Origin of the sequence: Rhodanobacter sp. ANJX3 (genome assembly GCF_014200755.1) — a bacterium.
Classification (GTDB): domain Bacteria; phylum Pseudomonadota; class Gammaproteobacteria; order Xanthomonadales; family Rhodanobacteraceae; genus Rhodanobacter.
This window is the reverse complement of the sequence record NZ_JACHCM010000001.1, coordinates 871,238-1,058,883: the sequence shown is the minus strand read 5'-3', so window position 1 is coordinate 1,058,883 and position 187,646 is coordinate 871,238. Positions and strand designations below refer to the sequence as shown.

Genomic DNA, 187,646 nt, shown 5'->3' with positions numbered 1-187,646 from the left:
TCGGCTCGTTACGAAACAGTGCCATACCCAGCACCAGCCACAGCACTTGATCCGACGGCAAACGCCGGCGGCGAATCGTGGCCGAGGAGGAAAGATCCAGCGCCGAGGCTACCCACTCGACAGGAATGTGCTGCGCGAAGGTACTCAGATCAGAGAACGAGTGCAGCTCATGGATATCAAACAGAACACTTTGCAGGGACACAAAAAAATCCGGCCTTCAACAGGTGAAGGCCGGATTCTTGGGACGCCTTGGCTACGATGCAATGCTTAAGTGAACAGCATTACCGGCATGCCGGGGCTTTTTTGTGGTTTCTACTCGGCGATGTTAGCCGCCGCGATACGGATCGGGATCCGGCGGCGGCAGTTTCTTCATGTCTTCGCCGTCGTTCGGACCGCTCTTGCCGGACTCGTGCTTGCCGTCCTTGCCGTCGCCATCGAGCTTTTCGCCCAGCAGACGACGCACGCTGACGTAGAACACCGGAATCAGCAGCAGGCCGAGGATGGTGGCGAACAGCATGCCGCCGATCACGCCGGTACCGATGGCGTGACGCGAATTGGCGCCCGCACCGGTGGAGATGAACAGCGGGAACACGCCCAGGATGAAGGCCAGCGAGGTCATCAGGATGGGGCGCAGACGCAGCTGGGCCGCTTCGATGACGCCCTCGCGCAGTGTCTTGCCTTCGGCCTGCTTCTCCACCGCGAACTCGATGATCAGAATGGCGTTCTTGGCTGCCAGACCCATCACCGTGATCAGACCGATCTTGAAGTAGATGTCGTTGGGCAGGCCGCGCAGCATTTCGAACACCACCACGCCGAGCATGCCCAGCGGCACCACCAGCAACACGGCCACCGGAATCGACCAGCTTTCATACAGCGCCGAAAGGCAGAGGAACACGATCACAACCGACAGCACCATCAGCAAGGTGGCGGAGTTGCCCGAGAGCAGCTCCTGATACGACTGACCTGTCCAGTCGTAGCCGTAATCCTTCGACAAGTGCTGGTCGACGATCTGCTCCATCGTGGTGATGGCCTGGCCGGTCGAATAGCCCGGCGCGGCGTCGCCCACGATTTCCACCGCGGAGTAGCCGTTGTAGCGGGTCAGTGCGGGCGATGCCATGCCCCACGTCGCCTTCACCACGCTGGCCAGCGGAATCATGTTGTACGGATTCGTGCTGCTGGTCGATGTGCTGCCGGAGCTGGTCGAACTCGAACTGGTCGAGCTCGACGTCGCCGACGTGCTGCTGGTGCTGCTCAGCGTGCTCGGGGTGAAAATGTGCTGAAACGCGTTCGGGTCCATGCGGTACTGCTGATCCGCTTCGACGTAGACGCGCTTGACGCGGCCGCCATAGGCAAAGTCGTTGATGTACACCGGCGCCAGAGTGAGCTGGATGGCGGTGTAGATATCGCTGACCGACAGACCCATCGACTGCGCCTGCACACGATCCACGGTGAGGTTCAGCTGCGGCGCATCCTCCAGCGTGTTGGGACGGATCCTGGTCAGCGTCTTGTCTTTGGAGGCCATGCCAAGCACGGTGTTGCGTGCCTTGGTCAGCTCGTCGCGCGACTGCCCTGCACGCGCCTGCAGGTACATGTCGATACCGCCGAACTGGCTCAGGCCTCGTATCGTCGGCAGGTTGACCACGAAGACCTGCGCATCGCGAATGCCGTGCAGCTTGCCGTTGGCCTGCTGGATGAATTCATCGGCGGTAGTACTTCGATCGGCCCAGTCGGTGAGCTTGATGAAGGCCATGCCGGTGTTTTCGCCGGAGCCCACGAAGCTGAAGCCGGAGATCTGGAACACGCCGGCCACGTTGGTCTTGTCCTTCAGCAGGGTGTCGCGAATCTGCTTCATCACACCCTCGGTGCGCTGCAGCGAGGCATTCGGCGGCAGCGATACGATCGCCAGTGCGAAGCCCTGGTCCTCGCTGGGTACGAAGCTGGTAGGCAGGCGTGAAAACAGCACGCCGGCCAGCACGCAGATGACCACGAACACGATCATCCAGCGCGGCGCATGTTTCACCGCGCTGCCGATGTGGCCGGTATAGGTCTTGTTGACGCGATCGAAACCCTTGTTGAATCCGCGGTAGATGAAGTTCTTCTTTTCCTCGTGCGTGGGCTTGAGGAAGCTCGCGCACAGCGCTGGCGTAAACGACAGCGCCAGGAAGGCCGAGAAGCCCATCGACACGGCGATGGTCAGCGCGAACTGCTTGTAGATCACGCCCGAGGCGCCGGGCTGGAACGCCGACGGCACGAACACCGCCGCCAGCACCACGGTGATGGCCACGATAGCGCCGGTGATCTGGCCCATCGCCTTGCGCGTCGCGTCCTTCGGCGAAAGGCCTTCCTCGGTCATGATGCGTTCGACGTTCTCGATCACCACGATCGCGTCATCCACCACGATACCGATCGCGAGCACCATGCCGAACAAGGTCAATTGGTTGATCGTGAAGCCCAGCGGCAGCAGGCCGATGAAGGTGCCCAGCAGGGCGACCGGAATGACCAGGGTGGGGATGATCGTCGCGCGAAAATTCTGCAGGAAGATCAGCATCACCAGGAAGACCAGGATGATGGCCTCGACCAGCGTCTCGACCACTTCCTTGATCGAGATCTTGACGAACGGCGTGCTGTCGTACGGGATGATGTAGTGCACGCCCGGCGGGAACGACTTGGCCAGTTCGTCCATCTTCGAGCGCACGGCCGTCGCCACGTCCAGCGCGTTGCCGCCCGGCAGCAGCTGCACGCCGAAGGCGCCCGAGGGCTTGCCGTTATAGGTGGCGGCCAGACCGTAAGTCTGCGGGCCAAAGGTGATGCGCGCTACGTCGCTGAGCTTCACCACGGTGCCGTTGTTGTTGGCGCGCAAGATGATGTTGCCGAATTCCTCCGGCGAGGAGAAACGACCCTCGGCCGACACGGTGGCGCTGAAGCCCTGGCCGTTGGCGGCCGGATCGGAACCAAGCGAGCCGGCGGCGAACTGCACGTTCTGCGCGGAGATGGCACTCTGCACCGCCGATGCCGACAGGCCGTAACCCTGCAGCTTGTCCGGGTTCAGCCAGATGCGCATGGCGTACTCGGAACCGATCTGGCGGGTGTTGCCCACGCCGGAAATACGGCCGATCTGGTCGAGCACCTGCGACGACACGATATCGTTGAGGCGATCGCCGTCGATCGACGGGTTGTCCGAGATCAGCGCCAGGAACATCAGGAAGTCGGGATTGCTCTTCGCGACGATGACGCCCTGCTGGGTGACTTCCGTCGGCAGTCGCGGCGTGGCCAGCGAGACCTTGTTCTGGGCCTGCACCTGGGCGATGTCGGGATCGGTGCCGGTCTCGAACGTCAGCGTCACCGTGGCGGAGCCGTTGGAGCTGGAGGACGAGCTGAAGTACAGCAGGTGATCGATACCGGTCAGCTGCTGTTCGATCACTTGGGTCACGGTCTTCTCGACCGTGTCCGCGCTGGCGCCGGGGTAGGTGGCGGTGACAGTGACCTGAGGCGGCGCGATATTCGGGTACGACTCCACACCCATGTTCAGCACCGAGAGGGTGCCGACGAGGGTGATGAGGATCGCTACCACCCACGCAAAAATCGGGCGGTCAATGAAAAAACTCGGCATGATCGGGCTCCGTTACTGCTTGCTGGACGGGGCTTTGCCGCCCTGTGCTGCGGCTGGCTGGTTGCCGGGCTGACCCGGCGGATTTGCACCAGCATCCTGGCCCGGCTGCCACGGCTGCGCCTTGGCCGGTGCGCCTTCCTTCACGGTCTGCAGGCCGGAAACAATGACCTGATCGCCGGTCTTCAGGCCGCTGGTCACCACCCAGTTGCTGCCGGCGGCCTGGTCGGCCGAAACGTTCTTGCGAACGACCTTGCCGTCGTCGCCCACCACCATCACGTAAGCGCCGGTGGTGTCGCGCTGCAGTGCGGGCTGCGGCACCAGGAAAATATTGTGCTGCTCGCCGAGATCGGCCTTGATCGTCACGTACAGACCCGGCAGCAGGCTGTGCTGCGGATTGGGCACCTTCGCACGCAGGTTGATCGAGCCGGTGGTCGGATCGACCGTGGCCGAGGAGAAGTCCAGCGTACCCTGTTGCGCGTAGCGGCTGCCATCGGGCATCACGATCTGGACCGCGGCAGTGTTCGGATCGGCCAGAGTCACGCCGCCGCTGGTTTGGGCGGCGCGCATCTTCTCCAGTTCGCTAGCACTGAGGGTGAAGTTGACGTACAGCGGGTCGATCTGGTCGACCGTGGTCAGCAGCGTGGCGTCGCTCTGACCGACCAGCGCGCCCTCGGTGACCTGCTGCTGCTCGGCGCGACCGTCGATCGGCGAACGCACGCTGGCGTAGCCCAGGTTGATCCGTGCGGTCTGCACGTTGGCGCGTGCCTGCTGCACGGCAGCGGCAGCCGTACGCTCGTTCGCATCGGCGGTGTCCAGGTCCGATTTCGAGATGTAACCGCTGGGCGCCAGCGAATGAGCGCGCTCGGCGGCGACTTTGTTGTTGGTGTAGGTAGCCTGGGCCTGCGCCAGCGCGGCGAGGCTGGAATCGAGCGCGGCCTTCAGCGGTGCCGGATCGATCAGAAACAGTACCTGGCCTTGCTTGACGTCGGTGCCCTCATCGTAAACCCGGCGTAGCAGCACGCCGGCCACGCGAGCGCGCACGTCGGCCGAACGGTACGGCGACAGGCGACCTACGAGGTCGCGCGTCAGCGGCGAATTGGTGGGCTCTGCCTTCACGACACCCACTTCCGGCGGTGGCTGCTGTTGTTGCTGTTGCTGCTGCTGATCATTGCCTTTGCCGCAGGCGGCGATCGCCAGCAGGGCCAGGCACAACGCCGGTGTGCGCAGTAACGAGGACTTCATGTGAGCTCCAGAACTTGCTTGATCGAAATGGGAGGTTTAGGGAGATTTATTGCGGCGCAGCAGAGGAGGCGAAGGGTCGATTCATTGCGATTCTGCTGATTCAAATGTCGTGAAAGGCAAGGTCTGACGCCGTTGGAGACTCATCGCTCGCGGCAGCCTCACCGGCAACTACCCCGGCTCACTGAAGCGAATCCGAGGTACCCGAAACACTACTATACCGAACAGTTTACTTTTAACTGCCGTTCAACACCAGTCATTGAAAGAGATGGCCGGGAACTGAGCAATCTTGCGCACAGCCGCATGATCTGCGGCGTCGAGGCGACCCTGCTGAAGCTTCCGGCTTGGGATGGCCGGATCCATGGCGATTCCACCAACGTCGCATGGCGATTTCGCTTTCCTCGGCATGCGCGAGCTAACGTGCATGTGCTCGGCAAGCTCGGCCAACCGCGGCGTGCCGGTGTTGCACGGGCCAAGGCAACAGCCTGCATGCCTGCACGATCGGGTATGAATCCATGCGCAATCGCATGGTGCAAACGCTGCAGTGCAGATGGATTCGGTCACATGCGGGGCGTATCCTTCCGAGGCTTTTTACCCCCTTTTCCTGTTTCCACTCATTAGTAGATGCCATGAATGCGATTCACGCGGTTAACGATCACTCCCTGTCGTCCGTGGTTTTTGAGGAACTGAGAAACGCCGGTCTGCCGCCGGAGCGTCTCGCGGAGGCGAAGGTGTTCTGTCAGGCCTTTTTTGCCCGCCTTGCCGGCAGCGACGCCGACATGCATACACAAGCCCAGTGGGCCGAGCTGGTTGCCAGCTTGCTGGTGTTCGCGCAGCAGCGGCCGCCCGGGCATGCCATCGTGCGCGTCGTGAACCCGGAGCAAGGTTCGGCGGGTCGCAGCCTGCTGCAGGTCGTCACCGACGACATGCCTTTTTTGATCGACACCACCAGCATGGTGCTTTCCGAGACGGTGCAGATCCACGCGGTCATCCATCCGGTGATGACGGTGGAGCGCGACGCATCGGGCAAGTTGTTGCAGCTTTGCGACGAATCGGACACCGCGCCGACGCGCCGGCCCGAGTCTGTGATGCATTTCGAGATCGACCGCGTGGCCGACGAGGCTGCCCAGGCGCAGCTGAAGGCTGCCGTCGAAGCGGCGCTGGACGACGTGCGTTCGGTCGTGGCCGACTGGGCCGCCATGCGCGATATGGCGCTGGCCATTGCCCACGACCTGCCGCAGCGCAACCTGCCGCTGGATGCGGCGTCGGTGCACGAGGCCAGCGAGTTTCTGCGCTGGATTGCCGATGACAACTTCACCTTTTTCGGCTATCGCGAATACGAGGTGGCCGAGGCCGACGGCGAGCAGGAGCTGCGCGCCATCAATGCCTCGGGCCTGGGCCTGCTGCACAAGCAGGAGCGCTCGATCGCGCCGCGCTCGCTGCGTTCGCTGACCGGCAGCGAGCTGCCGCAGTCCGGTGCCACCGACGCGATCATTCTGACCAAGACCAACGCACGTTCGCCGGTGCATCGCGCCGGCCACATGGATTACATCGGCGTGCTGAAGTTCGATGCCGACGGTCGCCCGGTCGCCGAGCAGCGCTTCCTGGGCTTGTTTTCAACCAACGCTTATATGGCGCGACCGCAGGACGTGCCGCTGGTGCGCCAGAACGTCGAAGCGGTGCTGGTGCGTTCGGGGCTGAAGCGCGATTCGTATTCGGGCAAGTCGCTGCGGCATGTGCTCGAGGCGCTGCCGCGCGAGGAGCTGTTCCAGAGCACCGAAGACGAGCTGTTCGAAACCGCCATGGGCATTCTCGAACTGCGCCAGCGCGCGCGTACGCGGTTGTTTGTCCGTCGCGATCGTTACGGCCGTTTCTTTACCTGCCTGGTGTTCGTGCCGCGCGACCGTTTCAACACCACGGTGCGCGAGCGCATCGCGGCGCTGCTGGGTGCGGCCCTGCACGGCGAGCAGAGCGAGTCGGCCGTGCTGCTCGGTGAAGCGGCGCTGGCGCAGCTCACCATCGTGGTGCGGCCGAAGATCGGCGACGAGTTTTCCTACGACCTGGTCGAGCTGGAACAAAAGGTCGCTGCCATCGTGCGCAACTGGCATGACGAGGTGCGCGATGCGCTGGTGCGCGAGCGCGGCGATCATCAGGGCGTGGTGCTGGCCAACCGCTACGCGCGGCTGCTGCCGGCCGGCTATGTCGAGGACGTGGCGCCCAAGGTCGCCGCGGAAGACATTCATCAGCTCTCGCTGCTGCAGGGCGACAACGTACTGCGCATGTCGTTCTATCACCCGCCGCAGGCGCCGGAAACGCTGCGTTTCAAGGTCTATCGCAGCGGTGGCGACATCGCGTTGTCCGAAGTGCTGCCGCAGCTGGAGAACCTCGGCCTGCGCGTGCTGACCGAGCATGTCTATGAAATTCCCAGCGATCCGACGCCGCTGTCGATCCAGGATTTCGAAGTGCAGCCGGTGGGCAAGCTGACTTTCACCGTGGAACAGGTCGGCGCGCTGTTCGAGGACGCGTTCGAGCAGATCTGGCGCGGCAACGCCGAGAATGACGGCTTTAATCGTCTGGTGCTCGGCGCCAAGCTGAGCTGGCGGCAGATCGCCATGCTGCGCGGCTACTGCAAATACCTGCTGCAGGCCGGCGCGACCTTCTCGCAGACATACATGGAGGACACGCTCAACCAGTATCCGGCGATTGCCGGCCTGCTGGTCGAACTGTTTCTGGCCAAGTTCGATCCGCAGCGCGAGAGCCTGTCGGCCGATGCCTTGAAGGCGTCCAGCGACACGCTGGTGGTCGAGATGGCGGCGCTGATTCCGGCGTCCGTGCAGGACGCGCATCCGCATCTGATCACCGATCTGGCCAGCGCGCTGTCGCTGCCGCGCGCCGAGCAGGTGACGGTGCTCGAGGAAGCCATCGGCGTGCTGCTGGAAAACGTCGCCAGCCTCGACGAAGACCGCATTCTGCGCAGCTTCGTGGCGGTGATCCGCGCGACCTTGCGCACCAGTTTCTTCCAGCGCTGGGACGGCGAGCATCGCGGCTACATCAGCTACAAGCTCGACTCGCACAAGGTGCCCGAGCTGCCCAAGCCGGTGCCGTATCGCGAGATCTGGGTCTGCGCACCGCGCGTCGAAGGCATTCATCTGCGCTTTGGCGCCGTCGCGCGCGGCGGCCTGCGCTGGTCCGATCGGCGCGAGGATTTCCGCACCGAGGTGCTGGGTCTGGTCAAGGCGCAGATGGTCAAGAATACGGTCATCGTGCCGGTCGGTTCCAAGGGCGGCTTCTTCGTCAAGAAGGCGCCGGTCGGCGGCGATCGTGACGCGCAGCTGGCCGAGGGCATCGCCTGCTATCGGTTGTTCATCAACGGCCTGCTGGACATCACCGATAACCTGATCGAAGGCAAGGTGGTGAACCCGCACGACGTGGTGCGCCACGACGCGGACGATCCGTACCTCGTCGTCGCCGCCGACAAGGGCACCGCAACGTTCTCCGACATCGCCAACGCGATTTCGATCGAACACAACTACTGGCTGGGCGATGCGTTTGCGTCGGGCGGTTCCAACGGTTACGACCACAAGGGCATGGGCATCACCGCCAAGGGCGCTTGGGAGTCGGTCAAGCGCCACTTCCGTTCGTTGGGGCGCGATTGCCAGACGCAGGACTTCACCTGTGTCGGCATCGGCGATATGTCGGGCGATGTGTTCGGCAACGGCATGCTGCTGTCGCGGCATATCAAGCTGGTGGTGGCGTTCGATCACCGCCATATCTTCTTCGACCCGAATCCGAACGTCGAAGCGTCCTTCGTCGAGCGCGAGCGCATGTTCAAGCTGCCGCGTTCGAGCTGGGACGACTACGACCGCTCGCTGATCTCCGCCGGCGGCGGCATCTATCCGCGCAGCGCCAAGTCGATTCCGCTGACGCCCGAAGTGCGCGCCGTGCTCGGCATCAAGGCGGACGTAGCGCAGATGGCGCCGACCGATCTGCTCAGCGCGATCCTCAAGGCGCCGGTCGACCTGCTGTGGAACGGCGGCATCGGCACTTACGTGAAGGCCAGCAGCGAGACGCACGCGGACGTCGGCGATCGCGCCAACAACGCGCTGCGCGTCAACGGTGCCGAGCTGCGCTGCAAGGTGGTGGGTGAGGGCGGCAATCTGGGTATGACCCAGAAGGGCCGCATCGAGGCGGCGCAGCACGGCGCGCTGCTCAATACGGACTTCATCGACAACTCCGCCGGTGTGGACACCTCCGATCACGAGGTCAACATCAAGATCCTGCTCGACGACGCGGTCCAGCGCGGCGAGCTGAGCGAGGACGCGCGGAACAAGCAGCTCGCCGCGATGACCGACGAGGTCGGTCAGCTGGTGCTGTTCGACAACTATCGGCAGAACCAGGCGATCACCTTGATGGAGCACCAGTCGGTGCGTCGCATCGGCTCGCTGGCGCATTTCATTCGCACGCTGGAAGCCGAAGGCTTGCTCGATCGCCAGGTGGAAAACCTGCCCAGCGAGGCCGAGCTGACCGAGCGCAAGACGCGCGGCGTCGGCATGACCCGGCCCGAGCTGTCGGTGCTGCTGTCGTACGACAAGATCAAGCTGTATCAGCAGCTGCTCGATTCGGACGTGCCGGAAGATCCGTATCTGTCGAAGGAGCTGGTGCGCTATTTCCCCGAGCCGCTGCACCAGAAATACGCCGAGCACATGCAGCGCCATCGCCTGAAGCGCGAGATCATCGCCACGGCGGTAACGAACTCGACGATCAACCGCATGGGCGCCACCTTCATGATGCGCATGCAGGAGGACACCGGCCAGCGCCCGGCTGCGATCGCCAAGGCGTATACGGCGGCGCGCGAAATCCTCGACGCGCGTGAACTGTGGGCGCAGATCGAAGCGCTCGACAGCCAGGTCGCCGAGGACACGCAGATCGATGCGGTGATGCAGATCTGGTCGCTGCTGCGCCACCTCACGCGCTGGTTGCTCAACCGTCCCGGCGGCACGCTGGATATCGCCGACAACGTCGAGCGTTATCAGGCCGGCGTGTCTGAGTTGCGTCAGGCACTACCCGACGTGCTGACGCCGACCGGCAAAGGCGATTTCTCCGGTAATCAGGAGAAGTGGGAAGGCTTGGGCCTGCCGGCCGAACTGGCGCTGCGTTTGGCGCGTATGCCGGTGCTGCGTGCGGCGCTGGACATGGTCGAAGTGGCTCAGCTCAGCGGTCGTCCCATCGCCAAGGTCGCGCAGGTTTTCTACGAGCTGGGTGAGGCGCTGGATCTGGAATGGCTGCGCGATCAGATCGAGGCGCTGCCGGTGGAAGGTCACTGGCATGCCCAGGCGCGCGGTTCGCTGCTGGACGAGTTGAACCACCAGCATCGCGCGCTGGCCTCGCAGGTGCTCGCCCTGGCCAGCGACCGCACCGACGTTTCGCCGGTACAGGCGTGGCTGCAGCGGGACAACGCCACGCTGCAGTACACCCGCAGCATGCTGGCGGAAATCCTGACCCAGAACGCAGATTATCCGATCGCCTCGGTCGCGGTGCGTCGTCTGGCACAGCTGGCGCAGGTGCCGATCGGCTAACGGATCGTCAGCCACCGAACTGTCACCTCGGTGCAGCTCGGTCATGAAGGCGCAGGAGCCGGCATGGTCTTGCGCCTTCATGCTGTGTACTCTCCTCTCACTTGATTGCCGGGTAGATCCGCATGCGCTTTGCCTTCGTCGCCAGCGATACCAGCATCGCCCAGCAGGCGCGACGCAAACTGGTGGAGCGCTATGGCGACGTGCCGCCGGAACAGGCCGAGCTGATCGTGGCGCTCGGCGGCGACGGTTTCATGCTGCGTACGCTGCACGACTGGCACGCGCTTGATGTGCCGGTGTACGGCATGAAGCTGGGCCGCGTCGGGTTTTTGATGAACAAGCATGTGCTCGATGGGCTGCCCGAGCGGGTGGCGCGCGCGCACACCGCGTCGCTGTTTCCGCTGCAGATGGAAGTTACCGACGTCAGCGGCAAGGAGCATTCGGCACTGGCGTTCAACGAGGTGTCGCTGCTGCGCCAGACCAACCAGGCCACGCATCTGGAGGTCAAGCTCAACGGCATCGTGAAGCTCGATACGCTGGTCTGCGACGGCATTCTGGTGTCCACCCCGGCCGGCTCCACCGCCTACAACCTCTCCGCGCACGGGCCGATCCTGCCGCTGGATGCGAACGTGCTGGCGCTGACGCCGATCAGCCCGTTCCGCCCGCGCCGCTGGCGCGGCGCGATCCTGCCGCATCGCACCGAAGTGATCTTGCGTGTGCTCGATCCGGGCAAGCGACCGGTCAGCGCCACCGCCGACTTTCACGAGGTGCGCGACGTACTGACGGTGGCCATTCGCCAGTCGGGCGGCGAAGGCGTGCGCCTGCTGTTCGATCCCGAGCACAACCTCGAACAGCGCATTCTCGACGAGCAGTTTGCATCGGCGGAATAATCGTCAGCGCGAAGCTGGCCATCGTTGAATGCGAGAGGCTAAATCAACGGCGCTTACGAAATAACCCAGGCTGCATGCTAGATTGAAATCAACGATCCGCTACGGATCAAGCGATGCTGCCATCCGTGAACGAATCCATTGCACCAGACGATATGCCCGAGGCCGATCCTGCCATGGCGGGCGCACACGATGCGCGTGCGGCAAGCGACAAACGCCTGGTGGTGGCGATCTCTTCTCGCGCGCTGTTCGACCTCGGCGACAGTCACGCGCTGTTCGAGCGCGACGGGCTCGACGCGTATCGCAACTTCCAGATCGACCACGAGAACGAGATTCTTAAGCCCGGCGTAGCGTTTCCGCTAGTGCAGAAATTGCTCGGCCTCAACAAGCTGGCCGGCAACGTGCCGCCGGTGGAAGTGATCCTGCTGTCGCGCAATTCCGGCGATACCGGGCTGCGCATTTTCAATGCGATCCAGCATTACGGGCTGGAGATCAGCCGCGCCGCGTTCACCAGTGGCGCGCCGACGTCCGACTACATCGCGCCGTTCAAGGCCGATCTTTTCCTGTCCGCCAATGCCGAAGACGTCGGTCGCGCGCTCGCGGCCGGTGTGGCCGCGGCCACGATCCTGCCCAGCACTGCGCCGCCGCGTGCGTCGGAGCAGCTGCGCATAGCCTTCGACGGCGATGCGGTGATCTTTGGCGACGAGGGCGAGCGGGTATCGCGCGAAGAGGGGCTCGAAGCCTTCCATCGCAGCGAAACCGAGCACGCGGCCGAGCCGCTGTCGGTAGGGCCGTTCCAGGGCTTTCTCACCGCGCTGCATCGATTGCAGACCGCGTTTCCCGCCGAAGATTCGCCGATTCGCACGGCACTGGTCACAGCGCGTTCCGCTCCAGCGCACAAACGCGTGATTCTCACCCTGCGCAAGTGGGGCGTGCGCATCGACGAGGCGCTTTTCCTCGGTGGTCGAGACAAGGGGCCGTTTCTGGACGCCTTTGGCGCCGATATCTTTTTCGACGACTCGCCGGCCAATGTGGAGTCGGCACGCATGCATGTGGCTACCGGGCATGTGCCGCACGGGGTCAGCAACCGCGGCTGATCGTCGATCGTGGTTACCGCTGTTTTGCCACATCCGTTTGTTGTTTCGGCATAAATGAAACCGACACCGGATCGTCACGGCGGCGCGCCCACGATGAAAGTCCACTTCAACGCGGGAGCTCGCTCATGCAGATCACACGGAAACATGTCGGAACGCTCACGATGCTCGGCGCGCTGGTACTCAGCCCGCTGGCCATGGCCCAGGCCGCTGCCGACACTGCGCCCGCTGTATCGAAACAGGACACCGCCTTTGTCGCAAAAGCCTCGGCGGCCGGAATGACCGAAGTTCAGGCAAGCAAGCTGGCGGATTCCCGTGCGCAGTCGGCGGCGGTGAAAAGCTTTGCGGCGAGGATGGTGACCGATCACACCAAGGCAGGCGATGAGCTTTCCGCGGTGGCGCAGAAAGATGGATTTGCGCCGTCCACATCGCCGATGCCTGCGCAGCAAAAAGCGCTGGCCAAGCTTGAAACCCTCAATGGCGCAGCGTTCGACAAGGCCTATTCGTCGATGATGTTGAAAGATCACATTGAGGCCGTCGCGCTGTTCAAGAAAGAGTCGACGAGTGGAAAAAACGACGATCTCAAGTCGTTTGCCGCGCAGACGCTGCCCACGCTCGACGAGCATTTGGCGATGGCCAAAAAGCTCTGAGTCGGCAAGCCTTTAATCAGGCATCGGGCTGAAAAGCCTGGTGCTTGTGTATGTGCAGGATTCCGGAACTCGTTCGCCGGTATTGCCGTGGAGGCAACGGCAATCGATGTTATGTGGACCCATACTTGTACGCGTTGGTGCACAAGAGCGGCGGTCAAACGACCTTGGTACGTCGCCACCAGCGCGTGACCTTGTACTCCCGCACGAAGGTGAACAGTCCCGAGCCCAGAATGATCACGATGCCGATCAGCATTGGCCAGTCCAGCGGATCGTTGAATAGCAGGTAGCCGAACGCGACGGCCCACAGCATCTGGCTGTACTGGGTCGGTGCCACGTGGTTGGCCGGCGACTTCTGCGTGGCGAGCATCAGAAGTACCGCGCCCAGGGCGGCAAGCAGTCCATAGCCGAGCAGCAGCATCCACTGCCGCCATTGCGGCCAGCGAAAATCCCATAGCATCAGTATGCCGGTAAGTAGCAGCGGTCCGATTACGCCGGCACCGTAGAGCGTGACGCGCTTTTCCTGTGATCCGGTCATGCGCAACGCAATCATCGAGATGGCGCCGGAAAGACCGCAGATCAGCGCGGCAAGGTGGCCGATGCCCAGTGCGCGAAATCCAGGCCGAAGTACGACGAGTACGCCGACAAACCCTGCGATCACCGCCGACCAGCGGCGCCAGCCGACATGTTCCTTCAGAAAGATCACCGACAGTACGGTGACGAAGATCGGCATCAAAAAGATCAGCGCGAAGGCCTCGGCCATCGGCAGCGCGGTAAAGGCTATGACGGCGGACGTGCTGCCGATCGCGCCGAACACCGCGCGCACCAGCCAAAGGCTTGGCCGCTTGGCGATAATGACTTCGCGCCAGCGATCGCCCTTGCGCTTGATGAAAGGCAGGGCGGTCAGGCCTAGCAGCGCGCCGAAGAATACCGCCTCATACGACGGCAGCGAGCCGTGCAGCAGCTTCACGAACGCATCGCTCATGGCATAAGCCGCGAACGCCATGAAGCCGAGCAGCACACCTTTGTACATTTTTGCGGCTTTTCGAAACGGGGATGACCACAGTATCCCCGTTTCCGGTGACCGCCGCATGCAAGTTGGGCCGATTTCGAATCGATTCGATACCGGCACGTCGGCAGCTGCCGACGTGCCGAACTGCCTCAGAGGCAGTCGACCAGCCCGTCATAGATCGACTGGCTGCTGCCGGGAAGAATCGCGCGTATCGGGTTGCTTACATTCAACGCGGCGATCAGGTCCGCCACGTGGGTCTTCGGCGCCAGCGGGCTGCGGCAGCGCCAGTGCTGATTGTCGACGGTGAAATTGCCGGTTTTCGCGTTCACTTCTTCATTGCTGGCGGCGAAAACCCAAACGCATCGCCCGATCACGCCGGTAGTGGTGTCGACCGAGCAGCGGTAGTCGAGCGACTGGATGTTGCTGTAATCGCCTTCACAGAAGGTATCGCCGCAGACGTCGTCGAAGTTTTTCCTGAGTTGGCTGGTGATGGTGTACCAGGCGTTGATGTCGGCATCGCTGGTCAGGTAGCTGTCGAGATCGACATATTGGGCGCTGCTTGCGGCCGCTGGGGCGGCCGGCGGCGCCGCAACGGCACCACGCGAGGTCAGGGCAAGTACGGCGAGCATCAGTCCGTAGAGGATGGGGCGCATGGAAAACTCCTTTTTCGATGATGGATGGAAGCTTTGTTTGCGCCGGCCGTGGCGCTTGGCGCCCGAGCGACCGGCCAGCTATTTTCAAAAGCTTCCAGTCCCTGATACAGCAGGCTTTCCCGACACCTGTCGTCAGTGTCGCTGCCGGTGACCCTCATCCCGGTCCCCGCTACACTAGGGGACTTGCCTGATCACTTTGGACCTTTGCCATGGCCACGCGCCTCGATCCGCTCGATCTTTATGATGTCCGTTCGCTGCTTACCGACGAGGAACGCATGGTGCAGGATTCCGTCGGCCGTTTTGTCGACGAACGCGTGCTGCCGATCATCGGCGACTGCTTCGATCAGGCGCGGTTTCCGAAGGAGCTGATTCCCGAAATCGCCGGCCTGGGCCTGCTGGGCGCCACCATTCCCGAGGAATACGGCGGCGGCGGTATGAACAGCGTCAGCTACGGTCTGATTTGTCAGGAACTCGAGCGCGGCGATTCCGGCCTGCGCAGCTTTGCCTCGGTGCAGAGTTCGCTGTGCATGTATCCGATCTTTGCCTACGGCAGCGAGGAGCAGAAGCGCCAGTATCTTCCGGGCATGGCCGCCGGCGAGATCATCGGCTGCTTTGGCCTGACCGAACCGCATGGCGGCTCCGATCCGGCCAATATGAAGACGAATGCCAAAAAGGACGGCGGCGACTGGGTCATCAATGGCGCCAAGATGTGGATCACCAACGGTAACCTCGCGCATATCGCCATCGTCTGGGCGATGACCGAGGACGGCATCCAGGGCTTCGTGGTGCCGACCGACACGGCCGGCTTCAAGGCGCAGGAAATTCACAAAAAGATGAGCCTGCGCGCGTCGGTGACCTCGGCGCTGTTCTTCGACGGCGTGCGCGTGCCCGACAGCGCGCGCCTGCCCAACGTCAAAGGCCTGAAGGGGCCGCTGGGCTGCCTCACCCAGGCGCGCTTCGGCATCACCTGGGGGCCGATCGGCGCCGCCCAGGCCTGCCTGAAGGAAGTGCTCGACTACACCGCGGAACGCAAGCTGTTCGACCGACCGCTGTCGTCCAATCAGGCCGTGCAGCTGAAGCTGGCCGACATGGCCCGCCGCATCACTACGGCGCAGCTGCTGTCGCTGCAGCTCGGTCGTTTAAAGGATGCCGGCAAGATGCAGCCGACCCAGGTGTCGCTGGCGAAGTGGAACAACTGCCGCATGGCGATCGACATCGCGCGCCAGTGCCGCGACCTGCTCGGCGGCGCCGGCATCACCACCGAGCACGGCGCCATCCGCCACGCGCTGAACCTGGAGTCGGTGATCACCTATGAAGGTACGGAAACCGTGCACGAGCTGGTGGTGGGTCGGGAGCTGACCGGCATCAACGCGTTCTGAAGCGGAGCGCGTCGCTCATGCGTCGTGAAGCGGGATATGAAGCCATGGGTGCGAACAGTGGCAGCAGCGTCCTGCCCACGGCTGAGTGCAACAGGGGCAACTCGACGATGGAGTCCTTGCACGCAGCACTGGCGGCTGTGCTTCCGGACCTGCGCAGCCGCTGTCGCGATCCCTGGGTCGTGATCGGCAGCGCGGCCGCCTGCTTGGTCGGCGCCGACGTCAGCGTGGCGGATCTGGACCTGCTGACCAGCGTCCGGGATGCGGACGCGTTGCGCGACCGTTGGCAACGGCAGCACGATGCGGTGCACCGGCCGGATGGCGCGGAGCGCTTTCGATCGCGCTTCGCACGCTACCGTTTTGTGGGTCTGCCGGTGGAAGTGATGGGCGGCCTCGAGGTTTTTGGACCCGATGGCTGGATGCCGCTGCGGATAGACCGGATCGTGCACGTGAGCATTGCCGGACTGTCCGTTCCGGTGCCGGCGATCGCGGAGCAGATTCGTGTACTCGACGGCTTCGGGCGTCCCAAGGATCGTGCGCGCATGGCTGTGCTAAAAACTCTATGCGAGGTTGGCGAATGATTACGATTTACGGCAAGCGCTCGTCCGGCAACTGCTACAAGCTGCAATTGCTGCTCGATCAGCTAGGTCGAGACTATCGCTGGGTCGAGGTCGACAGTACACAAGGCGAAACCCGCACCGCGGAATATCTGGCCAAGAATCCCAACGGCAAGGTGCCGTTGCTGGAGCTCGACGACGGTCGCCGACTGGCCGAGTCCAATGCGATTCTGTGCTATCTCGCCGAGGGCACGCCCTTGTTGCCGAGCGACGCGTGGCTGCGTGCGCAGACGCTGCAGTGGCTTTTCTTCGAGCAGTACAGCCACGAGCCGTATATCGCGGTGGCGCGTTTTATCTCGCTTTATCTGCCGGCGGATCATTCCCGTCAGGTCGAACTGCCGAAGCTGCATGCGCAAGGCGCAAAAGCGTTGGCCGTGATGGAGGCTCATCTCGTATCGCACGCGTGGTTGGCGGGCGATCGTTACAGCATCGCCGACATCGCGCTCTACGCTTACACCCATTGTGCGGCCGACGGTGGTTTCGATCTGGCCGTCTATCCATCCGTATCGGCGTGGCTCGCGCATGTGAAAGCGCAGCCCGGGCATTCGCCGCTGCAACACTGATCCAACCGTCGTACCCCTTCTTTTTTCCGATATCGAGACCATGTCCATTCCGTTTGCCATTGCCGCGCGCCACAAGGGCTTCAACCGAGCCGAGATCGTCGACCAGAACTTTATCGAGTTCGTGCAGCTATGGCAGGGCGACGCGGGCAGGGCGCCAGAGGCCGATCAGCCGGTGCTGGCGGGCAGCGCGCTCGACGCGCGCGGCTTTCGCGAGCTGCTCGAATCGCAGCTGATCAGTCGGCATCTGGATCTGATGGCACGCGTGCTGCGCGTGCAGAACAAGGTGTTTTACACGATCGGATCGAGCGGCCACGAGGGCAATGCCATGGTGGCGCGGTTGACCCGGCATACCGACCCGGCGTTTCTGCACTATCGCTCCGGCGGGTTCATGGCCGAGCGCTTTCGCAAGCTGCCGGGCATGGATCCGGTGATGGATTCGGCGCTGAGCTTTGCCGCCAGCAAGGACGATCCGGCCTCCGGTGGTCGGCACAAAGTGTGGGGCAGCAAGCCGCTGTGGGTGCTGCCGCAGACCTCGACCATCGCCTCGCACCTGCCCAAGGCGCTGGGCACGGCCGTGGCGATCGAGCAGGCGCGGCGTATCGGCCACGCGCTGCCGATTCCCGACGACAGCATCGCCGTCTGCTCGTTCGGCGATGCGTCGAGCAATCACGCCACCGCGCAAACCGCGTTCAACGCTGCGGCATGGACGGCCTACCAGAAGCTCCCCGCGCCGGTGCTGTTCGTGTGCGAGGACAACGGCATCGGCATCTCGGTGAAGACGCCGACCGGATGGGTCGCCAGCAATTTCCAGCATCGTTCCAACCTCGACTATTTCTTTGCCGACGGGCTGGATCTGGCCGAAGGCTATGCGCAGGTACAGCGCGCCGTAGAACACTGCCGCCACACGCGCCGCCCGACCTTCCTGCACCTGAAGACCACGCGCGTGATGGGCCATGCGGGTACCGATTTCGAGATCGAGTGGCGCAGTATCGAGGAACTGGTCAGCGTCGAGTCGACCGATCCGCTGCTGCGGTCGGCCGCCATCGCGCTGGAATCCGGGCTATACAGCAAGGACGAATTGCTCAATCTCTACGAAGCCGCCCGCAAGCGCTGCTTTGCCGCCGCCGCCGATGCCGATGCGCGACCCCGTCTGACCTCGCTGGCGGACGTGATGAAACCGCTGGCGCCGTATACGCCGGAGGCTGTCGCCGCGGAAGCCACGCGTGCCGACTACGCCGACAAGCGCCTTGCGGTCTTCGGCAGCGAAGCGAAGCTGCCGGAGAACCAGCCGCCACGGCATCTGGCCATCCAGATCAATCAGGCATTGCACGACCTGCTGGCCAAATACCCGCAGGCGCTGCTGTTCGGCGAGGACGTGGCGCAGAAGGGCGGTGTCTACACGGTCACCAAGGGGCTCAACAAGGCGTTCAAGGGCAGCCGCGTGTTCAATACGCTGCTGGACGAAACGATGATCCTGGGCCTGGCGCAGGGCTACGCCAATATGGGCATGCTGCCGATGCCGGAGATTCAGTATCTGGCGTACTTCCACAACGCCTGCGACCAGATTCGCGGCGAGGCGGCCTCGCTGCAGTTTTTCTCCAACGACCAGTACCGCAATCCGATGGTGATGCGCGTGGCATCGCTCGGTTACCAGAAAGGTTTCGGCGGCCATTTCCACAACGACAACTCGATCACCGCGCTGCGCGATATTCCCGGGCTCGTGGTCGGCTGCTCCAGCCGCGGCGACGACGCGGCGATGATGCTGCGTACGATGATGGCGCTGGCCAAGGTCGATGGCCGGGTTTGTGCCTTCCTCGAACCCATTGCGCTGTACATGACCAAGGACTTGTACGAGGCCGGCGACGGCCAGTGGCAGTTTGCCTATCCTTCGCTGGATCAGGCCATGACGCTGGGCGAGGGGCGCGTGTACAACGAGCCGGCCGATGATCTGGTGATCTTCACCTTCGGCAACGGCGTACCGATGGCGCTGCGCGCGGCGAAGACGATCGAGGCAAACCACGGGTGGCAGATTCGCGTGGTCGATCTGCGCTGGCTGGCGCCGCTCAACAACGCGTTTATCGCCGAACAGGCGCGGACGGCCAAACGGATTCTCGTGCTGGACGAGGGGCGCCGCAGCGCGGGCGTGGGCGAAGGCGTGATCGCGGCCATCGTCGAAGGCGGCTGTGGCGCCACGCCGATGCATCGCGTCGTCGGCGCCGATACGTTTACGCCGCTGGCGGGTGCCGCGTTGCTGGTATTGCCGGGCGAGGACGAGGTAGTGGCAGCGGCAACGTTGCTGGCTACGCGGTAGCGAGTATCGCTGCGAAAAAACTCAGATATCTTTGCGGCGTTTTTCCACCACGTGCAGGTTCGAGTGTGTCGATGCCTTCGCGGGTTTGATGTGGCCGTAAAAGCAGACCTGGTTTCGTCCGCTGAGTTTGGCGCTGTACATGGCCTGGTCGGCGCGTTCGGCGAGCGATTCCACGTCGTCGCCTTCGCGCCGCATGGCCACGCCGATACTGGCGCTGAGCATGAACGTGTCGTTGACCGGAATTTCCAGCCGATGCACGCGCCGGCACAGGCGAGTGGCGACCAGCATCGCGTTTTCTTCGGTGGTGTCGTCGATCAATGCGACGAATTCTTCGCCGCCGTAGCGGCCCAGAATATCGGTGGGGCGCAGCTCCGCGCTCAGCGCGCGGGATACGGCGACCAGCGCGCGATCGCCGGCGTTGTGGCCCTGGCAGTCGTTGAGCAGCTTGAAATTATCCAGATCGAGAAACAGCAGCGCGATCGGACGCGGTTCGCCTGAATTTAGCATCGCATTGGCGCGTTCGCTCCAGGCCCGACGATTGAAGGTATTGGTCAGCGCATCGTGATCGGCGAGCACGCGCACCTTGTCGCGATCGTGGCGCAGCCGCAGCGCGCGATCGGCCAGGCCGAGCGACAGCACGATAGCCTCGAACGCTCCCCCGGCGAGGCTGGCGTCGTTGAGCCAGTCCAGGCTGGGCAGTGCGCCGTTGGCCTGGGCACTGGTCATCGCGGTAAGCAGCAGCAGCGGCGTCCATCCGATCAGAAAAAACCATGCCTGGCGCGAGCCGTGAAAGCCCGCGACAAGGGCGGAAATCAGCAGCAGCGCTGCGCCGAGCATCAGCATCGGGTTGAGCAGAATCTGTGCCGTTTCCATCAGCAGCGTCAGATGGCTCAAGCGCATCACCACCAGCAGACCCATGCCGACGGCGAGCGCAATCACCGGCACGCGCAGCAGCGGCGCGCGCTTGCGCAGCGCGCAGAAACGCATCATGAACAGCGAGGCGAAGGCAACGGATAGCGCAACCGCCACTGCGCCGCTTGTCATGCCCATGCCGGCCAACCACTGCCACTCCAGCGGGTGAAAAAGAAAGCCCGTCTGGATGCCCTGGATAAACGTGTAGCAGAGGATAAAACCGGCGTACCAGGCGAAGGTGATATCGCGCAGCATCAGCGCGAAGCACAGCGCCATCAGTACCATCGACAGCATCACCGCAAAGCTGGCGCTGGCGAACACCAGCCACTGCGCGTCCTGCCGCAGATAATCGTTCCACGGTTGTATCTCGAAACGCACCGGCGCACTGGCGATCGCGGACGGTTCGAACTTAAGCAGGATAGGGGCCGACGCTGCCTGGGTCAGTGGCACGCGCCAGGCCAGCCGACCATGGCCGTGGGTCGACGCTGAAAAATCGTCCAGCGCCAGCGCCGTGACCTGATCCTGCCCATACACCGTCACTTTACCCAGCGGCGGCGGGTAGATGCTCAGCATGCGTTCGCTGTTGTCCCAGGGAGGCTCGGCCGCGATCACCACCCAGCTGCCGAGCGCGTTCACCTGAAATCGCTGAAGAATGGACGGCTCAAAGCTTTTGAACTGGCCACCGCGATATTCCTGCATCACGCTTTGCGGCGTGTCGCCGAGCATGACGGGACGCCAGGCGCCGTTCAGCGGTGCGGACGCGAAGGCATGCGCCGATCCGATCAACGTCAGACAAATCCACAGTACAGCCAGCGCTCGCCGCAAGCGAGCCGGTGCCGTTAATGTGATCTGCCTCTCCATTTATATCGTTTTCCTTTGCAATAATTTCTGCGAAGCAGCAACAAAGCTTTGGACGGTGGAAATTCGCGTATCAGCACCGTTTGCGGCGCCCGCCGCAATTTTCACCGGTGCACAGATCCCTCCCGCCGATGCGCCACTGTATTTAGTGGTGACGCGCGCGCATTGACCAATCGTCCAGTCTAGGCGCTGGGCGCCAAGGCTCGGTGAAGGTCGGAGTTCGCTGGGTTCGGGCCGGTAAGCATAGGGACGCTACCCAATCCGATAATAGCCAAATGAGCTTGTGCAGCGCATGGCAGCACGATTTGTGCCAGCGCAGAGTGTCCGAGTACAAACGCGCATTGGCCGATCAAGCAGCAGCTAGGGCAGCGCTACGCTGCGCATCGGGTCTTAGAGCCTGTTCCTCATCTCCCCGTACCTCGCGTGTCATCGAGCGGTGGTCGGGTATAGGGCCCAGCGCCGGCTTGCCTGGCTGGCAAGCCAAGCACCGAAAAGGTGTAAATCGCGCGCTGCCGCCTGGCGGCCGCTCGGTGGCAACCCTGCGGGCCCGGGCTGTTTGCCCGCATCCCGGCGCCATCACTCGGTCGTGGACCCACGTCACTCCTCGCTCCTCAAAGCCGGCGCCATCCACGGCGCCTCCCCGCGTACCCTCGTTCTGCGCGCAAACCGCTCCCGGCGCGGGGAGGTCGTGAACAGGCTCTTAGAGGCGGGCCCGGAAAATCGCAAGTCGACGTGCAGTGTCACTAAATGCGCAAGATGACGCTTGCCGCACAGGCTCCTACAAATGCGCCGTCATCCACCCCACCCAGCGCTTGTAGACGTCCGTCGTTCGCACGATGTCGCTGGGAAAATGCGTGTCCGCCGGGTAGGCGTAAAACTCGACCGATACGCCGTTGTCGCGCAGCGCGTGATACCACTCGTAGCTGTTCAACAGGGGCACATTGGGATCACCGACGTCGCCCATGATGAGCGTGGGTGCAGTCACGTTCTGGGCATACGCGATCGGGGACTGATCGCGCCAGATATCGTGATATTTCGCCAGCCAGGGCGAGCCGCCGAAGACATAGGTGTCGCCCTGCTGGTAGTAGGCCAGGGTGTAGTCCATTACCCAGTCGGTCAGCGCGGCGCCTGAAACGGCTGCTTTCCATATGCCGTAATGACCGGTGAGCCAAGTCGTCATGTAGCCGCCGTAGGACCAGCCGCTGACGCCGATCCGGCTTTGATCGACGCTGCCGAGTTTTTCGACGGCCGCGAGCCCGGCCATCACGTCGTTGCCGGGACCCCTGCCGGTGTCGCGAAAAATGGCGTGCTGATAGGCGTCGCCCAGATTGGTGCTGCCGCGGTAGTTGGGCTGGAACACCAGAAAGCCGGCAGCCGACAGCAGCTGCGGCAGCGGCGAAAAATGCAGCGTGCTGGCGGACGCCGGGCCGCCGTGGATCACCAGCACCAGCGGATACTTCTGACCTTTGCGGTATCCGGTCGGGTAGGTCAGCACACCGTCTTCCTTGAAGCCGTCCGGCCCGGTCCATTCGATGGATTCACTGTGCCCCAGCATGAGACTGTCGGCGAAGGCGTTGAGGTTGGTCAGCCGCTTCGGCTTGCTGTGCGTGGAGGACATTGCGTAAAGCTCGCCCGGATGTGCCGGCGTGCTGCCGATGAAGGCGATCGCGCCCGCGTTCGACACGCTCAGCTCGGGGTTGGCCTGCACGTCACCGAGGTCGAGCTTTTTCGCGGTGCCGGTCAGCGGCTGTTCCCATAGCGCCGCCTGCGTGCCGTCCTCGCCGGCGAGCAAGAGCGCGTTGCCTCGTGGCAGCCACGCGTAGTTGGAAAAGTTGCGCGCGGCGGCCTGCGTCACGTCGCGTCCATCGGCACCGTTGTCGACATAAACCGCGTTGCCGTTGTTCTGATCGCCGTTGCGCGGGCGCAGATAGGCGGCGGTGTCGCTGTCGAGCGCGTAGGTGAAGTCGCCCGCACCTTCGCCCGACACCACGGTGCGCGGCTCACCACCATTCGCATCCACGCTGGCGATCACCGATCGGAACGACGGCCCCCAGTACGGTCCGGGGAATCGGGTAAAGGCGATGCGCCGACCGTCGCGGCTCCATGCCGGCACCGGCGCCGAGTCCTGCTGATCGGTCTGCAGGCTGAAATTGCCCTGCGTGAGTCGCTTGGCCGAACCGCCCGCGCTCGGTATTACCCATAGGTGCCAGGGCGTCAGCGCGGCGCGCGCCAGGAAGTTGTTGTCGGTGACCTGGAAGGCATCGTCATGCGCCTTGATCGCTTTTTCGTTGGCGGGTTCATCGGCGGTCACAAAGGCGAGCTGTTTGCCGTCCGGGCTCCAGCTGAAGGATTCCACGCCGTACTTCGTTTCGGTGATGCGCATTGCGTCGCCGCCGCGCATCGACAGCACGAAGATCTGTGACTGCTTGGTTTCCTCGTCATGCGCGATAAAGGCCAGCCGGCCGCTGTCGGGCGACCAGCGCGGCGCGGCGATATCCGTGCGCTTCCAGGTGATGGCGCGTGTATCTCCGCTGGCGACGTCGACCAGATCGATGTCCTGCAGGTTTTTGTCGGTCGTCCAGTCCGGTCGGGAAACGATCACGGCGATCTGCTTGCCGTCGGGAGCGATCTGCGGATCGCTGAGGTTCACGAGCTTTTGCAGGTCATTCAGCTGGAAAACGGGCGTGCCTGCAGCGGCAGACAACGGACATGCCAAAGTGCAGCTGACGGCCAGGACGACCGGCCCAACGAATTTCATCAAGATATTCCCCTTTGCCGCTATTGAGGGCGGAGCCGCTGGTTTGCCGCGGCCTGTCGGTCAGCGCGTCGGCTGCCCGATTCTCGGCACAAACAGTGGCACGTTCGCCCCTTTTCCGAAAGAACCGGCCGCGGCGTTTCGTCAAAGGGAGGGGCGCGAGGAACATCACCGAATGGGCTCCTGCATTTCCGGCGTGTCGGCCATCCATGGCCATAAAAAAGCCCTGGAAACGGTGGGTTTCCAGGGCGGTGTTGCAAGAAATTGGTGGAGCCTGGGGGGATCGAACCCCCGACCTCGTCATTGCGAACGACGCGCTCTCCCAGCTGAGCTAAGGCCCCACGTGACCAGCAGATGTTAGCAGCGCAGGTCGTGGTTCGCCAAGGGTCGGCAAATGCAGCTGCACGTTGGTGTCGAAAGCTTCACGGCGGCGACCAGCCAGAAAGATCTAGCCGGGCAAAAGCGCGGTCAGACGATCGTGCAGCAACTCGTGACGCCAGCCGTCGAGAAATTCCGGCCATTCGGCGGTGACCACGTATTCCTCCAGCGCCTTGCGCGGGCACAGCAGGCCGGAGGGCAGATCGAGCTCGGTGGCGAGCGCGTCTACGCTTTCCTTCATGGCGCCGAGCGCCTTTTTGGCTTCGCCTTGCGGATGCCCGGGTATGCGCAGCGTGGCGTCGATTTCTTCCGCGCTCACGGCAGTTGCGAGCAGTGCGAACAGCTCGCTGCGCTGGGCCGAGCGCAGCGCACGCTGGCCGCGGCTGCGCTGATCGAGTTCGCCGAGGCTGCCCGGCGGCTGCTGTGCCAGGGTCAGCGCCAGGGTATCGTCCAGCAACCATGGCCGCGGTACGTCGAGCGTGCGTGCGCTGCGGTCGCGCCATAGCAGCAGCCGGCGCAGCATGGCCTGCTGCGGTATCGTCCAGTCGGCGGCACCGCGCATCGCGCGCTGCGGCTGCGGATCGCCGGCGCGCTGGCTGGCGCGACGCTTGAGTCGTTCACAGTCCTCCGCGTGCCAGGCGCTGCGGTCGCGCTGCTGCAGGCGTTCACCGAGCTGTTCATGGATGGTTTTCAGATACACCACGTCCAGCGCGGCGTAGCTGATCTGCGAGGCAGTCAGCGGTCGCTGCATCCAGTCCGAACGCGTCTCGCCCTTGTCCAGTTCCACCCCGGCGAGTTCGGCGACCAGGGCGCGATAGCTGATGCCCAGGCCCATGCCGACAAATGCGGCGGCGATCTGCGTATCGAACAGGGTCTTCGGGCCGCCCGGCAGCATCGGCGACAGCGTTTCCAGATCTTCGCTGGCGCTATGCATGATGGTCACCGCCGGGCCAGCGCCGAGCAGCGGCACCAGCGCATCGCCGATCGCGAAGGCCAGCGGATCGATCAGCGCGTAGCGACCTTGCCAGCCCAGCTGCAGCAGCGCCAGCTGCGGATAGAAGGTATTGCGGCGCATGAACTCGGTGTCGAGCCCGACCGCGGCGTCATCGGGCACGTCGGCCAGCCACGACTGCAGCGCATCGCGATTATCGATCCAGTCGGCGCTGGCGGACTCGGGCAGGGACATCGAACTTCCTTTGAAAGCGCCGGGCATGCATTGCCCTGTCGGCGGTTTGTACTTATGGTGGGCAGCGCACGATAACAGGCCACTCCCGGGACGCCCATCCATGCCGAGCAATGCAATTCTGCGCAATCAGCGCGCGCTCGGTGGAGCGGCGGGCATCATTGTGCTGGGGTTTGCGCTCACGTATCACTTTTTTCCGCGCCTGCTGCACGTCGATCCTACGCAGGCGCCGCGCCGATCCATGTCGATGGGCGAAGCCGTGCCGGGCCGGGATGTGCCGCAGGCAAGCACACCGGCCATGGCCGAGGTCAACGCCGGGCCGCCGTTGACGCTGGCATCCATCAGCGTGATTGTCGCGCACAGCAAGAAAAAGGCCGATCTGCCTGAGCAGCTCAGCGCCGATCCGCCGGCCGTGCAGGCGCTTTTGGCACGTGCTTCCAAAGCGCTGCAGGCCGGCCAGGTGGCAGGCGACAGGAACAGCGCGGGCGCGCTGTTCGCGCAGGCGCTGAAAGCCAAGCCGGACAGCCGCCGCGCTGCGCAGGGCCTGTTCGATGTGAAAGCGCGTCTGGTCGCGGACATCGAACAGGACATTGCGGTCGGCGACGCCGACGCGGCGAAAGACCAGCTCGATGCGCTGCGCACCTTGCCCAACGCGGCCGAGGATATCGCCCTGCTGTCCGCCAATCTGAAAACCCTGACCAGCGTGCGGCCGATGCTGGCCAAGGCCGCCTCGCTGCTGGCGCAGGGCAAGGCCGATCAGCCGGTCGACGGCAGCGCACTGGACATGTATCGCCAGGTGCAGCGGCTCGACCCGCAGAACGCGGTGGCCGAGCAGGGCATCATGCAGGTGCAGCGGGCGGTGCTCGATCGCGCGCTGGCCGCCTTGGCCCAGAGCAATTTCGCCGGAGCCGACGCCGCGCTCGCCGAGGCACAGGCCATTCGTCCCGGCTCTCAGCAAATGCAGGACGTCAGCAAGCGCCTTGATGACATGCGCCAGCAGCGCGCCACCGGTGTGCTCGCCCAGGCGCATTCGGCGCTGGACAGCGGCGATCTTGCACTGGCACGCAAGCTGGCCAGCCAAGCGCAGCAGATCGAGCCCAATCTCGCCGGGCTTTCCGAGTTGGAAACCCAGCTCACCAACGCCCGACTTTACGCCGGCCACAAGCCCGGCCAGATTTTCAGCGATGGCTATGTCGACATCCCCGGCAGGTCGCCGATGATGGTAGTCGTGCCGATCGGCAGCTTTCAGATGGGCGCACCGGACAATCAGGACGGCTACGCCAGCTATGAAAAGCCGCAGCATCCGGTGACCCTCGGCAAGGGTTTCGCGATGGCGCGCAGTGCCATTACGGTGGGGCAGTTCCGCGAGTTCGTGCGCAACAGCGGTTACGTGCCGGACTCGATACGGCTGGGCGGCGCCAGCGTCTACGACGAGCGCAGCGGCGCACTGCGCGACGACGCCAATGCGAACTGGCAGGACGATTACGCCGGCAGCAAGGCGGCCGACGATCTGCCCGTAGTCAACATCTCGTGGAACGATGCCAAGGCCTATGCAGACTGGCTCACCCAGCGCACGGGCAAGATCTATCGATTGCCGAACGAAGCCGAGTTCGAATACTCGCTGCGCGGCGGTACGAGCACACGTTACTGGTGGGGCGACGGCACACCGACCAAGCCGGTGGAAAACCTTACCGGCTCCGGCGACCGTTCGCGCAACGGCCGCCGCTGGAGCAACGCGTTCCGCGGTTATCGCGACGGCTACTGGGGCCCGGCGCCGGTGATGAGCTTTGCCGCCAATCCGTTCGGACTCTACGACATCGATGGCAACGTCTCGGAGTGGGTGCAGGACTGCTGGCACGAAAGCTACGTGCGCTCGCCCGGCGACGGCAGCGCATGGCTCAACCCCGGCTGCAGCACCCACGTGGTGCGCGGCGGCTCGTGGGGCAGCTCCCCCGACCAGGTCAACTCGGCCTATCGTCAGGGCACCGACGGCAGCGCGCGCAGCGGCCGCGTCGGGTTCCGCGTGGTGCGCGAGCTCTGAAGCGGAGCTTTCCGCGCCCATGAAAAACCCCGCGCATGGCGAAGCGGGTCGCGGTGGCTTTGTTAACTCGGGAATTTTCGGAGTTGAGAATTAATCGGTGGAAAAGAGCTGTGAAACCTCGTGGCGATCCGCTGTGAGAAGCGTCGTCGTCGCGAACAACCGTCAACTCGATAGCTTTTATTTCCTCGTTTTCGGGAGTCAAAAGTCTCGGCACTCCATTCTTCCAGCGTCTCGTTGCGCAGTAAGTTCGAGAGCTAATACGCCTCTTCTGCTCAACAATAGAGCCATGGCGATCATTCGGGCGACATCGTCCGTACGCGTCGCGACGTGCAACTATAAATGTTTACAGGTGACAGCCGTATTCGATGGCTGAAATAGTCTGTCCACGCCAAGCTGCGAGAGCAGCCAATGGGGAGCGCATCACACTTTCGTGCGAATCAGCTTTTTCCTACAGTACGGGAGCTACATGCCTACCACGTGTCTTGCTATATAGGCATGGTCTAAGGGGTGCTAGCGATATCCGCAAGCACATACGGCGATACATCGCACGACAACCGCCGCAAGGGCAATCAGAGAGATTCGTATGTCAGGGATGAGTATGGGAATGTGGCGCCGTATTGGTTTGTTTTTCTTGATGGCGTTCATGGTTGCGCCAGCCATGGCAGATGCACCGCCTTCCTGGACAATCTCGAATGGCAAATATCTCGGATTGACTGGTACCTATCCCAGCGCAGGGGCGGCGTGCACAGCTTGGTATCAATATTTTCTAGCTGCTTCTGCAACTGGGGGAGGAACCGTCACTTATGAGGCGCCTTTTGTAACTACTGATCCCAATGATCCGTATGCTACCGTCGAAGATTGCAGAACAGGTGTGACCGAATACGGTTCATCATATACGCAAGCAACCTATTTATTCCGCAATCCAAGCTGCCAAAGCAATGAGACATTTGACCCCGATAAGGATCAGTGCGTGGCCAGCGATACTGACACCGGCAAGAATGCCGGTGACGCGGGGGATTGCAACGGTGGTGTCGGCAGTGCCGTAGACAATGTGGTCACTTGTCCCGGCACCACGATGAAAGCCGATCCCATCAATACCGCTACGGGCAACAAATACCAGCAAGACACCGACTTTCATGGTTCCTCATGGCTGACGTTCCGGCGCTTTTACAACAGCTTGCCAACGACGTTGCTGGCTACCCTGGGACCTCAATGGCGCCACTCGTTCGATCGTTCCTTGTCCATCAAGTTGGCTGTTGCGGGCAGCGAAAATCCTTCCACTATTCGACTCTATCGGCCCGATGGCAGCAGCGAGCAGTTTCAGAAGAACAACGGCCTGTGGACCGCTGACGCCGATGTGGCCGATACCCTGACCGAACAGGACGATACGTCAGGCAATCCCACGGGCTACGCCGTCTTCATCGCGCCACTGCGACAGACCGAACAGTACTCGACCGCGGGCTTGCTGCAATCCATTACCGACGCCTCCGGTCAAGCCGTCATACTCACCTACAGCACGGCGAACACACCCAGCTCTATCGCACCTGCCGCCAACTTGCTGTTGACGGTCACCGATCCGACTGGCCGTCAGTTAGGTTTTACCTATAACACCAACCGGACCATTGCCACCGTTACGCAACCTGACGGCGGCACGCTCACCTATAGCTACGATCCGAGCACGCGCAACCTGACCTCCGTGCAATACCCGGATGGCAAAACGCTTCAATACGCCTACAACGAGTCATCGCTGAACTCCGGAACCAGCCAGCCCAGCGTACTCACAGGCGTCATCGACGAAGCCAATGCGCGGTACGCCAGCACCGGCTACAGCAGCACGGGCCAGGCGGTTTCCTCCACCTTTGCATTGGGCGCCAATGCCACCACATTCAGCTATAACAGCAATGGCTCAACCACGCTGACGCTGGCGTTGGGCAATTCCTACACTTTGACCCCCCAGAGCGATGGCTTCGGCACGCTCAAGGTGACGAGCGTTTCCGCTGCCTGCGGCACGCAGTGCGGTCAGCCGTGGCAAACGCAAACCTACGACGCCAACGGTTATCCGTCCTCACGTACCGACTTCAACAACAACGTCACGGCGACCACATACAACAGCGCTGGTTTACTGACCCAGCAGATCGAGGCTCAGGGCACATCCAACCAGCGCACGACCACCACCACCTGGAACACCGCGTTACGCGTGCCGTTGACTCAGACCGTGCTCAACGCGTCCGGCACCACCATCGCCTCAACCGCCTGGGTCTACAACACTGCCGGCCAGACCCTGGCTCGTTGCGACATCGACCCGACCGTCTCTGCCGCCGCGTCCTACACCTGCGCCACTACCGGTACCGTCCCGGCGGGCGTACGCCGCACCACCTATGCCTACTGCACTGCCGTGGATACCACCCAGTGCCCCCTTGCCGGCTTGCTGCTCACCGCCACCGGCCCGCGCACCGATCTGACCCAGACCACCACCTACACCTATTACCTCACCGACAGCAACACATCGAAGCACGGCGACCTCCAGTCCGTCACCGATGCGCTGGGCCACACCACCACGTACTTGAGCTATGACGGTGCCGGTCGCGTGCTGAGTCAGCAGGATGCCAATGGTGTCGTTACAACCTTCACCTACTATCCGCGTGGCTGGTTGAAAACCCGCAGTGTGGGCGGGTCAACCACCACGATCACCTACACGGCCTATGGTGCCGTGCAGACCATCACCGATCCCGACAACGTCACGGTGACCTACGGCTACGACACGGCACATCGGCTCACGACGATCACCGATGCTCAAGGCAACTACGTCCAGTACACCCTGGATGCTTCGGGTAACCGTACAGCGGAAAACACCTACACGGCCGGCAGCAGCACGGCTAGCCATACATTGATGCGCCAGTTCAACGCCCTCGGCCAGCTCACCGAAATTATCGACGGGTTGAACCACACGGTCTTCAACGCCAGTGCCAACGGCAATTACGACGCCAATGGGAATCTGCTGCAGTCCGTTGATGCATTGAACACCCAGCGCAAGCTCGGTTATGACGCACTCAATCGTCTTACCAGTACCGTCGATGACTACAACGGCACCGATACCCTTGCGCCGAACACCACGACCAGCAAGACCTATGACAGTCTGGATCGGCTGACGCAGGTGACTGATCCCAACAGCCTGAACACCATCTACGGTTACGACGGGTTGAGCAACAACACGTCGCTGCAAAGTCCGGACACGGGCACCAGCACGGATACCTATGATGCCGCTGGCAACCGGCTGGTTCACACCGATGCCAAGGGCGTGGTCAGCACGACCAGTTATGACGCGCTGAACCGCCCGATCAGCACCACCTTTGCCAATGCCACACTCAACATCACCTACGCCTACGACGACGCCAATAGCGTCACCGGTTGCACCAGTTCGGCCCCGATCGGTCGTCTGACTCGGATCGTCGAGAACGCTGTCACCACGGTCTATTGCTATGACCCGCGCGGCAACGTGCTGCAGAAGCGGCAGATCACGGGCAGTACCGCCGACACCACCAGCTACGCCTACACGGCCGGCGACCGGCTGAGCCAGTTGACCGCCCCCGACGGCACGGTGATCAGCGACAGCTACAACGCCCTGGGCCAGCTCAGCGGCGTGCAGGTGACCCCGGTGGGAGGCAGCGCCAGCGCGGCGGTCAGCGGCATCACCTACCTGCCGTTCGGCCCGATCAGCGGCTACACCCTGGGCAACGGTCAGATGGTCATCCGCACCTACGACGCGACCTATGCGCTGACCGATATCACCAGCCCGGCGCTGAACCTGCACTTCGCGCGCGATGCGCTGGGGCGCATCACCGCCGAAGGCAACACGCCCGGCGCCAGTCTGGCCAGTGAAACCTACCGCTACGATCCGCTGTCCCGGCTCGTCGAGGTGGACGACGCCAACGGCAACGCGCTCCAGTCCTACACCTACAACCCGACCGGCGACCGCCTGAGCAAGACCGGCAATGGCCTGGCGACTGGCAGTTACAGCTACACCACGGGCACGCATCAGCTCAGCGGTATCGGCAACGGTGCACGCACCAGAGATGCCAACGGCAACATGACCGGCAACAGCAGTGCCGGCCAGACGTGGGGCTATGGCTACAACGGCCGCAACCGCCTGACCGTTGTGCAGGCCAACGGCAACACGGTCGGTACCTACGGCTACAACGCACTGGGCCAGCGCATCAGCAAGGTGGCCACGCTGCCGACGGCGGTCAGCCAACGATTCGCATACGACGAGCAGGGCAACCTGATCGGCGAATACGGCACCACGAACCGCGATTACGTCTGGATGGGCGGTATCCCGGTCGCGATCATCGACACGGTCGGCAGTACCAGCATGGTCAACTACGTCACCGCCGACGCGTTGGGCACGCCGCGTGCGGTGAGCGACAGTACCGGCACCACGCTCTGGTCGTGGGCCTGGCTCAACAATCCGTTCGGCGAACAGGCGCCGACCTCCACCAACGGCTACACGCTCAATCTACGCTTTCCGGGGCAGTACTTCGATGCGGAAACCGGACTGATGTACAACGGCCATCGTTACTACGACCCGACTATGGGGCGCTTCCCTCAGCCTGATCCTGTCGGCTTCAATGGTGGTATCGGCCTGTATGTCTACGGACTGAACAATCCGATGATTTATATCGATCCCACAGGGCTATCGCCTCCCGGTGCGCCGCCGCCGATAGGGCCATTTACCCCTATAGATCAATGGGGATCAGACTTTACCAGAGTAGGCCCGCCCGTACCTTCTTCTATGACTATTATAAATAGCTGGGATGATATTTCAGGCTTCAAAAACCCAGGCACGAATATCGTTGTTTATCAGCTAATGGATCAATGTCATTCGCCCATAAGAAACCCTGGCTATAAGTGGCAGGAGCATATGGATCGGCATGCCAAATATAGCGATGAGCAAGGTTGGGAGAATATGACTAGCGGCACGATTGTTGATACCCATGAACCACCAGACAATCCTCCACTGAATGGAACGATCACTACGAATCAAACATTTTCCATACAAGATGCTAATGGGAATATCTATAATTTGAGCACTGTAGCGCGTACCACGGCAACGTTCGCCAATGGGCAGGCGACTACCATCACGACCATAGTCAAGCCTTGAACGGGATGGAAACAGATATGAGGCGGATTGTTCTACTGATTGTTTTTACGGTGGGGAGCTTGGGACTGCAGAGCTTGAAAGCGGCGCCATTAGCTCAGGGGATGTCAGAGACGGAAAAAAAAATAAATGAGAATACTAGATTTGCCAATGAGGAAGCAGTTTTTAAATATCTCAAACCCATCCTCAAATCCACGAATAGCGCGGCCCGCATCTACTATCTTGGATCATGTGAAAAGGAAGGCGACTACTACACGGTTTCTTTTCCGCGTGTTCGCGTGCAATCGCCGCTTGGGAACGACACGGGACTTGCGGCGATCCGAGACGTTTTTCGGAATGACGCGAATGTCAAAGTTTCGAAAGGAACGGACGGGATTGTCCGCATTGTGATAGGGCAATTGCCTGCCAAAGTTGCCAATGTTCTTGATACAAGAATTTCTGTAGTTACCTTCGACCAAGATCAGCAGTACACCGAAAAACAGGCACTAACGCGTATTCAGAGCAGCAAAGAAGTAAGAGACGCTAGGCGAGTACTGGGGATTCAGCCAGACGGCATTCCTCTCTACATGTCAGCGGTAAAGCAACCTGTCGAAGGCGCGCCTCATCTCCCCGCTTCAATGGTCAATCTGACTTGGGATCAAGCACTCGATTACGTAGCGAAAATTTTTGGGGGAGTTGTTCTTTACGGGATATGCCCTAATAAATACCTTTACACAATTGACTACGTGCCAATCAGATCATGAGTAGAAGGGGTTTTCGCAAAATTTCTTTCTGAGGAAATTGAGCTTTGTCCGAGGGCAACGCTATCAACGCTCGCAAGGAAGGCGGCCTATCTCTCGATAAAATGGTATGCCTTAAAAACGGTGTATCTTTTCCCGAAGAATCCGAAAAGGCTCAAACGGAAGATGCAGTCTTTGATGGTGTTCTCCATCCTCGATAATGCATGAACGGCGCACCGAAAGAGGCCGGTGGTAGCTCTAGCGGTGCTGAGTTAGGAGAGTGGTGCATCGGAGACAGCCGACCGGGCGGCGAAAACAACAGATCAGGGCAGACGGGCAGCAAGCAGCGTGGCGAGGTCGCGACGCTGCTAATTCTCGGAATCCCGAGAATTAAATACCGGGAAGCCGGTACTAAATCCTGGGATTCCAGGATTTAGAACTCACGCGCTGCGCCACAGTGTGACCACGTTGCTGCGGGCGCGTATACCATCTAAATAGTCCGCCCACGCCTGCATCATGCGGGTGCGTTCTTCCAGAAATTGTGCGGCATGGGTGTGCGCGGCTCGCACCTTGTTGGACTCTGCATGCGCCAGTTGTTGCTCGATGGCATCAGCGTTCCAGCCCATCTCATTCAATCGCGACGCGGGCATGCTGCGGAAGCCGTGGCCGGTCATTTCATCCTTGCCATAGCCAAGACGGCGCCGGGCCGCATTAATGGTGTTCTCACTCATGGGGCGGCTAGCAGTGCGAACGCTGGGGAACACATAAAGACCTCTGCTGGTCAGCGGGAACAGCTCACGCAACACGGCCACTGCCTGCGTGGATAGAGGCACGATGTGCGGGGCCTTCATCTTCATTCGTTCACCGGGGATGCGCCAGATAGCGCTATCCAAATCAAACTCCCGCCATTCCGTCTTGCGTAGCTCTCCGGGCCGCACAAAGACCAACGGGGCTAGCTTGAGCGCGCAGCAGGTGGAGAGCTGGCCTGTGAACGTATCGAAGGAGCGGAGCAGTTCGCCAATCTGCGCCGGCTCTGTCAGAGCAGCGCGGTGCGTGGGGGTCGGTGTCGTGAACAGGCCGCGCAGACTCCCGGTGATGTCGGTGTGCGTCTTTCCCTCCAGCACGGCCCATCGAAACACTTGGCCTGCGGTGATCTTCACCCGGCTGGCTGTCTCGTGTTTGCCGTCGTCTTTCGCCCTTTTCAAAACGTCCCGAAGCTCCAGCGGGGTTATCGCTGTGATGGGCCGCTGGCCGATGTGTGGGAATAGGTAGGACTCCAGCCGCCAGCCATCCTTATTCGCAGTGGTCTCTGCTGTCTCCCCCCTTGGCCGCGCGCCACGCCATCCACTCCCGCGCGATCTTCTCGAACGTGTCGGCGCAGGCGGTGGCCTCGGCGCTTAGCCTCCTTAGCCTCCTTCCGGATCGCGCTGGGATCGATACCGTTAGCCAGCAGCTTCCGGGCGTCCTCCCGACGCTGGCGGGCATCGGCAAGGGTCACGAGGGGATACACACCAAGCGCGAGCGTCTTCTGCTTGCCGCCGTGCCTGTAATTCATCCGCCAGTACTTACCGCCGTCCGGCTTCAGCAACAAGTACATGCCGCCCCCATCGGTCAGTTTAAGCGGGGAGGCCACGGGCTTGGCTTTGCGTATCGCGGTATCGGTCAGCATTGTCGGTACCTGTAAGTTCTTGCGACGGCATCCTGGCCGGATACCAACACAAATACCAACAGATACCGTCAGATTCCCTACAATCTCTTGAGACCGCCCTAGACCCTTCAGACATGAAAAAGCCCGCTGTTATGCGGGCTTAGGGATGTTTCATGGGTCTCGCTGGTACTGCTTGAAACCCTGATCTGGTACCGGTGATAGGACTCGAACCTACACGACATCGCTGCCAGCGGATTTTGAGTCCGCCGCGTCTACCATTCCGCCACACCGGCAGATCAGCGTTGCATTATGCCGGGATCAGTGGACTTGGTCGAGCCCCAGCTGGCGTTCGTCGCGGTGGTACCAGCCGTCGTCGGGCAACGGCTGAAACACGGCGCAGCGCGTCATGCGGCCGGAGTAGATGTGCAGGCTCACCGCAATGTCGGCGTCGCTGGGATTGCGAATGGTGTGGTATTCGTGCGGCGGAATCAGGCTGCCGGCCGAACCCGGGCCGGCCTGGATCGAGCCGACCGGACGGAAGTGATAACGCGCTTCCTCGTTTTCCATGCGCTCGTACTGCACCACTTCGAGTGCGCCGTTCCACACGCCTTCGACGCACCACATGCCGTCGTGATCGTGGATCAGGGTGCCCTGGCCGGGACCCCACGTCATCGCCACCACGCAGTAGCCGTGGTCTTCGCTGCAGTAGAGTTCGCGTCGCGCGTAGTGCCCTTCGTTGGCCTCGAACACGCAGGCCGGAAGCTTGACCTCGTTGCTGCGGATCAGCTTGCACAGGCCGTTGCGCAGGCTGTCGGTAATGGCCGGCGTGGAATCCTTGCTCATCGCCTCATCAATGGTATCGATCAGCGTGCGGCTACCGGGGAAGTCGAGGGTGAGCATGGCGGGCTCCGTAAATCGGGTGATACGCAAGACGTAGCGTTGTTCCAATTATAAGTGATGAAGTCGTCAAAGGCCTGATCGACGTCAATATTCTGCATGGCCTTTGTGCGCGGCTTCAGCATGCGACGAGATTCGACTCAGAAATCCGCCGATCGCCCTGCTGTAGTTTTCGATATCGACCAGAAACGCATCGTGGCCCTGCGGCGAGTTCAGCGCCACAAATTCCACGTCGGCGCCGGCCGCCTCAAGACCTTCGGCGATCTGCTCCTGCTGCTGCAGCGGGAACAGGATGTCGGTGCTGACGCCGATCACCATCGCACGCTCGATCTGGATGCGCTTGAGCCCTTCGTGCACGCTGCCGTGGCCGTATTCGGCCATGTCGAACCAGTCGCTGGCGCGCGAGAGATAAAGATAACTGTTGGGGTCGAAAGTGCGCACGAAGCGCTGCGCATGGCCTTCGAGGTACGACTCGACCTGGAATTCGCGGCCGAAGGGATCGTCGTCGCGCTGTTCGGGGTCGAGCCGGATGCGCGCGAAGCGGCCGTTCCATTCCATCGCGGACCGATAGGTGATCACGCCAAGCTTGCGCGCGATGCTCATGCCGATGTCGGGATAGGTGCCGCCTTCCGCCACGTGAATATCGGCCGCTCCTGCGCATCCTGCGCCGGCTTTTTGGGTGCCCCCTTTTGGGGCGCTCGCGGCACTCATCCTTCCCTGGATATCGTAGTTGCCTTCCTTCCAGTTCGGATCGAGGCGGATCGCCTCGCGCTGCAGCGAGCGTATGGCTATCGCGAACGGCTGCGCTTGGGGGGCGGTGTCGACGCTGATATGGCTTCTGGCGCTGCCGGGATGCAGCAGCATGTACGCCAGTGCGCTCATGCCGCCCATCGAGCAGCCGATCAGGCAGGCCAGCTGCGCGATGCCGAGGCTGCTGACGGCGGCATGCGCCGCGTTGGCCACGTCTTCCAGCGAGAGGTCGGGAAACCTCAATCGATAGGCTTCGCCGGTGGCGGGATCGATCGATGCGGGGCAGGTGGAGCCCTTGTCGCTACCGAGCGAGTTCACGCAGATGACGAACCAGCGCGAGGTGTCGATGGCCTTGCCGTCGCCCAGCATCGCCTCCCACCAGCCGGGTGAATCGTCGTGGGCATTGGAGGCGGCGTGCGCGCTTGGCGACAGGCCGGTGAGAATCAGCACGGCGTTGTCGCGCGCTGCGTTGAGCGTCCCCCAGGTTTCAAAGGCGACGTGGGCGCCGTGCAGCTCGCCGCCGCGCTTCATGGCGAACGGCGAAGGCAGTGCGAAGTACTGGCGGGCGTCGCCCATCAGTGCACCTTGTCGATGGTGATATGTATCGGCCCCGTGGCATCGACCGCGACCACGCCGGCATCGCCTTCGAGATCGCCGGGATGGGCGAGTGCCTGACCGCTGTGGCTGATGCGCGCCCCGACAAAAACCTTGGATACCGACGAAAGCGAACGCTCCGGCGTCATCGCCATCGCGTCGGTCAGCGTGACGCTGACCGGCAGCGTGTCGGCATCCATCCGTGTAACGGCCAGCGGCATCGGCGGCCCATTGGGCGCGCGCGCGTAGATGAAGAGCGTGTCGCCACGGCCGACGCGCGCGCTCAGCGCCGGCGCTAGCTGGACTTTGACCCGCAACGCCGGACCGTGGGGCTTGTCAGTACTTGTCACTTGTGCGGCGGCATTCGGCGCCTGGGCCGACATGTCGCCACTGCGCGCATCGGCGGCTTTGATCTGATCGGCAACGGCGTTGGCCACCGCGCTGCCCGGCTGCAGCAGGGGCTGCAGTTGGCGCCAGGTGGCAGCGGCGTCGGCGAACTGGTTTTGTTGGAACTGGCCGATGCCCAGCAGCCACAGGCCGCGCTGATTGTCCGGCTGCTTGTCGACCGCCTGTTTCAGCAGCTGGCGCGCCCGCTCGTCGATCATGTGCGTCGGTTGCAGCATCGCATCGGCTTCGGCCCAGCCGACCATCGCGTCCGTATTTCCCGCATCGAGCTTCAGCACATGGTCGTAGGCGTCGCGACTGGCGGACGGCTGATGCATGGCCGTAGTGGTTTGCGCCAGCAGCAGCCAGCCTTGCAGATCGTCCGGCTGCTGCGCCAGATGCGCACGCAGATCGGCCAGCGCCTGGTCGATATTTATCGCCGGCGGCTGCTTGGCGACGCCATCGAGCGTGGCCGGTGTGCCGATTTTCAGGTACAGGCCGAGCGTGATCAGCGGTACCGCGACGATCACCAGCAAAGCCACCACAAACACGCTGCGCGGGCGCCCTTGCTGGCGGCCGCGGCGAAGCAGGGGTACCACCACCACGCCGATGGCGACGAGAACCATCAGCACAACGGTAACGACAAAAGCCAGTTTCACCAGTCGTCCCCTTCATCGAGCGCGGTATGGGTTGCCGTGGAAGTGGTCGGCGTCAGCGCGCGGCTGCGTTTGCGAATGGTGGCGATCACGGCGGCGGCACCGACCAGCAGAATCAGCAGCGGCCCGAACCACAGCAGCCAGGTATTGCGCGCGACCGGCGGGTCGTACAGCACGAACTCCGAATAGCGATCGACCAGGTACTGCTTGATCTGCGCATCGGTCTGGCCATGCTGCATCAGCTGGAAAATCTGGTTGCGCAGATCGCGCGCGATCGGGGCGTTGGAGTCGGCCAGCGTTTCGTTCTGGCACATCGGGCAGCGCAGCTGCGCAGTGAGATGCTGATAGCGCACTTCCTCGGCGTGATCCTTGAACGGCAGCGGTTCGATCGCCTGGGCGAGGGCGGCACCAGCGCACAGCAGCAGCGTCGCCAGAAGTAGGGGGCGTAGCGCACGCATCAGCGCGGCTCCTGCGGCAGCGCGGCGATCGCCGGCTTCAGCTCATTGTCCAGCACCTCAGGCGTGATCGGGCCGATATGCTTGTAGCGGATTACACCATGCGCATCGACCAGAAAACTCTCCGGCGCCGCGTAAACGCCGAAGTCGATCGCGGTCTGGCCGCTGGTGTCGGCCATCAGCAGCGAGTACGGATTGCCGTGCGTGGCCAGCCATGCCTTCGCATCGTCCGGCGCGTCCTTGTAGTTGTAGCCGACCAGTGCCACGCCCAGCGTCGGCGCCGCCGCCTGCAGCACCGGATGCTCGACGCCGCATTCGATACACCAGCTGGCGAACACGTTGAGCAGGTAGGGCTTGCCCAGCAGTGATTCCCGCGTCGCGGTCTGCGTCGGCTCGTACAGCAGCGGCAGCTTGAAATCGGGCGCCGGCTTGTTGATCAGCGGTGAGGGGATGGCGGTCTGGTCGTGCCCGGTATTCCACCAGATGCCGAAACCCAGCAGGCCAGCCAGCAGCAGAAAGCCGATAAAAGGAATCAGGCGACTCATGTGCGGTTTTCCGCCAGCACCGAGGCGTGCATCGGCTCGGCTACGTCGACGATGGCAGTACGTCGCACGCGGAAGCGCCGATCGCAGGCGCTGACGAAGCCGCCCAGCATCATCATCAGGCCGCCGAACCACAGCCAGCGGATGAACGGCTTGTAGTACAGGCGCAGCGCCCAGGCGCCGTCGATATGCTGTTTGTCCATCGGCTCGCCCAGCGCGACGTAAAGATCGCGGGTAACGCCGGGATCGATCGCCGATTCGGTCTGGATCTGCTCGCGCGTATAGGTGCGCTTCTGCGGCTGCATCACGGCTACAGGTTTGCCATTGCGGGTGACAGTGACCGTGCCCTGGTCGGCGCGCCAGTTCGGCCCCTGCGTTTCGCGCACGCCGTCAAAGCGGAAGTCATAGCCGCCGATCGTTTTGGTTTCGCCCGGCGCCATGCGCACGTCGCTGGTCGCGCTGAGCGATTCGGACAGCAGCACGCCGATCAGGAAAATCGCCACGCCCGCATGGGCGAACAGCATGCCGGCCATTTCAGCGGGATAACGCCGGCCGCGCGGCATCTCGCGCCAGCGCTTGACGATGTAAAGCAGTACGCCGACCGCAACCCACGCTGCCGCAGCGACGCCGGCGATCGCCTTGAGTTTGCCGTCGACAAAAAACGCCGCCACGATGGCGCAAGCCATAGCGGCAAGCAGCGCGCGCAGCATCACCCGTTTCAGAATCTGCGGTTCGCCTTTGCCCCAGCGCAGGTACGGACCGAACGGCAACAGCAGCACGATAGGCAGCATCAGCAGCGGAAACAGCAGGCCGAAGTAGGGCGGTCCTACCGAGATCTTGCCCAGGTTCAGCGCGTCGCCGATCAGCGGAAACAGCGTGCCCAGCAGCACCATGGCCGCCGCCACGGTAAACATGAGATTACCGACCAGGATCGCGCTTTCGCGCGACACCACGGCGAAGGGTTTGCCGCCGGCGACCTTGGGCGCGCGCAGCGCATACAGCAGCAGCGAGCCACCGACGACGAAGATCAGAAAGCACAGGATGAACAGGCCGCGGCGCGGATCGGACGCAAACGAATGCACCGAAGTCAGCACGCCCGAACGCACCAGAAACGTTCCCAGCAGCGACAGCGAAAACGCGAAGATCGATAGCAGGATGGTCCACGCACGCAGCGAGCCGCGCTTCTCGGTCACCGCCTGGGCGTGAATCAGTGCGGTGCCGACGAGCCATGGCATAAAGCTGGCGTTTTCCACCGGATCCCAGAACCACCAGCCGCCCCAGCCCAGTTCCGCATACGCCCACCAGCTGCCGGCAACGATGCCGCAGGTGAGAAACGCCCAGGCGATATTCGTCCACGGCCGCGCCCAGCGCACCCAGGCCTGTTCCAGCTCGCCACCCAGCAGCGCGGCGATGGAGAACGCGAAGGCGACCGAGAAACCCACATAGCCCATGTAAATCACGGGCGGATGAAATGTCATGCCCGGATCCTGCAGCACCGGATTCAGATCGCCGCCGTCGGGCGGCATCGGGATCAGCCGTCCAAACGGATCGGAGGTGAACAGGATAAAGGCGAGAAACCCGACCGAGATGATGCCGAGCACGCCGAGCACGCGCGCCGCAAAGGCCTCCGGCAGCTGACGGCTGAAGAACGCCAGCGCCAGCGTCCACACATTGAGGATGAAGATCCACAGCAGCATCGAACCCTCGTGCGCACCCCACACCGCGGTGATGCGGTAATACCAGGGCAGCGCCAGGTTGGAATTGTCGGCGACGTACTGCACCGAAAAATCGAAATGCAGAAACGCCCAGACCAGCAGCACAAACGCCATCACCACGAAAAAGCCCTGGCCGAAGGCGGCCGGACGCGCGACTGCCATCATCGCGCCGTTGTTTTTCCAGGCGCCGACGATCGGCAGAATGCTCTGCGCCAGCGCCAGCAGCAGCGCGAGGATCAGCGCGATCTGGCCCAGTTCCGGCGTCATGGTGAGCCGCCCGCGTCACTGCCTTCCTGCATCGGTTTGTCCTTGTGCGCCTTCGCCATGGCGTCTTTCAGCTCTTTCGGCATATAGGTTTCGTCGTGCTTGGCCAGCACTTCGGTCGCCACGAAGTGAGCGTTGTCCATGTGCCCGGTCGCAATCACCGACTGGTTGTCGCGGAAGAGGTCGGGCAGGATGCCGGTGTATTCCACCGGCATGGCGCCGTCGGCGTCGACCACGGTGAAGGTGGCTAGCAGCGAGGTCTTGCTGCGCTGAATCGAGCCGGCCTTGACCATGCCGCCGAGGCGGAACGTTTTATGGTTCGATGCGGCGCCGGACTGAACCTGGCTCGGGGTAAACAGGTAATTCATATTTTGCTGCAGGGCGAACACGCCCAGACCGACCGCGACGGTGGCTGCGGCAACGACGAGTAAAACCACGATAAGTCGGCGTTTGCGTGTGGGGTTCATGAAAACTCTTACAGCGTTCGTTGACGGGCCAGCATCAAGCCGGTTCCGTCGGAGTGGGTGCCTGACGCGACTGACGTGCGGCCTTGCGTCCCAGCCGCGCGCGCAGTTCGCGCAGCAGCCGGCGGCGGCGCAGAAGCGGTGCGAAAAAGTCGGCTAACAGCACGATGAAAAACACCGCGTACGCCGGCCACAGATAGCCGGCGTAGCCGCCCATGGCGAAAAAATGCTGCAGCGAACCGCCATTCACTGGAGCGTGCTCCCGGTGGCAATGGTGCGCACCCAGTCCTTGCCGCTTTCCAGGTCGAGCAGGTCGGTGCGCACGCGGCCAAACAGGCTGGCGAGGTAATAGAATTTCGTCGCTAGCATCATCGTCAGCAGCGGCCACAGCATGCCCGGCGCGATGGTCGACGGGCCGAGCAGGCGGATCGTCGAACCCTGATGCAAGGTATTCCACCAGTTCACCGAGAAATGCACGATCGGCACGTTGATAATGCCGATCAGCGCGAGAAACGCCGCGGCGCGTGCGCCCTGCCGGCGATCCTCGAACGCGTGATACAGCCCGATCACGCCCAGATACAGAAACAGCAGCACCAGCTCCGACGTCAGCCGCGCATCCCAGGTCCACCACGTGCCCCACATCGGCTTGCCCCAGAGCGAGCCGGTGACCAGGGTGATGAAGGTAAAGGCCGCGCCGATCGGTGCCGATGTCATCGCTACCACTTCGGCCAGCTTGATCCGCCAGACTAGGGCGAGAAAGGCGGCAAAGCCCATCACGCCGTAGATGAACAGGCTCATCCAGGCGCTGGGAACGTGGATGAAGATGATCCGATACGCATCGCCCTGCTGGTAATCCGCCGGTGCCAGCACCAGGCCACCGTAAAGCGCGATCGCGCCGGTCAGTAACGCCAGCGCGAGCAGCCACGGCCGCAGTGCGCCCGCGAAGCGGTAGAACGTCGGCGGCGAACTCAGTTTATGCAGCCACAGTGGAATCCACTTGGACATCGTTTCAAGCGTCCAGAGCAATACGAAGAGCGGCCGCACAGGCGAGCGGCGCCAGCACCAGCAACAGCACCAGTGCCGCGCCCAGCCAGGCGATGGGTGCCAGCCATGGCAACCCTTGCTGGGATGCCGCCACGGCACCCGCGGCGAAGATCACGACCGGTACGCACAGCGGCAGCAACATAAGGGCCAGCAGCATACCAGACCGCCGCGTGCCGGCCGTCAGCGCGACCAGAATCGCGCCGAGCAGGCTCAGCATCGGCGTCGACAGCAGCAAGGCCAGCATCAGCACCGGCATCACCGACGTGGGCAGGTGCAGCATGCCGGCGAGCAGCGGCGAAATAACGATGAGCGGCAGCGCCGTCGTCAGCCAATGGGCAAGAATCTTCATCGCCAGCATGAGTGCCAGCGGCTGCGGCGCCAGCACCAGCTGTTCCAGCGAACCGTCCTCGATATCGCTGGAAAACATCGTGTCCAGCGCCAGCAGCATTGCCAGCAGGATGGTGACCAGCACGACGCCGCCGGCGATTCGTTCCAGCAGCGTGTCTTCCGGCCCCAGTGCAAACGGAAATAGCATCGTAACGATCAGCGCATACAGCACCGGCATCGCGATATCGCCGCGTCGGCGCCAGGCCAGCGTGAGGTCGCGCCGCAGCATGGCCGCGCAGGCGGTGGTCAGTCCCGGCCGGCTCATGTCCGGGTGCTCACGCGTGCATCCGGATGCGCTGCGGTTCGCCGCCGTGAAAACTCACCGTGCCGTGGCTGGTGACCAGCGCCGCGCCGTCGCGCGCGAGGTGCTCTTCCAGCAGCCGATTGACCAGCGCGATGCCGGTGCGATCGAGGTTGGCGTAGGGTTCATCCAGCAGCCACAGCTTCGCGGGAAGCAGCACCAGTCGCGCCAGAGCAGCGCGCTTTTTCTGGCCGGCGGAGAGCCGTCGTACCGGCTCGTCCTCGTAGCCGCTCAGGCCAACCTCGGCGAGCGCCGCGGAAAGGGTTGTCTGCGCCCGGTAGCCATGCAGGCCCACCGCCACCTGCAGATTTTCCGACGGGCTGAGGTCGGCCTTCAGCCCGAGCTGGTGGCCGAGAAAAAGCACCTCGCCCAGGCAGTGCTCGCGCTGCAGCGGCTGGCCACGCCAGTAGAGCTCGCCTTCATCGACGTGCAGCAAGCCGGCGAGGATACGCATCAGCGTGGTTTTGCCGCTGCCGTTATCGCCTTCGATCAGGCCGAGTTCGCCCGCGCGCAGCCGGAAATTCAACGAGGCGAATACCGGTTCGTCCTGCCGATAAAAGCCCAGCGCCCGCGTTTCGAGCAGGATCACGTGGTCGGGTACGGCAGTAAGGGCGGCGCTCATCCGCTCGATTGTGCGCAATGCGCGAGGCGCTTGTCCATGCGGTGCGCTGTCAGTTCGACAGGATGCGCAAACGGGCCGGTTCCGCACCCGTACCGTGAACATAGGCGTGCTGGCGGTAGCGGCGACCCAGTACGTCGAGGCTCGGTTGATCCGCTCCGATCACGAACAGGCTTGGCTCGTGCCAGCCGCCGCGGCCGATCCCGATGGCGGCAAACATCGATGCGTCAGGGATGATTTGAAGATCGGCGCGTAGCGCGCGCTGGGCGGCGAGGTTGTCCGCCAGCGCGCGCGCTTCGGAGAGCGGATTCCATGCCGTGATAAATCCCCACGCGCTGACGTCCACCATCCGTCGCAACGACGCAGGCAGAGCCTGGTCGACCCTGATGCACGCCCATTCGACGGTATCCAGGCACACCAGATATTCGGTGTCGCGGTAGGCTTGCAGCAACGTTTCATCCATGGCGCAGCGGCGGCAGCGGCGGCAGTCTGGCTTTCAGCAGGGCGACCGCCGCGTCGAGGTCGACGCTGGCGACATCGTTGGATTCGTGCAACAGGTCATCCAGCAGCGCGTCCTGCGCGCGCCCGCGTTCGAGCGCATAGGCGTAGGGCAGGTGGGTGAAGGTGACCATGCGATAGCGGGCCATGTAGTGCCCGGGCGCGCGCTCGGCCAGCAGCACGCCGAGTTCGCGCTTGGCCAGGTAGTGCGCATCGGCGACCGAGTCGCGCATCTCGACGTAATTTTCCAGCGCCATGGTGGCAATGGCGTTGGCATCGGGCTGGCGGATGCGCTGGAATTCGGCGAACACGTCGGCGCTGTCGTTCGGTGCTTCGGCCAGCAGATCGGTCAGCACCACGGTGTCCTCGAAACCGCAGTTCATGCCCTGGCCGTGAAACGGCACGATGGCATGGGCTGCGTCGCCGATCAGCAGGGCGCGGCCGTCGAGGTGCCAGCGATCCAGATAAAGCGTCGACAGCGTGCCGACCGGGTGGCCGTCGTAGTCTTCGACAAATTGGGGGATCAGCGGCAGCAGGCCGGGGAAATCTTCGCGGAAAAAGGCCGCGGCGGTGGCCGCGTCTGGCAATCCGGCAAAGCTGGGCGAGCTGCCGTCGTTGGGCAGGAACAGCGTCACGGTGAAGCTGCCTTCGGTATTCGGCAGCGCAATGCACATATAGCCCCCGCGCGGCCAGATATGCAGCGCATGCGGCTCGATCGCAAACTGACCGTAGGCGCCGCTGCCGCGTACGAGAGAGGCGGGCAGTTCGTCGACTGGCGGAATCTCCAGCTCCTTGTAGCCGTGCCCCAGCGATTCCACGCGTTCGCCCAGCGGCGCGTAGGCGTTCATCGCGGCGCGCACGCCCGAGCCGGCGCCATCGGCGCCGATCAGCATGCCGAACGGCACGCGGCGAGTGGTTCCGGCCGCATCGGTAACCAGCATCTGCTGCCGATCGAAGTCGATACCGTGCGGCGACTGGCCGAAATGAATGCGCGCGCCGGCGGCTTCGGCCGCATCCAGCAGCAGAGTGTTCAAGGTGCCGCGCGATACCGACCAGATCACTTCGCTGTCGTCGACGCCGTAGCGCTGCAAGCTGGTGCTGCCGTCGCGGCCGTGCACCATGCGCCCACGCATCATCACCGCATGACGCAATACATCGTCGGCAAGCCCCGCTGTGCGCAGCGCCTGCAGGCCGCGTTCTGCCAGGGCCAGGTTGATCGAGCGACCGCCGGAAAAACCGATAAGGCGCGGATCGGGATATTTCTCGTACACCTCGACCGCAAAGCCGCGCTGGGCGAGCTGCTGCGCCAGCAGCGCGCCGACCAGGCCGCCGCCAATGAGGGTGATGGGTTGCTTCGCCATGCGGCTTCCAGAGAGAGTAAAACGACCCGTCGCGCTTGTCGGCGGACGGCCGAGCCGTGCGCTAAAGCATAGTCACGTCGGCCGATCGTGGCGCGGGCTGCGACACTAGAAGCTCATGAAATAGCCACCGTTGACCGGCAGGTTGGCGCCGGTGATATAGCCGTTGTCGTCGCTGTTGAAAAAGCTCACGGCGCGGGCGATGTCGCCGGGCGTGCCCAGTCGTCCCACCGGAATCCCGGCAATGATCTGCTCGCGAACCTCGGGGGCCACGGCAGCGACCATTCGTGTGTCGCAGTAGCCCGGCGACACGGTGTTCACCGTGATGCCCTTGCTCGCCGTCTCGCGCGCCAGCGCCATGCTGAAGCCGTGCACGCCGGCCTTGGCCGCGGAGTAGTTGGTCTGCCCGAATTGCCCGGTCTGGCCGTTCACCGAGCTGATATTGATGATGCGGCCGAACTCGCGCTCGATCATGCCTTCGATCACGTTGCGGCACATGTTGAATACGCCGTCGAGGTTCACCTGCATCAGCTGATGCCACTGCTCGGGCGTCATCTTGCGCAGGCTGGCGTCGCGCGTGATGCCGGCCGCGTTGACCAGCACGTCGACACCGCCGGTTTGCGATTCAATGCGCGAAATAAGCTGCTTACAGCTATCGAACTCGGTGACGTCGACCGACTCGAAACGGACGGCGTCACGGAAGTCGCCGACCTCTTGTTCAAATTGGCTCAGACGTTCTGCGGAGGCGGTGAGGTCAACCGCAATTACCTGACGCCCGGCCTGCGCCAGATGGCGGCAGATTTCCGTTCCCAGACCACCGATGCCACCAGTAACCACTGCTGTGCGCTTGCGAGCCGCCGATGCACCCATGCACTTCACCAACATAGTCAGGCTCATGCCGCTTAGCAGCACATGTTGTGCTGCAGCGGATGAAGAAAAAGGAAAAGGTCAAATGCAGCGTTAGGACGCCATTCGCCCGAGGCCGATGCCGATGCCTGGCTCAGCCCGTTTTTTTGCCACCGCGTCCGGCGGGTGGCTGAACAACCTGCGCGGCCGTATCCATAAAGCCTCGCTGCATCGCTTTCCACGCATCCATGTTGCGTTCGGTCAGGTCGTTCAGCATGGTCCAGGGCGTCTGACCCATAAGGCTGTTGAGCTGGCTGCGGAACTGGGTCTGCTGATCGAGAAACACCTGCAGGCTGCGCTCCAGATAAGGCCCCATAAAGCCCTGCAGTGAATCGCCATAAAAACGGATGATCTGGCTGAGCAGCTGCGGAGACAGCATCGGCTGGCCATCGCCCTCGTTCTCGGAGATGATCTGCAGCAGCACCGAGCGCGTGAGATCCTCACCGGACTTGGCGTCGCGTACTTCGAAGTCCTCGTTATCCAATACCAGCTGACGGACCTCTTCCAGCGTGATGTAGCTGGAGATCTCCGTGTCGTAAAGACGTCGGTTCGGATACTTCTTGATGATGCGTTTGGTTTGTGCCATGCCGCACAAGCTAGCAGAAGGTATTGCGCCGCACCAGTGATCGAATAGAAAAATTGCTGCAGGCGCTTCGTTGCAGCAATTGTAGGCGGCAAGCTCAATGCACTCCCTTGGCCGCGGCATTGCCGAACGGCGGCCGGGCCAGCCACAGCAACGGAATCAGCAGCACGAAGGTGATGCTGCAACCCCAGAAAACGTCGTTGACCGCCAGGGTCGCTGCTTCCTTGCTGAGCAGCTGTTCCACCACGCTCAGTCCCTGCTTGCCGGCCAGTCCCACACCTTGAAGCTGTTGCAGAAAGGCGCTGGCCGCCGGCGTTCCGGCGGTAACGTTTTCGGTCAGCGAGGCGTGGTGGAACTCGGTGCGGTGCTGCCACAGCGTGACGGTAATGGCGGTGGAGACGCTGGCGCCCAGCGTACGGAAAAAGTTGGCCAGACCCGAGGCGCTGGCCACCTGTTCCGGTGGCAGGCCGGAGAGATAGATCTGGTTCAGCGGAATGAAGAACAACGGAATGCCGATGCCCATGACCAGACGTGGCCACACCATGTTGATGTAGGACACGCTGCTGTCGAAAGTCGACAGCCAGTAAGAACAGCCGGCCAGAATCACAAAGGCTGTGGAGATCATCGCGCGCAGATCGAACTTGCCCAGCAGACTGCCTACCAGTGGGGAAAAAAGGAATGCCAGCACGCCGACCCAGGCGCTGGTCAGGCCCGACCAGCTGGCGGTATATCCCAGCGTGGTCTGCAGCCACAGCGGCGACACCACGTTGATGGCAAAGAACGCCAGCATGCCCAGCGACATCGCGATGACGCCGATGGTGAAATTGCGCTGCTTGAACAGCGACAGGTCGATCACCGGGTACTTGGCGTTGAGCTCCCACACGACCAGAAAAACCAGGCTCACCAGCGCGACCAGACCAAGCACCAGAATCAGCGGCGAGGAGAACCAGTCCTTGTCGTTGCCGTTGTCCAGCATGAACTGCAGGCAGCCGATGCCCAGCACCAGCAACACCAGCCCGATCATGTCGATCGGCGCGTAGACCATTTTCGATTCGCGCTTGCGCAGCAGGAACCAGGTCGACACGGCCGCCATGATGCCGACCGGTACATTGATGTAGAAAATCCACGGCCACGAATAATTGTCGGTGAGCCAGCCGCCGAGAATCGGCCCCAGCACCGGCGCGATCACCACGGTCATCGCCCACAGCGCCAGCGCCATGCCCTGCTTGCTCTTAGGGTAGTTGGCCAGCAGCAGCGACAGCGCCAGCGCCACCATCGGACCGGAACCGGCGCCCTGCAGCAGGCGGGCGACGACCAGCATCGGCATGCTGGTGACCAGGCCGCACATCATCGAAAACAGCACGAACAGGCCGACCGACACGACGAAGGTACGTACCTCGCCAAAGCGCTTGGCGATCCAGCCGGTCAGCGGCTGCATGATCGCGCTGGCCATCGAATACGAGCTGATCGCCCAGGTGCCCTCGTTCGGGCTCACGCCCAGGCTGCCGGCGATATGCGGTACGGCGACGTTGACGATCGTCGTATCCAGCACCTCCATGAAGGTGCTGAACGCAACGGCCACCGTCATCAGCGCCAGCATCGCGCCCTGCAAGGGCTTCAGCGGCGTGGCATCCGCGGGTGTCGCTTCGGAGGAAATGGCGGCCATGTGCTGGACTCGACGTCAGTTCGGGCGGTCGCTGCCGGCGTTGTCCGATGAACCGAGGTTGGCCTGGATCACCTTGTCGGCCGCGGCATCGGCCTTGCTGGCCATCTGTTCGTAGACGGTGGTTTCCGCCACCGGCTCGCGCTCGCCCTGCGGCGCCAGCACCGGACCCTTGTCGTCGGTGATATCGACGGTGACATCGCTGGACAGGCCGATGCGCAGCGGATGCTTGTCGAGTTCGTTATTGTCCAGCGCGATGCGTACCGGCACGCGTTGCACCACCTTGATCCAGTTGCCGGTGGCGTTCTGCGCCGGCAGCAGGGAGAACACGCTGCCCGTGCCGGCGCCCAGGCCGATCACCTTGCCGTGATACTCGACGCTGCTGCCGTAGATATCGGCCTCGACTTTGGCGGGCTGGCCGATGCGGATGTGGCGCAGCTGGCTTTCCTTGAAGTTGGCTTCGATCCACAGGTTGTGCAGCGGAAGCACAGTCATCAGCTGCTGGCCGGCCTGCACGCTGTTGCCCACTTGTACGCTGCGCTGGGCGACGTAGCCGGATACCGGCGCATAGATGGCGTTGCGCTGCGCAGCCACCCACGCGGCGCGGAAGTTGGCGCGCGCCTGCAGCACGGCCGGGTTGTTGGCGATATCGGTGCCGGAAATCGACGCGTGCTGCGCCGACGCCTGCGCCTGGGCGGTGTTCAGCGCGGCACGGGCCTGGGCGATCGCATCGCGCAGATGCTGGATGGTCTCCGGCGCTTCGGCCTGCTGCGCGACCAGCGGCAGGCGGCGCTTGAGATCCGCCTCGGCTTTTTTCAGCTCCACCTGGCGTTCGGCCACCGCGGCGTCGCTGCCGTTGGCCGAATCGGTTTGCTGTCGCACCTGCCGCACCGCCGCCGCCAGCGACGCCTCGGCCTGAGCCAGGCGCACGCTGGCGTCCGTGTTGTCCAGCTTGACCAGAATCTGGCCGGCTTCGACGTGCTGGGTATCGTCGGCAAGAATCGCTACGACCGTACCGGGCACCTGCGCGGAAATGGCCACCTGATTGCCGCCGACGTAGGCATCGTCGGTGGTTTCGCGGGTGGAGAACACCAGCAGCCACAGCAGCAGCCAGATCACGCCGGCGGCGATAAAGATCAGCAGCACGATCAACAGCGTCTTGCGCCGCTTGGCCGGATTCTTGGCCGTCATGCCGCTGTCCTTGCTGTCGGCAGGCGCGGCGTTCTGGGGCTGGTCGGACTCAGTGGCGCTCATGGGCGTCGTCTCCGGACGAGGTCGAAGGGGATGTTGTGGATGTTGTGGCAGAGGAGGCAGGGTCGCCGGACGCGCGATAACCGCCGCCGAGCGCCTTGATCAGGGCCAGGTCGGTGGATACGGCCTGCGCCTGCAGGCTGACCGCATCATCGCGTTGCTGCAGCAGCTGCGCGGCGGCACCGATGCTCTCGCGAGCATCGCGCACGCCCTGGTTCTGGCGTGCCTGGGCGGTAGCGACAAGGCGTTCGTTGGCGGCGATCTGGCCGGACTGCTCCTTGCGTCGCGCGGCGATCTGCTGTGCGGCAAGTGCCTGGTTGGCCACGTCACGCGCGGCGTCGATCACGGTGCTGTTGTACCCGGCCACCGCGCCGGCCAGCTGCGCCTTGCTGATGCCGTAGTTGGCCTGCAGCTGACCGCCTTCGAAGATCGGCAGGTGCAGCGCCGGCGTCAGCGAGAACGCGCGGCTGTCGGCACTCAGCAGCTTGCCCAGATCGAGGCTGGACAGGCCTGCCATGGCGCTGATGCTGAGGTCGGGAAAGAACTGCGCGCGCGCCACGTCGGTCTGCTTCAGGGCGGCCTCGACCTGCCAGCGACTCGCGGCGATATCCGGGCGCCGGGCGATCAGGTCGAGCCTTGCATCGGCGGGAACACGGCTGTCCACTTCCGGCAGCGGTTTGACCTGCAAGGCCGGCAGATCGGCCGGCGCGATGCCGAGCAGGGCGGCCAGCGCCACCTTGCGGATAGCGGCCGAACCGGCCAGCGCGACGTTCATTTCTCGTGCGGCAGCAAGGTCGGCCTTGGCCTGCTGTACGGTGTCTTCCAGATCGACGCCGTGCGCGACGCGCAGTTCGGCGATATGCAGGAACCGGTTCTGTGCGGCGACCAGCTGATTGGACAAATCCAGCCGCGCTTCGTCGCCTTGCCAGCCGAAATAGGTGTCGGCCACCGCGTTCTGGATGGTCAATGCGGCGGCGCTGCGCTGGGCTTCGGCGGCGTGCGCCTGATCCAGCGCAGCCTCGATGCTGGCGCGCTTCTTGCCCCACCAATCGAAGGTGTACTGCGCCTGCAGGCCGAGGTCGGCCTGGTTGTACCAGGGGTCGATGGTGAAGTTCGCCGGCAGCAGGCTGACGATGCCGTTCTTACTGATGCGCTGGCGCTCGAACTGTGCGCTGCCGTTGATATTGAGGCCGGCCTGCGCTGCGGCCAGTCGCACCGACTGCTGGGCGTTGAGCAGGCGACTGCGCGCCTGCTCGAGATCGGGTGAATTCTTTATGGCCAGGGCGATCAGCCGATCCAGCTGCGGATCGCCGTAGACGTGCCACCACTGCGCATCGGGCCAGCCGTCCTTCGTGGGCGCCTGCAGGCCGGCCAGCGGCACGTCGTCGCGCAGTACGGGATGGCTGAGCTTGGCCGGTGCGGCGCAGGCACCCAGCAGCAGCGCCAGCGACATCGCTGCCGCGCCATGGATAAGAGAGCGTTTCATCGTCGCAAGCCTTGCCAGAGCAGTGTTCATTTCGTCGCCTTCATGGTCCCGATATGCGTGTCGGAATCCCCGGTTGCCTGATCGAGGTTGTGTGCCAGCTTGCGCAGTAGTCGGCTGAGGTTTTTCTTGTCGGTGTCGCTGAAGCCCTGGAACATCGCATCGAGGCGAGGGAACAGCGGCGGCACGATTTTCAGCACCAGCCGTTTGCCGGTCGCCGTGATGCGAATGACCACCCGGCGCCGGTCGTCGTCGCTGCCGCCGCGGGTGACCAGGCCGCGCTTGACCAGCGTATTGCCGATGCGCGTCATGTTGGTCGCGCCCTGTTTGGTGAACTCGCACAGCTCGCCGGGGGTCGAGCTGCTGTCGGGGCGGCTATAGAGAAACATCAGTGTCAGAAACTCGCTGTGGTTGAGCTTGTACGGCTTGAGCTCGAATTCCAGCTCCTCGTTCAAACTGCCGCTGACCATCAGCATCAGTCGACTGAGTTTGGCTTCGACCGCCGGTAGCTGCGGAATGAGCCGAATCGTTCGCTCGATGCCTTCATCCATCATGCCGATACATTTGCTCAGGGATGCCATTTCACCAGCTTATATTTCATCGGTGAAGTAAAAGGTAACAATCCGGCGGCCGCTGCGCAAGCGTCTGGCCGCCGGTCGGTCGAGAATCTTCTGGAGCCTGTTCAACGTCTCCGCTTGGCCCGCGCCGGGGGCGGTTGGCGCGCGGGCCAAGGAAAAACGAGAGAATGGACGTCATTCCACGACCGGGTGATGGCGCCGAAAGAGGGCAAACAGACCCGGCCCCGCGGGTTGCCTCGCCGTGGCCGCCAGGCGGCAGCGCGGTTTAACTTGCCGGCCAGGCAAGCGTAATGCCACGCACGATCACTTGGCTGCCATGGACTTGGCTGCCATGGAGAGACAGCGCGAGCTAGGGGCTTTGAACAGGCTCTTAGCGCTTTGCGCGATCGAGGTCGAAAAGGCGGCGCGTGTTGTCGCAGGTGGCTGCGGCGATCACCGACTCGGCTTCGGTGCGCAGGGCGGCAACGCTTCGCAGTACCTCGACGATGCGCGCGGGTTCGTTGCGCTGGCCGCGGTGCGCGGCGTCCGGTTGATCGGGCGCATCGCTTTCCAGCAACAGGAATTCAAGCGGCATGGACGCCACGATACGGCGCAGGCGCTGCGCGCGGTCGTAAGTTATCGGCCCACCGATGCCGAGGTGAAAACCCATCTGCCACAGCTGTTGCGCCTGTTGCTCGCTGCCGGAAAAGCTGTGCACGACGCCGCGCAGTCCGGGACAGCGGCGCAGAGTCTGGATGATTTCCTCCAGCGCGGCGCGGGCATGCACGATCACGGGCAGGTCGAACTGCTGGGCCAGCTTCAGCTGGCGGGAAAAATAGTCGCGCTGCAGCTGGGGGTCGAGACCTTCCACATGAAAATCTAGTCCGATTTCGCCCACCGCCACCGTCTCGTCGTGGGCTAGCCAGTCGGCGAGCGCATCGAGGTGGGCAGGTCTGTGATTCGCCAGATACATCGGATGCAGGCCATAGGCCGGATAGATGTGATGGCTGGCCGCCGCCAAAGTTCTTATGCCGGGCCAACTGGCGGCATCGACGGCAGGCAGCACCATCGTGGCGACGCCTGCATCCAGGGCACGAGCGACCACCGCATCGCGGTCATCGGCAAAGGCGTCGGCATCGAGGTGGACATGGCTGTCGGCAAGTTCGAGCATGATTTTTCGGCGACCTGAAAGGCAATGCAAAAAGCTAAGCTTGCGTGAAAATTATGTAGTTAAACCGGTCTAGCCCCGATTCAGTTGTATAACCGTTCAATAGTGGCGCAAGTAATTGCTTCGGCGTTACCTGGCTTCAGACCATTTACTCAAACAAACATGGGAGATAGCAATGAACAGGCTGATGATCAACACACTCAATATCGCCATCACCGCCGCGCTTGCGTTGGGGCTGTCAGCCTGCAATCGCAATGCGGCGGCCGATACCTCCAGTGATGCGGCGGCGATGTCCAACGGCAGCAACGTGGCCGCCGCGCCGGCACCCGACAACGGCCCGCAGTATGCGCAGGTGGTGAGCGTGGAGCCGGTGCGTCAGTCCATCAACGATCCGCAGCGCGTCTGCCATGACCGTGTGGTGACGCACACCGCACCGCCGCGCGACGAGCACCGCATCGCCGGTACCGCCATCGGTGCCGTGGCCGGTGGCCTGCTCGGTCACATGGTCGGTGGCGGTCGTGGCAACACGCTTGCCACGGTGGCCGGCGCAGTCGGCGGTGGCTACGCGGGCAACCGCATCGAGGCGGCCCATCAGCAGGGTCAGGTGACGCAGACCGTGCAGCGCCAGTGCGACACCGTCGATAACGCCAGCAGCAAGGTGGTGGCTTACGATGTTCACTATGTCTACAACGGTGTCACCCGAACCGTTCGCATGGATCACGATCCGGGCGATCGCGTCATGGTTCAGCAGGGCATTACCGCTGTTTCCGACGCTCGCTAATCCGACTCAACAACCGTGAAGACAACCATGAAAACGACTCCCACGAAATCACGCTCCTTCCAGCTTCCTCTGGCCCTGGTCATGGCGGCAGGTGCCGCGCTGGCCGGTTGCGCGACGCCCCAGTACGGCGGCTACCAGCAGCGTCCCGGATACACCACATACACCACGCGCTGCCAGAACTGCGGCGTCGTCCAGCAGGTGGATCAGGTTTACGTGCAGGGCGGTGGCAACAGCAACGGTGGCACGCTGGGCGCAGTGATCGGTGCGGTGGCCGGCGGCGTGCTGGGCAGTACTATCGGCAAGGGCGACGGCCGCACGGCGGCTACCGTCGTGGGCGCGGTCGGTGGCGGCGTTGTCGGCAACCAGATCGGCAAGAACAGCGATGGCGGCGGTGGCGGCACGGCCTGGCGCATCGTGGTACGCATGGATAACGGTCAGTACGCGACCGTGACCCAGCGCGAAGATCCGCGTGTTCCTACCGGTGCGTATGTTTTGATTCGCGACGGTCACGTCTATCCGCAATAAAAATATTGATTGAATGGACGTCTAGACGTCCAAATAAAAAGCCCTCATTCGAGGGCTTTTTTATGGGTTGAATTTTGTCGATCAGTTCACGGCGTAAAAAGCGTGTTCGCCGATGGTGATCGTGTGACGATTGCGCGACCAGGCTGGATTGACTGCCACGGTGGCAAAGTGATCGGCTCGCGGTACCAGCATCTTTCGCTGCGCAACCGGCAGCTGCCAGTTTTGCATGGACTTTCCTGCAACCTGCCAGGCCTTGTGAAAAGCGTCGAGATTGGAAACGTCGAAAGAGCCGGGCGTCGTGGTGATGGCGAATTGGTGCGGTGCGCTGACAACCTGGCAAATAGTGCCGCCCCAACTGCCTCGATCGCGTCGTCGCATGGCGACTTCGGCAACGGCCAATTGTCCATTGACGGGTTCACTGCGCGCTTCCAAATACACGGTCGTGGCCAGGCAGGCCTGATCCGCAACCGGCTGTGGCATGAGAGATGTCAGCCACAACAGCATTGATAACTTCATGGGTCGTTCTGCCTCCAACGTGCTGTACGCGTCGAAGCGGACTGTCTGCTTCAACGCGCCATTGCGATGGACGGGCTGGCGGGCCGTTCCATCTGGATCAATCGCTTCAACCTGAACAAGCGGTTGAGCGCTTTGCCACGGGATTGTGGCGTCCGTTCGGCGTTTCGATGCCGACGGGGTGAATGTTGCCAACGGTGCGCCTGCGTTCTTCGCTGCGCTTCCTGCAACTTCTCTGCAATCGCTGATGCGATGCGTTATGCCATCCGACGGTTCAGTGTCGGGTCGCGCCGATTCGGATTCTTCCGGTTCGTCGCGTGATTTCGATGCCGCTATTTCTTGGCGTCGCTTTTCAAGAGTTGGCGGAGCGTAGTGGCGGATTTCTCCGATGGCAAGTGCCGGCAAAGGTGAAATCGATTTTCACGCGTTTTCGTTCACCTTGAATTTTGGATGTTCGCAAGACATCGCGGCATCGAAAAATGTTCAAGCGCTCCACGTTTCGAGAACACGAACGCGGGTTTGATCGTCAGAACACTCGATGGTTCCATCGACGGCTGCGGGAAGGACACCGTCGTTCATCACCGCGAGTGCTTCTACGCCTGCGTCGTGGTGAATCACATCGAGCAGCCAGATTTTTTCATTCGCACCGACACGCAATATGTCGCCGGCGATGCATGCTGCAGAATGTTCCGGCGACGTGATCTCGATGCGATGAAGATGCTTTTTGTTGCCGCCGCGATAGTGCAGGCGAGCGACGATTTCCTGACCCGGGTAACAGCCCTTGTCGATTTCGACGGCATGCAGCCGATGCAGAGACAGCGCAGGCCCCACCAGTTCATTCAATAGCGACGGCGGCAACCACGGCCAACCGTTTCGCAGTTGTGCAAGACGCCATGCGTTGTCGCCGATGCTCTCGGTAGAGATTCGCAAACTGTGCGTATCGCAACCCAGCAGAAGATTTTCCCGATCGCTTTGCAAAGCCTCGTGCAGCGGCAGTGCGGAACCTGCCGAAAGACTTCGAGGCGCTAGCGCGGTCAGCGTGAGTTTCGAACGAAAGATGAAACGCTTCAGCGCCTCGACGAGTTCGGCGGCGTAACCGCCGCGCAACAGCAGCAGCAGCCCATCGTCGGATAGGCGAGCGAGATGGAAAAATGCCTTGACCCGTCCTTGTGGGTCGAGCCATGCGCTGAACTGCCAGCGCCCGACGGCGAGCGCGGTGACGTTGCTGCTGAACTGGGCTTGCGCAAACGCGATCGCGTCGGGGCCTTCGATCAGTACGATTTCTGCGAGGTAAAGTTTCGTCATGGTTGTGCTCTGGATTGGGGCAGGCGCTCTTGCCTACAAGGGAGTGGCGCCAGGACGTAGCAATTGACGCAGGATGCGGCCCGTAGTTGTGCGGCAGTGCGGCAAGCATTAAGATTTGCGAGGTAACCCAATCATGTCCGACACCTTTACGCCAGCTGAGTCAAAGCCTGCCTCCGTCCCAGCGGAACAGCCTATCGTGACCAAAACACCGGTACCGGACGAAGCGCCGGTGACACGGCCAGCTCTTGACCCCACGCGCTACGGCGACTGGGAAAAGAACGGACGCTGCATCGACTTCTGATTGAACGTGAGGGCGCTGTTCTTGCGTAATCACGTAATCAGCAGTGACAAGGTCGGCATGGATCAGCGATTCCATTTTTAGGATAGCCGCCATGGCAGATACGCGACGCCCGCTCTCTCCGCATCTTCAGATCTACAAGTGGCAAGTGCAGATGGTCAGTTCCATCCTGCATCGCGCGACAGGCATCGCGCTGGCGGTGGGCACCGTGCTGGTGGTCGCAGGCCTGCTTCATCTGGCCGCCGGTCGCGAGAGCTTCGATCAATTCAAGAACATTATCGGCAATCCGGTCGGCGAGATCCTGCTGGTCGGCTGGACCTGGGCGCTTTTCTATCATCTGTGCAACGGCATCCGTCATCTGGTGCAGGACACCGGCGCGGGTTATGCGATTGCGCAGTTCGTTCGCTCGAGCTGGCTGTCGGTAGTGCTGAGCCTCGTACTTACGGCTGCGGTTTGGGCTTATGTGCTGACGGCAGGAGGTGCGGTATGACCGCCAAGGATTTACGCAATCCGTTGAAGGTCGCTCGCGGCCTCGGTTCGTCCCAGTCGGGCGTCGGTCACTGGTGGACGCAGCGCGTGACGGCGGCAGCGCTGGTCGTGCTGCTGATCTGGTTTGTCATCACGGTGCTCGGTCTGTTGCATGCGGACTACGCCACGGCGTTGGCCACGGTCGCCAAGCCGTGGAATGCGCTGCTGCTGATCGTGCTGCTGGTGACCATGTTCTGGCACGCCGTGTTGGGCCTGCAGGTCGTCATTGAAGATTATGTGCACACGCGCTGGAAGGAAGTTCTTTCGCTGGTGCTGATCAAGTTTCTCGCGGTCCTGGGCGCGCTTGCGAGCGTGCTGGCCGTGCTGCGCATTGCGCTGACCCACTGAGACGCGGGAGCCACGATTCGATGGAAAGCTACAAGATCCAGCAGCATGAGTATGACGTGATCGTCGTCGGCGCCGGCGGCGCCGGCCTGCGCGCCACGTTTGGCCTGGCCGAGAAAGGCCTGAAAGCGGCCTGCATCTCCAAGGTGTTTCCGACACGCTCGCACACGGTGGCGGCGCAGGGTGGCATCTCGGCCGCGCTCGGCAATATGGGTGAGGACGACTGGCGCTTCCACTTCTACGACACGATCAAGGGCTCCGACTGGCTCGGCGACCAGGACTCGATCGAGTACATGTGCCGCGAGGCGATTCCCGCGATCATCGAGCTGGAACACTACGGCGTGCCGTTCTCGCGTACCGAGGAGGGCAAGATCTATCAGCGCCCCTTCGGCGGCATGACCACGCATTACGGCAAGGGCACCGCGCAGCGCACCTGTGCCGCGGCCGACCGTACCGGTCACGCGATTCTGCACACGCTGTATCAGCAGGCGCTGGCGCACGACGCCACCTTTTTTATCGAATACTTCGCCATCGATCTCATTTTCGACGACGAGGGCGTCTGCCGCGGTGTGCTGGCACTCGACATGAATGAGGGCACGCTGCACTTCTTCCGCGGCCAGGCCGTGGTGATGGCGACCGGCGGCTACGGTCGCGCCTACTTCAGCGCCACCTCGGCGCATACCTGCACCGGTGACGGTGGCGGCATGGTGCTGCGCGCGGGTCTGCCGCTGCAGGACATGGAGTTCGTGCAGTTCCATCCCACCGGCATCTACGGCGCGGGCTGCCTGATTACCGAGGGCGTGCGCGGTGAGGGCGGTTATCTCACCAACTCCGAGGGCGAGCGCTTCATGGAGCGCTATGCGCCCAACGCCAAGGACCTGGCCTCGCGCGACGTGGTCAGCCGCGCCATGACGATCGAAATCCGCGAAGGCCGCGGCGTCGGCAAGGACAAGGATCATATCCATCTGAACCTGATGCATCTCGGACCGGAAGTGATCAACGAGCGTCTGCCGGGCATTTCGGAAAGCGCGCGCATCTTTGCCGGTGTCGACGTCACCAAGGAGCCGATCCCGGTGCTGCCGACCGTGCACTACAACATGGGCGGCATCCCGACCAACTATCACGGCGAAGTCGTGACCAAGAAGGGCGACGACAACGACGCCGTGGTGCCGGGCCTTTTCGCCATCGGCGAGGCGGCCTGCGTGTCGGTGCACGGCGCCAACCGTCTGGGCTCCAACTCGCTGCTCGATCTGGTCGTGTTCGGCCGCGCGGTCGCGCACAAGTGCGCCGAGATCATCAAGCCGGGCGCTGCCCACAAGGATTTGCCGGCCAGCGTGCTGGACAAGGCGCTCACCCGCTTCGACAACCTGCGCCATGCCAAGGGCAGCACGCCGACGGCAAAGATCCGCGCGGCCATGCAGGCGACCATGCAGAAAGACGCGGCGGTGTTCCGCACCGGCGAGACGCTCAGCGAAGGCAGCCAGAAGATCTCCGAAGTCTACGACTCTTTCAGCGATGTCGGCGTCAGCGACCGCTCGATGGTCTTCAACTCCGACCTGATCGAGACGCTGGAGCTGTCCAACCTGCTGGCGCAGTCGGTGGCCACCATGCATTCGGCCCTGCAGCGACCGGAAAGTCGCGGCGCGCATGCGCGCGAGGATTTCCCCGACCGCGACGATCACGAGTGGCAGAAGCACACGCTGGTCTGGGTGGACGACGCGGGCAAGACCCGCTTCGACTATCGCCCGGTGCACATGTACACCATGACCGACGAGGTCGAGGTCGTGCCACCGAAGAAGCGCGTGTATTGAAGCATTGAAGAGTGCGGCCAAGGATGGCCGCTTTTTGCTCTTCGCGTTCAAGGACGAATGCAAAAATCATTGAACAGTGCGGCCAAGGACGACCGCTTTTTGCTCTTCGCGTTCAAGGACGAACGCAAAAACCAAGTGAGGCAATCGTGGCCGAGTTCACGCTACCCAAAAATTCCAAGATCAAGCCCGGCAAGCATTTTCCGGCGAAGAACGCGAAAAAGCCGCGCACGTTCCGCGTCTATCGCTGGTCGCCGGACGACGGCGAAAATCCGCGCATCGACAGTTACGAAGTCGACATGGAATCGTGCGGCCCGATGGTTCTGGACGCGCTGCTGAAGATCAAGAACGAGATCGATCCCACGCTGACCCTGCGCCGTTCCTGCCGCGAAGGTATCTGCGGCTCGTGCGCGATGAACATCGACGGCACCAACACGCTGGCCTGCACCATGGCCTCGGCCGACTGCGCCGCCGGCGACGTCAAGATCTATCCGCTGCCGCATATGCCGGTGGTGAAGGATCTCGTGCCCGATCTGTCGCACTTCTACGCGCAGTTCGCCTCGATCAAGCCGTGGCTGCGCACGCAGAGCCCGGCGCCCGATCGCGAGCGGCTGCAGTCGCCGGAAGAGCGCAAGAAGATCGACGGCCTGTACGAGTGCATCCTATGCGCCTGCTGCTCGACCAGCTGTCCGAGCTACTGGTGGAACGGCGACAAATACCTCGGCCCGGCGATCCTGCTGCAGGCCTACCGCTGGATCGTCGACAGCCGCGACGAAGTCACCGGCGAGCGTCTGGACGATCTGGAAGACCCGTTCAAGCTCTACCGCTGCCACACCATCATGAACTGCACGCGCACCTGCCCGAAGGGCCTGAACCCGGCCAAGGCGATCGCGGAAATCAAGAAGCTGATGGTCGAGCGTCGCTCGGCCTGACGGCCAATCGCCTCACGCGTTGTCGGAACAGGCCGCCTCGTGCGGCCTGTGCTGTTTGGCGAGGGCGGCGGCCGCTACACTGCCGCGATGGACGAAACCACCGCAATACCGCAGCAGGCCCGACTCAACCGGCTGCGCTGGCGCACCCGACGCGGCACGCGTGAACTCGATGCGCTGTTCGGCGGCTGGCTGGACGAGCGTTTCGCCACGGCCGACGCCGCCCAGCAGCAGGCCTTCGACGAACTGCTCGATGCGCAGGACCCCGATCTGTGGGACTGGGTGATGGGCCACGCGCGGCCGGAGCGCCAGGACTGGCAGGTCATCATCGATGACATCCGCACCCGCCATCGGCTTTGAATACCGGCCTTCGCCCGGGTATCGGCGGGTGCTGACGGTGGTTGCCGGGCTTGCCGTGCTCGCGCTGTTGCTCAGTGCGCTGACATGGTGGATGAAAATTCTTCTGTCGCCGGTGGTGCTGGTGGCCGCTGTGCGAACGATTCGACCGATTACGCAGTCGTCCGTATCGGCCGCTGGCTGGGGTGCCGACGACAGCTGGACGCTGCATATGACCTCGCATGACGATCTTCCGGCCACGCTGGGGTCTTTCCGCGTGCTTGGGGCGCTGGTGCTGCTGCGGCTGAAAACGGCGCAGCACGGTACGCATAGCCTGCTGCTGGCGCCGGACAATAGCGACGCCGACATTCGTCGCCGGTTGCGCATGCGGCTGGCGACCCTGCAGCCGGAGGCATCGTCGGCGCGCGCTTGACGTTCATGCCGGTGACCGACCGACTTGCTGGTCCCGGCCGCTTCGGGCACTCTGCCGCGTCGGCGCGGTCTATGGGTTACCGTGATGCTGCTTCGATGGCCGGTTGATCGGCTTTACCCTCTCGGCTCCACAGATCAGGTTGCCATGTTCCGACCGCTCGAACTCTTTATCGGCCTGCGTTATACCCGCGCCAAGCGGCGCAACCAGTTCATTTCGTTTATCTCGACGGTGTCGATCGTCTGCATTGCGATCAGCGTGATTGCGCTGATTACCGTGATGTCGGTGATGAACGGCTTCGATTTCCAGATGCGCGACCGCATCCTGGGCGCGGTATCGCACGCGACCATTTCCGGCATCAACGAAAGCGTGCAGGACTGGCCGCGTGCGCTGAAAACGGCCGAGGCCAATCCGCACGTGCTGGGCGCGGCGCCGTATGTGGAAACCGAGGCCTATCTGAGCGCGCAGCATTCGAGCGGCGCCATTCTGCGCGGCATCGATCCGGCGCAGGAGTCCAAGGTGGTCGATATCGGCCAGCACATGGTGCAAGGCTCGCTCGCCGAGCTGACGCCGGATAGCTGGAACATCGTCCTTGGCAAGGAGCTGGCGTTGTCGCTGGGCGTCACTGTGGGCGATCGCGTTACTGTGGCGGTGCAGGAGCTGCGGGCGACGCCGATGGGCAGCGTGCCGCGGTTTCGAAGTTTCCACGTGGTCGGCGTGTTCGAGATGGGTATGGAGCAGTTCGACTCGGGCCTCGCGCTGGTCAATATCGGCGACGCAGAAAAATTGAACAGCCTCGACGGCCCCAGCGGCATTCGCCTCAAGCTCGACGACCTGTTCAACGCCGGCCCTGTCGCTCGCGAACTGGCCGACACCTTGGGACAGGTCTATCGCGTGCAGACCTGGAAAGACACCAACGCCAATCTCTTCGCCGCGCTGTCGATGGAAAAGATGGTGATGTTCGTGATCCTCTCGCTGATCATCCTGGTGGCGGTCATCAACCTGATCTCGATGCTGATGATGCTGGTCACCGACAAGCAGGCCGACATCGCGATCCTGCGCACGCTGGGCGCCACGCCGCGCAGCATCATGGGCATGTTCATGGTGCAGGGCGTGCTGGTCGGTGTGGTCGGTATCGCTTTCGGGGTGGGCCTGGGGTCGCTGCTGTCGTGGAAGCTGCCCGGCATCATCAAGTGGATCGAGCACACCTTCAACGTGACGTTTCTCTCGCCCGACGTTTACTACATCAGCGAGGTGCCCAGCCGGCTGGACTGGCACGACGTGATGTGGGTCACCTTGCTGACGTTTGCCTTTTCGCTGCTGGCCACGCTGTATCCGGCCTGGCGCGCCTCCCGCACGCAGCCGGCCCAGGCGCTGCGCTATGAATAAGACCGCCATGAACGCTTCATCGACCACCACGAACAGCGACTTTGTGCTGCGCGCCAGCCACGTCGCCAAGACCTATGACGAAGGCGGCCTGCGCACCGACGTGCTGAGCGACGTCAGCTTTACCCTGAAGCGTGGCGAGACGATGTCGATCGTCGGCGCCTCCGGGTCGGGCAAGAGCACGTTGCTGCACATCATCGGCGGTCTCGACACGCTGACCGCGGGCGAAGTGGAGGTGGACGGCCGCGTGCTGTCGAAACTCTCCGACGCCGAGCGCGGCCGGGTGCGCAATCGCTCGCTCGGTTTCATCTATCAGTTCCACCATCTGCTGCCGGAGTTCACTGCGCTGGAAAACATCTGTATGCCGCTGCTGATTCGCGGCACCGCGATCGGCGAAGCGCAGAAGCAGGCCTCCGCGCTGCTGGAGCGCGTCGGTCTGGGCGCACGCGCGCATCACAAACCGTCGGAGATGTCCGGCGGCGAGCGGCAGCGTTGTGCGGTCGCGCGCGCGCTGGTCACCCGCCCGGCGTGCGTGCTGGGCGACGAGCCGACCGGCAATCTCGACGAGACCAATGCCGCCCAGGTCTATGCGCTGATGCTCGAGCTCAATCGCGAGATCGGCACCAGCTTCGTGCTGGTTACGCACGACAGCCGCTTGGCCGCGCGGATGGACCGCACGCTGACCCTGCACAACGGCGTGCTGCAGGAAAACGTTCGCGCCTGACGCCATCGAGCCGAGCGGGTCGTCGTGAGCCCGCGCGGCCATCGCCTACACGCATTTCGTCCTCCGGCCGCGGCTTGCCGCGTTAGGCTCGTCGCCATCACGGACGATGCGGAGCAAGCCGCGTGGCGCGAAGCACGACAATGCCGACGGCGGTTATCGCAGCGCTGATGCTGCTGGGTGGCGTGCTGTTCGTTCAGTGGCTGCCGCGTCTGCCACCGAATGGATGGCTTGTGGCGATGGTGTTCGCTGCCCTGCTGCTCGGTGGGCGATATCCACGCTGGCGCTGGCTGTCCTGTGTGCTGCTGGGTGTCGTCTGGGCCGCTTGGCGTGGTGCGGCCGGTATGGACGCGCGCTTGCCGCGCGCGCTGGAGGGTCAGGACTTCTCTGTCGTCGGCCGCATCGCCGAGTTGCCGCAGGCACGCAGCGATGCGACGTCATTCGTTTTGCACGTCGAGCGCGCGACGCTGGATGGCAAGCCCATCGCATTGCATGGGCACCTCAACGTCTCCTGGTACAACGGCGCGCCGTCGATCGAGCCGTGTTCGCGCTGGCATCTGTTGCTACGGCTCAAGCGCCCGCGCGGTCTGCTCAATCCCGGCGGCGCCGATAGCGAACGCTCGTCGCTGGAGCGCGGCGTAGTGGCCACCGGCTATGTGCGGGACGATCCGCAGAACGCGCCGGTGGGCGACCCGTCGCTCTGCATCGACGGCGTGCGCAATGCGATTTCGCGCGGCATTGCCCAACGCGTCGGCGATCCGCACGACGCGGCCCTCCTACAGGCGTTTTCGGTCGGCGACACGCGCGGGCTGGCGCAACGCGACTGGGACGTCGCGCGTGCCAACGGCGTGTCGCATCTCATCGCCATTTCCGGTTTCCACGTCGGCGTGGCCGCGGTGTTTGGCGTGTGGCTGGCGCTGCTGGCGTATGCGATCTGGCCGCGCCTGGGATGCCGACTGCCGCGGCCGCAGGCGCAGGCCGGCGCGGCGCTGCTGGTGGCCGGCGTTTACAGCGCGCTGGCGGGTTTTGGTTTGCCCACGGTGCGCACGCTGCTGATGATTGCCGTCGTGGCACTGGCGCGCTGCAGCCGTCGCGGCGGCAGCGGTGCGCAGTCGCTGGCGCTGGCAATGATCGCGATGCTGCTGGTCGATCCGCTCTGCGTGCTGGCACCGGGATTCTGGCTGTCCTTCGTCGGCGTGTCGTTTCTGATGCTGTGCCTGCAGGCGCGCGGCCGGGGTCTGCGTGCGTTTGCGCACGAGCTGTCGGCCGGGCAGATGGTGATGACGGTGTCGCTGCTGCCGCTCAGCCTGTGGTTTTTCGGCGAGGCGTCGCTGGTGGGCGCGTTGTCCAACCTGCTGGCGGTGCCGGTGATCAGCTTCGTCATCGTGCCGTGCGCACTGGTCGGCGTACTGGCGATGGCGATTTGTCCGCCGCTGGCCGCGCCCGTGCTGTGGCTTGCCGCGAAGCTGGCGCACGCACAGTGGTGGCTATTGGAAACGATGGCGAACTGGCCGGGCGCGCACTGGTATCTGCCGACCGTTCAACCGTGGGCGATGCTGCTGGCCTTGGTGGGCGCGCTGTGGCTGTTCCTGCCGCGTGGCGTGCCGATGCGCTGGCTTGGCGCGCTGCTGTTTCTACCGCTCCTGCTGCCGCCACGTGAACCGCCGCGCGAAGGCGCGTTCCAGGCCTGGGTGCTCGACGTGGGGCAGGGCCTGTCGGTGGTGCTGCGCACACGCGGGCACGTGCTGGTGTACGACACCGGCGCACGTTATCCGTCGGGGTTCGATCTGGGCGAGTCGACGGTGCTGCCATCGATGCACGCGCTGGGCATGAACCGGCTGGACATGCTGATGATCAGCCATGGCGACAACGATCACGCCGGCGGTGCGCAGTCCGTCGCCGACGCCTTTCCCGACGCGCCACGCTACGCAGGCGAGCCGGAGCGCATGATGCTGCCCATGCAGCAGTGTGCGGCCGGGCAGTCGTGGCAATGGGACGACGTGCGTTTTCGCGTGTTGAATCCAGCCTTCGACCAAGCTGGCACCAGCGCGGGCAACGCTAAAAAGTCGGCGAAGAACAACGATCGATCCTGCGTGCTGCTGGTCGAAGGCCGCGGCGGGCGGCTGCTGCTGACCGGCGACATCAGCGTCAAGGAAGAGCCGCAGGTGCTTGCCGCGATGGATCGGGGCGTGCCGCCGGTGATGCTGGTGCCCCATCACGGCAGCAGCGGTTCGTCCAGCGAACGTTTCATCGCTGGCATCCAGCCGACCTTGGCGGTTGTTTCGGCGGGCTGGCGCAATCGCTTCGGCCATCCCCGGCCGAACACGCTGGCGCGCTATGCGGCGGCGAGCATACCGGTCTTCAATACGGCCGAGCAGGGCGCGATACCGCTGGATTTTCCGGCGAACGGCCCGGCGCAGCGGCGGCAGGGTTGGCGATTTCGCGAAACGCGCTATTGGCGCGAATAGGCAGTGAGCCAAAGCCTGTCGAAACGTGCGGTCGAGCAGGGCGCGGTTCGCAGGATGCCGAGCACGCCGCAGTCGCTGCGGGCGACACTGCTATCATGCGCGCTCATCAAATCGTTGCTGCGACGGGGTCGAGACGTGCTGGAAATCCTGATGGCTGGCGGCTGGGCGATGGTGCCCATCCTGATCTGTTCGGCGATTGCCCTGGCGATCGTGCTGGAGCGCTGCTGGACCCTGCGCCGCAGCGCGGTGCTGCCGGTCGGCCTCGGCGACGAGGTGCGCGAATGGGCGCGTTCGGGTCAGCTCGATCCGGCGCATATCGACGCGCTGGCCGCCGGTTCGCCGCTGGGCGAGCTGCTGGCCGGCGCCTTGGCGGTGCGCAATCGCCCGCGCGAACTGATCAAGGAGCGCATCGAGGACACCGGCCGGCACGTGGTGCATCGGATGGAGCGCTACCTCAACACGCTGGGCACCATCGCGCTGATCGGTCCGCTGCTGGGCCTGTTCGGCACGGTGATCGGCCTGATCCGCATGTTCATGGAAGTGATGGCCGGCGGCATCGGCGATCCGGCCAAGATGGCCGGTGGCATCGGCGAAGCGCTGATCTGCACGGCGTCGGGCCTCACCGTGGCGATTCCCGCCTATGTGTTGCATCGTTACTTCCGTTCGCGCGTGGCGGGTTACTGCGTGCAGATGGAAAAACAGGCCACCGCGCTGCTCGACGATCTGACGCTTACGGCCACGCCCGCGCCCCGCGCGCGCCGCAGCCCGGCGCCCGCCGCGCCGAGCGCCGGCTGAGCGCGCACGCATGCGTATCGGTAACGACCGCCGCCAGGACGATTTCGAGATCAACGTGATTCCGTTGATCGACGTGCTGCTGACCCTGCTGATGTTCTTTGTGCTCACCAGCACCTTCGTGCAGCACACGCATCTGCAGGTGACGCTGCCCAAGGCCAGCTCGCAGGATCACGACACCAGCGCGCCCGCGCTCACCATCGTGGTCGATCGCGACGGCAAGTTCTATGTCGGCAGCGACGAAGTGATGGGCGAAGGCATCGAACCGCTGAAGCAGACCATCGCGCGCATCGCCGGCACCGACCGCGATCGCCAGGTCACCATTCGCGCCGATGGCATGACGGCACATCAGAACGTGGTCACCGCGATGGATGCGCTGGGCCAGCTGGGTTTTACCCGACTGTCGATCGCTACGACGCCGACGCAACTGGACGACGCGCAGTGAGCCAACGCAAGGGCGGCATCTGGAACGCCCATAGTCGGCAGGTCTATCGACGACTGCTCGGATACTCCGCGCGCTACTGGCCCATCGCATTGGTGGCTATCGTCGGCATGCTGCTGGACGGCGGCGGCCTGGCGCTGTTCAACCAGTTGCTGAAAAACATGATCGACAAGCTGTTCGCGCAGAAAGATGCCTACTGGATCTTCTGGATGCCGATCTGGATCATCGCGATTTTTTACGTGCGCGCGCTCGGTACGTTCGCCAGCGACTATGGCGTGTCGTATATCGGCCGGCACGTGGTGCAGGCCATGCAGCGGGACGTATTTGCAGCCTATCTCCGACTGCCTGCGCCGTATTTCGGCAACGAACCCTCGGGCCAGCAGGTATCGCGCGTCACCTACACCAGCGAGCAGGTGGCGTCGGCATCCACCGATGCCGCCAAGGTGGCCATCACCGACGGTTTCACCGTCGCCGCGATGCTCTCCGTGATGCTTTACAACAGCGCGTATCTGACGCTGTCTCTGCTGATCATGGTGCCGGCGATCGCGCTCGTCGCCACGGTGGTCAGTCGCCGCTATCGACAGATCAGCCGCCGCATCCAGGGCAGCATGGGCTCGGTGACCGGTACGGTGGAGGAATCGGTTGGCGCGCATCGTGAAGTGCGCATCTACGGAGGTCAGGCGCGTGAGGCCAGCCGTTTCGAACAGGTCACCAGAAACACCCGCCGGCTCAATCTGAAAATCACCGCGACGAATGCGGCATCCAGCTCGACCGTGCAGATCGTCGCGTCGACGGCGCTGGCGGTGCTGGTATTTCTCGGTACGCGTCCGCAGGTGATCAACCAGATCTCACCGGGTACGTTCTTTACCGTACTCACCGCCATGGGCGCCATGCTGGCATCCCTCAAGCGTCTGACCTCGGTGCAGTCGAATATTCAACGCGGTATTTCGGCCGCCGAAGATATTTTCGAAGTGATCGACCTGCCGCCGGAAATCGATCGTGGCACGATCGAACTTCAGCGGACGCGTGGCGATCTTCGTTTCGACAACGTGGGGCTGGTGTATCCGCGCAATGGCTGGCACGCGCTGCGCGGCGTTGATCTGCACTGTGCGGCAGGCACCGTAACGGCCCTGGTCGGCCGTTCGGGCAGCGGCAAGAGTAGCTTGGTCAGTCTGCTGCCGCGGTTCTATGAGCCGACGACGGGACGTATCGTGCTGGACGACGCGAATTACGAGAACTACACGCTCACATCGTTGCGTAAACAAATTGCATGGGTGGGTCAGAGCGTGATGCTGTTCGATGACACGATCGCGAACAACATCGCCTACGGCGAACTGGCCGGCGCCAGCGAGTTCGATATCGTTGCCGCGGCCGAGGCGGCCAATGCGATGGAATTCATTTCGCGCCTGCCGCAGGGCCTGCAGACGCAGATCGGGCAGAGCGGCAACATGCTCTCCGGCGGCCAGCGTCAGCGCATCGCGATCGCGCGCGCCATTCTCAAGAACGCGCCGATCCTGGTGCTGGACGAAGCCACCAGTGCGCTCGATACCGAATCCGAGCGGCTGATCCAGCAGGCGCTGCAGCGGCTGATGAAGGACCGCACCACCGTCGTGATCGCCCATCGCCTGTCGACCATCGAGCACGCCGATCAGATCGCGGTGATGGATCAGGGCCGCATCGTCGAGCGCGGTACCCACGCGGAGCTGATCGCCCTGGGCGGCCATTACGCGGCGCTGCATCGCATGCAGTTCCACGATCAAGCGACCGATTCGGCCGGTGAACCGGTCGACCAGCCCTTGGGCATCTGAGGCTCGTCATGGCGCTGATCGATACGCTCGAATCAGCCTGGTACGGCAGCGGTCGCGCACCGTGGTGGACGGGCCCGCTGTCGATTTTCTATGGTGCCGTCATGCGCCTGCGCCATGCGCTCTATCGAGCCGGCGTGCTGCGCAGCATCGCCTTGCCGGTGCCGGTTATCGTGATCGGCAACCTCAGCATCGGCGGCACCGGCAAGACGCCGTTGACTATCGCCGTGGTGGACGAGCTGCGCAAGCAGGGCTTTCGGCCGGGCGTGGTCAGCCGCGGCTACGGCGGAACGCAGCGTGAGCCGATGTTGCTCGGCGAAGCGCCTGATCCGTCCTTGGTGGGCGACGAACCTTGCCTGATCCATGCCAGCGGCGTACCGGTAGCGGTGGGCCGCGACCGCCCCGCAGCGGCGCAGCGGCTGCTCGATGCGGGGTGCGATCTCGTCGTCGCCGATGACGGCCTGCAGCACTATCGCCTGGCGCGCGACGTGGAAATCTGCGTCATCGACGGCGTGCGTCGTTTCGGCAATCGACGGCTGTTGCCGGCCGGTCCCTTGCGCGAACCGATGAGTCGACTGCAGCGCGTGGATCTTCGCGTCTGCAACGGCGGCAGCGCGGCCGACGGCGAATACCCGATGCGGCTCGAGGGTGGGCAGGTCGTGTCGCTGGCCGGCGATCGACGTGAATCGCTTCAAACCTTCGCAGGGCAGCGCGTGCACGCGGTGGCGGCGATCGGCAACCCGCGGCGATTCTTCGACAGCTTGCGCAGCGTCGGCATCGACGTGATCGAGCATGCGTTTGCCGACCACCACCGTTTTGTCCCGGCGGATATGGACTTTGCGAACGATCTGCCGGTGCTGATGACCGACAAGGACGCCGTCAAATGCCGCGGCTTCGCCCAGCCGCAATGGTGGCGCGTGCCGGTGCGTGCCGACCTCCCGGAGACATTTTATGCGGCGCTGGTCGAGCGCATCGTTCGCGTACAGGGCGGTCGCCGCCGCTTGTCGTAGATTGAAGGGCGCGATGCTTATGCAAGCTTGCGCGGTAGTCAGCCGGCGGTAGACACGGCCTCACCGGCGAGCCATACCTGTCGTACCAGATCGCCGCCGATCCAGTAGCAGAGTTCGGCCGGCTGGCGAGCGTTCCACACGACGAGGTCGGCGCGCTGACCGACGGCCAGCGTGCCGCGATCGGCGAGGCCCAACGCGCGCGCCGCGTTGACGGTGACGCCGCGCAGCGCTTCCTCCGGCGTCAGTCGGAATAGGGTGCAGCCCATGCCGGCAGCCAGGCGCAGCGACAGCAGGGGCGAGGTGCCGGGGTTGCAGTCCGTGGCGATCGCCATCGGCACGCTGTGTTTACGCAGCAGCTCGATCGGCGGCAGCTTGGTTTCGCGCAGCGCATAGAACGCGCCGGGCAATAGCACGGCGACCGTGCCGGCCGCCGCCATCGCGCGGATGCCGGACTCGCTGAGATGTTCCAGATGATCGGCCGACAGGCCGCCGTATTCGGCGACCAGCGCGGCGCCATCCATATCGGACAGCTGTTCGGCATGCAGTTTCACCGGCAGGCCCAGTGCCTTGGCGCGCTCGAACAGCCGGCGCGTTTCCGCGTGGCTGAAGCCGATGGTCTCGCAGAAGGCGTCGACCGCATCGACCAGTTTTTCCGCCGCCAGCGCCGGCAGGATCTCCTCGCAGACGAGGGTGACATAGTCGTCGCGACGATCCGTGTACTCGGGCGGCAACGCATGCAGGCCGAGGAAACTGGTGCGCACGGTGATGCCGAGTTCGCGGCCGAGTCGGCGCGCCACGCGCAGCATGCGGCGCTCGCTTTCCAGATTCAGGCCATAGCCCGATTTGATTTCCAGCGTGGTCACGCCGTCGGCGAGCAGCGCCTGTGCGCGCGGCAGCGATTGCGCATACAGCTGGTCTTCGGACGCGCTGCGCGTGGCGCCGACGCTGGAGACGATGCCGCCGCCGGCGCGGGCGATCTCCTCGTAGCTGGCGCCATTGAGGCGCAGGTCGAATTCATGGGCGCGGTCGCCGGCAAACACCAGATGCGTGTGGCAGTCGATCAACCCCGGCGTGATCAGGGCGCCATCGACCGATTCCACGCTGGAGGCCAGCGCGTTCGGCGCATCCGGCAGTGCGTCCACGCGCCCGATCCAGGCGATGCGGCCGTGGTGGAGTGCGATAGCGCCACGCTCGATCAGGCCATAGGGAACGTCGCCGGCAAAGCTTGCCAGCGTGGCGTTCATCAGCAATCGATCCCAGCGCGGCGTGCTCATGCGTCGACGGATTCCATCACGACGTTAGTGGTTTTTGGGCGGTGAGCTTGGCGGTTCTTCATCGAGGCCATGCTTTTCGGTCGGTGCTTCCGCATCGAGCTCGTCGAGTTCATCCGAATGGCCTTCATCCGCGTCGGCTTCATCGACAACGGGTCCGGCCGGTTCGTCGAACGCCGTGGTGTTGCCGACATGCTGCATTGCCTCGGCCTCGAGACGAGCTTTCTCCGTGGTCTCGGCTTGAGCGGCCTGCTGCTTCTCGAAATCCTGCACCATGCGCTCGGCGAAATCCTTGTATACCGGCGTGGGGCAGAACAGCGAGGCGGCCGCGCGGGCGAGCAGGCACGAGGCCATGATCGGAATGACCATGTCCTGGTTGTCGGTCAGCTCCATCGCGATCACCGCGGAGGTCAGCGGCGCGCCGGTGACGCCGGACAGATACGCGCTCATGCCCAGCAGCACGACCGACGCGGCGGGCACGCTAGGCAGGAATGTCGCAATGTTGTGGCCGATGCCGGCGCCTACGGCCAGCGCCGGCGAAAAGATGCCGCCGGGAATGCCGGCCCAATACGACACCACGTTGGCCAGCAGCTTGGCAATGCCGAACGATTGGCCCGGCGTGACCGCGGCCTCCTGCACGAAGGCGCGTGCCTGGTCGTAGCCGGTGCCGTACACCGAGTTGTGCGTGAGTACGCCGAGCACGGCCAGTGCCAGCCCGCAGCCGCCGGCAAACAGCACCGGCCCGCGGGCGCGCAGCCGGCCGATATAAGCCAACGGACCGTTGCGGCTGAGCAGAATCAGGCGCGCGAACAGGCCGCCGAGCAGGCCGCAGATCACGCCGCACCAGAGCACGGCCAGCCACGCGTGGCCCAGCGGCAGCAGGGTTTCCACCCGGCCGAAGTAGGCGTAGTTGCCCATGATGCCCAAGGACACGACGCCGCCGACGATCACGGCGGTCAGCAGCAGGCCGCTGAAGCGGTGCTCGAACGTGCCGGCCAGTTCCTCGATCGCAAACACCACGCCGGCCAGCGGCGTGTTGAAGGCGGCCGCAATGCCCGCCGCACCGCCGGCGAGAATGAAGCGCGAGGCGGCCTTGGGATCGTCGAAGCCGAAGCGCTTGCCCAGCGAATAGAAAATGCCCGCGCCCACATGCACCGTCGGGCCTTCGCGGCCGATCGACGCGCCGACAGCCAGGGCAAGCAGGGTGAGGATCATCTTGCCCGCCGCAATCGGCAGAGCAAGCATGCGCTGGCGAAAACCCTCGTCCTCGATATGCAGCGTGGCGATCACCTGCGGAATGCCGCTGCCGCGCGTGGCGCGCAGCTTGCCCTCGGTGACCCAGGCCAGCAGCGCGAAGACCGCCGGCGTGATGATCAGCGGAATCCAGATGCCGTGCGTGAGAATGCGCTGAAACAGGTGATACGACCAGTCGCTCGCCTTGGCGAACACGATCGCCGCCAACGCCACCAGCAGCGCGCCGGCCCACAGGGCGATGCGGCGTTTCCACTGCTGGGGCGCGAAAAACTCGTGTCCCAGCACGGCCTGCAGGCGCGGATTGGATGAGCGGGTGACCGGAGGCACCTGACCGGCTCCGTCCCGGTCAGCTGGATTGGAGCGGGGAGGGGTAGCGTCGGTCATCCGTTGATTATCGCAGACCTGGCGAGGGTAGGCCTGCGGTAGTCACACAAAAGCGGTATGGGTTCGTCATGCCGATGAGTTCGTCATCCCGGCGAAGGCCGGGATGACGGGTCCAGTCAGCAACGGGGGTCTGCCGCAAGGCGCGCGTCGCTTCAGCTTAGCGGTTTGGTGTGCCAGCGCATCTCATACAGATCGAAACGACGATCTTTCAGGTTCTGCACCGCACCGGCGTTGCGCGCGCGCGCCAGGCTTTCCAGCCGCAGGTCCGCGAACAGCACCGTCTCGATGTTCGGCGTGGAGTCGGCGGCGATGCCGTCGCGCGCGAACGGAAAATCGCTGGGTGTGAGGATGCAGCTCTGGCCGTACTGAATATCGAAGTTGTTCACGCCGGGCAGGTTGCCGACATTGCCCGACAGCACGACATAGCACTGGTTTTCGATCGCCCGCGCCTGCGAGCAGTAGCGCACGCGCAGGTAGCCCTCGCGCACGTCGGTGCAGAACGGCACGAACAGGATCAGCGCGCCCTGGTCGGTGAGGTGGCGCGCCACTTCCGGGAACTCCGAGTCGTAGCAGATCATCACGCCGATCGGGCCGCAGTCCGTCTGCACCGTCGCCGCCGTGTCGCCGCCGGTGATGCTCCAGACGGTGCGCTCGCTTGGGGTCGGATGCAGCTTCTCGCGCTCGTGGATCGAACCGTCGCGCAGGCAGACATAGCAGACGTTGTGGATGTCGCCGTTGGCCTGTTCGGTGGGATGCGTGCCGGCGATGATGTTGATGTTGTAGTGGACGGCCAGACGGCCGAACAGCTCCTTGACCTGTGGCGTGTACTGGCTGAGCTTGCGGATCGATTCCACCGGCGACAGCTCGGTGTTTTCGATCGACAGCAGCTGCAGCGTGATCAGCTCGGGGAAGGTCACGAAATCGGCGTTGTAGTCCGCCGCGATGTCGGTGAAATATTCCACCTGGGTGGCGAACTCCTCGAACGAGGCGATCTTGCGCTGCTGGTACTGCACAGACGCCACGCGTACCGAGTCGGGCATGTGCTGGGTCGAGGGGATCGACGGCATGTCCGGATGATCGAGCAGCTGCGGATTGCGCCAGACCATGTGCACGGCGTAGCCGAGTGAGTCGTAGTCCGACGGCGCGTACGCGCGCAGCACGCCGATCGCCTCAAAGTCGTTGGACAGCTGAAAGCTCAGCGTCAGATCACGCCGCTTGCCTTCCACTACGGCCTGCACGTAGGCCTCGGCGCTGCCGTAGCGCGGCATGGCCTTGGCAAGGCCTGGGATGCGGCCGCCGAACACGATGCCGCGCAGTTTCAGATCCATGCACAGACGCTTGCGCGCCTGGTACAGCCGCTGGCCGATGCGCATGCCGCGAAAATCCGGATGCACCACCACTTCCATGCCGTACAGCCAGTTGCCGTCGGGCTTGTGGCGCGAGCCCATGCCGCCGCCGGTGATCTGCATCCAGGTATGCGGTGCCAGCGCGGTCGCTTCGTCGATACGAAACGTGGCGCAATAGCCGACCACGTTGCCCTCGTATTCCACGACGAACTGGCCTTCGGCAAAGTGGGTCTGCTGTGAGCGCAGCATTTCGGCCGAGTGGCCCCACTCGGCGGTGTAGATGCGCGCCGTGAGGTCAACGAGCTGTGGAACGTCTTGCGGCGTTGCCAGACGAAGCAGGAGTTTGGGGTTGAGTTCGCTAGTTTTCTTGGCCATTTGGCGATTATGCCGCAGCGAAAGTGAAGTGAAGGCGACCGCGCCGGTTACACTTTTGCCTCAACGGCTTGCATCGTCCGCATGGCCGATCGGCTTCGGCTCGGTTTTACATCGGGTTCTATCTATGGAGTAAACGCGGTGAGCGATCACGCACTTATGGGCAATGACAGCGCCGGCCACATCTGGGGCGTCGAGGGTTGGCAGAGCGATGCCAGCCTCGGCGTCGATGCCGACGGGTTGATCGCGGCTGCCGGCAGCACCAACGTGCAGCCGCTGGGTAAATGGGTGCTGCCCGGCATGCCCAACCTGCATTCGCACGCGTTTCAGCGCGCCATGGCCGGCCTGGCCGAGCGCCGCAGCCGCATCGACGACAGTTTCTGGTCGTGGCGCGAGGTGATGTACGCCTTCGCGGCGGCGATCAGCCCCGAATCGCTGCAGGCGATTGCCGCCCAGCTCTATGTGGAAATGCTCAAGGCCGGCTACACCCAGGTCTGCGAATTCCATTACCTGCATCATCAGAGCGACGGCACGCCCTACGCGCAGCCCGAGGCGATGTCGCTGGCGTTGATCGAGGCGGCACGCGAGGCGGGCATCGCATTGACCCTGCTGCCGGTGCTCTACATCAGCGGCGGGTTCGACGGCCGCGCGCTGGCGCCGCGGCAGTGCCGCTTCGGCAACAGCGTCGACAACTACCTGCGTCTGCTGCAATCGCTGCAGTCCTATGAAAACGAACAGCTGCGTGTCGGTATCGCGCTGCACTCGCTGCGCGCCGTGCCGGCCGAGGCGATGCATGAGGTGCTGGCGAATAAATTAGCTCGGCAGTGTCCGATCCATATTCATGTCGCCGAACAGATCGGCGAAGTGCAGGACTGCCTTGCCCTGCGCGGCGCACGTCCGGTCGAGTGGCTGCTGGACAACGCGGCCGTCGACGAGCGCTGGTGCCTGGTCCACGCCACCCATCTGACCGACGCCGAAACGACGCGGCTGGCGGGCAGCGGCGCGGTGGCCGGCCTGTGTCCGACCACCGAGGCCAACCTCGGCGATGGCCTGTTTCCGCTGGCGGATTATCTCGACGCGGGCGGCCGGCTCGGTATCGGCTCGGATTCGCATATCTCGATCTCGCCGGTCGAAGAGCTGCGCTGGCTCGAATACGGCCAGCGGCTGGCCTCGCGCCATCGCAATATCGGCGCCCGCCGGCCAGGCGCCAGCGTGGGCGAAACGCTGTGGCGCGCGGCGCTGAGCGGCGGCGCGCAGGCGGCGGGGCTCCCCATCGGCGAACTGCGCGAAGGCGCGCGTGCCGATCTGCTGGTGCTGGACGAAAACTCGCCGCTGCTGGCGGCACGCGATACGCAGTCGGTGATCGACAGTTTCCTGTTCGCGGGCAATACGCCGCTGGTGCGCCATGTCATGTGTGGCGGCACATGGGTGGTGCGCGATTTCCGTCATCGCGACGAGGAGCGCATTGCGGCGCGCTACCGCGAAACCGTGGCGGGGCTGGCATCGAACGCGGCGTAGGTACGTGAGTTGTGCAGATGAACGGCAGATAGCGCGGCGTTCGCTGTCTTGTCATCGGTAAATCCGGCGCATGCGTTGGAGGCCTCACATCCTGCTACCGGAGTGCTGCCATGCGTCGATTCATGTCTACCGTACTGTTAGGTGCGGCGCTGCTGGGCGGCGCCATGTCGCTGGCGGGCTGCATCGTGGTGCCGCCGCCTCGCCCATATCATCAGCGCGTGTGGATCGGCGGTTACTGGGCGCCGCAGCATGTCTGGGTCGCCGGCCACTGGGGTTATCGCTGAGCTGTCGTTCGACGGTCGGCGGCGCCGGCTACATCGCTGGCGCCGCCGTGTTGCCCGATAGCTTGAGCTTACTGCGCCGACGAGGTCGGGGCCGTGTTCGAGACCGGGTTGGCAGCCTTGAACTGCTCCCACTGCGCCTTGCGAGCCTGTTGCTGAGCCTTCAGGGTGGCGTACTGTGCCTTCTGCGCGCTGGTCAGAACGGCATAGACCTGGGCACGGATGGTGGCCTGCTGCTGCACACGCTGTTGAGTGGCGGCCGCTTCGGCGGTGGCGAGGCTGGCGGCGGCGGCCTGGTAGCCGACCTGATCCGGCGTCATCGCCTCAAAGGCTTCGCGCTGCTGATGCAGGGCCTGACGCTGCGTTTTGTTCTGCGCAAAGCTGGTCTGCATGATCTGCTTGATGCTGGCGCGCTGCGCGTCGGTGAGGTTGAGCTTGCTCAAGGCCATGAACTGGCTGTGGCCGTGACCGCCGTGCCAGCCGCCCTGCGGACCACCGGCCTGTGCGGAAACCGCAAGCGTCGTGCAGGACACGGCCGCCGTGAGAGCCAGGAGGAGTGAAGTGCTCTTGCGCATAGGTAATTCCTTCGAGTTGTGGGGGTGGTTTGTTGCGTATATTGGACGGCACCCCCGCGTATATGTTCTTTGCCGCGTGGTAAAGATGGGTAAAGCACGTGGTGCTGCGCACGCGCTGCCGCTTAGCTGTTGCCCTATCTTGTCGGCATTTCACACCACTAACCGTCACATCTTCGCTGCCATAAGCATCCGAGCACCATGTCCCGAATCCTGATAGTCGACGACGACCGCGCCCTCTGCAGCCTGCTGGCCGACTACCTGCAGCGCGAAGGTTTCGAGGTGGATGTCGCGCACGACGGCACCACCGCGCTGACGCATCTGCACAGCGGCGCGCAGCGCCCGGATCTGCTGATTCTCGACGTGATGATGCCGGGCCGCGACGGGCTGGAAACGCTGCGCGAATTGCGCCTGCAGTACCGCCTGCCGGTGATCATGCTGTCCGCGCGCGGCGAGCCGGTCGATCGCATCGTCGGTCTGGAGCTGGGCGCCGACGATTATCTGTCCAAGCCGTGCCTGCCGCGCGAACTGCTCGCCCGCGTGCGCGCGCAGCTGCGGCGCAATACGCCGGCCATGGCGGGCGTATTGCAGGTAGGCGTGCTGCGCCTGCTGCCGGGCGAGCGCCGCGCTTTTGCCGACGACAACGAAATCTCGCTCACCGGCGCCGAATACATGCTGCTGCAGGCGCTGGCGCAGCGCGCCGGCGAGCTGGTCGAAAAAGCGGTGCTGACGCGCTTCGCCCTGGGCCGCGAGCTGGAGCGCTTCGATCGCAGCGTCGATGTGCATGTGAGCCGTCTGCGCCACAAACTGGCCGAAGCCTCGCCGAAAGCGCCGCATATCGACTCCGTGCGCGGCGCCGGCTACGTGCTCGTGGTCAGCACGCCGTGAGCCCGTTCAAGAGCTCGCTCTATCGGCGGCTGCTGCTGTGGTTCGGCATCGGCAACCTGCTGGTGCTTTTTCTGGGCAGCCTGCTGACGCGCGGTTTCATCGACTACACCACGGCCAAGGAAATCGACTGGGTCGCGCTGGCGCAAAGCGCCGACGTGGCTTACGAAAGCGGCGGCGTCAACGCGCTGGCCGACTGGTCGATGCAGCAGCGAAACGATGGCATCGAGGCCACGCTGTACGAAAAAGGCCAGCCGTTGTCGCCGATCCGCCTGCATCCTTCGATCGAACGCTCGCTGTCGGGCTGGCTCGATGCCGACAAGGACGTGGTGCTGCACCCGTATCCGGGGCTTTACGTCGCCGTGCAGCAGGTTACCGGGGACGATGGCCGCGCGCGCCAGCTGGTGGCACTGAGCCGCTCGCATGCGCGTATCGCGCCGCAGACGCGGCAGCTGATTCTGTGGGGTGTGCAGCTGACCCTGCTGCTGGTTCTCATCGGCCTGCTGAGCTGGTGGGTCGCACGCAGCGTGGCGCGGCCGGTCGAGGCGTTGCGCGATGCCACCCGACGCATGGCTGCCGGGGAACTCTCGACGCGGGTAGGGCGCCGTCGTGGCGACAAGCACGACGAACTGGCGCAGCTGGCCTACGATTTCGACACGATGGCCGAACGCATCGAGGCGCTGGTCGCGCACGATCGCGGGGTATTGCAGGATCTGTCGCACGAGCTGCGCTCGCCGCTGGCGCGGCTGCACCTGATTCTGAATTTCGCTCAGCGCAGCCAAAGTCCGGACGAAGCCGAGCCGTATTTTCTGCAGGCCGAACAGGAGATCGACCGGCTCGATCGCATGACTGGCGAGATGCTGGCGTTGTCGCGTCTGGAAGGCGGCATCCCCGGCATGAACCGCGAGCGCCTGGATCTGGACGAACTGGTCCGCACCTGCGTGGCGCAGGCCGAGCTGGAAGCGGGCGTGCGCCAGGTGCTGCTGCAAATGCACGCCAGTGCGCCGTTGCTCATGACCGGCAGCCCTCTGCTGCTGGAGCGCGCCGTGGGCAACCTGATCGCCAATGCGATCAAGTTCAGCCCGGTAGGCGGCGTGGTGGAGCTGGCCGTGCAGGCGGTGCAGGGCAACGCCGAATTATCGATACGCGATCATGGCCCCGGTGTGCCGGAGGCCGAGCTGGCCTCGCTGTTTCGGCCGTTCTATCGCGGCAGCAACGCCGTGCGCGCCGATGGCCACGGCGTGGGCCTGGCGATCGTGCAGCGTGTGGTGCAGGTGCACGGGGGCGAGATTCGCGCCGAGAACGTGCCCGGCGGTGGCCTGCGTGTGACTCTGCGGCTGCCGATGCTTGCCGCGGCAGAAAACGGCGGGCCGCTGCTCTAGGTTCCAATCTGAAGCCTTTCCCGGGGTCGATGGATTTTCAGAAAAATCATCTTTCGATGAAATGAATGGACGTTTAGACGTCTGTGATTTACCCCGTATAAACCGGCAATACGGCTGCCCAGGCTGATGCCGCATCGGTAAAGCGGACAGCGACTGGCCGACGCCTGCTATGGCACACTGACGCCTCGATCCGTTTCGGTCATGTCATGCGCTCGTCCTCGCTCAAAGCCGTCGGTCTGGCGCTATGTTCCGCGCTGTTCTTTACGCTCACCTATGTACTCAACCGCAGCTTGGTGACAGGCGGTGGGCATTGGCAGTGGGCGGTGATTCTGCGTTATCTGTTCACGCTGCCGCTGTTGGCACTGGTGATTCCGTGGCAGGGCGGTTTGGGCGCGTTGCCGCAGGAGCTTCGGCGCTATCCGCGATCGTGGCTGCTGTGGAGCAGCGTGGGCTTTGTGTTGTTCGGCATTCCTTTGACCTGGGCGGCGAGCAGCGGGCCGTCCTGGCTGATTGCCGGCAGCTTCCAGATCACCGTGTTGGCCGGGCCGCTGCTGGCCCCGCTGCTGTACCGCGACGAGCGCCGCCGGCTGGCGTGGCGCAGCCTGGGCATCGGCGTACTCATTGTCGCCGGCGTATTCACCCTGCAATGGGGCCATGCGCAGGGCCGGCTGTCGGTGGGCGACTGGCTGGCCATCGCGGCGGTGGCGCTGGCGGCCTTCGCGTATCCATTGGGCAATCGCGGCCTTCTGCTGCACCTTGAGAAAACCAGCCCGAAGCAGGGGGCCAGCCATATCTCCGCCGTGCAGCGGGTATTCGGCATGACGCTGTGCAGCTGGCCGCTGTGGCTGCTGTTTGCGGCGATCGCCTGGTGCACGATCGGCCCGCCGAGCCCACGCGAAATGCTGCTGGCCGCCGGCGTGGCGCTGTCGTCGGGCACGATCGCCACCGTGCTGTTTTTTCGCGCGACAGATCTGGTCCGCAGCGAGCCGACCGCGCTGGCCGCAGTAGAGGCGATGCAGGCAGCCGAGCTGCTGTTCGCCACCTTGCTCGGCGTGCTGTTTCTCGGCGAGGCGTGGCCGCATGGCTACGCCGCCTTCGGTGCGCTGGCGATCGTGATCGGCATCGGTCTTTTCAGCTGGGTCAGCGGCAAGGATTCGGCGGGAGACGATGACGCGCTGCGCGCCTTACGCAGCGATCGCGGCGCCTGATTCGCCGAAGGCATGTGGCGTCGGTTGGCTTGCGCGATCCAAAGGCAGCCGTTACACCTGTGCGCTGATCTGGGGCGGCGTCTGGAGACACGATGAGCAAGCGGCATGTGGCATGGTTGATGGCGTGTGCAATGCTCGGCGTGTCGGCCACGGCAGCTTGCGATGCCCAGACGCCTGCATCCATGCCCGCGCTGCGCTGGAACGCCTCGACCTTCGGCAATCATCGCTATCTGGTGCAGGTGGCCAAAGCGGCCGACGCAGTGCATGTGGTCATTCCATGGCGACGCCGCGATAAGTATCCAGATCGGGTAGCCATCATCGTTACCGCGCCAGACGGTAGCGTTGTCGACAACGTGCTGCGTGGCGTCATCGACCAGGCCTCCGGCGAGCTGGTATTCGCAGCGAAGCAGCCCGGCGTCTACGCCATCTACTACCAGCCCTATCTCAGCAACGGGCGCAGCAACTATCCGACGGTGACCTACGCGACGCCGAAAGACGGCGCGGATCCCACGTGGGCAAAACATGTCGGCAGCGATGCGGCGGCCTGGAAGCATCTACCGCAGGCGCAGGTGCTGCGCGACGAAGCGGTCGACGATTTCGACGCCTATACCGACATGGAGCGCACGGCTACGCCACAGGCGCTGCAGCGTCTGCTGGCGGCCAACACCGGGCTATCGCTGCTGCTGTTTCCCGAAACACGCGCGCATCCAGTACGCATGTTCGATCAGCTGCCCGAGCGCTGGGCCGTCCGCGGTGCGGGCGGGTCATTGACCGATACGGCACAGCGCGGCGAATACCTGAGTTTTCAGGTCGGCTTGTGGGCGCCGCACGAGGCGGTCGGCGACGTGAAAGTAACGCTGGCCGATCTGCGCGGCCCGGACGGCGCGATCCTTCCCGCCGCCGCGCTGACTTGTTTCAACCTGGGCGGTGTCGACTACGCCGGCCAAACGTTCACGGCGCGCGTGGATGTCGGCAAAGAACGGGTGCAGCCGCTGTGGATGGGGCTGGATATCCCCGCCGATGCCAAGCCGGGCGTGTATCGCGGCGAGCTGACCGTACGCGCCGACGGCGTGCCGCCGCAAACCGTGCCGCTGGCGATCACCGTGACGGCCGACAACGCGGTCGCGCACGGCGACGACGATCCCTCGAAACTGACGCGGCTGCGCTGGCTCGATTCGCGCATCGCGCAGGACGACTCGCTGGTCAAGCCGTTCACGGCGATTACCGTCAACGGTGGGCGGCTGGGGATACTTGGGCGTGAGATCCGATTGGCCGATAGCGGTTTGCCTGGGCAGATCACCAGCCACTTCAGTGAGCGCATGACGGGGTTGACGCAGAAGCCGAAGCCTTTTTTTGTTGCGCCCATCACTCTGACGCTGAAAGACGCGACAGGCGAGCATGATCTGTCTCCTGCAGAGATGGTCCATAGGCCGGCGTCGAAAAAGATGGCTCGTCAATCTCTCGATGCACTGTTTGATCGGCTGTCGAACCCAGATGCGTTGATAGAAGATGCCTCCAAGTCCCCGCCATCCGTCGTGCGCGACGGCCCCGGCAAGGTTCACTGGACGGTTTCGGAAAAGCTTGGCTTACTGAAGGCTGATCTGCGCGGCACGCTGGAAGCGGACGGCACCTTGAGTTACGACATCGCCGTCACGGCCGTCGATGCGACGGCGATCCAAAACATCGCTCTGGAAATTCCGCTGCATCATGAGGTTGCGCAGTACGAACTTGGTCTGGGCCGGCAGGGTAGCGAAGCGCCGAGAGAGTTCGACTGGAAGTGGAACGTCCAAAACAATCAGGACGGCGCGTGGATCGGTGCCGTGAACGCCGGGCTGGAATTTCATCTGCGCGATGAAAATTACCGGCGGCCGCTCAATACCAACTTCTATCACCAACAGCCGCTGCAGATGCCGACCTCGTGGGGTAACGAGAGTCACGGAGGCATCCGGCTCGTGCGCTACCAAGAAAACTATCAAGTTTCGGCATTCAGCGGCCCCCGCAGCATGACCGCCGGCCAGACGCTGCACTTCAACCTCGTCATGCGCGTGACGCCGTTCAAGACGATCGACCCCGCCGAACATTTCGCCGAGCGCTATTTCCACAAGTACGACGACCTGGCTACGATCAAGGCCGACGGCGCGAACGTAGTGAATATCCATCACGCCACGCCGATCAATCCGTGGATCAACTATCCGTTTCTCGAAGCCGGCGCGATGCGTGCGTATGTCGACGCGGCGCATCGGCGCGGCATGGAAGTGAAGATCTACGACACCATCCGCGAGCTGTCCGATCGGGCGCCCGAGCTGCCGATGCTGCAGTCGCTCGGCCACGAAATCATCAGCGGCGGCAAGGGCGGCGGTTTCTCCTGGCTGCAGGAGCATCTCGACGGCGACTACATCGCCGCCTGGCACGTGCCGGAAAATCGCGATGCGGCAGTGATCGATTCCGGCCAGAGCCGTTGGAACAACTATTACATCGAAGGGCTGGACTGGCTGGCGCGCAACGTCGGTATCGACGGCCTGTATCTCGACGACGTGGCCTACGACCGTACGACGATGAAGCGCGTGCGCAAGGTGCTGCAGGCGCGTCGACCACATCCGCTGATCGACCTGCACTCGGCCAGCCAGTTCGACGCGCGCGACGGCTATATCAACAGCGCGCTGCTTTACATGGAGCTGTTCCCGTATATCGACCGGCTGTGGTTCGGCGAGGAGTTCGACTACGAGAAAACCTCGCCCGGCTACTGGCTCACCGAAATCTCCGGCATCCCCTACGGCCTGATGGGCGAGATGCTGCAGAACGACGGCAACCCCTGGCGCGGCATGCTGTTCGGCATGACCAGCCGACTGGGCTGGTCCGCGGGCAGCGATCCACGACCGCTGTGGACGCTGTGGGACCGCTTCGGCATCGAACAGGCGCAGATGATCGGCTGGTGGGTCCACGATGCGCCCGTAAAAACCGGCCGCGACGATGTGCTGGCGACCAGCTACGTGCGTCACGGTAAAACGCTGATCGCGATCGCCTCGTGGGCGCCGCGGAAAACCGACGTCACGCTGGCGATCGACTGGAAGGCGCTGGGTATCGATCCGCACAAGGCTACGTTGGCGGCGCCAGCGGTCGATGGATTTCAGACGGCGGCGCAATTCAAGCCTGGCGATGCGATTCCGGTCGAACCGGGCAAGGGGTGGTTGCTGATACTGGAGTAGTTTTTTGAGTTACGGATGCCGCGAATAGAAAGAATTTCGTCGGCATGCTGTTGGGCATCGCTGCGCTCTCCCCAACCGACCAAAGCCGCTCCGCTGCCTTTCAACGTGTCGGCGAGACTGTCTTGCGCGGCGCCGATTGACCGATCGTGACCGCTGCTGCGTTCAAGCGATCGAGATGCTAAAACGTCTGCACCGACCCACGGAAGGATTGCATCCATGCTCAGCACGCTGGCCATAGCCAACTATCGTTCGCTGCGATCGCTGACGCTGCCGCTCGGACGGCTGAACCTCGTCACCGGCGCCAACGGCAGCGGCAAGTCGAATCTGTATCGCGCCTTGCGCCTGCTGGCGGAGACCGCCAATGGCGGCGTGGTGAATGCGCTGGCCCGCGAAGGCGGTCTTTCCTCGACGCTGTGGGCAGGCCCGGAAAAGATCACGCGTCGCATGCAGACGGGCGAGATACCGATTCAAGGTACTAAGCGCACGGAGCCGGTTGCGCTCAAGCTGGGTTTTGCAAGCGAAGACTTTGGCTATGCGATCGATCTCGGCATGCCGCCACCTATTCCGCCATCGGCGTTTTCGCTCGACCCCGAAATCAAGCGCGAAGCGATCTGGGCGGGTCCGTTTCTGCGTTCGTCGAACGTGCTGGTCGACCGCCGTGGGCCAATGGTGCGCGTGCGCGATGGCCGCAGCTGGCGTGTCGTCGCCGAGCATCTGAGTGCCTATGAAAGCATGTTTACCCAGATCGCCGACCCCGAGCGCGCGCCGGAGGTGATGGCGCTGCGCGAATCGATACGCGGCTGGCGGTTTTACGATCATTTTCGGTCCGACATGGACGCTCCGGCACGCTGGTCGCAACTGGGTACGCGTACGCCGGTGCTGAGTCACGATGGCCGCGATCTTGCCGCTGCCTGGCAGACCATTCGCGAAATCGGCGATGTGCAGGCGCTCGATGAAGCGGTCGACGATGCGTTTCCCGGCGCCTGCGTCAGCGTGACGACCAGCGACGACCGCTTCGGCCTGATGTTTCGTCAGCATGGTCTGCTGCGGCCGCTGTCCTCGGCCGAACTGTCCGATGGCACGCTGCGCTACCTGTTGTGGATTGCGGCCTTGCATACCCCAAGGCCACCGCCGTTGATGGTCTTGAACGAGCCGGAAACCAGCCTTCATCCCGATCTGCTGCCTGCGCTGGCGCGGCTGATAGTGAAGGCGTCGAAGCGCAGCCAGCTCTGGGTGGTCTCCCATGCGCCTCGCCTTATCGCGGCGCTTGAAAGCGTGCCTGACTGCCATACGGTGGCGCTTGAAAAAGACCTCAGCCAGACCCGCATCATCGGCCAAGGTCAGCTCGACGAGCCCGCGTGGTACTGGCCCGAGCGCTGAGGTGAAAGGCGGCACTTCGCGGGTGATGCCATGGTCTGTATCGATACGCCAAACCTCTCAAAGCGGACGTTTTGCCTGATCGATCGTCTGGATGCGATGGACTAATCTTGCGCCATCCCGGCCTATCGTCGCCTGATCGGAGCATCGCCATGGAACGTCTGCGGGAGATCGAAGCCACGATCGAGTCGGCGATCGAGCCAGACTGGATTCGGCACGGAACGCCGGCGTTTCGGCGCACCAACCTGGCGCTGTTCGCCGCCGGCTTCGCCACGTTTGGGCTGCTGTACTGCGTGCAGCCGCTGATGCCGGAATTCACTCGCGACTACCACGTGAACGCCGCCACCAGCGCCTTGTCGCTGTCGCTGACCACCGGCGTGCTGGCGGTGATGATGCTGTTTGCCGGCGCGGTGTCCGATGCCGTGGGCCGCAAATCGGTGATGGTGGTGTCGCTGCTGGTGTCGGCGGTGCTGGTGCTGATTTCGGCGTGGATGCCGAGCTGGACGGCGCTGCTGCTGGTTCGCACCTTGCTCGGCGTCACGCTCAGCGGGCTGCCCGCGGTGGCGATGACGTATCTCAGTGAAGAGATGCACCCGGAATCGATCGGCCTGGGCATGGGGCTGTATATCAGCGGCAGCGCGGTCGGCGGCATGGGCGGGCGGCTGATCACCGGCGTGCTGTCGGATTTCTTCGGCTGGCATATCGGCGTCAGCGTGGTCGGGGTGATCGGCCTGGTCTGCGGGCTGATCTTTTGGCGCGCGCTGCCGGCCACGCGCCACTTCGTGCCGCAGCCGCTGCGCGCACGCGCCTTGCTCGATAGCTTCGCGCGGATGTTTCGCGATCCCGGCCTGCCGTGGCTTTTTCTGGAAGGCTTTCTGCTGCTCGGTGCGTTTGTCACGGTCTACAACTACCTCGGCTATCGCCTGCTGGCGCCGCCGTTCAATCTCAGCCAGGCGGTGGTCGGGCTGATCTTCGGCATTTATCTGATCGGCACCTTCAGCTCGGCCTGGATGGGCAGCCTCGCCGGCCGACTGGGGCGGCGCAAAGTGCTGTGGACGGCCTTCGCCCTGATGCTGTCAGGTATCGGCCTGACTTTGCTGTCGTCGCTGTGGCTGATCATGCTCGGTATCGTGGCGATCACCTTCGGCTTTTTCGGCGGGCATTCCATCGTCAGCAGCTGGGTCGGCCGCCGCGCCGGCAACGCCAAGGCGCAGGCGTCGTCGATGTATCTCTTCAGTTATTACATGGGGTCGAGCATCGCCGGTGCCAGCGGCGGCCTGTTCTATGCCGCCGGCGGCTGGCCCAGCGTGGCGGCGTTCGTCGGTGCGCTGGTGCTGGCCGGCCTGTTGATCGCGTGGAAGCTGTATGGCCTGCCGCCGCTCGTCAACGTGGCCACGCCGCCCACACCCATGACCAAGGGAGCCATGCCATGAAGATCGACGCACTCGATCACCTCGTGCTTACCGTCGCCGATATCGACGCGACCTGCGCCTTTTACGAACGCGTGCTCGGCATGCGGACGATCACCTTCGGCGAAGGCCGCAAGGCGCTGGCCTTCGGGGTGCAGAAGCTCAACCTGCATCAGCGCGGGCACGAGTTCGAGCCCAAGGCGGAAACGCCCACGCCCGGTGCGATCGACGTGTGCTTTATCACGCAGGTGCCGGTGGACGAGGTCATCGCGCATCTGCAACGTTGCCATGTGGCCGTGCTGGAAGGCCCGGTGCAGCGCACCGGCGCGCAGGGGCCGATTCTGTCGGTGTATTTCCGCGACCCCGATCGCAACCTGATCGAAGTCAGCAACTATCCGAGCTAACTCTCGCGCACGTGCGTCAGCAGCAGGCGTACGAAGCGTGCGACCAGCGGCGAGCGCTCGTCGCGCTGATGCACCACGTGAATCTCCGACATCGCCGCCGGATCGGCCAGCGGCACGTACGCCACGCCGGCCACGCCGATGTGTTCGCACGACGCCGGCAATATCGATACGCCGAGCCCCGCCGCCACCAGCCCGACGATGGTCGAGGCCTCATGTGCGTCCTGCACCACGCGCGGGGTAAAGCCCGCGTGGCGGCATAGCGCGATCACGTGGTCGTGAATGCCGGCACCGGCGGATCGGCCGAACAGCACGAACGATTCCTGCGCCAGCCATTCGATACGCAGCCGGCGGCTTTTGCCGAGTCGGGCCATCGCGGGATGATCTTCGCGCAGCACGGCCACCAGCGGATCGCGAAACAGCCGCTTCGACACCAGCGTGTCCGGCAGCACGTTGCCGCGCACGATGCCGACCTGCAGCCGGCGGTCGAGCAGGGCGTCGATCTGGGTCAGCGAATTCATTTCCTGCAATTGCAGTTGTACCGACGGCGCGGCCTGGCGGAACGCGAAGATCGCGCGCGGGATATGCCCGGACAGCGGCGTGGAGCGGGTAAAGCCGATGCGCAGCTCGCCGACTTCACCGCGCTGCGCGCGCTGTGCCAGCGCGATCGCGTGATCGACGCGGGCCAGAATGTCCTGCGCCTCGACCAGAAAAAGCGTGCCGGCATCGGTCAGCGTGACGCGGCGGTTGGTGCGCGTGAACAGTCGCGCGCCGACCCGCTCCTCGAGCTGGCGTATCTGCTGGCTGAGCGGCGGCTGCGACATGCCCAATCGTTCCGCCGCGCGGCCAAAGTGCAGCTCGTCGGCCACGGCGAGAAAATAGCGCAGATGGCGCAGCTCGATGCTCATGCCCGCTTCAACGGGCGTCCGGTTTCAGCATGCCTTTCACCGCATCGTAGTCGCCGTCGTTCGGCGCGGCCGGAATTTGCAGCAGATGCGTCATCAGCGGATAGACGTCCACATTCGGGAACGCGGGCACTTTCACGCCACTGAGAAAGCCCGGGCCGTGCGCCACAAACACCGCCTGCATCCGCGGGTCGGCATTGTCGTAACCGTGTTCGCCGATGCTGATATGGCCGGCATGGCTGGCGGCGTATTCGGTGGTGGTGATGCGCCAGCCGACGTCGGCCAGGCACAGCAGCTGCGGCACGCGCGGATTGCTGCCGTAGTCCAGCCGCTTCGGCACGCGCGTCTTGTCCCAGCAGCGCATGTGCTGCTGCGGCTGTTCCAGCGTGTGTTCGACCATGCCAAAGTCGCGGCGCGCATCGGGCGTGTCCGATGTCGGATTGAAGCCGGCCAGAACGCCCATGCTCACCGTCTGCACCGTGTCGATCGGAATCAGCTTGTCGATCATCACGTTGTTCGCCAGCGGCACGCTGGCCATGCCGTGATCGGCCACGATGATGATATTCATCGTGTCGAACAGGCCATCCTGCTTCAGTCCTTGCACCAGCCGCGCGAGCGCCGCGTCGGTGGTACGCAGCGCATCGTCGACCTGCGGCGAGTCCGGGCCATAGGTGTGGCCGGCATGATCCACCGCATCGAAATACAACGTGACAAAGGTCGGCCGCCGGTCCGCCGGTTCGTTCAGCCAGGCCAGTACCTGATCGACGCGGGCATTCGCCGTCACGGCGCCATCGAACGGCTTCCACTTATCCGGATGACGGCCGTGGATAGTGGCTTCGGAGCCGGGCCAGAACATCGTGGCGGTGCGCAGGCCGTGCGCCTCGGCGGTTTCCCAGATCGGCGTGGCTTCGTTCCACCAGCGGCCGTCGCTCACCGCGTGGCGGTTGCTCAGCGAAAACTTGCCCAGCGTGGGATCGACCATCGTGTTGTTGACGATGCCGTGGTGATCCGGGCGCAGGCCGGTCACGAGGGTGTAGTGGTTGGGAAAGGTCAGCGACGGGAACGAGGGCTGCATCGCGTCGGCATGCACGCCGTCCTTGGCCAGCATCGCCAGCGTCGGGCTCAGCCCGCGGTCGATGTAATCGGCGCGATAGGCATCGATGGAAATGAGCAGCAGCGGCGCCGGCGAGTGAGCGGTGGCATCGGTGCGCGGCGGCGTGGCGCAACCGGTGCTGAATGCCGCCAGTAAAATTAACAAAGGGCGCAACAGGATCTTCATGCAGAGGCTCTCAAGATGTTCTCACCATCCCCCATGATCGCGCACCGCCATGACGAATACATCTCAGATTCCCGCCGACGTGGTTGTCCACTCACCACACGCCTGCGCCGTTGCGCCTGCCGCAAGAAAACGCGCCGCGCGCTTGCGTGTTTTACCGGCGGCCTTATGGCTGGCGGTGACCACTGGTGCGGCCGCTGCGACCACGCCTGCGCCGGCAACGCCGCCGCCGGTGAAGCCTGCACCCGTGGCGGCACCTCGCGCGGTGATTGTGCAGCCGTCGGCCAACGCGCAGCTTCAGCAGAAGATGCAGCAGGCCCAGGTGCGCAGCCAACTGCAGCAGGCGCAGGTCGAGCAGCAGAATCATCAGGCGCTGGGCCAGAACGTGATGCGCCCGTACGCCAATAACCCGCAGACGCAGCAGCCGATGCAGCAGCAGATGGATCAGGCCAACGCTGCTCAGCAGCGCATCGATCGCGCGCGCCAGCAAAGCATTATCGACCGTTACAACGCTACGCCGCCGCCGGGCCAAGTGGTTGTACCGGTGACGCCATCGCCCGCCAAGCCCGCCGGCGGCGGTCGATAGCTGTAGCTGTGTACAAGATGGCGTGGCGGGCGACGAGCCGTCGCGCTACTTGCCAGAGCCGCTCGCGGTAAACAGATCGCGCCCGGCGATCCGCTGTTCCAATGCCAGTAGAAACTGCTTGGTCGGCAGGCCGCCACCGAAGCCGGTGAGGCTGCCGTTACTGCCGATCACGCGATGGCAGGGCACGATGATCGGAATGGGGTTCTGCCCGTTCGCAGAGCCCACCGCGCGAACAGCGGCCGGATTGTCGATGCGTTTGGCGATATCGCCATAGCTGGCGGTGGCGGCATAGGGAATACGCGCCAGCTCGCGCCACACGCTCAGCTGAAACGGCGTGCCCAGCGGATGCAATGGCAGATCGAAGGCCACGCGTTCGCCGGCAAAATATTCCTCCAGCTGCACACGCGCAAACGCCAGCGGCTCGCTCGCCCGAACCCAATCGGCCGGCGTGGAACGCGGATGGCGCGGTTCGGCAAAACGCACCTCACGCAGGCCGTGCCTATCCGCCACCAGGCGCAGCAAGCCGATCGGGCTTGGCATATCGTCGTAGTAAATCGTTTCGCTCGGCTTGCTCATCGCGTCGCCCTCGTCGGCTTGTCGGTGGTCTGTTTGGCAGACGTCTGTTTGAGATTGGGTACGTTGTCCGATGCGCCGCGCCACAGATGCATCACGGCATAGGCACGCCACGGTCGCCACGCCTCGGCGCGTGCGTTCAACGCTTTCGTCGTCAACGGCACGTCGTCCATGGCCGCCTCGCGTCGCAAAATAAGATCCGCCGCGGGAAACGCATCCGGTTCGCTCAGCGCACGCATGGCGATGTAATGCGCCGTCCATTCGCCGATGCCGGGCAGCGCGATCCAGCGCTCGACAAAGGCCTCCAGCGTCTGCTCCGCGCGAAAATCCACGCGGCCATCCAGCAACGCCTGCGCTACACCGCGAATTGTCGCCGCGCGCGCGGTGGTCACGCCGATCTCGCGCAGATCGGCCTCGGCGAGAGCGGCGGCAGTGGGAAACAAACGCTCCAGCCCCGGCACCCCGACAATGGGCAGCGGCTCGCCGTAACGCTGCACGATGCGCGTGGCCAGCGTGCGCGCCGCAGCCACGCTGATCTGCTGGCCGAGAATCGCGCGCACTGCAATCTCGAAGCCGTCCCAGCCGCCGGGCAGGCGCAGGCCCGGTCGTTTGGCGATCAGCGGACCCAGCACCGCGTCATGATGAAACGTATCGGCGATCGCCTGCGGGTTCGCATCCAGGTCGAACATGCGCCGCAGCGTCGTCACCACGCCGAGCAGCTGTGAAGGCTGCGGGCAGTGCAACTGCAGCCGCAGCGCGTGCTCGCCGTCCGGCCACGCGCTCAGCCGTAGCCAGCCCGGCGAGTCGCTGGGGCCGAACACGCGCGCATAGCTGTGCTCGTCGACCCGCTCCACGCCGGGCAGCGCGCGGCCGCGCAGAAACGCCAGCAAGGCTTCGAAGTCGTACGGCGGCCGATAACCCAGCCGCAGTGCCAGCGCCGCGTCGCCGGTGGCGCGCGGATGACGCCGCAGCTCGCGCGGCGCGATCCGGTTCGCCTGGGCAAACGCGTCGTTGAACCGGCGCAGGCTGCGAAAGCCCGAGGCCAGCGCCACTTCCGTCACCGGCAGCGCCGTTTCGGTCAGCAGCTGCTTGGCGAACAGCAGGCGGCGCGTCGTATGCACGCTGATCGGCGGCGCGCCCACGCGTTCGACAAACAGCCGCCGCAGCTGCCGTGCGCCGATCGCCAGTCGCGCGGCGAGCTGCTCCAGCGACTGATCCTCCAGCGCGCCGCCCTCGATCAGCTTCAGCGCGCGCGCCACCACATGATCGCCGCGCTGCCAGAGCGCGTTGCCCGGCGCCAGCTCCGGCCGGCAGCGCAGGCACGGTCGATAGCCGGCCGCTTCTGCGCTGGCGGCGTTGGCGAAATAGCGGACGTTCTCGCGCTTCGGCACCGGCGCCGGGCATACCGGGCGGCAGTAAATACCGGTGCTGCTGACCGCAGTAAAAAACAGCCCGTCGAAGCGCGCGTCGCGGCTGAGCCGCGCGTTTTCGCAGATCTGGGTGTCGGGCAGGGTGGCGGCGGGTTCGGACATGCGTGCAGGCTAGCACCGGCACAGCGGCCCAACTCGCCGTTTTCGGACATGGATGTTTATGTGCCTTGGTTGCAGCTCACACTTCAATAGTTGAAATGCCGAGCCACGCCGCAGCCCGCACCCGTCATCCCGGCGAACGCCAGCACTCAGCGCCCGTCATATCGCCAAGTCACTGGGTTCCAGCTTGCGCTGGAATGACGAGCCGAAACAATAATCGTTGGAGCGACGCCCCCACGGGCAGCGTACCGATCACTACGGAGCGCGTCGCCCCGCCATGCTCGAGAGCACGCCGTCGCGGCGAATCAGCCCGTGATACAGCGCAGCGCCCATAGGCGCCAGAAACGTCAGCACCGCAAAAAAGCCGTGCGCGTGCCGCCGCAGCGCGAACGCATCCGCGCTTACCGGAAAAATCGGGGGCAGCCGCAGCGATTCGCTCAGCATCATCGGATACCCGCCGGCCCACAGCCTCGCCCAGCCGCCTGCTGGCGACGCTCACGGCAAAGTACAGCGGCCGTCGGTCGGCCAGGGCCTGGACGCGTCCGATCCACACGGTCCCGATCTTTCACAAAAAGCGGTGGCCGTACTTACCGGGCCCAGAACGGCTAGTTCGGGCGAGGTCGTCGCGATCGCCTTTCGCGGGCGGCCGGCCACGCGCTCCTTCGGCAGTGCCACATACGGCCTCAGTACCGGCAACGTCGTTTATCCGTTGGCAGATGGCAGCCTCTTGGTGCTGACACGGTCGGTTGATCTTGATCGCAACGGCAAAGCCTACGGCGGCAAACTCGAGCCCGATCAGGCCGTGGCGACGCTCCCCGATACCGGCACCGACAGCGTGATGGATGCGGCCGCGGCCTGGCTGACCGGGTTGCCGAGCTGTCGTCACTAAGCGCCGTGGGCACTTTTCCGAAGAATCACACTCACCCCGCCGCCAGCGGCAGCGCCATCACCACGCGCAGGCCGCCGTCCTTGCGGTTGCGCAGTTCCACCGTGCCGCCGTGATCGAAGACGATCGCGCGCACCGTGGCCAGGCCCAGGCCGATGCCACCGGTGCCGCGGTTGCGTGAGGCTTCCATGCGGAAAAACGGTTCGAACACCTGCCGCTGCAACGCATCGGGAATGCCCGGGCCATCGTCGTCGATCTCCAGCACGCATTCGTGCTCGACCGTGCGCGGATACATGCGCACGCGCTCGCCGTACTTCAGTCCATTCTCGACCAGGTTCACCACCGCGCGGCGCAGCGCCACCGGGTCGCCTTCCAGCGTAATCGCCGGCCCGGGCTGCACGATCACGTCGTGGCCGACATCGACCAGGTCGTCGGCCACGCTCTCCACCAGCAGGCGAAAATCCAGCCGCTGCTTGTGCAGGCCCAGCGAGCGATCGTGGATGAAATCCAGCGCTGCAGAAATCATGGTTTTCATTTCCTGGATATCGGCTTCGACCTTTTCACCGAGCGGACTGGGCAGGCCGTCCAGCCGAAACGACAGGCGCGCCAGCGGCGTGCGCAGGTCGTGCGCGATCGCGCCGATCATGTGCGTGCGTTCCTGCATCATGCGATTGATGCGCGCCTGCATCGCGTTGAACGAGTCGACCGCGCGCAGCATTTCGCGCGGGCCGTTGCGCGGCACCGGCGGCGCATTGGTATCGCTGCCGAGCCGCTCGGCGGCGTCGGCGAATTGGCGGATCGGCGCGGCCAGCGTTCGCGCAAACAGCCAGGCGATCGGCAGCAGCACCAGCAGGCCGAGGCCGAACAGCCACAGCAGCTCCTGTTGAAACACGCTGGGAAACGTTTCCGGCGCCTTGGACGCGATGCGCCACAGGCCGTCGGTTTGCCGTATGCCGATGACAAAGCCGCCCTTGATCGCCGCGTCCAGCGGGCTGCTGCCGGCCATCGTATCCATCGTCGTGTCGACGATATAAACGCGCAGCGCATCGCTGGAGACATTCATCATCGACGACAGTCGCTTTGTCATCTTCGACGATGCCCGCGCGTCGTAGCCGCTGAATCCCTTCGGCGCCTGTGCGGAAACGCTGATATCCACATCGACGGGAGGCGGCATGAAACGCGGCATGCCCGGTTCGGGCCCCGAGTGGGGTTCCGGCCCCGAGCCCGGCGTGGGGCCGTTGCTTGGTGCCGGTCCCGTTCCGGGCGGGCCAAACGGCCCGATCGGCTGCTGGTCCAAGCGCAATGCCGACACCAGTTCGATCACGCGCACACCGCTATTTTGTCCCGGCGGCTGCAGCACCAGCACGGCAAAACCGATCGCCGCGGAAATCACCAAGGCGCAAAGCATCAAAAGAAACGTGCGCGCGAAGATGGAAAGCCGCGGCAGGCGGGTCACAGTCGAAAGACCTTGGGAACCAGCATGTAACCCTCGTTGCGAACGGTGCGAATCAGTTCGACCTGCGAGCGGTCATTTAGTTTGCGGCGCAGCCGACTTATCTGCGTATCGATGGCGCGATCGAATACTTCGGCGCGCCGTCCATGCACCAGGTCGAGCAGCTGATCGCGGCTGAGAATGCGCTGCGGATGCTCGACAAAGCTGCGCAGCAGCGCGAATTCGCCGTCGGACAGATTGATGAAGATGCCGGTCGGATCGCGCAGGTCGCGCCGCATCACGTCCAGCCGCCAGCCGTCGAACTGGTAGGGGCGTGCGTCTTCCGTCACCACCGGTTCGCTGCTGTGGGTTCGCCGCAGTACCGCGCGCACGCGCGCCAGCAGTTCGCGCGGGTTGCACGGTTTGGCCAGGTAATCGTCGGCGCCCATCTCCAGACCGATGATGCGGTCGGTATCGCCGCTGAGCGCGCTGAGCATGATCACCGGCGGGCCCTGTTCATGCGCGAGGCGCCGCGCGGCGCTCAGGCCATCCTCGCCCGGCATCATCACGTCCAGCACCACCAGGTCCGGCCGCTCGCGTGCGATCGCCGCGTACATCTGCGTCGTATTGCCGGCACCCTCCGCGCGATAGCCGTGCTCGCGCAGAAAGCCGGTCATCAGGCCGCACAGTTCGGGGTCGTCGTCGACGACAAGAATCAGGGAAGGTTGGTCCATTACCAGGCAGTCGGCGTGTCGGCGCAGTGGGTCTTGAATACCAGATCAGTGTACGGGGCATATGTCGACCCGGCAAAACGCCGACACAAACCTGACACACGCGGACAACCGCACGGCAACTGCGCGTCGTAAGTTCACGCCAGAGGACCTCGCCGCCAACGGGCGAGCGCGCCTCTGCCATTCCTGGCCTGGACGCCTCGACCCGCCGGATTGCTCACGCCGGTCCATCCACTGCCATGCAGGTTCTCCCATGAAAATACCCACGCTTATGCCGTCGATGTTTTTTGTCGCCATTCTGGGACTGGCGGCCGTCGTCTGCGCGCAAACGCCACCGCTGCCCGATGCGTGCCCGTGCGGGCGCAGCCGCAATCCCCTGTTCGATGCCGCGCTCAAGGCCTGCGAAAGCCAGCTCGGCGGCTCGCCGCAGCATCCGGTCGCTTTTGCGTTGATGGCCAAGTGCATGGACGCGAAAGGCTTCAAACGTCCGCCCGGCCTGCCGCCGGGGCCGCCGCCGGGTCTCGACAATCCGCCACCACCGCCGGCGTCCGGCTCGTGAGCGCGGCGATGAGTGCCGTGCTTCTGAATCACCACACGAACGCGAACGCCAATCGGCGCGCGGCCGAGCATTTCTGGATGCAGCTGCGGCAGACGCGGCCGGCGGAAGGCAGCGCCAGCACGGTGCTCGACGGCTACGCCGGCGAGCGGCTGCGCATGGCCACCTTTCGGCACGCACCGCACGTGCTCACCGGCGACAGCATCGCGCTGCCGCACCGTCGTTCGACCCTGCTCAGCCTGCAGTTGGAAGGCCAGTCGTCGATCGAGCAGCTGGGGCGCCGCCATACCATCACCGCCGGCGATTTCTGCCTGCTGGACCTGTCGCGCTCGTTTCGACTGGAAACGGGCCGGTCCACGGTGCAGACCATCTATCTGCCGATCGCCGTGCTGCACGAGGTGCTGCCGCAGATCGAGCGCAGCCCGGTCATCGTGCTGCAGGGCCGGGACAGTGCCGTGGGCTATTTGCGCGCGCTGTACGAAGAGATTTTTGCGCGCGCGGCGCAGCTCACCGAGCCGGTGGCCGGCTGCCTGCTCGATGCGATACCGCACATGCTGGCCGCGGCATTGCAAAGCAGTCAGTCGTGCGACAACGCCTCGCCCACGCAGTTGCGCAGCTACCACAAGCAGCTGGTGCGGCGCTTCGTGCTGGACAACCTGGGCGACCCCGCGCTGTGTGCCGATCACATCGGCCGGGGCGTGGGCCTTTCCACCGCGTATCTGTTCGAGCTGTTTGCCGAAGAGCAGGTCACCCTGATGCGCTGGGTGCGTAGCGAACGGCTGCTGCGCTGCGCACGCGAGCTCGAAGATCCCACACTGCGCCGCAAGAGCATCGCCCGCATCGCCTACGGCTGGGGCTTCAGCGACATGGCGCACTTCAGTCGCTGTTTTCGTCGGGCATTCGGCGCCTCGCCGCGCGAATATCGCCAAAGCGCGATATTCGGTCCGCCGAGGCATGGGGCAACGGACGTCTAGACGTCCAAGAAACGATCAAGTGTCGGCCTAGTTTTGGCCACTCTTTCACACCGATGTAACGTTAAATTGAAGTTGCGTCGATACCGCTAGCAAGCCGGGGAAGTGTCGCTTCTCCTTTGATAGATCGTCGCTGGGACACCTTTTTTCTCTCTCTTTCCCTCACTGCCCCAGGCAGGTCGCGGGAGCGCCGCATCGTCCGCGGCGCGGCGATGTCCTGCTGCCCACCCACTATCGAGGAGTTCTTCGCTGTGCTTAAACATAGATTGCAAACGATGCATCTGAGCCGACTCAGTCTGGCGCTGGCCCTGGCCGTCGGCAGCACCGGCGCGATGGCGCAGTCCACCACCGGCAGCATTTTCGGCCAGGCCCCGGTCGCCACGGGCGAGTCGGTGCAGGTCAAAGGCTCCACCGGTATCAGCCGCGAGGTGCCGGTCGATGCGAACGGCCGTTACGCCATCGGTTCGCTGCCCCTGGGCAGCTATACGGTGTCGTTGGTGAAAGACGGCGCCGTGATCGACTCGCGCACCGACGTGAGCCTGCAGGTCGGTTCGGGTACCGAAGTGTCGTTCGCCACCGTGGCGGCCAAGAGCCTGGGCACAGTCAGCGTGTCGGCCAATGCGCTGCCACCCATCGACGTCACCAGCGTGGATGCGCGCACCGTGATCACCGCGCAGGAGCTCGCCAAACTGCCGCTGGCGCGCAGCGCCGAAGCCATCGCTCTGTTGGCGCCCGGCGTGGTGCCCGGCTACAGCGGTTTCACCGGCGCCACCACGGGCGGTTCGCTGGTCTCCTTCGCCGGCTCGTCGGTCACCGAGAACGCGTATTACCTCAACGGGTTCAACACCACCGATCCGCTCAGCGGCTTTTCCGGCATCAGCCTGCCGTACGGCGCCATCGATCAGGAAGAAATTCTCAGCGGCGGCTACGGCGCGGCGTTCGGTCGCTCCGACGGCGGCGTGATCAGCCAGAACGGCAAGCGCGGCACCAACGACTGGCACTTCGGTGCCCAGGTGCAGTGGACGCCGGCCTTCGCCAACGAAACCACGCCCGACACCTACTACGTCACCGGCGCCAAAGACGGCCAGATCTACCGCCGCAATTCGGACGACAAGTCGTGGCTGGCCACCGAGAGCGCGTACATCGGCGGCCCGCTGATCAAGGACAAACTGTTCTTCTTCGCCGCGGTCGAAGGGCAGAAACAGTCGGGCAACAGCATCGGCAGCACCACCGCGTCGTACAACACGAATTACGAATACCACAACCCGAAGTGGTACACGAAAATCGACTGGAACATCAACGACAGCAACATCCTCGAGCTCACCGGCGCGTCGACCACGCACTCGTACCAGGGCAACGAGTACACCTACGACTACGCCACCGGCAAAACCGGTGCGCTGAACAGCTACGACACCTCGATCAAGAACAACGCCCAGGTCTACATCGCCAAGTACACCAGCTACATCACCGACGATCTGACGCTGACCGCGCTCTACGGCAAGCAGAAGATGACGTACTACAACGAGACGCCCGGGTCATCCAGCGACCTCACCTATATCGGCAGCTCGGAAAACGAAAACCCGGACATCACCGGCGGCAGCGCCATCACCAACGCGCAGACCGTCTCCTCGCAGGACAACCCCAACCACACCGCCACTACCAACAACCTGCGCCTCGATCTGGCGTACAAGTTGGGCAACCACACCATCACCGCGGGTATCGACAACCTCAACTCGCACGACATCGACGACGGCACCACCTCGACCCAGTGGATATACGGCTACGGCGACCCCAACACCGCCATCAGCGACAGCCCTTACGTTGCCGCGCCGTCGACCGGCGCCGGTGGCGAGACGGGTTACTACGTGTCCAAGTACATCTACAACACGTCGGCCTCGGTACGCGTCAAGCAGCGCGCGCAGTATGTGGAAGACAGCTGGCAGGTCGACGATCGCTGGCTGCTCAAGCTCGGCCTGCGCAACGACCAGTTCACCAACTACAACCCGAACGGCGAAGCGTTTCTGCGCGTGACCAAGCCGCAGTGGGCGCCGCGCCTGGGCTTCGCCTGGGACGTCAACGGCGACTCCTCGCTCAAGGTCTACGGCAACGCGGGCCGCTACTACCTGGCCATGCCGGCCTCCGTGGCGCTGCGTGCGGCCGCGGGCTCGACGTACACGAACGAGTACTACACCTACACCGGCATCGACGCCAACGGCTACCCGACCGGACTCACGCAGCTGGCCTCGTCCACCGGCGGCGCGGTATCGGCCAATAACGAGTACGGCCAGTCGCCGGACGCCAAGACTGTGGCCTCGGCCAACATCAAGTCCGAGTACCAGGACGAATTTCTGCTCGGCTTTGCGCAGCAGATCGATCCGAACTACGTCTGGGGCATGAAGGCGCAGGTGCGCAAGCTGCGCAATATCCTCGACGACATCTGCGATACCGACACCATCCTCGCCAAGGCCGAGTCGCTGGGCTACAGCATCGACACCAGCGCCATGAACGGCTGCTATTTGTCCAACCCGGGCCGCAGCAATACCTACGTGCTGAAAAACACCGCCGGCGGCTACAACGACGTGACCGTATCCGCCGCCGAGTTCGGCGATCCGCAGGCCAAGCGCAGCTACTACGGCCTGGAAACCTTCCTCGAGCATCCGTTCGACGGCAAGTGGCAGGCCAAGATCGACTACGTCTTTTCGCGCAGCTACGGCGACACCGAGGGTCAGGTGCGTTCGGATATCGGCCAGTCCGACGTGTCCGCCACGGTCGACTGGGATTACGGCCAGGTGATGGAAAACTCCAACGGCACGCTGTCCAACGATCGCAAGCACCAGCTCAAGCTCTACGGCTCCTACCAGATCGCGCCGGAGTGGATGATCTCGGGCAACGTCTTCATCGCCTCCGGCACGCCCAAGAGCTGCTTGGGCTATTACGGTGCGGATCAGACCAATCCCATCGGCTACGGCAGCTACTACCACTACTGCGCGGGCGTCGCGTCGCCGCCGGGCGCGGCAGGCCGGCAGCCGTGGCAGCACATCTACTCGCTGTCCGCCGAATACCGCCCGATGTGGGCCGGCCAGAAACTGGGCTTCAACGTGATGGTCTACAACCTGCTCAACGAGTCCGTGCCCACCTCCACCTATGCCATCTACGGCAGCTCGACCGCGCTCAATACCAACTACGACCGGGTCCTGTACTGGAGCACGCCGCGCTACGTGCGCTTCGGGGTGAACTACGACTTCTGATCGCGGTGTGGTCGAAAAGCGTCGCCTACTAACAATAAGCGCCTGAGCGTTCCCCTCCGCTCGTTTCAAGGTGCAACGTGTCGACCCGATGAGGTCACGGCTCCCCAAGCCGTGGCCTCTTTTTTTGCGCGCGCCGGGGCAGGGCGCGCGCTCATGCACCGCCCCGGCCAGCCGCCGCCACGCCCTCGCGGCTGACCTATACTCCGGTGATTCCTCCACCTGAGCCCGTGGCCATGACCGCACCGACCCGTATCGACACCACCCGCACCGTTCGCGCGCCGCGCGGCACTGAGCTGAGCTGCAAGAGCTGGCTCAGCGAGGCGCCGTTTCGCATGCTGCAGAACAACCTCGATCCGGAGGTGGCCGAGAACCCGGCCGAGCTGGTGGTGTACGGCGGCATCGGCCGGGCGGCGCGCAACTGGGAGTGCTTCGACGCCATCCTCAAGTCGCTGCGCGAGTTGAACGACGACGAGACCCTGCTGGTGCAGTCGGGCAAGCCGGTCGGCGTGTTTCGCACGCATAGCGATGCGCCGCGCGTGCTGATCGCCAACTCCAACCTGGTGCCGGCGTGGGCCAACTGGGAGCACTTCAACGAGCTCGATCGCAAGGGCCTGATGATGTACGGCCAGATGACCGCCGGCAGCTGGATCTACATCGGCTCGCAGGGCATTATCCAGGGCACCTACGAAACCTTCGTCGAAATGGGCCGCCAGCATTACGGCGGCAACTTGAAAGGGCGCTGGATACTCACCGCCGGGCTCGGCGGCATGGGCGCGGCGCAGCCGCTGGCCGCTTCGCTCGCCGGCGCGTGCAGCCTCAATATCGAATGCCAACAGAGCCGCATCGATTTCCGCCTCAAGACGCGCTACGTCGACGAGCAGGCCAGCGACCTGGACGACGCGCTGGCGCGCATCAAAACATACACCGAGGCCGGCGAAGCCAAATCCATCGCGCTGCTCGGCAACGCCGCCGACATCCTGCCCGAGCTGATCAAGCGCGGCGTGCGCCCCGATGCCGTCACCGACCAGACCAGCGCGCACGATCCGGTCAACGGCTACCTGCCGCAGGGCTGGACGGTGGAGCAGTGGCTGGAGCGCCGCAAGGCCGACCCCGAAGGCACGCGCGACGCGGCCAAGCAGTCCATGCGCACCCACGTCGAAGCCATGCTCGCCTTTCACGCGCAGGGCATCCCCACCTTCGACTACGGCAACAACATCCGCCAGATGGCCAAGGACATCGGCTGCGACAACGCCTTCGCCTTCCCCGGTTTCGTGCCCGCTTATGTGCGCCCGCTGTTCTGCCGCGGTATCGGCCCGTTCCGCTGGGTCGCGCTCAGCGGCGACCCCGAAGACATCTACAAGACCGACGCCAAGGTCAAGGAACTCATCCCCGACGACAAGGCCTTGCACAACTGGCTCGACATGGCCAAAGAGCGCATCAGCTTTCAGGGGTTGCCCGCACGCATCTGCTGGGTCGGGTTAGGGCTGCGGGATAAGCTTGGGTTGGCGTTTAACGAGATGGTGCGCAACGGGGAGCTGAAGGCGCCGGTAGTTATTGGCCGCGATCATCTGGACTCGGGGTCGGTGGCTTCACCGAACCGCGAGACCGAGGCGATGAAGGATGGCAGCGATGCCGTGTCCGACTGGCCGCTGCTCAATGCGATGTTGAATGTTGCAGGTGGCGCGACGTGGGTGTCGTTGCATCATGGCGGTGGGGTGGGAATGGGGTATTCGCAGCACAGCGGCATTGTCATCGTGTGCGATGGGACGGCCGAGGCGGACAAGCGGATTGCGCGGGTGCTGTGGAACGATCCGGGCACCGGCGTGATGCGGCATGCGGATGCGGGGTATGAGGAGGCGATCGAATGTGCAAGGGAGCAGGGGTTGAGGTTGCCGATGGCTTGATATGGTGGGGGATAGCCTCTTTCGTTTTCCCGCACCGCTCTATTACGTAAGCAGGTCGATGAACATGCCCCGCTCCAAAAAGCCAGCCCGCATCCTCGATGGCGTCTCAACGCCCGCCCTTGCCGCCAGCGCCTTCCAAGCAGTGGAAGACACATTCGGGGTGATTTGGCTGTCACAGCCAAACGGTAATGCACGCCTGCAAAAAATCTGGCGGCGCTTTGATCATCTGGCCAATCTGGAGTTGTACACATTGGGTGCGGCCATCCTGTTGCTGCGTGAGGATGGTCACGATGCCTGGCTCAAGGACAAGGTTCGAACCATTCGCAAGTCACCCACGAGCCACGGACTGGTCACCGAGATCATCGTTTACCCCACTGTCGGCCTTGGCTCCCAGCGGCTAATCCCGGCGCCACCAAAAACACCGGCCTACGATTTCAGCGCATCTTCGTCGGAGGGCGATATCTACTACCTTTCGGTCAAGAATCATGACATCACCGACGAAGCGAAGGCCTTCGCACGTCAGTCGGCGCATTTACGCAAGCTGTGGCGCGAGCGGTTGGCCCGCGAACGCAAGAATCTTGCCCTGTATCTTTGGTCAGATCTGCCGATGTCGCCAGATGATTTCGAGCTGGCGCTCCTGCACATCAAGAGTGAACGCAGCACGGTCGTCGGCGAGCCAATCTCTCTGAAGCCGTCCTTGTACTTGAAGGTGGCGTCCCTCACCGACCCTGTAACACTAGCGCCGACTGAGACCTCGGATACCGTTTCGGTAGTCGCACCCGCTTCACCGCGGGAACAGGATCGGTTCCAGAGAAACCTGCGCGCGGCAGCTGATAAGTTCCGTCCACTGGGTCGCAGTGCGGGAATATGGAACCTCTTATTTATGCGCGTCCATGTTTTGGCGGATATCGATTATCTCAGGACGCTAGCAGAGCAGACCCTCTCCCGTTCGGATGCGCTGGTGGATGGCATCATCTTCCATCAGCCGGCATACGTCCGAGACAGCGCGAACGCGTCGCTCCTAAATCACGCTTTTCGAGTCGTCTTCAGTCCTGGCTACATAACATCGAGAAAGCCCGCAATCCCGTTTCGGTTCACACCACCGGTTGGTAGCTGTTCCTTCTCTGCCGCAACCATTGAAGTCACGGCGGACGGCGCGCATGCCTGCACGTTGCCGCCGAATACGTATATCTTCCAGCAAGGCGATATCTTCCGTGCGTACCCACAGTCGAGCTGGAACTCCCCCATGTCACTGGCATCTCCGGCAAGCGGCATCCGTGAGCATATCGTCCTTCCCGGTTTGACCATCAGCGCAAAGAACCCGTCAACCTCCGATGACCTGCTGGTGGTGTGACGAGACGGCCGTATACTCAACGTCGGGTGGTACAAACCATCGGTTACGTGCGGACCGCTCCGAAAATGGGCGAAATTGGGGACGACGTAATTAATTTGGGTTCATTTCCTCCGCTCCCTTTTTGGATGCGGACGCAGCCTATGGCCAGGCGATCAAGTGCGCGAAGGAGCAGGGGTTGAAGTTGCCGATGGTCTGAGCCACGCTCGACCATAGAACGGACACGCGGTTACGCTGCGGGGTGGGTGTAACTAAGATGATATCGGAGCATCAAACACAGGGGAGAGCACATGAGGACCATGGCGTGGCTTGCAGCGGGAATGCTGTCTATCGGGTCGTTCACGGGGGGTGGTTTGGTATTGGCGCAGTCGTCGCCATGGCGGCCGGCGTCGTCGGATCAACTGAATAAATACGCTCAAACTCACGGTTCGCTGAAACAGATCGCGCCAATCTTCAGCCAGCTGGTGCTTATCAGCCCGCCGAGCAATTTTCGGCCGGTATTCGAACACCTCGACGACGGCGGCCAGTCCTACATCCATGAGTCAGTGCCCGGGGGCGAAAGCACGGCGCAGTGGACGCAGATGATCACCGTCACCGGTGCCAAGGGCCTAGCCTCCCGGCTCAACATCACGCCGCAGTTTCTGGCGGCCGATCTGGCCAAGCGCTTCCACTCAGCCTGTCCTACATCCTTTAGCGACCTCAATCTAGGCGAGGTCCAGCTCGGCGGCGCCAACGGCTACGCCATGGTAGCGAGCTGCGGATCTGTCACGGCCGACGGTTCCATGCACAGCGAGTCCACGCTGATTTTAGAAATCAGAGGAAGCAACGACGATTACAGCGTGCAGTGGGCGGTACGCAGCCCGGCCTCGGCGCAGCCTATCGCGTTGGACGAGGCGGCCTGGCGAGCGCGGTTGCAACACCTGCAGCCCATCAAGCTGTGTCCGATTGTTCCTGGGGAGCGGATGCCTTATCCGAGTTGTGCTGGGTAGGCGGGCGAAGCGGCGCGGGTTAGCCTGCATCACGGCGTTATCGGTATAGGCTAATCGCAGCACAGCGGCATCGTCTGCGATGGCACGCAAGAAGCCGACAAGCGCATTGCGCGCGTGTTGTGGAACGATTCGGGTACAGCGTGATGCGGCAAGCGGACGCGGGGTATGAAGACGCTATCGAGTTTGCGAAGGAGCAGGGGCTGAAGTTGCTGATGTTTTGATTAGGAAACTCCTAGTGGAGGTCATCAGGAATGTGAGTGACTGTTTATGCCTCAAGAGTCAATCCGCAAATTTGTGTGACTTCTAAATATCTATGGAGGGGGAGCGATGAAGTATAGGGAAAGTCAAATAGACAAGGATTTAAGATCTTGGTTCATGAATGACTTATCAAAGGCGCTGCTCAGAAGTATTAAGCTTACTAAGGGTGCTCTTAGGGGAATAAATTCACTATCGCTTAGTTTTGACTATCCAATAGTGGCGTTCTCAGGTGTAAATGGTGCTGGAAAATCTACCATTCTTGCAATGGCATGCTGTGCTTTCCATAATAAATTAGATGGATATAAACTTCCAAAAAGAAAGAATAGTTACTACACTTTTTCTGATTTCTTTATTCAGCACACAAACGAAGTTACGCCTCAAGGCATAGAGATATTTTATTCAATCGCGCATGATGGTTGGAAAGAATCCAAAAATTTGCCAAACGGAAAAGGTATTGGATTTCAGGCAAGACGAAAGAAGAAAGGCGGAAAATGGAATGATTATGACGAAAGGATAGATAGAAATGTTGTCTTTCTTGGCATTGAAAGAATTGTTCCTCATATCGAAAGAAGTCAGTCGAAGTCGTACTCAAGGTCGTTTTCGGCTGTTCCTGCGAAAGGATGGGAGTCTAAGGTAAAAGATATCGTTGGATTTATATTAGGAAAACAATATGACAACTTCAGATACCTAGAGCATGCGAGATATAGCCTTCCTTTAGTCCAGTGTGGCACTGTGATTTACTCTGGATTTAACATGGGTGCCGGCGAAAATGCATTATTCGAAATATTTTCTACGTTATATTCCGCCGGAAAGGGTGCGCTTCTTGTCATGGATGAAATTGAGTTGGGTCTTCATGCCAAGGCTCAAAAGCTGTTTATGAAAAAGCTAAAAGAAGTTTGTAAGGAAATGAGTACTCAAGTTATTTGCACAACTCATTCGAAGGAAATATTTGAATGTTTGCCCGATGAGGCTCGATTTTTTGTTGAGGCTGTCGGAGGGAAGACAAAGATAACAGCGGGGATTTCTCCCGAGTTTGCGTTTAATAAGATGGGGGCTTCAGGGCAGAAAGAGCTAGACATATTTGTTGAAGATGATGTTGCAAAATCTGTCTTGCAGGCCATTTTGCCGGCTTCGATTAGATCGAGAACTGATATTACGATCATAGGTTCTTCGTCGGCGATTTCTAGGCAGTTGGCTGCGTTCCATGTGAGAGGCGCTGTTACGCAGATCCTAGCTGTTTATGATGGGGATCAGAGAGTGAACGAGGCGGCTAATTTAGACCACGCTAAAAAGATGGCTGAAAATCCAACGCCAACTTTTGCTAATTGGTTTTCTAGCAGTTCAACGTACCTTCCGGGTGATACTTGGCCAGAGGCCTGGATTTTGCAGAAATGCAAGGGCGTGCCAAATTTAATTGCGGAATCACTATTGATTGAAATTGACGAAGTGGCGGATGTTATCGAATACGGTCTGCAGGCCGGAAAACATAACGAGTTCCACGAAATAGCGATGCACGTCGGACTTACTAAAGATCAGTGCCTTCAAAAGCTATCCGAGGTCGTTAGTAAAGCATTCTCAAATGATTTTGATGATCTTCGAACTGTCATCGTCTCAAAATTGGAATGAAAATAATAACGAAAACGGGATCGGGTTCACTTATCCCTAGCGCAGAAGTGAACCTGACCCCGTTCGGTTGTGGAATTGCCTGCCAAAACCGTGCGCCTCCTGCTTCTGATTTCACTGGTACTGGATGAACATCAATGACTTCTTAACTCATATGCTGGGCGCACACTTAGAAGAACCCACGCGGGTACTGGGGATCCGCGGATACTTTTTTCTGCAACAAGGTTTACCTGCGTGTTTGGCAGGACCAGATCGAAAGGGGTATGACAGGCAAACGGGTCAAGATTGGCTACGCAAAAGGCAAGCATAGGTTGGCAGGCTTCGGTGAGAGCAATGCGCAAATTGCCTTGATCGAGAGTTAGGCTGAAGGGTTTGGGGTGGTTTGCGTGGCGGCCGATTCGGAGAGCACTGGCTTGAGAAAGACATTACAGGCTCAGGTTCACTTATCCCTAGTACGGAAGTGAACCTGAGCCTGTTAGTTTCGGGTCAGGTTGTAGTGGTCTAGCGCCCCCGTGGATGCGAAGTTCTTTCCAGATGTTTTCCATGCAGCAACGACGGATGGTGGACTATGCTGATGCCTGAAATGGAAAAACCACATATGACCCCGAATCTATTCGCCAGCGAGCTAGGGATGCAACTGCTCGCAGAAGTGTCCGCCGTGTCTTGGAATGTATCTGCCGTGAAGGCAATTGACCAATTCCGTACCGCAATAGGCATCCATGCAGGGCAGAAGAGATCTAGAAACGAGGATAGAGCTATCTTCGCACAGATCTCGTGCGCTTACGGAGATGTTTTAACTGTAGCTGCTGTATGTGACGGAGTCGGCGGATCTGAACGCGGCGATGAGGCGGCGACGATTGCGATAGTGAAATTAGTCGAGCAGCTTGGCCTTCTAAATGCTCGAACCCCACTCCCCGCATTGGTGACTAGGTTACTTCGCGATATGGACGAAGCGATACGACAGGCCTTGCGAGGGTCTGGCACCACAACAGCAAGCGTCATGCTGGCCTCTTCAGCAGGAGAGATAGCGGCAGCTAACGTCGGTGATAGCCGAATTTTCAGCTGGCGCCAGGGCTTTGGTTACGTCCAAGTCAGCGTTGATGACACTTTGGAAAATGAACTACGTGACTTAGAAATGAAAGATGTTGGAGTCTTAGATGCTAGAGGTCTCCGTGGCAGTCTTTCGCAGGCGTTGGGTGAGTCGGGAAGGAGTTCTCAGGACCTACGAATATCGGTGCTAGGTGAAAAACAATTTCCTGACGGCGGAGCGGTACTTGCAAGCGATGGATCTTGGAGAGGCTCGAAGAGTGGATTTAACGCGATCGCAAAGAACACAGGATCTCCCGCGGAACTAGTACGTCGGACTCTCGCGCTAGCATCGTGGTCCGGCGATCTCGACAACGCCTCTATCATTGCGATCCGGAATATTCACGAGTTAGGCAAGCTCAACAATTCCGTCCGAATCGAGACTTCCGCGCGCAATGTTATTTCTGCATGGATCTGTGACACCAAGGTCGTATTGCATCAGCGTTTGGATCAAAGTTCGAATTCGAAAGATAGAGTTCCCGACGTAGCGCCTGGAAAAAAAGGACCGAAGCGAGTTGCGCGAAGCCGAGCGGCAAAAGAAGACAATGAAAGGCAACTAAAGCTCACTCCAGTAGCAAGCGCGCCAAAAGGCAGAGTCAGAGCTGTCGTGAAAGGCTTGTCGGAAGATGATGGTCCATCTAAGGAATGACGATGCAACTACCGGACAGGTATAGGACCGACCTAGCCGCTCCTTCTATAGTCGGCGGATACGGAAGCGTCATCCCGGTCCACGATACCTACTTAGATCGTGCCGTTCTCTTCAAAACGATGCACGACCCTGCGAACAATTTGCAGCTGACCAACGAGATCCGTGGACTGTCGAAAGCCCGGTCTCGTCACGTCGTAGAGATATATGACATTGTTTGTGACGCAAATGGCCAAGTTTGCGGCGTAGTGATTGAGAAGTTGAACGGTCGCGATTACCGGCATTTTCACCTGGAAGCTCTCTCGGATCCACAGATGTACCTGCGGCTCATCTACCAGATCGCAACGGCTCTGCGGGATTTACACGAAGTAGGCATAGTCCATCGAGATATTAAACTCGAAAATATTCGCGAGTCGGGATCAGGAATATTAAAGCTTTTCGACTTTGGAATCTCTTGCGCAGGAACTGGATATCACACGCGCGAAAATCGAGGCTCCATTGTCTATGCAGCGCCGGAGCTATATCAACCTGGTGTAAAGATAAATTACAGCATGGACATTTACGCGTTGGGGATCTGTTGCTGGGCGCTTGCTGCCAATCAATTTCCCCAGGTGCTGCTGGAGCGGCCGCCACAGCAGTCTGGTTGCGCTCCATCTATTGATTCGATTTTTAAGGGGGCTTTTCCTGGCGAAATCGTTAAGTTAATTGATGACTGCTTAAGCCGTTCCCCGCAGAACAGACCATCAGCACAAGACATCAGCTCAAAGCTAGAAAGATATTTGCTCCGCAACCTTCACAGGGGAATATTTGTTCAGGGAAGAACCTCCATCTACGAACTCTCTTCGTCCAGTCCGCAAGTCAGCATCGCGATTCCACAGATGGGTGAAATTAAAGTCTTCTATGATGGACTTTATTTCCTAATAGGTTTCGTTACGGGTAACGTTTTCGTCAACAATGTTGTCGCACAGCCAGGTGCCACGTTACCTGAATCTTGTGTGCTCACGTTCGGAGCTATGACTGCTGGCTCAAGCAGAGAGTGGGTTACATTCCAGTCGTCCTACCCGGAGTTAGTGCTGTGAACAACCCTATGCTCAAAGACGGGACTCTTTTGGTTGGTCGCTATGCAATCAACGGGTATCTAAATGCGGGGGGCATGCAGGAAGTCTACGCATGCTTTGACAATGCACTTGATCGAGCGGTCGTTCTCAAAACTCCAAAAGGTGGAGTGAAAGATCGCCGGTTTCGACGCGGTGCTGAAATGGGTGCACGTATCAGTCACCATAACGTAGCCGCGACACTTGACTACTATGAAGATGAAAAATTAACGTTTCTGATCGAAGAGTATGTTGAAGGCCTCGATCTCGCGAAGCGTCTTCGGGATGAATTCGAATTTCTAGACCCGTGCTTAGCGGCGCACGTGATCCATAACATTGCGCGTGCACTAATGGAGGCTCACCGGGTTGGAATTTGTCATAGGGATCTGAAGCCAAGCAACATTATGACTTCGCGCGACGCAGGCATTACTTCGATCAAGCTTACTGATTTCGGCATTGCCAAACTTGCAGAACACCAGATTGCGGCTGAAATTGAAGAATTCGAGCAGGATGAATCAACACTCACCTCATCAAATACGTTGCTGGGTGCCGTTCCATATATGGCCCCAGAGTGCTGGGCAAATTGGAAGACAGCAGGACAGCCGATGGATGTATGGGCATTAGGGTGCATCGCTTACCAACTTGTAAGTGGGACTCCCCCCTTTGGCACCGGTCGAGCGGCTATTGCGGCGGTCGTGCGCGCAGAAAATCTCGGTCAAGCGAATCTTACAAAGCCGGCAATCTTTGGAGTGCATGCGTCGACGGGCCCGCTCGAAGATCAAATTTGGTCCCTTATTCAGTCCTGTATTCAAGTCGCTCCTGCAGCTCGACCGAGTGCGGCGGAAGTTGCGCGGATTTGCGGCGAGTGGTGCTACGCCTTTAGTGAAAGACGCCGAGGGACCATTACTAGTTACGGTGTTCGCTATTCAAGTGGCGCGGCTAGCCAGACCGGTTACATCAAGGACGACGTTCAGGCAGACTCTTGGTTTTACCATCGAAGCGAATACTTTGGGAATCAGAAGCCGGCTGTGGGACAGAGAGTGAATTTCAGCGTTCATGCGGGATATCCACATGCTCGTGCTGCACCTGTCCTCAACACCAAATAATTTGAGTGTTGGAGATATTTTTGATCCGTTGCGCTGTTTATACGCGGCGGTTGACACCGCCCAGCTGCAATAGCAGACTCCATCCCAAGGAGCCTAGAAACTCCCCCAGACAGCGGTACCCACCTCCGACAAACCGGTGGGTTTTTTGTGCCTACGCTTTTTGTAGGTGCAACCGACGCGATGCCTGCGTCGGGAGGGCGGCTAATACAACACCCGCAAGGGGAATACGCCCGCCGGCTGTCTGCGGTTTCTAGCCTCCCGACTTCCCGTCCGTCGTCATGCCGTGGACGGGCACTTGGATGGAATCAGGAGGCGGCCATGTCAACGTTCGATACGGATGATCGGGACACGATGGGTTATTTTCTGCCGGAGACCAGCCAGCGCCGGCTGCAGAAACTGCGCGACTACGCCGAGTTTCTCTCGCATATCGCGCAACCGCGCACGCCGGACGCCGAGCAGGAAGGCATTCCCAAGATCAATGCGGAGCAGGTAGCCATCTGCCTGGAATTTCTGGTGGAGCAGATGGGCCTGGTGCTGAGCGATCTCTCGTTTCCAGCCTACCGCGCCGAAAGCGACGCGGCGCCTGCCGCCGACGAAACGCCTTATGCCGCAGAGGCAACGCCCGACGACGTTGGCGAGCGCTACCGCTTCGGCATCACCCTCGACCAGGTCGACACCCTCAACCGCCTGATCGACATGATCACCGCCCACGGCGACGTCATCACCACCGCCCCCGCCACCGAACTCGCCGACCACACCCTGTCCCTGCTAGGCCAAGCCATCTTCACCGACGCCCGCGCCGTACGCGACCTCATCGACCAGATCGAATCCCAGCGCCTCACCCCACCACGCCATCCGCCCACCGGCGTAGGCGAAGCGCAGGCCGTCTACCGTATCGAGCGAGAAAGCTCTCGGGTTCACTGAGTAGGGAGCCGCACAAGGGTATCGGGGACAGTTCCGGCGCGGCCGCGGGAGTGTTCTGTTCAAATAAGCTCTGACATCCTTCTTCTAGTGACACCGCTTTACGAGTGAAAGTCAGCTCGGAGAGCGGTGAAAAAAGGAAAAAGCCCCTTATGCGACCTGAAATCCCAACTAATGAGGTCGACTGTTGGAGGCGCTTGACTGACCTGGATGAGCGAGGAGAGACGACCCTCGCAATCGAGTTATGCGAAACCGCCCCGTGCTCTTTAGATGTGCATTGCCAGCGATACCTTGGTTGGGTTTATGCCAGCCAAGGGAAGCTCGAAAAGTCTGTCGAGTGGTATTTAAAAGCGGCTATGCAGGGTGACTCGGAGGCGATCGAGGAATGCTGGCAATGCGTCCTCATGATCGACGCTAAGGGAGAAAAAGAAAAAGCCATCGAGCTGTGCAGTGCTGTGCCGTTGTCTGACTATTTGAACTGTCAGCGGTACCTTGCGAAGGCATGTTTTGCGCAAGGTGATGCGGAAGGCTTGCTCAGCTGGAGCCTGAAGATCGCGGCGCATGGCGGAGCGGATGATCTCTTCTATGTCGGCAACCTTTACCTGTCTGACGGTAAGCCGCATCTCGCTAGAGATTTTTTGAAGCGGGCAGCAATTGCAGGCAATGCCCGTGCGCATCAGCTTCTAGGCGAGATGTATGCCTTCGGCGTTGGCGGGGTTGAGGATAAAAAGGCAGCGATTAGTCACTATCAAGAGAGTGCAAAAAAAGGATATCTGTTAAGCCGTATACGGTTACTGCACCTCAAGCGCCGCGAGGGCAGCGTCATGGCGAACATCAACTTCCTCGGGCAACTTCCGTTACTTGCTCTAAAAGCCCTATGGATCAAATTACGCAATCCAAATGATCCGCGTGTTGCGGATATACCGGGGCGACGCAACGCAAAATAAAATGGCACTGTCTCGCATCGATGCAAGCTACCTCCGGTTGCCAGAGCCTACTTTTCATCGGCTGCCGCGCAGAACATGCTGAAAGCGCGGCTGGCCTAGGCAACGATAACCTCGGCGTGAGCTTCAAGGTTCGGTTCACGGAAGATGCGCTCGCCGAGCGAAGGGAATACGGCCTAGAACAGCGATGCGCCATGGATTCGCCATAAATGTCTGCCAGATTGCTTGGGTTTCCCAAACGGATGTCAGAAAGCCATCTTTTTGAGAGCGACACCCTGGTAAGTCGAGTTCGACTCCGTCATCCAGACCCGGTTTCCATTCATACCTACTTAGGCCTTTACATGGACGTAGCCACGCCACCCGTTTCTCCGTATGGAATCGCGGGCGCCTTACGCATGCTTGCCGTGCTGGCGCTGCTCTCGCTGTGGTTGACCGTATGCGCCAACGTATTGGCGGCAGGTTCGGAATGTGCCACCGGGCAGGCGAAATGCACCGCCAAGGTCCAGGTTGTCGTTGATGCGGACGAATGGAAGCATGCAGGCGATCCCCGAGGTCTGATGCTGCTTATCCAGTCGAACCTCAATCGCGTGTCCGCGGGCGAACCCGTTTGGTCGACACCCAAAGGCGTGGTACCCGATGGACGCCTGCAGATCGTCGATGCCTATACCGATTTTCTACACGATGATTTCGTTGGCATGGATGCAGCGATTGCGAATGCCGAGCAGGTCGCCGAAGGGTTTCGCCCGAATTCATCCGGACAGCCTGCTCACGACTGGAAGGCCCAGAACGCCGAATTCCATGCAAGCTTTATGTATGCCACGCACAGCTCGTTGCCACTAGTCCGTCTTTACGCCGCACTACGCGACGTAGACGGGAGCTTGTTCACGACGCTTGGCAATCCGTTCGATCGCACCGGCCCACAGATGTACGTGACGTCATCCCCATTGAACGGAACATGGCTGCGCCTACCTTGCCGTACAGTCGTTGGGCGCTCGCTGCAATTTGACACCGCAGCTACCGCTCTCAAATCGCTGGGTGGACCCGTACTGGACTGCTCCGTCGATGGCGCGGTCGATTACGCAAAAGACGAATCGTTGGCTCTTCATCCCGATCGTTTTCGTCCGCATGTCTTAATACCGCCCGCCACTCCCCCAATTGCGCGCTTGCCTCGGGGATCTGAATCGCCGCCGCCAGGCAGTCGCGATGCGGCGCTCGCTGAGATGCGTACGCATCCGCGGCAGGCTGCACGCATCCTCAAACATCGTTCCAACGTGGATGCACAGGGCAAACTCGATTACGTACTGTTTTTGCACACCTTTGAGCCGGAGACGCCCACACGCGATGCAACCATCCGTGCCATGCAAAGTGACTTGTACAAGAAGGCAATGGCCAGGCCAGACAAAATTTTTGACTTTCCGCTCACGCCTTACGACGGCTCTGACGATTCGTTGTTGAACATTATCAGGTTGGCCTCCGAAGCCGGCCTAACGAATAGCGGGAACTACAGCGTCCCTTGCCCGATCCTGACCGCACACCCCCGGCTTATCGCTGCAACCCAAGCTACCTATGGCAGTACTCGTGACAATTTCATGCCGCGTTCTGACTGCAGCGATCGCGACTACGCCCGCATGGGTTTCCCCGCCAAGGCTGTGATCGCCTTTGAAGCTGCTTCCACCCAGGCGGACGGAAACTTTATCGGCACCTTCCAAGGCACGATGGTTTACGGGCTTGAAACGGCCCAAAACGCCGTCAATACGTCGATAAGGCTTAATCCGCGGGGAATCCTGTCTTTGACAAAGGAATACCCGTCCACAAGCTTCGACTATCCGTACCAAGTCTGGGGTTACACCAGCCTCAACAATTACGTCGTCAGTCTGCGCATGCGCAAGCTGTACCTTGCCGCGCGCGATCAGCTCGCCACGTATTATCGAAAGCACATGCAGCTCAATCGAGCCGATAGCAAGAGCGCCGCCAAGGCCGCTCTTTTTCAGGCCACGTTCGGTGGAAACTGCGGTGGTGATGTTCCTGCAAAGTCGCTGAGAAGGATGTTGCTGGAGCACGCATCGCTTCAGGATATCAATCAGCAACTGAGCACTGGCGACGACGCAGGTGCTTCGGAATTAGCTGCCTGCTCACAGTACGCCGGACTCGACCCATTGCTGCTGGTTGCGGTCGCCGACCCTCCGGCATTTTCGCTGGTCATGCAGCATGAGCCAGACATCAACAAGCGTAACGCCATCGGCAAGACGGCGCTGATGGAAGCTGCCCAGTTCGATCAGCCCGGCATTGTGGGTTTGCTGCTCGAGCACCATGCCTCGGTGAACGCAACGACTTGGGGTAACCAAGACGGGCCCGAGCCACCACTTGGCAATGACGCACGCACCGCCCTGATGTACGCGGCGGCCAACGGCTCGCTGAAACTGATCAAAGCATTGCTAGCTGCCGGCGCCGACCCGTACCAGGCCGACACCAAAGGCTACCGCGCCATCGATTACCTGCTTGGCTACGGCCCCACGCCGCCAAACCCCCATTTAAGCGAGCGCCAACGCAAACAAGCCGCGCAATGGCTTTTCTGATGCGCGCGCAAACAGGCGCACGATCAGCTGCTGTTTAAAGTTGCCGAGACTAGCGCCTGTGAGTGGTTCGCACGCCGAGAGAACAGGGCAGAGTGGGGTTCTTTGAGGGCGATATCGGTTGATCTATCAGGTCGACGACAAAGTCATCGTGGTGACCGTGATCGCGGTTGGCAAACGCGACAAGGGGCTCGTTTACCTCGCGGCGAAGAAGCGCCGCTGAGCGAGCCCGCAGTGTGCCGTCGCGAATATTCGGGTACATCTATTCAAAGCATAAAAACAGGAACGTGCCCATGGCGCAAATCGCTGAGTTAGAGTTCCTCCATCCTACAGCTAAGTGGTCAGAGCCACTTACTCGACTTCTGCAAGAATTCTCTGAGACGTGCGAACGGGCTCTGACCCAGTTGATTTAGATCTCAGTTGATTTGGATTTGTGATTTGCACGTCCGTTCGATTGACTGATGCCGCAAGACCGCTTCCGCCGGCTACCCATAGCGGGCATCCGATTTTTTAGGTGAGTTGGGCCTTTGAAGGGAAACATGTATGCATGCGATTCAGAACAAGGAAGTTCCGTATGGTCGGTCAGGTCCGATGATGCTGACCATTGCCCTCTGCGCCGTGTTCTCGACCGCCACCCATGCTTTTGATGCTCAGCAAAGCGAACCAGTCAACACGATAATTAGTTTGACCCGCTCGGCTTGCTTCGGCGATTGCCCAAACTACACCGTAGTCATTCACGGCGACGGACAGGTTCGCTTCACCACGGACATATCGCCAGTCAGCGATGTCGATGCGATACATCGCCAATTCGCTCAGTCCAAGGGTGTGCTCGTACCTGGGACACATCAGGACCGCGTGCTTCCGCAATCAGTTGCAGACTTGCTCGCACAATTCCAGCGTGTTGGGTTCTGGGGCTTGCAAGATCGCTATGAGGCGCGCGTGACAGACAATCCCACGCAAATCATCACGCTGGAAATAGGTGGCCGTCAAAAGAAGGTCGTCGACTACGTGGGGACCGAGGCGGGCATGCCGCAGTCGGTACGAGACCTGGAAGACTCGATCGACCGCGTGGCGGGCACGGCACGCTGGGTAAACGGCACGACCGCGCTTATTCCGTGGTTGGTCGACCAGAAGTTCGATTTCCATTCAATGCAGGCGGCCGAACTTGCTGTCGCTGCCGAAAGGGGGGCGGCTGACCAAGCCACTGTGCTGGCACTGATCGATCACGGCGCACCGCTGAATCTTCTCGTCTCCGGCGATCCATCGCCAATAGACGGCACGCCCGACCTTGAGCCGGGCGGCATCTTAATGGCGCAGGCGGCAATTTTTCGCGGACATGCAGAGGTGTTTCGTTATCTGGCTAAGGCCGGCTGGATTGTCCGTTGGGGTAAAAATAATGCGGCTGAATCGTTTGCCATGAACGCAGCAGGCTGCTCGCCGGAATTGGTCGATGCGGTAGCCGCTGCGGGTGTCGATGTCGACGCCTCACAGCATCCGAGGCCTAGAGCTTATGCCGGTGAAGGGCAAAGTCGTACAGCGCTTAGCGAACTTGTCGCTACATATAGCTGCAACGGGAACGAAGACGCGCAACTTCAAACCGCCAAGCGTTTGTTGGCGCACGGCGCGAACCCCAATCATCGCGATAGCTTGGGCCGTACCCCGCTATACGGAATTGAGAATCTACAGCTGCTCAATTTTTTGTTGGCAAAGGGAGCCGATGCCACTATCAAATCCAACGATGGGGAAAGCGTGATCTTTGGGAGTTGGACCGATACGATCGTCTTACGTTTGTTGCTAGCGGGCGCAAGCCCAGTCGGGCACTACCATGACGGCAAGACATTGGCACAACAGACTGTGTCGCGCGATATGCCGCAAGTAGCGAAGTGGTTGGCTGATCACCCTGAGTCATACCAGCGATAAAAAAATAACGGTGGCGAAAAAGGAGGCCGGTTTACTTCATTTCGTTTTTGTAAATAAAACCGGTCCCTTGGGAAAGGTGGATCGCTGGAGTTGGCGTTAGACTCAAACCGAACGGAGCATTGAGCACCGCCGATGCATGACCTGAGCATGGTTAACACTTCCCCGAGCTGTGAACTATCCAGCTGTTTCCAGGCGCGCGCTCTAGCCGCGCCCGTCATCAAGACTCTCCATCGAGGCAGGAATTCCATGCTTAGCCGCGTGACCGCCGTGCTGCTTTTTTCTCTGGTCCTGATCACCTCTGGATGTGGCGCCTCGACCATGAAGACTCCCGACATCAAACCCAACCCCAACGCCAAACAGCGCTACGAGATCACCATCACGGTTCATGGCGCGCCCAGGGGGTTCGATACAGCCGAGGGAACGATGATCTACGAGGTGCAAAACAGCAGCACCTGTGTGCGCCCCGATGCTTTCAGCGGGCATCAAAGCAATCTGGCGAAGTTCATCCCGTTCGAGCTCAAAAGGGTGGACGACCACACTTACAAGGGAACGGTGGTCACGGATTATTTTCTGGATGCCGATTATGACGGCATGGGCGTGTGCCATTGGATCATGTCGTCGGCCTTGAGCTCGTTCAAGATCAATGGCAACGGCGTGGATTTTGGCCCGAGCATCCTACATGAGGATGTGGTGGCAGAGAGATCGGTCGATGTCTACTTTCCTCTGGCCGAACTCTCAAGCGACGACCATCAGAAATATGGCGACGGAGGCCAATCCTTGGCGGATGTATCGCCGAAGATACGCAACGCGGTTTTCTACATGACGCTGTCTTCCCGAAAGGTGATGCCATGACGGTAGGCACTGAGGGCAAAAAGGGACGGACGCAATGAATTTGGGTTAATTCCCTCCTTTCCTTTTTCGTTTGGACATCGTCACCGCCAGCCACGCCACCGAACTAGCAGACCACACGCTGTCGCCGCTGGGCCACGCCATCTTCACCGACGCCCGAGCCGTAGGTGAAATCATCGACCCGTTTGTAAATAAACCCGGTCCTCGGGAAAGGCAGTTTGCTGTATTTGGCGCTACACTCAAACCGAACGGAGCATGGAGCACCGCCGATGCATGATCGAAGCATGGCTAACACGTCGCCGAGCTGTGAACTATCCAGCTGTTTCCGGGCGCCCGCTGGTCGCACCCTTCACCAAGACTCTCCATCGAGGCAGGAATTCCATGCTTAGCCGCGTGACCGCCGTGCTGCTTTTCTCTCTGACCCTGATCACTTCCGGATGTGGCGCCTCGACCATGAAGACTCCCGACATCAAACCCAACCCCAACGCCAAACAGCGCTACGAGATCACCATCACGGTTCATGGCGCGCCCAGGGGGTTCGATACAGCCGGGGGAACGATGATCTACGAGGTGCAAAACAGCAGCACATGTGTGCGCCCCGATGCTTTCAGCGGGCATCAAAGCAACCTGGCGCAGTTCATCCCGTTCGAGCTCAAAAAGGTGGACGACCACACTTACAAGGGAACGGTGGTCACGGATTATTTTCTGGATGCCGATTATGACGGCATGGGCGTGTGCCACTGGATCATGTCGTCGGCTATGGCCTCTTTCAAGATCAAGGGCAACGGCACAACGTTTACTCCGAGTTACCGTCTGAGTGATTTGCAAAGTCAAAAGTCGGTGGATCTTTATTTGCCGATTAAAGCTCTTTCGAACGGCAGCGACCAAACTTACGGCGATGGCGGGCAGGAGTTGTCCGAGACAGTCAAAAAGTATCGAAGTGACTTCTTCGTCATCACACTTTCTGCCAAGGAAGTCAGTCAATGACCCTAAGCACTGAAGACCATGCGATGTTGGCGGCCGACGCCTACAACACTCACTCACTGGGTCAGGAGGTTACCCTGGCCGGGATTCGCTACAAGGTTTTAGACGAAGCTCACGATCGATTGACCGGGTATCAGGGCACGGCCTATGTTCGTGAGGACACCGGCGATGTCGTTATTGCGCACTGTGGAACCGATGCGGCCAGGATGAAGTACCAGGACATCGCGACCGATATCGGCATGGTCACTGCGGGTGTCAATGTGCAGACGGCCGACGCGATGGCGTTTACAAAAAAAGCTCTGGAACAAGGAAAGAACTACGACGAGCAGAATCACTTGCCCTTCCATGCCACCGTCACCGGGCACTCTCTCGGCGGCACGCTGGCCGAAATCACGGCGTACAAATACAACTTGCATGGAGAAACCTTTAACGCGTATGGAGCGGCCGGTCTTTTCCAGGGCGTTCCCGAGGGCGGTCACCAAGTCATCAACTATGTGCGCGCTACCGACGTGGTCAGCGCCGCGAGCCAGCACTTTGGCGAGACGCGCATCTATGCGTCGCCGCAGGACATCGACCGGCTGCAAAAGGCCGGCTACCACGACACCAACGGCCCGCTGAGCCCGCGCCTTCCGATCGAGGGCGTGGACTTGGACGCGCACAGCGTGACCAATTTTCTTCCGGATAATCCTCGCCTCGGTCACTCGATTATTTCCAAGGAAAACGAGGCGCTATACGCATCCCACAAAGGGATGATCGACCAATACCGTCACGACGTTCTCGCCGCGCGGACGGTCGTGTCTCTTCCCTGGGAGGAGCAAAAGGCGGGCGTTGAGCTGGGAGCGGCTACAGCGCGTTTTGTCGGTGAGAAGGCGACCGAAGGCCTGCGTACCACGGAACGAGCGGCGCAATATGTCGAACATGAAGCGGCCAAGGGTTACCACGCGACCGTCGATGCTGCGTCACGAGGCATCGACGCCACGGTGCATGCGGCGGACGAGGTTGCGAAGGAAGTCTCTCGCGGCACGCACGCCATAGGTGCAGCAGCCGGTGAAGCGTATTCTCAGAGACACCCCGCTGGCTGGTCGTCGCCATTGCTCAACGATCCCGCGCACCCCGACCACGGACTGTTTCAGCAAGCCTACGACGGCGTAAAGAAGATCGATGCCGAGCACGGCCGCGCGTCGGACCACCGTAGCGTGAACCTGGCCGGTGTCTTGGCGGTCGAGGGTAAGGCAGCTGGCCTGAAGCAGATTGATGTCGTGGCTTTGAGCCATAATGGCTCGAATGCATTTGCCGCTCAAAAAGAAGCCAGGCTTGGCTTTCCCAACGTGGTTCACGTCAATACAACACAGGCCGTCAACACGCCTATCGAACACAGCACGCAGCAGATGGCTCAGGTCAATCAGCAACAGGCACAAGTACACGCGCAGGTCCAAGCTCAAATGCAGGTACAGAACCAAGCCGCGCAAGCGGCCCCGGGACCGCAGATGGGCGGTCCCGGCCGCTGATGGTTCATCGCCGAAAAGACGCGAAACAAGAAAACAGGGGAGGCATGGGTCAGAGTTCACGTCTTTGATGCCGCCGCCTCAGAAGGCCGAGCCCGGCTTTCCACTTTGCCGACGGAGTTGAAACCATGTGGACAAGGATTGTGCGGATAAGCCTGCTGGTGCTGAGCATCGTAGCGATGGGGCAGGCTGCGCTTTTCGGGCTAGGCTTGTTCGTGATTGCCAATGTGTTTTGCGACAGCGGTCCGTTGCAGAAGTGCTTTCAGACAAGTCTGCTCTTCCTGGGTGCTGGCATGTTGATGGCCGCATGCGTGCTTCCTGCCATCATCGCCCTGATCTCGGTGCGCGGGCGGCTTTTCTGGTACTTGAACATCTACCCCATCTTGCTGATGGTCGCCGGTGGTCTGGCGATGTACTGGCATCAGGCGTTTTCCGTGCTGGGCACACGTGCAGCGCTCATGTGCGTGGTGATGGCGCTGCTGACATGCGCCCATCTGTTCCTTTCGAAACGTTCGGAAGGTCAGGGCTGACATGGGGAAGCCATGAGCAGAGTGGACGAAAAGGGGACGGAGGCCATGCATTTGGGTTCATTCCCTCCGTCCCTTTTTCGGCTTCAGGATGGTCAGCTATAAGCGCCATCGCGCGTGGAAGCTGTCCGGATGCTTGCCGGTCACTGCGATCCCTTCACCACGAAATGCGCATCCGGCTGCTGGCGAAGCGCCGCCAACTCGAAATGCTCTTTGATCGCATCGGCCCAGATCTGAGCGATCACTTTGTAGACCTCTTCCGTTGGATGCGCGCCGTCGCTGGTCGTGGTGCAGAACGCGGCCAATTGGTTCTTCGGCGGCGCGCCGTACCGGACTTCGATGCCTGTCGGTTGTTTTCCCTGGGTGAAGCCATAGGAATTCAGATTGCGGCAGACATGGTCCATCGGTGTGTACACGTCGACGATGGCGGCAGGGTTGTGCGTGAAGTGCGCGTTGATCTCCTTGGCCAGTTCGTGGCCGAAATTCAGGGCGCCTTCCGAAAAACCTAGCACTTTATCCGTCGCTTCCTGGCCCATGTAGCGCACGGCCGTCTGCGGATTGGGCAGGTTGCCGAACAGGAAGGACGCGTTGGGATCGAGCGCGATGATCTGCTGGCAGATATTGCTCATCTGCAGTGCGACCGCTTGCATGTCCGTCGGATCGCGACCGTTCGTGACCAGGTCGTTCAAGCCAAACCAGATCAAATAAAGCCCGACGCCCGGCGCGGGGCCGTATGCCTTCAGATCCTCGCGATAGCGTGCGAATTGTTCCTGGAAGGTCCCCAGGCCAGCGCCCCAGCGATCGGATCCACCCATCGCGCCACCTTCGGCGTAATTGGCGTAATAGAGCGGGTCGGTAGGCAACGAGCCGTTGTTGCTGGCCTGGCTCCACTTCAAATGGAAAGCCGTGGCGGCTTCAGACGTCGATTTGTCGATGCGGATCAGCGGCTGGCCACCGGCCCATTCCCAGATAAAGTCGGTCCAGTTGCGGTTGTCGCTGAATCGATTGACCTGATTGGTGCGCATCAATCCGAACAGCGCGGCGAATTGCCCCGCAACGGTTTTGCGCTTGACGCCGACATCGGAAAGACTGTCTCCGAAAATGATGAGCCTTTTCACCCTGGTGGTCATGGCAGCGTATCCTTTGATTGATTCGTCGTAAGAGGCAAGGCGACGTAAGGCGCCTCGTAGGGGTGTCGATAGCGGCCCGCGTCCTTGGGCGATGGGTCTGTTCCTTGGCACGCACTATGTCCATCACGTGGCAACACTCCCATCGGGAAATATCTGATTCCCCCGCTGGCTTTTTCCTATCGGGCCGTTGCGAAACCGCTGTGCGAAAAAGTGGACGCAGGCAATTCATTGGGGTTGATTCCCTCCGTCCCTTTTTTCGTGCCCGGCTGAGCGAGCACTGGCCGCCATCCGCTACTGCTTTGGCTTGTTGAGTACGTCACCCTTCAGTGGCCGAAAGGCCACGCCTGACAACACCTTCTGCGCGAGTTGGTCATTGCCTTCGGCACATCGGGCGATGTGGGCTGTTCGACATCGATGGCGGCAAAACAGTGACTGTGCTTGGCGGTGCGGTACCCACGCGAAGACGATTACTATGGATTCTGGAACGAGCAGGGTCAGCCTAGGTACGTTCCCTTTGTTCTTGTTCGACCGTTGTGTTCTAACGACATTCCAGGATTTTTATGGCCGCGATCATCGTGTTGGCGCTCCACCTCGCCATCATCGCGTTCAACCTCGCGGGTTGCGTGTTGATTCCGATGGGCGCATGGCGCGGCTGGCATTGGGTGCGCGGGTTTGGGTGGCGGCTGGCGCACCTGCTCAGCCTCGCTGTCGTCGCGGTTCAAGCCATGCTGGGGCGCGCCTGTTTTCTGACCATCTGGCAGGACGAGCTTTCCGGTACCACGCATGTGCAGCCGTTGATCGAGCAATGGATGAACGGACTGATCTACTGGCCATTGCCGCTGTGGGTATTTGCCGCCGCGTACGTCGCGGTGTTTGTGTATGTGATTGCGTTGTGGCTATGGGTTCGGCCAAGAATCCAACCCCGTGCCGGAAAGGGTAAGCCAACGCGATGAGCGCGCCATCTTCCATCAGAACCATCGGTCTCTTCGCCTACGACGATATGCAGATACTGGACCTCGCCGGCCCGCTGGACGTGTTCGGCGGCGCGAACTCGTTGGCGCACGGCGCGCCGCCCTATGAGCTTTGCGTCATCGGCCTGCAGGCTGGCGCCGTGCGTACGGAGAACGGGTTGTCGGTCGTGCCTGCGCGCACGCTGGCCGATGCGCCGCCGCTGGACACGTTGTTGATACCGGGCGGCGTCGCGGCGCGCCTGGTTCTCCCTGGCGATGCGCGCCTGCTCGACTGGTTGCGCGAACGCGCAAAGGGTACGCGGCGCATCGTTTCGGTATGCACCGGTGCGTACGTGCTGGCGGCGGCCGGCTTGCTCGATGGGCGCCGCGTTACGACGCACTGGCGTTTTGCCGACGACCTCGCGTGCCGCTACCCCGCCTTGCGTGTCGAGACGGATCGGCTGTTTCTGCGCGACGGCCGCTTCGCCACGTCCGGCGGGCTGACCGCGGGGATGGACCTGGCGCTGGCGCTGGTGGAGCAAGACCTCGGCGCGTCGGTTGCCCTCGACGTCGCGCGGCAGATGGTGATGTACATGAAGCGGCCCGGCAACCAGACGCAGTTTTCCATGCCGCTCGCCGCGCAGGTGCAGGGTAGCGGCCGCATGGGTGCCCTGGTGGAGTGGTTGCTGGCGCATCTGGACGAAAACATCGGCGTGGAGCGCATGGCCGAACAGGTGGCGATGAGTGCCCGGCATTTCCGCCGCGTGTTCGCCGAGACGTTTGGCATGACGCCCGCGCGTTTCGTCGAGAAGCTGCGGCTGGAGCAGGCGTGCCTACGATTGACGCAGGGCAGGGCACCGATCGGGCGCATCGCAGCGGGCGTGGGTTTCAACAGCGCGGATGCGTTTCGCCGTGCGTTCCGTGCCCGCTACGGCGTGACGCCGAACGATTACCGCGAACGTTTTTCCGCCTGACGTGTGGCCGGATTCGTCGGCTTTGCGTCCGTCGCGGCGCGTATCGAAACCAGAGAATTCGCCATTCCCTTCCGCTTGAGAATACGCATGTTGTCGAAGTCGCTTTGCCTGGTGTTGCTGGCTCTTTCGTTCTCCGCCAGTGCGGTCGTCATTCGTGACGATGTGGATGATGCGAAGTATCGGGTACCGGATGCCGAACTGCCTGCGCTGGTCGATTTACCGATGGAAGGCCACGGCGTATTGATCGATCCACGATGGGTCGTCACTGCCGCCCATGCGGTGACCTGGCAATCCGGTGGCGTCAATGAGGTGACGATCAATCATGTTCCCCGGCATGTGGAACGTCTTGTGCTGTATCCGGGGTACCGGAAACTGCCTCAACCGCTTATCGACGAGGCACTGAAAACTCATGACGCCACGCAGATCATCGCGTTTCTCTCGGCATCGAACGACGTCGCTTTGTTGAAGTTGAGCGAGCCGGTCACCGATGTGGCCCCCATCGCCATCTACAGAAGCAACGACGAACTGGGAAAGATCGTCGAGATCGTGGGCAAGGGGGCGACCGGCACGGGGGCGCGCGGGCAGGATGCCAACGGTGCCCACCGCACGGTTCTGCGCCGCGCGTTCAACACGATCACCCGTGTTCAAGGTCCATGGCTCTGCTACACCTTCCATAAGCCACCGTCCGCGTTGCCGCTGGAAGGCATATCGGGCGATGGCGACAGCGGCGGCCCCGTGCTCATCCAGGTCAACGGCCAATGGCAAGTGGCGGGATTGGTTTCTTGGAAACGCGGGACAGACAACGCCATTCTTCTGCACCCGGGTTTTTACGGTCAAACCAACTACAACGTCCGCCTGAGCCACTACGCGCATTGGATCGATAACGTCATGCTTACCGACAAAGCACACGGTGACGGTAGCGCTGTGCATGGCAAAAGCTGACAAGGCAGGGCAGAACAGGGAGAAAGTTGTCGGGGTGAGCTGGCCTTGCCGACACCTATCGCCAGCTCGACGAACGGTACCGCAGTGATCCCCGGCTCGCAGAGACGTTGTCGACGATCCGTGCCGCGCTTTCGGGACAGAAACCCACGAGTGATGCGAAAGCGAGTCAGGCTCACTTGCAGAAAGTTGGCAAGTGAACCCGGCTCCGTTCGAGCTACGCCGCCCTAAAGCACCAACCCATACTCCCGAAATTCCGTATCGCGCTTCCATCCCAGCGACTCGTAAAGGGCCTGCGCGGGCAGGTTGTCGTGGGCGGTGCTGAGCGAGAGGCTGGCGGCGCCGAGGTGGCGGGCGTGATCGGCGGCGGCGATCAGCAGCGCCTGTCCTACGCCCTGGCGGCGTGCGCTGTTGGCGACGAACAGGTCATTGAGCAGGTAGATGCGTACGGCGCGTGCCGACGAGAACAATGGGTAAAGCTGGGTGAAGCCGAGGCTGCTGCCGGTGTCGTCGAGGGCGAGCAGGATTTCCGATTCGTGCCGGGCCATACGTTCGCTCAAGAAGTCGCGAGCTAGGGCCGGGTTGCTCGGCTGGCGGTAGAACTGACGATAGCCGTCGAACAGCGGCACCAGTAGATCGAGGTCGGCGAGCTGGGCAAGGCGAATCTGCAGCGACATGGCAATTCCGGTGGTCAATGGCAGCGCGGGTGCGCGCCGACAGTGGGCACCATTTTGCCATCAGGCGCGGTGATACGGTTGCCCTGCCATGAGGTAGTGGTGCGATATAGAGCAAGAACGGGAGCGATCCACTTATTGGAGCGGCCCCCATTCCAGCGAGCTCAAGCGCAATCCCAGGAGCCGTGATCGACGCGACCGACGACGAGTCGGTCGCTGTGCCGGTGCACAACCAACGATCGCCTATCGGGTGCCTGAGGGAAACGCATCAAAGCCATTTCGCCACACCACCATGATGCGAGCATGTCCCTCGGTGGTTCTGGCTGAAGCTATAGCTGGCATCACGGCATTGGGCGGTAGCACCCGCCGGCACGGCTCCCGACACCGTGTGCGCCGGACGATGCACCGAATGGCCCTCGCGATTGATATAGCTGCCTTGCTCGACGAGCGTGGTCGAGCCATGTGTGACGTTCTGCGCGCTCTGCTGCGGTTGCTGCTGCGCGTCGCTGGGTGTGATGAGCGCGCTGTTGAGCCCTAGAGCCAGCAGGCAAAAGGAGAGCGAGAGGTAGATGTGCTTCAGCATGACGATCCCCTTGATGTTTCAGTCTGAGGTGAGTGAAGCAAGAGACCGGCCAACACAGTCAATGCGTGCTTGCGGTTCCGGGTAGGGCTGTTAGTTTTAGGCATTCCACCGAGATCCGCAGCGCCATGGCAACATGCGACCTCAGGGGCTAGGGCAAACGAATGGCAGGCCGCTCGATGATCGATTCGGGTTGATCGCTGCGCCTATGGTTGTTCGCGGTCGATGACCACGAATGGATTAGGTGCACTAACGCATCAATGATGCGGTATGTCACGGAGTTGAACGCGTTGGGGACTGTTCTTTGGGTTGTTTCTTTGTGCGGCGATGCACGCCACGTAGGGGATGGCGGATACTAGAAACAGCCGTACGAAAAATATAGCTGTCTGGTGCAGAGCGAGCCTGCGTCGTTTCAGGAGGTGTCATGGCTGCCGTTTCTGGCCAGGCATGCTGTCAACATCCGGGATGTCGTTTGCGCTCTTCGTGACGCCTCCTATACCGCCGGTTGTGCGTTAATCCGGGGCCGGGCGCTGAGAGACACCCTCAGGGGATCGCTCGGCCGCGTTTGGGGCAGGTAACGCTGTTCGCTCGGAGAGAACCCACTGTTGAAGCAAGGTGGGCTTATTCTGCGTGCTTCTCGCTGGACTCCTGCGCGTCATTCACTGGAATAAGGCACTTACGCACATGCTCAGTTCACTTCGCCATCAGTTGCTGCTGGTGTGGATGTTGATGGTGGTGATCTGCTGTTCGTTGAGCGTGCTGCTCTATGAGCTGTACGGACAGACCGAGGGCGTGAAACGCGCGCAGTTTCAGCAGCAGGTTGAAAGCGCCTGCAGCCGGATTGCCCAGCGTTACCAGGGCGCCAGTGAAGCGGCACGTTCGTCGGGCAATGCCAGTGGACTGCGCGACGTGGTATTGCAGCTCGTCCTGGCGGATTTCAACGGCATCGAGGGCGGTATCTGGAGCCGCCAGCAGGGGCCGGTGGGCTACGCCTATCCCACCTATCAGGGCAGCGGCATCAAGTCGGACCTTCCGGCGGCGGAGCGCGGCAATATCGAGGTCACGGCACTTCGCGCGCTCGCCGAAGGCCGGGCCACGCTGTATATGCGATCGAGCAATCGAGAAGTGTTGTTTCTGGCGGCGTGTCCCCTGGATGCCGGCACGAGTGCGTGGACGATGACGCGCATGCCCACGGTCGGCGCCAGCTTTTACCATAGCCTGTTGGTGGGCATGACGCTGTTGTTGGTCCTGGTGGTCATCTCGGCGGTGGGCGCGGGTTGGGCATTCCGACACTGGGATCGCAAGCTTTCTCAGGTGGAGGACGCGCTTGCCGCGGCCGACACTTCGACAATTCCCACGATTGTGCCGACCGGATCGAAGGAACTCGATCGCCTCGGTGCGGCCGTGACACGCTACGCGACGCGTCTGGCGGAATCCCGGCAGGCACAGGCACGGCTGACGACGGAACTGACTCGGCATGAGCGCCTGGTCACGCTGGGGCGCATGGTGGCGACCGTGGCCCACGAAATCCGCAATCCGATTGCCACCATGCGACTGGCGGCAGAGAACGCGTTGGCCGAGGGCAGGGTGGACGATTCGGACCATCTGCAGCTTTTTCTCACCCAAGTCCAGCGGTTGGAGGGTGTTGTCGAAAGTTTGTTGACCATGGTGCAACCGATCCATCTCAAGACCCGAGCGGTCGCCATCGGGCCATGGTTACAAGAACTCATCGACACCATGGGCTATCGCGACATTGAGCTGCGTCCGCTGCACGATGCGAACGTGTCCTGGCGGCTGGATCCGGATCAGCTCGGGCGCGCGGTCGAAAACCTGCTTCGCAACGCGATACAGCACCGCACGCCCGATACGACCGTTTACCTGGAAGTAAATGTGTCGTCAGGTGCTATGACGATCGACGTCGTCAATCAGGGGGCGGACATTCCGCCGGCACTGAGCGGGCAGCTGTTCGAGCCTTTCGTCAGCGGACGCGTGGATGGCAACGGCCTCGGGCTGGCCCTGGTTCGTGAGATCGCTCACGCCCACCATGGCGTGGCGCGCTACAGCCACAGGGACGGCATGACGCACTTCACGCTGGAGTTGCCATGGCGCGCATCCTGATTGTCGATGACGATATGGCGTTTCGCCAGACGCTGGCCAAGACCGTCGAAGGGCTGGGGCATGAGGTGCTACTTGCCGCCACCGGTAGGGAAGGCCTGCAGGTGATGATCGGCGCGTCGCCGGACATGGCCATCGTCGACTACCGCATGCCCGACATGGATGGCTTGGCGCTCTTGCGCTCGCGCCATGACGATGCGAAGGCGATGAACGTACCGGTCGTGATGCTTACCGCGTATGCGTCCAGCCACAACACGATCGAAGCGATGAAGCTCGGTGCGTTCGACCACCTGACCAAGCCCATCGGTCGCCAGGACGTGGCGGATGTGATCGAGCGCGTGCTGGCCGCACACGACGAACCGCCGGCGCCGAGGAACGAGGTTGCCGGCGATCGTCATGAGTCGCTCGTGGGTCAAAGCCAGGCGATGCGCGCGATGCAGAAGCGCATCGGTATGGCTGCCGCCAGCGATGTCCCTGTGCTGATCACCGGCGAAACGGGCACGGGTAAAGAGCTGGTGGCGCGCGCGCTGCATCAGGCGAGTGCGCGGGGCAGGCATTCGTTTATCGCCGTCAATTGCGCCGCGCTCCCGGCGGAGTTGATGGAGAGCGAGCTGTTTGGTCATCGCAAGGGCGCTTTCTCCGGCGCAACGTCCGATCGCAAGGGGCATATACGGGAAGCCGATGGCGGCTCGCTCTTTCTCGACGAAATCGGCGATATGCCGTTATCCATGCAGGCAAAACTGTTGCGCGTGCTGCAGGAGGGCGAGGTCACGCCGCTGGGCGCCAGCATCCCCGAGAAAGTGGATGTGCGCCTGATCGCGGCGACCCACCGCGATCTCGAGCGCATGGTCGAAGAGGGCGCCTTTCGGCGCGACCTGCTTTATCGCCTGAATGTGGTGCCGATTGCCCTGCTGCCGCTGCGCGAGCGTACGGCAGACATCATCCTTCTGGCGGAACATTTTCTGGCGGCGGCCAAAGGGCCGATCAAGCAGCTGTCGCCGGGCGCGGTGCGTCGGTTGCTGGCTTATGCGTGGCCGGGAAACGTCCGCGAGCTGAAGAATGCGATGGATCGCTGCCGTGTCCTTGTGCGCGGCGAAACAATTCAGGCGTCGGATCTCGACGGCCTGGTCGATGCCTCCGGTGCCGATGCCGGATCGGTCAACGACTGGCTCGACGGCGAACTGCCTGAGGCCATTGCACGCCTGGAAAAAGCCATGATCGAACGCGCGCTCCTTGCCGCGAACGGTAACCGCGCGGAGGCCGCACGTCGATTGGGTATCCACCGTCAGCTGCTCTATCGCAAGCTCGACGAGTTCGGTCTGAGCTAGGCCGGAGCGGTATCGGTGTCCTGATCGAAGACACCACACTGTCGGGAATGCGGACAGGTGCGGCGATTCGCGTGCGTTCGTTCCCATGTGCAACAACGACTTAGGCGTTGGCACGCCGCTTGCGATGTCTGTGTGGCGGTACTTCCACCGCGCACGGTCGGTCACGCATGATTCGTCGAACCTTACTCACGCTGCTGCTTACGGTGACGGCGCCTGCCTTTCCGCAGGCCACCGACGCGCCGCCGGCGCCGCTCGGCCCGGTCGTGATGGCGGACCAGACGGATGCCACGCAGATATCGGGCGTCATTGCGCATTTTCTGCTGAATCCTAACGGTGACGTCGACGGCCTGCTTCTGGCCGACCGAACCCAGGTGAACGTTCCGCCGAGGGTGTCGCGGGCGTTGACGGCATCGTTTCATATCGGCGACGTCATCCATGTCACGGGTTATCGGGTCGGCGCCACCGAGCTTCTGAATGCACAAAGGATCACGGACGCGTCGGGACGCACGTCGATATCCGAGGACACGCCGGCCAATCGCTTTGCAACCGCGCCACCGGCTCTTCAACCCATGCAGGCGATCGGACAGGTGAGCTGCGTGATCTTCGGACCGCGCGCAGACGTCGTCGGCGTCCTCCTCGACGACGGAACGTCATTGCGCCTGCCGCCGCCTGCCGCCGGTCGAATCCCCCATTTGCTGGTCGACGGGCAACGCGTCAGTGCGCAGGGTTTCGGTGTCGTCACACCGTGGGGCCGCGCGATTCAGGTGACGGCGATCGGGCCGGATCGCGCGTCGGAACAAACCCTTGTTTCTCCACCCGAACCTCGCGCGTCATCGCCCGCCGGCCCTCCGGACTGATCCAGGAGAGTAGGTCCTGGGCGTCCGATTTTTTTCACCTTTACCCTTTTTCTGGAGCACATCTCATGCATTGGCTTGACCCCGATTTCCTGCCTGCGACCGAAGGCACACTGGACCGCTTCCTCTTCAATACCCATGCCGATATCGACGGACTGCTGTTGACCGACGGCACGGAGATCCACACCCCGCCGCATTTGTCGGCTCAGTTGCTGGATGCGCTGGCCCCGGGCGAAAAGCTTTCCGTGCGCGAAACACGGCACGGCGGGGTGATCGTGGCGGTCGCCATCGATACCCGCAAAGGCGGACGTATTGCGGACGAAGGTCCAAAGCATAAAAAGCACCTCAAGCCGCATCCGCATGAAAAGCCCGGCGGTGCGGGCAAATATCACGGTCTCATCCACCAAGGCATTATCGAACGTCTTCTGCATGGTCCGAAGGGCGACGCCCACGGCGCGCTGTTGGATGACGGCACGATCGTGCGCTTTCCGCCACACGGTGCGGCGACCTTCGCGGATGTACTGAAAGTCGGCGCGTCGTTGAGCAGCCGCGGCGCCAGCATAACCACGCCCAGCGGCGCGGTCGTGGACGCCACTGCCTTGGGTGTCGACGCTTCGTCGCTGCTGGATGTGCCGAAAGACCTCAAGCACGGTCCGAAAAAGCCGCCGAAGAAGCCCTGCCCCAAAGAGCACGCCCATCACGCCTGAGCGCGTCATGCGTCGGCGCAGTGACATCGCACGGTGGCGGTCGGCCGCTGTGCGATGTCACCTCGATCCAACGCTTTGCCGCGTCTCGATGAAAACGACTGTCACGAAAGACGAAGGAGTTCACCATGTTGACCTGGCTGCATATCGGCGATCTGCATGTATCGCACGAAGACCATTACCAGGGTATCGAACGTCTGCGCGAAATCGTCGCCGAGGCCAATCGGTTCTTTGCCGATGCCGTCGATTTTGTTTTTCTGCCGGGCGACAACGCCAATAACGGAACGCCGCTGCAATACGACAAGATCAACGACACGCTGTCGGGCCTGACGTTGCCCGTTTATGCGATTCCGGGCGATCACGATTTCGAGCCGGGATCCTTGGCCGACTTTTATACGATGCATGGCGCAACGCCGCTGCCGATGGTCAGGATGATCGACGGGCGCCGGTGCCTGTTTCTGGATATCGTATCGGCCGGATCGGGTGGTCCCGATTTTCGGCTCGGCGCGGAGCAAAACCGATGGCTCGTCGATCAGCTGAAGGCAGCTCAGCAGGACGCGCAAAAGCCGGTCGTGTTTATGCACGGCTATCCGGGCGACCTGCGTCAGGATAGTCATGCCGTCGGGCGTCTCTTCGCCGATGCCGGTGTGGCCATGGTGGACACCGGTCACACGCATTACAACGAGCTGCTGAACGACGGTGCGGTGATCTATGCCTCCACGCGATCGACGGCCCAGGTCGAGGAAGACGCCGGTCAGGCCGGATATTCCATCGCCTGCCTGGATGGCGATGCCGTCAGCTGGCACTTCAAACCGCTCGGTTCGGCATGGCCGTTCGTGATGATTACCAGCCCGGCCGATCAGCGGCTGGCGACGGAGAAGGGCTCTGCACCCCACACACCGGCGGAGCCGTTGCGGGTTCGCGCCAAGGTGTTCGGAGAGCATGTGCAGCGGGTCACGGCACGGATCGACGACGACCTGCCGGTAGCCATGTCGCCCGTCCACGGCGAACCGGGTGTCTGGTCGGCCATTCTGGCCGCCCCGGAAACGACGACGCCTTTTCGTATCCATGTGGATGCGCGAGATACCGACGGAAACGCTGCCAAGGATCAGGTGACGGTCGATCCTCGGATGGCCGATCCGGATGGCAAAGACCGCTCCGACGCACAGCCGGATACCGATGCGCATGCGGTCAGGCCGTGGCCCGAGCACGGCGTGCTGGGCACGCAGCTGGGTCCGAACAAATACGGTAAAAAGTGGTGAACGCGCGCTCGACATCGACCAAGCCCGGGCTGCGCGCGCTGGAGGCCCTGAATTTTTTCATGGCCGACGTGCAGGCCGGGATCGGACCGTTTCTTGGCGTGTTTCTGCAAGCCAAGGGATGGGGCGCCGGTTCTATCGGGTCGGTCATGACCATCGGCGGCCTGGCGGGCATGGTGGTGACTGGACCGGCCGGCGCGTTGATCGACGCGTCGCGCAACAAGCGCGCGCTGGTCGTCATCGCCAGCATCTTTACGCTGCTGGCCTCGGCGCTGCTATGGGTGTCGCCATCGTTTGCCATGGTGGCGACATCGCAGATCGCCACGGCCATTGCCGGTGCCGCCTTGGGTCCGGCGCTGGCGGGCATCACGCTAGGCATGGTGCGCCAGGCGGGTTTCGATCGTCAGTTCGGTCGCAACCAGGTGGCGAACCACGCGGGCAACGTCATCGGCGCGGCGCTGTCGGGCGTGCTGGGCTGGAAATTCGGTTTTGCCGCCGTCTTCGTGCTTGCCGTGGTCTTTGGGGTATTGTCGATCGTCAGCGTGCTGCTGATTCCTAAACAGGCGATCGACGATCGTGCCGCCCGTGGACTGGAGAGCGACGACGATGGCAAGGATGAAAAGACATCCGCCTTCCGGGTGTTGTTCACTTGCCGTCCGCTGCTGATCCTCGCCGGTGCGCTTGCGCTGTTCCATCTGGGCAACGCCGCCATGCTGCCGCTCTACGGACTCGCCGTCGTCGCGGCGCATCAGGGCAATCCGGCACTGTTTACGGCAACGACCATCGTGGTCGCGCAACTCGTCATGGTCGGCGCATCGCTGGTGGCGATGCGCTTGCTGCGCACACGCGGACACTGGTGGGTCATTCTGTTGACCTTTCTGGCGCTGCCGCTGCGCGGCCTGATCGCAGCGTTTGTGATCAAGCAATGGGGGGTGTGGCCCGTGCAAGCGCTCGATGGCGTTGGTGCGGGTCTGCAAAGCGTCGCCGTGCCCGCGCTGGTCGCACGACTGCTCAAGGGCACCGGTCACGTCAACGTAGGGCAGGGCGCCGTGATGACGGTACAAGGCCTTGGCGCGTCGCTCAGTCCCGCGCTAGGCGGCATGATCGCGCAGGCACTGGGTTACCGCACCGCGTTTTTGATGCTGGGCAGCATCGCCTTGGGCTCGCTCGTGCTCTGGCTCGGTTTTGCCAATCAATTGAAGCCGGCCTGCGGTAGCGCGAGCGATGCGCGCGCCGAGAGCCCCATGGCTTAGAGCGTGTTCACCATCTCTCCGTACCTCGCAACCCTCCGGGCCGGGGCTTGCCCGCATCCCGGCGTCATCACTGCGTCGTGGACCGACGTCCACTTTTTTGCTCTTCCTTGGTCTGCGCGCAAACCTCTCCCGGCGCGCGGCACGGGGAGAGCATAAACAAGCTCTCAGAAAGAAGGATCACAACTTTTGGCAAGTCATAACCTCCTTGCATGGATCATCTGTGCCGTCACCACTGCCGCCGTCATCACTCGTCCTTTCAAGTGGCCCGAAGCGATTTGGGCGGTGAGTGGCGCCGTGCTGATCGTCGCGCTCGGCCTGTTGCCCGTCGGCGATGCGTTGCGGGCCATAGGCAAAGGCGCGGACGTCTATCTGTTTCTCATCGGCATGATGCTGCTGTCGGAAGTCGCCCGGCGTGAGGGGCTGTTCGATTGGGTGGCCGCCATGGCCGTCAATCACGCGCAGGCTTCGCCGAAGCGGCTGTTCCTGCTGATCTATGGGGCCGGCACGGTGGTGACGATTTTCTTGTCGAATGATGCGACGGCCGTCGTCCTCACGCCGGCGGTTTTTGCAGCGGCCCGAAAGGCCAAGGCGAATCCGCTGCCGTTCCTTTTTGTCTGCGCGTTCATCGCCAATGCGGCGAGCTTCGTCTTGCCGATTTCCAACCCGGCAAACCTGGTGCTGTACGGTAACCACATGCCTTCGCTCGGCGCCTGGCTGCAACGATTCTTGCTGCCATCGGCGCTATCGATTGTCGCTACCTATCTGGTATTGCGATGGACGCAGCGCCGTCCGCTGGAGGGCACGATCGCGGCGGATCTGGCAGTAGAGCCGTTGAGCATCAACGGCCGCGTGGCCATGGCCGGAATCGGACTCACGGCAGTGACACTGCTGCTGGTGTCGGCGTTAGATCAACCGCTGGGTTTGCCCACGGCTGCGCTCGGCGTGCTCACGGCGACCGTGCTTCAGCTTCGACGGCGTGCGTTGCCATGGCCGCTGCTGAAAGACATTTCCTGGGGCGTGCTGCCGCTGGTCGCCGGACTGTTTATTTTGGTGGAAACGCTGAATCGAACGGGCGTCATTCGCGCACTCGCGACGCTGCTCGAGCAGGGGGCGAGGAGCGCACCGGCGAGCACGGCCGGTGCGTCGGGCCTCACGATCGCTTTCGCCAGCAACCTCATCAACAACCTGCCTGCCGGATTGATCGCGAGTTCCACCGCAGCGGTTGCTCATGCGCCGCAAAGCGTCGTCGATGCGCTGCTTATCGGTGTCGACCTGGGGCCCAATTTGTCGATCACCGGTTCGCTCGCGACGATCCTGTGGCTCACGGCTATCCGGCGCGAGGGGGAGGAGGTGACTTTCATGGCTTTTTTCAAGGTGGGATGCGTCGTGATGCTGCCCGCGCTGCTTCTGGCGATCGGGGCCAGAATGTTGGCTGGCTGAAAAACGCTGTTTGAAAAACCTAGCTACCGGACCGACGTCCCCCGCATCGAGCGGCGGGGAACGTTTGGGATGACTTCAACGGTTTCGCATCGGCGGCGGGTGTCGATCCCACCCAGCGCTCACTTGGCCGTGGCGGGCAAAGGAAGACTGATGGGGTTCGCTTTTAAAGTGCTGCTCAGCGCCGGAAAAGGATCGATACCCGATAAAGTCGTGATCGCATCGATCGAAACGACCATGCAGGTTTCGTTGTCGTCGTTAGTGCAGACATAGGCGGCTGCACCGATGCCCGGTTCGTACACGGCTTTCCATGTGTAGTCTGGCACCGCCACACCATCTTTTCCGATCGTCGGAATCGAGCTGTCGCTGAATGCCGGTCCGGTCACCACGTAGACCGAGCCGAGATTCGTTGCCAGTTGTCGAACCTGTTGTTCGATTTTTTCCCATTCACCCGTATTGAGCTTGTGGTCTTGCGGAACGACGTTGCCCATCGAGAACGATTCTTTCTCGCTGGCGATCGTCGATTCGTCGCCAGCCGGCGTCATGTGGCCGCGGTCATAGCCGCTGTTGGTGTAGTCGGAATCCTGGGAGCGATCGGCGGCAGGAATGCCCGTCTCCTGGTGGAACGATCCCGTACGGCTGATGGTTTCCGATCCGGCCACCTGAGCTGCGGTCAGATCTTGTGCCGAGTACAGCGGCCCCTTGGTCACACCGGAGTCCAAGATGACGTATTCGGTGTGGCACACCTCGGTTGTGCGGCTGGTCATCGATGCCTCGACAGTGGGAGGCGTGCCGGCCAGAAAGAAGTTGGAGCACGCCGTAGAGGCAAAGGACGATCCTGAAAGTAAAAACAGGCCCAGGATCAGGCCGCGTTGAATGAAAGACATACCGGTTCACCGCGAAAAGGAAGGTCCTTCGACCATAAGCATGCGGCATGTCAGTTCGATTAAATCTTGCGCTATTAAAGCGACGCAGGCGTAGGAATATTTCCAGGTTCGTATCTGCACTCGCACGTCGCGGTAGCACGAGGTCTGCTGGGCAACGAGCGAATTTAGGGGGATCATGCGCAACATCGCGTATCGCTGGATACGGCGAAAGCCGCATCCGCTTTTTTGCATACATCCCGCCGGTTTCGTGCCTAAAAATGGGATGGTTCACCCAGCACGGACAAGCAGAGGGAGCAGAAACATCGATCGAGCAGCGCCGCTTTAAACCATGCCGACGGCAATGTCATGGGAAACCATCACGGATAAAAGGGAACGACATGCAAAACAAAGCGGACAGCGGACAAGGGCGAAGCGGCCAGACGGGCGGCCAGAGTGGTGGCCATGGCGGTAAACCGGACAGTGAAAAACCGGTCGTGGCGGCCGCCCCCGTTGTGACAGTCAACGGTGTCGATCGCAAGCTCGCCCCGTCGGCGCGAGGGGCCAAGCAGCTCTCTCGCCCGGTGCTCGAAATCGCACCGCCTGGCAAAGCGCTGCCCCAGCCACCGTCGTCGGCGAGCTTGCGATCGAAGTGTCCACCGGTACTCGACCAGGATCCGATCCAGTCGTGTGCGGCCTTTGCGTTTACCGGCGCGCTGCGTTTTCTTCATCTGGCCGAGGGGCTGGATGAACCGTTGTCGCCGCTGTTCTGTTACTACGCGACGCGTGTCTTGGTCGAAGCCGAGCAAACCAGCGACGACTCGGGATGCAAGGCCGATGCGGTGGTCGAAGCACTGGAAAACTACGGCGTGTGCATCGAGAGCGCGTGGCCCTACGACCCCCAGAAATTTTCGATCGCGCCACCGACTACCGCTTTCGACGATGCGGCCAAGCGCAAGTTGACCAAGGCTTACCGGGTAACGACGCTGCGTGCGATCAAGCTATCGATAGCCGGTGGCTACCCGGTGCCGGTGGCCTTTCCCGTGGCGCAGTCCGTGGGCTACGGCAGCGATGCCGTGCCTTCCCCGACATGGCGCACGGGAATTTTTCCGGTACCGACGTCTGCCCCTGGTGACGTGCCAGCCGGTCGCGAAGGCAGCGCAGCGGGTTCCACCGGCGGCTCCGCCGGTGCCTCGGGTGGCGCGGCCGGCTCCTCTGGCGGTACGGGCGGCTCTTCCGGTGGTACTGGCGGTGCCTCGGGTGGATCCGCCGGCTCGGGTGGTGGAGCGGTGGGCTCATCGGGCACTGGGGCCGGCTCCAGTGGCGGTTCAGCGGGCTCATCCGGTGCCGCGGCAGGCTTCGCGGGCGGCCCGGTGAACGACGCCAATCTCTTTCATCCACCCGCCGCCGACCCCGCCGACGGCTATCACTTTGTCCTGGCCGTGGGTTACGACGACGCAACCGGTCTGCTTGAAATCCAGAACTCCTGGGGACCCCACTTCGGCGATGGCGGATACGGCTATCTGCCCTATGCACTCTTCGGGCCCACGCAAGACACGCTCATTGCCGACCCGAGCGTTCTCGCCGAAGATCCGTGGACGCTACGACACCAATCCGACGATGCGCCTGTGGCGGTAAAGGCCGGATAACGCTCGACGTCGAAATCGATCGACTTGAGCGAAAAGGTGTCGGAGACATTTCTGGGACAGCCTCTGGAGTGTTCAAATAAGCCCTGACACCCGTCTTTTGACCACGCTAGCTACGCAAGGGGAAATTCATGAGCAAACAGTTGTTCATCAACCTTCCAGTCGCCGACCTGCCGAGGTCCATCGCGTTCTTCACGGCACTCGGCTTCACGCTCAATCCAGAGTTCACCAGCGATGCCGGCGCGGGCTTCGTCATCAGCGACGCGATCAGTCTCATGCTGACGACGCACGCCAAGTTTCGCGAGTTCACGCCCAAAGATATCTGCGACACCAGCAAGGCCGTCGAGGTATTGCTTTCCATCGGTTGCGAAAGCCGTGAAGAGGTCGACAGCCTTGTCGGCAAAGCCCTCGCTGCCGGTGGCACCACCTACGACGAGCCGGAAGATTTCGGCTTCATGTATACGCACAGCTTTGTCGACCCGGACGGGCACGGTTGGGGCGTGCTGCATATAAGCGCCACGCCGGCACAGTAGCAAGCCGTCGAACCGAAAGGTCCGTGTGCACATTTCTTGAGGCAGTTGCTTTCCATGGGCTGCTCTCACAAGACAGGGGCATATTCATTAGTCCTGTGGGCTCAAGGCTCAGTCGCGCGTACCCTGCGTCGCATCTTGCTGCCATACGCGCCTTATCCGCTCCGCCTCTGCTTGACCTTGCGTCAAACCGATTTCATACGCTGCCGGCACCAGGCTGTTGTCAAGCATGTCCTGGCCGCCACGCGTGAGCGTCTGGAGTTCGATGCCCGGTTCGATCAGCGCGAGCGTGCCGCCTTTGCCGCGGATGCTCTGCAGCTCGGCGTGGAGCGCGGCGTTGAGCGTTTGCGCAACATCGCGCGGCCCGTCCTGCACTGTCGCCATGGTGAAACAGGAAACCACGACGACGCGGCTGTACCCCACGGCAAGGTCCGCGTTGAGCATACTTTTGACACCGCCGTCGATATAGCGCGCCGTACCGATGGTGATCGGCGGCCATACGCCGGGCAGTGCGCAACTGGAAGCGACGGCCAAATGCAGCGGCGCGCCGGATGCCGCGCTCCACACGTGGAATGCCCCGGTCGCTGCGTCCAGCGCCGTGGTGAAAAAGTTCGCAGGCCATGTCCTGTCGACAAGGCCAGTAAACGGCTCGCGGCTCAGCGACCGCGCTTCGCTCACCGTATCGGCCGCCAGCGCCATGGCACCGGCCTTGGCCCACTCGTGCTCGGGTGTCGTGGATGTCGACGCCCGAGCGACGGCTGCCATGAGTTCGGCCATTCCGTCCATGGTCGGTGGCGCCTGGGTCGGCTCGGGGCCGGGCATGACAGACGACGGCGCCGTCGAAAGATCCATGCCCAGGGCGATGCGCGCGCCCACGCTGGCACCCGCGGACGTACCGATGATTGCGTCGGCTGCGCGCAGGTCAACGCCCGCGCGGATCAACGATGCCGCCAGACCGGTCTGCCAGGCGCGCCCGACGGCGCCACCGCCGCCAAGAACGAGCGCTCTGGACATCGCCGCGTCCGGTGAATTCGGGGTCGTGTTCATCGAGCATTTCCTTGGACTAGAATGGATCAGTGGTAATTAGATTAGTGCTAATCTATTCATGGAGGCAAGATGTCCCTGCGCGATGTGTTCAGCGATCTGGTCCGTCTGGAAACGGACATGTGGAACGCGATCGATGCTCGACTGCGCAAAGAGGCCGGTGTGCCGCTGGGTACCTTCAGCGTGCTGCTGATCATCGACGCCGTTACCGATTGCTACGTCAAGGACATCGCCGAGAAGCTCCCCATGACCGTCGGCGGCGCCAGCCAGGCAGTCGACCGTATCATGGCTAAGGGCCTGTGCTCTCGAAAGGCCGAAGCTACCGACCGGCGCGTGTCCATTGTCGAGTTGACCGCGCTCGGAAAAAAAACCATCGCCATGGGTGGCCCCGTGTTCGACGACGAACTGCAGCGCTGGCTCGGCAACACCGACAGCAAACGCATCACCGAATTCGGCAAGACGCTGGCCAAGCTGCGTGCCTCGGCAGGCGGGCGCGACCCAGGCTAGGGCGGCGGCTCAGAGCGTGTGGGCTTGAAGGCTCGGCGCTGCAACGTCGCTCTTGGAATGGACGTGTCAGGTTCTCCTAAAGTCTTTTGCATGACGCAAGGCAGGGTAGGGCTTCACTTGTCCTATCGACCGCCGCTTGCCCAACTCGGCTATCGTGCCGATCTGATCAAGAAGACATGCCATGACGAAAAACTACGAGCCGCCCCTGACCACCCATCCGCATGCGCCGTTGTATCGCGTCGATAAAGCGATCCGCGCGGCGCAGCAGCGGCTGGATGCCGCCATCGATGCGAAGCGGCATCACACCAGCCAGAACCTGGCCTTCGAGGTGATCAAGGAAGCGCGAGAGGGTCTGAAAAAGTGCGAACAGCTGCGTGCGACCAAGATCAGGGAACTCGTGCGGCAGGCGGAGAAAAACGTATAGGTTTTGAAGGCGAACGATTCTGCCGTCATCAATGCAAGCGGAGTGTTGGGGGTCGTCGAGATGACCGCATCAGGCACGTTTACGTTTCAGGCAAAACTCCTTCGCCCTATGAAACCCGGTAAAGAGGGTTCATGTGCCTTTCCGGTTTTGCCAAAGGCAGCGAGCGACGTGCTGCCAAGGCCTGGCGGGACGTCGGTGGAAGGCACCATCAACGGCCGTCCATGTTGAGCGACGCTCGAAACGGACGGCAAATTTAGGCGGCTGGCGCAACTATTGGCGATGTCGTGACAGTTGCCCTGTCGCCCATCGATCCCGTGCTGGAACCGTATTGCCCCATGATTTGCGGGACGCTTTCGCGGCTTCTCCATCACGAGCACACCTGCCTGCATCCATCCGGTATCGACTGACGCCGGACGGTGGGCGCGGTTTTTCGCTTATCGATATGGCGGGTCAGCGAATTTACGAGTGCGCCTATCGGTATAGCGAGGCGTTTTCCATCGCAGCAAGACGTCGACCGTCACTATGTCACGGGTAATGCGAACTGACTGATCTCATCGTTCAACAGTGCGCCGGCATTTCTGCCGCGTGTTGTCGCGTGAGCAGTGTGTCCGCGGCGTCCGATGTCCGCGTGAAGTGTCCGCGGACGAATTTTCTCCTTCGATAAGCAACGAAAAACGGCATCGGAGCGCGGTTTTCAGCGCGCGAGGCATTGGCATGGTGCTTGCCATATACCTCTCGAAAGCTTCGTTTCCTCACTCTATGGAGAGCCACCATGAAATTCGAAATCGAAACCCTGCTGTTGCGCAGCCTGTTCGGCGCCTGCGTGCTGATCAGCGCGATGACCGTCGGCAACATGCTGCTGGTGTAGGCGGCAGCGCGCGAAGTCATGCTGGCGATACCGATGTTGACGGCGTCGTCCACTTGGTTTTACGCGCAGCAGCTAGCCGTTGGTGTGCCTATTTTTCCTCACCCCACAAACTAAGGAAGTGACTTATGAACCCTGTTTTTTCGCCTCGTTTCACCGTGCGTCGCATCGCTCGTCGTCTGGCTCTAGCCGGTGTCATCGGCGCGTGCACCGTGGCCAGTATCTCCACGGCCAGTGCGCAGGACACGGCGGGTGCAGTGTTCGGCAAAGCGCCCCTGGGTTACAGCGTCGCTGTGCGCAGCGATGCGACCGGGGCGGGCCGAACGGTGAAGGTGGATGCCAGCGGTCGTTACTCGGCACACGCACTACCGACGGGTACCTACACGGTCACGCTGAAGCAGAGCGGCCAGGATGTCGCCAAGCATCTCAATGTGCCGGTGATCGCCGGTCGCGGCGTGGAAGTGGATTTCAATTGCAGCGAGATCAGGTGCGACGAGGTTGCAAAAATGCCGTGAGCCTTGGCGCACTGGTGTCCGCTTGGTGAAGACGGTGCGGCGCGGAGCCCGCCGCGTTTTTTACGGTCGGTGTGAGCGCAGTACATGCGGCTGTTTGCTTAAGACGCGCTGTTCTCGGCGAGCGCGAGCTTATGAGTAGTACGCCGCGAGGGAAGGGCTCTGTTGCGCTTGCACCGCCGTGCGCCGCCGCGCACCATGGCAGCTGTTTCGTCCACGGTAGGGAGTACCGATGAAACCCGCACGCATCCTGTGGCTTACCAGTCTGGCTCTGGTGAGCCTCGTCGCCTCGGCGCAAACGAATCTGCCGGCCGTAAAGGTCACTTCGCCGGCGTACTCTTCGCAACACGGCGGCTATCTGATCTCCGGCGACTTCAGGGTCGACCCGCGTATGCCGTCGGTAGTATTCCCGGCGCAGGCGCTGATGAAGGACGACATTCTCAGCATCGAGCCGATCCATCTGCAGGACAACGAATATCTGGTGCTGCAGGAATGCGCATCCACCGACTGCCACGAGGCCTCCCTGGTGCGCTTCTGGAAATCGGACGATATCGGCGGTGACGATGCTCGACGCAATCGCGTCTGGATCACGCACGAGAACAAGTATTTCATCTGGCTTAAGCGCTTGCCCGAAGTCTCCGGTGCGAGCTGCGGCCAGGGCTGGCTGATGTTCGAGCCCAGAACGACCAAGTGCGGCAGCCATTTCACCAGCTTTCAGCAGATCAGCCCACCGCTGATGCTGATTCCCGACGGCGATCTGGCGGCATTTCACCAGGATGCCGTGCTGAAATCGATTCAGGCCGACCCGGTGCGCGTCGCGCAGCAGACGCATGAGGGCTCGACGTATGTCGTGACTTACGAGGGCGGCAGCACGGTACGCATTCGGCGCATGCATGCGGAGCATGAAAACTAGCAATGCTTGCCCGGATAGGGTTGGCTCTGCGCCGTTTGAATGGCGAACCCGGCTCCGTTGGCCTCGCTAACGTCGCATACGGCAGAACACCGGTTCGTCACCGCGTTCGCCGGCTTCCAGCCATGCGATCTTGGCGCGCAGGTATTTCCTCATCGCGCGAATGCGTTCCGCCTTCAGGTCGACCGCTTCCAGCTGGTCACGCATGATGGCGAGTTTGCGCTCGCGATCCATGGCTCCAGCCTCGTACTCGCGATTGAACGTGACGATTTGTTTGAGAGTGAAACCCAGCTGCTGTGCGGTGCGAATCACGGCGGCGCGGTCCAGATCGGCCTCGTTGAACTGCTGGTAGCGATTGCTGGCGCTGTGCCCCACATGGGGAGCGAACAGGCCAAGCTTTACATACAGGCGCACGGCGTCACGCGTCAGCTCGGCGCGACGGCAGAATTCGGCGATCAGCATGCGGTGCCTCTTGACTTGGGTGTATAGACCCTAGTTTAGACTGCCGGCTACCGAATCCCAAGGACATACGTCATGACGATAAACACTGCCCACGCCACGAAGAAGGTCGCGCTGATTACCGGCGCGTCCTCCGGTATCGGCGAAGCGACAGCGCAGCGCCTGCTGGCCGACGGCTACGTGGTTTATGCCGCTGCGCGACGGCTTGAACGTATGCAGCCACTGGGCGCGGCGGGTGCCCATCTGCTGTCGCTGGATCTGACCGACGATGCGTCGATCGTGGCAGCGGTGGATGCCATCAAGCGGTCGGAGGGACGTCTCGATGTGCTGGTCAACAACGCCGGCTACGGTTCCTACGGTGCCCTTGAGGACGTGCCGCTGGACGAGGGTCGTCGACAGTTCGAGGTCAACGTGTTCGGGCTGGCTCGGCTGATCCAGCTGAGCACGCCGATGATGCGCGCCCAGGGCGGCGGGCGCATCGTCAACATCACCTCGATCGGCGGCAAGATGCACGAACCGCTGGGTACCTGGTATCACGCGACCAAATTCGCGGTCGAAGGGCTGAGCGATTGTCTGCGGATGGAGCTGGCACCGTTCGGCATCGATGTGGTGATTATCGAGCCTGGCGCGATCCGCACCGAGTGGACGGGCATCGCGAGGGAAAGCCTGCTGCAGCGCTCGGGCCATACGGCCTACGCCGAGCAGGCCAGGGCACACGCGCGCCTGTTCGACTCCAGCGAAAAATCAACGATGGTTTCGGAACCGGATGTGGTCGCCGCCACGATTGCGCGTGCGCTGCGCACGCACCGTCCCCGCACGCGCTACGCCACCGGCGGCGGTGCGCGCGTCATCCTGTTTCTACGGCGAATACTCAGCGACCGCGCATTCGATTCGCTGATGCGGATGGCGGAGAAGGGCGCCGCGTGAGCGCGACAGCGAAATCGGCTGAGACGGTCGTGTTGAGGGCATGCGGCCTATCAATCGGGATGAAGCTGACGAGCCGCTGCGTCGGCCGTATCTTCGGGACGCGTATTGAAAGCGATGGCCGCACCGGGCGCCGCCTTGTGCACGATGTTGACCACTGTCTCGAACATGGCGAGGCTTTTCGGTGGAATGCGCAGACCGCCACCGATCACCACGCAGTCGTAGGTTGCGCTTTTCAGCTGTTTCTCGAGCATGGCGCTGCCGGCCGCATCGGGCGTGATCATGCAGGTGTCTCCCTGCCAGCCACGTTCCTCGATCTTGCTGACGGCCACGTCGATACCGGCGTTGATCTTGGCGGCATCGAATCCCGGAGGAAGCGACGGATCGGAAAAATCGACGGTTTCCGGCTTCTGGCCGACAAACAGGATGCGTGTCATTCGGTTTTCTCCGTACGAAGACTCTCACCTTACACCGGAAACATTTCAGCGACGATGTGGAACGGCTAGCTGACGCTTTTGTCACCCTCCCTGGCCGACACTCACGCTCGGCGGAAGTGAAGCGCAAGATTTGGCCGCCAGAGCGATTGAGACTTCCATTTTCGTCACGAGCCGGGGAATACGCCACATGTCAGAAACCATTTTCGAAGCCTTGCGCGAGAGCCATAAGATCCAGCGCTCACTGATGCGCAGTCTGATGCTTTCCGATCCGGGCGAGCATCGCGTGCACATGTTTACCGAACTGCGCATCGAGCTGGCCGCGCATGAAGCGGCGGAAGAGCGGTATCTGTACGTGGATATTCTGATGGACGATCGCGGCCTCCATTCGGCACGCGACGCGCTGAGCGATCACCACAAGATGGATAAGCTGGTCGAGAAGCTGCAGACGACGGATCACAAGGGTAGAGGCTGGACAAGCACGTTGCAGAAGCTTTCCAAGGCACTGCACGATCATTTGCGTGAAGAGGAAAAAATCTTCTTTCAGGTATCCGGCAAGATCCTCAGCGAGACGCAAAAGACCTCGCTGGCAAAGAAGTACCGGAAAAACTATCGGGAGATGCGTGCAAAGCTGATGGCTGCCTGAGAGCCCGTTCAAAGTCTCCTCGTGGAAGAGAACGCGCTATCGCCTCATCACCGGCACGTACTGCCGATGATCGCCGTAATGCTTGCCCTTGGTGTCCACATTCGCACAGAGCTGGCCTTTTTCGCACAGGACCAGATCGGCGTTGTTGTAGGTTTTCATCAGATCGGCGGTGAGCTGGTTTTCCTCGATGACCTTGGTGTAATGCATCGATAGCCAGATGCCGCCGGCAAGCAACAGCAAAAAACAGGCTGCCGTGACGCCGATGACTTTCCAGATCAGCAGCCGCTGCAGGTTTTCGATGTGCTTGATCTGCTGCGCAAGCGCGTGTGAGGCCTGGCCGACGTCGTTGCCAGCCTTGTCCAGCCGCTGCTGGAAGTCGTTTACAGGGCGGGACAGGCCGAGTTGCACCTGGCTCGACACTTGACCGGGCACCGCTTGCATCGAGTCATTGGCCGATTGCTTCACGACGGCCGGCAGCTGTTGCGTCAGTTTTTGCAGCTCTTCCGACGATGTGAGCAGGCGATGGTCGATTTCATCGCAGCGCCGTTCGAATTGTTCCATCAAAGCGGCGGTCTTGCTGATCAGTACGCTCAATTCGTCTTCTTGCATTGCGCTGCGGTCCTTGCTCGATCACGGTTTGCCACAGGATATTCAGCGCTGCGGTCCACTGCCGACAGCGGGCGGCTGTTGCTGTGTCGGCTGCTGGGAAGGTTGCGATGGAGCCTGCTGTTGCGTCTGCGCCTGTCGGTTGATCGTCGCTGCCGCCTCGGTCTGCATGGCGCGTGCCGCGTCGGAATTGGCGAGCGCCTGGGTACCGGTACGAAACGCCGCGCGGTCGCCCGATTGCCCAGCCGCCAGCATGTTGTCGAGCCGCGAGGAGAGATCGTTCGCCGCAGCGGCCGGTGCCTGCTGCGGTGCCGGCAACGCACCGATTTTCACCTTCTGTCGTTCGAACTGATTGCTGAGCGCCTCGTTGCGCGGCTCTGCGTGATAGGCGTCGCCGACGCGCCCGATCTGGTTCTTGGGTACCAATAGATCGTTGTAGCCACCGGGGCCGGTTCGATCGATCTTCGGATAAAACTTGTAGAGCAGCATGCTCTGTTCGGAGCGATGTACTACGTTCAACCGGGGATCGGTCGGTTCGGCCTGCTTTTGCAGATACGGTTTGTCGCTCAAGCCGTTCAAGTAGTCGGTCATCAGGTTGTTGCTGCGGATGGCCAGACCGTCACGCAGATAGCTGCCGCCAACATCGGAATGCGCACCGGCTACGTTCACCGCTAGAAAACGACCGTCAGCCGTTTCACCGGGTTTGATAATTCGGTCGGATTTGAACAGTCCACGGCGCTCATCGTCGGCGTTGATTTGAAAGCCTGAAATCACTGAAGGCGGCAGGCGCCGATCGTGATACTTCACCGGATCGCCCGTTCCCACGGGGTCGAACAAGCCGACCGCTTGCGCTGTCTGGCCAGGCGTAACAAGCGGTGGCTTGGTGTACTCCACATGAGTTATTTGACCCTGAGAGTCTCGGGTATATTGCGCACCTGAAGGATCCTGGATACCTCGCTCTTGCACGATGCGCGCGAAACCTGGAACTTGGTCTGCGCCTCTACTGAAACCAGTCTCAGCAACGCGAATTTCCGCTTTGGGGTCTTCCTGGCGCCACACCTTGGCTTGAGTGATGAACTGTTTGTACATCTCTTCGGTGCGCTGGTCATAGGTCCGACCAGTCATGCCATCCAAGGTGCGAGGCACGAAATTGTCCTGCGTACCTGGGCCTGGCACATATCCGGACACTATACGGCTGTTTGCCTCATTACTTAATTTCTTTATTTGATCACTGACTTTAGCAACATTGGTTGCGTGTTCCGGATCTTTATATTTATCGTTGCCAGTTCCATCGAAGCAAGCGACATATAGCCTTTCATGCGGGTTGTCGGCATGGATCAGAACAGGCGTTTGAAAGTTTGACAAATGTTGGCTTGCATTTTTATACGTTTCTAACTTCTGAGTATCAGCCGGGTAGAAAGATCCGTCACTCGGTTGGCCGTCTTTATCAAGTTTTTGTTTCTCGCCGCCCATGGCTATGCTCCGTGCTTAGTAGGTGTGGCTCCAGGCCAAAATCACATCTTTACGGAAATCGCTGTCTTTGTTTCCGAGTATCTGTTCATTCTTGGTGGGAATGAACATGGCCATATACACATTGACTGTATGGTCATTCACTTCCAGAAAGATATCCGGGTCGCCAGCGACAGGGCCTTTATAGAAATCTGCCATCTCGGATTTGGGTACGTCGTGCCAAATCAACTCGTCTTTGAATATGGCGCCGATGTCCACGGTAGCCTCGTGCGATTGCCCATCTTTCGACTTCCAGCGTACTTCCGCAGGCGGCGGGAAATTTTGAATACCTAGATAAGAGGCCGTCCCCCAATGCTTCTGATAGTCGCTCGCGCTAGGCGCTGGCGTGGGAGTGTTTAGATAGGGGCGGGCAAAATCGTTGTTGTTGTAAACGACGCTGCAACTCAACGTGTTGTAGCAATGAACATCAAAGTTATGCAGCTTGAACTTCAACGGCACGGCAAGCGTCTGCGAAGGGGGGGCGATTCTTGAATTGGTCTGGGCTGACATGGCGGGATGGCATCCTGTCATCAATAAAACGGAAACAGCGATCGAGAACGTGGCGCGACGAACGTTGAACGGGCTGAGCATCTGGCTCTCCTGCCTTGAGCTACAACACTTCGAATGTACTTCGCTGACGCATGATCGGCAATATGCGTGTGTCGAAAGATCGATCTCGTAGCACATCGTACGCCTGGATTTCACATCATGATGTCGCGCCTTCCTTAGTAGGTATGGCTCCACGCCAGGAAAATATCGTCCCGACCAAAGCTGTTCTTGTTTCCGGGAATTTGTTCGGTCTTCGTTGGAATCAATGTTGTCATGTAGACGTTGATGGTCCGATCGTTCACCTCAAGGAAAATATCGGGCTCTCCGGCAACTGGGCCGCTGTAAAATTTCGCCATATCCGATATCGGTACGTTGTGCCAGATCAGCTCTTCTTTGAAGATAGCGCCGATGTCCACGGTAGCTTCGTGCGTTGCCCCGTCCTTCGATTTCCAGTCAACCTTCGCAGGGGCGGGGAAATTCTGGATGCCTAAATAGGAAGCGGTTCCCCAGTGTTTCTGGTAGTCGCTTGAATTGGGCGCTGGCGTGGGAGTGTTGAGATAGGGCCGTGCAAAATTATTGTTATTGTAGATGACGCTGCAATTCAACGTGTTGTAGCAATGAACTTCAAAGTTGTGTCGCTTGAACTTCAAAGGCACGGCCCGCGTTTGCGCAGGAGGAGAGATTGTTGCGTAGGTTTGGGCCGAGATAGCTGTTTGACATCCTGTCATCAATAAAACGGAACCAGCGATCGAGAACGTGGCGAGGCGAACGTTGAAGGGGCTGAGCATCTGGCTCTCCTGCCGTGAGCTGCAACGCACCGAATGTACTTTGCCCATGCACGACCGGCAATATGCGTGCGTGACATCTCGACCATTTCATCGAACCCTCAAATAAGCCGCGTCTGCGTATACGCAGTAAACGGTTAACTGCCATGGCGACGAAGTAGCCGACCAACCGCAGGGCGTACTCGCGATAAGTCCGATGTCGGTCCGCCCGTGTCCGACTCAGAACCGATCACCTGCTTCATCCCGGGCGAATGCTTCCTGATGCCGACGAACGAGTCCGCGTTGCTCAAGCGCCGCTGCGTCACGGTCGAACACACTCCCATCGTCTGGCTGCCCGACACGGCATCGCGGTTAGAGGCGGTGCGACTCGCCGACGGTCGCATGCTTCCGCTGCATGCGCTGTTCACTGTTTCTGGCAAACACTCACTCGTTCTCTCGCCGAGCCACTCGGCTGCGCCAGGGTGTAAGGCCCATCGGGTACTTACCTGTATGCAGCTTTTGCTGTTCAGTACCGAAGTCGATCGTCGCCAGCGCCTCGACGTTCTGTATTTGATCAAGTCATCGACATTCCTCGATAGCCATGATGCGGCATGCGATGGAGGCCAAGGGTAGGCATTTTTCTGAGTGGGAATCAGGGTTTCACCGATGGGACTTATGCATCGAATGGTCAAAAGTGGCGCTGCCTGGTTGTTCCTTGTGACGGGAACCGGCATCCATCCCTATCTCTTCAGAGGAAAAGCAAATGCATTCATTCATCCGATCCGCCGCGATCGTCGCCTTCACGCTCTCGGCAGCTCAGGCTATGGCGAAAGATCCCGGTGCGTGCGGCACGCTCCCCGACTATGTGCGCGAAGCGGCGCGTGATATGGCCTATTGCATCACCATGCCGAATCCCATTGCGGCATGCGGCCCTACGGCGGTTGATGTGCAGGTATTCGGCAACGCCGAGGGTCGACTGCCGCGGGCAGGTCGCGGTCAAACCTATTACGAGGGCAAAGCCCGACGCAATCCGGGCGGCCCGGCAGGCACGTATCGGCTTGTATACCTCGTCACCGACGGCACGACCAAGTCCGTCATCGAGAGCCGTTATTACTCTGCGGATCACTACGAGTCGTTCTGCAGCATTCGCTGAAAACCGCAGGAAAAAAACGGGGCCGTCTTGACTTGGCCCCGTTTTGTTCCTTGTGATTCGCGCAAACCGGTCCGCCAACTTTCGATGCCAGGTGTTCCTGGCGAACACCACGCCGAATCGTTCAATTGAGGATAGGCAAAGGCTCCGCATTCATGCATGCGGAGCCTTTACTTTCATCAGTTCCGGTGCTGCGTGTGCGCGGGAGTCGCGACGAATCCTGCCGAATGTCAGCCGCGTCGAAGTATTCGCCGGCGACCAAACGTCGTTCATCGTGACCGCAGCCAACGTGCGTGACATCACCATGCTCAGCGCAGTGTTGGAAGCCATCGCCGTGACCCGGCCGCAACCGCCGCATCGGCGCAGCAAGCACCTGTGCGCTGGCGCGGGATGCCGAAGCCGCATAGGGCAGGGGTCATCAAAGAACACGGCTACATCCCTCACGTCGTCGATTGCCGACAGGAGGCGAATCGCAGGCGTCGCGATCCAAAGAAGAAGCCTCGACGTTGTGTACATCGCTCGCGCACGATTGGCAATACGAAAACGTCACGTCCTGACGATTCCATGTCAGGCGCCAGCCATGCCGCTTGCGCATAAGCGGCAGACATGCGCGTGAGCTAGCTCGCTGACCTGAAGCGCAAAGATGAGAAGTTGTGCGTCTTTCCGGCGATGTTGCCTGTGCAGGCGTCAACCTTCATACCGCGTGATTTAATGCGGTTCGCCACCATTCACGGATACGTCCCCAATCTTGCGGCATCTGCAGGGCGAGGCCCGGTAGTTTTCTTGGTCGTCATCGTGGAGCGTTGTATGCGCTGTAAGGCTTTCGTGGTTGTCACACTTCTACTGATATCGGTGGTTGCAGGCACCGCGTCGGCAAGGCATGGCGATCGAGCGGCGGCTGACGGACAGAGCGACGGCTCCGGAAGCTGTTTCGATGCGTCGGACGCTACGGAAATTCGGCTCTGGCCGGGGGCTGCGCCCGGTGCAGCGGGTGACGACCCATGCCGCGACATTCCTTACCTGAAAATGTATGCACCCAACGGCGTACGCGACAAAAGCCGCCCGGCGATAGTGATCATTCCCGGCGGCGGCTACGACCGTCTCTCGGATGCGAAAGAGCAGGCACCGGTGGCGGAGTATTTTGCGAGCCATCTGCACGTCGTCGCGTTCGTGCTGTATTACCGCCTCGTGCAGCACGATGGGCTTTATCGTTATCCCGTGCCGATGTGGGATGGACGGCGCGCGCTGAATCTGATCGGCCGCAATGCGCGCGCACTCGGCGTGGATGGCAATCGTATCGGCCTGTTCGGTTTCTCCGCGGGCGGCCATCTGGCCAGCACGCTTGCGCTGCATCCGGACAGTGATTTCGATCTGCCCATCCACGATGCCGTCGACGCCGCACACGCGACGCCAGCGTTCCTTGGCCTGGGCTATCCGGTAATTTCGATGTTGCCTTCCGAATACGCCTCACCCAGTTCGCTGAAGCACCTGTTGTACGGCTACGACGGGGGCACCTTGCAACAGCTCGAATACAACCTGTCCGGCCAGCACCATGTCACTCGACATATGCCCCCGGTATTCCTCTTCGAGAGCGAGGACGATCAGCGTATCAGCCCCGAGAACAGCATCGTGTTCGCCGCGGCCTTGGATGCGAACCGCGTGCCGGCCGAGGTGCACCTTTTCAAGCATGGTGTGCACGGTTCCGGCCTGTCCGAGGGGGTCCCCGACGAGGATCAGTGGCCGCGCCTGTTTCAGGCATGGCTCGAACGTATCGGCTTCATCGGTCAAGTTCCCGTGCGCGGATGACTGCTTATGGAAACGTGCCCTGAGGCCAAGGCGCGTGCGCTGCGTATCGAAGCATTGCAACGTGTCGCTCCACTATCGGACCACACGTTCCACGTGGTTTTGACGACGCCCACGCCCGCATAGGAGCACGTCCGGTTTATCGGGCGTTCTCGGGTTATATTGCCGGGGTGTTTGTCGCCATGGCCGGCTTTGTGCCATCAAGTCCGCCTGCCTTTCGGCTCTGCAAACCGGGGAAATCGCGATGAAGTTCATGGCATGGCCGGCACGATGGTTGTCGCTCGTCATTCTCGTCGCGGGCGCGGCCGTGATGGCCGGCTGGGCGACACACACGGCATGGCTCACGACGATCATTCCCGGCCGGGTTCCGATGGTCTTCAATACCGGGCTGTGCTTTTTTCTTTTGGGGCTGGCTTTGATTCTGCTGTCTCTGGGTAGCGCGAACGCCCGGCGTTCGGTGGCTAGACTGTGCGCGCTCATGGTACTGGGGCTGAGCGTGATCAACCTGTTGCAGGTTTTTGGCGACATGTCGCTGGGCATCAATCTGCCGACGTTACACGCATGGAACCCGATCAATAGTGTCAGGCCGGGGCAGATGTCGCTGGCCGCGACGCTGTGTTTTCTGTTCGCGGCGCTGGCGCTGCTGTTGCCGGTCGGGCGCCACCCTGGTCTGGCCGTGGTCGCCATGAGCTTCGGTGCGGTGCCCTTCGGCATCGGACTGACCGTGATCCTTGGTTACATGATGCATCTGGAGTCGCTCTACACGTGGTATCCGCTGAATCAGATGGCGCTTCCCACCGGCGTGGGCATGCTGATTTTGAGCGTGGCGCTCTGGCCCGTCTTGCTGCATATCAGCGCGCTGCACGTCTATTCGGAAGACCGCCAGATCATTGCAGTGGGTACGACAGCGCTGCTGGTGGTGGCGCTGGTGGCGGTATTCAGCGGCGTTTGGCTGCTGCGCACGCAAGGTGTGCCCGCCTTGCAGGCGAATCTTCAGCTAGCCCGCGAAGCCCGCGCGGATCTGCTGATGCTGGACTTGGAGAGCGCGACCGCGCGTGCCATCGACGCCGCCGAGCAGGCGCCGCTTGCGTCGGCCATGATATCGGCCTTGCGCGCACCGGATAGCGGGGATGCACGACAGTCTCTGCAGGCTGCGGCCAGTGCCTTGCTGGCACGCGGCATGCGCGGCGTACAGGTGAATGGGGCTGGCGGGATCGTACTGGCAAAGGTTGGTGCGGTGATCGAACCGTCGATTGGCGCACTGCCGATCGGGGCAACAGCGGGAGTCAACCATGCGCTCGTCTGGCGCGGCGGGCTGGTACTTCGCACCCGTGTGAAGCTTGGTCATGAAGGCGCAGGCCAGGGTGAGCTGTTGATGGACCAGCCGTTGAATCTGATGCAGTCGAGGCTGCAGTCCGGTACCTACTTGAACGCAACGGTCACGACGCTGCTCTGCGACCGCACGAACGCGGCGAAGGTGTCGTGCATGCGCATCGGCAGCGGCGATACCGCACCGATAAGCGATCGACTCGGCGATCATTTTGCGGCGTTGGCGAACAGTGCGATCGCGGGTTCCAGCGGTGTCGCCCGCGCGCAGGCCAGCGAGGGCGTGCCCACCGACGTCGTTGCCTATGGCCCGGTAGAGTCGACCGGGCTTGCGCTGCTGGTGCAGCTCGATGCCACCAGTATCTATGCGCCGATTCGGCGCGGCATGCTGTGGGGAATGAGCATCGTCTTGATTGTGGTGGTGGTGTCGGCGACGTGGTTGCGTGCGCGGATACGCGCGCTGGTCACGCGCCTGGTCACCACCGAAAGCCGCTATAAGGCCGTAGTCGAGTCCCTGCACGACGGCCTGCTGCTGCAGGATGCCGATACCAAAATCCTGGCGTCCAATTCCGCCGCAAGACGAATTCTGGGGCTGGAAGAAAGCGAATTGCGAGGCCGAAGCTCGCTCGATTCGGCGTGGAAAACCGTGCACGAGGACGGCTCCGACTGGCCTGGCGTAGACCATCCCGCGCCACGCACGTTGCGCACCGGCCAGCAGGAGATGGGCGTGATCATGGGCGTGCAGAGGCCGCAGGGTGAGCTGCTTTGGGTCAGCATCAACACGGTATTGATCAGTGGCGACGGCTTGGACGATGCGCGTACCGTCATCACCTCTTTTTCCGATATCACTGCGCGACGTTCTGCCGAACAGCAACTGGCGCGGTCCAATCAGCTGCGCCAGGCGATTCTGGATGCGGCGCCTTTTTCGATCATCGCCACGAATGAGCGTGGACTGATCAAGGCAGTCAATCCAGGCACCGAGCGCATGCTCTGGTACAAAGCGGACGAGTTGATCGACAAGGTGACGCCGCTGGTCATTCACGATCCGCTGGAAGTGGCCGCGCGAGCGGAAGAGCTGTCCAGCATGCTAGGCAAGCGCGTCGAAGCGGGTTTCGAGGTGTTCATGCACAAATCGCGATTCGGCGTAACCGACGAACGCGAATGGACTTACGTGCGCAAGGACGGCTCGCGTTTTCCGGTCAACCTGACGACCACCGCTCTGCGCGATGAGCGCCAGCAGATCACCGGTTTTCTCTGCATTGCCTACGACATCACCGAGCGCAAGCATCAGGAGGAATACGCGCGCCATGTGGCGCACCACGATTTTCTCACCGGCCTGCCGAATCGCATGCTGCTCAACGACCGGTTGTACATCGCGATTGAGCGCGCACGGCGCGACGGCTGCAAGGTGGCCGCGATGATGATCGATCTGGATCATTTCAAGCGCGTCAACGATTCGCTCGGCCACCATATCGGCGATGAACTTCTGAAGATCGTCGCCGGTCGGATCCTGGCTTGCGTGCGCCGATCGGATACGGTGGCGCGCATGGGCGGCGACGAGTTCGCCGTGCTGCTCAGCGATATCAAGAACGACCAGGATATCGAACTGATCGCCGAAAAGATCATCTACAGCGTTTCCCAGCCCGTGCAGGTGGGCGGGCATGAACTGCACGTCTCTCCCAGTATCGGCGTCAGTCAGTACCCGGTCGATGGAGAGGATTTGCATGCCCTGCTGGTCGATGCCGATACCGCCATGTACGAGGCGAAGCTGGCGGGGCGGAAAACCTATCGGCTGTTCAGCCGCGAAATGGAGCTGGCGGCCAGGGCCAAGCTTGAGTTGGAAAGCGAGCTGCAGCTTGCCCTCACGCAAGGCGAAATCCAGCTGCACTATCAGCCGCAGGTCAGTCTTAAGAATGATCAGGTGCAGGGCATGGAAGCGCTGCTGCGCTGGTACAGCCCAAAGCGCGGGCTGGTCTCACCCAACGATTTCATTCTCATCGCCGAACAGAGTTCGCTCATCGTGGAGATCGGCGATTGGGTACTGCTCAACGCGTGTCGCGACATGGCGGCACTCAACCAGCGCACGGGGCAGCGCCTGCGCGTGGCGGTGAACCTCTCGCCGCGGCAGTTTCTGCAAAACGATCTAGTGGAGCAGGTGCAACGTGTGGTCGAGGAAACCGGCCTGATGCCGGGCTGTCTCGAGCTAGAGATCACCGAAGGCGTGCTGATGGATCACTCGGCCGAGACGATCGGCCGGCTTCAAAAACTCCGCGAGCTGGGCGTACTGATTGCCGTGGATGATTTCGGCGTCGGTTTTTCCAGCCTGTCGTACATCACCCAGTTTCCGATCAGCACGCTGAAGATCGATCGGGTCTTTGTCAACCGGTTGCCTGACAGTTCCAGCGATGCCGCGGTGGCGCTGGCGATCATCGCGCTGGCGCACAGCCTGGATATGACGGTGGTCGCCGAAGGCGTCGAAACGATCGAGCAGCTGGACTATCTGCGTCTGCACGGCTGCGATTTTGTGCAGGGTTATTTTCTTGGCAGGCCGCAGCCGATGGATGCTGTTCGAGTGGATGGCATCCGATGGTCGGGGTCGTTGCCTCCCGCGCCGTAGACGGAGCGCGCCCGGACTATTTGGTCAAGTCGTAAGCCGGGAAAGCTTCTGCTTTACTTCCACAGCGCCATAAAAAAGGCCGGTCGCAATGACCGGCCTCTAGCGCTCTCTCGACTTAGCGGTAACTACGCCACGCGACGCACCGGGTATTTGCGCAGGTGGTAAACGCGGTGGATGTGGCCGGCGCCGAGCCAGCCGCCAACGGCAGAGGCGAGCAGGGCGAGGAAGCCGCTGATAAACGCGATCCATAACGTCAGCGACAGATAGTGCGCCGCCTTGTCCGCGGCCATCTTGGACTCCGAGCGAGCGGCATCGATTTGCGGCGTCAGCTTCTGCAGCGAGGCGGCAGCGGAATCCTGACTGGTACCGGTGTCGGCGGCCAGGAGTGCAGTGGCGATATCGTCCTGACCGGCGAGAATGGCGCCGACGATCGGTGCCGAACCGCCGCGCTCCCGCCCGGTCAAGGCATACGCAATATTGGCATCGAGCACCGACACGGCCGGCGTCATGGCGGGTGCGCCACCGTGCATATCCGACCCGGGACCGCCCATGTGCTCGTTATGTCCCGACATGGCATGACCGAGTCCCAGAGCCAACCAGAGTGCGGTGGTCGTCAATGAAAGACCCCACACGGTAACGCCGTGCAGCGCGCCGCTGGTGTCGTCGTTTCGCCCGTCGAACCAGGCGGCAAACATGCCGCCGATGAACAGTGCGGCGGCCCAGGTGATAATCATCCAGACCGCGGTACCGATACCGACACCCTTGGCACTGCCTGCAGCATTCCATGCGTCGAAGCCGGCAAAACCCAAAGCCAGACCCGCGCAGTAGAGGAGGCCGGCCGTCGCGGTCGCGACCAGCCATCCGGCAATGATCGCACTGAAGCGCATGGTCGGATGGGCGAGGGCGAGTTCGTCCTGGATCAGGCCGTCGTTAGCAACATAAGACATGAGTTTCTCCTGCGAATAAGTAGGCGAGGGTTGAGTGCGATGTGGTCATTACGCACAACCTCGCAACAGCGCGAAGAGAAGCAGCAGGGGAATAGGCACACCCATCAGCCAGAGTAGGACGTAACCAATGCCGCCTTTTTCTTTGGAGGATGGCGGCGGTGACAATGGATTTGTTTCGTTCATGACTTCTCCCTCTCGTGTGGTTGGACCGCAGCGAGCCTTGCGGCCCCACCTTCGTTGCGGTGAGGCAGGGTGGCGTTTGGGAAGTCGAAAGAGCGTGATGTCGACAAGTCGATGGGTTCGGCGAAATAAGCCTGTGAAAAATGTCTAGGCCATTTTCACAAAAGCAGTCGCCCGAGTCCGGCCGTTGGATCGATCGGTGAAGCGCACAACCTCGTCACGTCCCTTGGCTAACTTGCCAACCGGTCGTAGCTGCGGCGTGCCGACTTGATTTCGGCGTGGGTGCTCTCGGCCCACAACACAAGGTGGGCGAGCGGGTCGAGCAGGGATTGCCCCAACGCTGTCAGGCGATATTGAACGCTGGGCGGTTTGGTGGGAAACACCTTGCGCGTCAGCATGCCGTCGCGCTCGAGGTCGCGCAGCGTTTGCGTCAGCATGCGTTTGGAAATGTCTGGGATGGCGCGCTGGATTTCGCTGAAGCGCTGCGGTTCGGCCGCCAGCACCATAACGATAAGCGTGGTCCATTTGTCGCCGATGGCGTTGAGCACATCCCGTACCGGGCAGTGTTCTGCATCAAGCGTTTGCACGCGCCATGCCTCGAACCGTCGACTCAATATCGATCGAGCCGCGGGCAGCGGGTTACTTTTGCGTAACCTGGTCACAGGAAACTGCCTCCTTTCGCTTTGTTAACCAGGTCTCTAATGTAGACCTACTTACCCCGGTCAACAAGGCAACTACCATGTCCCTATCGCAACCCCGCATTCTGGTTACCGGCGCCAACGGCCAATTGGGCCGGCTGGTCGTCGAGCGTTTGATCAAACGCATTCCTGCCTCTCAGGTGATCGCCGGCGTGCGCGACGTCGACACCGCCCGAGATCTGGCCGCTCTTGGCGTGGAGGTTCGCACCGCCGATTACGACGCTCCGGCATCGCTGAAAGCGGCGTTTGCGGGAGTCGATCGTCTCTTGCTGATTTCGTCGAACGCCATGGGCCGGCGCGTTTCGCAGCACGGCCATGTCATCGACGCCGCCAGGCAGGCGGGCGTATCGTTGATCGCCTATACCAGCGTGTTGCATGCGGATACCTCATCACTCGGTCTGGCCGCCGAGCATCTGGCCACCGAAAAATTGCTGCAGGCCTCCGGCGTGCCTTTCGCGCTGCTGCGCAACGGCTGGTATACCGAAAACTACACCGGCAGCGCGCATGCCGCGGTGGAGCATGGGGTGATTCTGGGCAGCGCCGGAGACGGCCGCATTGCCGCGGCGGCCCGTGCCGATTACGCCGATGCGGCCGTCGCGGTGCTGCTCTCGAACGATACCCCGGGCGACAAGATCTACGAGCTGGCGGGCGATACGTCGTTTACGTTGGCCGAGCTGGCCGATGAGATCGCCAAACAGTCGCGCCGGCCGGTGACCTACAAGGACCTGTCCGAAGAGGCGTTCAAGGCCGCGCTGATCGGCATGGGTCTACCCGAAGGGCTGGCGAGCCTATTGGCCGATTCGTCGGTGCAGGCATCGCGCGGCGCGCTGTTCGATGACGGCCGTGCCTTGAGTGCGTTGATCGGTCGACCAACGACAACCCTGTCCGACGCCGTGGCAGCGGCTCTGGCGACGAAGGGATGAGTTGAAAACGCGCCGATCGCGATGCTGTTTTCCGCGGCGAACCGTCGTTCGATCGCATGGGCAGAAGATCAGAGGACGGTTGGAATCGGTGTGATCGGCGTCGGCGCAGCGAGTGGGGGTGTCGTGCCGCCGATATGGATGCGGTGGCGGCCGGCCTGTTTCGCTTCGTAGAGCGCTGCATCCGCCGCGTCGAGCGCGTTGGCCAGATCGGCATGTGGATCGCACAACGCCACGCCGGCGGAAAAGGTTTCTCCGCGGGGCGTGGCTGTCTGCATGCGTTCCAGCAGATGCAGCGCCTGCTGCGTGGTGGTGCGCGGCATCAGCAGGGTAAATTCCTCGCCGCCGTACCGTGCGATCAGGCAGTCGGCCGGCAGGCGTGCGGACCATGCCGTATAGGCCTCGCACAGAAGGTCATCGCCGGCGTGGTGGCCGTGTGCATCGTTGAATGCCTTGAAATGATCCAGATCCATCAGCGCCAGCGTCAGTGGCTGCCCATTCTGGCGCGCCTGGGCCGCGGCAGCTGCCAGTGCACGCTTCCAGTGGCGCCTGTTGGGGGCGCCGGTGAGTTCGTCGTAGTGGGACTGCTTGTCGAGCTGCGCGGCCTGTCGGCGCAGCTGCTGCAATAGGCCGTCCATGCGCACCAGTACCAGCACCGGCAGCAGCAGGCCGCCGCCGACCACGGCAATCCAGTACGGAAAGTTGGACGGAGCGAGCTGGGCCAGCAGCAGGGTCAGGGCAGGCATCAGCGAGCCCAGCGTCAGCGCGACCAGGCGCAACCGCGGCAGCGGTGTGTCTGCCGCGCTGGTTTCGTACTCCCACAGTCGCCACACCGAAGGATGCACGATCACCGCCAGCGGCAGGCTGCGGTTGAGATACCACAGCAGCTTGGGCAGATCGCCGAGTTTGTCGTTGCCGCCCATCATGTGCACGTTCCATAGCGGATCGCCGATCGCGGTCATCAGCATCGCCGCGCCGAGTATCAGGAATGCGGGGTTATGCGTTCGCCGCGAGGTGATCTGATGGATATAGAGCGCGAAAATAAGAATGCTGCCCAACGCATACCATCCCACCAGCAGCATGCCGTCGATGCTGATGGACGTTTGCCTCGCGGTCGGCACGATATAGAACGCCACCACCGGTACGGCGAGTCCGATCGCAAAGATGCTCGCATCCAGCAGTGCGCCGGTCGTACGGCCGACCCGTCGGCCCATGGTCACCAGCCCCACCGCCAGCGGCACATAGGCTGTCATATACATGACGTCGGAAAACGAGGCCTGCGCGCCCATGCCGATGAATACCGTCTCCCGGTAATACAGCAGGTCGGCTATCGCGTTGCAGGTAAAGCCGGCCAGCAGCCAGTACCAGGTGGCGGGAGGGCGATAGCGCAGGGTAAATACCCAGGTCAGCGCGATCGCCACGGCCGCAAGCACACAATAGAGTCCCCAGCGCTGGTTTCCGTTCAGAGGCCACCAGGCGTACGGCAGGGCGAAAGCCAGAATCAGGCCCAGAAACAACCACGCCAGCCGACGGCTGCCGCCACGGCGGGATGCGGTTGTGGAGCTACCGGGCGGACGTCCATCCATGGCTGCACTGTAGCCCAGCAGCAGTGTGCCGGCGAAGCTTGTTCGCCATTTTTAGCTGCTCAGGCGCTGCGTAACGGCGGGCGTTCGAGCTCTGCATCCTACCGTCGGTATTGCCAGGAGCCGTTCGTGGAATCCGGCCCATGGCGCAAGTCAGAGCAGTAATGCTTAACTCTGACAACGATGGGGTTTTAAAGGAGCAGGGCATGGCGACAAAAACATTTTTTATCCGACTGGGGATGCTGGTTTCTCTGGGTGGTTTCGCTGGCATTACGGCGGCGGGACCGCTGATGGCGGCGCCTGACGTCACCGCCATCGAGCAGGTCCTGGCGCAACAGCAGGCAGCGTGGAATCGCGGCGATATCGACGACTTCATGCATGGCTATAAGGACGCACCCGACACGACCTTTGTCGGTTCCAGCGTCCGCAAGGGCTATCGCGACATTCTCGCCAGCTACCGCCAGCACTATGCGACCAGGGCGCAGATGGGGCGCCTTACGTTTTCGGCTATCGATGTGCGGCTGTTGCCCGGCGCCGACGGCGTGGTGCGCTACGCCGTAGTCACCGGCCGTTTCCACCTCGATCGCAGCGCCCACGGCGAAGTGACCAAGGACGACGGCGTGTTCTCGCTGCTGTGGGAAAGGACGCCAGGCGGCTGGAAGATTATCCTCGATCACAGCAGTTGACTTGCAGTGAGCGGCTGTTCGCTGAGTTGCACGATGCCGGTCGTCAGATGGTCGATGAAAAGTTTACCCGCGATGAGTTTTGTGGATACGGGCCGAGAATCGGAAAAAGCGCCAACGCTGCAATCGGCATTCAGCTTTGACGATCAGACAACCTACCGCCAAAGCTATTGGCTAGGCACGGCATCCTCGATCGTCCGCGATAGCGCGGTCAGTGCGATGAAACATAGGCCGATGGCGCGGCGGGGGGCGGCAGCGCGAAACGGCGTTTCATTCGCTCGACCTCATCCACCGGCGTGCGGCCGAAAAGGCGTTTGAATTCACGACTGAACTGCGAGCTGCTTTCGTAGCCGACCTTGACACACGCGGCAGCCGCGGTCAGTCCGTTGCGCATCATCAGCAGGCGCGCCTGATGCAGGCGCGTGGATTTCAGGTACTGCATCGGCGAGGTGTTGGTAACGGTGCGAAAGTGCGCGTGAAAGCTGGGCACGCTCATCGACGCCTCGCTGGCGAGATCTTCCACCGCCAGCCGTTTTGCATAGCTGCCGTGGATTTTCCGTATCGCTTTGGCGACCTTGCCGAACGGGCCCTGCATGGCGAGCGCGGCGCGCAGCGTTCCACCCTGTCGGCCCACGAAGATGCGGAAATAGATTTCACGCAGCAACGCCGGGCCGAGAATTTTCGTATCGAGCGGCGAGCCGAGTACTTGCAGTAGCCGCAGCACGGAATCGGCCAGGGCATCGTCCATGGGAGTGGACACCATGCTGCGCGGCCTGGTCTGCGGCGCATCGTGATGTTCGTCCAGTTCCAGCAGAAGGTCGGCGGCCATCTGGAAATCCAGCCGCAAATAGATCGCCAGCATCGGTTCGCCAAGCGTGGCGTCGGTTTCCATGGTGAACGGCACAGGCACCGAGACAACCAGATAGTGCTGCGCGTCGTACAGATAGACGGTGTCGCCGAGATAGCCGCGCTTGCGTCCCTGCACCACGATGACGACGCCGGGGTCGTACAGCACGGGCGTGCGGCTCATCCGGCGATTCGAGCGTAACAGCCGCACATCGTCGAGCGGCGTGAGGTTGTAGCCCTCAACCGGCGTCAGTCGGTCCAGCAACGCGATCATCTGTCGTTGGACGCCGTTTCGTTGCCGACTCATGGAGCCTCCAATGCGAGGGAAGAATGAAAACTTTCGGCGTTTCGCCAGGACAAGGCAAGCGGCCTCATAGCTTTAGGCAAGCATGCCAGAGTTATCGGTATTCGCCTGCGCGTTGCCGACGCCTAGCATGTCAGGCATTCGAAGCAGCGGCAGGATGTAAACATATGAGCACCACAAAAACTCTTTTTATTACCGGCGTGAGCAGTGGTTTCGGTCAGGCGCTGGCGCGCGAGGCCTTGCTTGCCGGACACCGCGTAGTCGGCACGGTGCGCAGCATGGCGGCAGCGCGCGAATTCGAGGCGCTCGATCCGGCCAAGGCGCATGCATACGTGCTTGACGTTACCGACACGACGTCCATCGATACGCTCGTCGCCGACGTCGAAGCGACGTTCGGGCCGGTCGACGTGCTGGTGAACAATGCCGGCTACGGTCACGAGGGCGTGTTGGAGGAGTCGCCGCTGGAGGAGATGCGCAAGCAGTTCGACGTCAATGTTTTCGGCGCGGTGGCCGTAACCAAGGCCTTTCTGCCGTATTTTCGGCAGCGTCGCCGCGGACACATCATCAACATCACCTCGATGGGCGGTTTCATTACGATGCCGGGCATTGCCTATTACTGCGGCAGCAAGTTCGCGCTCGAAGGCTTGTCCGAGGTCATGGGGAAGGAGCTGGCACCCTTCGGCATCGCCGTGACGGCGGTGGCGCCGGGCTCGTTCCGCACCGACTGGGCCGGTCGGTCGATGCAGCGGTCGCCGCGCCGCATTGCCGACTATGACAAGGTATTCGATCCCATTCGCCAGGCCAGGCAGGAGAAGAGCGGAAAGCAGCTGGGCGATCCGCAAAAGGCCGCCAAGGCGATCCTGCAACTGATCGACAGCGAAAAGCCGCCAGCGCATCTGCTTCTGGGTAGCGATGCCTTGGCGTTGGTGCGAGCCAAGCTCGCCCAGCTGTCGGCGGAGATGTATGCCTGGGAAGCCGTGACGCTGTCGACGGACGGATGAACGAAGCCGGCTGGTTCGCAATTCGTGCTGAAAGCGACCGCACTTGCCGTCTTTGGTTTTGGATAGCTGCATAACTTGTATCCGAGCCATATCGCTGGCGACGAAAAGGTTTCGTCCAATGAGATGAAGCCTTTCGTTCCAACCGCTCGGTCGTACGGGCATGGTGGATTGCACCGATACCGGAAAATCAAGCGAGTGCGCGGACTCGACGCCGACATCAACTCGTCCTGAGTGACGGTGGATACGGTGCCGTCAGCTTTTGCCGCAGTGGCAGTCGGTGTACAGCTTGATCCAGTCCGCGCCGTCGCCGGCTTGATCGCGCACGGCGTCGAACACGCGATCGGCTTTGAGCAGTCATGCGTGACCGCGTGGTGTATTGATCGGGGTAGAGACAGTTGCACTGATGACGCGCAGCGCTAGGCAGTGGCAAGCCAGCGTGAGGACAGCACGGCAAAGCGAGGCTGGTAAAGGCATGTTAGCTATGGTCTCTGGGATGAATCTCTTGTCTTTACCGCGCAGGCTGGGGCCGTGCATGGATGTTTGAGGCACGCAACGCATACTTTGTCCGAAATGGTTTGAAAGCATCATCAAGATAAGGCTCCCTTCTTCCACGGAAGCGGGCGGCCGGTACGTCCGCAGTGTCCGCAGTCAGTGTCCGCGGACGCAGCGGTACCCTGGCGCGGCCGCGATAACTGCATGAACTTAAAGCGGACTTTTGCTTTGCCTCGTTGGCATTGCGTTTGCTCACTCCACTTTGATACCGAATCGCGCGCCTTGGTTGACGGCAGTAGGTATCGGCGGCCATATCTGTCGATCAAGGGAGTTATTGATGTTGGGGTATTACCTGGAGCTGGGCTTTCGAAGCCTGCGCCGCAACGCTGCGCTTACTGCACTGATGGTGATCGCGATCGGCTTCGGCATCGCGGCTTCGATGGTGACCTATGCGGTATTCCGCGCGGTATCCGGCGACCCGATACCGCAAAAATCTTCTCAGCTATTTACCCCGTTGATCGATAACTGGGGGCCGCAATACAACACGGACGGGCAGCCAAAAAATGCGCTGTCCTATACCGATGCCACAGCCTTAATGCACGCACGAAAGGCGGAACATCAGACTCTGCTCTATGGCATCGATGTCTCCGTGTCGCCGCAAGACGTGCAAGCATTGTCGTTCGACGCGCAGGGCTACGCGACTAGTGCTGACTTTTTTGGCATGTTCGAAGTGCCTTTCCTCTATGGCGGAGCATGGCGCGCCAGCGACGACGACAATCATGCGGCCGTGGCAGTGATCAGCCAAGCCATGAATGACAAGCTGTTTGGTGGCACGAACAGTGTCGGACACGACATTGTCCTCGATACGCGCACCTATCGTATCGTGGGCGTCACGCAGGAGTGGAATCCAGTCCCGCGATTCTACGACCTGTTTTCAGGCAAGGCGTTTGCAGATCCGGCCCAGGTGTATGTGTCATATAACCGCGCACTCGATTTGCAAACCGCGACGACCGGTTACAGCTGCGGGTCCGTTAACGACGGTACCGATTGGAACAGTTGGTTGCACGGCGAGTGCGTGTGGCTGAAGGTGTGGGTCGAATTGGCTGGGCCAAAACAAGTGGCTGACTATCGCCAGTTTCTCACCGCATACGCTGCTCTGCAGCAGCACGAAGGGCGCTTTCAATGGACACCGAACGTGCGCTTGTACGATGTGAACGCATACCTCGATGTCAACCAGGTGGTGCCCCCGGAGGCCAGCGTCTCATTGCTGGTGGCAGTCAGCTTTTTCGTTATCTGCATCGTCAATACGATTGGCCTGCTTTTGGCAAAATTCATGCGACGTTCGGCTGAAATCGCGGTACGTCGTGCGCTAGGCGCCTCGCGTATCGCCATCTATTGTCAGTATCTGGTTGAAGCTGGCACGGTAGGTTTGGCGGGTGGCTTGCTGGGTCTGATCCTTACTTACGCAGGCATGTTCGGCCTCGGGCTGTTGTTCAAACCAGAGATTGCTCGGTTGGCGCACGTGGATTTCGCGCTGATCGGGTTAACCCTTGGGACCGCTGTCTTGGCAACTGTAGTGGCGGCCTTTTATCCAACCTGGCGGGCGTCCCGCGTGCAGCCGGCATGGCAGCTGAAGTCGAACTAAGCAGGGAATCGACGCGTGCAAATCAAACCCATACTTGTTGCACTCCGCAGGCATAAGGCCGGAACCGTGCTGATTGCCATGCAGATCGCGCTGACGCTGGCCATCGTATGCAATGGCCTTTTCATCATTCAGCAAAGGCTACAGCGCGTGCATCGCCCAAGTGGGATAGAAGAGACCAACCTTTTTGCAATTGAAAACCAATGGGTGGACAAATCGTCGACGCAGCGTACCGATGCGCAAATTCAGGCGGACCTGATCGCTTTGCGGCACTTACCGAGTGTGCAGGACGCGTCGCAGGTCAATAGCTACCCGCTCAGCGGAGAGGGCTGGACGAGTTCTTTTTCGCTGACGGCAGAACAGAGCCAGGGCAACGCCGATATCGCTCGCTACTTTGCGGATGACCACACGCTGGCAGCCCTTGGCGTCAAGCTGATCGCGGGACGGAACTTCCATCCTGACGAGATCACCGACATGACCAACAACGGAGCGATCGCGCCGGCTGAAGTCATCCTTTCCAGGGCGCTGGCAGAACAAGTTTTCCGGAATCAGTCTGCATTGGGCAAAAAGGTCTATGTGACGATGCATGGCGAGCCTGGTGTGGTTATTGGAGTAACCGATACGCTGCAAGGCCCTTTCGCGCAGAGCCCGGACAGCAGGGCATACAACGCGGTGCTGCTGCCTGCCAGACTGATTCAGGATCGCAGCATCTACCTGGTGCGCGCCAGGCCACGCGAGTTGGCCGACGCCATGCGTGAGGCACCCAAGGCGTTGTTCGCGCAAAGCCGATTGCGAATCATCGACCCCGAGCGCGGTGTGCGGAGCTTTGCGCAGGTTCGCGCAAAATCATATGAAGCAGATCGTGGCATGGCGGCTCTGATGGGCATCATTTGCGCCGTGTTGCTGGTCATTACTGCCGCCGGCATAGTCGGATTGACGAGCTTCTGGGTCGCTCAACGGCGTAAGCAAATCGGCGTGCGCCGCGCGCTTGGAGCGAGAAAAGGCGACATTCTCTCGTATTTCCTTACTGAGAATTTCCTGATCAGCGCAGCTGGCGTGATGGTCGGTTCGGTGTTGGCCATGGGCATGAGTTGGTGGCTGGTGCGGCACTTCGAAATGAGACTGCTGCCCATCGATTTCGTGTTGGCTGGCGTGCTGACGCTTCTGCTGCTCGGCCAAGCAGCGACCCTGGCTCCGGCGCTGCGTGCTTCGCGTGTGCCTCCGGTAGAAGCGACGCGTTCGATATGACACTCAATCCGGCGACACGTGGCTATCGAGGCGATTTAAGCGTCAAGACATCCGGTTAATCTCCGCATGCGGCTTTGGCTCAATTCATGAGGGAAATATGGAACGGAGAAAGAGGCTGACTTTCTGGAGCGCGCACGAGGACGACGACAGTCTTCCCGTCAGCGTGATGGAAGGTCGCAAGACCGTGACTTCGGAAACGGTCGAAGAATATTACAAGCCTTACGGTGAACATGGCGACGGCAGCTACGAGCCCGGCGATCTCATTGAGGTCTACGATCCGAAGCGGGTCCTGCGCTGCATCATCCGGGCGACCAAGGTCTATCGGATAGAGTTCGGCAACGTGCCGGAAGAAGTGTGGCGTGGCGAGACGTTCTCGAGTGCCGAAGAGTTTCGGCAATGCCATATTCGTTGTATGCCCCATGTGGATTTGCACGATCGCTTCGAGTTGGTCACCTTGCATTTTGAGTTGGTCGAAGTCATCGCCAGACACGCTTCTAGCTGACGACGTTTCATACACTGACCGCGGCCGTTCGCCCCGCTCAGGTCCCGCTTGCCACATGGGCGACGTCGGTCGCCGCAGGTGCGGCTAAACTCGATCACCATGAACGTGTCATCCCGCCAGCAGCCGGTAAGCGCCCACGCCGATGACGGCGCGGCGTTTCCGCTCAAGACCGTGTCCACGTTTTGGGCATTGTGGGCAGCGTTCTGGCTGCTCATGATCGGTGTCGCCATCGAGGATCAGCTCCGTAATCCGCTCACGCAGTGGTGGGAGCCGATCCTGACGGAAGGGAGTTCGGCGCTGGTCTCGACCGGATGGATGTGGCTTGCCGTCCGGTTTCGTGGGCGCCGTGCGCCGCCTCTGGACAAGCCCTTGATCTGGTTTGCCAGGTATCTGCGATGGTTGCCGCTGGTCTGCATCACCTGGATTATGGCGGTTTACGCGATACGGTATGGCGTCTACGCCGCCGTGGGTCGTACCTACGAACCCTCGGGCCGGTGGGGATTCATTGTCGTGTATGAGAGCCTCAAAGTGACGTACAACTCGGGCCTGTGGCTCGGGGTGCTGTTCGGTATCGATTCCTATGGACAGTGGCAATTTCAATGGCAACGTTTGCTACAAACGCAGAAAGCGCTGGCCGAGGCGCAGCTTGCACGGCTCCAGGGCCAGCTGCGGCCACATTTCCTGTTCAACGCGCTCAACACCGTCTCGGCGCTGATGCATACGGACGTGGCGCGAGCCGACCGTTTGGTGGCCGCGCTGGGAGATCTGCTGCGTATCAGTCTTCGGTCCAATGAGCATGAGATGACGCCACTCGCCGAAGAACTGCGCACGCTCGAGCTGTATGCCGACATCATGCTCGAACGGTTCCGGGATCGCGTGACGGTGGACTGGCAGATCGATCAGGCTCTGCTTGACACACCCATTCCGGCACTGGTGTTGCAGCCCTTGCTTGAGAACGTATTTAAGCACGGCGTCGAGCCCACGGTGGCGCACGTGTCCATCATTGTCAGTGTCCGGCGCGAAAGCGACGCACTGGAAATCGTCATTAGCAACTCGGGCTCCATGCTGGTGCCGGAGCAACGTGACGGAGTGGGATTTCGCAACGGCCGTGAGCGACTCGGCATCATTTATGGCAGTAAGGCATCCCTGCTGGTCCGCAACGAGGGCGACGGCGTTGCCGCGCGCGTATTGATACCGCTGATGGACACCATTCAATGATCCGCGCCGTGATCGCCGATGACGAGGCGCCAGCCCGCGAGAAGCTCGAACGCTGGGTGGCAGAACAGCCGGGTATGACCGTGGCCGGATCGGCCGATGACGGATTGTCCGCAGCGCAGTGTATCGAACAGCTCCGCCCGGACGTGGCCTTTCTCGATGTCCAGATGCCGACCTTGTCGGGACTCCAGGTCGCAGCGCAGCTTGAGCCGTCGAGCGCACCGCTCATCGTGTTCGTGACTGCATTCGACCAGCATGCGGTGAAGGCGTTCGAGCTCAATGCTGTCGACTATCTGCTCAAGCCTTATGACATGGATCGTTTTGCGCAAACCGTGCAGCGCGTCCGGGAGCGGCTGAACGCCCATGAATCCGGCGCTCCAGCGGTAGCGATTGGGCGAGCACGGGCGCCTTCTTGCGAGCGCTTGCTCGTACCGGACGGCGAGCGCTTACAGCTGATCGATGCAGCATCCATCGAATGGCTCGAAGCCGACGACAACTACGTCCACGTGCACACGGCTGCGCGCAACTACCTGCTGCGCAGGACGCTGCAGGATCTGCTGTCCCAACTGGGGGAACAGCACTTCGTACGGATCCACAAGTCGACAGCTGTGAACCTCGGTTCTGTCGCATCGCTCACCCCCCTCTTTAAGGGTGACTACGAAATGCACCTGCACAGTGGCCGCGTACTCCGACTCAGCCGACGGTATCGTGTAGCGATATTCGCCCGCATGGGGCAATAGTTCCCCCTCGCCACGCCGACGTCTCCATTCACCCCAAATCTGCTGCCAGCTGATTGGCGGCGGATCAAGCTCCTGCTTGTAAAAGCGGAAGTGAATGGAGGAGAGGAATGCTCGGCTATTACTTTGATCTCGCCTTGCGCAGTCTCAGACGCAACAAAGTTCTTACCGCGCTGATGGTGTTGGCGATTGCGCTGGGCATCGGCGCCAGCATGACTACGCTGACCGTACTGCATGTGCTGTCCGGTGATCCGTTGCCAGGTCGCAGCAGCACGTTGTATTACGCGCAGGTCGATCCGCGCGACATGAACGGCTATCTGCCTGGCAAGTCGCAACCGATGTATCAGGTGAGCTGGATCGACGGCATGAACCTGCTGCGTGCGAAACGCGCGGATCGTCAGGCGCTGATGACCGGCGGCCTGGTGGTTGTGCAGCGGCATAACACGATGCTCGATCCGTTCTACGAAGCGGCGCGTTACACCACCGGCGATTTCTTTCCGATGTTCGGCGTGCCGTTGGAATACGGACACGCATGGAGCGCGTCGGACGACGAAGCGCATGCACGCGTGGCGGTGATCAGCGCCACGCTCAACGGCAAGCTGTTCGGTGGCACGGACAGCACGGGCCAGACGCTGCGCCTGTCCGGTGCCGAGTTTCGCATCGTCGGCGTGCTCGGCAACTGGCATCCCAATCCACAGTTCTACGACCTCCTTCGCAAGAGTTATGACGAAAACGAAGGGGTCTACGTGCCGCTGTCCAGCTCGCAGGATGTGGGCATGCATCACGACGGCAGTGTCGACTGCTGGGGCAAGGGGGGTACCGGCATCAATCCGGATCATGCTTCGCGCTGCGCCTGGCTGCAGTTCTGGGTGCAACTGGATAAGCCAGCTGAGGCGGCCGCATACAAGACGTTCCTCATCCATTACTCGGAGCAGCAAAAAGCGCTCGGCCGTTTCCAGCGGCCGCCTAATGTCCAACTGCGCGATGTCATGCAGTGGCTGGACTACAACCAGGTGGTACCGGATGACGTGCGCCTGCAGACCTGGCTGGCATTCGGCTTTTTGCTGGTGTGTCTGGTCAATACCGTGGGCTTGATGCTGGCCAAGTTCATGCGCCGTGCCGGCGAGCTGGGCGTGCGCCGCGCGCTGGGCGCATCGAAACGCTCGCTGTTCGCGCAGCTGCTGGTGGAGTCGGGTGTGGTTGGTCTTGCCGGAGGCATCGGTGGGCTGCTGCTGGCCTTGCTCGGACTGTGGCTGGTGCGTCGACAGCCAGCGGAGTACGCGCCGTTGGCGCATCTGGACCCGGCGATGCTGCTGGCCACCTTCCTGCTGGCGCTGGGCGCAAGCCTGCTGGCCGGTCTGCTGCCGGCCTGGCGTGCCTGCCAGATCGCGCCCGCCCTGCAACTGAAGAGTAATTGACATGGACATCCTGCCGATTCTTTCCACCCTGCGCCGGCACAAGCTCACCGCATGGCTGCTGGCTCTGGAGATTGCGCTGACCTGTGCCATCGTCTGCAACGCGGTATTCCTGATCGGCCAGCGGCTGCAGCGTATGGACGTGCCCAGCGGCATTGCCGAGCACGAGCTGGTGCAGATCCAGTTGGGATACATCGGCGATACCCCCGATGCCAAGGCGCAGACGCAGAACGACGTGGCGGCGCTGCAACAGATGCCTGGCGTCAAGCAGGTGGGGCTGGATCGCTACCTGCCGTTCTCACTCGATGGCTCGTCCAATACCGGCATCAAGCTAGATCCTCAGCAGCAACAGAACACGCTTGATGCAGGTCAGTATTTAGGCCAGAACCTGCTGCCTACACTGGGCGTGCGCTTGGTGGCCGGACGCAATTTCGAGCCCGGCGAATACGTCGATTTCGATACGGCGGTAGCCGCCTTGAACAATGGCGACATGAAGGGTCTGCCACAGACCATGATCATCACGCAGGCTATTGCCGAGCGGTTGTGGCCCGGACAGGAAGCGTTGGGCAAGACGCTCTACACGGAAAGCGGCATTCCATTTCGCGTGATCGGCGTCATAGCCGTTCTGGCGCGCCAGAACAACCTGCAGCAGGGTGCGCAGTACAGCACGTATTGGCCGATTCGCATGACCTCGGCCGATGGTGCGAGCTACTTCATCCGCTGCGCGCCGCAGCATAGAGAATCAGTGCTGAAAGCGGCGGTGGCCAAGCTCAAACAGCTCAATCCCAATCGTGTCGTATTGAAGGCGCGTACATACGATCATGCGCGCCGTGCGTTTTTCGCCAACGACCGCGCCATGGCCGGCATGCTAGTGGGTGTCATCGTGGCACTGCTCATCGTCACTGCGCTCGGCATCGTCGGCCTGGCGAGTTTCTGGGTGGCACAGCGGCGCCGCATGATCGGCGTGCGCCGCGCGCTGGGCGCCACCCGCGGCGACATCCTGCACTATTTCCAGACTGAGAACTTCCTCCTGGCCACGATCGGTATCGCGCTCGGCATGGTGCTGGCCTACGGCATCAACCTTTTCCTGATGATGCACTACGAATTGCCGCGGCTGCCTGCGATCTATTTCCCGGTCGGCGCGATCGCGCTGTGGTCGATCGGCCAGCTCGCCGTGCTGGGACCGGCGCTGCGCGCCGCCGCCGTGCCGCCGGTTGTGGCGACGAGGAGCGTTTGACCTTCGTCCGCTATCTAGTTGGCAGTCGAGACGGCGACCGATCGCGCCTGGCGGATGTCTGCTTTTTGCGCTGGCAGTGTGCTTATCGGGAACAGGCTCTAAGCCAGCGCTTATGACCCCGGGTGATACACCCGCTCGATATGACCCTGCAGTTCTTCCGGCCAGAAATAGACGGTGCGCAGGTTGCCGGTGCTGTAGCGTTCGGCTTCGTCGTTGAAGTGCGGTGAGTCCGGGTGGCCGCTTTCGCCGCCGGCGGTGATGGCGCGGGCGTGCACCTTGGGGCCGAACTCCACCACGGCGACGAAGCTGTTTCCGCTGGTGCCGTAATAGCGCTTTGTGCCCGGCCAGAGGTGCGCGCCAAACGAGGCGAGGGAGCCCCAGCGCGAGGAGACGAACGGTACTGGAATACTCGGCTTGTTGTCATTGAATGGCTGCTCGATATCGCCGGTGAGGCGCTGGAAGCGGTTGATCTCGCCCCACGGCGTGCCCCAGCTGCCGAAATCTTTTTCCAGCCGGTCGGAGGCTTCGACCAGCGCCTGCAGGCGCGCTGCGGGTCCGGCTTTCTCGGCCATATAGTCGTAGATCGACAAGCCCTCGGCGGTATCGGCCTTGCTGACCGAATCCCACAGGGTGTCGCCCCAGAACACCGCCAGCGAGGTCGGTATCGAGGTGATGCCCCAGCGATAGTCCCAGTGGCGCAGCAGGGCGATCTGGCTGGCGAGTTTTGTTTTCAGCGGATCGCTGGCGGGCAGCGCGTCGTAGTCGGCCACGAGGATCGGTATCTGCCGAGCGAATGCCGGCAGGTACGAATCGAAGGCAGTGCCGATCAGCGACGCCAGGGTGAAGTCGCGCTGGCCGGTGAGCAGGGTGGTGGCGTGGATGCCACGCGGGTTTTCGCCGACGCTGTCCATGTAGCGCGGGTAGTCGGCCTGCTTCGGGCTGTAAGGCCCCGCGGCGGAGTAGGGCCAGTCGTTGGTGTTGAAGATCCAGCCGTTCGGCGGATTGAGCAGGTGCGGCGCGGCGTCGAGTGGCAGCAGGCCTTTCCAGTCGGTATCGGGATCGCTGCCGTCGACCGGCTTGGTGTAATCGAAGCGGTTATCGCGCCGTGGGATGAACTGCGGATGCAGGTACGCGATCTCGCCCTTGTCGTCGGCGAAGATGGTGTTGTTGGACGAGTTGGCCTTCAGCTCCGCAACCTTCATATAGCTCACGTAATCGCTGGCCTTGGTACGCAACCAGCTTTGTTCGAGCGCCTCGATCGGCTTGTTCATCAGCGCGATGGCGATCCACTTGCCGTCGGCGGCCCGCACGATCGGGCCGTGATGCGTGGCGTAGACGGTGAAGCGGCGTTCGGCCATCGAGCCGTTCTTCGCCCGATACGGCACGGTGATGGTTTTGCTGGTCACTGGCCGCAGCTCGCTGCCGTAGCGATAGAACAGCTTGCCGTCCTCGTGCACGACGGTCTCGGCAAATTCGTCGACCACGTCGGCGCCAGTCGAGGTGTGCATCCAGCCGATGTGCGGATTGAAGCCCTGGTAGATGAAGAACTGGCCCCAGGTCACGGCGCCGTAGGCATCGAGCCCGGCATCGCTGCTCATCTGCAGTTCGGAGCGGAAGAAGAACGACGTGTGCGGGTTGATCAGCAGCAGCGCGTGCCCGTCGACGGTGAGCTTGGGCGCAATCGCCATGCCATTGGATCCGGTCGGTTCGCTCCAGCTCGAGGGCGGATCGACGCGCGCCAGCGCGGCCGGATTCCGGCCGTAAAACGCTTCCAGCGGGTTCAGCGCCGCGCGCTCGATATCGCCGCCGATGCTGCCTTCGCTGAAGCTCAGCGCCATCCACGGCTCGAAGTGTCGGATGACGCGCGGATGCACATCGGGATGCTCGGCCAGGTAATCGTTGAGGCCGTCCGCCCAACTGTTCATCAGCGCCTGCAGCCAGCGCGGGCTTTTTGCGTACATCGCCTTCAGCGCGACCGGGTCGATAAACAGCTTCATCCGCAGGTCCTGCCAGATCGCCGACTCGCCTTCGGCCTCGGCGAGCCGGCCCATCGCGTTGAGATAGTTGGTTTCGACGCGGTTGAAATCGTCCTCGGCCTGCGCATAGGCCATGCCGAAGACGGCGTCGGCATCGGTTTTGCCGTGCACGTGGGCAATGCCCCAGTCGTCGCGGGTGATGGTGACGTCGCGCGCCTCGCGCTGCCATCGCGCCGTCTCGTAAGTAACGTCGGTAGCGAATGCCTGCAATGACAGCGCTAAGGTCAACGCGGCAGCAAAAGGCAGCAGTCGCTGCCGATAGCGAACGTATTTCGATGGACCACAGGCATCAGCTTTTCCGTCCCCTAAACCGGATCACAGCCTGCACTTTACCGAGGTTGCGCTGCCGTGGGGCAAAGCATCACGCGATGCCGGCCGGCTTGCCGCGTAACGAGATGGTGTGTGACCGAGGCGAAGTCGATCGCGAGACGTTGCCCACTAAATATCGATGCGAGTCGCGCGCTGATCACTCAAGCGAGGACGGATTATCCAGGCGTTGACGGAACACGACATGACGCAGGCGTTATTGACCTTATCTCTTCGTTCGCTGAATCGCCGACCCCGCTGCGATGGGCCATGATGAAACTATTGCCCGTGTTCCGCGTTCCATCACGGAGTCGTTCATCAGCGAAGAAGCCCCATGAGTTTTCTGGTCAACACGCCCCGCAAGTCCCAGCGTATCCGTCTGGATGAAAACATCTGTGTCCATATCTTCACCGCCTCCGCCGCCATGGTGGGCGTGTGTTTGACGGTGGTGGGCATCATTCGTGTAGTGATCTCCACGCACAAGTCCGACATGGTGGCCGAAGACCTGCTGGCAGTGAACGCGATGCTTTATCTAGCGTCCTGCTTGCTGTCCTACTGGGCCTTGCGCACCCGAAGCCTGACCCGCAACTATCGGCTCGAACGAATGGCCGACGTTATTTTTCTGATAGCTCTGACGCTTACTGCCGTCAATGCGGCTTACATCACCTGGGCGATGTCGCTGCATTGATTGAGCGAGCCGCCGCGTGCGCGAGTGACGTCGTGCACGCGGGTCGGTCTGCTTACCGTCAGGCGCGGCGCGGCAGCTTCCACTGCGGCCGGATGAAGTGGCAGGTGTAGCCGGTGGGATAGTGCTGCAGATAGTCCTGGTGCTCGGGCTCGGCTTCCCAGAAATCGCCGACCGGCGCCAGCTCGGTCACCGCCTTGCCCGGCCACAGGCCGGAAGCGTCGACGTCGGCGATGGTGTCCTCGGCGATGTCCTTCTGTTCCTCGTTGGCATAGAAGATCGCCGAGCGATAGCTCACGCCGCGATCGTTGCCCTGGCGGTTCGGCGTGCTGGGGTCGTGGATCTGGAAAAAGAATTCCAGCAGGGTGCGGTAGCTGATCACCTGCGGGTTGAAGATGATCTCGATCGCCTCGGCGTGCGTGCCGTGATTGCGATAGGTGGCGTTGGGCACATCGCCGCCGGAGTAGCCGACGCGGGTGGAGATCACGCCCGGCTGGCTGCGGATCAGCTCCTGCATGCCCCAGAAGCAGCCGCCGGCGAGAACGGCGCGTTCGGTTGTAGCGGTCATCGGTTGGCTCCTGTTTATGGTCGACATACGTTATGGCACAGATATGGGGGTGGGGTTCGATAGCCCAAGGGAGCGCGCACGCGTGGCTCCGTGATGGTGACGCGTTTTGCCCAATGGTGATCGCCTCAATCGAGGCCGCTATCGGAAATCGTTAGTCGCTGTTTCTGCGGGTCGTTGCTCCGAGCCTTTCATTTATGGCTCGACGGGCGAAAACTTGCGAGTCGATAACCTGGCGGCAAACACTCGCCAAACCCAAGTCCCATCGAAGCGGCAGTCGCAGCGCGCCCGGTGGCGCGGCAAGCTATTGCGGTGATCGGTGGGCTTTTGGCATGTATCGTTTTTAAACGTATAAACCTGCGTCGACGAACGGAAAGCCTAGCGTCACAAAAGAGGTCTTCAATCGCAGGCGGCTGTGGCGTCAGGCGTCTGCTGCAGGGGGAGCACTGGATTGTCCGGGCAGCCGGGGTTCGCAGCGTGGGTAGTCAAGACCCATTACGCGGATCTCTTTCAACTTGCCAACCAAAAGGACTGACTTATGAAGAACCGTTGCGGATCGAACACCTCCATGAAAACCACCATTTGCGCCGCGCTCTTTTGTGCGGGCACCCTCGGCATGGCGAGCCAAAGCTTGGCCAGCACCACGGTGACGCAGACCTTGGTCACCGAGCCCGATCAGGGCCTCACGCCGATCTACAACCTGATCCAGTCGGCCAAGTCGAGCATCGACATGACCATGTACGAGCTGGTCGACACGCAGGCGCAAACGCTGCTCGATCAGGCCGCCGAGAACGGCATCAAGGTTCGCGTGATCCTCGATCAGAACCTGGAGAAGAGCAACAACACGGCGGCATATAACGACCTGACGTCGCACGGCGTGCAGGTGGTCTGGGCCTGGACCAAGTACGCCGCGACGCATCAGAAAACCATCACGGTCGATAACACGATCAGCGCGGTGATGACGCTCAACCTCACCAGCCGCTACTACAGCACCACGCGCGACTTCGCGGTGATCGAAAACGATCCGGCCGACGTCGCGGCGATCGAAAGCACGTTCAACGCCGACTTCGCTGCCCAGAGCATCACGCCACCCTTGGGCGACGACTTGGTGTGGAGCCCGACGGTATCGGCGACCGATCTGGTCAACATCATCAACGGCGCCAAGACCAGCCTGCTGGTCGAAAACGAAGAGATGAGCTACAGCGGCGTGGTGACCGCGCTGGAAAATGCGGCCAAGCGCGGCGTCGCGGTGACCGTCTGCATGACCAACGACGACAACGACTACGAGACGGAATTCGACGCCTTGACCAAGGCCGGGGTGAAAGTCAGCACCTATCCCGACAACGACACGGCGCTGTACATCCATGCCAAGGTCATCCTGGCCGACTACAACACCGCGAGCGCGAAGGCCTTCGTCGGTTCGGAGAATTTCTCGAGCGCGTCGTTGACCGAAAATCGCGAGCTGGGTTTGGTGACCACCAACGCAGCCATTCTGACCAAGCTCAACAGCACCATCACCAGCGATTATGCCGGCGGCACGCCCTGGACCAAGTCGTAAGCGATCGTCATGGCGTAGAGCACGGTGTACGAATACCGTGCTCTACGCGTTCGGCTAGGCTGAAAGTCCAGTCTTGGTCCGCATGACCGGTTGTTCAGTGCGCGTGCGATTTCCGATACTGCGCCGGGGAGATGCCGAACACTCGGCTGAAGGCTCGGCGAAAACTGTCCACGTCGGCAAAGCCGCATTGCGCGGCGACCTGCTTCGGCGCGCCGTGCTCACCTTCGAGCATTTCACGGGCGGCAGCCAGTCGTATGGTTTCCACCCAGACGCCGGGCGTCGTGCCCATTTCGTTGCGGAAAATGCGGGCGAAATGCCGCGGACTCATACGCAGCCGTGCAGCCAGAGCCGTCACGCAGTGGTCCTTCTCGGGGTTGGCGATGACCCATCGCTGCAGCTCTTGCAGTGAGGAACGGCCGGCCACTTCCAACTCGCCGCCGCGGCTGAATTGCGTTTGTCCACCCGGCCGGCGGAAAAACATCACCAGCTGCGAGGCGACCTGTTTCGCGACGGTGTGGCCCAGGTCTTCTTCCACCAGCGCCAATGCCAGGTCCATGCCGGCGGTGACGCCGGCGGAGGTGCGCAGGCGTCCGTCGCGCACGTGAATCGCATCGGCATCGACGATGACGTCCGGATAGGCGTGCGCCAGTTTCTCTGCCACCGCCCAATGCGTGGTGACCCGCTTGCGGTCGATCAGTCCGGCCGCCGCCAGCAGGAAGGCGCCGGTGCACACCGAGCCGAATCGCCGGGCATGCGGCGCATGGGCCTTGAGCCATCGCAGCGCAGCGTCGCCGAACGGCTTGTTGGCGGCGTGTGGCGACCCGGCGACAAGCAGCGTATGGATGGGCATTTTTTCTTTCCCACGGGCCACGCCGTCGGGAATCAGCCGCACGCCGGATGAACTGCGGATTTCACCGGGCTCGCTGGCGATGATGCGCAAGTCGTAAACCGGCCAGCCGGCCTGGACATTGGCTTCGGCAAAGACGTCCATCGGCCCGGACACATCCAGCAGCTGCACGCCGGGCATGGCCAGCAGAACGACTCGCTTTGGTTTCATCGTCAGTGCCTCGCCGCCTGCGTGGCCGCATCGAACCGATGATGGCAGAAATTGACGGCTTTGGTCGATTGAAGACAGATTGCTCCAAGCCTAGCCTGAAGCCTGGCCATCAAGGACAACGATCATGCAAACCACGATCAGCGGTATCCAGGTGCCGGACAGCGTTCTGGCGAGAGAAGTGACGGAGGTGGTTCGCGATACCGCTTCGGAGCTTATTTTCAATCATTCCAGCCGCGTTTATTATTTCGGGGCCATCGCGGCTCGACAGCGCGGCCTGTACGTCGATCCCGATCTGCTTTACGCGGGCGCCATGTTTCACGACATGGGCCTGACAGAAAAACACAGCAGCGTCCACGAGCGCTTCGAAGTGGACGGCGCCAACGCGGCGCGCGATTTTCTCCGGCGCCACGGTATCGCCGAGTCAGAGCTGGATATCGTCTGGACGGCTATCGCACTGCACACGACGCCAGGCATTGCGCAGCATATGCACCCGGTCGTGGCGCTGGTTACGGCGGGCGTCGAAATGGATGTGCTGGGACTGACTCACGCGCTTTATGCAGAAGAAGAGCGCCAAGCCGTGGTGGAGGCCTTTCCACGCAGCGAGCACTTCAAGGAGGACATCATTCAGGCGTTTTACGACGGCATCAAGCACAAGCCGGAAACAACCTTCGGCAACGTGAAAGCCGACGTGCTGGCCGATAAGGATCCGCACTTTGTGCGCGGAAATTTCTGCGACGTGATCCGCCAATCGCGCTGGGCGTCGTAGGCAACGTCTTGCGCTGAATCGGTATGCGCAGCGCAAGCATTACGGTGGCCCTTCAGTGATGGGCTCGTGCCGCCAACCAGCGCGATACTTCGTCGATCAGCGTAGCGATGGTCGCTTCCCCCGATACGGTCAACGCGTCTTCGTCGGGCGCCGGCTCCTCCAGCGTCTGCAGCTGGCTGTCGAGCAGGGAGGTGGGCATGAAATGATGGCGCTGGCGGGTGCGCCGCTCCAGTTCGCTGCGCGATACCTGGATATAGACAAAGCCCACGTCGGCGTCGGCCAGGCGCAGCCGATCGCGATAGCGGCGCTTGAGCGCAGAGCAGCTCACCACGCCCTGGCGATGATGTGCATGCTCGTCGCGTATCCATGCGGCGATACGATCCAGCCACGGCCAGCGGTCGTCGTCGTCCAAGGGGATGCCGGCGCTCATCTTGTCGATATTCGCCTGCGGATGCAGCACGTCGCCTTCCTGAAAATCCCAGCCGAACGCGTCGGCCAGCGATTGCCCAATGGTGGTCTTGCCGCAACCCGATACGCCCATGACGATGATGACCATGCCGCTCCTTTCGTTGATGACGCCGTGCTTGCAGCACGCCGACGCAAGTTTATCGCCTCGTTCGAGTCGATGACCTCAGCGCCTCTTCATGATCCTCTGACGCGAGGTATTGGGAGGTGGTGAACAGGCTCTTACGGCCGCGCGACGGGTAATGTTCGTGGCGTACAGTCGATCCGCCGTCGAGGTCGATGATATTGCCGTGCATGTCCGTCAGGCCTCGGCCATCTTCTGCAGCACCACGCCGATGGCCTCCGGGTTTTCGAGGCTGGTCAGATCGCCGGACGCCTCGCCGTCGACGACGAGATCGCGCAGCACGCGCCGCATGATTTTTCCACTGCGTGTGCGCGGCACGCTGGAGACCACGATGACACGCGCGGGACGGGCGATGGCGCCGACTGCATCGACGATGGACTGGCACAGTGCCGACTGCAGTTCGGCGCTGTCGACATAGCCTGCTCGCGGCACGACAAAAGCCACCGGCACCATGCCCTTGATCGCATCGGGCTGGGTGACCACGGCGGCCTCCGAGACGGCCGCGTGCTTGAGCAAGGCTGCCTCCATCTCCATCGTGCCGAGGCGATGGCCGGCGACATTGATCACGTCGTCCATCCTGCCGGTGACCCACAGCTGGCCATCGGCGTCGAACAGTGCAGCGTCGGAGGACAGGTAGTGGCCGGGGAAGGTGGTGAGATAGGTTTTGACGTAACGCGCGTGATCGCCCCAGACGGTGCGGGCCACGCAGGGAAACGGTGCGCTCAGCGTCAGCGCACCGACTTCGCCGGGCGCGGCTTGTGTGCCATCTTCGCGCAGCACGTGGGGCGCATAGCCCGGCAGCGCATGCCCGCAGCTGCCTGGACGCGTGGGCGTGAGGCCGACCATGCTGCTCGACCAGGCGGTGCCGGTTTCGGTTTGCCCGTAGGTGTTGTTGACGAAGATCGCGCCGCGGCCGAGCTTGTCCCGTGTCCAGAACCACGTATCGGGATCGAGCGGCTCGCCGACCAGGGACACCAGCGCCAGTTTGCTGGTGTCGTGCTGCTGCAGCAGCGCATCACCGGCGCGACGAAGCATGCGCAGCGCGGTCGGCGCGGTGAACAGTTTGTTGACCCCGTAATCCGCCATCACTTGGTAAGCGCGTCCGGGCGTCGGCGTATCGAGGCTGCCTTCGTAGATCACGTGCGTGGCGCCGTGGGCGAGGCCGCCCACCAGGGCGAAGATCGGAAACGTCAGCCAGCCGACATCGGCCGTGCACCAGTAGATATCGTCGGCGCCGAGGTTGAGCGACCACTTGACGTTGGCATAGGTGCCCACCAGAAAGCCGATGCCCGCGTGTACCAGGCCCTTCGGCTTCGACGTGGTGCCCGAGGTGTAGATGATGAAGCCGGGATCGTTGGCCTCGAGCGACATCGGCACCGCCCGCCGCGCGGTGCGTGCGAGCAGCTCGGCGAAATCGTGTTCGCCGTCGTGCAGCGGATAGGCGCGATCGACGCGGCGTGCGACGATGATCTGGGGCACCGGCAAGCCTTGCATCGCTTCGTCGAGGGTCGCCTTGATCGGTATTACGCGGCCGCGCCGCAGCGTGGCGTCGGTGCACACGATGACCTTGGGCTGCGCATCCACGATGCGATCGCGCACCGCCGATGCACTGAAGCCGGCGAAGATCACCGAATAGATCGCGCCGATGCGGTAACAGGCGTGGATGGCGATAAACGACTCGGGCACGTTGCTGGCGTAGACCGCCACGCGATCGCCCTTGCGAACGCCGAGGTCTTCGAGTGCGGCGGCAAAGCGAGCGACGGCGTCGGTGAGTTCGCCGAAGGTCCAGGTTTCCTTCAAGCCATCTTCGCGCTCGTAGTGCAGCGCGACGCGTTCGGCCGGCCAGCGATCGAGGCAGTTGACGCTGACGTTGCCCATCGCACCGGGGAAATAGCGAAAGTCGCCCAGCGTGCCGTCGAGCGCTTTTTCAGGCGGCTTGTCCCAGACAAAGGCCTGCGCGATCTCCAGCCAGTAGGCTTCGGGAGGAAGCGCGCGCCACCGTGCGGCCTCCTGTGGCGTAGTGGCCGGTTTCACCCGATCGGGCGCCATGATCAGCGGTTGTTCGAGCAGCGTTTTTTCCATCGGCGAACGATAACGGAGAACCGTCGCCGAGGGATCGTTGGTCAGTCGATCGTCTGCCGGAACGTGCGGCATGGCGAAGCATGGTTCGGCCGCTGCCATCGCATTGCCCTATTTTTTCCAGCCTGCAGTCGCGATCGGCGATCATCCTGGATGGATGTTTTGTCAGCGCCGCCGCCAGGGAGAATCATGAATCGTCGAAGCCTGCTCAAAAGCGCCTTGCTCGGTGTGTCCGCTTTGGTACTGCGTCCGTCATGGGCCATCGCCAGCGGTTCGGATGACGCAAATGAACGCCTTGCCGAGCTCGAGCGCCGGCACGGTGGGCGATTGGGCGTCGCCATTCTCGATACCGGCAACGGGCATCGCGCGACGCATCGGGGCGATGAGCGCTTTCTGATGTGCAGCACGTTCAAACTGCTGGCGGTCGCCGCGGTGTTGGCGCGTGTGGACAGAGGGGACGAACACCTCGATCGGCGCATCGTGTTCGGTCGGGAGGTCTTGCTGAGCTACGCGCCGATGACCAGCCAGCACGTGGGTTCACCGGGCATGAGCATCGCCGAGCTGTGCGCGGCGGCGATGACCGTCAGCGACAACACGGCGGCCAACCTGCTGCTGGCGAGCATGGGCGGGCCGGGCGCCGTGACGAGGTTCGCCAGAAGCCTAGGCGATACGGTGACGCGGCTCGATCGCATCGAGCCGGATCTCAATATCGCCAGTCCCGGCGATATCCGCGACACGACCACGCCGAACGCCGCGCTCGCTACGCTGCAAAACCTGTTGTTGGGCAACGCGCTTGCCGCGGCCCCGCGCGCACAATTGATCGAATGGCTGCGCGGCTGCACGACCGGTGCGGAAAAACTGCGTGCCGGCCTGCCGCCGGGCTGGACGATCGGCGACAAGACCGGCAGCGGCGCGCAGAACGAAACCAACGACGTCGGCATTCTCTACCCGCCGCAGCGCCAGCCGCTGCTGGTGACGGCGTACTACGCCGGTTCTGCAGCCGACGCGGCCACAAGAAATGCGGTGCTGGCCGATGTAGGGCGTATTGCCGCACAGCTGTAGTTTCGGCGCGATCTCCTCGCGTCTGGGGAGCCGGACGCCTGCGGGTCACGGCACGCATACGGCGCGTCCGCCATAGTGGGAAGTGAAGTATCGCCACCGGATCGTTTGGCTTAAGTGCATCGGTTTCTGCGGTCACAAACGAATCCGACCATTGATGGAGGAATGAAGCCATGAAACTCAGAGATCTCAAAGACAGCGTCGCCGTGATCACCGGCGCATCCAGCGGTATCGGCCAAGCGACCGCGAAGGCGCTGGTGGACGAAGGCGTCAAGGTCGTGCTGGTCGCACGCAGCAAGGACAAGCTGGATGCATTGGCCAAGGAGCTGGGTGACAGCGCCGTGGTGAAAGCCGCCGATGTGGCGGATGAAGCGGCGATCGCGAAAGTTTTTGCCGAGGTAAAAAAGGAATTTGGCGGCATCGATCTGCTTTTCAATAACGCCGGGGTGGGCTACAACAACCCATTCGAGAAGAGCACGCGGGAAGAATGGAAGTCGACGATCGACGCCAATCTCTACGGCGTACTCAACTGTACCCAGCTGGCGATTCCGCTGATGCGCGGCCGCAAGGGCGCGATGATCAGCACGGTTTCCAGCGTCGGCGGCCGTTACGGTATTGCCGGCTGGTCGGTTTACAACGCGACCAAGTTTGCGGTCGTCGGCTTTCACGACGCGCTGCGTAAGGAGCTCGGTGAGGAGGGCATTCGTGTCTCGCTGATCGAGCCGGGCGCCGTGCATACCAACTGGGGCTTCAATGTGCCGGCGGATAAAATGAAGGAGCGCCGCGACTCGATCGACGCGCTGCATGCCGAAGACATCGCCAACGCGCTGGTATTCGCCTTCGCCCAGCCGGCGCACGTCAATATGCAGGAGTCGCTGATCATGCCGACTCGTCAGATTTCTCCGTAATTTTTCGACGCTGAGAACGGCCGCTTTTCGAAAGTGGCCGCGCTGCTACGCGTTGCCCACACAGGAAAGCATGTCATGCGTTACAACAAACTCGGCCATACCGGCGTCTTCGTTTCCGAGCTTTGCCTCGGCACCATGACCTTCGGCGGCGAAGGTGAGATGTGGAGCAAGATCGGCGACCTGAAACAGGCCGATGCCGACAAACTGATCGGTCGCGCGCTCGAGGCCGGCATCAATTTCATCGATACCGCCGACGTCTATTCGCTCGGCCAGTCGGAGATCATGACCGGGCAGGCGCTGAAGAATCTGAAGGTGCCACGCGAAGATGTGATCGTGGCAACCAAGGTCTTCGGCGAGACCGGCACCAGGGGCGTCAACTCGCGCGGGCTCACGCGCCACCATATCCAGGATGGGCTCAAAGCCAGCCTGAAGCGACTGCAGCTCGATCACATCGATCTCTATCAGGTGCACGGTTTCGATGCCGCCACGCCGATCGAGGAGACCGTGCGCGCGCTGGACAACCTCGTGCAGCACGGTCACGTGCGGTACGTCGGTGTATCGAACTGGGCGGCCTGGCAGATCGTCAAGGCGCTGGGTATCTCAGAAAAACATGGGCTGTCGCGATTTCAGTCGCTGCAGGCGTATTACACGGTCGCCGGACGCGACCTCGAACGCGAGATCATTCCCGCGCTGACCAGCGAGCAGATGGGCTTGATGGTATGGAGCCCGCTGGCCGGCGGCCTGCTCAGCGGCAAGTACGGCCGCGACAAGGAGGGCGAGCAGGGCAGCCGTCGGGCCAGCTTCGACTTTCCGCCGGTGAACAAGGAGCGTGGTTACGACTGCATCGACGTGATGCGCGGCATCGCCGACAAGCGCAAGGTCTCGGTGGCGCAGATCGCCCTGGCGTGGTTGCTGCATCAGAAGCCCGTGACCAGCGTGATCATCGGCGCCAAGAAAATCGAGCAGCTCGATGACAATATCGGCGCCACCGAAGTGAAGCTCGACGCCGACGAACTGGCCGCGCTGGACAAGGTCAGCATGCTGCCGCCCGAATATCCCGGCTGGATGTTCGACATGCAGGGCCAGTACCGAAAGAAGCAGATCGCGGCTGCCGACGAGCGTTGATCCGCGGCCGAGACAGCGGGGTATGGAGTCTTTGATCGATGCTCCGCTGTTTTAGTGCTTGAGCAGGTTTCAATCCGGTGCAAGCGCACTATTGCAGTGCGTGAGACGCGGGCGCAAAGTGCGCGGGTTGGACTGGCGCTGGGCCAGTTCGTCCAGGGGAGTAAGTGTCATGCTAAGGCGACTCGTTGCGGAGTTTCTGGGCACGTTCTGGCTGGTACTGGGTGGATGCGGCAGTGCGGTTCTCGCGGCCAAGTTCGGCGGGCCGGGCAATCCGTTGGGCATCGGTCTGCTCGGCGTGTCGCTGGCCTTCGGCTTGACGGTGGTCAGCGGCGCGTACGCGTTCGGCCACATCTCCGGCGCGCATTTCAATCCGGCGGTGACGATCGGGCTCTGGGCCGGCGGCCGTTTTCCGATTCGGGATGTGGTGCCATACGTGGTGGTGCAGGTGATCGGTGGCGTTGTCGCCGGTGCGATACTCCTGCACATCGCCAGCGGTGCGCCCGGCTTCGCGATCGATCCCAACGCGGCGGGTACCTTCGCCAGCAACGGTTACGGCGCGATGTCGCCGGGTGGTTACGCACTGACCGCTGCGGCGCTTTGCGAGGTGGTGATGACGGCGATGTTTCTGATCGTGATCATGGGCGCCACGCACGGCCGCGCACCGGCGGGTTTTGCCCCATTGGCCATCGGTCTGGCACTGACCCTGATCCACCTGATCAGCATTCCGGTCACCAACACGTCGGTGAACCCGGCGCGCTCTACCGGTGTGGCGCTGTTCGCCGGTGCCACGGCAATCGGCCAGCTATGGCTGTTCTGGGTGGCGCCCATCGTAGGCGGCGTGATCGGCGGCGCCGTCTACCGCTGGCTCGGCGCTGACCGGCCCAACATCGTGGGTGACGTGCCGATCACCTGATGGGCAAGCCATCGAGCCTTGCCCATCGCCATCGCCATCGGGACAGGGGGTGATCACGCTTGCAATCGCAAGCGTGGTGAAGACATCCTGCATGCTCCAGCTGACGGGGAAGTCACCGATGAAAAGACGCTACGAGACGTTGGCGCTTGTCGCGTCGTTGTTTTGGGGTTCTACCGTCGTTGCACAGCAGCCGCTGGCGCCAGTCGAAGCACGCGTGCCGTTTGCACCGACCGCATTCACGGGCACGGACGGCCTGAATCATCTGGCCTACGAGCTGGATATCACCAATATCTACGGCGATACCGGCGCGCTGAAACCGCAGGGCCTCGACGTATACGGCGATGATGCCAGCGTGCCGCTGGCCAGCTTCAGCGCCGGCGAACTGGCCGGCATGACGCGCCCCGCGCCGGCAGAGCACGCGCCGGTGTCGATCGAGTCCGGTAAGCGTGCAGTGATCTACGTATGGATCACGCTGCCGAAAGGCAGTTTATCGCCGCATATGCTTCGGCACCGTATGGCGTTCGCCGCCGAAAAAGGTAAACCGGAGCTGCTCGATGGCGTGTCGGTGCCCGTGAATACGACAGCGCCTTTGACCCTCGGTGCGCCGCTGCGCGGTGGCCTGTGGCTGGCGCACGAGGGACCAGGCAATGCGCATTCGCATCACTGGGGCAGCCTTGTGGCGGTGAACGGCATGGTGACGATTCCGCAGCGCTACGCCTTCGATCTGGTGGGAATTGATCGCCAGGGTCATGCCATGCACGCTGGCGTGAAGGACATCGGCCACTCGCGCTATGTCGACTGGATCGGTTACGGCGCCGATGTGATCGCTGTCGCCGATGGCGTGATCAGCGATGCGCACGACGGCGAACAAGAGCATGCGCCGCTCAGTCCGCAGGGCGAACCCGATTCGCTGACGACGCGCGCGGTCTTCGGCAACTACGTGGTGCTGCAGGTGGCACCGAGCGTGTTTGCCAGCTATGCGCACTTGCAGCGCGGCAGCGTCAAAGTGCATGCCGGCGATCACGTGACGCGCGGTCAACTGCTTGGGCATCTCGGTCAGTCCGGCGGATCCAGCGCGCCGCATCTACATTTCCAACTGTCCAATGCAGCGACCTTCGAAGGCTCGGAAGGCCTGCCGTTCGTGTTCGATCGCTTCGATTTTTTCGGGCCGGAATCCGAAGCCCAGCTGTTCGGCCAGGGTGGCCCATGGACCGCACCACCGGCGCAGCATCGTCAGGCTCAGCTGCCGTTGAACGATGTGGTGATCGGATTTCCCTGAGTTCAAGTCGCGTCGATCGCCCAATTCGTCAGTTGTCATTCGGGCGTGACAAAATGCAGTGACGCGCTGCGGGCTGCTTGTCTAGACTGCGCGACTGCCTATCGCACTACATCCAGTACCAGGACACGGAAGAGTCCTGCGACGATCAGCACGGCGAGAAAACCCACGGCGTACAGCAGAAAAAACCATCCGAGCCGCTTGTGCAGTGGCGCCTGTTCGGGTTGGTCCATATCAGTGGTAGCCCGCATCGCCGTGGCGCACCTTGCCGCGGAACACCCAGTACGCCAGCCCCGTATACGCCAGGATGATCGGCAGAACGATCAGTACGCCGACCAGCGTGAACTTCTGGCTGGAGGGCGGCGAGGAGGCCGCCCAAATCGTCAGCGACGGCGGCACGATGTAGGGGAAAATGCTGATCAGCAGCCCGCTGTAGCCCAGAAACAAGATCGCCTGGGTCAGCACGAACGGCAGCTTGTCGTGCCCGCGCGTATTGAACCTGACGATGCCGGCGACGCAGGCCAGCACCAGGATCGGCACCGGTGCAAAAAAGACGAAGTTGTATCGGGCGAACCAGCGATCGGCAACGGCCTGCTGGCCCAGCACCGTCCACAGGCTGACTACGCCGATCACCAGCAGCAGGGTCAGCACCAGCGGCTTTACCATCACGCGCATGCGCCGCTGCAGCTCGCCGTCGGTTTTCATCACCAGCCAAGTGCAGCCCAGCGTCGCATAGGTGGTCAGCAGGCCCAGACCGCAGAACAGGCTGAAAGGCGACAGCCAGTCGAACGCCGTGCCGGCGAATCGTCCATCGACGATGGTGACGCCTTGCAGCAGGGTGCCCAAGATCACACCCTGGCAAAACGTGGCCATCGCCGAGCCCAGCATGAAGGCCAACTCCCAGAGATGCTGGGTGCGCCTGGCCTTGGCGCGTATCTCGAAGGCCACGCCGCGAAAGATCAGGCCGCACAGCATGGCGATCAGCGGCATATACACCGCCGGCAGCAGCGTGCCGTAAGCGACCGGGAACGCCGCGAACAGACAGGCGCCGCCGAGCACCATCCACGTCTCGTTGCCGTCCCAGACCGGGGCGACCGTGTTGAGCATCACCTCGCGGTCGCCTTCGCCATGGAAGAACGGAAAGAGCAGGCCGATGCCGAGGTCGAATCCGTCGAGCAGCACGTACAGAAAAACGCCCAGACCGATGATGGCAGCCCAAATCATGGGGAGATCGATGTGCATGGCGGCGCCTATTCGTCGATCGGATCGGTGGGACGGGACAGCGGGCGATGATCGAATCGTGGTGCGCCCCTGCCGGTGTCGTCGCCGTGCGTATCGGTGGCATCGCCAAGCGACGGGCCTTTGCCCATGAGCTTGAGCATGTAATAGATACCGGTGCCGAACACCAAGAAATACACGATGACGAAAATCATCAGCGACGTGCCCACCTGCTGGGCAGAAAGCGCCGACGATGCATCGGCCGTGCGCAGCACGCCGTAGACCACCCATGGCTGTCGCCCGGCTTCGGTGGTGACCCAGCCGGCCAGCAGCGCGATCAGACCGGATGGTCCCATCAGCACGGCAAACCGCTGCAGAAAGCGCGACTCGTAGAGCCGGCCGCCGCGCCGTAGCGCCAGGCTCAGCAGACCGAGAAAGAGCATCAGAAAGCCCATGCCGACCATGATCCGAAAGCTCCAGAACACGATGGTGGAATTGGGCCGATCGCGCGGTGCAAAGTCCTTCAAGCCCTGAATCTCGCCGTCCCAGCTGTGCGTGAGGATCAGGCTGCCGAGGTGCGGAATCTTCAGCGCGTAGCGGGTGACCTCGTCCTGCATGTCCGGCCAGCCCACCAGGTTGAGCGAGGTGCCGCCTTTCTCGGTTTCCCATAGGCCTTCGATCGCGGCGATCTTGGCTGGCTGATATTTGCGCGTATTGATGCCGTGCGCGTCGCCGACGGCAATCTGGATAGGCACGATGCACACGATCATCCACATCGCCATCGAGAACGATGTCTTGATCGCCTCGTCGCGACGCCCGCGCAGCAGATGCCACGCACCGCACGCGCCGACCAGCATGGCGGCCACGATGAAGGCGGCGATCGCCATATGCATCAGGCGGTAGGGAAACGACGGATTGAAAATAATCTCGAACCAATCCATCGGCACGATTTTGCCGTCGATCAGGGCGAAGCCCTGCGGCGTCTGCATCCAGCTGTTGGAGGCCAGAATCCAGAAGGTGGAGATCAATGTGCCGACGGCGACCATCACGGTGGCCAGGTAATGCAACCGCGGCCCGACGCGCGTCCAGCCGAACAGCATGATGCCGAGAAAACCCGCTTCGAGAAAAAATGCGGTCAGCACTTCATAGGCGAGCAGCGGCCCGGTTACCGCGCCGGCCACCTGCGAAAAGCCGGCCCAGTTGGCGCCGAACTCGTAGCTCATCACCACGCCCGAGACCACGCCCATGCCGAAGCCGACAGCGAAAATTTTCGACCAGAAGAAAAACAGCTCGCGATAAACAACTTTTCCGGTGCGCAGCCAAAGACCTTCGAGTACGGCCAGATAACTGGCCAGGCCGATGCTGATGGCGGGGAAAATAATGTGGAACGACACGGTAAACGCGAACTGGATTCGCGCCAAAAGCAGGGCGTCGCCGATGTGGTTCAAGACAGTCGCTCCATCAAAATAATCCGCTGCGTCGCCCGCGTTCCGGCTGACGAATCACACGCGTGAAGATTACGCCGATAGAGCAATAGATA

Annotated in this window: 164 protein-coding genes, 2 tRNA genes and 2 pseudogenes; 99 read left to right on the top strand and 69 right to left on the bottom strand. The window is 62.0% G+C overall.

Annotation, left to right across the window (positions count from 1 at the left end; genetic code table 11):
• From HDE76_RS04620 to HDE76_RS04610, 3 genes are all read right to left on the bottom strand, one after another.
• On the bottom strand, window positions 1-196 hold a 196-nt coding region (locus HDE76_RS04620), incomplete at its 3' end, for a transposase domain-containing protein (RefSeq protein WP_184505752.1).
• Between the two features lie 129 nt (window positions 197-325).
• Window positions 326-3,610 carry an efflux RND transporter permease subunit gene (locus tag HDE76_RS04615; protein WP_184505649.1) on the bottom strand — a complete coding sequence of 1,095 codons (3,285 nt, stop codon included), beginning with the start codon at window positions 3,608-3,610 and terminating at the stop codon, window positions 326-328.
• A gap of 12 nt (window positions 3,611-3,622) precedes the next feature.
• Entirely contained in the window at window positions 3,623-4,852 is a 1,230-nt protein-coding gene (locus HDE76_RS04610) for an efflux RND transporter periplasmic adaptor subunit (protein ID WP_179477080.1), read from the bottom strand.
• A gap of 626 nt (window positions 4,853-5,478) precedes the next feature.
• Between HDE76_RS04610 and HDE76_RS04605 the strand changes: the two genes are divergently transcribed.
• The 4 genes from HDE76_RS04605 (at window position 5,479) to HDE76_RS04590 (ending at window position 13,053) form a co-directional block, all read left to right on the top strand.
• Entirely contained in the window at window positions 5,479-10,425 is a 4,947-nt protein-coding gene (locus HDE76_RS04605; RefSeq protein ID WP_184505647.1) for an NAD-glutamate dehydrogenase domain-containing protein, read from the top strand.
• Window positions 10,426-10,547: 122 nt separating this feature from the next.
• A complete protein-coding gene (locus HDE76_RS04600; protein ID WP_179477078.1) occupies window positions 10,548-11,312 on the top strand; it encodes an NAD kinase in 765 nt (254 codons plus the stop codon).
• Window positions 11,313-11,485: 173 nt separating this feature from the next.
• On the top strand, window positions 11,486-12,406 hold the full coding sequence (locus HDE76_RS04595) for a 5'-nucleotidase (RefSeq protein ID WP_184505750.1): 921 nt from the start codon (window positions 11,486-11,488) through the stop codon (window positions 12,404-12,406).
• A 125-nt stretch (window positions 12,407-12,531) separates the two neighbouring features.
• A complete protein-coding gene (locus HDE76_RS04590) occupies window positions 12,532-13,053 on the top strand; it encodes a DUF4142 domain-containing protein (protein WP_179477077.1) in 522 nt (173 codons plus the stop codon).
• A 154-nt stretch (window positions 13,054-13,207) separates the two neighbouring features.
• Here the strand turns inward: HDE76_RS04590 and HDE76_RS04585 are convergent, their stop codons facing one another.
• The gene (locus HDE76_RS04585; protein ID WP_184505645.1) at window positions 13,208-14,083 is read right to left on the bottom strand and encodes a DMT family transporter; all 876 of its coding nucleotides are present in this window, start codon (window positions 14,081-14,083) and stop codon (window positions 13,208-13,210) included.
• Window positions 14,084-14,211: 128 nt separating this feature from the next.
• The gene (locus tag HDE76_RS04580; protein WP_179477075.1) at window positions 14,212-14,715 is read right to left on the bottom strand and encodes a hypothetical protein; all 504 of its coding nucleotides are present in this window, start codon (window positions 14,713-14,715) and stop codon (window positions 14,212-14,214) included.
• 209 nt (window positions 14,716-14,924) lie between these two features.
• Between HDE76_RS04580 and HDE76_RS04575 the strand changes: the two genes are divergently transcribed.
• Genes HDE76_RS04575 through HDE76_RS04560 form a run of 4 tightly spaced genes read left to right on the top strand, consistent with a single transcriptional unit; the run spans window position 14,925 to window position 19,582 of the window.
• Window positions 14,925-16,094, top strand: a complete 1,170-nt coding sequence (locus HDE76_RS04575; RefSeq protein WP_184505643.1) for an acyl-CoA dehydrogenase family protein — start codon at window positions 14,925-14,927, stop codon at window positions 16,092-16,094.
• A gap of 17 nt (window positions 16,095-16,111) precedes the next feature.
• Complete coding sequence (locus HDE76_RS04570) at window positions 16,112-16,672, top strand: hypothetical protein (protein WP_255481415.1); 561 nt, start codon at window positions 16,112-16,114, stop codon at window positions 16,670-16,672.
• The gene (locus tag HDE76_RS04565) at window positions 16,669-17,271 is read left to right on the top strand and encodes a glutathione S-transferase family protein (protein ID WP_179477073.1); all 603 of its coding nucleotides are present in this window, start codon (window positions 16,669-16,671) and stop codon (window positions 17,269-17,271) included. Before HDE76_RS04570 ends, HDE76_RS04565 begins: the two co-directional genes overlap by 4 nt.
• A gap of 40 nt (window positions 17,272-17,311) precedes the next feature.
• Window positions 17,312-19,582 (top strand): thiamine pyrophosphate-dependent enzyme, encoded by a 2,271-nt coding sequence (locus tag HDE76_RS04560; protein ID WP_179477072.1) that lies wholly within the window; start codon window positions 17,312-17,314, stop codon window positions 19,580-19,582.
• Window positions 19,583-19,603: 21 nt separating this feature from the next.
• On the opposite strand, the gene HDE76_RS04555 is transcribed toward HDE76_RS04560, so the two are convergent.
• Window positions 19,604-21,220, bottom strand: a complete 1,617-nt coding sequence (locus tag HDE76_RS04555; RefSeq protein ID WP_255457577.1) for a diguanylate cyclase — start codon at window positions 21,218-21,220, stop codon at window positions 19,604-19,606.
• Here HDE76_RS04555 and HDE76_RS20720 point away from each other — a divergent pair.
• Window positions 21,219-21,521: a hypothetical protein gene (locus tag HDE76_RS20720; protein ID WP_255457576.1), complete on the top strand. Its 303-nt coding sequence runs from the start codon at window positions 21,219-21,221 to the stop codon at window positions 21,519-21,521. The two genes, HDE76_RS04555 and HDE76_RS20720, sit on opposite strands and share 2 nt — an antisense overlap.
• 609 nt (window positions 21,522-22,130) lie before the next feature.
• On the opposite strand, the gene HDE76_RS04550 is transcribed toward HDE76_RS20720, so the two are convergent.
• The 3 genes from HDE76_RS04550 to rnd form a co-directional block, all read right to left on the bottom strand.
• On the bottom strand, window positions 22,131-24,056 hold the full coding sequence (locus HDE76_RS04550; protein WP_184505642.1) for a S9 family peptidase: 1,926 nt from the start codon (window positions 24,054-24,056) through the stop codon (window positions 22,131-22,133).
• A gap of 316 nt (window positions 24,057-24,372) precedes the next feature.
• Window positions 24,373-24,448, bottom strand: a tRNA-Ala gene (locus HDE76_RS04545).
• A 107-nt stretch (window positions 24,449-24,555) separates the two neighbouring features.
• A complete protein-coding gene (gene rnd / locus HDE76_RS04540) occupies window positions 24,556-25,671 on the bottom strand; it encodes a ribonuclease D (RefSeq protein ID WP_179477069.1) in 1,116 nt (371 codons plus the stop codon).
• Window positions 25,672-25,771: 100 nt separating this feature from the next.
• Here rnd and HDE76_RS04535 point away from each other — a divergent pair, with 100 nt between their 5' ends.
• The 3 genes from HDE76_RS04535 (at window position 25,772) to HDE76_RS04525 (ending at window position 33,607) form a co-directional block, all read left to right on the top strand.
• A complete protein-coding gene (locus HDE76_RS04535) occupies window positions 25,772-27,709 on the top strand; it encodes a formylglycine-generating enzyme family protein (RefSeq protein WP_179477068.1) in 1,938 nt (645 codons plus the stop codon).
• Window positions 27,710-28,292: 583 nt separating this feature from the next.
• Window positions 28,293-32,867 (top strand): RHS repeat-associated core domain-containing protein, encoded by a 4,575-nt coding sequence (locus HDE76_RS04530; RefSeq protein ID WP_184505640.1) that lies wholly within the window; start codon window positions 28,293-28,295, stop codon window positions 32,865-32,867.
• A gap of 17 nt (window positions 32,868-32,884) precedes the next feature.
• Window positions 32,885-33,607, top strand: a complete 723-nt coding sequence (locus tag HDE76_RS04525) for a hypothetical protein (protein WP_179477066.1) — start codon at window positions 32,885-32,887, stop codon at window positions 33,605-33,607.
• Between the two features lie 416 nt (window positions 33,608-34,023).
• On the opposite strand, the gene HDE76_RS04520 is transcribed toward HDE76_RS04525, so the two are convergent.
• The 23 genes from HDE76_RS04520 to HDE76_RS04410 form a co-directional block, all read right to left on the bottom strand.
• Window positions 34,024-34,743: a site-specific integrase gene (locus HDE76_RS04520; protein WP_184505638.1), complete on the bottom strand. Its 720-nt coding sequence runs from the start codon at window positions 34,741-34,743 to the stop codon at window positions 34,024-34,026.
• 68 nt (window positions 34,744-34,811) lie between these two features.
• Window positions 34,812-35,252 carry an Arm DNA-binding domain-containing protein gene (locus HDE76_RS04515; protein WP_218861941.1) on the bottom strand — a complete coding sequence of 147 codons (441 nt, stop codon included), beginning with the start codon at window positions 35,250-35,252 and terminating at the stop codon, window positions 34,812-34,814.
• Window positions 35,253-35,438: 186 nt separating this feature from the next.
• Window positions 35,439-35,524: transfer RNA gene (locus HDE76_RS04510), tRNA-Leu, on the bottom strand.
• A gap of 25 nt (window positions 35,525-35,549) precedes the next feature.
• The gene (locus tag HDE76_RS04505; protein ID WP_179477064.1) at window positions 35,550-36,131 is read right to left on the bottom strand and encodes a cysteine dioxygenase family protein; all 582 of its coding nucleotides are present in this window, start codon (window positions 36,129-36,131) and stop codon (window positions 35,550-35,552) included.
• An 84-nt stretch (window positions 36,132-36,215) separates the two neighbouring features.
• Window positions 36,216-37,454, bottom strand: coding sequence for an alpha/beta fold hydrolase (locus HDE76_RS04500; RefSeq protein WP_179477063.1), 1,239 nt, complete (start codon window positions 37,452-37,454; stop codon window positions 36,216-36,218).
• The gene (locus HDE76_RS04495) at window positions 37,454-38,515 is read right to left on the bottom strand and encodes a hypothetical protein (protein ID WP_179477062.1); all 1,062 of its coding nucleotides are present in this window, start codon (window positions 38,513-38,515) and stop codon (window positions 37,454-37,456) included. The genes HDE76_RS04500 and HDE76_RS04495 overlap by 1 nt, the downstream gene beginning before the upstream one ends.
• Entirely contained in the window at window positions 38,512-38,970 is a 459-nt protein-coding gene (locus HDE76_RS04490; RefSeq protein ID WP_179477061.1) for a cytochrome c-type biogenesis protein, read from the bottom strand. Before HDE76_RS04490 ends, HDE76_RS04495 begins: the two co-directional genes overlap by 4 nt.
• Window positions 38,970-39,512, bottom strand: a complete 543-nt coding sequence (locus HDE76_RS04485; protein WP_179477060.1) for a DsbE family thiol:disulfide interchange protein — start codon at window positions 39,510-39,512, stop codon at window positions 38,970-38,972. The genes HDE76_RS04490 and HDE76_RS04485 overlap by 1 nt, the downstream gene beginning before the upstream one ends.
• The gene (locus HDE76_RS04480) at window positions 39,509-41,491 is read right to left on the bottom strand and encodes a heme lyase CcmF/NrfE family subunit (RefSeq protein WP_179477059.1); all 1,983 of its coding nucleotides are present in this window, start codon (window positions 41,489-41,491) and stop codon (window positions 39,509-39,511) included. The genes HDE76_RS04485 and HDE76_RS04480 overlap by 4 nt, the downstream gene beginning before the upstream one ends.
• Complete coding sequence (gene ccmE / locus HDE76_RS04475; protein ID WP_179477058.1) at window positions 41,488-41,955, bottom strand: cytochrome c maturation protein CcmE; 468 nt, start codon at window positions 41,953-41,955, stop codon at window positions 41,488-41,490. The genes HDE76_RS04480 and ccmE overlap by 4 nt, the downstream gene beginning before the upstream one ends.
• A gap of 34 nt (window positions 41,956-41,989) precedes the next feature.
• Window positions 41,990-42,187, bottom strand: a complete 198-nt coding sequence (ccmD, locus tag HDE76_RS04470; RefSeq protein WP_179477137.1) for a heme exporter protein CcmD — start codon at window positions 42,185-42,187, stop codon at window positions 41,990-41,992.
• 11 nt (window positions 42,188-42,198) lie between these two features.
• The gene (locus tag HDE76_RS04465) at window positions 42,199-42,957 is read right to left on the bottom strand and encodes a heme ABC transporter permease (protein WP_179477057.1); all 759 of its coding nucleotides are present in this window, start codon (window positions 42,955-42,957) and stop codon (window positions 42,199-42,201) included.
• 4 nt (window positions 42,958-42,961) lie between these two features.
• Window positions 42,962-43,648: a heme exporter protein CcmB gene (ccmB, locus tag HDE76_RS04460; RefSeq protein ID WP_179477056.1), complete on the bottom strand. Its 687-nt coding sequence runs from the start codon at window positions 43,646-43,648 to the stop codon at window positions 42,962-42,964.
• A 10-nt stretch (window positions 43,649-43,658) separates the two neighbouring features.
• Window positions 43,659-44,306, bottom strand: coding sequence for a cytochrome c biogenesis heme-transporting ATPase CcmA (ccmA, locus tag HDE76_RS04455; RefSeq protein WP_179477055.1), 648 nt, complete (start codon window positions 44,304-44,306; stop codon window positions 43,659-43,661).
• 49 nt (window positions 44,307-44,355) lie between these two features.
• Window positions 44,356-44,766 carry a DUF3293 domain-containing protein gene (locus HDE76_RS04450; RefSeq protein ID WP_179477054.1) on the bottom strand — a complete coding sequence of 137 codons (411 nt, stop codon included), beginning with the start codon at window positions 44,764-44,766 and terminating at the stop codon, window positions 44,356-44,358.
• Complete coding sequence (locus HDE76_RS04445) at window positions 44,759-46,162, bottom strand: NAD(P)/FAD-dependent oxidoreductase (RefSeq protein ID WP_179477053.1); 1,404 nt, start codon at window positions 46,160-46,162, stop codon at window positions 44,759-44,761. Before HDE76_RS04445 ends, HDE76_RS04450 begins: the two co-directional genes overlap by 8 nt.
• Window positions 46,163-46,267: 105 nt before the next feature.
• Window positions 46,268-47,029: an acetoacetyl-CoA reductase gene (phbB, locus tag HDE76_RS04440; protein WP_179477136.1), complete on the bottom strand. Its 762-nt coding sequence runs from the start codon at window positions 47,027-47,029 to the stop codon at window positions 46,268-46,270.
• Between the two features lie 130 nt (window positions 47,030-47,159).
• On the bottom strand, window positions 47,160-47,651 hold the full coding sequence (gene phaR / locus HDE76_RS04435; RefSeq protein WP_179477052.1) for a polyhydroxyalkanoate synthesis repressor PhaR: 492 nt from the start codon (window positions 47,649-47,651) through the stop codon (window positions 47,160-47,162).
• Window positions 47,652-47,745: 94 nt separating this feature from the next.
• Window positions 47,746-49,314, bottom strand: coding sequence for a DHA2 family efflux MFS transporter permease subunit (locus tag HDE76_RS04430; protein WP_179477051.1), 1,569 nt, complete (start codon window positions 49,312-49,314; stop codon window positions 47,746-47,748).
• A gap of 15 nt (window positions 49,315-49,329) precedes the next feature.
• Complete coding sequence (locus HDE76_RS04425; protein WP_184505636.1) at window positions 49,330-50,565, bottom strand: HlyD family efflux transporter periplasmic adaptor subunit; 1,236 nt, start codon at window positions 50,563-50,565, stop codon at window positions 49,330-49,332.
• The gene (locus HDE76_RS04420; RefSeq protein WP_184505634.1) at window positions 50,552-52,048 is read right to left on the bottom strand and encodes an efflux transporter outer membrane subunit; all 1,497 of its coding nucleotides are present in this window, start codon (window positions 52,046-52,048) and stop codon (window positions 50,552-50,554) included. Before HDE76_RS04420 ends, HDE76_RS04425 begins: the two co-directional genes overlap by 14 nt.
• A gap of 26 nt (window positions 52,049-52,074) precedes the next feature.
• Window positions 52,075-52,626, bottom strand: a complete 552-nt coding sequence (locus HDE76_RS04415; protein WP_179477048.1) for a MarR family transcriptional regulator — start codon at window positions 52,624-52,626, stop codon at window positions 52,075-52,077.
• 367 nt (window positions 52,627-52,993) lie between these two features.
• Window positions 52,994-53,773, bottom strand: coding sequence for a TatD family hydrolase (locus HDE76_RS04410; protein WP_184505632.1), 780 nt, complete (start codon window positions 53,771-53,773; stop codon window positions 52,994-52,996).
• A 172-nt stretch (window positions 53,774-53,945) separates the two neighbouring features.
• On the opposite strand from HDE76_RS04410, the gene HDE76_RS04405 reads away from it, so the two are divergent.
• Complete coding sequence (locus tag HDE76_RS04405) at window positions 53,946-54,551, top strand: glycine zipper 2TM domain-containing protein (RefSeq protein ID WP_179477046.1); 606 nt, start codon at window positions 53,946-53,948, stop codon at window positions 54,549-54,551.
• A gap of 27 nt (window positions 54,552-54,578) precedes the next feature.
• On the top strand, window positions 54,579-55,076 hold the full coding sequence (locus tag HDE76_RS04400) for a glycine zipper 2TM domain-containing protein (protein ID WP_184505630.1): 498 nt from the start codon (window positions 54,579-54,581) through the stop codon (window positions 55,074-55,076).
• 81 nt (window positions 55,077-55,157) lie between these two features.
• Here the strand turns inward: HDE76_RS04400 and HDE76_RS04395 are convergent, their stop codons facing one another.
• Window positions 55,158-55,580 carry a cell wall hydrolase gene (locus tag HDE76_RS04395; protein ID WP_179477134.1) on the bottom strand — a complete coding sequence of 141 codons (423 nt, stop codon included), beginning with the start codon at window positions 55,578-55,580 and terminating at the stop codon, window positions 55,158-55,160.
• 492 nt (window positions 55,581-56,072) lie between these two features.
• Entirely contained in the window at window positions 56,073-56,894 is an 822-nt protein-coding gene (locus HDE76_RS04390) for a folate-binding protein (RefSeq protein ID WP_184505629.1), read from the bottom strand.
• A 196-nt stretch (window positions 56,895-57,090) separates the two neighbouring features.
• Between HDE76_RS04390 and HDE76_RS20935 the strand changes: the two genes are divergently transcribed.
• The 14 genes from HDE76_RS20935 to lpxK all read left to right on the top strand — a co-directional run bounded on the left by HDE76_RS20935 (window position 57,091) and on the right by lpxK (window position 70,192).
• Window positions 57,091-57,195, top strand: coding sequence for a DUF1674 domain-containing protein (locus tag HDE76_RS20935; protein ID WP_343205645.1), 105 nt, complete (start codon window positions 57,091-57,093; stop codon window positions 57,193-57,195).
• 91 nt (window positions 57,196-57,286) lie between these two features.
• Window positions 57,287-57,682: a succinate dehydrogenase, cytochrome b556 subunit gene (sdhC, locus tag HDE76_RS04380; RefSeq protein ID WP_179477043.1), complete on the top strand. Its 396-nt coding sequence runs from the start codon at window positions 57,287-57,289 to the stop codon at window positions 57,680-57,682.
• A complete protein-coding gene (gene sdhD, locus HDE76_RS04375) occupies window positions 57,679-58,068 on the top strand; it encodes a succinate dehydrogenase, hydrophobic membrane anchor protein (protein WP_184505627.1) in 390 nt (129 codons plus the stop codon). The genes sdhC and sdhD overlap by 4 nt, the downstream gene beginning before the upstream one ends.
• Before the next feature lie 20 nt (window positions 58,069-58,088).
• Window positions 58,089-59,876: a succinate dehydrogenase flavoprotein subunit gene (gene sdhA, locus HDE76_RS04370; protein ID WP_179477041.1), complete on the top strand. Its 1,788-nt coding sequence runs from the start codon at window positions 58,089-58,091 to the stop codon at window positions 59,874-59,876.
• Between the two features lie 146 nt (window positions 59,877-60,022).
• Window positions 60,023-60,805 carry a succinate dehydrogenase iron-sulfur subunit gene (locus HDE76_RS04365; RefSeq protein WP_179477040.1) on the top strand — a complete coding sequence of 261 codons (783 nt, stop codon included), beginning with the start codon at window positions 60,023-60,025 and terminating at the stop codon, window positions 60,803-60,805.
• Between the two features lie 87 nt (window positions 60,806-60,892).
• On the top strand, window positions 60,893-61,162 hold the full coding sequence (locus HDE76_RS04360) for a succinate dehydrogenase assembly factor 2 (protein ID WP_179477133.1): 270 nt from the start codon (window positions 60,893-60,895) through the stop codon (window positions 61,160-61,162).
• The gene (locus HDE76_RS04355) at window positions 61,134-61,571 is read left to right on the top strand and encodes a protein YgfX (RefSeq protein WP_184505626.1); all 438 of its coding nucleotides are present in this window, start codon (window positions 61,134-61,136) and stop codon (window positions 61,569-61,571) included. The genes HDE76_RS04360 and HDE76_RS04355 overlap by 29 nt, the downstream gene beginning before the upstream one ends.
• Before the next feature lie 144 nt (window positions 61,572-61,715).
• Window positions 61,716-62,957: a lipoprotein-releasing ABC transporter permease subunit gene (locus HDE76_RS04350; protein WP_184505624.1), complete on the top strand. Its 1,242-nt coding sequence runs from the start codon at window positions 61,716-61,718 to the stop codon at window positions 62,955-62,957.
• On the top strand, window positions 62,950-63,678 hold the full coding sequence (lolD, locus tag HDE76_RS04345) for a lipoprotein-releasing ABC transporter ATP-binding protein LolD (RefSeq protein WP_184505622.1): 729 nt from the start codon (window positions 62,950-62,952) through the stop codon (window positions 63,676-63,678). The genes HDE76_RS04350 and lolD overlap by 8 nt, the downstream gene beginning before the upstream one ends.
• Before the next feature lie 140 nt (window positions 63,679-63,818).
• On the top strand, window positions 63,819-66,143 hold the full coding sequence (locus tag HDE76_RS04340) for a DNA internalization-related competence protein ComEC/Rec2 (protein WP_184505620.1): 2,325 nt from the start codon (window positions 63,819-63,821) through the stop codon (window positions 66,141-66,143).
• Window positions 66,144-66,293: 150 nt separating this feature from the next.
• Entirely contained in the window at window positions 66,294-66,938 is a 645-nt protein-coding gene (locus HDE76_RS04335) for a MotA/TolQ/ExbB proton channel family protein (protein WP_184505746.1), read from the top strand.
• 10 nt (window positions 66,939-66,948) lie between these two features.
• Entirely contained in the window at window positions 66,949-67,380 is a 432-nt protein-coding gene (locus HDE76_RS04330; RefSeq protein WP_184505617.1) for a biopolymer transporter ExbD, read from the top strand.
• Window positions 67,377-69,185: a lipid A export permease/ATP-binding protein MsbA gene (gene msbA / locus HDE76_RS04325; protein ID WP_184505615.1), complete on the top strand. Its 1,809-nt coding sequence runs from the start codon at window positions 67,377-67,379 to the stop codon at window positions 69,183-69,185. Before HDE76_RS04330 ends, msbA begins: the two co-directional genes overlap by 4 nt.
• A gap of 8 nt (window positions 69,186-69,193) precedes the next feature.
• Window positions 69,194-70,192: a tetraacyldisaccharide 4'-kinase gene (gene lpxK, locus HDE76_RS04320; RefSeq protein WP_184505613.1), complete on the top strand. Its 999-nt coding sequence runs from the start codon at window positions 69,194-69,196 to the stop codon at window positions 70,190-70,192.
• A gap of 38 nt (window positions 70,193-70,230) precedes the next feature.
• On the opposite strand, the gene hutI is transcribed toward lpxK, so the two are convergent.
• The 3 genes from hutI to HDE76_RS04305 all read right to left on the bottom strand — a co-directional run bounded on the left by hutI (window position 70,231) and on the right by HDE76_RS04305 (window position 74,822).
• Entirely contained in the window at window positions 70,231-71,466 is a 1,236-nt protein-coding gene (hutI, locus tag HDE76_RS04315) for an imidazolonepropionase (protein WP_184505611.1), read from the bottom strand.
• A 24-nt stretch (window positions 71,467-71,490) separates the two neighbouring features.
• Complete coding sequence (locus tag HDE76_RS04310; protein ID WP_343205655.1) at window positions 71,491-73,002, bottom strand: chloride channel protein; 1,512 nt, start codon at window positions 73,000-73,002, stop codon at window positions 71,491-71,493.
• 251 nt (window positions 73,003-73,253) lie between these two features.
• Window positions 73,254-74,822 carry a bifunctional GNAT family N-acetyltransferase/carbon-nitrogen hydrolase family protein gene (locus HDE76_RS04305; RefSeq protein ID WP_179477030.1) on the bottom strand — a complete coding sequence of 523 codons (1,569 nt, stop codon included), beginning with the start codon at window positions 74,820-74,822 and terminating at the stop codon, window positions 73,254-73,256.
• A gap of 156 nt (window positions 74,823-74,978) precedes the next feature.
• On the opposite strand from HDE76_RS04305, the gene HDE76_RS04300 reads away from it, so the two are divergent.
• Both HDE76_RS04300 and HDE76_RS04295 read left to right on the top strand, forming a co-directional pair.
• On the top strand, window positions 74,979-76,337 hold the full coding sequence (locus HDE76_RS04300; protein ID WP_184505744.1) for a formimidoylglutamate deiminase: 1,359 nt from the start codon (window positions 74,979-74,981) through the stop codon (window positions 76,335-76,337).
• Between the two features lie 110 nt (window positions 76,338-76,447).
• Window positions 76,448-76,621: a YXWGXW repeat-containing protein gene (locus HDE76_RS04295; RefSeq protein WP_179477029.1), complete on the top strand. Its 174-nt coding sequence runs from the start codon at window positions 76,448-76,450 to the stop codon at window positions 76,619-76,621.
• Window positions 76,622-76,689: 68 nt separating this feature from the next.
• Here HDE76_RS04295 and HDE76_RS04290 read toward each other — a convergent pair whose 3' ends face one another.
• Complete coding sequence (locus HDE76_RS04290; protein ID WP_179477028.1) at window positions 76,690-77,193, bottom strand: Spy/CpxP family protein refolding chaperone; 504 nt, start codon at window positions 77,191-77,193, stop codon at window positions 76,690-76,692.
• 198 nt (window positions 77,194-77,391) lie between these two features.
• Here HDE76_RS04290 and HDE76_RS04285 point away from each other — a divergent pair, with 198 nt between their 5' ends.
• From HDE76_RS04285 to HDE76_RS04255, 7 genes are all read left to right on the top strand, one after another.
• Entirely contained in the window at window positions 77,392-78,078 is a 687-nt protein-coding gene (locus tag HDE76_RS04285) for a response regulator transcription factor (RefSeq protein WP_184505608.1), read from the top strand.
• Entirely contained in the window at window positions 78,075-79,457 is a 1,383-nt protein-coding gene (locus HDE76_RS04280; RefSeq protein WP_184505606.1) for a HAMP domain-containing sensor histidine kinase, read from the top strand. Before HDE76_RS04285 ends, HDE76_RS04280 begins: the two co-directional genes overlap by 4 nt.
• A 206-nt stretch (window positions 79,458-79,663) precedes the next feature.
• Entirely contained in the window at window positions 79,664-80,665 is a 1,002-nt protein-coding gene (locus HDE76_RS04275; RefSeq protein ID WP_184505604.1) for a multidrug resistance efflux transporter family protein, read from the top strand.
• Between the two features lie 92 nt (window positions 80,666-80,757).
• Window positions 80,758-83,871, top strand: coding sequence for a glycoside hydrolase domain-containing protein (locus HDE76_RS04270; protein ID WP_184505602.1), 3,114 nt, complete (start codon window positions 80,758-80,760; stop codon window positions 83,869-83,871).
• 216 nt (window positions 83,872-84,087) lie between these two features.
• Window positions 84,088-85,251: an AAA family ATPase gene (locus HDE76_RS04265; RefSeq protein WP_184505600.1), complete on the top strand. Its 1,164-nt coding sequence runs from the start codon at window positions 84,088-84,090 to the stop codon at window positions 85,249-85,251.
• Window positions 85,252-85,400: 149 nt separating this feature from the next.
• Complete coding sequence (locus HDE76_RS04260; RefSeq protein WP_184505598.1) at window positions 85,401-86,681, top strand: MFS transporter; 1,281 nt, start codon at window positions 85,401-85,403, stop codon at window positions 86,679-86,681.
• Window positions 86,678-87,061 carry a VOC family protein gene (locus HDE76_RS04255; protein ID WP_184505596.1) on the top strand — a complete coding sequence of 128 codons (384 nt, stop codon included), beginning with the start codon at window positions 86,678-86,680 and terminating at the stop codon, window positions 87,059-87,061. The genes HDE76_RS04260 and HDE76_RS04255 overlap by 4 nt, the downstream gene beginning before the upstream one ends.
• On the opposite strand, the gene HDE76_RS04250 is transcribed toward HDE76_RS04255, so the two are convergent.
• Both HDE76_RS04250 and HDE76_RS04245 read right to left on the bottom strand, forming a co-directional pair.
• Window positions 87,058-87,966 carry a LysR family transcriptional regulator gene (locus HDE76_RS04250; protein ID WP_184505594.1) on the bottom strand — a complete coding sequence of 303 codons (909 nt, stop codon included), beginning with the start codon at window positions 87,964-87,966 and terminating at the stop codon, window positions 87,058-87,060. The genes HDE76_RS04255 and HDE76_RS04250 overlap by 4 nt on opposite strands.
• A 7-nt stretch (window positions 87,967-87,973) precedes the next feature.
• Window positions 87,974-89,242, bottom strand: a complete 1,269-nt coding sequence (locus tag HDE76_RS04245) for an ectonucleotide pyrophosphatase/phosphodiesterase (protein ID WP_184505592.1) — start codon at window positions 89,240-89,242, stop codon at window positions 87,974-87,976.
• 49 nt (window positions 89,243-89,291) lie between these two features.
• On the opposite strand from HDE76_RS04245, the gene HDE76_RS04240 reads away from it, so the two are divergent.
• Window positions 89,292-89,825: a hypothetical protein gene (locus HDE76_RS04240; RefSeq protein WP_184505590.1), complete on the top strand. Its 534-nt coding sequence runs from the start codon at window positions 89,292-89,294 to the stop codon at window positions 89,823-89,825.
• A 45-nt stretch (window positions 89,826-89,870) separates the two neighbouring features.
• Here HDE76_RS04240 and HDE76_RS04235 read toward each other — a convergent pair whose 3' ends face one another.
• The 3 genes from HDE76_RS04235 to HDE76_RS20555 all read right to left on the bottom strand — a co-directional run bounded on the left by HDE76_RS04235 (window position 89,871) and on the right by HDE76_RS20555 (window position 92,374).
• A complete protein-coding gene (locus tag HDE76_RS04235; RefSeq protein WP_184505588.1) occupies window positions 89,871-90,401 on the bottom strand; it encodes a methylated-DNA--[protein]-cysteine S-methyltransferase in 531 nt (176 codons plus the stop codon).
• Window positions 90,398-91,930, bottom strand: a complete 1,533-nt coding sequence (locus tag HDE76_RS04230; protein WP_184505586.1) for a DNA-3-methyladenine glycosylase 2 — start codon at window positions 91,928-91,930, stop codon at window positions 90,398-90,400. The genes HDE76_RS04235 and HDE76_RS04230 overlap by 4 nt, the downstream gene beginning before the upstream one ends.
• Before the next feature lie 252 nt (window positions 91,931-92,182).
• Window positions 92,183-92,374 (bottom strand): hypothetical protein, encoded by a 192-nt coding sequence (locus tag HDE76_RS20555; protein WP_221262280.1) that lies wholly within the window; start codon window positions 92,372-92,374, stop codon window positions 92,183-92,185.
• Window positions 92,375-92,504: 130 nt separating this feature from the next.
• Here HDE76_RS20555 and HDE76_RS20550 point away from each other — a divergent pair, with 130 nt between their 5' ends.
• A complete protein-coding gene (locus HDE76_RS20550; RefSeq protein ID WP_343205644.1) occupies window positions 92,505-92,816 on the top strand; it encodes a S41 family peptidase in 312 nt (103 codons plus the stop codon).
• 31 nt (window positions 92,817-92,847) lie between these two features.
• Here HDE76_RS20550 and HDE76_RS04220 read toward each other — a convergent pair whose 3' ends face one another.
• A complete protein-coding gene (locus HDE76_RS04220; protein ID WP_343205643.1) occupies window positions 92,848-94,269 on the bottom strand; it encodes an ATP-binding protein in 1,422 nt (473 codons plus the stop codon).
• Complete coding sequence (locus tag HDE76_RS04215; RefSeq protein WP_179477012.1) at window positions 94,266-94,979, bottom strand: response regulator; 714 nt, start codon at window positions 94,977-94,979, stop codon at window positions 94,266-94,268. The genes HDE76_RS04220 and HDE76_RS04215 overlap by 4 nt, the downstream gene beginning before the upstream one ends.
• Before the next feature lie 250 nt (window positions 94,980-95,229).
• Here HDE76_RS04215 and HDE76_RS04210 point away from each other — a divergent pair, with 250 nt between their 5' ends.
• From HDE76_RS04210 to HDE76_RS04120, 19 genes and pseudogenes are all read left to right on the top strand, one after another.
• Window positions 95,230-95,535: a hypothetical protein gene (locus HDE76_RS04210; protein WP_184505584.1), complete on the top strand. Its 306-nt coding sequence runs from the start codon at window positions 95,230-95,232 to the stop codon at window positions 95,533-95,535.
• A gap of 8 nt (window positions 95,536-95,543) precedes the next feature.
• The gene (locus HDE76_RS04205) at window positions 95,544-96,506 is read left to right on the top strand and encodes a helix-turn-helix domain-containing protein (protein ID WP_184505582.1); all 963 of its coding nucleotides are present in this window, start codon (window positions 95,544-95,546) and stop codon (window positions 96,504-96,506) included.
• A 272-nt stretch (window positions 96,507-96,778) separates the two neighbouring features.
• Window positions 96,779-99,751, top strand: coding sequence for a TonB-dependent receptor (locus HDE76_RS04200; RefSeq protein WP_184505580.1), 2,973 nt, complete (start codon window positions 96,779-96,781; stop codon window positions 99,749-99,751).
• Between the two features lie 233 nt (window positions 99,752-99,984).
• Entirely contained in the window at window positions 99,985-101,655 is a 1,671-nt protein-coding gene (gene hutU, locus HDE76_RS04195; RefSeq protein WP_184505578.1) for a urocanate hydratase, read from the top strand.
• Window positions 101,656-101,713: 58 nt separating this feature from the next.
• Complete coding sequence (locus HDE76_RS04190) at window positions 101,714-103,009, top strand: hypothetical protein (RefSeq protein WP_184505576.1); 1,296 nt, start codon at window positions 101,714-101,716, stop codon at window positions 103,007-103,009.
• A gap of 287 nt (window positions 103,010-103,296) precedes the next feature.
• Window positions 103,297-103,995 (top strand): hypothetical protein, encoded by a 699-nt coding sequence (locus HDE76_RS20930; protein ID WP_184505574.1) that lies wholly within the window; start codon window positions 103,297-103,299, stop codon window positions 103,993-103,995.
• Window positions 103,905-104,216: pseudogene (locus HDE76_RS20715) on the top strand (urocanate hydratase); the annotation flags it as partial. The gene HDE76_RS20930 and the pseudogene HDE76_RS20715, both read left to right, overlap by 91 nt.
• A gap of 154 nt (window positions 104,217-104,370) precedes the next feature.
• Window positions 104,371-105,879, top strand: coding sequence for an AAA family ATPase (locus tag HDE76_RS04180; RefSeq protein ID WP_255481405.1), 1,509 nt, complete (start codon window positions 104,371-104,373; stop codon window positions 105,877-105,879).
• A 565-nt stretch (window positions 105,880-106,444) separates the two neighbouring features.
• On the top strand, window positions 106,445-107,611 hold the full coding sequence (locus HDE76_RS04175; protein ID WP_184505570.1) for a PP2C family serine/threonine-protein phosphatase: 1,167 nt from the start codon (window positions 106,445-106,447) through the stop codon (window positions 107,609-107,611).
• Window positions 107,612-107,613: 2 nt separating this feature from the next.
• Window positions 107,614-108,687: a protein kinase family protein gene (locus HDE76_RS04170; RefSeq protein WP_184505568.1), complete on the top strand. Its 1,074-nt coding sequence runs from the start codon at window positions 107,614-107,616 to the stop codon at window positions 108,685-108,687.
• Window positions 108,684-109,808, top strand: a complete 1,125-nt coding sequence (locus HDE76_RS04165) for a serine/threonine-protein kinase (protein WP_221262279.1) — start codon at window positions 108,684-108,686, stop codon at window positions 109,806-109,808. Before HDE76_RS04170 ends, HDE76_RS04165 begins: the two co-directional genes overlap by 4 nt.
• A 318-nt stretch (window positions 109,809-110,126) precedes the next feature.
• On the top strand, window positions 110,127-110,732 hold the full coding sequence (locus HDE76_RS04160) for a hypothetical protein (protein WP_184505566.1): 606 nt from the start codon (window positions 110,127-110,129) through the stop codon (window positions 110,730-110,732).
• A gap of 194 nt (window positions 110,733-110,926) precedes the next feature.
• The gene (locus tag HDE76_RS04155) at window positions 110,927-111,676 is read left to right on the top strand and encodes a sel1 repeat family protein (RefSeq protein ID WP_184505564.1); all 750 of its coding nucleotides are present in this window, start codon (window positions 110,927-110,929) and stop codon (window positions 111,674-111,676) included.
• 392 nt (window positions 111,677-112,068) lie between these two features.
• Window positions 112,069-114,249, top strand: a complete 2,181-nt coding sequence (locus HDE76_RS04150) for an ankyrin repeat domain-containing protein (RefSeq protein WP_184505562.1) — start codon at window positions 112,069-112,071, stop codon at window positions 114,247-114,249.
• Window positions 114,250-114,789: 540 nt separating this feature from the next.
• A complete protein-coding gene (locus tag HDE76_RS04140; RefSeq protein ID WP_184505561.1) occupies window positions 114,790-116,166 on the top strand; it encodes a DUF6438 domain-containing protein in 1,377 nt (458 codons plus the stop codon).
• Between the two features lie 246 nt (window positions 116,167-116,412).
• Complete coding sequence (locus HDE76_RS04135) at window positions 116,413-117,018, top strand: hypothetical protein (RefSeq protein WP_184505559.1); 606 nt, start codon at window positions 116,413-116,415, stop codon at window positions 117,016-117,018.
• A gap of 270 nt (window positions 117,019-117,288) precedes the next feature.
• Entirely contained in the window at window positions 117,289-118,002 is a 714-nt protein-coding gene (locus HDE76_RS04130; RefSeq protein WP_184505556.1) for a hypothetical protein, read from the top strand.
• A complete protein-coding gene (locus tag HDE76_RS04125) occupies window positions 117,999-119,507 on the top strand; it encodes an XVIPCD domain-containing protein (protein WP_184505554.1) in 1,509 nt (502 codons plus the stop codon). The genes HDE76_RS04130 and HDE76_RS04125 overlap by 4 nt, the downstream gene beginning before the upstream one ends.
• 158 nt (window positions 119,508-119,665) lie before the next feature.
• A complete protein-coding gene (locus HDE76_RS04120; protein WP_179476988.1) occupies window positions 119,666-120,034 on the top strand; it encodes a hypothetical protein in 369 nt (122 codons plus the stop codon).
• Window positions 120,035-120,174: 140 nt separating this feature from the next.
• On the opposite strand, the gene HDE76_RS04115 is transcribed toward HDE76_RS04120, so the two are convergent.
• Window positions 120,175-121,161, bottom strand: coding sequence for an SGNH/GDSL hydrolase family protein (locus HDE76_RS04115; protein WP_184505552.1), 987 nt, complete (start codon window positions 121,159-121,161; stop codon window positions 120,175-120,177).
• 560 nt (window positions 121,162-121,721) lie between these two features.
• Here HDE76_RS04115 and HDE76_RS04110 point away from each other — a divergent pair.
• From HDE76_RS04110 to HDE76_RS04100, 3 genes are read left to right on the top strand one after another with little or no spacing between them, the layout of a single operon-like run.
• Window positions 121,722-122,114 carry a DUF2784 domain-containing protein gene (locus HDE76_RS04110; RefSeq protein ID WP_184505550.1) on the top strand — a complete coding sequence of 131 codons (393 nt, stop codon included), beginning with the start codon at window positions 121,722-121,724 and terminating at the stop codon, window positions 122,112-122,114.
• Window positions 122,111-123,085 (top strand): GlxA family transcriptional regulator, encoded by a 975-nt coding sequence (locus HDE76_RS04105; protein ID WP_221262277.1) that lies wholly within the window; start codon window positions 122,111-122,113, stop codon window positions 123,083-123,085. The genes HDE76_RS04110 and HDE76_RS04105 overlap by 4 nt, the downstream gene beginning before the upstream one ends.
• Window positions 123,086-123,088: 3 nt before the next feature.
• On the top strand, window positions 123,089-124,027 hold the full coding sequence (locus HDE76_RS04100; RefSeq protein ID WP_343205642.1) for a trypsin-like serine protease: 939 nt from the start codon (window positions 123,089-123,091) through the stop codon (window positions 124,025-124,027).
• 224 nt (window positions 124,028-124,251) lie between these two features.
• Here the strand turns inward: HDE76_RS04100 and HDE76_RS04095 are convergent, their stop codons facing one another.
• Both HDE76_RS04095 and HDE76_RS04090 read right to left on the bottom strand, forming a co-directional pair.
• Window positions 124,252-124,701: a GNAT family N-acetyltransferase gene (locus HDE76_RS04095; protein ID WP_184505548.1), complete on the bottom strand. Its 450-nt coding sequence runs from the start codon at window positions 124,699-124,701 to the stop codon at window positions 124,252-124,254.
• A 265-nt stretch (window positions 124,702-124,966) separates the two neighbouring features.
• On the bottom strand, window positions 124,967-125,281 hold the full coding sequence (locus tag HDE76_RS04090) for a DUF3761 domain-containing protein (protein WP_184505546.1): 315 nt from the start codon (window positions 125,279-125,281) through the stop codon (window positions 124,967-124,969).
• Between the two features lie 681 nt (window positions 125,282-125,962).
• On the opposite strand from HDE76_RS04090, the gene HDE76_RS04085 reads away from it, so the two are divergent.
• The 7 genes from HDE76_RS04085 (at window position 125,963) to HDE76_RS04055 (ending at window position 134,231) form a co-directional block, all read left to right on the top strand.
• Entirely contained in the window at window positions 125,963-127,396 is a 1,434-nt protein-coding gene (locus HDE76_RS04085; RefSeq protein WP_184505544.1) for a HAMP domain-containing sensor histidine kinase, read from the top strand.
• Window positions 127,381-128,721 carry a sigma-54 dependent transcriptional regulator gene (locus HDE76_RS04080; RefSeq protein ID WP_184505542.1) on the top strand — a complete coding sequence of 447 codons (1,341 nt, stop codon included), beginning with the start codon at window positions 127,381-127,383 and terminating at the stop codon, window positions 128,719-128,721. The genes HDE76_RS04085 and HDE76_RS04080 overlap by 16 nt, the downstream gene beginning before the upstream one ends.
• 107 nt (window positions 128,722-128,828) lie before the next feature.
• Window positions 128,829-129,578 carry a hypothetical protein gene (locus HDE76_RS04075; protein ID WP_184505540.1) on the top strand — a complete coding sequence of 250 codons (750 nt, stop codon included), beginning with the start codon at window positions 128,829-128,831 and terminating at the stop codon, window positions 129,576-129,578.
• Between the two features lie 65 nt (window positions 129,579-129,643).
• Window positions 129,644-130,282 carry a hypothetical protein gene (locus tag HDE76_RS04070; protein ID WP_184505539.1) on the top strand — a complete coding sequence of 213 codons (639 nt, stop codon included), beginning with the start codon at window positions 129,644-129,646 and terminating at the stop codon, window positions 130,280-130,282.
• A gap of 125 nt (window positions 130,283-130,407) precedes the next feature.
• Entirely contained in the window at window positions 130,408-131,541 is a 1,134-nt protein-coding gene (locus HDE76_RS04065) for a metallophosphoesterase (protein WP_184505537.1), read from the top strand.
• Window positions 131,538-132,791 carry an MFS transporter gene (locus HDE76_RS04060; protein ID WP_343205641.1) on the top strand — a complete coding sequence of 418 codons (1,254 nt, stop codon included), beginning with the start codon at window positions 131,538-131,540 and terminating at the stop codon, window positions 132,789-132,791. The genes HDE76_RS04065 and HDE76_RS04060 overlap by 4 nt, the downstream gene beginning before the upstream one ends.
• 186 nt (window positions 132,792-132,977) lie before the next feature.
• Entirely contained in the window at window positions 132,978-134,231 is a 1,254-nt protein-coding gene (locus HDE76_RS04055) for an arsenic transporter (RefSeq protein WP_184505535.1), read from the top strand.
• Window positions 134,232-134,350: 119 nt separating this feature from the next.
• On the opposite strand, the gene HDE76_RS04050 is transcribed toward HDE76_RS04055, so the two are convergent.
• Window positions 134,351-135,115: a DNA/RNA non-specific endonuclease gene (locus HDE76_RS04050; protein WP_184505533.1), complete on the bottom strand. Its 765-nt coding sequence runs from the start codon at window positions 135,113-135,115 to the stop codon at window positions 134,351-134,353.
• A gap of 377 nt (window positions 135,116-135,492) precedes the next feature.
• Between HDE76_RS04050 and HDE76_RS04045 the strand changes: the two genes are divergently transcribed.
• Entirely contained in the window at window positions 135,493-136,740 is a 1,248-nt protein-coding gene (locus HDE76_RS04045) for a C1 family peptidase (protein WP_184505531.1), read from the top strand.
• A gap of 128 nt (window positions 136,741-136,868) precedes the next feature.
• Window positions 136,869-137,270 (top strand): VOC family protein, encoded by a 402-nt coding sequence (locus HDE76_RS04040; protein ID WP_179476974.1) that lies wholly within the window; start codon window positions 136,869-136,871, stop codon window positions 137,268-137,270.
• A gap of 108 nt (window positions 137,271-137,378) precedes the next feature.
• On the opposite strand, the gene HDE76_RS04035 is transcribed toward HDE76_RS04040, so the two are convergent.
• A complete protein-coding gene (locus HDE76_RS04035) occupies window positions 137,379-138,314 on the bottom strand; it encodes a patatin-like phospholipase family protein (RefSeq protein WP_184505529.1) in 936 nt (311 codons plus the stop codon).
• Between the two features lie 69 nt (window positions 138,315-138,383).
• Here HDE76_RS04035 and HDE76_RS04030 point away from each other — a divergent pair, with 69 nt between their 5' ends.
• The 4 genes from HDE76_RS04030 (at window position 138,384) to HDE76_RS04015 (ending at window position 141,532) form a co-directional block, all read left to right on the top strand.
• A complete protein-coding gene (locus HDE76_RS04030) occupies window positions 138,384-138,818 on the top strand; it encodes a MarR family winged helix-turn-helix transcriptional regulator (RefSeq protein ID WP_184505527.1) in 435 nt (144 codons plus the stop codon).
• Between the two features lie 181 nt (window positions 138,819-138,999).
• On the top strand, window positions 139,000-139,242 hold the full coding sequence (locus HDE76_RS04025) for a hypothetical protein (RefSeq protein ID WP_179476971.1): 243 nt from the start codon (window positions 139,000-139,002) through the stop codon (window positions 139,240-139,242).
• Between the two features lie 993 nt (window positions 139,243-140,235).
• Window positions 140,236-140,622 (top strand): carboxypeptidase-like regulatory domain-containing protein, encoded by a 387-nt coding sequence (locus HDE76_RS04020; protein WP_184505525.1) that lies wholly within the window; start codon window positions 140,236-140,238, stop codon window positions 140,620-140,622.
• Between the two features lie 229 nt (window positions 140,623-140,851).
• Window positions 140,852-141,532: a hypothetical protein gene (locus tag HDE76_RS04015; protein ID WP_184505523.1), complete on the top strand. Its 681-nt coding sequence runs from the start codon at window positions 140,852-140,854 to the stop codon at window positions 141,530-141,532.
• A 66-nt stretch (window positions 141,533-141,598) separates the two neighbouring features.
• On the opposite strand, the gene HDE76_RS04010 is transcribed toward HDE76_RS04015, so the two are convergent.
• On the bottom strand, window positions 141,599-141,991 hold the full coding sequence (locus tag HDE76_RS04010; protein WP_179476968.1) for a MerR family transcriptional regulator: 393 nt from the start codon (window positions 141,989-141,991) through the stop codon (window positions 141,599-141,601).
• Window positions 141,992-142,063: 72 nt separating this feature from the next.
• On the opposite strand from HDE76_RS04010, the gene HDE76_RS04005 reads away from it, so the two are divergent.
• Window positions 142,064-142,915: an oxidoreductase gene (locus HDE76_RS04005; protein WP_179476967.1), complete on the top strand. Its 852-nt coding sequence runs from the start codon at window positions 142,064-142,066 to the stop codon at window positions 142,913-142,915.
• Between the two features lie 50 nt (window positions 142,916-142,965).
• Here HDE76_RS04005 and HDE76_RS04000 read toward each other — a convergent pair whose 3' ends face one another.
• The gene (locus tag HDE76_RS04000) at window positions 142,966-143,349 is read right to left on the bottom strand and encodes a hypothetical protein (protein ID WP_184505521.1); all 384 of its coding nucleotides are present in this window, start codon (window positions 143,347-143,349) and stop codon (window positions 142,966-142,968) included.
• A 130-nt stretch (window positions 143,350-143,479) separates the two neighbouring features.
• Between HDE76_RS04000 and HDE76_RS03995 the strand changes: the two genes are divergently transcribed.
• The gene (locus HDE76_RS03995) at window positions 143,480-143,992 is read left to right on the top strand and encodes a hemerythrin domain-containing protein (protein ID WP_221262275.1); all 513 of its coding nucleotides are present in this window, start codon (window positions 143,480-143,482) and stop codon (window positions 143,990-143,992) included.
• Window positions 143,993-144,028: 36 nt separating this feature from the next.
• Here HDE76_RS03995 and HDE76_RS03990 read toward each other — a convergent pair whose 3' ends face one another.
• From HDE76_RS03990 to HDE76_RS03975, 4 genes are all read right to left on the bottom strand, one after another.
• Window positions 144,029-144,601: a relaxation protein gene (locus HDE76_RS03990; RefSeq protein WP_184505519.1), complete on the bottom strand. Its 573-nt coding sequence runs from the start codon at window positions 144,599-144,601 to the stop codon at window positions 144,029-144,031.
• 42 nt (window positions 144,602-144,643) lie between these two features.
• On the bottom strand, window positions 144,644-146,071 hold the full coding sequence (locus tag HDE76_RS03985) for a DUF2235 domain-containing protein (RefSeq protein ID WP_184505517.1): 1,428 nt from the start codon (window positions 146,069-146,071) through the stop codon (window positions 144,644-144,646).
• A gap of 15 nt (window positions 146,072-146,086) precedes the next feature.
• Window positions 146,087-146,698 carry a hypothetical protein gene (locus HDE76_RS03980; protein ID WP_255481404.1) on the bottom strand — a complete coding sequence of 204 codons (612 nt, stop codon included), beginning with the start codon at window positions 146,696-146,698 and terminating at the stop codon, window positions 146,087-146,089.
• A gap of 134 nt (window positions 146,699-146,832) precedes the next feature.
• Complete coding sequence (locus HDE76_RS03975) at window positions 146,833-147,444, bottom strand: hypothetical protein (protein ID WP_255481403.1); 612 nt, start codon at window positions 147,442-147,444, stop codon at window positions 146,833-146,835.
• Window positions 147,445-147,651: 207 nt separating this feature from the next.
• On the opposite strand from HDE76_RS03975, the gene HDE76_RS03970 reads away from it, so the two are divergent.
• The 5 genes and pseudogenes from HDE76_RS03970 to HDE76_RS03955 all read left to right on the top strand — a co-directional run bounded on the left by HDE76_RS03970 (window position 147,652) and on the right by HDE76_RS03955 (window position 154,316).
• Window positions 147,652-148,053, top strand: a complete 402-nt coding sequence (locus HDE76_RS03970; protein ID WP_184505516.1) for a hypothetical protein — start codon at window positions 147,652-147,654, stop codon at window positions 148,051-148,053.
• A 130-nt stretch (window positions 148,054-148,183) separates the two neighbouring features.
• Window positions 148,184-148,573, top strand: a complete 390-nt coding sequence (locus HDE76_RS03965; RefSeq protein ID WP_184505514.1) for a ribonuclease domain-containing protein — start codon at window positions 148,184-148,186, stop codon at window positions 148,571-148,573.
• Between the two features lie 262 nt (window positions 148,574-148,835).
• Window positions 148,836-149,083: pseudogene (locus HDE76_RS20710) on the top strand (IS5/IS1182 family transposase); the annotation flags it as partial.
• 294 nt (window positions 149,084-149,377) lie between these two features.
• On the top strand, window positions 149,378-150,376 hold the full coding sequence (locus HDE76_RS03960) for an alpha/beta hydrolase (protein WP_184505512.1): 999 nt from the start codon (window positions 149,378-149,380) through the stop codon (window positions 150,374-150,376).
• A gap of 241 nt (window positions 150,377-150,617) precedes the next feature.
• On the top strand, window positions 150,618-154,316 hold the full coding sequence (locus HDE76_RS03955) for a bifunctional diguanylate cyclase/phosphodiesterase (protein WP_184505510.1): 3,699 nt from the start codon (window positions 150,618-150,620) through the stop codon (window positions 154,314-154,316).
• Between the two features lie 125 nt (window positions 154,317-154,441).
• Here HDE76_RS03955 and HDE76_RS03950 read toward each other — a convergent pair whose 3' ends face one another.
• From HDE76_RS03950 to HDE76_RS03945, 3 genes are all read right to left on the bottom strand, one after another.
• A complete protein-coding gene (locus HDE76_RS03950; RefSeq protein WP_184505508.1) occupies window positions 154,442-155,263 on the bottom strand; it encodes a hypothetical protein in 822 nt (273 codons plus the stop codon).
• 48 nt (window positions 155,264-155,311) lie between these two features.
• On the bottom strand, window positions 155,312-155,446 hold the full coding sequence (locus HDE76_RS20705) for a hypothetical protein (RefSeq protein WP_255457565.1): 135 nt from the start codon (window positions 155,444-155,446) through the stop codon (window positions 155,312-155,314).
• Between the two features lie 227 nt (window positions 155,447-155,673).
• Window positions 155,674-156,060 carry a helix-turn-helix domain-containing protein gene (locus tag HDE76_RS03945; RefSeq protein WP_343205654.1) on the bottom strand — a complete coding sequence of 129 codons (387 nt, stop codon included), beginning with the start codon at window positions 156,058-156,060 and terminating at the stop codon, window positions 155,674-155,676.
• A 122-nt stretch (window positions 156,061-156,182) separates the two neighbouring features.
• On the opposite strand from HDE76_RS03945, the gene HDE76_RS03940 reads away from it, so the two are divergent.
• A complete protein-coding gene (locus HDE76_RS03940) occupies window positions 156,183-157,064 on the top strand; it encodes an SDR family oxidoreductase (protein WP_184505506.1) in 882 nt (293 codons plus the stop codon).
• Between the two features lie 68 nt (window positions 157,065-157,132).
• Here HDE76_RS03940 and HDE76_RS03935 read toward each other — a convergent pair whose 3' ends face one another.
• Window positions 157,133-158,647 carry a GGDEF domain-containing protein gene (locus HDE76_RS03935; protein WP_184505504.1) on the bottom strand — a complete coding sequence of 505 codons (1,515 nt, stop codon included), beginning with the start codon at window positions 158,645-158,647 and terminating at the stop codon, window positions 157,133-157,135.
• Window positions 158,648-158,850: 203 nt separating this feature from the next.
• Here HDE76_RS03935 and HDE76_RS03930 point away from each other — a divergent pair, with 203 nt between their 5' ends.
• On the top strand, window positions 158,851-159,330 hold the full coding sequence (locus HDE76_RS03930; protein WP_184505502.1) for a nuclear transport factor 2 family protein: 480 nt from the start codon (window positions 158,851-158,853) through the stop codon (window positions 159,328-159,330).
• Between the two features lie 208 nt (window positions 159,331-159,538).
• Here the strand turns inward: HDE76_RS03930 and HDE76_RS03925 are convergent, their stop codons facing one another.
• A complete protein-coding gene (locus HDE76_RS03925) occupies window positions 159,539-160,480 on the bottom strand; it encodes an AraC family transcriptional regulator (RefSeq protein WP_221262273.1) in 942 nt (313 codons plus the stop codon).
• A 164-nt stretch (window positions 160,481-160,644) separates the two neighbouring features.
• On the opposite strand from HDE76_RS03925, the gene HDE76_RS03920 reads away from it, so the two are divergent.
• From HDE76_RS03920 to HDE76_RS03885, 8 genes are all read left to right on the top strand, one after another.
• Window positions 160,645-161,478, top strand: coding sequence for an oxidoreductase (locus HDE76_RS03920; protein WP_184505500.1), 834 nt, complete (start codon window positions 160,645-160,647; stop codon window positions 161,476-161,478).
• 829 nt (window positions 161,479-162,307) lie between these two features.
• Window positions 162,308-163,615: an ABC transporter permease gene (locus HDE76_RS03915; RefSeq protein ID WP_184505498.1), complete on the top strand. Its 1,308-nt coding sequence runs from the start codon at window positions 162,308-162,310 to the stop codon at window positions 163,613-163,615.
• Between the two features lie 15 nt (window positions 163,616-163,630).
• Window positions 163,631-164,860, top strand: coding sequence for an FtsX-like permease family protein (locus HDE76_RS03910; protein WP_343205640.1), 1,230 nt, complete (start codon window positions 163,631-163,633; stop codon window positions 164,858-164,860).
• A 97-nt stretch (window positions 164,861-164,957) separates the two neighbouring features.
• Window positions 164,958-165,362 carry an ASCH domain-containing protein gene (locus HDE76_RS03905; RefSeq protein ID WP_221262271.1) on the top strand — a complete coding sequence of 135 codons (405 nt, stop codon included), beginning with the start codon at window positions 164,958-164,960 and terminating at the stop codon, window positions 165,360-165,362.
• Between the two features lie 99 nt (window positions 165,363-165,461).
• Window positions 165,462-166,580, top strand: a complete 1,119-nt coding sequence (locus HDE76_RS03900) for a histidine kinase (protein ID WP_179476945.1) — start codon at window positions 165,462-165,464, stop codon at window positions 166,578-166,580.
• Window positions 166,577-167,317 carry a LytTR family DNA-binding domain-containing protein gene (locus tag HDE76_RS03895; RefSeq protein ID WP_184505496.1) on the top strand — a complete coding sequence of 247 codons (741 nt, stop codon included), beginning with the start codon at window positions 166,577-166,579 and terminating at the stop codon, window positions 167,315-167,317. The genes HDE76_RS03900 and HDE76_RS03895 overlap by 4 nt, the downstream gene beginning before the upstream one ends.
• A 107-nt stretch (window positions 167,318-167,424) precedes the next feature.
• Window positions 167,425-168,732, top strand: coding sequence for an ABC transporter permease (locus HDE76_RS03890; RefSeq protein WP_179476943.1), 1,308 nt, complete (start codon window positions 167,425-167,427; stop codon window positions 168,730-168,732).
• A 1-nt stretch (window position 168,733) separates the two neighbouring features.
• A complete protein-coding gene (locus HDE76_RS03885) occupies window positions 168,734-169,966 on the top strand; it encodes an FtsX-like permease family protein (protein ID WP_184505494.1) in 1,233 nt (410 codons plus the stop codon).
• 110 nt (window positions 169,967-170,076) lie between these two features.
• Here HDE76_RS03885 and HDE76_RS03880 read toward each other — a convergent pair whose 3' ends face one another.
• A complete protein-coding gene (locus HDE76_RS03880; RefSeq protein ID WP_255481402.1) occupies window positions 170,077-172,230 on the bottom strand; it encodes a penicillin acylase family protein in 2,154 nt (717 codons plus the stop codon).
• 412 nt (window positions 172,231-172,642) lie between these two features.
• On the opposite strand from HDE76_RS03880, the gene HDE76_RS03875 reads away from it, so the two are divergent.
• A complete protein-coding gene (locus tag HDE76_RS03875) occupies window positions 172,643-172,996 on the top strand; it encodes a hypothetical protein (protein WP_179476940.1) in 354 nt (117 codons plus the stop codon).
• Between the two features lie 58 nt (window positions 172,997-173,054).
• On the opposite strand, the gene msrA is transcribed toward HDE76_RS03875, so the two are convergent.
• Window positions 173,055-173,561, bottom strand: coding sequence for a peptide-methionine (S)-S-oxide reductase MsrA (gene msrA, locus HDE76_RS03870; protein ID WP_179476939.1), 507 nt, complete (start codon window positions 173,559-173,561; stop codon window positions 173,055-173,057).
• A gap of 565 nt (window positions 173,562-174,126) precedes the next feature.
• Here msrA and HDE76_RS03865 point away from each other — a divergent pair.
• Entirely contained in the window at window positions 174,127-175,116 is a 990-nt protein-coding gene (locus tag HDE76_RS03865; protein ID WP_179476938.1) for a phospholipase D-like domain-containing protein, read from the top strand.
• Between the two features lie 94 nt (window positions 175,117-175,210).
• Here HDE76_RS03865 and HDE76_RS03860 read toward each other — a convergent pair whose 3' ends face one another.
• Complete coding sequence (locus tag HDE76_RS03860) at window positions 175,211-176,173, bottom strand: GlxA family transcriptional regulator (protein ID WP_184505492.1); 963 nt, start codon at window positions 176,171-176,173, stop codon at window positions 175,211-175,213.
• Window positions 176,174-176,297: 124 nt separating this feature from the next.
• Here HDE76_RS03860 and HDE76_RS03855 point away from each other — a divergent pair, with 124 nt between their 5' ends.
• The gene (locus HDE76_RS03855) at window positions 176,298-176,939 is read left to right on the top strand and encodes an HD domain-containing protein (protein WP_179476936.1); all 642 of its coding nucleotides are present in this window, start codon (window positions 176,298-176,300) and stop codon (window positions 176,937-176,939) included.
• Window positions 176,940-176,991: 52 nt separating this feature from the next.
• Here HDE76_RS03855 and HDE76_RS03850 read toward each other — a convergent pair whose 3' ends face one another.
• Both HDE76_RS03850 and HDE76_RS03845 read right to left on the bottom strand, forming a co-directional pair.
• Entirely contained in the window at window positions 176,992-177,495 is a 504-nt protein-coding gene (locus HDE76_RS03850) for a gluconokinase (protein ID WP_255457561.1), read from the bottom strand.
• Window positions 177,496-177,705: 210 nt separating this feature from the next.
• On the bottom strand, window positions 177,706-179,682 hold the full coding sequence (locus tag HDE76_RS03845; RefSeq protein ID WP_221262269.1) for an AMP-binding protein: 1,977 nt from the start codon (window positions 179,680-179,682) through the stop codon (window positions 177,706-177,708).
• A 114-nt stretch (window positions 179,683-179,796) separates the two neighbouring features.
• Here HDE76_RS03845 and bla point away from each other — a divergent pair, with 114 nt between their 5' ends.
• The 5 genes from bla (at window position 179,797) to HDE76_RS03820 (ending at window position 184,891) form a co-directional block, all read left to right on the top strand.
• The gene (bla, locus tag HDE76_RS03840) at window positions 179,797-180,669 is read left to right on the top strand and encodes a class A beta-lactamase (RefSeq protein WP_179476935.1); all 873 of its coding nucleotides are present in this window, start codon (window positions 179,797-179,799) and stop codon (window positions 180,667-180,669) included.
• Between the two features lie 170 nt (window positions 180,670-180,839).
• The gene (locus HDE76_RS03835; protein WP_179476934.1) at window positions 180,840-181,574 is read left to right on the top strand and encodes an SDR family oxidoreductase; all 735 of its coding nucleotides are present in this window, start codon (window positions 180,840-180,842) and stop codon (window positions 181,572-181,574) included.
• Window positions 181,575-181,649: 75 nt separating this feature from the next.
• Entirely contained in the window at window positions 181,650-182,699 is a 1,050-nt protein-coding gene (locus tag HDE76_RS03830) for an aldo/keto reductase (protein ID WP_179476933.1), read from the top strand.
• Window positions 182,700-182,868: 169 nt separating this feature from the next.
• Window positions 182,869-183,612, top strand: a complete 744-nt coding sequence (gene aqpZ, locus HDE76_RS03825) for an aquaporin Z (RefSeq protein WP_179476932.1) — start codon at window positions 182,869-182,871, stop codon at window positions 183,610-183,612.
• 118 nt (window positions 183,613-183,730) lie between these two features.
• The gene (locus HDE76_RS03820; RefSeq protein WP_184505490.1) at window positions 183,731-184,891 is read left to right on the top strand and encodes a M23 family metallopeptidase; all 1,161 of its coding nucleotides are present in this window, start codon (window positions 183,731-183,733) and stop codon (window positions 184,889-184,891) included.
• A 98-nt stretch (window positions 184,892-184,989) separates the two neighbouring features.
• On the opposite strand, the gene HDE76_RS03815 is transcribed toward HDE76_RS03820, so the two are convergent.
• The 3 genes from HDE76_RS03815 to HDE76_RS03805 are packed head-to-tail and all read right to left on the bottom strand — an operon-like array spanning window position 184,990 to window position 187,554.
• Window positions 184,990-185,121 (bottom strand): DUF2474 family protein, encoded by a 132-nt coding sequence (locus HDE76_RS03815; protein WP_179476930.1) that lies wholly within the window; start codon window positions 185,119-185,121, stop codon window positions 184,990-184,992.
• Window position 185,122: 1 nt separating this feature from the next.
• Complete coding sequence (gene cydB, locus HDE76_RS03810; RefSeq protein WP_179476929.1) at window positions 185,123-186,130, bottom strand: cytochrome d ubiquinol oxidase subunit II; 1,008 nt, start codon at window positions 186,128-186,130, stop codon at window positions 185,123-185,125.
• A gap of 8 nt (window positions 186,131-186,138) precedes the next feature.
• Complete coding sequence (locus HDE76_RS03805) at window positions 186,139-187,554, bottom strand: cytochrome ubiquinol oxidase subunit I (protein ID WP_179476928.1); 1,416 nt, start codon at window positions 187,552-187,554, stop codon at window positions 186,139-186,141.
• Window positions 187,555-187,646 lie beyond the last annotated feature (92 nt).

What these genes read in the sequence shown, in the direction of transcription:
- HDE76_RS03830 (WP_179476933.1), top strand. Translation starts at nt 181,650, where the DNA reads ATGCGTTACAACAAACTCGGCCATACCGGCGTCTTCGTTTCCGAGCTT.
- HDE76_RS03920 (WP_184505500.1), top strand. Translation starts at nt 160,645, where the DNA reads ATGAGCACCACAAAAACTCTTTTTATTACCGGCGTGAGCAGTGGTTTC.
- HDE76_RS04115 (WP_184505552.1), bottom strand. Translation starts at nt 121,161, where the DNA reads ATGACCACCAGGGTGAAAAGGCTCATCATTTTCGGAGACAGTCTTTCC.
- HDE76_RS04290 (WP_179477028.1), bottom strand. Translation starts at nt 77,193, where the DNA reads ATGCGCAAGAGCACTTCACTCCTCCTGGCTCTCACGGCGGCCGTGTCC.
- HDE76_RS03855 (WP_179476936.1), top strand. Translation starts at nt 176,298, where the DNA reads ATGCAAACCACGATCAGCGGTATCCAGGTGCCGGACAGCGTTCTGGCG.
- HDE76_RS04140 (WP_184505561.1), top strand. Translation starts at nt 114,790, where the DNA reads ATGCATGCGATTCAGAACAAGGAAGTTCCGTATGGTCGGTCAGGTCCG.
- HDE76_RS04085 (WP_184505544.1), top strand. Translation starts at nt 125,963, where the DNA reads ATGCTCAGTTCACTTCGCCATCAGTTGCTGCTGGTGTGGATGTTGATG.
- HDE76_RS04205 (WP_184505582.1), top strand. Translation starts at nt 95,544, where the DNA reads ATGAGTGCCGTGCTTCTGAATCACCACACGAACGCGAACGCCAATCGG.
- HDE76_RS04215 (WP_179477012.1), bottom strand. Translation starts at nt 94,979, where the DNA reads ATGGACCAACCTTCCCTGATTCTTGTCGTCGACGACGACCCCGAACTG.
- HDE76_RS03885 (WP_184505494.1), top strand. Translation starts at nt 168,734, where the DNA reads ATGGACATCCTGCCGATTCTTTCCACCCTGCGCCGGCACAAGCTCACC.
- HDE76_RS04130 (WP_184505556.1), top strand. Translation starts at nt 117,289, where the DNA reads ATGATCGAAGCATGGCTAACACGTCGCCGAGCTGTGAACTATCCAGCT.
- HDE76_RS03975 (WP_255481403.1), bottom strand. Translation starts at nt 147,444, where the DNA reads ATGCTCAGCCCCTTCAACGTTCGCCTCGCCACGTTCTCGATCGCTGGT.
- HDE76_RS04250 (WP_184505594.1), bottom strand. Translation starts at nt 87,966, where the DNA reads ATGAGCATCGAGCTGCGCCATCTGCGCTATTTTCTCGCCGTGGCCGAC.
- HDE76_RS04190 (WP_184505576.1), top strand. Translation starts at nt 101,714, where the DNA reads ATGAACATGCCCCGCTCCAAAAAGCCAGCCCGCATCCTCGATGGCGTC.
- HDE76_RS04335 (WP_184505746.1), top strand. Translation starts at nt 66,294, where the DNA reads ATGGCTGGCGGCTGGGCGATGGTGCCCATCCTGATCTGTTCGGCGATT.
- HDE76_RS20720 (WP_255457576.1), top strand. Translation starts at nt 21,219, where the DNA reads ATGACGGGACGCCAGGCGCCGTTCAGCGGTGCGGACGCGAAGGCATGC.
- HDE76_RS04400 (WP_184505630.1), top strand. Translation starts at nt 54,579, where the DNA reads ATGAAAACGACTCCCACGAAATCACGCTCCTTCCAGCTTCCTCTGGCC.
- HDE76_RS04430 (WP_179477051.1), bottom strand. Translation starts at nt 49,314, where the DNA reads ATGGCCGCCATTTCCTCCGAAGCGACACCCGCGGATGCCACGCCGCTG.
- HDE76_RS04240 (WP_184505590.1), top strand. Translation starts at nt 89,292, where the DNA reads ATGACGAATACATCTCAGATTCCCGCCGACGTGGTTGTCCACTCACCA.
- HDE76_RS03985 (WP_184505517.1), bottom strand. Translation starts at nt 146,071, where the DNA reads ATGGGCGGCGAGAAACAAAAACTTGATAAAGACGGCCAACCGAGTGAC.
- cydB (WP_179476929.1), bottom strand. Translation starts at nt 186,130, where the DNA reads ATGCACATCGATCTCCCCATGATTTGGGCTGCCATCATCGGTCTGGGC.
- HDE76_RS04565 (WP_179477073.1), top strand. Translation starts at nt 16,669, where the DNA reads ATGATTACGATTTACGGCAAGCGCTCGTCCGGCAACTGCTACAAGCTG.
- HDE76_RS04575 (WP_184505643.1), top strand. Translation starts at nt 14,925, where the DNA reads ATGGCCACGCGCCTCGATCCGCTCGATCTTTATGATGTCCGTTCGCTG.
- HDE76_RS04485 (WP_179477060.1), bottom strand. Translation starts at nt 39,512, where the DNA reads ATGAGTCGCCTGATTCCTTTTATCGGCTTTCTGCTGCTGGCTGGCCTG.
- HDE76_RS04405 (WP_179477046.1), top strand. Translation starts at nt 53,946, where the DNA reads ATGAACAGGCTGATGATCAACACACTCAATATCGCCATCACCGCCGCG.
- ccmB (WP_179477056.1), bottom strand. Translation starts at nt 43,648, where the DNA reads ATGAGCCGGCCGGGACTGACCACCGCCTGCGCGGCCATGCTGCGGCGC.
- HDE76_RS04420 (WP_184505634.1), bottom strand. Translation starts at nt 52,048, where the DNA reads ATGAAACGCTCTCTTATCCATGGCGCGGCAGCGATGTCGCTGGCGCTG.
- HDE76_RS03925 (WP_221262273.1), bottom strand. Translation starts at nt 160,480, where the DNA reads ATGAGTCGGCAACGAAACGGCGTCCAACGACAGATGATCGCGTTGCTG.
- HDE76_RS04570 (WP_255481415.1), top strand. Translation starts at nt 16,112, where the DNA reads ATGCGTCGTGAAGCGGGATATGAAGCCATGGGTGCGAACAGTGGCAGC.
- HDE76_RS03865 (WP_179476938.1), top strand. Translation starts at nt 174,127, where the DNA reads ATGAAAACCACCATTTGCGCCGCGCTCTTTTGTGCGGGCACCCTCGGC.
- HDE76_RS04330 (WP_184505617.1), top strand. Translation starts at nt 66,949, where the DNA reads ATGCGTATCGGTAACGACCGCCGCCAGGACGATTTCGAGATCAACGTG.
- HDE76_RS04265 (WP_184505600.1), top strand. Translation starts at nt 84,088, where the DNA reads ATGCTCAGCACGCTGGCCATAGCCAACTATCGTTCGCTGCGATCGCTG.
- HDE76_RS04295 (WP_179477029.1), top strand. Translation starts at nt 76,448, where the DNA reads ATGCGTCGATTCATGTCTACCGTACTGTTAGGTGCGGCGCTGCTGGGC.
- phaR (WP_179477052.1), bottom strand. Translation starts at nt 47,651, where the DNA reads ATGGCACAAACCAAACGCATCATCAAGAAGTATCCGAACCGACGTCTT.
- HDE76_RS04175 (WP_184505570.1), top strand. Translation starts at nt 106,445, where the DNA reads ATGCTGATGCCTGAAATGGAAAAACCACATATGACCCCGAATCTATTC.
- HDE76_RS04490 (WP_179477061.1), bottom strand. Translation starts at nt 38,970, where the DNA reads ATGCGTGCGCTACGCCCCCTACTTCTGGCGACGCTGCTGCTGTGCGCT.
- HDE76_RS04255 (WP_184505596.1), top strand. Translation starts at nt 86,678, where the DNA reads ATGAAGATCGACGCACTCGATCACCTCGTGCTTACCGTCGCCGATATC.
- HDE76_RS04035 (WP_184505529.1), bottom strand. Translation starts at nt 138,314, where the DNA reads ATGAACACGACCCCGAATTCACCGGACGCGGCGATGTCCAGAGCGCTC.
- HDE76_RS03990 (WP_184505519.1), bottom strand. Translation starts at nt 144,601, where the DNA reads ATGCAAGAAGACGAATTGAGCGTACTGATCAGCAAGACCGCCGCTTTG.
- HDE76_RS04275 (WP_184505604.1), top strand. Translation starts at nt 79,664, where the DNA reads ATGCGCTCGTCCTCGCTCAAAGCCGTCGGTCTGGCGCTATGTTCCGCG.
- HDE76_RS03815 (WP_179476930.1), bottom strand. Translation starts at nt 185,121, where the DNA reads ATGGACCAACCCGAACAGGCGCCACTGCACAAGCGGCTCGGATGGTTT.
- HDE76_RS04425 (WP_184505636.1), bottom strand. Translation starts at nt 50,565, where the DNA reads ATGAGCGCCACTGAGTCCGACCAGCCCCAGAACGCCGCGCCTGCCGAC.
- HDE76_RS04170 (WP_184505568.1), top strand. Translation starts at nt 107,614, where the DNA reads ATGCAACTACCGGACAGGTATAGGACCGACCTAGCCGCTCCTTCTATA.
- HDE76_RS04095 (WP_184505548.1), bottom strand. Translation starts at nt 124,701, where the DNA reads ATGTCGCTGCAGATTCGCCTTGCCCAGCTCGCCGACCTCGATCTACTG.
- HDE76_RS04610 (WP_179477080.1), bottom strand. Translation starts at nt 4,852, where the DNA reads ATGAAGTCCTCGTTACTGCGCACACCGGCGTTGTGCCTGGCCCTGCTG.
- bla (WP_179476935.1), top strand. Translation starts at nt 179,797, where the DNA reads ATGAATCGTCGAAGCCTGCTCAAAAGCGCCTTGCTCGGTGTGTCCGCT.
- HDE76_RS03875 (WP_179476940.1), top strand. Translation starts at nt 172,643, where the DNA reads ATGAGTTTTCTGGTCAACACGCCCCGCAAGTCCCAGCGTATCCGTCTG.
- HDE76_RS04235 (WP_184505588.1), bottom strand. Translation starts at nt 90,401, where the DNA reads ATGAGCAAGCCGAGCGAAACGATTTACTACGACGATATGCCAAGCCCG.
- HDE76_RS04245 (WP_184505592.1), bottom strand. Translation starts at nt 89,242, where the DNA reads ATGAAGATCCTGTTGCGCCCTTTGTTAATTTTACTGGCGGCATTCAGC.
- hutI (WP_184505611.1), bottom strand. Translation starts at nt 71,466, where the DNA reads ATGAGCACGCCGCGCTGGGATCGATTGCTGATGAACGCCACGCTGGCA.
- sdhA (WP_179477041.1), top strand. Translation starts at nt 58,089, where the DNA reads ATGGAAAGCTACAAGATCCAGCAGCATGAGTATGACGTGATCGTCGTC.
- HDE76_RS04600 (WP_179477078.1), top strand. Translation starts at nt 10,548, where the DNA reads ATGCGCTTTGCCTTCGTCGCCAGCGATACCAGCATCGCCCAGCAGGCG.
- HDE76_RS04590 (WP_179477077.1), top strand. Translation starts at nt 12,532, where the DNA reads ATGCAGATCACACGGAAACATGTCGGAACGCTCACGATGCTCGGCGCG.
- HDE76_RS04020 (WP_184505525.1), top strand. Translation starts at nt 140,236, where the DNA reads ATGAACCCTGTTTTTTCGCCTCGTTTCACCGTGCGTCGCATCGCTCGT.
- HDE76_RS03940 (WP_184505506.1), top strand. Translation starts at nt 156,183, where the DNA reads ATGTCCCTATCGCAACCCCGCATTCTGGTTACCGGCGCCAACGGCCAA.
- HDE76_RS03890 (WP_179476943.1), top strand. Translation starts at nt 167,425, where the DNA reads ATGCTCGGCTATTACTTTGATCTCGCCTTGCGCAGTCTCAGACGCAAC.
- HDE76_RS04000 (WP_184505521.1), bottom strand. Translation starts at nt 143,349, where the DNA reads ATGACACGCATCCTGTTTGTCGGCCAGAAGCCGGAAACCGTCGATTTT.
- HDE76_RS04615 (WP_184505649.1), bottom strand. Translation starts at nt 3,610, where the DNA reads ATGCCGAGTTTTTTCATTGACCGCCCGATTTTTGCGTGGGTGGTAGCG.
- HDE76_RS04045 (WP_184505531.1), top strand. Translation starts at nt 135,493, where the DNA reads ATGCAAAACAAAGCGGACAGCGGACAAGGGCGAAGCGGCCAGACGGGC.
- HDE76_RS04500 (WP_179477063.1), bottom strand. Translation starts at nt 37,454, where the DNA reads ATGGGCGACGCCCGCCAGTACTTCGCACTGCCTTCGCCGTTCGCCATG.
- HDE76_RS04480 (WP_179477059.1), bottom strand. Translation starts at nt 41,491, where the DNA reads ATGACGCCGGAACTGGGCCAGATCGCGCTGATCCTCGCGCTGCTGCTG.
- HDE76_RS04005 (WP_179476967.1), top strand. Translation starts at nt 142,064, where the DNA reads ATGACGATAAACACTGCCCACGCCACGAAGAAGGTCGCGCTGATTACC.
- ccmE (WP_179477058.1), bottom strand. Translation starts at nt 41,955, where the DNA reads ATGAACCCCACACGCAAACGCCGACTTATCGTGGTTTTACTCGTCGTT.
- HDE76_RS04200 (WP_184505580.1), top strand. Translation starts at nt 96,779, where the DNA reads ATGCATCTGAGCCGACTCAGTCTGGCGCTGGCCCTGGCCGTCGGCAGC.
- lpxK (WP_184505613.1), top strand. Translation starts at nt 69,194, where the DNA reads ATGGCGCTGATCGATACGCTCGAATCAGCCTGGTACGGCAGCGGTCGC.
- HDE76_RS04465 (WP_179477057.1), bottom strand. Translation starts at nt 42,957, where the DNA reads ATGTCCAAGTGGATTCCACTGTGGCTGCATAAACTGAGTTCGCCGCCG.
- HDE76_RS04410 (WP_184505632.1), bottom strand. Translation starts at nt 53,773, where the DNA reads ATGCTCGAACTTGCCGACAGCCATGTCCACCTCGATGCCGACGCCTTT.
- HDE76_RS03930 (WP_184505502.1), top strand. Translation starts at nt 158,851, where the DNA reads ATGGCGACAAAAACATTTTTTATCCGACTGGGGATGCTGGTTTCTCTG.
- HDE76_RS04535 (WP_179477068.1), top strand. Translation starts at nt 25,772, where the DNA reads ATGCCGAGCAATGCAATTCTGCGCAATCAGCGCGCGCTCGGTGGAGCG.
- HDE76_RS04560 (WP_179477072.1), top strand. Translation starts at nt 17,312, where the DNA reads ATGTCCATTCCGTTTGCCATTGCCGCGCGCCACAAGGGCTTCAACCGA.
- HDE76_RS03820 (WP_184505490.1), top strand. Translation starts at nt 183,731, where the DNA reads ATGAAAAGACGCTACGAGACGTTGGCGCTTGTCGCGTCGTTGTTTTGG.
- HDE76_RS04360 (WP_179477133.1), top strand. Translation starts at nt 60,893, where the DNA reads ATGGACGAAACCACCGCAATACCGCAGCAGGCCCGACTCAACCGGCTG.
- HDE76_RS04395 (WP_179477134.1), bottom strand. Translation starts at nt 55,580, where the DNA reads ATGCTGTTGTGGCTGACATCTCTCATGCCACAGCCGGTTGCGGATCAG.
- HDE76_RS04580 (WP_179477075.1), bottom strand. Translation starts at nt 14,715, where the DNA reads ATGCGCCCCATCCTCTACGGACTGATGCTCGCCGTACTTGCCCTGACC.
- HDE76_RS04015 (WP_184505523.1), top strand. Translation starts at nt 140,852, where the DNA reads ATGAAACCCGCACGCATCCTGTGGCTTACCAGTCTGGCTCTGGTGAGC.
- HDE76_RS04010 (WP_179476968.1), bottom strand. Translation starts at nt 141,991, where the DNA reads ATGCTGATCGCCGAATTCTGCCGTCGCGCCGAGCTGACGCGTGACGCC.
- aqpZ (WP_179476932.1), top strand. Translation starts at nt 182,869, where the DNA reads ATGCTAAGGCGACTCGTTGCGGAGTTTCTGGGCACGTTCTGGCTGGTA.
- HDE76_RS04555 (WP_255457577.1), bottom strand. Translation starts at nt 21,220, where the DNA reads ATGCTCGGCGACACGCCGCAAAGCGTGATGCAGGAATATCGCGGTGGC.
- HDE76_RS04445 (WP_179477053.1), bottom strand. Translation starts at nt 46,162, where the DNA reads ATGGCGAAGCAACCCATCACCCTCATTGGCGGCGGCCTGGTCGGCGCG.
- HDE76_RS04025 (WP_179476971.1), top strand. Translation starts at nt 139,000, where the DNA reads ATGACGAAAAACTACGAGCCGCCCCTGACCACCCATCCGCATGCGCCG.
- HDE76_RS04595 (WP_184505750.1), top strand. Translation starts at nt 11,486, where the DNA reads ATGGCGGGCGCACACGATGCGCGTGCGGCAAGCGACAAACGCCTGGTG.
- HDE76_RS04135 (WP_184505559.1), top strand. Translation starts at nt 116,413, where the DNA reads ATGCTTAGCCGCGTGACCGCCGTGCTGCTTTTTTCTCTGGTCCTGATC.
- HDE76_RS03895 (WP_184505496.1), top strand. Translation starts at nt 166,577, where the DNA reads ATGATCCGCGCCGTGATCGCCGATGACGAGGCGCCAGCCCGCGAGAAG.
- HDE76_RS04450 (WP_179477054.1), bottom strand. Translation starts at nt 44,766, where the DNA reads ATGGATGAAACGTTGCTGCAAGCCTACCGCGACACCGAATATCTGGTG.
- HDE76_RS03965 (WP_184505514.1), top strand. Translation starts at nt 148,184, where the DNA reads ATGCATTCATTCATCCGATCCGCCGCGATCGTCGCCTTCACGCTCTCG.
- HDE76_RS04285 (WP_184505608.1), top strand. Translation starts at nt 77,392, where the DNA reads ATGTCCCGAATCCTGATAGTCGACGACGACCGCGCCCTCTGCAGCCTG.
- HDE76_RS03845 (WP_221262269.1), bottom strand. Translation starts at nt 179,682, where the DNA reads ATGCCGCACGTTCCGGCAGACGATCGACTGACCAACGATCCCTCGGCG.
- HDE76_RS04080 (WP_184505542.1), top strand. Translation starts at nt 127,381, where the DNA reads ATGGCGCGCATCCTGATTGTCGATGACGATATGGCGTTTCGCCAGACG.
- HDE76_RS04110 (WP_184505550.1), top strand. Translation starts at nt 121,722, where the DNA reads ATGGCCGCGATCATCGTGTTGGCGCTCCACCTCGCCATCATCGCGTTC.
- HDE76_RS03860 (WP_184505492.1), bottom strand. Translation starts at nt 176,173, where the DNA reads ATGAAACCAAAGCGAGTCGTTCTGCTGGCCATGCCCGGCGTGCAGCTG.
- HDE76_RS04230 (WP_184505586.1), bottom strand. Translation starts at nt 91,930, where the DNA reads ATGTCCGAACCCGCCGCCACCCTGCCCGACACCCAGATCTGCGAAAAC.
- phbB (WP_179477136.1), bottom strand. Translation starts at nt 47,029, where the DNA reads ATGGGTGCATCGGCGGCTCGCAAGCGCACAGCAGTGGTTACTGGTGGC.
- HDE76_RS04355 (WP_184505626.1), top strand. Translation starts at nt 61,134, where the DNA reads ATGACATCCGCACCCGCCATCGGCTTTGAATACCGGCCTTCGCCCGGG.
- rnd (WP_179477069.1), bottom strand. Translation starts at nt 25,671, where the DNA reads ATGTCCCTGCCCGAGTCCGCCAGCGCCGACTGGATCGATAATCGCGAT.
- HDE76_RS04270 (WP_184505602.1), top strand. Translation starts at nt 80,758, where the DNA reads ATGAGCAAGCGGCATGTGGCATGGTTGATGGCGTGTGCAATGCTCGGC.
- HDE76_RS04300 (WP_184505744.1), top strand. Translation starts at nt 74,979, where the DNA reads ATGGGCAATGACAGCGCCGGCCACATCTGGGGCGTCGAGGGTTGGCAG.
- HDE76_RS03900 (WP_179476945.1), top strand. Translation starts at nt 165,462, where the DNA reads ATGAACGTGTCATCCCGCCAGCAGCCGGTAAGCGCCCACGCCGATGAC.
- HDE76_RS20555 (WP_221262280.1), bottom strand. Translation starts at nt 92,374, where the DNA reads ATGATGCTGAGCGAATCGCTGCGGCTGCCCCCGATTTTTCCGGTAAGC.
- HDE76_RS04180 (WP_255481405.1), top strand. Translation starts at nt 104,371, where the DNA reads ATGAATGACTTATCAAAGGCGCTGCTCAGAAGTATTAAGCTTACTAAG.
- HDE76_RS03850 (WP_255457561.1), bottom strand. Translation starts at nt 177,495, where the DNA reads ATGGTCATCATCGTCATGGGCGTATCGGGTTGCGGCAAGACCACCATT.
- HDE76_RS03950 (WP_184505508.1), bottom strand. Translation starts at nt 155,263, where the DNA reads ATGTCTTATGTTGCTAACGACGGCCTGATCCAGGACGAACTCGCCCTC.
- lolD (WP_184505622.1), top strand. Translation starts at nt 62,950, where the DNA reads ATGAATAAGACCGCCATGAACGCTTCATCGACCACCACGAACAGCGAC.
- HDE76_RS04350 (WP_184505624.1), top strand. Translation starts at nt 61,716, where the DNA reads ATGTTCCGACCGCTCGAACTCTTTATCGGCCTGCGTTATACCCGCGCC.
- HDE76_RS04415 (WP_179477048.1), bottom strand. Translation starts at nt 52,626, where the DNA reads ATGGCATCCCTGAGCAAATGTATCGGCATGATGGATGAAGGCATCGAG.
- HDE76_RS04515 (WP_218861941.1), bottom strand. Translation starts at nt 35,252, where the DNA reads ATGCTGACCGATACCGCGATACGCAAAGCCAAGCCCGTGGCCTCCCCG.
- HDE76_RS04030 (WP_184505527.1), top strand. Translation starts at nt 138,384, where the DNA reads ATGTCCCTGCGCGATGTGTTCAGCGATCTGGTCCGTCTGGAAACGGAC.
- HDE76_RS04050 (WP_184505533.1), bottom strand. Translation starts at nt 135,115, where the DNA reads ATGTCTTTCATTCAACGCGGCCTGATCCTGGGCCTGTTTTTACTTTCA.
- HDE76_RS04340 (WP_184505620.1), top strand. Translation starts at nt 63,819, where the DNA reads ATGCCGACGGCGGTTATCGCAGCGCTGATGCTGCTGGGTGGCGTGCTG.
- sdhC (WP_179477043.1), top strand. Translation starts at nt 57,287, where the DNA reads ATGGCAGATACGCGACGCCCGCTCTCTCCGCATCTTCAGATCTACAAG.
- HDE76_RS04090 (WP_184505546.1), bottom strand. Translation starts at nt 125,281, where the DNA reads ATGCTGAAGCACATCTACCTCTCGCTCTCCTTTTGCCTGCTGGCTCTA.
- HDE76_RS04505 (WP_179477064.1), bottom strand. Translation starts at nt 36,131, where the DNA reads ATGCTCACCCTCGACTTCCCCGGTAGCCGCACGCTGATCGATACCATT.
- HDE76_RS04210 (WP_184505584.1), top strand. Translation starts at nt 95,230, where the DNA reads ATGAAAATACCCACGCTTATGCCGTCGATGTTTTTTGTCGCCATTCTG.
- HDE76_RS04070 (WP_184505539.1), top strand. Translation starts at nt 129,644, where the DNA reads ATGCATTGGCTTGACCCCGATTTCCTGCCTGCGACCGAAGGCACACTG.
- HDE76_RS03960 (WP_184505512.1), top strand. Translation starts at nt 149,378, where the DNA reads ATGCGCTGTAAGGCTTTCGTGGTTGTCACACTTCTACTGATATCGGTG.
- HDE76_RS03905 (WP_221262271.1), top strand. Translation starts at nt 164,958, where the DNA reads ATGGAACGGAGAAAGAGGCTGACTTTCTGGAGCGCGCACGAGGACGAC.
- HDE76_RS04305 (WP_179477030.1), bottom strand. Translation starts at nt 74,822, where the DNA reads ATGGCCAAGAAAACTAGCGAACTCAACCCCAAACTCCTGCTTCGTCTG.
- ccmA (WP_179477055.1), bottom strand. Translation starts at nt 44,306, where the DNA reads ATGAGCGCCGCCCTTACTGCCGTACCCGACCACGTGATCCTGCTCGAA.
- HDE76_RS03955 (WP_184505510.1), top strand. Translation starts at nt 150,618, where the DNA reads ATGAAGTTCATGGCATGGCCGGCACGATGGTTGTCGCTCGTCATTCTC.
- HDE76_RS04260 (WP_184505598.1), top strand. Translation starts at nt 85,401, where the DNA reads ATGGAACGTCTGCGGGAGATCGAAGCCACGATCGAGTCGGCGATCGAG.
- HDE76_RS03935 (WP_184505504.1), bottom strand. Translation starts at nt 158,647, where the DNA reads ATGGATGGACGTCCGCCCGGTAGCTCCACAACCGCATCCCGCCGTGGC.
- HDE76_RS20930 (WP_184505574.1), top strand. Translation starts at nt 103,297, where the DNA reads ATGAGGACCATGGCGTGGCTTGCAGCGGGAATGCTGTCTATCGGGTCG.
- HDE76_RS04105 (WP_221262277.1), top strand. Translation starts at nt 122,111, where the DNA reads ATGAGCGCGCCATCTTCCATCAGAACCATCGGTCTCTTCGCCTACGAC.
- HDE76_RS04530 (WP_184505640.1), top strand. Translation starts at nt 28,293, where the DNA reads ATGTCAGGGATGAGTATGGGAATGTGGCGCCGTATTGGTTTGTTTTTC.
- HDE76_RS03835 (WP_179476934.1), top strand. Translation starts at nt 180,840, where the DNA reads ATGAAACTCAGAGATCTCAAAGACAGCGTCGCCGTGATCACCGGCGCA.
- HDE76_RS04065 (WP_184505537.1), top strand. Translation starts at nt 130,408, where the DNA reads ATGTTGACCTGGCTGCATATCGGCGATCTGCATGTATCGCACGAAGAC.
- HDE76_RS03980 (WP_255481404.1), bottom strand. Translation starts at nt 146,698, where the DNA reads ATGCTCAGCCCGTTCAACGTTCGTCGCGCCACGTTCTCGATCGCTGTT.
- HDE76_RS04605 (WP_184505647.1), top strand. Translation starts at nt 5,479, where the DNA reads ATGAATGCGATTCACGCGGTTAACGATCACTCCCTGTCGTCCGTGGTT.
- sdhD (WP_184505627.1), top strand. Translation starts at nt 57,679, where the DNA reads ATGACCGCCAAGGATTTACGCAATCCGTTGAAGGTCGCTCGCGGCCTC.
- HDE76_RS04585 (WP_184505645.1), bottom strand. Translation starts at nt 14,083, where the DNA reads ATGTACAAAGGTGTGCTGCTCGGCTTCATGGCGTTCGCGGCTTATGCC.
- HDE76_RS04160 (WP_184505566.1), top strand. Translation starts at nt 110,127, where the DNA reads ATGTCAACGTTCGATACGGATGATCGGGACACGATGGGTTATTTTCTG.
- msrA (WP_179476939.1), bottom strand. Translation starts at nt 173,561, where the DNA reads ATGACCGCTACAACCGAACGCGCCGTTCTCGCCGGCGGCTGCTTCTGG.
- HDE76_RS04125 (WP_184505554.1), top strand. Translation starts at nt 117,999, where the DNA reads ATGACCCTAAGCACTGAAGACCATGCGATGTTGGCGGCCGACGCCTAC.
- HDE76_RS04150 (WP_184505562.1), top strand. Translation starts at nt 112,069, where the DNA reads ATGCTTGCCGTGCTGGCGCTGCTCTCGCTGTGGTTGACCGTATGCGCC.
- HDE76_RS04390 (WP_184505629.1), bottom strand. Translation starts at nt 56,894, where the DNA reads ATGACGAAACTTTACCTCGCAGAAATCGTACTGATCGAAGGCCCCGAC.
- HDE76_RS04040 (WP_179476974.1), top strand. Translation starts at nt 136,869, where the DNA reads ATGAGCAAACAGTTGTTCATCAACCTTCCAGTCGCCGACCTGCCGAGG.
- HDE76_RS03915 (WP_184505498.1), top strand. Translation starts at nt 162,308, where the DNA reads ATGTTGGGGTATTACCTGGAGCTGGGCTTTCGAAGCCTGCGCCGCAAC.
- HDE76_RS04525 (WP_179477066.1), top strand. Translation starts at nt 32,885, where the DNA reads ATGAGGCGGATTGTTCTACTGATTGTTTTTACGGTGGGGAGCTTGGGA.
- hutU (WP_184505578.1), top strand. Translation starts at nt 99,985, where the DNA reads ATGACCGCACCGACCCGTATCGACACCACCCGCACCGTTCGCGCGCCG.
- HDE76_RS20705 (WP_255457565.1), bottom strand. Translation starts at nt 155,446, where the DNA reads ATGAACGAAACAAATCCATTGTCACCGCCGCCATCCTCCAAAGAAAAA.